Annotated in this window: 203 protein-coding genes and 2 pseudogenes (1 of these 205 running past the window's edge); 96 read left to right on the top strand and 109 right to left on the bottom strand. The window is 70.3% G+C overall.

The annotated features are described in order from the left end of the window. Both ACZ5SK_RS11745 and ACZ5SK_RS11740 read left to right on the top strand, forming a co-directional pair. On the top strand, nt 1-379 hold the 3' portion of the coding sequence (locus ACZ5SK_RS11745) for a GNAT family N-acetyltransferase (RefSeq protein WP_334579151.1). Its footprint begins 161 nt before the window's first position; the window shows 379 of its 540 coding nt (coding positions 162-540); the start codon falls outside the window, past its left edge; its stop codon occupies nt 377-379. A 224-nt stretch (nt 380-603) separates the two neighbouring features. Continuing rightward, complete coding sequence (locus ACZ5SK_RS11740; RefSeq protein ID WP_334579150.1) at nt 604-3,909, top strand: NACHT domain-containing protein; 3,306 nt, start codon at nt 604-606, stop codon at nt 3,907-3,909. Between the two features lie 895 nt (nt 3,910-4,804). Here ACZ5SK_RS11740 and ACZ5SK_RS11735 read toward each other — a convergent pair. Next, a complete protein-coding gene (locus ACZ5SK_RS11735; RefSeq protein ID WP_334579149.1) occupies nt 4,805-5,653 on the bottom strand; it encodes a hypothetical protein in 849 nt (282 codons plus the stop codon). A 588-nt stretch (nt 5,654-6,241) separates the two neighbouring features. Between ACZ5SK_RS11735 and ACZ5SK_RS11730 the strand changes: the two genes are divergently transcribed. Next, nucleotides 6,242-6,547 carry a hypothetical protein gene (locus ACZ5SK_RS11730; protein WP_334579148.1) on the top strand — a complete coding sequence of 102 codons (306 nt, stop codon included), beginning with the start codon at nt 6,242-6,244 and terminating at the stop codon, nt 6,545-6,547. A 280-nt stretch (nt 6,548-6,827) separates the two neighbouring features. Further along, the gene (locus tag ACZ5SK_RS11725) at nt 6,828-7,163 is read left to right on the top strand and encodes a deoxyxylulose-5-phosphate synthase (protein WP_457494271.1); all 336 of its coding nucleotides are present in this window, start codon (nt 6,828-6,830) and stop codon (nt 7,161-7,163) included. A gap of 13 nt (nt 7,164-7,176) precedes the next feature. Here the strand turns inward: ACZ5SK_RS11725 and ACZ5SK_RS11720 are convergent, their stop codons facing one another. From ACZ5SK_RS11720 to ACZ5SK_RS11710, 3 genes are all read right to left on the bottom strand, one after another. Next, a complete protein-coding gene (locus ACZ5SK_RS11720; RefSeq protein ID WP_334579146.1) occupies nt 7,177-8,031 on the bottom strand; it encodes a hypothetical protein in 855 nt (284 codons plus the stop codon). 86 nt (nt 8,032-8,117) lie between these two features. Then, nucleotides 8,118-9,953 (bottom strand): GMC family oxidoreductase, encoded by a 1,836-nt coding sequence (locus ACZ5SK_RS11715; RefSeq protein ID WP_468575871.1) that lies wholly within the window; start codon nt 9,951-9,953, stop codon nt 8,118-8,120. After that, complete coding sequence (locus ACZ5SK_RS11710) at nt 9,950-10,330, bottom strand: hypothetical protein (protein WP_334579144.1); 381 nt, start codon at nt 10,328-10,330, stop codon at nt 9,950-9,952. The genes ACZ5SK_RS11715 and ACZ5SK_RS11710 overlap by 4 nt, the downstream gene beginning before the upstream one ends. Nucleotides 10,331-11,118: 788 nt before the next feature. Between ACZ5SK_RS11710 and ACZ5SK_RS11705 the strand changes: the two genes are divergently transcribed. The 13 genes from ACZ5SK_RS11705 to ACZ5SK_RS11645 all read left to right on the top strand — a co-directional run bounded on the left by ACZ5SK_RS11705 (nt 11,119) and on the right by ACZ5SK_RS11645 (nt 23,590). Further along, nucleotides 11,119-12,420, top strand: coding sequence for an extracellular solute-binding protein (locus ACZ5SK_RS11705; RefSeq protein ID WP_468416580.1), 1,302 nt, complete (start codon nt 11,119-11,121; stop codon nt 12,418-12,420). Nucleotides 12,421-12,427: 7 nt separating this feature from the next. Further along, nucleotides 12,428-13,348: a carbohydrate ABC transporter permease gene (locus tag ACZ5SK_RS11700; protein ID WP_334579142.1), complete on the top strand. Its 921-nt coding sequence runs from the start codon at nt 12,428-12,430 to the stop codon at nt 13,346-13,348. Continuing rightward, the gene (locus tag ACZ5SK_RS11695; RefSeq protein ID WP_334579141.1) at nt 13,345-14,226 is read left to right on the top strand and encodes a carbohydrate ABC transporter permease; all 882 of its coding nucleotides are present in this window, start codon (nt 13,345-13,347) and stop codon (nt 14,224-14,226) included. Before ACZ5SK_RS11700 ends, ACZ5SK_RS11695 begins: the two co-directional genes overlap by 4 nt. A gap of 5 nt (nt 14,227-14,231) precedes the next feature. Further along, on the top strand, nt 14,232-15,680 hold the full coding sequence (locus tag ACZ5SK_RS11690; RefSeq protein WP_361702388.1) for a carboxylesterase family protein: 1,449 nt from the start codon (nt 14,232-14,234) through the stop codon (nt 15,678-15,680). Further along, nucleotides 15,674-16,819: an ROK family transcriptional regulator gene (locus ACZ5SK_RS11685; protein ID WP_334579139.1), complete on the top strand. Its 1,146-nt coding sequence runs from the start codon at nt 15,674-15,676 to the stop codon at nt 16,817-16,819. The genes ACZ5SK_RS11690 and ACZ5SK_RS11685 overlap by 7 nt, the downstream gene beginning before the upstream one ends. A 60-nt stretch (nt 16,820-16,879) precedes the next feature. Further along, a complete protein-coding gene (locus tag ACZ5SK_RS11680; RefSeq protein ID WP_468575869.1) occupies nt 16,880-18,406 on the top strand; it encodes a GMC oxidoreductase in 1,527 nt (508 codons plus the stop codon). 15 nt (nt 18,407-18,421) lie between these two features. Then, a complete protein-coding gene (locus ACZ5SK_RS11675; RefSeq protein WP_334579137.1) occupies nt 18,422-19,030 on the top strand; it encodes a nucleoside deaminase in 609 nt (202 codons plus the stop codon). Nucleotides 19,031-19,080: 50 nt separating this feature from the next. Then, entirely contained in the window at nt 19,081-20,061 is a 981-nt protein-coding gene (locus tag ACZ5SK_RS11670) for a sugar phosphate isomerase/epimerase family protein (protein ID WP_468575973.1), read from the top strand. Then, the gene (locus tag ACZ5SK_RS11665) at nt 20,058-20,381 is read left to right on the top strand and encodes a hypothetical protein (RefSeq protein ID WP_361702384.1); all 324 of its coding nucleotides are present in this window, start codon (nt 20,058-20,060) and stop codon (nt 20,379-20,381) included. Before ACZ5SK_RS11670 ends, ACZ5SK_RS11665 begins: the two co-directional genes overlap by 4 nt. Before the next feature lie 351 nt (nt 20,382-20,732). Then, on the top strand, nt 20,733-20,936 hold the full coding sequence (locus tag ACZ5SK_RS11660) for a cold-shock protein (RefSeq protein WP_014145516.1): 204 nt from the start codon (nt 20,733-20,735) through the stop codon (nt 20,934-20,936). Between the two features lie 327 nt (nt 20,937-21,263). Next, complete coding sequence (locus ACZ5SK_RS11655; protein WP_334579135.1) at nt 21,264-22,763, top strand: DEAD/DEAH box helicase; 1,500 nt, start codon at nt 21,264-21,266, stop codon at nt 22,761-22,763. Between the two features lie 46 nt (nt 22,764-22,809). Then, complete coding sequence (locus ACZ5SK_RS11650) at nt 22,810-23,274, top strand: CBS domain-containing protein (protein ID WP_443041272.1); 465 nt, start codon at nt 22,810-22,812, stop codon at nt 23,272-23,274. Nucleotides 23,275-23,281: 7 nt separating this feature from the next. Further along, a complete protein-coding gene (locus ACZ5SK_RS11645; RefSeq protein ID WP_334579134.1) occupies nt 23,282-23,590 on the top strand; it encodes an SCO5918 family protein in 309 nt (102 codons plus the stop codon). 146 nt (nt 23,591-23,736) lie between these two features. Here ACZ5SK_RS11645 and ACZ5SK_RS11640 read toward each other — a convergent pair whose 3' ends face one another. Next, complete coding sequence (locus ACZ5SK_RS11640) at nt 23,737-24,096, bottom strand: hypothetical protein (RefSeq protein WP_334579133.1); 360 nt, start codon at nt 24,094-24,096, stop codon at nt 23,737-23,739. A 101-nt stretch (nt 24,097-24,197) separates the two neighbouring features. Continuing rightward, nucleotides 24,198-24,542, bottom strand: coding sequence for a MerR family transcriptional regulator (locus ACZ5SK_RS11635; protein ID WP_334579132.1), 345 nt, complete (start codon nt 24,540-24,542; stop codon nt 24,198-24,200). Between the two features lie 501 nt (nt 24,543-25,043). Between ACZ5SK_RS11635 and ACZ5SK_RS11630 the strand changes: the two genes are divergently transcribed. The 3 genes and pseudogenes from ACZ5SK_RS11630 to ACZ5SK_RS11620 all read left to right on the top strand — a co-directional run. Beyond that, complete coding sequence (locus tag ACZ5SK_RS11630) at nt 25,044-25,217, top strand: hypothetical protein (RefSeq protein ID WP_334581424.1); 174 nt, start codon at nt 25,044-25,046, stop codon at nt 25,215-25,217. Nucleotides 25,218-25,811: 594 nt separating this feature from the next. Beyond that, on the top strand, nt 25,812-26,879 hold the full coding sequence (locus ACZ5SK_RS11625; protein WP_334579131.1) for a glycoside hydrolase family 11 protein: 1,068 nt from the start codon (nt 25,812-25,814) through the stop codon (nt 26,877-26,879). Nucleotides 26,880-27,024: 145 nt separating this feature from the next. Further along, nucleotides 27,025-27,615: pseudogene (locus ACZ5SK_RS11620) on the top strand (class I SAM-dependent methyltransferase); the annotation flags it as partial. A 47-nt stretch (nt 27,616-27,662) separates the two neighbouring features. Here the strand turns inward: ACZ5SK_RS11620 and ACZ5SK_RS11615 are convergent. The 4 genes from ACZ5SK_RS11615 to ACZ5SK_RS11600 all read right to left on the bottom strand — a co-directional run bounded on the left by ACZ5SK_RS11615 (nt 27,663) and on the right by ACZ5SK_RS11600 (nt 32,449). Further along, the gene (locus ACZ5SK_RS11615) at nt 27,663-29,891 is read right to left on the bottom strand and encodes an MMPL family transporter (RefSeq protein ID WP_457494278.1); all 2,229 of its coding nucleotides are present in this window, start codon (nt 29,889-29,891) and stop codon (nt 27,663-27,665) included. A gap of 16 nt (nt 29,892-29,907) precedes the next feature. Then, nucleotides 29,908-30,819: an RNA polymerase sigma factor SigJ gene (gene sigJ, locus ACZ5SK_RS11610; protein ID WP_457494279.1), complete on the bottom strand. Its 912-nt coding sequence runs from the start codon at nt 30,817-30,819 to the stop codon at nt 29,908-29,910. 99 nt (nt 30,820-30,918) lie between these two features. Then, entirely contained in the window at nt 30,919-31,995 is a 1,077-nt protein-coding gene (locus ACZ5SK_RS11605; RefSeq protein ID WP_468575864.1) for an acyltransferase family protein, read from the bottom strand. A 70-nt stretch (nt 31,996-32,065) separates the two neighbouring features. After that, entirely contained in the window at nt 32,066-32,449 is a 384-nt protein-coding gene (locus ACZ5SK_RS11600) for a BlaI/MecI/CopY family transcriptional regulator (protein ID WP_334579127.1), read from the bottom strand. 127 nt (nt 32,450-32,576) lie between these two features. On the opposite strand from ACZ5SK_RS11600, the gene ACZ5SK_RS11595 reads away from it, so the two are divergent. The 3 genes from ACZ5SK_RS11595 to ACZ5SK_RS11585 all read left to right on the top strand — a co-directional run bounded on the left by ACZ5SK_RS11595 (nt 32,577) and on the right by ACZ5SK_RS11585 (nt 34,709). Next, nucleotides 32,577-32,978 (top strand): DUF6153 family protein, encoded by a 402-nt coding sequence (locus ACZ5SK_RS11595; RefSeq protein WP_334579126.1) that lies wholly within the window; start codon nt 32,577-32,579, stop codon nt 32,976-32,978. 97 nt (nt 32,979-33,075) lie between these two features. Further along, nucleotides 33,076-33,750, top strand: a complete 675-nt coding sequence (locus ACZ5SK_RS11590) for a DUF305 domain-containing protein (RefSeq protein ID WP_334579125.1) — start codon at nt 33,076-33,078, stop codon at nt 33,748-33,750. Nucleotides 33,751-33,959: 209 nt separating this feature from the next. After that, the gene (locus ACZ5SK_RS11585; RefSeq protein ID WP_361702372.1) at nt 33,960-34,709 is read left to right on the top strand and encodes a hypothetical protein; all 750 of its coding nucleotides are present in this window, start codon (nt 33,960-33,962) and stop codon (nt 34,707-34,709) included. Between the two features lie 7 nt (nt 34,710-34,716). Here ACZ5SK_RS11585 and ACZ5SK_RS11580 read toward each other — a convergent pair whose 3' ends face one another. After that, nucleotides 34,717-35,916: an MFS transporter gene (locus tag ACZ5SK_RS11580; RefSeq protein ID WP_468416601.1), complete on the bottom strand. Its 1,200-nt coding sequence runs from the start codon at nt 35,914-35,916 to the stop codon at nt 34,717-34,719. A gap of 97 nt (nt 35,917-36,013) precedes the next feature. Here ACZ5SK_RS11580 and ACZ5SK_RS11575 point away from each other — a divergent pair, with 97 nt between their 5' ends. After that, nucleotides 36,014-37,009, top strand: a complete 996-nt coding sequence (locus ACZ5SK_RS11575; protein ID WP_361702370.1) for an ArsR/SmtB family transcription factor — start codon at nt 36,014-36,016, stop codon at nt 37,007-37,009. Nucleotides 37,010-37,251: 242 nt separating this feature from the next. Next, the gene (locus ACZ5SK_RS11570) at nt 37,252-37,755 is read left to right on the top strand and encodes a glutathione peroxidase (RefSeq protein WP_334579121.1); all 504 of its coding nucleotides are present in this window, start codon (nt 37,252-37,254) and stop codon (nt 37,753-37,755) included. A gap of 159 nt (nt 37,756-37,914) precedes the next feature. On the opposite strand, the gene ACZ5SK_RS11565 is transcribed toward ACZ5SK_RS11570, so the two are convergent. From ACZ5SK_RS11565 to ACZ5SK_RS11555, 3 genes are all read right to left on the bottom strand, one after another. Beyond that, the gene (locus ACZ5SK_RS11565) at nt 37,915-38,106 is read right to left on the bottom strand and encodes a DUF397 domain-containing protein (protein ID WP_079661645.1); all 192 of its coding nucleotides are present in this window, start codon (nt 38,104-38,106) and stop codon (nt 37,915-37,917) included. Between the two features lie 186 nt (nt 38,107-38,292). Continuing rightward, on the bottom strand, nt 38,293-39,150 hold the full coding sequence (locus ACZ5SK_RS11560; RefSeq protein ID WP_079661644.1) for a helix-turn-helix domain-containing protein: 858 nt from the start codon (nt 39,148-39,150) through the stop codon (nt 38,293-38,295). A gap of 365 nt (nt 39,151-39,515) precedes the next feature. After that, nucleotides 39,516-40,271 carry a GOLPH3/VPS74 family protein gene (locus ACZ5SK_RS11555; protein WP_468416603.1) on the bottom strand — a complete coding sequence of 252 codons (756 nt, stop codon included), beginning with the start codon at nt 40,269-40,271 and terminating at the stop codon, nt 39,516-39,518. Between the two features lie 238 nt (nt 40,272-40,509). Between ACZ5SK_RS11555 and ACZ5SK_RS11550 the strand changes: the two genes are divergently transcribed. Continuing rightward, the gene (locus ACZ5SK_RS11550) at nt 40,510-43,545 is read left to right on the top strand and encodes a D-alanyl-D-alanine carboxypeptidase (RefSeq protein ID WP_468575862.1); all 3,036 of its coding nucleotides are present in this window, start codon (nt 40,510-40,512) and stop codon (nt 43,543-43,545) included. Nucleotides 43,546-43,715: 170 nt separating this feature from the next. Beyond that, nucleotides 43,716-45,695, top strand: coding sequence for an MFS transporter (locus ACZ5SK_RS11545; protein WP_334579118.1), 1,980 nt, complete (start codon nt 43,716-43,718; stop codon nt 45,693-45,695). A gap of 3 nt (nt 45,696-45,698) precedes the next feature. Here the strand turns inward: ACZ5SK_RS11545 and ACZ5SK_RS11540 are convergent, their stop codons facing one another. Beyond that, on the bottom strand, nt 45,699-46,538 hold the full coding sequence (locus ACZ5SK_RS11540; RefSeq protein WP_334579117.1) for a hypothetical protein: 840 nt from the start codon (nt 46,536-46,538) through the stop codon (nt 45,699-45,701). 80 nt (nt 46,539-46,618) lie between these two features. Here ACZ5SK_RS11540 and ACZ5SK_RS11535 point away from each other — a divergent pair, with 80 nt between their 5' ends. Both ACZ5SK_RS11535 and ACZ5SK_RS11530 read left to right on the top strand, forming a co-directional pair. Beyond that, nucleotides 46,619-47,404, top strand: a complete 786-nt coding sequence (locus tag ACZ5SK_RS11535) for an SDR family oxidoreductase (protein WP_334579116.1) — start codon at nt 46,619-46,621, stop codon at nt 47,402-47,404. A 137-nt stretch (nt 47,405-47,541) separates the two neighbouring features. Further along, nucleotides 47,542-49,119: a sodium:solute symporter family protein gene (locus ACZ5SK_RS11530; RefSeq protein ID WP_334579115.1), complete on the top strand. Its 1,578-nt coding sequence runs from the start codon at nt 47,542-47,544 to the stop codon at nt 49,117-49,119. Nucleotides 49,120-49,160: 41 nt separating this feature from the next. Here the strand turns inward: ACZ5SK_RS11530 and ACZ5SK_RS11525 are convergent, their stop codons facing one another. After that, nucleotides 49,161-50,279 carry an ADP-ribosylglycohydrolase family protein gene (locus ACZ5SK_RS11525; RefSeq protein WP_334579114.1) on the bottom strand — a complete coding sequence of 373 codons (1,119 nt, stop codon included), beginning with the start codon at nt 50,277-50,279 and terminating at the stop codon, nt 49,161-49,163. Nucleotides 50,280-50,408: 129 nt separating this feature from the next. On the opposite strand from ACZ5SK_RS11525, the gene ACZ5SK_RS11520 reads away from it, so the two are divergent. Further along, the gene (locus ACZ5SK_RS11520) at nt 50,409-50,930 is read left to right on the top strand and encodes a DUF2165 domain-containing protein (protein WP_334579113.1); all 522 of its coding nucleotides are present in this window, start codon (nt 50,409-50,411) and stop codon (nt 50,928-50,930) included. Between the two features lie 30 nt (nt 50,931-50,960). Here ACZ5SK_RS11520 and ACZ5SK_RS11515 read toward each other — a convergent pair whose 3' ends face one another. After that, on the bottom strand, nt 50,961-51,545 hold the full coding sequence (locus tag ACZ5SK_RS11515) for a hypothetical protein (protein ID WP_443041271.1): 585 nt from the start codon (nt 51,543-51,545) through the stop codon (nt 50,961-50,963). 114 nt (nt 51,546-51,659) lie between these two features. Continuing rightward, nucleotides 51,660-54,281, bottom strand: coding sequence for a bifunctional FO biosynthesis protein CofGH (locus tag ACZ5SK_RS11510; RefSeq protein WP_468575860.1), 2,622 nt, complete (start codon nt 54,279-54,281; stop codon nt 51,660-51,662). 357 nt (nt 54,282-54,638) lie between these two features. On the opposite strand from ACZ5SK_RS11510, the gene ACZ5SK_RS11505 reads away from it, so the two are divergent. The 3 genes from ACZ5SK_RS11505 (at nt 54,639) to ACZ5SK_RS11495 (ending at nt 56,076) form a co-directional block, all read left to right on the top strand. After that, nucleotides 54,639-54,920, top strand: coding sequence for a type II toxin-antitoxin system Phd/YefM family antitoxin (locus tag ACZ5SK_RS11505; protein ID WP_457494283.1), 282 nt, complete (start codon nt 54,639-54,641; stop codon nt 54,918-54,920). 3 nt (nt 54,921-54,923) lie between these two features. Beyond that, nucleotides 54,924-55,205: a type II toxin-antitoxin system RelE family toxin gene (locus ACZ5SK_RS11500; RefSeq protein ID WP_334579109.1), complete on the top strand. Its 282-nt coding sequence runs from the start codon at nt 54,924-54,926 to the stop codon at nt 55,203-55,205. Nucleotides 55,206-55,362: 157 nt separating this feature from the next. After that, nucleotides 55,363-56,076, top strand: coding sequence for a hypothetical protein (locus ACZ5SK_RS11495; RefSeq protein WP_457494284.1), 714 nt, complete (start codon nt 55,363-55,365; stop codon nt 56,074-56,076). A gap of 34 nt (nt 56,077-56,110) precedes the next feature. Here the strand turns inward: ACZ5SK_RS11495 and ACZ5SK_RS11490 are convergent, their stop codons facing one another. After that, nucleotides 56,111-56,956: an LLM class F420-dependent oxidoreductase gene (locus tag ACZ5SK_RS11490; RefSeq protein ID WP_468416612.1), complete on the bottom strand. Its 846-nt coding sequence runs from the start codon at nt 56,954-56,956 to the stop codon at nt 56,111-56,113. A gap of 230 nt (nt 56,957-57,186) precedes the next feature. On the opposite strand from ACZ5SK_RS11490, the gene ACZ5SK_RS11485 reads away from it, so the two are divergent. Next, the gene (locus ACZ5SK_RS11485; RefSeq protein ID WP_361702360.1) at nt 57,187-58,728 is read left to right on the top strand and encodes a CehA/McbA family metallohydrolase; all 1,542 of its coding nucleotides are present in this window, start codon (nt 57,187-57,189) and stop codon (nt 58,726-58,728) included. A 107-nt stretch (nt 58,729-58,835) separates the two neighbouring features. Then, nucleotides 58,836-59,723 (top strand): DUF4344 domain-containing metallopeptidase, encoded by an 888-nt coding sequence (locus tag ACZ5SK_RS11480; RefSeq protein WP_468575857.1) that lies wholly within the window; start codon nt 58,836-58,838, stop codon nt 59,721-59,723. 6 nt (nt 59,724-59,729) lie between these two features. Here the strand turns inward: ACZ5SK_RS11480 and ACZ5SK_RS11475 are convergent, their stop codons facing one another. Next, complete coding sequence (locus ACZ5SK_RS11475; RefSeq protein ID WP_334579104.1) at nt 59,730-60,149, bottom strand: MarR family winged helix-turn-helix transcriptional regulator; 420 nt, start codon at nt 60,147-60,149, stop codon at nt 59,730-59,732. A gap of 57 nt (nt 60,150-60,206) precedes the next feature. Next, the gene (locus tag ACZ5SK_RS11470) at nt 60,207-61,058 is read right to left on the bottom strand and encodes an SDR family oxidoreductase (protein WP_334579103.1); all 852 of its coding nucleotides are present in this window, start codon (nt 61,056-61,058) and stop codon (nt 60,207-60,209) included. A 114-nt stretch (nt 61,059-61,172) separates the two neighbouring features. Between ACZ5SK_RS11470 and ACZ5SK_RS11465 the strand changes: the two genes are divergently transcribed. Further along, entirely contained in the window at nt 61,173-61,670 is a 498-nt protein-coding gene (locus ACZ5SK_RS11465; protein ID WP_334579102.1) for a MarR family winged helix-turn-helix transcriptional regulator, read from the top strand. Nucleotides 61,671-62,046: 376 nt separating this feature from the next. On the opposite strand, the gene ACZ5SK_RS11460 is transcribed toward ACZ5SK_RS11465, so the two are convergent. From ACZ5SK_RS11460 to ACZ5SK_RS11450, 3 genes are all read right to left on the bottom strand, one after another. Continuing rightward, nucleotides 62,047-62,328 carry a hypothetical protein gene (locus ACZ5SK_RS11460; protein WP_334579101.1) on the bottom strand — a complete coding sequence of 94 codons (282 nt, stop codon included), beginning with the start codon at nt 62,326-62,328 and terminating at the stop codon, nt 62,047-62,049. After that, the gene (locus ACZ5SK_RS11455; RefSeq protein ID WP_334579100.1) at nt 62,325-62,600 is read right to left on the bottom strand and encodes a hypothetical protein; all 276 of its coding nucleotides are present in this window, start codon (nt 62,598-62,600) and stop codon (nt 62,325-62,327) included. Before ACZ5SK_RS11455 ends, ACZ5SK_RS11460 begins: the two co-directional genes overlap by 4 nt. A 74-nt stretch (nt 62,601-62,674) precedes the next feature. Further along, nucleotides 62,675-63,112 carry an ATP-binding protein gene (locus ACZ5SK_RS11450; protein WP_334579099.1) on the bottom strand — a complete coding sequence of 146 codons (438 nt, stop codon included), beginning with the start codon at nt 63,110-63,112 and terminating at the stop codon, nt 62,675-62,677. Nucleotides 63,113-63,312: 200 nt separating this feature from the next. On the opposite strand from ACZ5SK_RS11450, the gene ACZ5SK_RS11445 reads away from it, so the two are divergent. Beyond that, complete coding sequence (locus tag ACZ5SK_RS11445; protein WP_443041270.1) at nt 63,313-64,164, top strand: helix-turn-helix domain-containing protein; 852 nt, start codon at nt 63,313-63,315, stop codon at nt 64,162-64,164. Between the two features lie 9 nt (nt 64,165-64,173). Continuing rightward, a complete protein-coding gene (locus ACZ5SK_RS11440; protein ID WP_334579097.1) occupies nt 64,174-64,368 on the top strand; it encodes a DUF397 domain-containing protein in 195 nt (64 codons plus the stop codon). A gap of 65 nt (nt 64,369-64,433) precedes the next feature. Here the strand turns inward: ACZ5SK_RS11440 and ACZ5SK_RS11435 are convergent, their stop codons facing one another. Next, complete coding sequence (locus tag ACZ5SK_RS11435; protein ID WP_334579096.1) at nt 64,434-65,039, bottom strand: ALF repeat-containing protein; 606 nt, start codon at nt 65,037-65,039, stop codon at nt 64,434-64,436. A 206-nt stretch (nt 65,040-65,245) separates the two neighbouring features. On the opposite strand from ACZ5SK_RS11435, the gene ACZ5SK_RS11430 reads away from it, so the two are divergent. After that, nucleotides 65,246-65,698 (top strand): nuclear transport factor 2 family protein, encoded by a 453-nt coding sequence (locus ACZ5SK_RS11430; RefSeq protein WP_361702350.1) that lies wholly within the window; start codon nt 65,246-65,248, stop codon nt 65,696-65,698. A 175-nt stretch (nt 65,699-65,873) separates the two neighbouring features. Next, entirely contained in the window at nt 65,874-66,362 is a 489-nt protein-coding gene (locus tag ACZ5SK_RS11425; protein WP_334579094.1) for a carboxymuconolactone decarboxylase family protein, read from the top strand. 22 nt (nt 66,363-66,384) lie between these two features. Here ACZ5SK_RS11425 and ACZ5SK_RS11420 read toward each other — a convergent pair whose 3' ends face one another. Next, nucleotides 66,385-67,233 carry an endonuclease/exonuclease/phosphatase family protein gene (locus ACZ5SK_RS11420; protein WP_468416620.1) on the bottom strand — a complete coding sequence of 283 codons (849 nt, stop codon included), beginning with the start codon at nt 67,231-67,233 and terminating at the stop codon, nt 66,385-66,387. 90 nt (nt 67,234-67,323) lie between these two features. Here ACZ5SK_RS11420 and ACZ5SK_RS11415 point away from each other — a divergent pair, with 90 nt between their 5' ends. Next, nucleotides 67,324-67,719, top strand: a complete 396-nt coding sequence (locus ACZ5SK_RS11415) for a nitroreductase family deazaflavin-dependent oxidoreductase (protein WP_319674942.1) — start codon at nt 67,324-67,326, stop codon at nt 67,717-67,719. A gap of 66 nt (nt 67,720-67,785) precedes the next feature. On the opposite strand, the gene ACZ5SK_RS11410 is transcribed toward ACZ5SK_RS11415, so the two are convergent. The 5 genes from ACZ5SK_RS11410 to ACZ5SK_RS11390 form a co-directional block, all read right to left on the bottom strand. Beyond that, a complete protein-coding gene (locus ACZ5SK_RS11410; protein WP_334581290.1) occupies nt 67,786-68,337 on the bottom strand; it encodes a DUF3455 domain-containing protein in 552 nt (183 codons plus the stop codon). Between the two features lie 251 nt (nt 68,338-68,588). Then, the gene (locus tag ACZ5SK_RS11405) at nt 68,589-70,040 is read right to left on the bottom strand and encodes an aldehyde dehydrogenase family protein (protein WP_468575855.1); all 1,452 of its coding nucleotides are present in this window, start codon (nt 70,038-70,040) and stop codon (nt 68,589-68,591) included. Then, nucleotides 70,037-71,767 (bottom strand): N-acyl-D-amino-acid deacylase family protein, encoded by a 1,731-nt coding sequence (locus tag ACZ5SK_RS11400; protein ID WP_457494290.1) that lies wholly within the window; start codon nt 71,765-71,767, stop codon nt 70,037-70,039. Before ACZ5SK_RS11400 ends, ACZ5SK_RS11405 begins: the two co-directional genes overlap by 4 nt. Nucleotides 71,768-71,814: 47 nt before the next feature. Further along, complete coding sequence (locus tag ACZ5SK_RS11395; protein WP_334579090.1) at nt 71,815-72,933, bottom strand: LLM class flavin-dependent oxidoreductase; 1,119 nt, start codon at nt 72,931-72,933, stop codon at nt 71,815-71,817. A 92-nt stretch (nt 72,934-73,025) separates the two neighbouring features. Continuing rightward, the gene (locus ACZ5SK_RS11390) at nt 73,026-73,796 is read right to left on the bottom strand and encodes an SDR family NAD(P)-dependent oxidoreductase (RefSeq protein WP_334579089.1); all 771 of its coding nucleotides are present in this window, start codon (nt 73,794-73,796) and stop codon (nt 73,026-73,028) included. Nucleotides 73,797-73,996: 200 nt separating this feature from the next. Here ACZ5SK_RS11390 and ACZ5SK_RS11385 point away from each other — a divergent pair, with 200 nt between their 5' ends. Continuing rightward, entirely contained in the window at nt 73,997-74,737 is a 741-nt protein-coding gene (locus ACZ5SK_RS11385; RefSeq protein WP_334579088.1) for a hypothetical protein, read from the top strand. Between the two features lie 58 nt (nt 74,738-74,795). Then, entirely contained in the window at nt 74,796-75,626 is an 831-nt protein-coding gene (locus ACZ5SK_RS11380; protein ID WP_361702343.1) for a hypothetical protein, read from the top strand. A gap of 28 nt (nt 75,627-75,654) precedes the next feature. Here ACZ5SK_RS11380 and ACZ5SK_RS11375 read toward each other — a convergent pair whose 3' ends face one another. After that, entirely contained in the window at nt 75,655-76,338 is a 684-nt protein-coding gene (locus ACZ5SK_RS11375) for a response regulator transcription factor (protein WP_334579086.1), read from the bottom strand. 59 nt (nt 76,339-76,397) lie between these two features. Between ACZ5SK_RS11375 and ACZ5SK_RS11370 the strand changes: the two genes are divergently transcribed. Together ACZ5SK_RS11370 and ACZ5SK_RS11365 are read left to right on the top strand one after the other, a co-directional pair. Then, the gene (locus ACZ5SK_RS11370; protein ID WP_334579085.1) at nt 76,398-76,556 is read left to right on the top strand and encodes a hypothetical protein; all 159 of its coding nucleotides are present in this window, start codon (nt 76,398-76,400) and stop codon (nt 76,554-76,556) included. Between the two features lie 196 nt (nt 76,557-76,752). Continuing rightward, nucleotides 76,753-78,129 carry a M1 family metallopeptidase gene (locus tag ACZ5SK_RS11365; RefSeq protein WP_334581289.1) on the top strand — a complete coding sequence of 459 codons (1,377 nt, stop codon included), beginning with the start codon at nt 76,753-76,755 and terminating at the stop codon, nt 78,127-78,129. A gap of 111 nt (nt 78,130-78,240) precedes the next feature. Here the strand turns inward: ACZ5SK_RS11365 and ACZ5SK_RS11360 are convergent, their stop codons facing one another. Beyond that, nucleotides 78,241-78,735 carry a hypothetical protein gene (locus tag ACZ5SK_RS11360; RefSeq protein ID WP_334579084.1) on the bottom strand — a complete coding sequence of 165 codons (495 nt, stop codon included), beginning with the start codon at nt 78,733-78,735 and terminating at the stop codon, nt 78,241-78,243. 66 nt (nt 78,736-78,801) lie between these two features. Further along, nucleotides 78,802-80,580: a trypsin-like serine peptidase gene (locus tag ACZ5SK_RS11355; protein ID WP_334579083.1), complete on the bottom strand. Its 1,779-nt coding sequence runs from the start codon at nt 80,578-80,580 to the stop codon at nt 78,802-78,804. Between the two features lie 1,090 nt (nt 80,581-81,670). Between ACZ5SK_RS11355 and ACZ5SK_RS11350 the strand changes: the two genes are divergently transcribed. Further along, the gene (locus ACZ5SK_RS11350; RefSeq protein WP_361702338.1) at nt 81,671-82,873 is read left to right on the top strand and encodes an IS110 family RNA-guided transposase; all 1,203 of its coding nucleotides are present in this window, start codon (nt 81,671-81,673) and stop codon (nt 82,871-82,873) included. A 179-nt stretch (nt 82,874-83,052) separates the two neighbouring features. On the opposite strand, the gene ACZ5SK_RS11345 is transcribed toward ACZ5SK_RS11350, so the two are convergent. Continuing rightward, nucleotides 83,053-83,385 carry a GntR family transcriptional regulator gene (locus ACZ5SK_RS11345; RefSeq protein ID WP_361702336.1) on the bottom strand — a complete coding sequence of 111 codons (333 nt, stop codon included), beginning with the start codon at nt 83,383-83,385 and terminating at the stop codon, nt 83,053-83,055. Nucleotides 83,386-83,470: 85 nt separating this feature from the next. On the opposite strand from ACZ5SK_RS11345, the gene ACZ5SK_RS11340 reads away from it, so the two are divergent. Beyond that, entirely contained in the window at nt 83,471-83,929 is a 459-nt protein-coding gene (locus ACZ5SK_RS11340; RefSeq protein WP_468575852.1) for a hypothetical protein, read from the top strand. A gap of 145 nt (nt 83,930-84,074) precedes the next feature. Continuing rightward, nucleotides 84,075-84,323 (top strand): hypothetical protein, encoded by a 249-nt coding sequence (locus tag ACZ5SK_RS11335; RefSeq protein WP_334579080.1) that lies wholly within the window; start codon nt 84,075-84,077, stop codon nt 84,321-84,323. 49 nt (nt 84,324-84,372) lie between these two features. Here the strand turns inward: ACZ5SK_RS11335 and ACZ5SK_RS11330 are convergent, their stop codons facing one another. Then, nucleotides 84,373-85,299, bottom strand: a complete 927-nt coding sequence (locus tag ACZ5SK_RS11330) for an LLM class F420-dependent oxidoreductase (protein ID WP_468575850.1) — start codon at nt 85,297-85,299, stop codon at nt 84,373-84,375. After that, entirely contained in the window at nt 85,296-86,573 is a 1,278-nt protein-coding gene (locus tag ACZ5SK_RS11325; protein WP_334579078.1) for an amidohydrolase family protein, read from the bottom strand. Before ACZ5SK_RS11325 ends, ACZ5SK_RS11330 begins: the two co-directional genes overlap by 4 nt. A 215-nt stretch (nt 86,574-86,788) precedes the next feature. Between ACZ5SK_RS11325 and afsR the strand changes: the two genes are divergently transcribed. Both afsR and ACZ5SK_RS11315 read left to right on the top strand, forming a co-directional pair. Next, a complete protein-coding gene (afsR, locus tag ACZ5SK_RS11320) occupies nt 86,789-89,776 on the top strand; it encodes an SARP-family global regulator AfsR (protein WP_468156336.1) in 2,988 nt (995 codons plus the stop codon). A 206-nt stretch (nt 89,777-89,982) separates the two neighbouring features. Continuing rightward, nucleotides 89,983-90,180, top strand: coding sequence for a hypothetical protein (locus ACZ5SK_RS11315; RefSeq protein ID WP_334579076.1), 198 nt, complete (start codon nt 89,983-89,985; stop codon nt 90,178-90,180). A gap of 100 nt (nt 90,181-90,280) precedes the next feature. Here ACZ5SK_RS11315 and ACZ5SK_RS11310 read toward each other — a convergent pair whose 3' ends face one another. Next, nucleotides 90,281-91,918, bottom strand: coding sequence for a FadD3 family acyl-CoA ligase (locus tag ACZ5SK_RS11310; protein WP_468416630.1), 1,638 nt, complete (start codon nt 91,916-91,918; stop codon nt 90,281-90,283). Between the two features lie 165 nt (nt 91,919-92,083). On the opposite strand from ACZ5SK_RS11310, the gene ACZ5SK_RS11305 reads away from it, so the two are divergent. From ACZ5SK_RS11305 to ACZ5SK_RS11295, 3 genes are read left to right on the top strand one after another with little or no spacing between them, the layout of a single operon-like run. Continuing rightward, complete coding sequence (locus ACZ5SK_RS11305; protein WP_334579074.1) at nt 92,084-93,232, top strand: lipid-transfer protein; 1,149 nt, start codon at nt 92,084-92,086, stop codon at nt 93,230-93,232. Between the two features lie 19 nt (nt 93,233-93,251). Next, the gene (locus ACZ5SK_RS11300) at nt 93,252-93,668 is read left to right on the top strand and encodes a Zn-ribbon domain-containing OB-fold protein (RefSeq protein WP_334579073.1); all 417 of its coding nucleotides are present in this window, start codon (nt 93,252-93,254) and stop codon (nt 93,666-93,668) included. Beyond that, the gene (locus ACZ5SK_RS11295) at nt 93,665-94,474 is read left to right on the top strand and encodes an enoyl-CoA hydratase/isomerase family protein (protein ID WP_361702325.1); all 810 of its coding nucleotides are present in this window, start codon (nt 93,665-93,667) and stop codon (nt 94,472-94,474) included. The genes ACZ5SK_RS11300 and ACZ5SK_RS11295 overlap by 4 nt, the downstream gene beginning before the upstream one ends. 242 nt (nt 94,475-94,716) lie before the next feature. On the opposite strand, the gene afsK is transcribed toward ACZ5SK_RS11295, so the two are convergent. Next, the gene (gene afsK / locus ACZ5SK_RS11290) at nt 94,717-97,173 is read right to left on the bottom strand and encodes a protein serine/threonine kinase AfsK (protein WP_361702323.1); all 2,457 of its coding nucleotides are present in this window, start codon (nt 97,171-97,173) and stop codon (nt 94,717-94,719) included. 277 nt (nt 97,174-97,450) lie between these two features. Then, nucleotides 97,451-98,206, bottom strand: coding sequence for an AfsK-binding protein KbpA (kbpA, locus tag ACZ5SK_RS11285; protein WP_334579070.1), 756 nt, complete (start codon nt 98,204-98,206; stop codon nt 97,451-97,453). Between the two features lie 144 nt (nt 98,207-98,350). Here kbpA and ACZ5SK_RS11280 point away from each other — a divergent pair, with 144 nt between their 5' ends. After that, nucleotides 98,351-98,986: a TetR/AcrR family transcriptional regulator gene (locus ACZ5SK_RS11280; protein WP_334581288.1), complete on the top strand. Its 636-nt coding sequence runs from the start codon at nt 98,351-98,353 to the stop codon at nt 98,984-98,986. 86 nt (nt 98,987-99,072) lie between these two features. On the opposite strand, the gene ACZ5SK_RS11275 is transcribed toward ACZ5SK_RS11280, so the two are convergent. Beyond that, nucleotides 99,073-99,549 (bottom strand): nitroreductase family deazaflavin-dependent oxidoreductase, encoded by a 477-nt coding sequence (locus ACZ5SK_RS11275; protein ID WP_334579069.1) that lies wholly within the window; start codon nt 99,547-99,549, stop codon nt 99,073-99,075. Next, complete coding sequence (locus ACZ5SK_RS11270) at nt 99,546-100,793, bottom strand: acyl-CoA dehydrogenase family protein (RefSeq protein ID WP_468575848.1); 1,248 nt, start codon at nt 100,791-100,793, stop codon at nt 99,546-99,548. The genes ACZ5SK_RS11275 and ACZ5SK_RS11270 overlap by 4 nt, the downstream gene beginning before the upstream one ends. An 83-nt stretch (nt 100,794-100,876) precedes the next feature. On the opposite strand from ACZ5SK_RS11270, the gene ACZ5SK_RS11265 reads away from it, so the two are divergent. The 4 genes from ACZ5SK_RS11265 (at nt 100,877) to ACZ5SK_RS11250 (ending at nt 104,367) form a co-directional block, all read left to right on the top strand. Continuing rightward, the gene (locus tag ACZ5SK_RS11265; protein ID WP_468575847.1) at nt 100,877-102,046 is read left to right on the top strand and encodes a thiolase C-terminal domain-containing protein; all 1,170 of its coding nucleotides are present in this window, start codon (nt 100,877-100,879) and stop codon (nt 102,044-102,046) included. Nucleotides 102,047-102,108: 62 nt separating this feature from the next. Then, a complete protein-coding gene (locus ACZ5SK_RS11260) occupies nt 102,109-102,513 on the top strand; it encodes a hypothetical protein (RefSeq protein ID WP_334579066.1) in 405 nt (134 codons plus the stop codon). 165 nt (nt 102,514-102,678) lie between these two features. Continuing rightward, the gene (locus ACZ5SK_RS11255) at nt 102,679-103,683 is read left to right on the top strand and encodes an expansin EXLX1 family cellulose-binding protein (protein ID WP_334579065.1); all 1,005 of its coding nucleotides are present in this window, start codon (nt 102,679-102,681) and stop codon (nt 103,681-103,683) included. A 15-nt stretch (nt 103,684-103,698) separates the two neighbouring features. Further along, on the top strand, nt 103,699-104,367 hold the full coding sequence (locus tag ACZ5SK_RS11250; RefSeq protein ID WP_334579064.1) for a pyridoxine/pyridoxamine 5'-phosphate oxidase: 669 nt from the start codon (nt 103,699-103,701) through the stop codon (nt 104,365-104,367). A gap of 4 nt (nt 104,368-104,371) precedes the next feature. On the opposite strand, the gene ACZ5SK_RS11245 is transcribed toward ACZ5SK_RS11250, so the two are convergent. The 3 genes from ACZ5SK_RS11245 to ACZ5SK_RS11235 are packed head-to-tail and all read right to left on the bottom strand — an operon-like array spanning nt 104,372 to nt 105,648. Then, nucleotides 104,372-104,710 (bottom strand): helix-turn-helix domain-containing protein, encoded by a 339-nt coding sequence (locus ACZ5SK_RS11245; RefSeq protein WP_334579063.1) that lies wholly within the window; start codon nt 104,708-104,710, stop codon nt 104,372-104,374. Beyond that, entirely contained in the window at nt 104,707-105,081 is a 375-nt protein-coding gene (locus ACZ5SK_RS11240) for a type II toxin-antitoxin system RelE/ParE family toxin (RefSeq protein WP_334579062.1), read from the bottom strand. Before ACZ5SK_RS11240 ends, ACZ5SK_RS11245 begins: the two co-directional genes overlap by 4 nt. A gap of 51 nt (nt 105,082-105,132) precedes the next feature. After that, complete coding sequence (locus tag ACZ5SK_RS11235) at nt 105,133-105,648, bottom strand: ATP-binding protein (RefSeq protein WP_468575844.1); 516 nt, start codon at nt 105,646-105,648, stop codon at nt 105,133-105,135. Between the two features lie 270 nt (nt 105,649-105,918). Here ACZ5SK_RS11235 and ACZ5SK_RS11230 point away from each other — a divergent pair, with 270 nt between their 5' ends. Beyond that, nucleotides 105,919-106,770, top strand: coding sequence for a Scr1 family TA system antitoxin-like transcriptional regulator (locus ACZ5SK_RS11230; RefSeq protein ID WP_334579060.1), 852 nt, complete (start codon nt 105,919-105,921; stop codon nt 106,768-106,770). Between the two features lie 10 nt (nt 106,771-106,780). Next, nucleotides 106,781-106,972, top strand: coding sequence for a hypothetical protein (locus tag ACZ5SK_RS11225; RefSeq protein WP_361702311.1), 192 nt, complete (start codon nt 106,781-106,783; stop codon nt 106,970-106,972). Here the strand turns inward: ACZ5SK_RS11225 and ACZ5SK_RS11220 are convergent. From ACZ5SK_RS11220 to ACZ5SK_RS11210, 3 genes are all read right to left on the bottom strand, one after another. Then, complete coding sequence (locus tag ACZ5SK_RS11220; protein WP_468416640.1) at nt 106,969-107,838, bottom strand: GNAT family N-acetyltransferase; 870 nt, start codon at nt 107,836-107,838, stop codon at nt 106,969-106,971. The genes ACZ5SK_RS11225 and ACZ5SK_RS11220 overlap by 4 nt on opposite strands. 51 nt (nt 107,839-107,889) lie before the next feature. After that, a complete protein-coding gene (locus tag ACZ5SK_RS11215; protein ID WP_468156325.1) occupies nt 107,890-108,531 on the bottom strand; it encodes a GNAT family N-acetyltransferase in 642 nt (213 codons plus the stop codon). Between the two features lie 126 nt (nt 108,532-108,657). Then, the gene (locus ACZ5SK_RS11210) at nt 108,658-109,053 is read right to left on the bottom strand and encodes a Zn-ribbon domain-containing OB-fold protein (protein ID WP_468156324.1); all 396 of its coding nucleotides are present in this window, start codon (nt 109,051-109,053) and stop codon (nt 108,658-108,660) included. A 199-nt stretch (nt 109,054-109,252) separates the two neighbouring features. Between ACZ5SK_RS11210 and ACZ5SK_RS11205 the strand changes: the two genes are divergently transcribed. From ACZ5SK_RS11205 to ACZ5SK_RS11190, 4 genes are all read left to right on the top strand, one after another. After that, complete coding sequence (locus ACZ5SK_RS11205) at nt 109,253-110,443, top strand: flavin-containing monooxygenase (RefSeq protein ID WP_334579055.1); 1,191 nt, start codon at nt 109,253-109,255, stop codon at nt 110,441-110,443. Between the two features lie 279 nt (nt 110,444-110,722). Beyond that, nucleotides 110,723-112,210: a flavin monoamine oxidase family protein gene (locus ACZ5SK_RS11200; RefSeq protein ID WP_361702414.1), complete on the top strand. Its 1,488-nt coding sequence runs from the start codon at nt 110,723-110,725 to the stop codon at nt 112,208-112,210. A 216-nt stretch (nt 112,211-112,426) separates the two neighbouring features. After that, entirely contained in the window at nt 112,427-114,667 is a 2,241-nt protein-coding gene (locus tag ACZ5SK_RS11195) for an acetate--CoA ligase family protein (RefSeq protein ID WP_361702302.1), read from the top strand. Beyond that, the gene (locus ACZ5SK_RS11190; RefSeq protein WP_443041269.1) at nt 114,658-115,464 is read left to right on the top strand and encodes an enoyl-CoA hydratase/isomerase family protein; all 807 of its coding nucleotides are present in this window, start codon (nt 114,658-114,660) and stop codon (nt 115,462-115,464) included. The genes ACZ5SK_RS11195 and ACZ5SK_RS11190 overlap by 10 nt, the downstream gene beginning before the upstream one ends. A gap of 3 nt (nt 115,465-115,467) precedes the next feature. On the opposite strand, the gene ACZ5SK_RS11185 is transcribed toward ACZ5SK_RS11190, so the two are convergent. Next, nucleotides 115,468-116,223: a hypothetical protein gene (locus tag ACZ5SK_RS11185; RefSeq protein WP_468575840.1), complete on the bottom strand. Its 756-nt coding sequence runs from the start codon at nt 116,221-116,223 to the stop codon at nt 115,468-115,470. 285 nt (nt 116,224-116,508) lie between these two features. Between ACZ5SK_RS11185 and ACZ5SK_RS11180 the strand changes: the two genes are divergently transcribed. Further along, nucleotides 116,509-117,096: a flavin reductase family protein gene (locus ACZ5SK_RS11180; protein WP_334579051.1), complete on the top strand. Its 588-nt coding sequence runs from the start codon at nt 116,509-116,511 to the stop codon at nt 117,094-117,096. 21 nt (nt 117,097-117,117) lie between these two features. On the opposite strand, the gene ACZ5SK_RS11175 is transcribed toward ACZ5SK_RS11180, so the two are convergent. Together ACZ5SK_RS11175 and ACZ5SK_RS11170 are read right to left on the bottom strand one after the other, a co-directional pair. After that, the gene (locus tag ACZ5SK_RS11175) at nt 117,118-118,683 is read right to left on the bottom strand and encodes a multicopper oxidase family protein (protein ID WP_334579050.1); all 1,566 of its coding nucleotides are present in this window, start codon (nt 118,681-118,683) and stop codon (nt 117,118-117,120) included. 120 nt (nt 118,684-118,803) lie between these two features. Next, nucleotides 118,804-119,220, bottom strand: coding sequence for a winged helix-turn-helix transcriptional regulator (locus ACZ5SK_RS11170; protein WP_334579049.1), 417 nt, complete (start codon nt 119,218-119,220; stop codon nt 118,804-118,806). A gap of 94 nt (nt 119,221-119,314) precedes the next feature. Between ACZ5SK_RS11170 and ACZ5SK_RS11165 the strand changes: the two genes are divergently transcribed. Then, nucleotides 119,315-120,253, top strand: a complete 939-nt coding sequence (locus ACZ5SK_RS11165) for an NADP-dependent oxidoreductase (protein WP_361702295.1) — start codon at nt 119,315-119,317, stop codon at nt 120,251-120,253. A gap of 437 nt (nt 120,254-120,690) precedes the next feature. Here the strand turns inward: ACZ5SK_RS11165 and ACZ5SK_RS11160 are convergent, their stop codons facing one another. Continuing rightward, on the bottom strand, nt 120,691-121,965 hold the full coding sequence (locus ACZ5SK_RS11160; RefSeq protein ID WP_334581286.1) for an MFS transporter: 1,275 nt from the start codon (nt 121,963-121,965) through the stop codon (nt 120,691-120,693). A gap of 233 nt (nt 121,966-122,198) precedes the next feature. On the opposite strand from ACZ5SK_RS11160, the gene ACZ5SK_RS11155 reads away from it, so the two are divergent. Beyond that, a complete protein-coding gene (locus ACZ5SK_RS11155; RefSeq protein ID WP_468156321.1) occupies nt 122,199-123,380 on the top strand; it encodes a GlxA family transcriptional regulator in 1,182 nt (393 codons plus the stop codon). A gap of 1,287 nt (nt 123,381-124,667) precedes the next feature. Here the strand turns inward: ACZ5SK_RS11155 and ACZ5SK_RS11150 are convergent. The 4 genes from ACZ5SK_RS11150 to ACZ5SK_RS11135 form a co-directional block, all read right to left on the bottom strand. Continuing rightward, a complete protein-coding gene (locus ACZ5SK_RS11150; protein WP_334579046.1) occupies nt 124,668-125,447 on the bottom strand; it encodes a hypothetical protein in 780 nt (259 codons plus the stop codon). Between the two features lie 124 nt (nt 125,448-125,571). Next, the gene (locus ACZ5SK_RS11145; protein WP_361702289.1) at nt 125,572-126,621 is read right to left on the bottom strand and encodes a Zn-dependent alcohol dehydrogenase; all 1,050 of its coding nucleotides are present in this window, start codon (nt 126,619-126,621) and stop codon (nt 125,572-125,574) included. Beyond that, nucleotides 126,621-127,775 (bottom strand): acyl-CoA dehydrogenase family protein, encoded by a 1,155-nt coding sequence (locus ACZ5SK_RS11140; protein ID WP_468575836.1) that lies wholly within the window; start codon nt 127,773-127,775, stop codon nt 126,621-126,623. The genes ACZ5SK_RS11145 and ACZ5SK_RS11140 overlap by 1 nt, the downstream gene beginning before the upstream one ends. 140 nt (nt 127,776-127,915) lie before the next feature. After that, complete coding sequence (locus ACZ5SK_RS11135; protein WP_361702287.1) at nt 127,916-128,830, bottom strand: SDR family NAD(P)-dependent oxidoreductase; 915 nt, start codon at nt 128,828-128,830, stop codon at nt 127,916-127,918. A gap of 102 nt (nt 128,831-128,932) precedes the next feature. Between ACZ5SK_RS11135 and ACZ5SK_RS11130 the strand changes: the two genes are divergently transcribed. Next, nucleotides 128,933-129,859 carry a cyclase family protein gene (locus ACZ5SK_RS11130; protein WP_334579042.1) on the top strand — a complete coding sequence of 309 codons (927 nt, stop codon included), beginning with the start codon at nt 128,933-128,935 and terminating at the stop codon, nt 129,857-129,859. Between the two features lie 555 nt (nt 129,860-130,414). On the opposite strand, the gene ACZ5SK_RS11125 is transcribed toward ACZ5SK_RS11130, so the two are convergent. The 4 genes from ACZ5SK_RS11125 to ACZ5SK_RS11110 form a co-directional block, all read right to left on the bottom strand. Continuing rightward, a complete protein-coding gene (locus tag ACZ5SK_RS11125; RefSeq protein ID WP_334581284.1) occupies nt 130,415-130,963 on the bottom strand; it encodes an ATP-binding protein in 549 nt (182 codons plus the stop codon). Between the two features lie 561 nt (nt 130,964-131,524). Beyond that, on the bottom strand, nt 131,525-132,583 hold the full coding sequence (locus ACZ5SK_RS11120; protein WP_468575834.1) for an acyl-CoA dehydrogenase family protein: 1,059 nt from the start codon (nt 132,581-132,583) through the stop codon (nt 131,525-131,527). Nucleotides 132,584-132,593: 10 nt separating this feature from the next. Then, nucleotides 132,594-133,727 (bottom strand): acyl-CoA dehydrogenase family protein, encoded by a 1,134-nt coding sequence (locus tag ACZ5SK_RS11115; RefSeq protein WP_334579040.1) that lies wholly within the window; start codon nt 133,725-133,727, stop codon nt 132,594-132,596. Continuing rightward, nucleotides 133,727-134,920, bottom strand: coding sequence for an amidohydrolase family protein (locus ACZ5SK_RS11110; protein ID WP_334579039.1), 1,194 nt, complete (start codon nt 134,918-134,920; stop codon nt 133,727-133,729). The genes ACZ5SK_RS11115 and ACZ5SK_RS11110 overlap by 1 nt, the downstream gene beginning before the upstream one ends. Before the next feature lie 225 nt (nt 134,921-135,145). On the opposite strand from ACZ5SK_RS11110, the gene ACZ5SK_RS11105 reads away from it, so the two are divergent. Beyond that, the gene (locus ACZ5SK_RS11105; protein ID WP_334579038.1) at nt 135,146-136,651 is read left to right on the top strand and encodes a class I adenylate-forming enzyme family protein; all 1,506 of its coding nucleotides are present in this window, start codon (nt 135,146-135,148) and stop codon (nt 136,649-136,651) included. A gap of 3 nt (nt 136,652-136,654) precedes the next feature. On the opposite strand, the gene ACZ5SK_RS11100 is transcribed toward ACZ5SK_RS11105, so the two are convergent. Together ACZ5SK_RS11100 and ACZ5SK_RS11095 are read right to left on the bottom strand one after the other, a co-directional pair. Beyond that, complete coding sequence (locus ACZ5SK_RS11100) at nt 136,655-137,167, bottom strand: EF-hand domain-containing protein (RefSeq protein ID WP_079661579.1); 513 nt, start codon at nt 137,165-137,167, stop codon at nt 136,655-136,657. A 217-nt stretch (nt 137,168-137,384) separates the two neighbouring features. Beyond that, a complete protein-coding gene (locus ACZ5SK_RS11095) occupies nt 137,385-137,765 on the bottom strand; it encodes an STAS domain-containing protein (protein ID WP_334579037.1) in 381 nt (126 codons plus the stop codon). A gap of 331 nt (nt 137,766-138,096) precedes the next feature. On the opposite strand from ACZ5SK_RS11095, the gene ACZ5SK_RS11090 reads away from it, so the two are divergent. Together ACZ5SK_RS11090 and ACZ5SK_RS11085 are read left to right on the top strand one after the other, a co-directional pair. Beyond that, nucleotides 138,097-138,687, top strand: coding sequence for a sigma-70 family RNA polymerase sigma factor (locus ACZ5SK_RS11090; protein ID WP_334579036.1), 591 nt, complete (start codon nt 138,097-138,099; stop codon nt 138,685-138,687). After that, nucleotides 138,684-140,129, top strand: a complete 1,446-nt coding sequence (locus tag ACZ5SK_RS11085) for a zf-HC2 domain-containing protein (RefSeq protein WP_468575831.1) — start codon at nt 138,684-138,686, stop codon at nt 140,127-140,129. The genes ACZ5SK_RS11090 and ACZ5SK_RS11085 overlap by 4 nt, the downstream gene beginning before the upstream one ends. Before the next feature lie 92 nt (nt 140,130-140,221). Here the strand turns inward: ACZ5SK_RS11085 and ACZ5SK_RS11080 are convergent, their stop codons facing one another. Further along, entirely contained in the window at nt 140,222-140,698 is a 477-nt protein-coding gene (locus tag ACZ5SK_RS11080; protein WP_334579034.1) for an ATP-binding protein, read from the bottom strand. Nucleotides 140,699-140,868: 170 nt separating this feature from the next. Between ACZ5SK_RS11080 and ACZ5SK_RS11075 the strand changes: the two genes are divergently transcribed. Together ACZ5SK_RS11075 and ACZ5SK_RS11070 are read left to right on the top strand one after the other, a co-directional pair. Then, the gene (locus ACZ5SK_RS11075; RefSeq protein ID WP_334579033.1) at nt 140,869-141,738 is read left to right on the top strand and encodes a helix-turn-helix domain-containing protein; all 870 of its coding nucleotides are present in this window, start codon (nt 140,869-140,871) and stop codon (nt 141,736-141,738) included. Next, nucleotides 141,735-141,959, top strand: coding sequence for a DUF397 domain-containing protein (locus ACZ5SK_RS11070; RefSeq protein ID WP_334579032.1), 225 nt, complete (start codon nt 141,735-141,737; stop codon nt 141,957-141,959). Before ACZ5SK_RS11075 ends, ACZ5SK_RS11070 begins: the two co-directional genes overlap by 4 nt. Nucleotides 141,960-142,019: 60 nt before the next feature. Here ACZ5SK_RS11070 and ACZ5SK_RS11065 read toward each other — a convergent pair whose 3' ends face one another. The 7 genes from ACZ5SK_RS11065 to ACZ5SK_RS11035 form a co-directional block, all read right to left on the bottom strand. Further along, nucleotides 142,020-142,469: a hypothetical protein gene (locus ACZ5SK_RS11065; RefSeq protein ID WP_334579031.1), complete on the bottom strand. Its 450-nt coding sequence runs from the start codon at nt 142,467-142,469 to the stop codon at nt 142,020-142,022. Beyond that, entirely contained in the window at nt 142,454-143,014 is a 561-nt protein-coding gene (locus tag ACZ5SK_RS11060) for an RDD family protein (RefSeq protein WP_334579030.1), read from the bottom strand. Before ACZ5SK_RS11060 ends, ACZ5SK_RS11065 begins: the two co-directional genes overlap by 16 nt. Before the next feature lie 182 nt (nt 143,015-143,196). After that, nucleotides 143,197-143,484, bottom strand: a complete 288-nt coding sequence (locus ACZ5SK_RS11055; RefSeq protein ID WP_334579029.1) for a hypothetical protein — start codon at nt 143,482-143,484, stop codon at nt 143,197-143,199. Between the two features lie 51 nt (nt 143,485-143,535). Continuing rightward, a complete protein-coding gene (locus ACZ5SK_RS11050; protein ID WP_334579028.1) occupies nt 143,536-150,423 on the bottom strand; it encodes a polymorphic toxin-type HINT domain-containing protein in 6,888 nt (2,295 codons plus the stop codon). A gap of 75 nt (nt 150,424-150,498) precedes the next feature. After that, nucleotides 150,499-153,999 carry a LamG-like jellyroll fold domain-containing protein gene (locus tag ACZ5SK_RS11045; RefSeq protein WP_334579027.1) on the bottom strand — a complete coding sequence of 1,167 codons (3,501 nt, stop codon included), beginning with the start codon at nt 153,997-153,999 and terminating at the stop codon, nt 150,499-150,501. Between the two features lie 412 nt (nt 154,000-154,411). After that, complete coding sequence (gene purU / locus ACZ5SK_RS11040; RefSeq protein ID WP_334579026.1) at nt 154,412-155,296, bottom strand: formyltetrahydrofolate deformylase; 885 nt, start codon at nt 155,294-155,296, stop codon at nt 154,412-154,414. Nucleotides 155,297-155,358: 62 nt separating this feature from the next. Beyond that, on the bottom strand, nt 155,359-155,859 hold the full coding sequence (locus tag ACZ5SK_RS11035) for an SCO4402 family protein (protein WP_079661564.1): 501 nt from the start codon (nt 155,857-155,859) through the stop codon (nt 155,359-155,361). Between the two features lie 118 nt (nt 155,860-155,977). Here ACZ5SK_RS11035 and ACZ5SK_RS11030 point away from each other — a divergent pair, with 118 nt between their 5' ends. Further along, nucleotides 155,978-157,309 (top strand): ABC transporter substrate-binding protein, encoded by a 1,332-nt coding sequence (locus ACZ5SK_RS11030; RefSeq protein WP_334579025.1) that lies wholly within the window; start codon nt 155,978-155,980, stop codon nt 157,307-157,309. A 78-nt stretch (nt 157,310-157,387) separates the two neighbouring features. Here the strand turns inward: ACZ5SK_RS11030 and ACZ5SK_RS11025 are convergent, their stop codons facing one another. Both ACZ5SK_RS11025 and ACZ5SK_RS11020 read right to left on the bottom strand, forming a co-directional pair. After that, nucleotides 157,388-159,340: a hypothetical protein gene (locus tag ACZ5SK_RS11025; protein WP_468416659.1), complete on the bottom strand. Its 1,953-nt coding sequence runs from the start codon at nt 159,338-159,340 to the stop codon at nt 157,388-157,390. A 213-nt stretch (nt 159,341-159,553) separates the two neighbouring features. After that, nucleotides 159,554-160,939, bottom strand: a complete 1,386-nt coding sequence (locus tag ACZ5SK_RS11020) for a transcriptional regulator (protein ID WP_468416661.1) — start codon at nt 160,937-160,939, stop codon at nt 159,554-159,556. 265 nt (nt 160,940-161,204) lie between these two features. Between ACZ5SK_RS11020 and ACZ5SK_RS11015 the strand changes: the two genes are divergently transcribed. From ACZ5SK_RS11015 to ACZ5SK_RS11005, 3 genes are all read left to right on the top strand, one after another. After that, complete coding sequence (locus ACZ5SK_RS11015) at nt 161,205-161,867, top strand: bifunctional DNA primase/polymerase (RefSeq protein ID WP_334579022.1); 663 nt, start codon at nt 161,205-161,207, stop codon at nt 161,865-161,867. 135 nt (nt 161,868-162,002) lie between these two features. Further along, entirely contained in the window at nt 162,003-162,773 is a 771-nt protein-coding gene (locus tag ACZ5SK_RS11010) for an ABC transporter ATP-binding protein (RefSeq protein WP_334579021.1), read from the top strand. Then, entirely contained in the window at nt 162,770-164,377 is a 1,608-nt protein-coding gene (locus ACZ5SK_RS11005) for a transporter (protein ID WP_361702265.1), read from the top strand. The genes ACZ5SK_RS11010 and ACZ5SK_RS11005 overlap by 4 nt, the downstream gene beginning before the upstream one ends. A gap of 58 nt (nt 164,378-164,435) precedes the next feature. Here ACZ5SK_RS11005 and ACZ5SK_RS11000 read toward each other — a convergent pair whose 3' ends face one another. After that, entirely contained in the window at nt 164,436-165,344 is a 909-nt protein-coding gene (locus ACZ5SK_RS11000) for an alpha/beta fold hydrolase (protein ID WP_334579019.1), read from the bottom strand. Between the two features lie 449 nt (nt 165,345-165,793). Next, the gene (locus tag ACZ5SK_RS10995; RefSeq protein WP_079661558.1) at nt 165,794-166,486 is read right to left on the bottom strand and encodes a metal-dependent transcriptional regulator; all 693 of its coding nucleotides are present in this window, start codon (nt 166,484-166,486) and stop codon (nt 165,794-165,796) included. A gap of 331 nt (nt 166,487-166,817) precedes the next feature. Between ACZ5SK_RS10995 and ACZ5SK_RS10990 the strand changes: the two genes are divergently transcribed. Further along, nucleotides 166,818-167,573 (top strand): SIS domain-containing protein, encoded by a 756-nt coding sequence (locus ACZ5SK_RS10990; protein ID WP_457494311.1) that lies wholly within the window; start codon nt 166,818-166,820, stop codon nt 167,571-167,573. Between the two features lie 23 nt (nt 167,574-167,596). Here the strand turns inward: ACZ5SK_RS10990 and ACZ5SK_RS10985 are convergent, their stop codons facing one another. Then, nucleotides 167,597-169,066, bottom strand: a complete 1,470-nt coding sequence (locus ACZ5SK_RS10985; RefSeq protein WP_334579017.1) for a PAS domain-containing protein — start codon at nt 169,064-169,066, stop codon at nt 167,597-167,599. An 810-nt stretch (nt 169,067-169,876) separates the two neighbouring features. On the opposite strand from ACZ5SK_RS10985, the gene ACZ5SK_RS10980 reads away from it, so the two are divergent. Further along, nucleotides 169,877-170,944, top strand: coding sequence for an isopenicillin N synthase family dioxygenase (locus tag ACZ5SK_RS10980; RefSeq protein ID WP_334579016.1), 1,068 nt, complete (start codon nt 169,877-169,879; stop codon nt 170,942-170,944). A gap of 67 nt (nt 170,945-171,011) precedes the next feature. Here the strand turns inward: ACZ5SK_RS10980 and ACZ5SK_RS10975 are convergent, their stop codons facing one another. Next, the gene (locus ACZ5SK_RS10975) at nt 171,012-172,112 is read right to left on the bottom strand and encodes a citrate synthase 2 (protein ID WP_334579015.1); all 1,101 of its coding nucleotides are present in this window, start codon (nt 172,110-172,112) and stop codon (nt 171,012-171,014) included. A gap of 232 nt (nt 172,113-172,344) precedes the next feature. On the opposite strand from ACZ5SK_RS10975, the gene pdxH reads away from it, so the two are divergent. After that, nucleotides 172,345-173,025: a pyridoxamine 5'-phosphate oxidase gene (gene pdxH / locus ACZ5SK_RS10970; protein WP_334579014.1), complete on the top strand. Its 681-nt coding sequence runs from the start codon at nt 172,345-172,347 to the stop codon at nt 173,023-173,025. Between the two features lie 21 nt (nt 173,026-173,046). Here the strand turns inward: pdxH and ACZ5SK_RS10965 are convergent, their stop codons facing one another. The 12 genes from ACZ5SK_RS10965 to ACZ5SK_RS10910 form a co-directional block, all read right to left on the bottom strand. Further along, the gene (locus tag ACZ5SK_RS10965; protein ID WP_334579013.1) at nt 173,047-173,613 is read right to left on the bottom strand and encodes a hypothetical protein; all 567 of its coding nucleotides are present in this window, start codon (nt 173,611-173,613) and stop codon (nt 173,047-173,049) included. Between the two features lie 56 nt (nt 173,614-173,669). Next, the gene (locus tag ACZ5SK_RS10960) at nt 173,670-174,332 is read right to left on the bottom strand and encodes a TetR/AcrR family transcriptional regulator (protein WP_468575826.1); all 663 of its coding nucleotides are present in this window, start codon (nt 174,330-174,332) and stop codon (nt 173,670-173,672) included. After that, nucleotides 174,320-175,078 (bottom strand): enoyl-CoA hydratase family protein, encoded by a 759-nt coding sequence (locus ACZ5SK_RS10955; protein ID WP_468416664.1) that lies wholly within the window; start codon nt 175,076-175,078, stop codon nt 174,320-174,322. Before ACZ5SK_RS10955 ends, ACZ5SK_RS10960 begins: the two co-directional genes overlap by 13 nt. Continuing rightward, nucleotides 175,075-176,643 carry a 4-coumarate--CoA ligase family protein gene (locus tag ACZ5SK_RS10950; protein ID WP_468575824.1) on the bottom strand — a complete coding sequence of 523 codons (1,569 nt, stop codon included), beginning with the start codon at nt 176,641-176,643 and terminating at the stop codon, nt 175,075-175,077. The genes ACZ5SK_RS10955 and ACZ5SK_RS10950 overlap by 4 nt, the downstream gene beginning before the upstream one ends. Nucleotides 176,644-176,676: 33 nt before the next feature. Further along, on the bottom strand, nt 176,677-177,810 hold the full coding sequence (locus ACZ5SK_RS10945; protein WP_334579010.1) for an acyl-CoA dehydrogenase family protein: 1,134 nt from the start codon (nt 177,808-177,810) through the stop codon (nt 176,677-176,679). 56 nt (nt 177,811-177,866) lie between these two features. Then, entirely contained in the window at nt 177,867-179,720 is a 1,854-nt protein-coding gene (locus tag ACZ5SK_RS10940) for an acetyl/propionyl/methylcrotonyl-CoA carboxylase subunit alpha (protein WP_468575822.1), read from the bottom strand. Between the two features lie 13 nt (nt 179,721-179,733). Next, a complete protein-coding gene (locus tag ACZ5SK_RS10935) occupies nt 179,734-181,332 on the bottom strand; it encodes an acyl-CoA carboxylase subunit beta (protein WP_334579008.1) in 1,599 nt (532 codons plus the stop codon). Then, nucleotides 181,329-183,020 carry an acyclic terpene utilization AtuA family protein gene (locus ACZ5SK_RS10930; RefSeq protein WP_468575821.1) on the bottom strand — a complete coding sequence of 564 codons (1,692 nt, stop codon included), beginning with the start codon at nt 183,018-183,020 and terminating at the stop codon, nt 181,329-181,331. Before ACZ5SK_RS10930 ends, ACZ5SK_RS10935 begins: the two co-directional genes overlap by 4 nt. Then, entirely contained in the window at nt 183,017-183,811 is a 795-nt protein-coding gene (locus tag ACZ5SK_RS10925) for a TIGR03084 family metal-binding protein (RefSeq protein WP_334579006.1), read from the bottom strand. The genes ACZ5SK_RS10930 and ACZ5SK_RS10925 overlap by 4 nt, the downstream gene beginning before the upstream one ends. Nucleotides 183,812-183,905: 94 nt before the next feature. After that, nucleotides 183,906-184,922 (bottom strand): EamA family transporter, encoded by a 1,017-nt coding sequence (locus ACZ5SK_RS10920; protein ID WP_334579005.1) that lies wholly within the window; start codon nt 184,920-184,922, stop codon nt 183,906-183,908. A 149-nt stretch (nt 184,923-185,071) separates the two neighbouring features. After that, nucleotides 185,072-186,196 carry a lipid II:glycine glycyltransferase FemX gene (locus tag ACZ5SK_RS10915; protein ID WP_468156307.1) on the bottom strand — a complete coding sequence of 375 codons (1,125 nt, stop codon included), beginning with the start codon at nt 186,194-186,196 and terminating at the stop codon, nt 185,072-185,074. 163 nt (nt 186,197-186,359) lie between these two features. Next, nucleotides 186,360-189,338: an FAD-binding and (Fe-S)-binding domain-containing protein gene (locus ACZ5SK_RS10910; RefSeq protein WP_468575818.1), complete on the bottom strand. Its 2,979-nt coding sequence runs from the start codon at nt 189,336-189,338 to the stop codon at nt 186,360-186,362. Nucleotides 189,339-189,419: 81 nt separating this feature from the next. Here ACZ5SK_RS10910 and serC point away from each other — a divergent pair, with 81 nt between their 5' ends. Both serC and ACZ5SK_RS10900 read left to right on the top strand, forming a co-directional pair. Then, nucleotides 189,420-190,538 (top strand): phosphoserine transaminase, encoded by a 1,119-nt coding sequence (gene serC / locus ACZ5SK_RS10905; protein ID WP_334579002.1) that lies wholly within the window; start codon nt 189,420-189,422, stop codon nt 190,536-190,538. Nucleotides 190,539-190,706: 168 nt separating this feature from the next. Then, complete coding sequence (locus ACZ5SK_RS10900) at nt 190,707-191,411, top strand: hypothetical protein (protein ID WP_334579001.1); 705 nt, start codon at nt 190,707-190,709, stop codon at nt 191,409-191,411. Between the two features lie 87 nt (nt 191,412-191,498). Here ACZ5SK_RS10900 and ACZ5SK_RS10895 read toward each other — a convergent pair whose 3' ends face one another. From ACZ5SK_RS10895 to ACZ5SK_RS10885, 3 genes are all read right to left on the bottom strand, one after another. Further along, on the bottom strand, nt 191,499-193,097 hold the full coding sequence (locus ACZ5SK_RS10895; RefSeq protein WP_468416669.1) for an alpha/beta hydrolase: 1,599 nt from the start codon (nt 193,095-193,097) through the stop codon (nt 191,499-191,501). Nucleotides 193,098-193,351: 254 nt separating this feature from the next. Further along, nucleotides 193,352-193,531, bottom strand: coding sequence for a DUF397 domain-containing protein (locus ACZ5SK_RS10890; protein ID WP_361702245.1), 180 nt, complete (start codon nt 193,529-193,531; stop codon nt 193,352-193,354). A 1-nt stretch (nt 193,532) separates the two neighbouring features. Then, complete coding sequence (locus tag ACZ5SK_RS10885; RefSeq protein WP_468575816.1) at nt 193,533-194,396, bottom strand: helix-turn-helix domain-containing protein; 864 nt, start codon at nt 194,394-194,396, stop codon at nt 193,533-193,535. A 139-nt stretch (nt 194,397-194,535) separates the two neighbouring features. Here ACZ5SK_RS10885 and ACZ5SK_RS10880 point away from each other — a divergent pair, with 139 nt between their 5' ends. After that, the gene (locus tag ACZ5SK_RS10880) at nt 194,536-195,198 is read left to right on the top strand and encodes an ATP-binding protein (RefSeq protein ID WP_361702241.1); all 663 of its coding nucleotides are present in this window, start codon (nt 194,536-194,538) and stop codon (nt 195,196-195,198) included. After that, nucleotides 195,198-195,415: pseudogene (locus ACZ5SK_RS10875) on the top strand (hypothetical protein); the annotation flags it as partial. The gene ACZ5SK_RS10880 and the pseudogene ACZ5SK_RS10875, both read left to right, overlap by 1 nt. Before the next feature lie 25 nt (nt 195,416-195,440). Here ACZ5SK_RS10875 and ACZ5SK_RS10870 read toward each other — a convergent pair. From ACZ5SK_RS10870 to ACZ5SK_RS10860, 3 genes are all read right to left on the bottom strand, one after another. Continuing rightward, nucleotides 195,441-196,241, bottom strand: coding sequence for an aminoglycoside phosphotransferase family protein (locus ACZ5SK_RS10870; protein WP_361702239.1), 801 nt, complete (start codon nt 196,239-196,241; stop codon nt 195,441-195,443). Between the two features lie 118 nt (nt 196,242-196,359). Next, a complete protein-coding gene (locus tag ACZ5SK_RS10865) occupies nt 196,360-197,964 on the bottom strand; it encodes a cellulase family glycosylhydrolase (protein WP_468575814.1) in 1,605 nt (534 codons plus the stop codon). A gap of 215 nt (nt 197,965-198,179) precedes the next feature. Continuing rightward, on the bottom strand, nt 198,180-199,256 hold the full coding sequence (locus ACZ5SK_RS10860; protein ID WP_468575813.1) for a TolB-like translocation protein: 1,077 nt from the start codon (nt 199,254-199,256) through the stop codon (nt 198,180-198,182). A 145-nt stretch (nt 199,257-199,401) separates the two neighbouring features. Between ACZ5SK_RS10860 and ACZ5SK_RS10855 the strand changes: the two genes are divergently transcribed. Then, on the top strand, nt 199,402-200,082 hold the full coding sequence (locus ACZ5SK_RS10855) for an SGNH/GDSL hydrolase family protein (protein ID WP_334578997.1): 681 nt from the start codon (nt 199,402-199,404) through the stop codon (nt 200,080-200,082). A 70-nt stretch (nt 200,083-200,152) separates the two neighbouring features. Beyond that, nucleotides 200,153-200,740 (top strand): Uma2 family endonuclease, encoded by a 588-nt coding sequence (locus ACZ5SK_RS10850; RefSeq protein WP_334581281.1) that lies wholly within the window; start codon nt 200,153-200,155, stop codon nt 200,738-200,740. Nucleotides 200,741-200,811: 71 nt separating this feature from the next. Here the strand turns inward: ACZ5SK_RS10850 and ACZ5SK_RS10845 are convergent, their stop codons facing one another. Beyond that, a complete protein-coding gene (locus ACZ5SK_RS10845; protein WP_361702233.1) occupies nt 200,812-201,750 on the bottom strand; it encodes a nuclear transport factor 2 family protein in 939 nt (312 codons plus the stop codon). Between the two features lie 131 nt (nt 201,751-201,881). On the opposite strand from ACZ5SK_RS10845, the gene ACZ5SK_RS10840 reads away from it, so the two are divergent. Further along, nucleotides 201,882-202,871: an aldo/keto reductase gene (locus ACZ5SK_RS10840; protein ID WP_334578995.1), complete on the top strand. Its 990-nt coding sequence runs from the start codon at nt 201,882-201,884 to the stop codon at nt 202,869-202,871. Between the two features lie 195 nt (nt 202,872-203,066). On the opposite strand, the gene thpR is transcribed toward ACZ5SK_RS10840, so the two are convergent. Next, nucleotides 203,067-203,639 carry an RNA 2',3'-cyclic phosphodiesterase gene (thpR, locus tag ACZ5SK_RS10835; protein WP_334578994.1) on the bottom strand — a complete coding sequence of 191 codons (573 nt, stop codon included), beginning with the start codon at nt 203,637-203,639 and terminating at the stop codon, nt 203,067-203,069. Between the two features lie 94 nt (nt 203,640-203,733). Between thpR and ACZ5SK_RS10830 the strand changes: the two genes are divergently transcribed. Further along, the gene (locus ACZ5SK_RS10830) at nt 203,734-204,321 is read left to right on the top strand and encodes a Uma2 family endonuclease (protein ID WP_334578993.1); all 588 of its coding nucleotides are present in this window, start codon (nt 203,734-203,736) and stop codon (nt 204,319-204,321) included. A gap of 14 nt (nt 204,322-204,335) precedes the next feature. On the opposite strand, the gene ACZ5SK_RS10825 is transcribed toward ACZ5SK_RS10830, so the two are convergent. Beyond that, the gene (locus ACZ5SK_RS10825; RefSeq protein WP_334578992.1) at nt 204,336-205,607 is read right to left on the bottom strand and encodes an MFS transporter; all 1,272 of its coding nucleotides are present in this window, start codon (nt 205,605-205,607) and stop codon (nt 204,336-204,338) included. Nucleotides 205,608-205,788: 181 nt separating this feature from the next. Then, nucleotides 205,789-206,226, bottom strand: a complete 438-nt coding sequence (locus ACZ5SK_RS10820; protein WP_079661527.1) for a MarR family winged helix-turn-helix transcriptional regulator — start codon at nt 206,224-206,226, stop codon at nt 205,789-205,791. A gap of 152 nt (nt 206,227-206,378) precedes the next feature. Here ACZ5SK_RS10820 and ACZ5SK_RS10815 point away from each other — a divergent pair, with 152 nt between their 5' ends. Next, nucleotides 206,379-206,561, top strand: coding sequence for a ribbon-helix-helix protein, CopG family (locus ACZ5SK_RS10815; RefSeq protein WP_079661526.1), 183 nt, complete (start codon nt 206,379-206,381; stop codon nt 206,559-206,561). A gap of 16 nt (nt 206,562-206,577) precedes the next feature. On the opposite strand, the gene ACZ5SK_RS10810 is transcribed toward ACZ5SK_RS10815, so the two are convergent. Beyond that, nucleotides 206,578-207,984 carry an NCS2 family permease gene (locus ACZ5SK_RS10810; RefSeq protein ID WP_334578991.1) on the bottom strand — a complete coding sequence of 469 codons (1,407 nt, stop codon included), beginning with the start codon at nt 207,982-207,984 and terminating at the stop codon, nt 206,578-206,580. A 116-nt stretch (nt 207,985-208,100) separates the two neighbouring features. On the opposite strand from ACZ5SK_RS10810, the gene ACZ5SK_RS10805 reads away from it, so the two are divergent. Then, complete coding sequence (locus tag ACZ5SK_RS10805) at nt 208,101-208,424, top strand: DUF2530 domain-containing protein (RefSeq protein ID WP_334578990.1); 324 nt, start codon at nt 208,101-208,103, stop codon at nt 208,422-208,424. A gap of 107 nt (nt 208,425-208,531) precedes the next feature. After that, a complete protein-coding gene (locus ACZ5SK_RS10800) occupies nt 208,532-210,901 on the top strand; it encodes an HAD-IC family P-type ATPase (protein WP_334578989.1) in 2,370 nt (789 codons plus the stop codon). A 3-nt stretch (nt 210,902-210,904) separates the two neighbouring features. Here the strand turns inward: ACZ5SK_RS10800 and ACZ5SK_RS10795 are convergent, their stop codons facing one another. The 4 genes from ACZ5SK_RS10795 to ACZ5SK_RS10780 form a co-directional block, all read right to left on the bottom strand. Then, the gene (locus ACZ5SK_RS10795) at nt 210,905-211,717 is read right to left on the bottom strand and encodes a hypothetical protein (RefSeq protein ID WP_468575810.1); all 813 of its coding nucleotides are present in this window, start codon (nt 211,715-211,717) and stop codon (nt 210,905-210,907) included. 178 nt (nt 211,718-211,895) lie between these two features. Continuing rightward, nucleotides 211,896-212,825: a hypothetical protein gene (locus ACZ5SK_RS10790; protein WP_334578987.1), complete on the bottom strand. Its 930-nt coding sequence runs from the start codon at nt 212,823-212,825 to the stop codon at nt 211,896-211,898. 189 nt (nt 212,826-213,014) lie between these two features. After that, nucleotides 213,015-216,206, bottom strand: coding sequence for a sacsin N-terminal ATP-binding-like domain-containing protein (locus tag ACZ5SK_RS10785; protein ID WP_457494323.1), 3,192 nt, complete (start codon nt 216,204-216,206; stop codon nt 213,015-213,017). 197 nt (nt 216,207-216,403) lie between these two features. Beyond that, nucleotides 216,404-217,330, bottom strand: coding sequence for a DUF3027 domain-containing protein (locus tag ACZ5SK_RS10780; protein WP_334578985.1), 927 nt, complete (start codon nt 217,328-217,330; stop codon nt 216,404-216,406). 322 nt (nt 217,331-217,652) lie between these two features. Between ACZ5SK_RS10780 and ACZ5SK_RS10775 the strand changes: the two genes are divergently transcribed. The 4 genes from ACZ5SK_RS10775 (at nt 217,653) to ACZ5SK_RS10760 (ending at nt 221,280) form a co-directional block, all read left to right on the top strand. Next, a complete protein-coding gene (locus ACZ5SK_RS10775; protein WP_334578984.1) occupies nt 217,653-219,086 on the top strand; it encodes an MFS transporter in 1,434 nt (477 codons plus the stop codon). A gap of 61 nt (nt 219,087-219,147) precedes the next feature. After that, complete coding sequence (locus ACZ5SK_RS10770; RefSeq protein ID WP_334578983.1) at nt 219,148-219,660, top strand: DUF2771 domain-containing protein; 513 nt, start codon at nt 219,148-219,150, stop codon at nt 219,658-219,660. 23 nt (nt 219,661-219,683) lie between these two features. Then, complete coding sequence (locus ACZ5SK_RS10765) at nt 219,684-220,433, top strand: futalosine hydrolase (protein WP_468575808.1); 750 nt, start codon at nt 219,684-219,686, stop codon at nt 220,431-220,433. Then, the gene (locus ACZ5SK_RS10760; RefSeq protein ID WP_334578981.1) at nt 220,423-221,280 is read left to right on the top strand and encodes a 1,4-dihydroxy-6-naphthoate synthase; all 858 of its coding nucleotides are present in this window, start codon (nt 220,423-220,425) and stop codon (nt 221,278-221,280) included. Before ACZ5SK_RS10765 ends, ACZ5SK_RS10760 begins: the two co-directional genes overlap by 11 nt. 46 nt (nt 221,281-221,326) lie before the next feature. Here ACZ5SK_RS10760 and ACZ5SK_RS10755 read toward each other — a convergent pair whose 3' ends face one another. Both ACZ5SK_RS10755 and ACZ5SK_RS10750 read right to left on the bottom strand, forming a co-directional pair. Beyond that, nucleotides 221,327-221,821, bottom strand: coding sequence for a hypothetical protein (locus ACZ5SK_RS10755; RefSeq protein WP_334578980.1), 495 nt, complete (start codon nt 221,819-221,821; stop codon nt 221,327-221,329). Nucleotides 221,822-221,840: 19 nt separating this feature from the next. Beyond that, nucleotides 221,841-222,224, bottom strand: coding sequence for a cold-shock protein (locus ACZ5SK_RS10750; RefSeq protein ID WP_057579095.1), 384 nt, complete (start codon nt 222,222-222,224; stop codon nt 221,841-221,843). A 482-nt stretch (nt 222,225-222,706) separates the two neighbouring features. Here ACZ5SK_RS10750 and ACZ5SK_RS10745 point away from each other — a divergent pair, with 482 nt between their 5' ends. After that, nucleotides 222,707-223,279: a recombinase family protein gene (locus tag ACZ5SK_RS10745; RefSeq protein ID WP_468156292.1), complete on the top strand. Its 573-nt coding sequence runs from the start codon at nt 222,707-222,709 to the stop codon at nt 223,277-223,279. A gap of 99 nt (nt 223,280-223,378) precedes the next feature. On the opposite strand, the gene ACZ5SK_RS10740 is transcribed toward ACZ5SK_RS10745, so the two are convergent. From ACZ5SK_RS10740 to ACZ5SK_RS10725, 4 genes are all read right to left on the bottom strand, one after another. Further along, a complete protein-coding gene (locus tag ACZ5SK_RS10740; protein ID WP_468156291.1) occupies nt 223,379-223,645 on the bottom strand; it encodes a hypothetical protein in 267 nt (88 codons plus the stop codon). 862 nt (nt 223,646-224,507) lie between these two features. Next, nucleotides 224,508-224,867, bottom strand: coding sequence for a hypothetical protein (locus ACZ5SK_RS10735; protein ID WP_468156289.1), 360 nt, complete (start codon nt 224,865-224,867; stop codon nt 224,508-224,510). A 296-nt stretch (nt 224,868-225,163) separates the two neighbouring features. After that, nucleotides 225,164-225,892, bottom strand: coding sequence for a helix-turn-helix domain-containing protein (locus tag ACZ5SK_RS10730; protein ID WP_468156287.1), 729 nt, complete (start codon nt 225,890-225,892; stop codon nt 225,164-225,166). A 667-nt stretch (nt 225,893-226,559) separates the two neighbouring features. Next, the coding region (locus ACZ5SK_RS10725; protein WP_468575803.1) for a transposase at nt 226,560-227,003 on the bottom strand (444 nt) is incomplete at its 5' end.

The raw sequence follows: 227,003 nt of genomic DNA, 5'->3' as shown, positions 1-227,003 counted from the left end.
GCCAGGATTCACAGCCATCCTCGCGTACGCGGAGGGGCATCCGGTGGGCTACGCCTATGGCAACACCATCGAGCACGGCGACCGGTACTGGCAGCGCACCAGCCCGGCGCCGGCGGAGAAGTACACCGAGCGCCCGGTTGTGGCCCTGAAGGAAATCGGCGTCCGACCGACCTGGCGGAAAACCGGCACCGCCCGCCGCATCCACGACGCCCTCCTCGCCACCCGCGACGAGCCGTTCGTCACCCTCATGGTGAACCCGGCCGCCGGGGACGGGAAGGTCCACGCGCTCTACAGGTCGTGGGGGTACGAGGACATCGGGCAAAGCCAGCCGTCGCCGGCCTCGCCGGTTCTCATCGTGATGATCCGCGCTACCCGCTGACCGGCCCCTGCGACAGCCGACCCTCTTCGAACAGCTGGGCGTGCAGCCCGCCGCTCGGACCGTCGCGCGGGGTTGCAGTTCGCACGCACCGGACTCCCACGCCCCCGTGCCGAGTGAGCCACCATGCTCGAAATCGCCCAGAGGCCCATCCCCGAAGCTGGTTGGGCCGAGGCCCCGGGCACCTTAGGATCCGAGGGCATCGGTACGGATCTACGGGGGTAAGCGTGGAACCCACAGCCATCGGCACCCGACTCGCCTCGGCCGTAATTGGGCCTCTCGTCAAGAAGCTCTTCGTCACCGAAGGTCCCGGGGCTGGCCTTGTTGACAAGCCGATCCGCATCTCCAGCTACGTGTCCTTCAAGGGCGAGAAGCGTGCCCTTACCGAGTCTGACCTCCGTGAACTCGCCAACAAGCTGGTGAGGCAAGCCCTACGATCCGGCGAACGCCCCTTCCCTAATGACGAACAGCAGGCCGTCACCGATGCCCTGGCCACCACCCTCCACTCCCTCGGCGACCTGACCCTCACCGACCTCGAAGCCGTACGCCTTGGCCACTCGGCATTGGCCCGTGAGCTGCGTCGCGCGAGTGGCAGTCCCGAGCGTCATCTCACGACCGACGCCACATACTTCTACGAGAGCCTGCTTGAAACCGCATGCCTCCACATCCTTCACTTCTTCACGCAGCGCTCCACCTTCATCGCCCGCACCCTGGTCGAGCAGTCCCACGCCGTCAACGAACTCATCGCCAAAGTAGACGAGTTGATCCGCCGCAACCCGCGGCCCGGCGGCGAGGACGCCGCATTCGAGCAGGCGTACCTGACGTATGTGTCCAAGAAGCACGGCAAGCTCACGATCTACGGGATCGACCTCAACAATTCCCCGAGACGATGGCCGTTGAACGTGGCGTATCTGAATCTGGAGGCGTCACCGGTGTCGGGGCTCTGGCGGAGGCCAACGGCATGGGCCCGCACTAGCGTTCGGGGCCACGATACTGCGACCCTCACTCCGTCCCACAGTCGCTCTTTCCTCGCCTCACTGCTGGCGCAGGCCGCAACAGACGATCTCTCTATGTCTGTCGCCGAAGAGTCTGAAGGAGACCTGGACAGCCTCCTAGCGATCATCGAACGGACCAGGCCCAGCCAGGACCACGCGACGCATGCCGACAGGCTGTGGCTTACCTACAGCTCCATCCGCGACTCGTTCGCTACCCAGCCCGCGGACCAAGCCCTGGCAGCCAACCACCGTGTCCTCCTCCGCGGCGAAGCCGGCTCAGGCAAGACGACACTCGTCCAGTGGCTGGCTGTTGCGACTGCCGGCCAGGACCTCCCCGATCGCATGGATTACCTCTACGACCGCATCCCTTTCGTACTAGCGCTCCGCGCGCTCACCCGCCACGGCGAACGCCTCCCGGCACCCAAGGACTTCCTCTCTGCCACTGGCTGCCCGCTCGCCGGCACTCAGCCAGACGGCTGGGAGAACCGGGTCCTTGTCGCTGGGCGCGGCCTGATCCTCATCGACGGCATCGACGAGATCCCCGATCGAGAACGCGAGCGGACCCGGAGATGGCTGCTGGAACTGATCGAAACGTACGACGGGGACAACCGGTGGCTGATTACCTCCCGCCCATCGGCCGTAGGCCAGGACTGGCTCGCCGACGACGGTTTCATCGAGCTGTCGCTGTCTCCCATGGGCCCCAAAGCCGTCGCCACTTTCATCACCCAGTGGCACGATGCCGCTCGGACCGATTCCAACGACGCTGCCGACCTCGATAGGTATGAGGGGCAGCTCCTCGCTGCCGTCAGAACCGAGCCCGCCCTCGGCCGCCTGGCCACGAATCCCCTGATGTGCGGGCTCATCTGCGCCCTCCATCGCGACCGACAAGGCTATCTCCCCCACGGCCGCAAGGACCTCTACGAAGCCGCGTTGTCCATGCTGCTCAGTCGACGCGACCGGGAACGGGACATGGCGGGCCCCGAACTTCGCGAGGAGCCACAGCTTGAACTCCTCCAGCGACTCGCCTACTGGCTGATCAAGAATGGCCGTACCGAGATGGACCGTTCCCACGCAGAGGCCATCATCAATCGGGCTCTGCCCTCAGTCCCCGAAGTAGCTGCCCTGGGCGATGCGCCGACCGTCTTCGAACACTTCCTCCAGCGGAGCGGCCTCCTTCGTGAACCTGCTCCCGACACGGTGGACTTCATCCACCGCACGTTCCAGGATTTCCTCGGCGCTCGGGCAGCCGTTGAGGAGGCCGACTTCGGACTCCTCGTCGAGCACGCGTCGGACGATCAGTGGGAGGATGTCATCCGCATGGCGGTTGCTCTCGCCCGCCCCCGGGAACGCGTCACGATCTTCCGGGGACTCGTAGACTTGGGCGACCGTACTTCCGACAAACGCGTCCAGGCCCGCGTCTACCTGCTCGCTGCGGCTTGTCTGGAATATGCGACGTCCCTCGAACCTTCCGTACGCGAGGAAGTCGAACAGCGCACCATCACACTGATTCCCCCAGGTAACGAGGAAGAGGCCCACGCGTTGGCGGAAGTCGGGCCCTTGATCCTCCGCCTCCTACCTAGCCCCGAGGAACTAGATGACGGGGTGGCTGCCTATCACGTGGCCATCGCAGCTTCCAATGTCAAGTCCAAGGCTGCCATCGCATTTCTGTCCCAGTTCGTCGATCATCCCTTTCTCCCAGTCCGTGCCCAACTTCTTTGGGCCTGGCCTCGCTTCGACAACGCCCGGTACGCAGAGGAGATTATCGCCCGCCTAGATTCGAGCGCCCTAACGTACACCATCCAGTCCGACGACCAACTGCATCAGCTAAGGCGTCTAGGTCTGGAGCCGGAGATTCTGGATATCAGAAAGGGTGTGTCCCTAGGAGCGCTGGCCTCGTACGCCTCTCACGACGCATTCACGCAACTCACCCTATCGAACGCTGAGACGCTCAATTTGGAATTCTTGACTCACCAATTGACACTGACGTCGCTCATCATCAACGATTGCCCGAATCTGGAGGATATTTCCGCAATCAGCGAACTCCCCATTCAACACCTGGACATCACCGCCGCCGGTTCCGACATCGACCTGCGACCGGTTTCACAGTTGCAGGACCTGGGATCGCTGGTGATCAGCGGCCCGCCCAGCCTGGGCTGGTCCACGGAATATCTACCGACCCACGCTCCGCTGCGCAGCCTGCGCGTATCGGACGGCGCAAGGCCACTGCGAAGACTCCAAGGACTCAGTAGTTTTTCCCAACTCGTGGAACTCAGCCTCAACCATGCATCCAGCCCGGCCTCAGCCGAGGACTGGCGAGAGGTTTGCGGCCTACCATCGCTAACCGATCTCATCGCATGTGCCGCATCATTCGAAACCCTTCCCCCCAAACACAGTTCTGGCGAATGTCACCAGCCTTTCTCTCAGTGGCGGCGGCGGGGAACGAGTCATCCAAGCGGCCGTCCATCGACTGACCGAAGCCTTTCCTCGGCTAATCTCATGCGAGTTCACGGGAGACATGGCGGCAGAAGGCGATATTGACATTGCACCATTGGCTCAACTGTCCGACCTGCGAGATCTCCACATCGCAACGGGAATCAATCGCATTCGGGGTGCTGACGCATTGCCCTCATGCTTGAATCTCCACTTTCTGTAAACCCCGCACGCGAACGCTAAGCAGGAGGCCGAGGAGCCTCTAAGCCCGACCGCGTCGTGCTGGCCATCAGCCGTCTTTGGTAGGCGCGACCTACTGGGTCCGGGCTCGGGCAGCAGGGCCATGGGTCCTGCTTGCCCTCACCTCCGGTCGGGACAGTCCGCTGGGGGCGCGACATGCGTACTGCCGTATCCAAGAATCCACCCGCTGATCGATCGCTGCTTCGTAGAAGGCATCCGCGAGGGGCGAACGGTCGTGCCATTCGCGTGCCAGATACTGCGAGGAACCACGGGGAACAGCGGCTACTTGGCACGGGCCGACCGGAGCTCCAGCACCACTCCGGCGCACATCATCGCCGCGGCCGCCGCCAAGGAACCCCAAGCTTCCCAAGCTGAGAGCGCGAGCTCAATTCTCGTCACCCGCTCCCACACGAACCCCCAGTTCATGACCCCGGGGGATGCCGCAAGGTCGCGAGCGGACTGCCCCTGTACTCCTCACATCAGCCAGCTCTCGTGTCAGCCTGTCTGAAACCACCAGATCAGCCACGTGACTGCCGCGCCGCCGAGTGTGTACCCAGCGCCCTTCAAGGCGTTCATGAGAATGATGCGCAAGTAGCGGCGGCTACGGCGGCGCCACCGGGTCGTAGAGTGTCGGGTAGGGCTCTCCGTGGAGGGGAGTCCGATGGAGTGTTCGTTCACAAGGTACTCCGGAATCCAGTGATATGTGCTGGTGAAGTCGCACCGCTCCGCCACGGCGCCAACCACATGCGGAGCGGTGCGACCCTCACTTCTTCGAAGCGGTGCCCGGCAAAAGCTCAGTGGCAGTCTCTTCATCAGGCGCCGACCCTCCGAGAGCACGAGGGGTGAAGGGCGGCAACAAACTATAAATAGGACGCAAACCCCGGCCCGACCGAGTCTTGAGGGTGTCGAACCACTCCTCATCGACCTGAACGAGGATGCCATGTTTCGACAACTCACGGATGCCCTTGCCGGCGCTGTCGGCAGAAATGCCGTACCAGTCGGGTATCCGCTCCTGAGGCAAAGTGAACTCGAGCTTCCTCTGGTTCGAGGCGATCAGGAGCATCGCCTTACCCGGAAGGGAGAGCACATTATGCCATCCCTTGTCCCAGTATTCGTATGCGAGCTGGAAGTAGGGGTCTCCCAGGCCCTCCCCTGGGGGCGTGTACCGCCGACCAGAGCCGTCTTCATGCAGCTTCGTGATGGTTGACTTGCCCCCCTCGCCACGAGTTCGGGTGATGAGTCCTAAATCTCTAAGGACCCTCCAGGCACGAGATACCGCAGCCGTTCCTGCCGTCTCATCGAAGATGCCCACCGATCTGGACCACGTTGTGGACCACTCGGTGACAGAGAAGTCCCCGCCACTGGTCACGGCGCTGAGCAACAGATAGAGGTCCAAGGGGCGTTTAGCGGAGCGCCGCACCAAGTGGGCCAGAGCTCCTGGTGCCTTCATTTTCCCCTTGCCTACCTCCCTCTGGAGGAAGGCGCGGCGGATCGGCACCGTACGTGTCAGGCGCTGAGAACGATCAAGAATGAGCTTGATGGTCTCGGGCTGCCCGAGAGGTGTGTCCCCTTGCACCGGAGGTGAGTTGAGGCCCTGGTGAGTGGTCGTCATGCAGTCAGCATGGCACGGACTTGATGTCCACGGCCGGTTTGAAGAGGCACCGCCTGTGGCTTCGACTTGCCGCTTCAGCGGGTGCCATACGATGCCTAAGTTATGTCTCATAGGACACCTAGTAACGATGACAAGTTACGACGACCAAACGTTAGCTGGGCCGACTTGCGGGGCACTTGGGAACTGACCGTCGCCCAAGAGCCAGATCGACTCGCGGGAGGCGTGCTGCGGACTTGTCTTTGTTCCCTAAGTTCCGGGGGCGGGGGCGAGCAGGCCTTTACTCAAGCCCCCTCCGCCATGCCTTTGCCGTCGCGCTTACTCTGACGGACATCATGGAGCAGCGTGATATGGAGGCTCGGGTAGGTGCGCCTCGCAGGCCAACTGCCCATGAACCCAGGTGAACGACCCTGTACGCGGCCCCGCCAGGCACACCACAGTTGGAAAGCTTGCGCAGCAACGGCGCTGTCAGAGCCTGGGCTTACGGTCCAGGGCGTGGCTATCAGACCATCAGCACGTTGGCGTGCCCGTGTGGACGAAGAGGCTACGGAGCTCGCGGTGGGGACACGGGCAGCCCCGAGCGATGCCTTCATGGCGGAGCTCTTCCCTGAGTCGCTGCTGGCGGCGACGGATGAGTCCCTGCGCACGTTCGAGTCGGACGTAGAGGCGCTCCGGGGCCAGGCCGACGAGCAGGTCTTCGAAGCGATCAAGCGCGTCGTTCTGGTGCTGAACGAGATCAACGAGGACCACGAGGGCGCCGGCTACGAGACGGAAGAGCGTGAACAGCTGTGCCTCTACATCGATCAGACCTTGACGGAGCACGGCATCGACGTTCCTGCGGCCGCGAGGCGAGGTACCAGCCGCACCGAGATCACGGATGACTGGCGGGATTGGTAGCGGTTGCTGTACAGCAACGAAGTACAAGCAACCCCAGCGACCGCCAGCGCCCAACACCGGCCGCTAAGTCCCTCCCCGCAGCCTGTATGACCTCCAATGACCGATCTCTCCAGAGCTACGGATCAGAAGGCTCCTGACATCACGCCTCGCTCACCCGCCTCCACCATCTCGGTCAGCAAGTACGGTCCGCCGTCGCCGCCGCCCCACCGTTGCTGAAGAGCCTGCGCAGTATGCCGGAAATCTGTCGAGCCCGACCCTGCGGCAGCTCTACCCTTCCCGCATGGCGCATGGAAAGACCTCGTACGTTTGCCTGCCCTGCCGGGGCTCGTACAAGCAGCCCTATCCCGGCTACCACGATCACGACCGGGTCTGTCCACGCTGCGCCGAACCACTGATCCACGTCGGCTCCGCCTTCGCGGCACCCAGGAGGCGGGACACCGCCGCCTGGCGCACCCTCTCCGTGCTGCTGCACGCCGGTGTGCGCTTCCACAAGAGTTGCTGTGGCGGCCCCGGCTACCGCCCACGCACCCTCAGCGAGGTGCGCGAGCGGATGGCTCACGCCCGGGCCACCGGAGAACCGATCGCTCAGGCGTTGGTCCGCCGCGACCTGCCCTAGCGGCCGGGCTCCATCAACGCTGGGAGCTCAGGTAGTAGGGCCGGTTGTGGGCGGCCACCGGGGGTGATTGGTAGGTCCAGGCGCCGGCGGCGCGGGTGTCACCGAGCAGTTGGTTGATGTCGCGGCCGAGGTCGCTGTCGGGGGCCTGGACGGTCAGGCGTACGCGGTCGGTGTGGGGCGGGGTGCTCAGGTCGTACCAGCGGTAGGGCTGGTAGACGTTCATGGGGCCCGCGAGGGCCCGGCCGTCGGGGTCGGTGCCGTAGCCGGTGATGGGGGTGTTGTTGGCGGGGGCGGCCGACAGGCCGTCCAACTCGGCGGTCAGGGAGATCAGTTGGCTGTCCTCACGCACCAGGGTGCCGTCCGGCGTCACCTCGGCCGTCTTGCAGTGCACGGTCCAGGTCTCGCCCGCCGGACCGTTCAGGGACGGCAGGTCGACCTCGAACCAGCCCGGGTACTTCGGCTCGGCGTACAGCTCGCGGCCGGCCGTGATGGCGTACGGGTTGTCGCACACGACGTGGATGCGGGCGATACCGAGGAGTTTCGTCTGGTCCCAGCCCTGCGCGTACTGCGCGTAGGTCAGCTCGGGGATCCGGTCCGCCTGGGCCGTGGGGAAGGCGATGACGTTGTACTCGATCTCCTGGGTGACGCCCCCGCCGAACGCGTACTGCGCGAAGTAGAGCTGGTAGTTGAGCGACACCAGGGCCCGGCCGTCGAAAGTGGCGGCGGTCAGAGCGGGGTGGTGTTTGGCGAGCAGGTCCCGGACCGGTTCCGCCTCGGTGAGCCAGTCGATGCCGATGTGGTGCAACGCGCCGTAGTGGAAGGGGAGTTGGAAGGGCTCGGCGACGGGCGGCAGGGGCAACGGGCTCATGCGGGCACTCCAGGAGGGTTCGTGTGGGAGTTCCCGGGGCTCATGCGGGAACGTCTGCGGGCTTACATGCGGGAACGTCTGCGGGCTTATACGGGCACGTCTGGGGTGAGGGCGACGGGGCGGTCCCGTTCGGCGAGGTCGGCCTCGATGCGCCGGGCGCTGCGCAGGGCGAGGGCGGCCATGGTCAGAGTCGGATTGGAGGTGGCGACGGAGGGCATGCTCCCGCAGCCCACGGCGTACAGGCCGGGGTGGTCCCAGCATCGCTGCCACGAGTCGACCACCGAGGCGTCCGGGGAGTCGCCCATGATGTGGGTGCCGGCGGCGTGGCCGGCGCCGCGGTAGCCGTAGAGGCGACCCTTGTGCTCGAAGCGGCCGGGCCAGGCCGCCGCGGGCTCGTAGTCGGTGTGGTCCTCGGCGCCGAGCAGGGCGAAGATCTGGTCGGACGCGCGCTTGGCGGCGGCCATGCCGTCCTTGACGTGGTCCGACAGGTCGTAGGTGACCTGGGGGCGGGGCAGGCCGAGCGGGTCACGTGCGTGCGGGTGGAGGGTGATGCGGTTGGCGGGGTCGGCGCCCTGCTCCATCTCGAATTGGAGGGCGAACTGGCGGCGTACCCGGTCCCCGACCGCGCGCCGCAGCTCGGCTCCGAACAAGCCCTTGTCGTGGAGTAGTTGGGCGACGTCGCCGTCTACCGGGCCCTTGGCCCACACCCATCCCCAGTTGCCGACCTCGATGCGGAAGGGCGCTCGCGCGTGCCGCTCGGGCCCGGCGCGGAAGCCCTCGAGGCCCGAGGTGGACCCGGGCCCGCGGTAGGGGGCGACCGCTTCCGGCATGAGGCCCCAGGTGAGCAGCACCGGGTGGTCCATCAGGTTGCGGCCGACCTGATCACTGCGGGTGGCGAGCCGGGACAGGAGGAGCAGTCGGGCGTTCTCGATGGCGTGCGCGGCGAGCACGACGACGTCTGCGTGCACTCGGGTGGACTGACCTTCGTACGAGAGGTACTCCACGCCCGTGGCGCGCCCGTTCCCGTCGACGAGCACGCGGCTGACCACGGCCCGGTCGAAGAGGGTGATCGAACTGCCCCACTGTCCTTGTGTCTTGAGCGGGGTGTACTTCGCGTACGAGGGGCAGTGCGGGATGCACGTCGCGTTGCCCACGCACCGGCTGGCCGGGTCGGGCCGTCCCTGGGCGCCGCGCGGAACGTAGCCGTGCCCGCCGTCGTAGTCAGGGTTCGGCACGCTGTTACGGGCCTGCGGGGTGCCGACCACCCGCAGTTCGACCTCGTCCAGGGTCACCGGGTCCTTGACGCGCCGTCCGTCGAGGCTCGCCGCGAGGAGGCGGTCCAGGTGGCTGACGGGCAGGGCCCGCATGGGGAAGGTGTAGTCCTCGGGGAAGCCGAGCCCGACGTGCTCGCGCTGCTCGTCGGTGTCTGCGGCCACTCCCAGCTCCCCTTCCGCCGCATGGTAGTGGGGCTCCAGGTCGTCGTAGGTGAGCGGCCAGCGGCGCCCGTACCCGAAGGCTTCGGTGTCGAAGTCCTCCGGCAGCATGCGCGGGGCGAGGCCGGTCCAGACGTTGCCGGTGCCGCCGTTGGCCCGGACGTAGCCGCTGGCGTAAGGAAGCGGGCCGTCCTGCAGCAGATGGCCGGCCGCCCGGAATCCCGGGTCGCCGTCCGTGCCCATCAGGTCGGTGACGTCGGGCCAGCCGGCGGCCGGGTGGTGTCGGTGGGCGGAGCCAGGCACCTTCGCGGATGCCGTGGCGTACCGGTCGAGGGCCTCACGGTGGGCCCGCGCGGAGTCGGTGGCGCGCTCCCCGGCCTCCAGGACCAGGACTCGACGACCCTGGCGGCCCAGTTCCTTCGCCACGAGCGAGCCCGCGATGCCGGCACCCACGACGATCACGTCGTAGTGGCTCACCGAGTGGCTCACAGAGAGTCCGCCCGGGAGGGGGAAGGCGACGGGGAAGCGGACCAACTCCCGTATCCGCCCGGTGCGGTGGCGGGTGCGGCGAGCCCCGCCGCCTTCCAGACCAGCCCCTCGGCGTAGGCACGCGCCGACACCACGAAGGGTGACGGTTCGGGCCAACTGCCCGTGTACCACAGGTGCGTGAGAGCGCGGGCGGCACCGCACAGGTCATCGTCCAACTCGCCGAGCGGGCCTCCGCCCGCCTCCAGCAGCAGCCGCAATCGGTCCCGGCCCAGTTGCTCGGCGGCCACGGCCAGGTATGTCTCGGCGAGACCCGTGCCCCGCAGCGTCGCCGCGTCGAACCCGGTCAACTCCTGTGACAGCACTGTGAATTCGGCCATCTCGTCTGGTGTCTGCACGAGGCCATCCGTGCCCCTGTGGCTCGCCGACCATGCTGTGCCGCCTGTGTATGGCCAGAAACGTACGCCAGTGCGAGCGCTGACCCGTGAAAGCGCGAGAACTACGGAGGGCTGCTTCCTCAGGCCAGACGCGCCTCAGTCGACGTTTCCGCCGGTCACGGCCTCGCCCAGAGAAGACTCCCAAAGCGGGTGCCGCAGGTTCGAATTCTTCCAAGGGCACCCCACATTAAGCCGCTGACCTGGGGTTTCCCTCCCAGGGAAGGGTTCTGCTCGGCCTCGGGCTCGCGGCCGGGGCCGTTGATCGTTGATCGTTGATCGTTCGGGGGCCGTGCACAGGCCTACGGCGTGAGGCAGGCAAGTCACGGCAGTACGAGTGATCGTCATGCCACGGGTCGAGCGGGATACCGCGGGTCGAGCGGGATACCGCGGGTCGAGCCGGATGCCGCGGGTCGAGCCGGATACCGCAATCGGACCGGACAGGCCGGTGTGTCGGCAGGTGCAGGGCTGCGACCAGGGTGGAGGAGCTTTCGGCTCGCACCGGACGCTGGTCGCATGCGCTTGGCCGTACAGGGTCTGGATGCGGCCCAGGGGATTTCGCTACAAGTTCCGAAATTTCTCCGTGACGGGTCCGCGATGCCACCGCAACCCCTCACCCCTACGGTCACTCCCACGCCGTAAAGGCACCATTCCCCCCATCGGGTCGCATCGGACCGAATTCGCTACTTTCCCCGAAATCCCCCCTGTGCAGCGCCATGAGACAGGAGCCCAGCGTGTCCAACCCTTCCAGACGCGGTGTCCTACGGCTGACCGCCGGCACAGCTCTCCTCGGCAGTTTTGCCCTCGCAGGTTGCGGGCGCGGCGGTGACAGCACTGCGACCGCCGCCAGCGCCAAGCCCGTCGACGACTCCCCGGCCAAGGGAACCCTCAAGGTCTGGGCCGCCCAGGGCGATGCCGACGTGCTCGACAAGGTCATCAAGCCCTTCAAGGCCGCGAACCCCCAGCTCACGGTGAAGTTCACGCTGATCCCGAACGCCGAGTACTACACCAAGATCCAGTCGGCGATCGCGGCGGGCAAGGGGCCCGATGTCGCCCAGTTCTTCCCCGAGTCGCAGGCGCAGTTCCTCGATCCGTCGATCCTGCGGCCCGTCCCGGACGGCCTCGTCGACCCGTCCGCCTTCTTCACGAGTCTGTGGGACGCCGGTGTGGTGAAGAACGTCGCCTACACGGTGCCCTGGTACGCCTACACCTACGCGCTGGTCTACCGCTCCGACCTCGCCAAGAAGGCGGGTGTCAAGGCGCCGACCACGTGGGACGAGATGGTGCCGTTCTTCAAGGCCCTGCAGAGCGCGGGCGCCGGGCACGCGCTCGGGGCGGACGTCGGCTGGGACATCTTCAACGGCCAGGACGTCGCGATGTACGCCTGGCAGGCGGGTGGCTCGCTGCTCTCGTCCGATGGCAAGTGGACGCTCGACACGCCGGCGATGGTCGACGCGATCAAGTACAACGCGTCGTTCTTCACCTCGGGCATCGCCGACACCAGCGGGCCCACGTTCCTCGACGCGCAGCCGTACTTCGTGTCGGGCAAGACCGCCTGCCTGATCACCGGCCCCTGGGTCGTCGGCCAGCTCGACGCGGTCGCGAAGAAGGACGGCTGGACTGCGTCCCACGTCGCCACCGCACCCCTGCCGGCCGGACCGTCGGGCAGCACCTCCTTCTCCGCCGGGGGCAGCTGGGGCGTGCTCGCCGGCAGCGGCAACGCGGACGCGGCCTGGAAGCTCGTCCGGTACATCTCCAGGCCGAGCACCCAGGTCGCGCAGTACAAGGCGTACAGCTCGCTGCCGGCCGTAGCCTCGGCCTGGGCCAACCCGGCCATCGCGGGCCAGCCGCTGCTGGACGCCTTCCTCAGCCAGTTGAAGAACACCAGGGCGTTTCCGCAGGTGAGCACCTGGCAACAGGTCGCCACCCGGCTGGGCAAGGAGATGGAAGCCGTGGCCAAGGGCAAGGGGACCGCCGAAAAGGCCGCCGCGAACGTCCAGTCGTACGCCCAGAGCCTCGGCACAGGCAAGGGGTGATTCCCGGATGACCGCCACCATCGGGCCGACGACGCCGCGCGGTGCGCGTCGGCCCCGGGGCGCCCGCCGAACGGCCGTCGCCTGGCTCTTCCTCGCGCCGTTCACCCTGGTGTTCCTGCTCTACACGGCGATACCCACGGTAGCCGCGCTCGGGTTCAGCTTCACCGATCTGCGGGGCGCGGACCTGCGGCATCCGCTCGCCGTCGACTTCACCGGATTCCAGAACTACCTCCGGCTGCTGGAGGACCCGACCTTCCTGCGGGACATCCTCAACACCGTCCTGTTCGTGGCCGTCGGTGTGCCGTTGACCATGGGGTTCGGGTTCGCGCTCGCCCTCGCGCTCAACTCCGGCATCCGGCGGTTGCGCGGCGCCTTCCGTACCGTCTTCTTCGCACCGGTCGTCACGAACGTCGTGGCCGTCGCCATGATCTGGCAGTACGCCTTCAACGCCAACGGCACCGTCAACAAGGTGCTCGGCGCCGTCGGTTTCGCCGGGCCGAACTGGCTGGACGACACGCACCTGGCCATGCCCGTGGTCATCGCCCTCGGCGTCTGGCGCAACTTCGGCATCGCGATGGTGCTCTTCCTCGCCGGTCTGCAGGCGGTGCCGCAGGACGTGTACGAGGCCGCCTCCCTCGACGGGGCCGGCTGGTGGCGGCAGCTCAGGCACATCACCCTGCCGTTGCTGATGCCGACCACGCTGATGGTGTCGGTGCTGCTGACCGTCTTCTACCTCCAGGTGTTCGACGAGCCGTATCTGCTCACCAACGGCGGCCCCCTGGGCTCCACCGAGTCGGTGGCGCTGTACACCTACCACCAGTTCGGCGCCGGAGAGTTCGGGACGTCCTCGGCGGCGTCCTTCGTGACGCTCCTGCTCGTGACGTTGGTGAGCATCGTCCAGTTCCGAATGCTGAGGCCCCGCGCATGACCACGATCGCCGCACCGCGGAACGCCGAGATGACAGGCGAACGGACGCACATGCACCGTCGGTCCGTCGCCCGCCCCCTGCTGTACGGCGCGCTGGCGCTGTGCGCGCTGCTCACGATGATGCCGTTCGTCTGGGTGCTCAGCGGCTCGCTGCGCAGCCTGGACGAGATCCGCTCCGACCCCGGCGCCTGGCTTCCGCACCACGTCACCCTCGACAACTTCGTCCGGCTGTTCCGAACCGAGGGCTTCGGCCGGTTCCTGGTCAACAGCATCGTGGTCGCGATCATCGTCGTCGCCGGCAACATCGCGGCGGCGTCGGCCGCGGGATACGCGCTCGCCAAGCTGGACTTCGCGGGCAGGCGGATCGCGTTCGGCGCGGTCATGGCGGCGATGATGGTGCCGTTCACCACGGTGTTCGTCACCCAGTTCGTGATCACCGTCGACATGGGCCTGGCCGACACCCTCACCGGTATCGCCCTGCCCGGTGCGGCGCTGCCGCTGTCGGTGTTCATCATGCGGCAGTACGCCCTGTCGGTCCCCGACGAACTGCTGGAAGCGGCCCGGATCGACGGGGCGGGCGAGTTCCGGATCTTCTTCCGGATCTTCCTGCCGCTGGCGGGTCCCGCCGTCGCGACGATCACGATCATGTCGTTCCTCTTCTCGTGGAACAACTTCATCTGGCCGCTCATCGTCGCGCAGAGCACCTCCACCTACACGCTGCCGGTGGGCCTCGCCGCCACCAGCCAGGCCGCCGCGCATGTCACCGACTACGGCCTGATGCTCGCCGGCGCGATCGTCGTGATGCTGCCGGTGCTCGTCCTCTTCCTTTTCCTGCAGCGCTACTTCGTGCAGGGCGTCGCCGGAACGGGAATGCGGTGACCCCGATGGACGACCGTATGCACTCACTCGACGCGCCCGGCGAGCCGGTCACCGTACACGCTCCTGCCGGAACGGTCGTGGGCCGCCGCACCGGCCGGGTGCGGCGCTTCCTCGGCATCCCGTACGCAGAAGCGCCCGTCGGTGCGCGGCGGTTCGCGGAGCCGGTGCCACGAGGCCGGTTCACGGAGCCGTTCGACGCTTCCCGGCACGGTGCCACCTCGCAGTGCGTGCCGCTGTTCGCCACGACCACGATTCCGGAGCCGTCGGTGCCGGGCGACGACGTACTGAACCTGAGTGTCGTCGCCCCCGCGGACGGTGGGTCCTGCCCGGTGCTGGTGTGGATCCACGGCGGCGGCTTCCTCGCGGGCAGCCCGGCCAGTCCGTGGTACGACGGCCGCGCCTTCGCCCGCGACGGAATCGTCACCGTGACGCCCGGCTACCGGCTCGGCGTCGACGGTTTCGCGCCGCTGGACGGCGTACCCGCGAACCTCGGACTGCGTGACCTGCTGCTCGCGCTCGACTGGGTGCGGGAGAACATCGCGGCGTTCGGCGGTGATCCGGGCCGGGTCACCGTCGCCGGCCAGTCGGCGGGAGGCGGGGCGGTGCTCGCGCTGCTCTCCTCGCCCCTCGGCATCGGTCGCTTCCACCGCGCGGTCAGTGTGTCCGGCGGTCTCTTCGAGGTGGGCGAACAGGCCGCGCGCGACTTCGTCGTGCGGCTCGGCGACCGGCTCGGCGTGCCGCCGACGCGCGCCGGCTTCAGTGGCCTCACGGTGGAACGCGTTCAGCACGGCGTCCATCTGCTTCGGAGCGAACACGGCGGCGACGACCCGCTCGTACTCGGTCCGGTCGTCGGCGACGACGTCCTTCCGGTGCCCATCGCCGAGGGACTGGCCGTACACGGGCACGGCGTACCGCTGCTGCTCGGCGCGACGGGCGACGAGTTCGACGGCGGCGCCCCGGGCATCCGCAATGCCGCCGCCCGCGCGGCGGGCACCCGTGTGACGGACACCCTGTTCCGCGCCGCCTGTCCGCGCGCGGCGGCCTCGCGTCGCGCCGCCCTCGTCGGCACCTGGCTGTACTCCTTCGAATGGCCCTCGCCCGTACTCGGTGGCGCCGTGCACTGCGCCGACATCCCGTTCTTCTTCGACGTACTCGACGCGTCGGGCACCGCCGAGGCCCTCGGAGCGCAGCCGCCCGCGGAACTCGCCACGTCCATGCACTCCGACCTGGCCGCGTTCGTCCACGGCCGGTCGCCGGCCTGGGAGCCGGCGACCGGGCGGCTCGGCGACCCCGTCCGCGAGTACGGCAGGCCCGGGGCGGCGACGGTGGCTGACACCACCGGCGTGTTCGACCCGGTGGTACCGGCGGGATCCGGTGCGGCGTCGTCCGGTGCGACGGGATCCGGTGCGACGGGATCCGGTGCGGCGGGATCCGGTGCGGCGGAGGAATGCTGATGCCCGGGATGAACCAGAGCACGGTCCGACGGGTCAACACCTCGGTGATCCTTCGCGCGCTGGCCGTGTCGGCCGGGCCGGTGACGCTGGCCGAGCTCGCCGAGCGGGTCGGCCTGTCGCGCCGCACCATCGAAGTGATCCTGGACTCGCTCGTCGACGCGGGCTGGGTGAGCGAACTCGACCGGGTGCCGGTGAGCGGCTGCGCCGGACGCCCCGCTCGCCGGTACGAGCTGCGGGCCGAGCACGCGCTGCTGGCGGCTGTGCGCATCACCACCCTGGACGGGTCCGCGGTCGTCGCCGACGTGCGCGGCCGCATCGTCGGCCGGGCGCACCGGCCGCTGCGTGACTACCAGGATCCGCAGGCCACGCTCGACGACGCGGCGGCGCTGGTGCGTCAGGCGCTCGACGACGCGGGCGGGACAACGGCCCGGCTGCGGGCCGGCGCGATCGCGAGCGGCGGCGCGATCGACGACGACGGCGTCGTACGGCGCCTGGTGCACACGACGCAGTGGGAAGGCGTGCGCCTGCCCAGGGAACTCGGGCGGCGCATCGCCATGCCGTGGTTCGCGGACAACGACACCAATCTCGGTGCGCTCGCCGAGCGTTGGCGGGGTGCGGCCGGTGACCACGACAACGTCGTGTGGGCGATGCTCGGCAACCGGACCGGTCTCGGCATCCTCATACGCGGTGACGTCCACCGTGGTTTCGAAGGCGCCGCGGGCGAGATCGCCGAGGCTGTCTCGCTGCCGGCCGGCTCGGTGGAGGACCGCCCCGTGGCGTGGCTGACCTCGCCGGATCCGGCCCGGCGGCGGGTCGCGCTCGGCCGCTTCGCCGCGGCTCGGGGCGGCGATGCGGCGGCGCTCGCGGAGGTCGACGAATTCGTGGCGAACATCGCCTCGATCCTCACCACCTTGTCGTGGACGGTCGCGCCGTCGCTCATCGTGCTCGGCGGTGGTCTGGAGGACGCGGCCGATGTCCTGCTGCCCCGGGTGCGCGAGGCGATGCGCGGCGCCCGTACTCCTGCCGTCGAGCTGCGCGCCACCGTGCTGGGCTCGGACGGCCCGCTCATCGGCGCCGTGAAGTTCGTGCTCGACCACATGGACACCGAGTTGTTCGGGCCGCCCGTCCCGCGCGCCTGATCGCGCACCCGATCCGCACGATTCCCCTCACCCCCAGTTTCACAGGACAGGAGTCCGACCATGACCGGCACCAGCAGGACCGGCGTTCTCATCGTGGGCAGCGGCATCATGGGATCCGCCGTGGCCCGACTGCTGCGGGACACCGATCCGGCGCTGGACATCACCATGGTCGACGGCGGCCGGCCGATCGGATCGGCCCCCGGCCTGCACCTGCACGACCTCGACGACCCGGCCCTCTGGTCGCGCTACAACGAACGGGTCGCCACCGGTGTCCAGGGCCTGTACACGGGCGCCGAAGTGGTGCGCGACGTCGCGGACAGCATCACCGGCCTGAAGCCGGGCATGTTCCACGCGCTCGCCTTCGGCCAGGACGCCGAGGCGATGCCGGCCGCCGCGCTCGCGTGGAACGCGGGCGGCATGGGCGTGCACTGGACCGCCGCGACCCCCTGGCCCGCCGGGGACGAGGTGTTCGACTTCGGCGACCCGGACCGCTGGGCGAGGGATCTGGACACCGCGCGCCGACTGCTCGCGGTCACGCCCGCCGCGATCGGGCCGACCGGGGTCGGCCGGATGGTGCTCGACGTACTGGGCCGGCGCTACGACGGCGTCGGACCGGACGACCGGCAGCCGCAGCCGATGCCCATGGCGGTCACCGCCACACCGACGGGACCCATGCCACGCACGGCTCCGGGGACGATCTTCCCTCCGATCGCGGCGGGCGGGGACCCGGCTTTCACCCTGGTGACCGGCACGCTGACGACCTCGCTCATCGTCTCGGGCGGCCGGGTCGCCGGCGCCCGGCTGCGTCGCGTGGCCGACGGCGCCGAGTCGGAACTCCTCGCGGACGCCGTGGTGGTGTGCGCCGACGCCCTGCGCACCCCCCAGTTGCTGTTCGCGTCCGGCATACGGCCCGAGGCACTGGGGCGTCAGCTCAACGAGCACGCGTTCATCAGCGCCCGGGTGCTGCTCGACCTCGACCGGTTCGGCATCGACCGCGACACGCTGCCCCTGCCGCGCCCCGGCGAGTTCAGTACGGATGCGCTCTGGCTGCCGCAGAACGGAGCGGCGCAGCCGTTCCACGGCCAGATCATGAACCGCACGTATGTGGACGAGGCCGGCCGCCGCCTCGCGCACTCGGTGGGCCTGTCGCTGTACGCCCCCGTCGAGTCACGCCCCGAGAACCGGCTGGTGTTCTCGGAAGCCCGGACCGACCTCGCCGGGATGCCACGGATCACCGTCGAGTTCGGCTACTCCGACGCCGACCGGGCGCTGATCGGCCGAGCCCTTGACGAAGTCCGGTCGCTCGCCGAGGAGTTCGGCACGTTCGACCCCGAGACCGAGCTGGCCCTGCTCCCGCCCGGCTCGTCGCTGCACCAGACCGGCACCGTCCGGGCCGGCGACGCCGACGACGGCACCAGTGTGTGCGACCCCGACGGCCGGGTGTGGGACTTCGACAACCTGTACCTCGCGGGCAACGGCGTGATCCCCACCGCGATGGCCGCCAACGTCACGCTGGCCGGCGCGGTGACCGCCGTACGGGCCGCGCGCGCCGTCGCCGAACGCATCACCGTGCCCACCGCCCACTGAGAGGAATCCACAACCGTGATCGACATGCCGAAGGAATACCGCGTGGCGCTGCCCGCGTGGATCGACGACGAACTCGCCGATGTGCCCGCCGTCATCCCCGACCGCGAGGGCCGGATGCGCCTCGTGCATCGCCTCGCCGACCGCAACTGGCGCGAGGGCAACGGCGGCCCGTTCGCGGCGCTCGTCGCCGAGCAGGACACCGGCCGGATCGTCTCGGTCGGCGTGAACGTGGTGCTCGCCTCGGGTGTCTCCAGTGCGCACGCCGAGGTCGTCGCGCTGGGCCTCGCCCAGACGGCGACCGGCGGCTGGGACCTCGGCGGCGAGGGCATGCCGGCGCACGAGCTGGTCGTGAACTGGCGTCCGTGCGTGCAGTGCTACGGCGCCACGATGTGGTCCGGGGTGCGTGGTCTCGTGGTCGCGGGTGAGGGGCCGGACCTGGAGGAGATCACGACCTTCGACGAAGGCCCGCTGGGCGCGGACTGGGCCGAGCAGTTCGAGGCGCGGGGCATCAAGGTCGTGGGGGACGTGCTGCGGGACGAGGCGCTCGCCGTGTTCCGCGCCTACCGGGACGCCGTCGACGCCGACGGTGTCACCGTCTACAACGCCCGCGGAGGCGCCGCATGACACCGCCGACGCCGCTGACACCGCCGACACCGCTGACGCCGCCGACACCGCTGACGCCGCGCTTCGCGACCGACGTCATCACCTTCTACCACCCGGACTTCTGGGGACTGGACTCCGCCGAGGCCCTGCGCGACTGGGCCCACGAGCACCCCGGTGCCTTCTGGGAACGAGTGATGGACGTGCTGGCGGAGGCCGGGATCACCGGCCTGGAGCTGACCTTCGCGCCGGGCGACATCGACTCGGCTCTGCGCGCCTTCGGCAGCGCGGCCTCCTTCCGCCGCGAACTCGCGGCCCGTGGCCTGTCCGTGGTGAGCGCGTTCATCGCGGGCAGCGACGCGCCCGACTGGCGGCGGGGCGGCGATCTGCCCGCGATCGTCGCCGACGCCGAACGACGCGCCGCCTTCCTCGCCGAGGTCGGGGCGGAACTGCTCGTCGCCGGACTGCCGATGCGGACGACGTACGGAACCCGCCCGCCGTTCTTCGTCGACGCCGCGTACATGACCCGGATGGCCGACATCGCGCACGTGGTCGGTGAGGCCGTCTCCCGGTACGGCGTGAAGCTCGCCTTCCACACGGAGTCCAACAGCACCCTCTGGCACGAGAGGGACATCGACCTGTTCATGGCCCTGACCGATCCGCGCTATGTGTGGCTGTGCCCCGACTCCTGCCACATCGCGCTCGGCGGAGGCGACCCCGTCGCCGTCGCGCGCCGCCACTCCCAGCGCATCGCCCTCGCGCACTGGAAGGACGCCGTCAGGCCGATCGACGTCGAACTCACCGTCGACGAAACGGTCTTCGCCCAGCAGCAGCCCTATATGACCGAACTGGGCGCCGGCATCGTGGACTGGCCGGGCTGGGCCGAGGCGATGTCCCGAACGCCCGGCGCCGGCACCGTACTCATCGAGCTGGACGAGGCGGCTGATCCGGTTGCCGCTCTCCGGGCCGGAAGGGCCGTTGTGGAGGAGGCCCGGGCGTGGCCGGCGGTCGGCGACCACGCCGTCTCACCCATCGAAAGGCAGGGCCGGCCATGACGGCTCCCGCCGGGCAGTCCCCGCACGCGCCCGCAACCGACGCCACCCCCGCCCGGTCCGCACCCGCGCACAACCGCTACGGCTTCTTCGGCATCGTCGACAAGGGCGGCAACCCCTGGGCGACGGGCTGGCGGCGCTACCGCGTCCCCGGCCTGGGTGAGGTCGACTGGCGCCGCGTCATCGACCGCTTCCACGATCTGGGCTACACCGGCACGGTCTCCGTCGAACACGAGGACCCGGTGTGGGGCGGCACCCCGGAGAAGGTGAAGCAGGGCCTGAGGATCGCGCACCGGACCTTGAGCCCGCTCATCGAGCCCTAGAACAAGCGAGCCTGCTCGGCCTCGGCCTCCTCGGTGCTCTTCCCGAAACCTTGCGCTTCGGGTGATTCAATAGCTGTTCCCGCGAGCTGAGATTTCAGCAGAACATGCAGACAGATTCTCTGCCGCGATAAACACGCTGGGATTCTTCACCGTACACAGGCCACTGCGGCGTGCTACTGTCGATCTCAGTTGCAGTTGTGGTTCCCGAAACTTCAAGTGCTCTTCGGTGGGATTCCGTACCACCGGAAGCACTTTTGCATTTCCGGTCTTTTTCCGGGCGGGGTGATCATCGCGGCGACACGGTGTCCGCGCAGCGCGGACACCGAGGCACTGCCCCAAAGGAGAAATGACATGGCTGCTGGTACCGTGAAGTGGTTCAACGCGGAAAAGGGATTCGGCTTCATCGAGCAGGACGGTGGCGGCGCAGACGTGTTCGCCCACTACTCGAACATCGCCGCCCAGGGCTTCCGCGAGCTGCTTGAGGGCCAGAAGGTGACTTTCGACATCGCGCAGGGCCAGAAGGGCCCGACGGCCGAGAACATCGTTCTCGCCTGACGCTCACGCGCACTTTGCAGCTGGGGCCCGCATCCTTCGGGGTGCGGGCCCCGGCTGCTCGCATTTTTCGCAGCCGTTTTCCAGATTTTTCCAGATGTTCTCCGGACGCATCTCTTCATGGCCGCATTGCGGCGGGCGCGCAGAACATCGCGCCCACTCAGCGCCCGCTGCGCGCCCATTCCGCGCCACTCATTTCAGCGCCCGCGCCCGTACGGATTTTTCCTCGACCTGAGGCTTTCGCGTTCTACCGGCCCATTCTTGCAATTCTCCGTGCCGTTCATGGCTGCGGGAATTCCTTGATATGTGCCGCATCAAGGAAGGTTCCGCATGAACCGCACACGCACGAACGACCGCTTCGCCCGCACCCGTGACGGCAGTGCCGACTCCCGGAGGGGCGGCAGCAGCCGATTCGGTTCGTCGGCCCCGCAGCGCTCCGGCGGGCCGAGCCGTTCCGGTGAGTACGGCCGCCGCCCCGCCGCGGTCCAGGGGGAGTTCGCCCTCCCCAAGACCATCACCCCCGCGTTTCCCGCCGTGGAGGGCTTCGCCGATCTCGACATGCCTGGTGCGCTGCTTGCTGCGCTCGGCGCGCAAGGCGTGACCGTGCCGTTCCCGATCCAGGCCGCGACCCTGCCGAACTCCCTCGCCGGCCGCGACGTCCTCGGCCGGGGGCGCACCGGCTCCGGCAAGACCCTCGCCTTCGGGCTGGCGCTGCTGGCCCGTACGGCCGGTCAGCGTGCCGAGGCCAGGCAGCCGCTGGGGTTGATTCTCGTACCGACGCGTGAGCTGGCACAGCAGGTCACCGACGCGCTCGCGCCGTACGCCCGCTCTGTGAAGCTGCGGCTGACCGCGGTGGTGGGCGGGATGCCGATCGGCAGGCAGGCGAGCGCGCTGCGCGGTGGCGTCGAGGTCGTCGTCGCCACGCCGGGGCGCCTCAAGGACCTCATCGACCGCGGCGACTGCCGACTGGACCAGGTCGCCATCACCGTCCTCGACGAGGCCGACCAGATGGCCGACATGGGCTTCATGCCGCAGGTCACCGCCCTGCTCGACCAGGTCCGCACCGACGGCCAGCGCATGCTGTTCTCCGCCACTCTCGACCGCAACGTCGACCTGCTCGTGCGCCGCTACCTCAGCGACCCCGTCGTGCACTCCGTCGACCCCTCGGCCGGCGCCGTCACGACGATGGAGCACCACGTGCTGCATGTCCACGGCGCCGACAAGCACACGGCCACCACCGAGATCGCCGCACGCGACGGCCGCGTGATCATGTTCCTCGACACCAAGCACGCCGTCGACCGGCTCACCGAACACCTCCTGAACAGCGGGGTACGGGCCGCCGCCCTGCACGGCGGGAAGTCGCAGCCGCAGCGCACCCGCACACTGACGCAGTTCAAGACCGGGCACGTCAACGTGCTGGTGGCGACCAACGTCGCGGCCCGCGGCATCCACGTCGACAACCTCGACCTCGTCGTCAACGTCGACCCGCCGACCGACCACAAGGACTATCTCCACCGCGGCGGCAGGACCGCCCGCGCAGGCGAGTCCGGCAGCGTCGTCACCCTGGTCACCCCGAACCAGCGCCGCGGTATGACCCGCCTCATGGCAGCGGCCGGCATCGTCCCGCAGACCACCCAGGTCCGCACCGGCGAAGAGGCCCTGCACCGCATCACCGGCGCCCAGGCCCCCTCCGGCATCCCCGTCGTCATCACCGCACCGGTGGTCGAACGCCCCACGAAGCGCGGCGCGACCTCGCGCGGCCGACGCCGCCCCGCCTCGGCGGCCCGCCGCGCACCCGTACGGCAGTCCACCGCCGGTGCGGCGGCATAGGACCTTCGTGATCAGGAAGCCGGCCCATCTCCGCAGGAGGCACCCTTTGACGCTGATGCAGATGCAGACCCGCTTGTCGAGCCAGACCCGCTTGTCGAGCGCCGACCCCGAGCACGGCACGGTGGCCGACACCATGGACGCGGCCGGACCGCAGGTCTGGGAGGACATGACCGTGGAGGTGGCCCTGTCCGTGATGGCCGCCGCCGGTACGGGTCATCTGGTGGTCTGTGACGAGGACGGACTGTGCACCGGCCTCGTCACCGTGGCCCGTCTCACCGCCGTTCGTGACAGCTCCGGATACACGGACCGGCTCCGCCTGCGTGACATCGCCGACGTCATCGGGCCCTTCGCCTCGCCGCTGACCACGAGGGCCGAAGCCGAGCGTGGGATGCGCAGCCGCAGCCTCTGGGCCCTGCCCGTGGTCGACGAACACGGCAACGCTCTGGGCATCCTCGCCCTCTCCCGCGGAACCGCTGCACGGCGGTCGTCCCCGTCTCTCCTTCCCCTGTGAGGCATCAATGCGCTGTGTCATCGCCCGCTTCCCGTTCGACCTGACCAAAAGTGGAGTGCTGGAATCGATGAAGGGCGTCAAGCCCGAACCGGTCACCAGTGAGTCCGTGGTCATCGGACGCCGCCGCTACCCCGCCAAGCAGGTCGGCCAGGTCATCACCCATCAGGACCGCCGCGATTTCAGCGCCGACGAAGTCGTCCGGGCCATGACCATGCTGGGCTTCAGCTGTCGCGCTCTTCCCGAGGCCGCACCCACGCGCATCGAAAGCCCATTGCAGCGGGCTTCCGTCATGCTTGGCATCCCTTTGTCCGTCTGACCGACAGGACAGGCGCGAGCCGAACAGAACAGTGAGGGCCCTACCGGCGCGTGTGCCGGTAGGGCCCTCACTGCGTGCCATGCCGCTCTCGGCGCGACGGGTCAGTGGGGCAGTGGGGCGTCTGTGGGGCGTCTGTGGGCAGTGGGTCAGTGGTCGGAGTAGCTGAAGTCGCCCACGGTCCAGGCACTGATGTCCTCGATCGCGACGCGGTACATCCCGCCCGTCTCCGGGATGCCCACCGCGCCCTGGAGGATCCGGGCGACATGGAAGTGCAGATGTGTGGGCGGCCCGTCCTTCTTCGCGGGAGCGTCGAAGACGGCGGAGAACTCGCCCAGTCGGTCGGAATCCGTCAGCACCTCCGACACCCTCTGCCTCCACACGGCTTCGGGAGCCAGGCGACCGGTGATGACAGTGCCACCGGCGACCACGGTAAGGGACATCTGATTGCTCTGCCTCGATTCCACAAGGGCAGCGATGTCAAGGATCAGCTCGTCAGGCTTCGGCATGAGATCGGATTCTATGCACCAGGCCGTCCGGGCGGCCTGGGCGGTGGCACTACCGGGCCACACGGGCGCATACGACTCCCCCGATGTACCCGGCGTTGTGGTCAGGCTGGGGACTTCGACTGCGGCTCACGGCCTTGGGTGCGCAGTTGCTCGTTGATGCGCCGGGCTTCTTCGAGCTGGTCTTCGAGGATGACGATGCGGCATGCGGCCTCGATGGGGGTGCCCTGGTCGACGAGTTCGCGGGCGCGGGCGGCGATGCGCAGCTGGTAGCGCGAGTAGCGGCGGTGTCCGCCTTCGGACCGCAGGGGGGTGATCAGGCGGTGTTCGCCAAGGGTGCGCAGGAAGGCGGGGGTGGTGCCGAGCATCTCGGCGGCCCGGCCCATGGTGTAGGCGGGGTAGTCATCGTCATCGAGTGGGGTGACGGAGTGGATATCGGCAGGGGGCATAGACCTCTTCTTTCGGGGACGCGTCGGGGGGCCCGGGTGCCGTACGGCACCCGGGCCCCGAGCTTTCAACACCATCTACCGGCTGACTGCGCCGGCCCTGTGTATCCGCAGGTTCCACCCGGGAGGGCGGGGCTGCGGGGATCGCGGATGCGTGACCGGGGACCACCTTCCAATCCGGGGTCTGCGGTACCCGGACTTCTTGCTCGCCCGGGCGATCCTGATGGCGTCTGCTCCTTATCTCGTTCGGTTACTGGTCGTACTGCTTTGTACCGCTTTGTACTGCTGGATACCGCGGGTACTGCTCACGGCCCCTCTGGGGCCGCGTCCTGCTCAACTGCTTGCACGGCAGTTCGTGTCTGCCGTGCCCTCTTCGACTTCCTGGCTACGACTGAAACGATAACCCCGCGACAAGCAAATGTCTACTCCGGCCATGACAGGTTTTATCCACCAGGAGTGCGTGGGCTTCTGCCGCAGACACACCCGAAAGGGTGCCTTCCCAGGTTGAACGCCGACGTCGAGCCCCTTGTCGACTGCGAGGCGGGGACAAGGAACCGCCGGGCGGAGTCGTGGCGCTGGACGTGGCGGCCGGTGGCCACGAGGGGCGACGAGTTCTCCGTCCGCCACGAGGCGACGGTGCTGGTCGCAGCCGTGAGCGAGTGCTGTGACCAGCACTGACGGGCGGTGGCGACCAGGTCGGCGCAGGCGTCCATGCGGTCGGCGAAGACGGCCGGCGACCAGCTCCTCCTTCATGGGGAAGCGGCGGAACATGGCGGCAATCCCCACTCCCGCCTTGCGGGCGACGGAGGCCATGGAGGCGTTCAGTCCGTCGCGCGCGAACACGGTGCGCGCGGCGGCGATGATCCGGCCCCGGTTGCGCTCGGCGTCGCTGCGCAGCGGCTGGGCGCCTGGGGTCATCCCGACCAGTCCAGCAATCGGAGCACCCTATCCACTTCTTGCCTCTTCAGGGCCGACAGTGCAGCCAACACGCTCATTTCCTATTCGATACGATCGGAAACTCTTCGAAACATTCGTAGTGGGATGCCGCGAAAGCGATCTCCATATCTACGTCGTTGGCGACCAATTCCAAATTCAACTCCCACTCATGCCCGCCTACCAGGCAATACACACACCCCAGCCACCCACTCGATGAACGAATGTTTCGGGATCATCGCCGAAAGTATTGACAGCTGGCAGGGCCATATCAAAACTGTGTGCCGTCGCGCCTGTTGGCTCCCATCGGCCCCACGAGGACGAGGAGGAAGCACGCAAATGAACGACGCACCCGCATCCGCATCCGCTCCCACACGCACACCCACACCCACACCCACACCCCCGACGAACCGCAGTCACGCCCGTTTCGGGCCGCTCAGCCGCTTCAGGCTGTTCATCAGCGGTGTCTGCGCCACCGTGCTGGTCGCCGTGGCCGCGATGGCCCTGCCCGGCACGGCCCAAGCCGACACGGTCATCACCACGAACCAGACCGGCACCGACAACGGCTACTACTACTCGTTCTGGACGGACTCGCCGGGCACCGTCTCCATGAACCTGGCCTCCGGCGGCAACTACAGCACCTCCTGGAGGAACACCGGGAACTTCGTCGCAGGCAAGGGTTGGAGCAACGGGGGACGCAGGAGCGTGACCTACTCGGGCACCTTCAACCCGTCCGGCAACGCCTACCTGTCTCTCTACGGGTGGACGTCGAACCCGCTCGTCGAGTACTACATCGTCGACAACTGGGGCACCTACCGGCCCACGGGAACGTACAAGGGCACCGTCACCAGCGACGGCGGCACGTACGACATCTACAAGACGACGCGGTACAACGCCCCGTCCGTCGAGGGCAATCGCACCTTCGACCAGTACTGGAGTGTCCGGCAGTCGAAGAGGACCGGCGGAACCATCACCACCGGCAACCACTTCGACGCGTGGGCACGGGCCGGGATGCCCCTGGGCAGCTTCAACTACTACATGATCATGGCGACGGAGGGCTACCAGAGCAGCGGCAACTCCAACATCACCGTCGGTGGGACCGGTTCAGGGGGCGGCGGAGGAGGTGGGGGCGGGGGCGGCAGCAGTTGCGCGGCGACCCTTTCCGCGGGACAGCAGTGGAGCGACCGCTACAACCTCAACGTCGCGGTCACCGGCTCCAGCAACTGGACCGTCACCATGAACATCCCCTCCCCCGCGAAAGTCCTCTCCACCTGGAACATCACCCCCGCCTACCCCAACACCCAAGTCCTCACCGCCAAACCCAACGGCAACGGCAACAACTGGGGCGTCACCATCCAGCACAACGGCAACTGGACCTGGCCCACCGTCTCCTGCACCGCGAGCTGAGCCGCTGTCTCGAGTTGAGCCGCTGATCCTTCGGCCTCGGACTCCTCGTCCGGGGCCGTTCGCGTGGGCGGAGCCGGTCAGCACCGCATCCGCTGTCGTGGACGGACCGTCGTCGGCCACGGTCCGATCTCTCTACCATCGGACCATGTCCGAGATTTCGGTGACGCGTTTCTACGACGAGCTGGCCGACGACTACCACCTGATCTACGCGGACTGGGACGCGAGCGTGCGCCGGCAGGGCGCGGCCCTGGACGCGCTGCTCGGCCCGGACCGGGCGACGGTGCTGGACTGCGCCTGCGGCATCGGCACGCAGGCCGTGGGGCTCGCGCTGCGCGGGCACCGCGTCACCGGGACGGACCTCAGCCCCCGCGCCGCCGCTCGCGCGGCCCGCGAGGCCGCCCACCGCGATGTCCCGCTGTCGACGGCCGCCGCCGACATGCGCCAACTCCCGTTCACCGACTCCCGGTTCGACGCCGTCGTCTGCGCGGACAACTCCCTGCCCCACCTCCTCACGGAGCGGGACGTCCGCACCGCCCTGGCCGAGATGCGCCGGGTGCTGCGCCCCGGCGGCCTGCTGCTGATCAGCACCCGCCCCTACGACGACCTGCTGCGCGACCGCCCCGCTTCCACGCCACCGCAGGTCCACCGGCCCGCCGACGGGGGAGAACGGACCGTCACCTTCCAGCTCTGGCACTGGCACGAGGACGGCGAGCGCTACGACCTGGAGCACTTCCAGCTGTTGCCGGCGGACGGGGACTGGCGCGTCCGGGTCCGCCGGACCAGCTACTGGGCGCTCGGCCCGGACCGGCTGGCCGGGCTCGTGGCCGAGGCCGGATTCGTGGCTCCCGAGTGGCGGACGCCGTCGGAGACGGGCTTCTTCCAGCCACTGCTCGTGGCGCGCTCCGTCGCGTAGTCGTCGTGCCGGCGGAACAGGCTGCTGGGCCACCACATCCAGCGGCCCACGTCCAGGGTGAGCGCGGTGACCAGCACCGAGCGGACGATCAAGGTGTCCAGCAGGACGCCGAACGCGACCGCGAAGCCGAGTTCGGCCGCGAACACCAGCGGGAGTGAGGCCATCGCCGCGAAGGTGCCGGCCAGGACCAGCCCCGCCGAGGTGATGACGCCTCCGGTCGCGGACAGGCCGGTCAGCGCGCCGCGCCGGGTGCCGTGCAGCAGTGCCTCTTCGCGGACCCGGGTGACGAGGAAGATGTTGTAGTCGATGCCGAGGGCGACCAGGAACACGAACGTCAGGAGCGGGAACGACGCTTCCGCCCCGGCGAAGCCGAACACGTGGTCGAACATCAGGCTGCTGACGCCGAGGGCCGCGCCGAACGACAGCACCACCGTCGCCATGAGCAGCAGCGGTGCGACGAGCGCCCGCAGCAGCAGCGCCAGGACGAGGAACACCACGAGCAGCACGATGGGGATGATCACCTCGGAGTCCCGGGCGGCCGCTGTCTGCGTGTCGAGGGCGACCGCCGTGGTCCCGCCGACCTGCGCGTCCGCGCCGTCGACCGCGTGGACGGCGGTTCTGGCCTGCTCGACGGTGCGCATCGCGGCCGTGCTGCTGGGATCGTCCGCGAGCTCCCCCAGCATGAGGGCGTCGCCGTCCTTGAGCGTCGGCGTCGAGACGGCGGCGACTCCCGGGACGTCGGCGAGGGCGGCCCGCACCCGCTCGGCCTGCTCCGCCGACGCGGCCCTGGCCACGACGTGGACGGGGTCGCCCGAACCGGCCGGGAAGTGCCTGGCCTGGATCTCCTCGCCGACGGCCGTCTGCGGTGTGCCGGTGAACTGGTCCTTGCTGGAGAGCCCGTCGGCCTTCAGCCCGAACACCCCGACCGCCATGACGCCCAGGGCGAGCGCGGTGCCGATCCACACGAGCCGGGGCCGACCGGAGACGGCGGCGCCGACCCGGGTCCAGAGACCGCCGTCAGCGCCCTCACCGTCCACGCCCTCACCGGCCGCGCCCTCGCCGGCCGCCCCGTGGGCCGGCTTCACGGGCCAGAAGATCCAGCGGCCGCAGATGACCAGCAGGGCGGGCATCAGGGTGACCATGGCGAGCAGCCCGACAAGGACGCCGACCGCGCAGGCCGGACCGAGTCCCCGGGTGGAGTTGAGGGTGGCCAGCATCAGCAGCGTCAGGCTGACCGCGACGGTCGCGGCGCTGGCGAGGATCGCCGGGCCGGAGCGGTACAGGGCCTGCGCCATCGCCTCGTGCCGGTCCTCGTGCCGCCGTAGTTCCTCCCGGTAGCGCGAGGTGAGCAACAGGGCGTAGTCGGTGGCGGCGCCGAACACCAGCACGGTCAGGATGAAGCCGGTCTGTTTGTTGACGGTGAGTCCGGCGTTCTTCGCCAGCAGGTAGATCACCGCCTCCGAGGTGACGAGAGCGCCGCCCACGGTCAGCAGCGGCAGCAGGGGCAGCACCGGGCTGCGGTAGGTGAGCAGCAGGATGACGACCACCACGGACGCGGTGATCGCCGTCAGGCTGCCTCCCGAGCTGAAGGCCTTGATCGAGTCGGAGGCGTGTCCGGCCGGTCCGGTGACGTGGAACCCGAGGCCGTCGGCGTTCTCCTCGCCGACCTCGGTGAGCGCGTCGACGACCTTGCCGATCCCTTCCCAGCCCGTCCTGTCCTTGTGCACCTGGACCACGGTCTGGACGGCCTCGCCGTCCTGCGACGTCACCGGGCCCTGCGGCTGCCCGACGACGTTCTCGACGCCCTTGAAGGCTTCGGCGTCGGCCCGCGCCTTGCTCAGGTCGGCCGGGGTGACGCCCCCGGGCCGGTCGTAGATCACGATCGCGGGGACGGTGTCGTCGGGACGGAACCTCTCGGCCCGCTCGACGACCTCGGTCGACTCCGCGTTGCCGGGCAGCCAGGCCGAGTTGTCGTTCTCCTCGACCTCGCCCAGCCGGCCCGCCAGCAGGACGGCCGGGACCAGCAGGGCCGCCCACAGGGCGAGGACGACCCACTTCGTCACTCTGCCGCTGGGCAGGGACGCCATTGTCCGCATCATGTGGATCCCCCGGTGTTCAGTTGACGTGGGCGAGCTTGTCGGGGTTGGCGACGGTGTAGATCCCGCACACCTGATCGCCGTCCGGTGTGAGGTCGAGCACCATGACGGCGTAGGGGGTGCCGCCGGCGAACAGCAGTGCCGACGGGTCGCCGTTGACCCTGCGGTAGACGACGTCGAGGCCCTGGCCGGAGCGGGGGGCGAGCGCGGCGAACAGGCGGGCGACCTTGTCCCGGCCGTGGACCGGACGCAGGCCGGCCGTCCGGGTGCGGCCTCCGCCGTCGCTCCACAGGGTCACGTCCGGCGCGAGGATCCGCAGGAGGGCGTCCAGGTCGCCGCCGAGCGCGGCGGCCAGGAACCGTTCGGTCACCTGCTGCCGGACGTGCGGCTCGGGTTCGTAGCGGGGGCGTCGGGCGTGCACGTGCTCGCGGGCGCGGTGGGCGAGCTGGCGGATCGCCGAGGGGCTGCGGCCGAGGATGTCCGCGATCTCGGTGTGGGCGTAGCCGAAGACCTCGTGCAGGACGAACACCCCGCGTTCCAGCGGTGTGAGCGTCTCCAGGACGACCAGCAGCGCCATCGACACCGATTCGGCGTGCACCGCCGCGTCCGCCGTGTCGTCGCCGACGGCAGTGTCCGTGAGGGGGCCGACCAGCGGCTCGGGCAGCCACGGGCCGACGTAGGTCTCACGGCGGCGGCTGACGGCAGCCCGGTGGGCGAGGGCCCGGTTCACCGCGATCCGCACCAGGTAGGGGCGCGGGTGCTCGATCGGCTCGGCGTCCGGCCCCCGGTTCCTGGCCGCCCACGACAGCCATGTCTCCTGCAACACGTCCTCGGTGTCGGCGACGCTGCCGAGCATGTTGTAGACGATGGAGAAGAGCAGCTCACGGTGGTCGTCGAAAGCCGCCTGCGGATCTGGCGGAGAGTGGGACATCGCTGGGCCTCCCGTCACGGATGCAGTCCGTCGCGGACGCATTCCGCACTGAGAGGGATCCCGGCCCCCGGAGTGTGACATCCACCCGGAGAATGTGATCTACGTCTCCCCCACCGGGGCCCGTCTCCTGAACGCCCACTCCGCGTTCGGCTCCATCACGCACCGGAAGAGCCGCCGGACGGGCGGTGTGCACAGCAGGGTCACGGTCAGGGCTGCGGCGAGGGTGACCGCGACGGCGCCGAGGGGTTGGTGGATCCAGGCGGGGGCGTACCAGTGGGCGGGGCCGGCGCTCTGCTGGACGAAGCCGTGCAGGAGGTAGCCGTAGAGGGTGCCCGCGCCGAGTGCGGTGAACCAGGTGCGCCGTCCCGGCACGCAGGCCAGGAAGCAGGCCACCAGGACGACGGAGCAGCCGAAGGTGGCCGGCGTCGTGAACAGGCCGTACCAGGCGGGCGCGCCGAGTTGTTCGGCACTGTCGTCGTGGAAGAACCAGGCGTAGTCCATACGGGGAACCGCCCAGTACGCCACCGCGAGGGCGCCCACGAGGACCGGCGCCGCCACGAGCCGCACCGCGCGACGGCGCACCAGCAGGAAGTGCTCCGGCCGCAGCAGCAGCCCGAGGACGAAGTAGGGCAGGAACTGCAGGACCCGCTGCAGGGCGAGGTCCTTTCCGATGGCGAAGGAGAGGGTCGCGAGCGTCGCCACGGCCAGCGCGAGCGGCAGCGGCCACCGGACGAGCCGCCAGACCGGCGCGGTCAGCCGCCAGATGAACAGGGCGGCCAGGAACCAGGTCAGGTAGAGCGGGTCCAGCAGGCTGACGTCGCGGTCCGGGGCGTCGTCCGTCCATCGCGTGAACAGGGTGTACGCCACCTCGAAGACCACGTACGGCACGGCCACGCCGGTGATCAGCCGCCGGACGCGCTGCGGACTGCCGTCGAACCCGCGCGAGAAATAGCCGGAGACGACGATGAACGCGGGCATGTGGACGGCGTAGACGAGCGTGTACAGCGCGGTGACCGTACGACTGCCCTCGCGCAACGGCTCCCAGGCATGTCCGACGGCGACCAGGACGATCGCCAGGTACTTGGCGTTGTCGAAGAACGCGTCCCTGCGCGGGACGTCCGTCTGCGGGACGTCCGTCTGCGGGACTTCCGTCTGTGTGGCCTGCCCGATGCCCATGCCTTCCTGCGTGCAGCCGTGACACCTGTCCCGGCGCTGCTAACCGCCCTACGGCCGGGCAAACCTCCCGTCAGTCCTGACGTCCCAGCAGTTCGCGCAGCAGCCGCTCGTCGTCGGGTCCGAGGCCGGTGACGAAGCTGGCGAGCACGGCCGCGCGGTCCCGCTCGGCGTCCAGCACCCTGCGCATCCGGAGGGCGGCGAGCCCCGCCTCGTCGGACGCGGGCAGCCACGCGAAGGAGCGTCCGCTGCGCTCGCGGGTGACCGCGCCCTTGGCGAGCAGCCGGGTCAGGATCGTGATCACCGTCGTATGGGCGAGGTCGCCGCCCAGACGCTCCCGCACCCAGCCGGCCGTGGCCGGTCGGCCCGCCTCCCGCAGCGCCGAGAGAACCAGCGCCTCCAACTCGCCCGGCCCCCGCCGCCCCCGCCGCCGGGGACGCTGCCGGTGATCCGTCACGCCCCGATCCCCTCTCCGCCGCCGCCCGTCCGCACCCGCCCGTCCGCACGCACCCGAACAGGCCTCTGCGAAATCGTAGAAGAGGGCGGCGGAGCGATCCGCCGGACGGGCCCGTAGGCTGGCCCCGATGAACGTTCCCGGGCAGCAGCACCTCGCGCCGGCGCCCGTGCGGCGCCTGCGGATGCTGCTCGTACTCGGGTTGCTGGCCGGGCTGTTGGGCATGCACGCCCTGGCTCCCGTCGGCGCCGTTCACGAGCACGCGGGGCCGCAGCACATGAAGGTCGCCGCGGCGAGCGCCCACGAGGGCTGTCCCGGAGACAACGGGAACTGCGGTGGAGGACACCTCCATCACGCCGACCCGACCTGTGTGGCGGCCGCGGTGAGCGGCGCACCGGCGCTGCCCGCCGTGGTTCCCGACCCGGTGGCCGTCCCGGTGCGCGCCGACGCCGTCCGCTCGTGCGCGCGCACGGCCCCGGACGGCGCACGCGCGCCACCCTCCCTGGCGGAACTCCAGCTCCTGCGGATCTAGAAACCGCGCCGCACCGCGTCACCGGCACAGCGACACGGTGCGCCTCGGCACGTCCGGATCCACTTCGCACCACCCACAGCACAGCAGGAGTTCCAGCATGCGCAACACCCGTACCCTGACCCGCCGCGCCGTTCTCGCGGCCGTGTCCGTCACCGCCGCGCTCACCCTCGTCGCCTGCGGCAATGGCGGCGACGACAGTGACGGCAGCAGCGGAAGCGGCAGCAGCAGCACCGCACACGCGGGCGGTCACAGCTCCGCGCCGGCGACCGCGCACAACGCCCAGGACGTGTCCTTCGCGCAGGGCATGATCCCGCACCACCTCCAGGCCCTGGAGATGGCGAAGCTGGCCGCCGACCGGGCTTCTTCGGCCAAGGTCAAGGATCTCGCCTCGCGCATCGAGAAGGCGCAGGACCCGGAGATCAAGACCATGAGCGGCTGGCTGACCTCCTGGGGCGAGGACGTCCCGACGGCCATGCCCGGCATGGACCACTCGGGCGGCTCGGCGATGCCCGGCATGGACCACTCGGGCGGGTCTGAGATGCCCGGCATGATGGACGGCTCGGACATGACGGAGCTGGAGAAGGCGTCCGGCACGGACTTCGACACCATGTTCCTGACCATGATGATCGAGCACCACAAGGGCGCCGTGGACATGGCCGGCACCGAGAAGACCAAGGGCAAGTACGGTCCCGCCACTTCCATGGCCGACGACATCGTCACCGCCCAGACCGCCGAGATCGCCGAGATGAACAAGCTCCTCGGCAAGAGCTGACCGTCTTGAGGAGGCGAGGCCGGTTCGGCGTCCGAACGGAACCCCGGGCCGGCCTCGCCGCCTCGTGAGTGTCCGGCACCCGCTTGATGGCGGAGAAAAAATACGTCAGGGATCGGCACGCCACCCGGTGACGGCGACGATCGACACGGGGAGGAATCCAGCGGGCCCACGGCCTCGCCCCACCCCGGTCCCGATCGGAGCACCCCTGGATGAGCAGCAGCCTTCGCGACCTTCTGGTCAACCTGGCGTCCGCGGCGATCGCTTTCGTGGCCGGCTGGTCCTTCGGCAGGTTGCGTGACTTATGGCGGTTTCGCAACATGCGAAGTTTCTGGAAGCCGTTCGCCACCAGCGACCTCAGGGTCGTGACGTCGATCTTCATCAAGGAGGAGCACTACATCTGGGAGCGGTCGGGACTGGTCGGCGTCGGAGACGTGCTGGCGCTGAACGAACTGCGCCAGCAGTTGCAGCGGGCGGGAGTCGGCCATCTGCCGCTGACGCCCAGCCACCAGCTGACCGGCCCCGAACGCCAGGGCAATCTCGTGCTGGTGGGCGGGCCGCACTCCAACCAGGTGACCGCCGAGGTCATGCAGCGCCTGCCCGTGACGTTCACCTTCGGCTCGGTCGACACCCACGACGCGAACATCTATGACGCGTCCACCGGGGAGGTCATGCGCTGCGTCATGGATTCCCACGACCAACTGGTCGTCGACCAGGGCATTCTCATTCGCGCGGCCAACCCCTTCAACCGGGAGCGGAACATCATCATCCTTGCCGGGAGTTTCGGGTTCGGCACGAGCGCCGCGGCGCGACTCCTCGCCGATGCCGCTTTCCTCACCGACACGATCGTCGCCGAGGGGCATCCGTTCGAAGCCGTCTTCTCCGTCGAGATAGTCGGCGGCACGCCTCAGCAGATCGACCTGAAGGAGCTGCGCAGGCTCGCCCCCTCGACCCGCCATTGAGCTCCCCTCATGGGGAGAACCGCAGGTGAGCAGACGGGGGTCGGGTCCGCGTCGGTGCGGCCAGCCTCAACGCCCCTGTCACCGCGATCGACATGAGGGCCATCGTCGTCATCGCCGTGGCCGGTGAGGTGAGTTGGGCGACCGTGCCCGCCAGGGCCGCGCTCACGCCCTGCATCGTCAGCATGCCGGCCGAGTGCAACCCCAGGGCGTGGCCGCTGAGTTCGGGCGGGGTCAGGGCCATCAGCCGCTCCTGCTGGACCAGGCTCGCGCCGAAGCCGACGGAGGCCAGGCCGGCGCAGGCCGCGGCGAGCGGGAGGGCGGGGTGCAGGGCGAAGACGACGTAGGGGGTGGCCAGGAGCAGCAGGAGCGGGGTGGCCAGGCGGGGCCGCAGGGACGGCGGGAGGAGGCGGCCCACGGTCACGTCGCCGGCGAGCATGCCCAGCGCCGCGCACGCGAACAGCATGCCCGCCGCGTCGGGGTCGTAGGACACGAAGAGCGCCTCGCAGCCGACGACCAGGCCGTTGGGGATCCACAGGCCCAGGTAGGTGAGGCGGCGGGGCCGGGAGGACCACAGGACGGCGTTGGTGCGCCGGGTCACGGCAGCCGAGGGACGGCCGACGGCGCGCGGCGGGCGGGCGGTCAGCCCGAGACGGGCGATGACGGCGGCGGTCGCGTAGAGCAGGACGGCGAGGAGAAGCACCGGGCGTGGGGAGAGGACGGTCACCAGGGAGCCGCCGGTGGCGTACCCGGCGATCTGCATGAGCCCGCTCATCATGTTGAAGAGCGAACGCCCGGGGAGATAGCCGTCCTTGGTGAGGATCTCGTTCAGCAGGCCCCAGCGGACGCCGCCGCCGAGCGAGGCGATCAGCCCTTGGACGAGGACGACGGCGAAGAGCCCCCACACCGGCAGTCCGGGCAGGGCGAGGACGGCCGTCGCGGCGGCGAAGCCGAGCGGGAGGCCGGTCAGCGTCGCCCTCGGGGGCAGCCGGTCGGCCCCCGAGAGGAGGAACGTCGCGCCCAGCACCTGGGCGAGCGACGGGCCGAACATGCTCACCGCCGACAGCAACGGGGAGTCGGTGGCCCGGTAGACGAGCGTGCCGAGGGCGAGCCCGCTCACCGTCTGGGCGGCGGTGTGGGCGGCGGAGGAGACAAAGAGGGGGGTGAACTCGGGGACGCGGAAGAGCTGTCGGTACGTGTGTCCGGTCATGGGCGGAGTCTGGGGCGGGCCGGGGAGGGGTGGTTATTGTTTCGCCGGGGCGCGAAACGTCGATCGTTACCACAGCTGCACGGGAGGCCGGACGGTCATGGGCTGGTGGCAGGTGAACGCGGACACTCTGGCCCGCAGCCGGTTCGTGCTCTCGCCGCTCGCGGAGACCTTCGCGAGCCTGAAGCTGCTGCACGCGGGCGTGGGCACGCACCCCGGCGAGCACGACTGGCTGCACGACCAGCTCCCCGGCTACCGCGCCCTGCTCGCCGCCGACCCGGTGACCGCACTGCTCGTGCGGGCCGGACTGGGGCGGCACTGGATCGCCGACTTCCTCACGCCCACGCCGAGGGACGGCGAGAGTTTCGAGGAGGGCGTGGACCGGGTCCGGGCGGCCCGTCCGGCGGACGTCCGCGACCATCTTCGGATGTCCCTGGCCGGCCCGCTGCCCGCCGCCCTGGACCGCGACGACCTCTCCGAGCGGGCGGCCGCGCTGCTCGAGTATGTGTGGGAGGCGGGCGTACGGCCGTACTGGGAGCGGCGGCGGCGCGTCCTGGAGGCCGACGTCGTGGCGCGGACCGCGCAGGTCAGCCGGGGCGGCTGGGCCGCCGTGCTGGACTCCCTGCGGCCGGGGACGCGATGGCTCGGCGAGAGTCGGTTTCAGGTCAACCTGCACGAGTATCCGCCCCGCGAGATCTCCGGGGCCGAGCTGGTGTTCGTACCGGTCACCCCGAAGGCCGGGTGGGTGTCGTGGGAGGGGCGGGAGCGGTACGCCGTCGTCTACCCCTGCGCGGGCGCGCTGGCCGGGGACCACCGGGAGCGGGCCCGCGCCGCGCCGGCCGCGCTGGGCGCGCTGCTGGGCCCCGCGCGGGCGACGGTCCTCGTCCTCCTCGGCGAGGGCCCCCTGAGCACCACCCAACTGGTGGCCGTGACCGGCCAGGGCCTCGGCTCGGTGGGCCGCCATCTGCGCGTCCTGCTGGACGCGGGCCTGATCCGACGCCACCGGGCGGGCCGCTCGGTGCTGTACTCCCGCACGCCGGCCGGCGAAGCGGTGGCGCGAGCGGCCGGGGCACTCGGGCGGGGACCGGAATCGTAAGCGGGGGGTGCCCCCGGAAGGGGTGGGGTTACTTTGCGGGGCTAGGGCCTGTCCGGCGGGTCAAGTCGCAGGAAAGCAGCGGTGCCTGATCAACGCAGGTGAGCGGGGAAGGGTGCGTCCAACTGCAAGGCGGAGGAGGGCGTCGACGCGGAGCGTCGGCAACCGACGACAACGCCGCAGGTGGGCGTGCCCTTCCCCGCGTCTGCGGCATGACCCGCCGGACAGGCCCTAACATCCGGAGCATGACTACTGATTCCGGTATCTCTCCCCTCGATGTCCAGATCGGTGCCCTCAAGGGCGGTTCCGCCGAGCTCTCCCAGTACGCGGGCCAGGCCGTGCTGGTGGTGAACGTGGCCTCCAAGTGCGGCCTGACCCCGCAGTACACGGGCCTGGAGAAGCTCCAGGAGCGGTACGCCGACCAGGGCTTCACCGTCCTCGGCGTGCCCTGCAACCAGTTCCTCGGGCAGGAGCCCGGCAACGCCGAGGAGATCGCCGAGTTCTGCTCGGCCACCTACGGCGTGACCTTCCCGCTGACCGAGAAGGTCGACGTCAACGGGGAGGCGCGGCACCCGCTGTACGAGCGTCTCGTCGGTTTTGCGGACGGCGAGGGCCACGACGGCGACATCCGCTGGAACTTCGAGAAGTTCCTGATCGGCCGGGACGGCTCCGTCGTCGCCCGCTTCTCCCCGCAGACCGAGCCGGAGGCCGCCGAGGTCGTCGCGGCCATCGAGGCCCAGCTGGGCTGACCGGGCTGACCGGGCCGACCGGGCCGGCCCTCGCGGAGCCGGCACCCCGGGAACAGCACTGGGCCCTCTCGGCTAGGACGGCGAGCTGGACGAGAGGGCCCGTGGGTGGTTCTTGTGCAGTTGTATCGGTGACGGTCGAGCGTCGGGAAGTCCTCTGCCCTACGCCTTGACCGATGCCACGAAGTCGCTCCACGCGTCGGCGGGGAAGACCAGGTTCGGACCGTCCTGGACCTTGGAGTCCCGGACGAACATGGCCTGGACCGCAGGCGACTTGACCTCGACGCACGCACCGTTGCCCGTGGAGTACGAAGACTTGGTCCACGTGTGTGCGCTGCCCTGACGAATTGCCATTTTTGCTCCGGAGTGCAGTTGTTGAGTTGCTGTCATCGCGCCAACCTTGTTGCTCGATGGCGTGATCGACGCTACTCGCCAACATCGACTGACGAAGCGACTATTCACTCGACCGGATGACATATTCCATTGGAAACTTCCATCCGGCCAAGAGGCGGCGTACAATGCGGGCCCGTTACGGGTCTGTCAGGGCACGTACTTCTTCGCGATGTCGGCGATGAACTGGCGCGACTGGTCCACGTTCAGGGCCTGGGCGCGCAAGTGCTCGTACATCACGCTGTACTTCTGCACGTCGTTCGGCTTCTCCAGATAGAGGTCGCTGGTGACACCCTCGATGTAGACGACGCTGGAGTCAGCCGTGTCCGGGAACTCCAGGATCGCGTACTGACCGTTCAGCCCCGGATGCGCGCCCATGTCGAAGGGGATCACCTGCACGGTGACGTGCGGCAACTGGGACTGCTCCACGAGGTGTTCGAGCTGTTCCCGCATGAGCTCACGGCTGCCGACGACCCTGCGCAGCGCCGACTCGTCCATGACGCTCCACAGCCGCAGCGGGTTCTCGCTCGAGGAGACACGTTCCTGCCGACGCATGCGCACCTGCACACGCTTCTCGACCTCCGTGTGCGCGGTCTCCGGCAGCGCGCCCGAGATCAGCGCCTCCGCGTACTGACGGGTCTGCAACAGCCCGGGCACGACCTGCGGGTCGTACACGCGCAGGCTCGCCGCATCCGTCTCCAGACCGATGTAGACGCTGTACGGAACATCGCCGAAGGCATGCCACCAGCCCTGCTGGCGGGAGTCCTTGGCCATCTCCATCAGCGAGTCGACCATCCGCTGGTCCTCGACCTCGTACACCCCGCACAGGTCACGGACGTCACGCTGACTGATGCTGCGCCGGCCGTTCTCCAGCCGGCTGATCTTCGACTGCGACACCAGCAGGCGCTCGGCGACCTCTTCGGCCGTCATGCCCTTGAGCTCGCGGAGCCGACGCAGCTCCTGGCCCAGCCGGCGTCGCCTGACAGTGGGATTGACATTGGACGCCACGGGACGTGCACCTCCGGCTGCGTGCCTGTAACCAACACTTTGTGTATCTGCTGCTGAGCAGACTGCCACCAAGGTGCTTTCTACCGCTGGAAAACGGTGGATATGCGGCCGGTACACGCCAGTTCGGGTCGCCCCCCGAAGGATGCCGGGCAACACCGCAGGAGCGGCGACGTGTTCCCGGCATGCGTCCGCGCGGGACGGCGGGACACTGGTCCCTCCGCCCCGCGCGGGCCGCGGCGGCTCCCGAACGGGTCTTACGTCCACCGGGACTTACGTCACGCGTGCTGCGTCTTGCGTTGTGCTTCTTGCGTCTTGCGTCTTGCCACTGTGCGACTTGCGTGCTGCGTGCGTCGTGGGACTGCGGCTCAGTGGGCCACGACACGCGCCATGGAACCTCGGTGCGGCTGCGCCGGAACGCCACGGGCGGGCTCCAGAGCGGGCCTGGCCCCCGGTCCTGCCTGACGGCCGGCGGGTGCCTGCTGGCGACGCGGCTGTGCGGCCGCGCCGTTCTGGACGTCCATCACGGCGTGCGCCACGAGGCCGCCCATCGGGTCGTGCCTGATCAGGTCCCGCAGCCGGGAGCGGGACGAGCGTCCCTCGTTCCCCGGATACAGGTGCTTGCCGAGGCCGACCGCGTGCGCCAGTGCGGCGAGCGCCGCGGTCCGCGGGTCCGGCGGGACGCCGGTGCGGATCGCGGAGTCCAGCCGGGCCCTGATCTCCCGGCTGATCTCGTTGTCCGTCGCCTGGTAGCGAGTCGTCGGCAGCACTCCGCACATCTGGCCCGCGACGGCGGTAACCATGCCGCAGCGCTCCAGATGCGAGAGGTACGTCTGGCGCAGCCCGAGACGCGGCCCGCCGATCCAGTGGACGGCACGCACAGGAGCGCCACGCCTTCGCAGCAACTCCAACGCGCAGTCCAAAGTCGGATCTCCAGTCGGCCGTGGTGCCACCACGGCGATACGATCCCCGTCAGGGGCTATCCGTCCGGCCAGCGCCAGCTCCACTAGCTGCGCTCCGGCCAGACCGAGGTCGAGCGACTGCGGCTGTGCGGTGGTACCCGTGGTCGGGTCCAACGCCAGCAGCAACAACTCTTCCGGAAGAGTTCTGCGGCTCATGCCCATCCATGCCTCCCCGCGTGGATGAATGACAGGGTGACCCCTCTCACATTGGTCTGTCGAGGGTGCGTGACCTGTTTGTAGTGGAACCAGTAGGTATGTCGTTCTCGTCTACCGCAGGAGCCAAGCCCTCTACACAGGACACTGGTAGACGGTTCGGACAACGCCGCAAGGCGGGTCCGGGGCGGGCGGTTCACGGTTCGGCAGGCGCGCGGACGGCGCGCGGCACATGGAGGAGGCATCGGTGGCGGGCGAGTCCCCCGACAGGTCGAAGCAGCGCGAGTCGTCGGCAGAACCGACGTCGGGGAGTGCGGGTGCGGTTCCCGACCCGCGGGTCGCGGCGTCCACGCCCCGGGGCGGCGTGGACACGGCGACCCGGGTCTTCTCGGTACGGGACCTGAAAACCGAAACCCCCGAGGAACCCGCATCCGCGGAAACCCCCGACGAGACCGGCTCCGCCGACAAGCCCGGCACGCCCCGGTCTGCCGACGAGCCCGGCGAGGCCGGGAACCCCGCGGCAGCGAGCGTGACGGCGGAGACCGCGGCCGGCGAAGCCGGAAAGGCCACGGAGACGGCAGACACCGGGAAGCCTGCGAAGGTCGGCGCGCCCCGGACGGCCGCCCGGACCGGCGAGACCGAGACCGACGTCGAGGACGGAGACGGGGACGAGGTCGAGGTCGGGGTCGAGGTCGAGGTCAAGAACGCCGGGAGTGACGCCGCCGAGACCGGGTCGACCGACAAGGCCACGGTGGCCGGACAGGCCGCGGAGACGCCCGAGGGCGCGAACCCGGCGAAGGCCGATCCGCGCCGGACTGTCGGCGCGACCGGGAAGCCCGAAGCCGCCGAGGAACTCGGCGAGTCAGAGGACCAGACGGCCGAAAGTACCTCGAAGACCACAGAAGCCAAGGAAACCGCCGAAACCGAACAGGCGTCGCAAGTCGGGAAGTCAGCGGTGCCGACGGCGACCACGGAGGAAGCCCAGGCCGGCGAAGCCGGGACCGCCGAGGAAGCCGCGAAGCCGGCGAAGGCCGACGCGACCGGGAAGTCCGCGGAGGCCGGGACTGACGCGGCGGACCGCGAGGCCGCGGGGGCCGGGACTGACGTGGCGGGTCGCGTGGCCGTTGCCGGTGCCTCTGAGGGCGTGGGGGGCGCGTCGGGGGGCTCCAAGGGCGTCGAGGAGGGCCCGGGGGGCTCTGGGGCCCTCGGGGGCGGTGACGAGCGTCTGCGGGCGGCTGTGGCCCAGTGGGTGGCCTCGGCGGACGAGAAGGGTCCTGCCGAGGACTCGGCGGACGCCGTCGGCGGGGCGAAGGAACGTTCCGAGAGTGACGCCGGGGCGGCCGAGGCCCAGCCCGGGGACAAGTCCGCTCCCAAGCCCGTGGCCAAGTCCGTGTCCAAGTCCGCGCCCAAGTGGGCTGCGGGCGCGGACGAGGACGAGGACGAGGGCGACGAACCCAAGTCGGACAAGGCCGAGTCGGACAAGGTCCAGTCAGGCAAGGACGAGTCGCGCAACGACGAGTCAGGCAAGGGCGCGCCGGACAGCGACGAGTCGGGCAAGAGCGCGTCGGACAGCGACCGGGCGGGCCAGAGCGCGTCGGACAGCGACCGGGCGGGCAGCGACGGGTCGGACAAGGGCGCGTCAGACAGCGACGACGAGTCGGGCAAGGGCGCGTCGGGCAAGGCGGGTGGTGGCGGGGGCGGTTCTGGGGTCGATCAGCCGACTGCCGTTTTCAAGGCGCCGCGGCCCAAGCCTGCCGTCGATCAGCCGACGACCATGTTGAAGCTGGGCGGTGCCACCAAGCCCAAGCCGGACGCGGACGAGGCGGACAAGGCGGACGCCGAGCCGGAGGCCGACGCGCCTGCCGAGCGGACCAGCAAGTTCGTCGCGCTGAAGCCGCTCGACGAGCCCCGGCCGCTGAAGCCGGCCGCCAAGGCGTCGCCGGAGGTCACCGCTCTCGTCCCGCAGATCGGCCCCGAGCGCACCACGCAGCAGCCGCTGCCGCCGAAGCCGCCGCTGGACCTGCTGGCCGAGCTGACGAACACGCCGCCGCCTCCGCCGACCCCGCTGCGCACCCTCGGCCGGCGGATCAAGATCTGGACGCCGCTGGTCCTCCTGCTGGTCGTGGTCTTTGCGATCGCGCAGGCCGTGCGTCCGCTGCCGGCGACCGCGCTCGCCCTCACCGCGAAGGACTCGTACACCTTCGAGGGCGGCAAGACGCAGCTGCCCTTCCCGGGTGAGGGACAGGGCTGGATCGACGTCGACGGCGTCGGCACGATGGGCAGTTTCGGCCAGCCGAAGCCCGTGGCCATCGGCTCGGTCGCCAAGACGATGACCGCTTACATCATCCTCAAGGACCACCCGATGAAGGCCGGGGAGGAAGGTCCGAAGATCGAGATCGACGCCACGGCGGAGAAGGAGGGCGGCTACGACGTCACCGGCGACGAGTCGACGCTCAACACCGTCAAGGCCGGCGACTTCCTCACCGAGAAGCAGGCCCTGTCGGCCGTCCTGATCCCCTCCGCCAACAACATCGCGCGGCTGCTCGCGCGCTGGGACGCGGGCTCGGAGGCGGCGTTCGTGAAGAAGATGAACGCCACCGCCAAGGAACTGGGGATGACCCGCACGACGTACACCGACCCCTCCGGCCTGAAGGAGACCACCGTCTCCACGGCCGAGGACCAGGTGAAGCTCGGCCGTGCGTTCGTGCAGGTCCCGGCGCTGGTCGCCATCTCCAGCGCGGCCAGCTGGACCGATCCGTCCGGCAAGTACTGGAACAACTACAACGAGCTGCCGTTCCGGATCGGCGCGATCGGCATCAAGACCGGCAGCACCACCGCGGCAGGCGGCAACCTGCTCTTCGCCTCCCGCAAGCAGGTCAACGGGCGGTCGGTGACCCTCGTCGGCGCGATCCTCGGCCAGCACAAGCAGAAGATCCTCGAAACGGTCAACGCGGTCAGCAAGACCGCGCTGCTCGCCGCCCAGGACGCGCTCACCTCGGCGAAGATCGTGAAGAAGGGCGACGTCGTCGGGTACGTGGACGACAAGCTGGGCCACCACACGCCGGTCGTCGTCACCAAGGACGTCTCGGCGGTCGGCTGGGCGGGCATGACGGTGAAGCTGTCCTTCGTGGCCGACGAGGTGCCGCACACCGCGAAGGCCGGCGCCCAGGTGGGCACGCTCACCGTCGGGGACGGCTCGGGCAGCGCGGTCAAGGTGCCGGTCGCCCTGCAGACGGACCTGGTCGAGCCGGGCTTCACGGACAAGCTGACGCGCATCGGCTGACCCGCGACGCCCGTGCGCACGCTCCGCCACCCCGTCGGGCAGCCGCCCGGCGGGGTGCGTGCTAGCGTCGCGAAACGGGACAGGTCGTCGCTCGCAAGGGCGCAGCCGTGAAGCGGACGCGAACGGGAAGCGGCCGGAAGCAGAAGACGGGACACGGGGAGTGCCTTCAGGTGGCCACTGCGGAGCCGACACGAGCCGACGACACCGGTCCGGGCCCGGACGCCGGCCCGCGCACGAGGGTGCCCGCACCCCAGTCGGGCGACCACGACCGTGACCCCGCCCCAGCCCCGTCCCGAGCCGCCTCCCCGGAGCCGGCGCCTGCGGCGGACCCGGTGGTAGAGGTCGAGCCGGGGTCCGTCCCGGACGGCTCGGCGTCGGGCGGCCGCCCGGACCCCGCCCGTCGGACGTCCCGTGTGCGATCCGTCCTGGAGCCGCTGCGCGCGTGGGTGCTGCGGCATCTCGTGCTGTCCATGACGGCGCTGTCCGGCGCCCTGCACCTCGTCTGGTTCTTCACCTTCGCGAACAGCGGCGGCGACCTCGCGGCGCAGGACGCGTGGGCCGAGTTCGTCGGCCGGCACCCCGACTCCGCGTACAACCTCGCCTGGTACGGCGGCATGCACCCGGTGTCGTACAGCATGGTGTCGCCGTATCTGATGTCCGTGCTCGGCGTCCGGACGACGATGATGATCGCCGGGACGCTCTCGGCGGGCCTCCTCACTCTCGTCCTGCTGCGCTGCCGCCCGGTGAAGAACCCGGTGTGGCCGGCGCTGGCGGGTGTCTTCGCCCTGCTGTGCAACGCCGCTTCCGGGCGGGTGACGTTCGGGCTCGGCAACATGTTCGCGCTGGCCGCCGTCGCCGTCGTGTTCTGCTGGCCGTACCGCTGGCGCTACAAGCGGTGGGCGAAGGCGCTGTGCGCCGCGCCGCTCGCCGCGCTCGCCACGATGGGCTCGCCGGTGGCGGGCCTGTTCGTGGGCATAGTCGCCGTCGCGCTGTTCCTGCAGAAGCGGCGTCCGGGCGCGTGGGCCCTCGGGCTGGCCCCGACGGCCGTCGTCGGCGTCTCCGCGTGGCTGTTCCCGTTCTCCGGCACCCAGCCGATGTCGTTCGGCTCGGCGTCGCTGCCGCTGCTGTTCTCGGCGGTCGTCTTCGCCGTCGTCCCGCGCGACTGGAAGACCGTGCGGATCACCGCCGCGGTGTACGGGCTGGGCGTGCTGGGGGTGTGGCTGATCAGTTCGCAGATCGGCTCCAACATCACGCGGCTGCCGATGCTGGTCTCGGGTGTGGTGCTTCTCGCGGCGCTGCCGTTCGCCGTGCCGCGCAGCCGCAAGTGGTACGTGATCGTCCTGTCGTCGCTGCTGTTCGTGGGCTGGATCGGCTTCAAGTCGGTGGACGACGTCGTGCGGACGACGCCGGCGGCCTCCTGGGCGCGTGAGCTGGCGCCGCTGGTCAACGAATTGCAGGAGGTCGGTGCGGAGAAGGGGCGGGTGGAGGTCGTGCCGGCCCGCTCGCACCGTGAGGCGTCCGCGCTCGCGCCGTACGTCAACCTCGCCCGGGGCTGGAACCGGCAGGCGGACATGGAGCGCAACCCGCTCTTCTACGACGACACCCTGAACTCCGCGAACTACCACGAGTGGCTCCAGCGGTGGGCCGTGCACTTCGTCGTCGTCCCCAAGGAGGCGCTGGACGGCGACGGGGGCGAGCGGGAGCGGCAGCTGGTGCAGCGGGGGCTGCCGTATCTGGAGCAGGTCTGGGGCGACGCGAACTGGCAGCTGTTCAAGGTCACCGACCCGGCCTCGCTCGCCGAGCCGAACGCGGTCGTGCAGCGCGCCGAGCAGGGCGAGATGACGATCGATGTGAAGAAGGCCGGGCGGATCCTGATCCGGATCCCGTACTCGCCGTGGCTGAGCATCGTCGACGCGCAGGGCAAGAGCCTGAAGCCCCCGCAGGAGACGCAGGAGTCCAAGGACCGGTCCGACGGGGAGCCGAAGACGTACGACAACGTCAACGGCTGCCTGTTCGAGACGAAGGAGGACGCGGAGGGCGACAAGTGGACGATGTTGCTCGCGCCGAAGGCAGGTACCTACCGGCTGGCGGCGCCCTACCAGCTGCCCCGCGGAACCCCCTGCCCCGACGCGCTCAAGGAACAGCCCTGACCGTCAACGGAGCCGGCTCACGTATCGGTCGGTGCCCGGCACCGTCGGGATGAAGGGCGCGGCCAGTTCCACCCGTCCCAGCCCCGATTCGCCGACCGCTTCCCCCAGGTCGGCGAAGTGCTGTTGCCAGCAGTCCCTGGGGTCGCTCTGCAGGAACCAGAGCAGGGTCAGGCGGGTGTCGACGCCCTCGACCTGTTTGACGTAGGTCATGCGATCGCCGGGGAGGGGGGTGGGGCGGAAGACGGTGACCATGGCCGTCGGGGAGTCCGCCACCCGTTGGGGGAGGTGGCGGGCGCTCAGCCAGTGCAGGAGTTCGGCGCGCTGCTCGGCCGAGTCGGTGTCGATGACCTCCAGGACGAGGCCCGCGTAGGGGTGGTCGAGGGCGTGGAAGTCGCGGGGACCGGCGGCGCCGTCGCGGTAGACGGTGCTCTCGTGGTCCTGGAACGCGGTGAAGACGTGGGTGCGGTCCTGGTAGACGCGGGCGTCCCGGTTGAGGCGCTTGTTGATGGCGACCGTCCACTTCATGTGGTCGTCGTAGCGGCCGTCGGTGATCCAGTAGGTGGAGAGGTAGCAGCCGGCGGTGACGGGCTGGGCGATGGCCGACTTCTCCGGGTGGCGCAGCAGCTGGAGGTCGCGGGTCGCCACCCACCGCCGGCCCGAGTACATCCACGGCATCGCCATCGCGCCGGCGTAGTAGTGGTCGTCCTCGTACCAGCGGTTGTAGGCGTACTCGTGGCCGGGGTGCGGTTCGACCATGGTGATGAGGGCATGGCCGGGACGGACTCCGTACGGTCCTACGGCGGCCAGTTCGGCGTAGGTGTCGCTGCGGGTCTCCTCGCTCACGTTTCTCCCCTTCCGTCCTTCTGCGGTCGCCCATACTCTGACGCTCCGTCAGATGATGCGCCAGGGTCAGGGAGGTTCCGATGTCACTGCTCAGCCAGAAGACCGTCGTCGTCTCGGGAGTCGGCGCCGGGCTCGGGCACCGGGTCGCCGCCGCGGTCGTACGGGACGGCGGGAACGCCGTGCTGGGGGCGCGGACCGAGGCGAACCTCGCCAAGAGCGCGGCCGAGATCGACCCGGAGGGTGCGCGGACGGCGTACCGGGTCACCGACATCAGCGACGAGGGGAGTTGTGAGGCGCTGGCGGGGCTGGCGCGGGAGCGGTTCGGGGGGATCGACGCGCTGGTGCAGGTGGCGGCCTGGGACTCCTACTTCGGCGGGGTCGAGGACGCCGACTTCGCGACCTGGCAGTCGGTGATGGACGTGAATCTGCTGGGCAGTCTGAGGATGACGCGGGCGTGTCTGCCCGCGCTGAAGTCGAGGGGCGGGGCGGTGGTGTTCATCGGGACGCAGTCCGCGGTCGCGGCGCCCTCGCAGGTGCGGCAGGCGGCGTACGCGGCGTCCAAGGGGGCGCTGACCAGCGCGATGTACTCGCTGGCGCGGGAGCTGGGGCCGCACCGGATCCGGGTCAACACCGTGCTGCCGGGGTGGATGTGGGGGCCGCCGGTGCAGGCGTACGTGCAGTTCACCGCGCACACGGAGGGGGTGGCGGAGGAGGAGGTGCTGGGTCGGCTCGCCGGGCGGATGGCGTTGCCCGAGCTGGCCACGGACGGGGATGTGGCAGACGCGGCAGTGTTCCTGGCGTCGGACCGGGCGCGGGCGATCACGGGACAGTCGTTGCTGGTCAACGCCGGGGAGCTGATGCGGTGAGTTCATGTAGGTGAACGCAGGCCACTATGGCGAATACCTTTACCTCCCTTTGACCTGACGGTTACTTGTCGTGTTCACGCGACAGCGCACACGATAAGCGCCGGGCTGAACACGGTCTGACTCCTGGGAGGGCGCACATGAACGGTCTCGACTGGGCCGTGCTCATCGGCTACTTCGGCGTGATGGTGGCCATCGGCGTCTGGTCGCACAAACGCGTCGACAACGTCAGCGACTTCTTCACCGCCGGCGGCAAGATGCCCTGGTGGCTGTCCGGCATCTCGCACCACATGTCGGGCTACAGCGCGGTGATGTTCACCGGGTACGCGGGCATCGCCTACACCTACGGCGTCACCTCCTTCGTCACCTGGTCCTTCCCCATCGCCCTCGGCATCGCCATCGGTTCGAAGCTCTTCGCGCCCCGCATCAACCGGCTCCGCTCGCGACTCCATGTGGCCTCCCCGCTGGAGTACCTGAAGAACCGCTACGACCTCAAGACACAGCAGGCGCTCGCCTGGTCCGGGATGCTGCTGAAGATCGTGGACGTCGGCGCGAAGTGGGCCGCCATCGCGACCCTGTTGTCCGTCTTCACCGGGATGTCCCTCAACCAGGGCATCCTCATCACCGGCGCGATCACCGCGGTCTACTGCACGATCGGCGGCCTGTGGGCGGACGCGCTGACCGAACTCGGCCAGTTCGTCATCCAGTTGCTGGCCGGCGTCGCGATGTTCATCGCTGTCGTCCTGAAACTCAACGACAAGGGCATCGGCTTCCTCGACGCCTGGGACCAGCCCGCCCTCCAGGGCCACGACAAGCCCCTGGTCGCCCAGTACGGCACGGTGTTCCTGCTCGCGTTCCTCTTCATCAAGCTCTTCGAGTACAACGGCGGCATGCTCAACCAGGCTCAGCGGTACATGGCCACGGCCGGACCGAAGGAGGCCGAGCGCTCCGCGCGGCTGTCGGCGGTGCTGTGGCTGGTGTGGCCGCTGGTGCTGTTCTTCCCCATGTGGATGTCGCCGCTGCTGGTGACGTCGAAGAAGCCCGACGGCTCCGACTCCTACGCCCTGATGACCGAACAGCTGCTTCCGCACGGCCTGTTGGGCCTGGTCATCGTCGGCTTCTTCTCGCACACGATGGCCATGTGCTCCTCCGACGCCAACGCGATCGCCGCCGTCTTCACCCGGGACTGCGCGCCCGTGATCTGGTCCAGGGCACGCGAGTGGAACCAGCGGTCGGGGCTGATCGCGGCGCGCGTGACGACCGTCGTCTTCCTCGGGCTGTCCATGGCGGCGGCCACGCAGGTCAACTCGCCCGCCTTCAAGGACATCATCACGGTCGTCATCAAGTGGGTGGCCGGTCTGATGGGCCCGATGGCGATCCCGATGATGCTGGGCCTGCTGCGCCCGTTCCGCCGCTCCGGCCCGACGGCCGCGCTGACCAGCTGGTCGATGGGTCTGCTGGCCTTCTGGCTGGTCAACTACCCGATCAACTGGAACGTCGACGGCGGAGTCCCGCTCCAGTACCAGGTGTCGATCCCGCTGGCCGTGTCGCTGGTCCTGTACATCCTCATCGGCTTCCTCAAGCCCGAGGACACCCCGGAACGGCTCGCGATCATCGACCGGATCAACGGGGACGGCGACGGGGACCGGGACGGGGACTCCGCGGGCGCGGCGGCCGTCGCCCCGGGCCCCCGGGACGCGGTACCCGCGAAGGACTGACTCCCCCGCCAACCCCCTGCCAACCTCCCGCCAACCCCCGGCTAACTCCCCCTGGGATACCGGGCCAGCCACCCCGGCGACGCCCCGGCGGGGTTGTGCAGGGCCGGGCCCTGGGTCATCTCCATGGCGAAGTCGTCGGCGAGTTCCAGGATCGTGGGACGGCCCTCCAGTTCGGCCAGCCAGGCCGGCGGGAGGGCCGTCTCGCCGTGCAGGGCGCCCAGCAGACCGCCGGCGACGGCGGCGGTCGGCGCCGAGGGCGCGCCGTGGTTCACCGCGAGCCGCAGCCCGTGCCGGACGTCCTCCGCGACGAGCGCGCAGTACACGGCGCCCGACAGCACCGCTTCCGCCGTCCCCTCCCCCGCGAGCTCCTCCACTCTCCCCGGCCCCGGCAACCCCTGCCGTACGGCGCCCAGCGCGCGCTGCAACGCCTCCGACACCGGCTCATGGCCCGGCCGCGCGGCCAGCAGGGCGAGCGCCCGCTGCACCGCGCCGTCGAGACTCTCGCCCCGGGCCAGCGCATGCACGGTGACGGCGTAGGCGCCCGCCGACAGGTACGCCGTCGGGTGGCCGTGGGTCTGGGTCGCGCACTCGACGGCGAGCTGCGCGACGAGCTGCGGCTCCCAGCCGACGAGCAGCCCGAAGGGCACCGACCGGGGGACGACCTCGGGTCCGGCCGCGCCGGGGCTCTTGGGCGAGTCGAGCGTCCCCATCACCTCGTCGCCGAGGCCGAGCAGCAACGTCCGGGTCGGATCCCGCCGGGCGTACAGCCACTCCTCGCGCGCGAGCCAGCCGTCGTCCTTGCGCCGCAGGTCGGGCCCCCAGTCGCGCTGGGTGGCGGCCCAGCGCAGATACGCCCGGTGCAGATCGGTCGGCGGATGCCAGGCGCCGGTGTCGCGCCGGACCTGGGCGCGGATCAGACCGTCCACGGTGAACAGGGTCAGCTGGGTGAGATGTGTGACCGCGCCGCGCCGCCCGTGGGCGGAGGCCAGGTCCACGACGCCCTCGGGCCCGTGCGCCTGCCGGATCTCCTCGATGCCCAGCCCGTCGACGGGCGCCCCGAGCGCGTCCCCGATCGCGGCGCCGAGCAGCGTGCCGCGCACCCGGCCGCGGAAGTCCTGCTGTTCGGCACGGCCCCAGACGGGCCCGGCAGTCGCACCCACCAAGTCCTCCCGAACACCGTCCGTACGTACGACGTCCGTCACTGTAATCGAACACCGCTCCGCTGCCGCCGGGTGCACGGGCTGTGCGGTGGAGGGGTGATGGAGACTTCGTGGGGTAAGGACACCGGCATGACCACCCCCACCTCACGTATCTCGCACGCCACGCGTGTGTTGCCTCTCGCCGCGACGCTGCTCACCGCAACGGTCGCGCTCTACATGCTTCTCGTCGCCTTCGGGAACATCACCGACTTCGGCACGAACCAGCAGTTCGTGCAGCATGTGCTGGCGATGGACACGACGTTCAAGGACGACGACCTGATGTGGCGGGCGGTGACGAGCAAGGGGCTGCAGGACACCGCCTATGTCGCGATCATCGCGTGGGAGACCGTCGCCGGGCTGGTGCTGGCCGCCGGGACATGGTTCTGGGCGCGCCAGGACCTCATACGCGCCCGCGCCCTGTCCACGTACGGGCTGCTCATGGTCATGCTGCTGTTCGGCGCCGGGTTCATCGCCATCGGCGGGGAGTGGTTCGCGATGTGGCAGTCGAAGAGCTGGAACGGACTGGACGCGGCGACCCGGGCGTTCCTGTTCAGCGGGGTCGTCCTCATCGTCGACCACCTGCCCGCCGCGCGGGGCGACGCCCGGGAGTGAGCCCTCGGGCGCAAGGTCCTTTTACTCGACTTACTCGACGACCCTGACCTTCGTCCCCGTCTCGCCGAACGCCCACAGGGCCGTTCCGTCCGCCTTGGGCATCCGGATGCCGCCGGTCTTCGTGCCGGCGGCGGCCGGGGGCGGGGAGGCGCCGTCGACCGCGTTGGAGAAGGCGATGTTGACGCCCGACGTGGCGGAGAAGTAGACGACGTGCTCGATCGCCACGCCGTCGGAGCCCGTGACGGCGTCCCTGCGCAGCGACACCGTGTAGCTGCCGACGCCCGGGTCCACCGTGCCGGGCCAGACCGTGAACGTACGGCGGGCCGTGTCGTCGGCGTCGACGAGCCAGACCCGGTGCTGTCCCAGGGAGTACACGATCCGGCGCCCGGCGCCCGAAGCGGCGGGCACCGCGGCCGCCTTCGGGGTGGCCGACGGCTTCGGCGAGGCCGAGGCGCGTGCGCCCGCGGACGCCGAGGCGTTCGGGCGGCTCGCCGACGCCGTCGGGTGCGGGCCGTTCTCGGCCTGCGCCGTCAGGGCGACGACCGCGGCGATCGCACCGACGGTCAGGCCGGTGACCCAGGCCCAGGAGGGAAGCCGTCGGGCAGGCACGGGCACGCATCTCCTCAGCTACGGGACCCCTCAACCAGGAGGGGTCCGATCATCGTACTGTGGGGATCCTGTAGGGCTGTCCCGTTCCAAGTCCCTGGCGGGATATCCCCTGGCGGGATATCAGTCGAGCACCGGCAGCAGTTCCGGCAGGTGGCCGTCCGAGGCCGCCGCGGCACGCTGACGCTCCTGAGGCACCTCGCCGTACAGCGTCGTACGAGGCCGGGCCGGGCGGCCCGCCGCGTCGGCCACCGCGATCAGGTCCTTCACGGACTTGTAGGACCCGTACGACGAGCCCGCCATCCGCGAGATCGTCTCCTCCATCAGGGTGCCGCCCAGGTCGTTCGCCCCCGAGCGGAGCATCTCCGCCGCACCCTCCGTGCCCAGTTTGACCCAGCTGGTCTGGATGTTGGGGATGTGCGGGTGGAGAAGGAGGCGGGCCATCGCCGTCACCGCCCGGTTGTCGCGCATGGTCGGGCCGGGGCGGGAGATGCCGGCCAGGTACACCGGCGCGTTGGTGTGGATGAAGGGGAGGGTCACGAACTCCGTGAAACCGCCGGTCTGTTGCTGGAGGCGGGCCAGGGTGCGCAGATGGCCGAGCCAGTGCCGGGGCTGGTCGACGTGGCCGTACATCATCGTCGAGGACGAGCGGATTCCGACCTCGTGCGCCGTCGTGACGACCTCGATCCAGGTGGCCGTGGGCAGCTTGCCCTTGGTGAGGACCCAGCGGACCTCGTCGTCGAGGATCTCCGCCGCCGTGCCCGGAATGGTGTCGAGACCCGCCTCCTTCGCCGCCGTCAGCCACTCGCGGATCGACATGCCGGTGCGGGTCGCGCCGTTGACGACCTCCATCGGCGAGAACGCGTGCACATGCATGCCGGGCACGCGGGACTTCACGGCCCGGGCGATGTCGAAGTACGCGGTGCCGGGCAGGTCCGGGTGGATGCCGCCCTGCATGCAGACCTCCACCGCGCCCAGCTCCCAGGCCTGCTGGGCACGGTCGGCGACCTGGTCCAGGGAGAGGGTGTACGCGTCGGCGTCGGTGCGGCGCTGCGCGAAGGCGCAGAACCGGCAGCCCGTGTAGCAGACGTTGGTGAAGTTGATGTTCCGCGTGACGATGTAGGTGACGTCGTCGCCGACGGCCGCGCGGCGGACGTCGTCCGCGATGTGCGTCAGGGCGTCCAGCGCCGGGCCGTCCGCGTGCAGCAGGGCGAGGGCCTCGGCGTCGGTGAGCCTGGTGGGGTCGTCGGCGGCGGTCGCGAGGGCGGCCCGTACGTCGGTGTCGATGCGCTCCGGGACCATGCCGGGGGCGGCGGCCTCGCGCAGGGCGGCCCAGTCGCCGTACACCTCGTCGAAGTCGTCGCGGCGGTCGGCGGTGCGGCCCTCGGTGTCGATGGTGCGGTGCAGGTCCGTACGGCCGGACGGCACGAACACCTCCTCCGGCTCCTGCCACGGCCGGCCCTCGACGACGGCGTCCGGCAGGGCGAGGCCCGTCTCCGGGTCGGCGAGCGCGCGGACGTGCGGAAGCAGCCGCGGGTCCAGCCAGGGCTCGCCGCGCCGCACGAACTCCGGGTACACACAGAGACGTTCCCGCAGTTCGAAACCGGCCGCCGCGGACTTCTCGGCGAGTTCGTCGATCTGCGGCCAGGGGCGCTCGGGGTTGACGTGGTCGATGGTCAGCGGGGAGACCCCGCCCCAGTCGTCGATGCCGGCGCCGATGAGCCGGTCGTACTCGCTGTCGACCAGGTTGGGCGGGGCCTGGAGGCAGGCGCCCGGCCCCAGCAGAAGACGGGCGACGGCCACCGTCGCGACGAGCTCGTCGAGTTCCGCGTCCGGCATGCCGCGCATCGCGGTGTCCGGCTTGGCGCGGAAGTTCTGGATGATCAGCTCCTGGATGGAGTGATAGGCACGGGAGACCTTCCGGAGCGCGAACAGGGACTCCGCGCGCTCCTCGTACGTCTCGCCGATGCCGATCAGGATCCCGGAGGTGAAGGGGACGGAGGAGCGGCCGGCGTCCTCCAGAACGCGCAGGCGGACGGCGGGCTCCTTGTCCGGGGAGCCGTGGTGCGGGCCGCCGGGCTCCGACCAGAGGCGGGTGGCCGTCGTCTCCAGCATCATGCCCATGCTGGGGGCGACGGGCTTCAGCCGCTGGAAGTCGGTCCAGGACATCACGCCCGGGTTGAGGTGCGGGAGCAGCCCCGTCTCCTCCAGGATGCGGATGGAGACGGCGCGGACGTAGGCGATGGTGTCGTCGTAGCCGTGCGCGTCGAGCCACTCCCTGGCCTCCGGCCAGCGTTCCTCCGGCTTGTCGCCGAGGGTGATGAGGGCTTCCTTGCAGCCGAGGGTGGCGCCGCGACGAGCGATGTCGAGGACCTCGTCCGGGGACATGAACATTCCATGACCCGCCCGGCGCAGCTTGCCGGGGACGGTCACGAACGTGCAGTAGTGGCACTTGTCCCGGCACAGCCGGGTGAGGGGGATGAAGACGCTCTTCGAGTACGTGATGACGCCGGGCCGGCCGGCCTCCGCCAGCCCGGCGTCCCGCACCCGGGCAGCCGACGCGGCGAGGTTCTTCAGCGCCTCGCCGCGCGCCTGAAGCAGCACGGCGGCCTCACCGACGTCGAGGGCGACGCCGTCACGAGCCCGTTTGAGAGCGCGACGCATGGAGTTCTCGGTGGGGCCGGGGGTCGGGCCCGAGGCCGGGCCCTGCCCGGGGCCGGTTCCGGAGGTCGCGGAGGTCGTCATCCTTTGAGCATACGATCACGTTTCCAACTGCCCCGTGGCCGTACAGAGCCGAGGGATGACGCCTACGAACTCTGCCCCCTTGCGGTTGCCCGCGATGAAGGCGAAGCCGTGCCCATCGCTGCACGTCAGGTCGACGCGCACGTACCCGTCGCGTGTCCCTGGCGGGCTCTCACAGTCGTCACGGTGAGGCTGCCACGGTCACTGCCTCATGGTCGCCGGTCTCGTCACTTCGGTCGACCGTGTCGTTGCCGCATGTGCTTTCGCAGGGATTATCAGCCGAGAAGGACGACACGGCCGACGGAACCGCGCGTCTCGCTCAACGCAATGGCCTTCGTGTACATCTGCTACATTCATGACATGAGTGAGCCGGTGGTTGAATCCATGGCCGAGGTCCGCAGCCACCTCGCCGACGTAATCGATCGCGCGCGACGGGAGGAAACCCCGACGATCATTACTCGGCGCGGCAAACAGGAAGCTGTCGTGATCGACATTCAGGAGTACCAGCGTCTGCGACGGATCGCGGAAGACGCCGAGGAGGCATGGCTCAAACAGTTGGCCGACGAAGCCGAGTCCGAGGGCACGGAAGGGTCGGTCTCGCTCGAAGAGATGGCCGCCATGCTCCGCGCCGATCAGGGCTGACCCATGGGGTACGTCACGCGCTTCACACCGCACGCCCAGCGGGACATGCTCAAGGTTCCGCGCCCGGATGCCCTGCGCATCCTGTACCGCCTCGCTGAACTGCAGAAGGCGATGAGCGCAGGGGACACAGCCGCGTTCGACATCAAGGCCCTCCAAGGACACGACGCCCGCTGGCGGCTCAGGGTCGGCGACTACCGCGTTGTCTACACCGTCGAGGACGGCCAGCTCATCGTGTGGGTCCTGGCTGTCGGCAATCGTCGCGATGTCTACCGTCAGGTTCCATAGGGGAGGCGAAAGCGGGACGTGGGGGGGGTTGCCTGCCCCACACGCTTCCAAGCGTCTGGCCTGCGGCGGGCCTACCTGAGGCCTGAGTACGTGTACCCACCCCGCGTCCGCAGCCGCACCGATGCCCCGGGCAGCCCGGCCGATCTACGGTGCCGTCATGCCCGAGGAGATCGTCCCCACCGCCACCACCGCAGACGCCACCGACGCCACTGCCGCCGTCGTCACCGCCGCTGTCCCGAGGCGCGTCACCGTCGCGCAGGCCTTCGGGATCGGCTGTGCGGCGCTGCTCGCCATACCGCTGCTCCTCGCGCTCGTCGTGGTCGTCTGGATCGCCGTGGTGACGAAGGACCCGTCGGACTTCCCGCGCGTCGCACCGAAGGAGATGGCGAGCCGCGCGGTCGAGCGCTCCCAGGAGGCGTACGACGTCCTGGGGTTCACGCGCACCATCAAGCCGGGCGTCGAGAAGGTGGGCGTCTCGCCGGAGAACACGCTCGGCTCGGACTCCTGCTACCGGGGCGGCCTGACGGACGAGACGGTCGACGGCGCGTACCGCATGTACCACAGCTGGGCCCTCGACCACGTCCCCGCCGAGCAGGCGAGCGCCGGCCTGCGCCGACTGCGCGACCACCTCGAGGACACCGGCTGGGACATCACCTCGTACCGGGAGAACGTGTCCGGCGACTACTGGGACCTGTACGCCTCGCGCTCGGACGGGGACGAGCGGATGTCGTTCCAGTGGTTCGAGGACCGCGGCTACTTCACCGGCGGCGCCTCCACCCCCTGCGCCGTCGACCCCGCCTGGCGGCAGGGCGACGACGAACCCGCCGGGGACGACCTGACCCCGCCCGACTTCGGACCCCGGACGTCCTAGAGGCAGGCGGCGGTCATACGGGCAGACGGAGGTCCTAGAGGTAGGGCGCGAACCCGTCGAGCAGGCCCAGCACCTCCGTCTCACCGGCCGGCGGCAACTGCACCACGACCTCCTCGATGCCCAGCTCCGCGTAGTACGCGAGCTTGCCGGGGGACGGCTGGACGGCGTACGGCACGACCTGGAGGGCGGACGGGTCGCGGCCGGCGTCCGCCCAGGCCGTGCGCAGGGCGGGCAGCGACTCGGAGAGGCCGCGGCCGCCGATCGGCAGCCAGCCGTCGGCGTACTCGCAGATGTGCGAGAACAGCTTCGGGCCCGCGGCCCCGCCGACGAGGGTGCGGGGGCCGGTGACCGGTCCGCGCGGCTTCTGCACGGGCTTGGGGTACGCCGTGCTGGCGCGCACCCCGCCGTACTCGCCCTCGTACGCCGTCGGTTCCTCCGCCCACAGGGCCTGCATCAGCCGCATCCGGTCCCGGACCAGTTCGCGGCGGGTGCGCCACTCGACGCCGTGGTCGGCGGCCTCCTCCACGTTCCAGCCGTAACCGAGGCCCAGGGTGAGCCGGCCGCCGGAGAGGTGATCGACGGTCGCGATCTGCTTGGCGAGGTCGATCGGGTCGTGCTGGGCGACGAGAGTGATGCCGGTGCCGAGACCGAGCGTCTCCGTCACCGCCGCCGCCTGGCCGAGGGCGACGAAGGGGTCGAGGGTGCGGCCGTACTCGCGGGGCAGGTCGCCGCCGGCGGGGTAGGGGGTGGTCCGCTCGACCGGGATGTGCGTGTGCTCGGGCAGGTAGAGCCCGGCGAAGCCGCGCTGCTCCAGCTCACGGGCGAGGCGGGTGGGGGTGATCGTCTCGTCGGTGAGGAAGATCGTGACGGCGATGCGCATGGGCGGGCCTTTCGCTGCGTACGGCGACTTCTGGGGGTGTCTGGGGGTGTCTGGGGGTGTGTCTGCGGGTGACGTCCTCATCTGTACCGGGAGACGGGGCGGGTGTCCATACCGACTGGTCGGCATCACGCCGAGGGCGCGGCCACTCTACTGGCGTACATGACATCCCGACGGACGCCGATTCCCTTGCCGTCCACGGGAGTTCACCCGGACCCGAGAGACTGGAACGCATGTGTGAGGACGCCCACCCCATCGCACGCCGAGCCCTCTTCGTGACGGGCGCCGCGACCGCGCTTACGTTGGGAGGCGTGAGCTTCGCAGCGGCGGCCGGCCAGAAGCAGAGGGCTCAGGGGGCCCAGGAGTCCCACACCCTCCGAGGCGCCCTACCCACCGGATCACCGGATTTCGTCTACGTTCCGGTGGAAGTCCCGTCAGGCGTACGGGAGTTCAGGGTCGCGTACACCTACGAGCGGCCCTCCGTCCCGGCCGGCACGCCCGGCAACGCGCTCGACATCGGCGTCTTCGACGAACGCGGCACCGAGCTGGGCGGGAAGGGCTTCCGGGGCTGGTCCGGGGGCGCCCGCAGCGAGTTCTTCATCCGGTCGGACGAGGCGACGCCCGGGTATGTCGCCGGCCCGGTCCGGAAGGGCACCTGGCACCTCGCCCTCGGCCCCTACACGGTGGCGCCGGAGGGCCTGCCGTACGAGATCACGGTGACGCTGACGTACGGCGAGCCGGGGGCGGCCGCAGCGCCGTCGTATCCCTCCTCCCGGGCGAAGGGCCGGGGCCGCGCCTGGTACCGGGGCGACTGCCACCTCCACTCCTGGTACTCCGACGGCCGCCGCACTCCCGCCGAGATCGGCGCGCTGGCGCGGGCGGCAGGGCTGGACTTCGTCAACACGTCGGAGCACAACACGCATGCGGGGCACGGGGCTTGGGCGGACGTGGCGGGCGACGACCTGCTGGTGATGCTGGGCGAGGAGATCACGACGAGAAACGGCCACGTACTGGCGCTGGGCACGGACCCCGGCACGTTCGTGGACTGGCGCTACCGGGCCCGCGACAACCGCTTCGGCCGCTTCGCCCGCCGGATCCGACGGGCGGGCGGCCTGGTCGTGCCGGCGCATCCGCACGCGACGTGCATCGGGTGCGGCTGGAAGTTCGGGTTCGGTGAGGCGGACGCGGTCGAGGTGTGGAACGGCCCCTACACACCGGACGACGAGGTGGCGCTGGCGGAGTGGGACGCGATGCTGGTGGCGGGGGTGCGGGGCGGTGCCAGCACCGGTGCCGGCACCTGGCTTCCGGCCATGGGCAACAGCGACGCGCACCGGGATCCGGACGTGGTGGGACTCCCCCAGACGGTGGTCCTGGCCGACGACCTGACCCGGGAGGCGATCCAGGAAGGCATCCGGGCGGGACGGTCGTACGTGGCCGAGTCGAGCAGGATCTCCCTCTCCTTCACGGCGACGGGCGGAAAGGCCCAGCACGCGGGCATCGGCGAACGCCTGAAGGTCGACGACGACACCCCGGTGACCGTCCGCCTGGAGGTCACCGGCGCCCCCGGCTGCACGGTCCGCTTCGTGACCGACCAGGGCGTGCTGTTCACGAGCGCCGCGTTGCCGGAGTCGGGCGCGGGTGTGGCGCAGTGGCGTACGACGGCCGCGTATGCGGCGTACGTACGGGCGGAGGTCCGACACGAGGCGACGACACCCCCACTCCCGGGCGCGTTGGCGGCGTTCACGAACCCCGTGTTCCTGGGCGGGCGGGGGTAACGGGCAGGGGCAACAGGCAGGGGTAACGGGCAGGGGCAACAGGCAGGGGTAACGGGCAGGGTTGACGCAGGCCGGTTCCAGACGCGTTCACGACACACTCGGCGAAGATGAGCATGATGCCGAAGTCGACACGCAGGAACGAGAACGTGAGCATGAAGGCCCTCGGGAAGCGTCGAGGCCGAGGCCGCACCGCTGTGCAGGCCGCGACGCTGCCCCTGCTCCTCGCCTTCACCACCGCATGCCAGACGACCACGCCGGCCGAGCGCCCGAGCACCGGTGGGGCGAGCTTCAGCATCCGCTATGCCCAGCCGTCGAGTTCGGACGCGGCCGACGCCGCGTTCCTCCGCAAACGGAGGCTGCCGGAGGAAGCCGCGCGGAGCGTCACCGCTCTCGTCGACGTGAGTCCACCGGTCGCGATGGTCGTGCGGTCCTGCAACGGTGAGGGATCCGCCTACGACCCCGACACCCGTCTTGTGGAGGTCTGTTACGACGAGATCTCCGAAACGCGGAACCTGTATCAGGACGCCGGACAACCGCTCTCCGAGGACACCCTGTCCGCCGTCATGCTGGAAACCCTGTTCCACGAGAGCGCACACGCCGTCCTCGACGCCCTCGACCTCAAGGGGAGCGGCCGGGAAGAGGACTTCGCCGACCAGTTCGCCGCCCTCATGCTGCTCCGCCAGGGCGTGCGGGGAGAGGACAGACTGCTCGCCGCCGCCGAGACATGGCGACTGTCCGCGATCACCTACGAAAACGTCGACGACGGCCAGGCGGACGAACACTCCACGGACCACCAACGCGCCGTCAACCACCTCTGCCACGTCTACGGAGCCGCCCCGGCACGTCACCAGAGTCTGGTCGACCCGCACGCACTCCCCCCAGACCGAGCGCGCGGCTGCGCAGGGGAGTGGAAGACCGTACAAACCACCTGGCTGAACACCCTCGGCCGACATGCCAAACAGGACGCCGGGGGATCTTCCATGCCCCCACCTTGATCATTTTCAGCGGGTTTCGAGGTTGTGAGTCATGCATGCGAGGACGCTGACGGCGGTGCGGTACTCCTCCGCGGTGATGCCGGTCATGGACAGTTCGCGGAAGGCGCTGATCCGGTCCTCAACGGCGACGAGGCGCCGGCGGCCGTTCGCGGTGAGCTCCAGTCGGCCAGGTGCGGGGCGGGTGGCCCAGTCGTCAGCGAGAACGGTGTCGATCGCGGCGGTCAGGGTGCAGAGGTCGGCGTTGGGTGCGAGGGCCGTGTGGACGTCGGTGTCGGCGGCGTCGGGCGTGTCGCGGATGACGTTGAGGACCTGCCAGGCGGTCCGGGTGAGGCCGAATTCGTCGAGCATGCGGTTCATGTAGCGGGTGAGGGCCTTGTCGGTGCGGTTGAGCCAGTAGCCGAGGGGCTTCATGGTGATGGGCTTCATGGTGATGGTCCTTCAGTGAGGTCGGCTGGGCCGAGCGGGGCGCGGGAGCGGCGGCAGTCAGCGCGCGGTGAACGCGGTGAACGCGGCGGCGTTCTCGGTCGCCCATTGCCGGAAGGTGCGCGCGGGCGTGCTGAGCAGGGTTCGGGTGGTATCGGCGATGGGGGCGGGACCTGCGGACGCGGCGGCCCAGAGGGCGAGCAGGGAGCCGGCCATCGGGGCCGGCATGAAACGGCTCATCTGCTGCTGGGCCTGCTCGTGGGTGATCGCCTCGACGCGGATGTCGCGGTCGAGGACCTCGGACAGGACGGCGATCTGCTCGCGGAAGGTGAGGGATTGGCAGCCGGTGAGGGTGAGCGCGCGCCCGCGGAGGGCGGTGTCGGTCAGGGCTTCGAGGGCGATGTCGGCGATGTCCTCGGGGTGGATGGGCGCGATGTGCGCCTCGGGGTAGGCGAGCTGGATCGGCAGGTCGTGCCCGATGAAGTAGGACCAGCCGAGGGCGTTGCTGGCGAAGGCGTCCGGGCGCAGGAAGGTGCAGGGCAGGCCGGAGGCGGTCAGGGCGCGCTCGACGTGGAGGCTGTGCGAGGCCAGCGGGTCGGTCTCGGCATCGGGGGCCAGGACCGAGGAGGAGGACAGCAGGAGGACGTGCTCGACGCCGACGGCCCGTGCGGTCTCGACGAAGGCGTCGATGCCGTCGGGTTGTGGATAGAGGAAGACCTGGCGTACGCCGTCGAGCGCGGCCGGGAAGGTCTCGGACCGGCTGAGGTCGACTTCGGCGACCTCGACGCCGGTCGGGACGGCCAGCTCGGCGGGCTTGGCGCTGGTGGCGCGGACGGGCAGGCCGGCGGCGTGCAGGCGGTTGACGACGGCCTGGCCGACCTTGCCGCGGGCGCCGGTGATGAGGATGGTCATGGAAACTCCCAGAGGTTCGTCGCAAAGCATGCTCCTAAACATATGCATGATTGCATGCACATAATTTCGGGTCAACACATGCCTTCCGAAGCTCATGGACATTACGATGGGTGCATGACGACGAACGAGCCGCAGACGGCCGAGGAGCTGCTGAACGCCGTGGGTCCCGCGTTCTCCAAACTGCGCCGCACCTCGCTGCTGGAGGTCGAGAACCCCATCTCGGCCAAGGACCTGGGCCGCACCCTGGTCCTGAACATCGTCCTGGAGCACACCAGGGACTCCGACAAGGAGATCACCGTCGGAGCGGTGGCGGAACTCCTCGGCGTCGACCCCTCGGTCGCCAGCCGGATGGTCACCGACAACATCAAGGCCGGCTACCTGATCCGTGCCGCCTCCCAGCAGGACGGCCGCCGCACCGTCCTCCTGCTCAGCCCCGAAGGCGCCGACCTCATGGCGCGCTTCCGGCGCCACCAGCGCTCAGCGTTCGAGTACATCACCGCCGACTGGGTCGAGCGCGACCGCCTGGAGTTCGCCCGCCTCATGCTCAAGTACGTCGACTCCCTCGCTCAATTGAACGATCGCGGCCTGACTGAGGACACCAAAGGACCCTGACCACAGGCCGGTCTCCCAGCGTGCGACCCGGCGACCCGGACAATTCGGCCGCCGCACCGGCGAGTTGAGGGACCCTGCTACGTTCCGAGCCCGGGCTCGCACACCGCAGGACGAGGACCCCCATGACGTACACGCCGCCGGACATCAGTTGTTGACACTGCTCGCCCACCTGGCCGAGGAGACTCCGGTCAGCTCCCGCTTGCGCACCGCCCACGCGCCGGCATCATGTTCAAGCCCCTGGCGGGAACGCACCACCAGATCACCCGCGGCCGGCGAGCCCAGGAACACCCCCACTGCCGGGCGCGTTGGCGGCGTTCACGAACCCGGTGTTCCTGGGCGGGCGGGTTAACGGGGGCGGCTCGATGGAGACAGCGACTCAGTCCACAACCTGTGGATCACGAAAGTAGAAGACGACCGTCACACCCATGCCGGGGGTGTGCGTGTACACGACCGTGATCGCCTCGGCCGAGTCGCGGGCGAGGGGTGTCGTGTACGTGTACTCCACGGAGGGGGGCCGCCACCCGGGGATCTCACGCCCCGCAGCCGGATCGCGGGCGATCTCCGCAAGCGCCTCCCGGACGACGTCCCGCTCCCCCTCCGTCAGATCACCGAACGCCTTCTTGGCGGGCTCGGCCTCCTCCAACGGGACTTCGTTCACCTGCCGTCGCCTCCCGAGCGCGCGTCCTCCAGGGCTGCCATGACCTCGGGCGAGTTCCTGATCAGGATGCGGTGCCGGTACGCCCGCACCACCGCTGCGGCGCCCTCGAGGTCGTTGGTCGGGGAAGCCCCTATGGCCGCCGCGAGCTCTTCCTCGAACCGTTCCCTGTCCCCCGGAAAACCGTAGCGGCTGAGCGCGCTGCGCAGGTCGTCCACGGTCGAAATGTCCGGGAGAGGCATCCCTCCCCAGCCGTGCTCGGGCTGTGCGCTCATGGTCTGCTCCTGGTGAACGGTCATGGCTCCACTTCCCAGTATGGGGCTCCCCCACCGGGCCGGGCAGCGCATACTCACCTCGCCTCGCCCCCGCAGTCCGCCCACAGCAGCTTGCCGCCCTTCGACGCGCCCAGGTGGCGGAGCACCGAGACGCCCATGTCGTCCGCGCACGCCCGCACCAGGTGCAGGCCTCTGCCGTGTTCGTCGTCCACCGGCGGGGTGGCACCGAGAGGGTCGCCCTTGAAGCCGGGAGGGACGCGCGGATCCGTGTCCCAGACGGCCACGCGGACTCCGCCCGGCCGGGTCGACATCAGGCGGAGGGCGTAGGAGCCCTCGGTGTGCAGGTGCGAGTTCGCCAGCAGCTCTGCGGCCACGAGTTCTGCGGTGGGAGTCAGCTCGCCCAGCTCATGCGCGGTGAGGATCAGTCTCAACGCGCCCCTTGCGATGCCCGGTGCGCGTGGATCACGGGGAAGGTGCAGGGTGTAGTTCCAGGACGGGGATACGGTGGCCATCGGAAGTCTCCGGTAACTGAGGGGAGTTGGATGGATGCCTGGTGTCGATGCCGTGGCGTCCCACGGTGCGCTTCCGGGCGTGGGCCCATCAACGAAGATAGAGGCACTGCAAATTACATTTGCCTAAATCCGAGATACTCCACTCGCATTTCCCTCATGCGAGTGACCGCGAATGGAACAGGCGTCCAGGAGGAGCGCACGTGGCCGCAAGACCCCCTCTCACAGCTCGCCGCCACCGACTCGCTGTGGAACTGCGCAAGTTGCGGGAGCGCGCAGGCCTGACGGCGACGGAGGCCGCGCGCACGCTCGGCACCAGCCAGGGGCAGCTCAGCAACGTGGAGTCCGGCCGATTCGGCGTGAGCCCCGAGCGGGTCAGGGCGCTGGCCCACGCGTACACATGCTCGGACCCTGCGTTCATCGACGCCCTTGCCGACATGGCAGCTGACAAGACACGCGGCTGGTGGGAGACGTTCCGGGATGTGCTTCCGCCGGCACTCCTGAGCATCGCGGAACTGGAGCATCACGCCACAGCGCTGTGGTCTGCCAACACCGTCCACATCCCGGGTCTGCTCCAGACCACGGATCACGCCCGCGAGATCTTCCGACAGGTCGTACCGGAGTTCTCACGATCGGACGTCGAGCTGCGGGTGAGCCACCGGCTCCAGCGCCAGGCACTCCTGGACCGCAACGATCCCACCCCGTTCCGCGCCATCATTCACGAAGCCGCTCTCCGGGTGCCCGTCGGCGGCCCCTCCACCGCCAAGCGACAGTTGGAGCATCTGGTGGAGCAGAGCGAACGGGATCACATCAGCATCCACGTGATCCCGTTCGCCATCGGCGCCTATCCCGGATCCGGGCAGAACATCCACTACGCGTCCGGCCCCGTGCCCCAACTCGACACGGTCTCGCTGGACCAGTCCCATGGACCTGCGCTCCTGGACGCAGAGGCACAGTTGGAGATGTACCGCATCCTGCTGGACCGCATGGAGCGCGTGGCATTGGAGCCGTCCGAGTCCCGTGACTTCATCCACGACCTCATCCACGACCTGTAAGGGGAGAAGATGACCACCGGCACCTGGCAGAAGTCGTCCTACTGCGGGCAAGGCGAATCGTGCGTCCACATATCCGCGACGCTCACCCCCGCCACCATCCATCTCACCGAATCCGCCGACCCCTCCCAGACCGTCCTCACCACCACCCCCTCCGCCTTCGCCGCGCTGCTCGGCTCGCTGACGGGGTCGCTCAGCGCACCGTGACCTTGTAGACGAAGGTGCCGGCGCCCTCGTGGCAGCACCGGCACCCGGGAAGCTTCGGCTGTGGCCTAGCGGTCGACCTCGTACTGGCCGACCTCCACGAAGTAGCGCAGTTCCTCCGGCGTACCGTCGATGACTTTCTCGGCAGCCGCGCGGAGGGCGGCGCTGATCTTCGGGTTGGCGAGGATGCGGAACACGGCGACGCGGTCGTCCTCGGCCTGGGCCAGGCGGAAGCCGGTCTCCAGGAAGGCGCGCAGGGCCTCCGGGGTGCCGGCGTCGAGGGCCCTGTTGGCCTCCCGGACGACCGCCTTCCCGGACTTCTTGTCACCCAGGATGCGGAACACGGCAACGCGGTCGTCCTCGGCCTGGGCCAGGCGGTAGCCGGTCTTGAGGAAGGTGCGCATGTCGTCCGGGGTGCCGTCGAGGGCGGCGCTGGCCTCTCGGAGGACCCTCTTGCCGGAGTCCTTGTCCCCCAGGATGCGTGCGATCGCGATACGGAGTTCCTCGTCGGACATCTCGTCCACCGGCGTATCGGTCGCCGCCGTCGCGGTCGCGGTCGTCGCGGTCGTCGCTGTGGCCGCCGTCGTGCCGGCGGCGAACGCCGGGGTGGCGAAGAGGACGGCCGGGGTCAGGGCGATGGTCGCGACGAGCAGGGCGGCGCGATGCTGCTTCATGGGTGTTCCTCCGTGGTCCGGCAGTCGATGCGGAGATTCTCGCCGTTGAGCTGTTGAGCACCAACACATTAAGGAGGAGCAACTCCCGCTGCCGTAAAGGTGGTTACGTGGGAGGTAATCGCGTGAAGCCGTCCCCGCCACCGAGAATGGCGGTCTCGCCGCGCCGGCAGGGCGCGGTGTCCGACGTCATCAGGGAGGAGTCGGTCATGTCGTCCGGCACGCCTACTGTCACCACCCGCGCCGCCGTCGAGGAACTGCTGCGGCGGATCGGGGAGGGGGATCCGGAGCGGATCGCCGAGTTGTACGCCGAGCACGGGGACTGGAAGCTGGACTGGCCGCAGGACGAGCACGGTCGTCAGCACAGCGCCACGCCGTGGATCCGGCACCGCTCCAGCCGTGCCGACGCCGCCGCCCACTATCGCGAGCTCGCCGCGCACCACGTGCCCGGGCAGGCGGCGACCGAGATCGAGCGGATCCTCGTCGACGGGAACGACGCGGTCGTCCTCGGCGAGATCCGCCAGACCGCCCGCTCCACCGGACGCGCCTACCGCGCCCGGTTCGCCCTGCACCTCACCTTCGAGCAGAGCAGCGGCCTCGTCGTCCGCCACCACGTCTATGAGGACAGTCTCGCCGTCGCCCGGGCCTTCGACACCGCATGATCCGGTCGGCCGCACGGCCTGGACGAGTGAGTCCGATGTCTGCGCCCGCCGCGACCATGGCCAGGTCCGGAGCGAAGCACGCCCTAGAACTTTTCCCGATTCCTGTCACATCCGCGTGCGCCGATCCGTCAGTGCTGTGAAGACGCCAACCAGGCCGAAGCAAAGGAGCGCAGCCATGACGAACTCCTCCATCTCCCGGATGCCCAACCCGGCCGAGTTCGTGCCCGAGCTGAACGACATCAGCGCCGCACTCTTCCGGGCCACGGGGAACCGCTCGGTGCCGCGCACCACGATGAACCTCGTCCACCTGCGTGCCGGGCAGATCGTCGGCAACACCTACCTGACGGTCCTGAACACCGGCTTTCTGCGCAAGGCCGGGGAGTCCGAGGAGCGCATCACCGCTGTCTCCTCCTGGGTGGACGCCCCGTATTTCACCGCCGCCGAGCGCGCCGCCCTCGCCTTGACGGAGGCCACCCTCCAGCCGGCACCGCACGGCAAAGAGCGCGTCTCCGACGAGCTGTACGCCGAGGTGGCGAAGCACTACGACGAGAAGGCACTGGCCACCCTGACCATCGCGATCGGCCAGATCAACTTCTTCATCGCCCTGGCCGTCATCGGCAAGCCGCAGCCGGTCAGCTCCCTCGCCGATGAGCAGTGGGACTGAAGTGACGGCCAACTGACCGCCGTCAGATGATCGCCGTCTCCCCCTCCGCCAGATCCGCGACCACCGCCGCGTGGTCGGAGGGCCAGACGCCGTCCACGGGGCCCTGGCCCGCCCGCTGGACGCGGCGGACGTGGCCCTCGCCTGCCGGGCCGGGCGGGCCCACGTGGATGTAGTCGATGCGGGCGGGCGGCTCCAACAGGCGGGCCGCGTAGGGGTTTTCGGGGGTCCAGGTGGCGGCGGGCGCGGTGGGGTCGGCGTAGTCCCAGGCGTCGAACATGACCAGGCCGGGGACGGCCGGCGCGGTCCTCGTGCCGGCGAAGAGACGCACCTCGTCGGAGTCCGGCCAGGCGTTGAAGTCGCCGGTGACGACGGGCGGCCACGGGGTGCCTCCGCGGTGCCGGGCGACCAGCTCCGCGAGGGCCGTGACCTGGGTGCACCGCACCGCGGACGCCTGCGCGGCCGAGGTGAGGTGCGTGGTGAAGAAGGGGATGTCGAACGCGGGGGCGGCCACGCGCGCGTAGAGGGCGAGGCGGCCGTCGGCCAGGTCGGCCGGCGCGGGCAGCAGCAGCGTCTCCTGTTCCGTCACCGGCCAGCGGCTCAGCACCGCGTTGCCTATGTCGACCGAGCCGGCATCCGCGTCCGCATCCGCGATCCGTGCCCGCCAGCGGTCCGGGGACGGCGACGCGGCCCACGTGCAGTGCAGGCCCAGCTCGTCGGCCAGCCATTGCGCCAGGTTCTCGCCGCCGGCCGCCCACACCTCCTGCAGTCCGACCACGTCGGGGCGCAGCTCGCGCAGCACCGCCAGGATCGCCTTCTGCCGTTCCCGCCACGGGCCGAACCGCCACCACAGGTTCCAGCTCACCACGCGCATGTGCAGCCACCCGCTCTCGTCACTCCGACGGCGTCGGAGGATCATTGAAGCAACAGCAGCAATCCTGCGTGCGAAGGAGTCCCACCGATCATGGCCCCGCCCAGCGACCTCCGGTTCCGCGCAACCACAGCGTTCCAGCGGCACGTCGCCAACCCGCTCATGCGCCGCCTGCCGTTCCACACCCTCCTGGAGACCACCGGCCGGGTCTCCGGCAGGCCCCGCCGCACCCCGCTCGGCGGCCGCCGGGTCGGCGACGCCTTCTGGCTGGTCTCGGAGTTCGGCGAGCGGTCGCAGTACGTCCGCAACATCCAGGCCGATCCACGGGTGCGGGTGCGGATCGGCGGGCGGTGGCACAACGGCACCGCCCACCTGCTGCCCGACGACGACCCGGTCGCCCGCCTGCGCACCCTCCCCAAGGCCAACAGCACTGCCGTACGGGCCCTGGGGACGGGGCTGCTGACGATCCGGGTCGATCTCAGCGACTGAGGTGACGGTGGTGACTGAGGTGACTGAGGTGGCCGAGGTGACTGGGGTGGCCGAGGTGGCCGGGGGTCACTTGGCGGGCTTGTAGAAGGCGTACGTCGCCGAGTACGGGACGCTGACCTGGTCGGCGCCGGTGCAGGCGGTGGTCGGGGCGACGCCGCCGGCCGTGTCGAGGCGCTGGATGTAGGTGACGTCGGCGAAGACCCCGGCGCCGCGCGTGGCCGTGGCCTTCAGCAGCAGCTCGGGGATGGTGCCGGCCTTGGGGGACGTGACGAGGGCGGCGGCGTTCACCGCGCTGCCGTCCACCGTGGACACCCAGACCGGGCCGCGGGAGTGCAGGGCGACCGGGCGGTGGGCGCGGTCTCTCTTGTAGGACAGGGTGGCGGCGGGCTCCAGGAGCTTCCAGGCGCCGTCGGTGCAGGTGTACGTCTGAACGCCCTTCGCGGCGAAGACGCCCGTCAGCCGGTTGCCGTCGGGCACCTTGAGCGCGGCGGGCGCGTCGACGTGGGCGGTCGCGGACTGCGCGGGCGCGGCGTGGCCGGCCGTCGTGCTCAGCAGGGTGCCGGCGGTCGCGACGGCGAGGGCCGTGGTGGTGAGGGCGAGACGTTTGGCGAGCTTCATCTGGTGCATGGGGTGGTCTCCGAACGATTTCCGGACATGTTCACGGCGGGGCCGGACACGGTCCGGTCCCCTGCGCCCGGAGGCTACGGGTCCGCGGGCGATTCCGACGCCTGTTCGGCGTTCTCTGAACGATCTCTGCACGCCCGGGACAGTCCTCATGGCTCAAAGGGCAAGCAAACGGCACCTGTTGTTCACCCTGGCCACGTCACTCTCGCCCCGGCCACGTCACTCTCGCCCCCGCCAGAGCACTCTCACCCCGGCCAGACGATCGACTGCACCTCGCTGTAGGCGTGCAGCGCGTACGAGCCCACGTCCCGCCCCACCCCGCTCTTCTTGAACCCGCCGAACGGCGCCTCCATGTTGCGGCCGGCCGTGTTCACGCCGACGCCGCCCGCGCGCAGCCGGCGCGCCACCCGGAACGCCCGGGCCACGTCCGAGGACCAGACGTAGTCGATGAGGCCGTAGTCGCTGTCGTTGGCGAGGGCGACGCCCTCCTCCTCGTCGTCGAAGGGGATGACGACGACCACCGGTCCGAAGATCTCCTCCCGGGCCACTCGCATGTCGTTGGTGCAGTCGGCGAGAAGGGTCGGGGCGACGTAGAAGCCCCGTTCCAGGGCGGGGCGTTCACCTCCGGCGACGACCACCGCGCCCTCCTTCCGCCCCAGTTCCACGTACGACTCCACCCGGTCCCGGTGTGCGGCCGAGATGACCGGGCCGACCACGGTGTCGGGCTCCCGCGGATCGCCCACCTTCAACCGCCTTGCGTACACGGCGAGTTGATCGACGAGCTGGTCGTACACCCTGCGGTGTGCCAGCACCCGGGTCGGGGCCGTGCAGATCTGGCCGCTGTAGAAGGAGAAGGTCGTCCCGATGCCCGCGACCGCCGAGGCGACGTCCGCGTCGTCGAGGACGATCGCCGCGCCCTTCCCGCCCAGCTCCATCAGCTGGCGCCGCATGTCCCGGCCGCACACCTCGGCGATGCGCCGGCCCACCGCCGTGGAGCCGGTGAAGCTCACCATGTCGACGTCCGGCGACGACACCGCCGTCTCACCGATCTCGACCGCGCGCCCGGAGACGACGTTGACGACCCCGCGCGGCACGCCCGCCGCCTCCAGCGCCTCCGCCATCCGGTAGACGGACAGGGGGTCCTGCGGCGCGGGTTTCACCACCACCGTGTTGCCCATGGCGAGGGCGGGGGCGATCTTCCCCGCCGGGTTCGCCCACGGGTTGTTGTAGGAGGTGATGCACGTGACGACGCCGACGGGCTGCCGGACGGCCACCGCGCCCATCACTCCCGCCTTCCCCATCGGGCCGGCCTCGTTGATCTGCGGCGGGATCGGCCACTCGGCGGGCTCCACGCGCGCGTAGCGCTTGAAGCGGCCCGCGCCGATCCCGACCTGCATGGCGCGCGCGGTGCCGGTCGTGGCGCCGGTCTCGGCCTGGGCCAGCTCCGCGTACGGCAGCAGCCGGGCGCGGATGATGTCGGCGGCCCGGCCCAGCACCGCCGCGCGTTCCTCCGGCCGGGTGCGCGACCACGGGCCGAAGGCCTCGCGGGCCGCGGCGCAGGCCGCGCGCACCTGATCCCGCGAGGCCTCCGGGGCCAACCCGACGGTCCCCTCGGTCGCCGGGTCGACGACCTCGTAGTGGCCGCCGTCCGGTTCGGCCCAGACCCCGCCCACGAAGAGCCGCTGCCCGTCGGTCACCGGGTGTTCACCGTCCTGGTGTCCCGCCCCGAGCGCAGCACCCGTCCCGGTACGGCGCCGGTGACGACGTCGTCGCGGATGGCCGCCACGCCGTTGACCCAGACCGCCCGCACCCCGATCGCCTTCGAGTCCAGCCGCGGACTATCACCCGGCAGGTCGTGCACCAGGGTGGCCTTGCCCGCGTCGATGCGCTCCGGGTCGAACAGGACGAGGTCCGCGTGGAAGCCCTCCTGGATCCGGCCCCGCTCGCGCAGTCCGAAGAGCCGCGCCGGGTCGTCCGTCAGCATCTTCACCGCCTGCTCCAGGCCGGCCAGTTTCCGGCCGCGCAGACAGTCGCCGAGGAAGCGCGTGGTGTACGGCGCCCCGCACATGCGGTCCAGGTGCGCGCCCGCGTCGGAGCCGCCGAGCAGGACGTCCTCGTGGGTCCAGGCCTCCGCGCGCAGCGCCCACGAGTCGGGGTCGTTGTCCGTCGGCATCGGCCACAGGACCGTACGCAGGTCGTCGGCCACGCAGATCTCGACCAGGCAGGCGAACGGGTCGAGGCCGCGTTCGGCGGCGATGTCCTCGACGACCCGTCCGGTGAGGCCCTCGTTGGCCGCGCTGTAGGTGTCGCCGATGACGTACCGCCCGAAGTTGGTCAGCCGTCGGAAGACGCCGGCCTCCTTCGACCCGGCGTGCCGCAGCAGCTCGGCCCGGACGGACGCATCCCGCAGCTTCTCGATCCGCTCGGGGACGGGCAGGCCGAGGACCGGCCCCCAGCCAGGGATCAGGTTCAGGGCGCAGAACGTGCCCAGGGACATGTTCATCGGCGTGAGGATCGGCATGGTCAGCGCCACGACCCGGCCGCCGGCCTTCCGCGCCCGCTCGCTCGCCATGAGCTGCCGGGGCACCCGCTCCGGGACGGCCGAGTCGATGGTGAGGACGTTCCAGTTCAGGGGGCGTCCGGCCGCCGCGCTCATCTCCACGAACAGGTCGATCTCGGCGTCGCTGAACTGGTCCAGGCAGCCCGCGACGATCGCCTCGATCTGCGTGCCCTCGTGCTCGCCGACGGCCCGCGACAGTGCCAGCAGCTCGGCGGGCAGGGCGTGCCGGGACGCGACCGGCTGCCCGTCCCCGTCGGAGTGGGTCGAGGACTGCGTGGTGGAGAACCCCCACGCCCCCGCGTCCATGGCCTCGTGCAACAGCCCGACGATCTCGGCGAGCTGCTCCTCGCTTGGCTGGCCGCCCACCGCGTCCGGCCCCATCACGTACCGCCGTAGCGCGCAATGCCCCACCATGAAGCCCGCGTTGACCGCGATCCGCCCTTCGAGGGCGTCGAGATACTCCCCGAAGCCGCTCCAGGTCCAGGGCGCGCCCTCCTCTAGTGCGATCAGCGACATCCCCTCCACCTTGGACATCATGCGGCGGGTGTAGTCGGCGTCGGCGGGCCGGGCCGGATTGAGCGGCGCGAGCGTGAACCCGCAGTTCCCGGCGGCGACGGTCGTCACCCCGTGGTTCAGGGACGGGGTGGCGTAGGGATCCCAGAAGAGCTGGGCGTCGTAGTGCGTGTGCGGGTCGACGAACCCGGGCGCGAGGACGAGCCCGTGAGCGTCCTCGCTGGTCCGCGCCTCCTCGGTGACCGTCCCGATGACGGCGATCCGCCCGTCCCGGATACCGACGTCGGCGACACGGGCGGGCGCGCCGGTCCCGTCGACGACGGTCGCGCCCTTGATGACGTGATCAAGCATGCGGTTCCCTCCTCAACTCCGGGGAGATCGGGATCTTTCAGGGGCGATTACACGCCCTGCCGGAACCGCGTGGTCCGATGAACCGGATCCGTGTCGATCTTCGGAATCACGTGCTCCCCGATCAACCGGATCGTCTGCAGCGTCTGCTCCTTCGGCACCCCCACCGGCAGCCCGAAGCTCAGCTGATCGGCGCCGGCCTGCTCCCACCGCTTGCACTGCGTGAGCACTTCGTCCGGGTCGCCGCAGATCAACAGCTCCTCCTCGACGAGGAGTTCGACGAACTCGGCGTTGTACGCGGGCAGCGTCTCGGGCCAGACGGGGAAGCCCTCGGGCCGCGGGAAGGTGTCGTGGTACCGGAACACCAGCGACGGCAGGTAGTGCAGGCCGCCCTCGACGGCGATCCGGATCGCCTCGTCGTGCGTGGGCGCGCAGATCGCCGTCGTCGTCACCATCACGTTGTCGTTGACGAAGTCACCGATCGGCTCGGCGTTCACGACCGCCGTCTTGTACTGCTCCAGCACCCACTCCATGTCGGAGACCTTCTGGATGCTGAACCCGAGGACGCCCAGGCCCTTGCGCGCGGCCATCGCGTACGACGGCGGCGACCCGGCCGCGTACCACATCGCCGGGTGCGACTTCCCGTACGGCTTCGGCAGGATCTTGCGCGGCGGCAGCTGCCAGTGCTTGCCCTGGAAGCCGACGTACTCGTCCTGGAGCCACATCTTGGGGAACTCGGCGATGGTCTCCTCCCAGATCTCCTTCGTGTAGTTCATGTCGGTGATGCCGGGGAGGAAGCCGAGGATCTCGTGCGATCCGGCGCCCCGTCCGCTGCCGAACTCGAAGCGGTTCTCGGTGAGGTGGTCGAGCATGGCGACCTTCTCGGCGACCTTCACGGGGTGGTTGACCTGGGCGAGCGGGTTGAAGATGCCCGAGCCCAGATGGATCCGGTCCGTCGCGTGTGCGAGATACCCGAGGAAGACGTCGTTGGCGGAGAGGTGGGAGTACTCCTCCAGGAAGTGGTGCTCGGAGGCCCAGGCGTACTTGAAGCCGGACTTGTCCGCCTGGATGACGTACTCGGTCTCCTCCATCAGCGCCTTGTGCTCGGCGAGGGGGTCGGTCTCGGCGCGCTTGCCCACGTATCCCTGTACAAAGAGCCCGAATTCCACGGAGGTTCACCGTCCCAGGTCCTGGATTGGGGTCCATTTCGGTTACCTGACGATCCGTCAGTTCGGTTGGATGGTCAATACCTGACGACCAGTCAGATGATGGAGACGCCCGCCAGCCAGCCCCCGTCGATCACGAACGGCTGCCCGGTGATGTACGAGGAGTCGTCCGAGGTGAGGAAGAGGGCGAGCCTGGCCACCTCCTCCGGCCGCCCCACCCTGCCCAGCGGCACGAGCTTGCGGTACAGGCCGTCGAGGGCCTTCGAGGTCTCCTCGGGGTCCGCGTCCGGGTCCAGGAGGGACGGGTTGGACATCGCGGTGTCGACGGCGCCGGGGCACATCGCGTTGACCCGGATGCCGCGCGGCGCGAGCTCCAGGGCGGCGACCCGGGTGAGCCCGAGGATCGCGTGCTTGGTCGCCGCGTACGAGCCCACCGCCGCCATCCCGGCCACGGCGGTGTACGACGCCGTGTTGACGATCGTGCCGCCGTCCGCCAGCACGGGGGCGGCCGTCTTCACGCCCAGGAAGCAGCCGACCTGGTTGACCTGTACGACCTGCATGAACTCGTCGAGGGGTGTGTCGACGAGGGCGTTGAAGCGCAGGATGCCGGCGTTGTTGACGAGGCCGTCGAGACGGCCGTAGGCGTCCTGCGCGGCACGCACGGCGGAGTGCCAGTCGTCCTCCCGCCCCACGTCCAGGTGCACATACAGCGCGCCGATCTCCTCGGCGAGGGCCGCGCCCTGGTCGTCCAGGACGTCGGCCACGACGACCTCGGCCCCCTCCGCCCGGAACAGCCGGGCCTCCTGCTCCCCCTGGCCCCGCGCGCCCCCGGTGACGAGGACGACCCGTCCGTCGAGCTTGCCCATGGCGGCCTCCTTGGCATCGCTTCGCTGGGACCGGCATCGTAGCGCCGAATCTGACTGATCGTCAGATATACGTCGGACCATTGCACAAGCACACACCAAGTGACCTGCCAGTAGGGACATTTGACTCTGTCCACAGGCTGTGCAGAACCCCAATAATCCACAGCGGCACCGCAAAGACACCCCCAAGAACGGAAAATGATATGGCCAAAAGAGGCAGGAAATTCAAGAACAAGAAGATCCGGTTCGTCGCGATCGGCGCGGCACTGGCGACCGGCGGCGCCGTCGTCGCGCTGCTGCCGTCGGCGAACGCGGCCGACGCGAAGACTCCCGAGCAGATCATGACGATGTGCAACAGGTCGTCGGTAGTCAACGGCAAGCAACGGTCGGTGAGCGATTTCAACGGCGACTTCGCGGCTAATTTCCAGGCCGACAACTGCGACTACGTCGAGACGAATTTCGAGACCTTCGACGGCCCCACCGAGAAGTCTTCCATCGATTTCCCGAACTGCGAGCCGAACGCCACCGATCCGGCGAAGGTGTCCGTCACCTGGTCGGCCACCGTGGCCCAGGGCAAGGGCAAGTACACGGAGACCAACCAGGGCGGTGGTGGCGGCCTCTTCGGAGTCCTGACCGGATCCTGGGTCAGGCACAAGAGCACTCTGGACATGACCGTGAATTCGGCCACGGCCAGCGCCACGGAACAGCGTGAGGTGCCGGTCGGCAAGGTACTCCACATGGAGTTCACGCCGAAGATGCAGCGCATGACGGGTGAATGGCGGGTGCGGATCGACGCCCGTTCCGCGACGACCGTCACCAACGCCACCCCCGAGCAGAACTTCGTGGCGCCGGAAGTCGTCGAGGGTCCCCGGGTCCTGCCGGGCGCCGCGGGCGGGCCGGGAATCGCCGACGGCACCTCCAAGGCGGTCCTGGAGGACTGCTGATCCCGGCAACAGCACAGAAAGTACCGGCCAGACCCGCACGCCACCCTCAGGAGAATCCATGACCACCCCCGCCACGCGCACCCGAAGGCACCGCAGCAAGAAGAAGCGCGTCACCCTCGTCCTGGCACCCGTCGCGGCCCTCGCGGTGATCATCCCGCTGATGAACGAGGCGGGCGCCGCCACCCCGTCCGAGGTGACCTCCGACTGTGCCTCGGACTCCGACAAACTCGAGAAATGCGAGTTCGTCGACGTCCAGTTCAAGGCGAACAGCCTCGGACCCAACGAGCGCGTCTCACCCACGGTCCAGAACTGCGGGACGACGACCGCGGCAACCAGCACCTTCAGCGTCAGCACATCTGTCACCAGAGTGATTCAGCTGCAGGAGGGATTCACCGCGAGCTCCGAAACCTCTCTGGGCGGCTCCATCTTCGAGATCGGCACGAAGTTCAGCACCTCCGAGTTCAAGGTCACGCGCGACGACAAGGCGACCGCCCTCGCGTTCAGCCGCTCCGACACCGTGAAGCCGGACAGCATCGGCTTCTTCATGTGGTCACACAAGCGCACGGACGTGAGCGGTTTCCTCAAGGCCACGTACAAGGAGGCGCAGGACGGCAAGAAGGTGTTCTTCTCGCCGAGCGAGGGCGCCACGTCGGTCCATGTCTTCTATCCGCAGATCCTGAACAACGGTACGCCGGACGGTCGGCTGTGGCTGCGCAACGTGAAATGCGGCACCCCCGAGGCGAACGCACTGCTGAATTCCTCCGGCGGCGTGAGTCTGCAGGAAGTGGGAGACGGGGCCGAGGACCTCCGCGCGGAGCCCGGATTCGGCGAGGGCGGCGCCAACGTCACCGACGTGGAAATCCCGGCCTCGGAAATTCCCGCGCCGTAGCCGGAAACCGTCGAGAACCAACGGGTTCTCAAGTGCGAAGCACGGGCGTGGCCGGGGTGGCTCCCAGCCACCGCAGGACCGCGTCCGTGCTGCCCCGCGCGTCCAGCTTGGCGTAGATGTTGCTGAGGTTGTTGCGGACGGTCTTCTCGCTCAGCCGTAATCGCAGCCCGATCTCCTGCGCGCCCAGGCCGGTCGACAGCAGATCCATGACCTCCCGCTCGCGCGGCGAGAGCAGCGACCGCAGCCGCTCGATGGCACCGGCGGCCGTCGGCAGCCGCCGCGCCCCCTCGCGCAGGGCGGCACAGGCGGTCGGCGAGAGGTAGGTGTGGCCGACGGTGGCCGCCATCACCGCCGAGGACAGCATGTGGGGGCAGTAGTCGCCCTCGACCAGATAGCCGGCCCCGCCCCGGAAGACCTCGACGACCGTGTCGGTGTCCGAGCACGCGCTGACGACGATCACCGGGACGCCGCGGTCGCCCAGCGCCCTCAGCAGCGCCGGGAAGGCCTCCACGGGCTCCTCGCAGCGCAGCACGACGACGTCCACCGCGCCCTCGCGCAGGGTGTCGTAGGGCGGGGTGGCCCTTACCACCCGCTCCACGTAGGGGTCGTCCGGGGCGGGCCAGCCGTCGTGCGGCCAGTCGCCCTCCGCGCAGGCGAGGGCGACGGAGAGTCGCGGGAAGGATCGCTCGGTGGATCGCTCGGTGGATCGCACTGGTGAGGTCCTTCCGCCGGAGCTGTCACGCCCGTACGTCCTTACATACGCGGCCCGGCGTGGACATGTTCAAACCTTCAAGAAGCAAGCAGTGGCCCGGCCTCCGCCCCGAACTCGGTTATCTGGTCGGTGAGTTCGGCACGGCTTCGGCAGCGGAACCGGACCTGGATCTGGATCTGGATCTGGGACGATCACGGTTCATGAGCGTGGCGCTTTGAGCCTGCTGGCACACAAGAAGACTTTTACCAATTTTGGGGCAACCGAGAGGCACTGCTGGGGATTCTGACGTATCGCAATCCTGCGATCGATGGGGGACACGAGATGGAACCTCATGAAGTGAAGGGCTATCGGCCTCGGTCGGCGGCCTTGGATCGGCTGTCCGGCTGGGCTCCGGCTACAGCACTCCTCTTGGCCATGACCACGTCCTGCACCGGCTCCGCACCGGGGGAGGGGGCCGCCGGGGGCCCGAAGCCTGGCGCGGCAGGGGTGGGTGATCGGCTTTTTCCAGCGCTCGGCAATGGTGGCTACGACGTGGCGCATTACGGGCTGACACTGGATTACGTTCCGGAGACCAACCGCCTGAAGGGCACAGCAGTCATCACAGCGCGGGCCACCCAGGACCTGAGCCGCTTCAACCTCGACCTGTCAGGGCTGCACGTGCGCACCGCCACGGTGCAAGGCTCCGAAGCCCAACTCCATCGCAACGAAGATGAGTTACTGGTAACGCCGGCGAAGACAGTCAAGGACGGAGAGACCTTCAAGACGGTCGTCACCTATGACGGCACCCCACGCATGCTTGAAAGCGACGATGGCGGCTTGGAAGGCTGGATCGAAACCGATGACGGCTCGACGGCCCTGGGACAGCCGACCGGCTCCACGACCTGGTTTCCGGGCAACCACCACCCCTCGGACAAGGCCGCGTACGACATCAGGGTCACCGTGCCCAAGGACTCGGACGGCGACCCCTATGACGTGGTCAGCAACGGCAAGCTGATCACGGAGAAGGACAACGGTGAGACGGTGACCCGGCACTGGCGCACCGAAGAACCCATGGCCAGCTACCTCGCCCACATTTCCGTCGGCCACTTCGAGATCGACAAGGCCGCGACCGACGACGGACTGCCCGTCTTCGTCGCCATCGACCCCGCCGAGTCGGGAGAAGCCGGCGATGTCAAAGTTTTGGTGCCCGAGATCATCGGCTGGGCAAGCGAACGTTTCGGTCCTTACCCCTTCTCCTCCACCGGTGCCATCATCGACCACCTGCCCGAGCTCGACTACGCCCTGGAGACACAGACCAAGCCCTACTTCGGCGAAGTGCCGGACGAGACTCTGCTCGTGCACGAGCTGGCGCACCAGTGGTTCGGCAACTCCGTCACCCCACGCATGTGGAAGGACATGTGGCTCAGCGAAGGCCTGGCCACCTACGCGGAGTGGCTCTGGGAGGAGGACCAGGGCGACAGAAACACCGACGAAATCTTTGAGGACTTCTACAACGGCACGGATACCGAGAGCAAAGGCATCTGGGCTTTCCCTCCGGCCGATCCGCCCAGCGGAGGGCTTGTCTCTGACCCGCCCGTCTACGGACGCGGTGCCATGGTCGTGCACAAAGTGCGCGAGGCCGTCGGCGACGGAACCTTCTTCGACATTCTCCGTACTTGGACCCAACAACACCGGTACGGCAACGTTGACACCCGGCAGTTCATCGCCCTGTGTGAGGGCAAGTCCGGGAAGAACCTGACTGAGCTCTTCGACGTATGGCTCTTCGGCAAGAAGAGGCCACCCCGGATGTGATGAGAGCTGTCTGATGCGAGAAGGGCTCTCCCCTGACGGGAAAGAGCCCTTCTCATGCCGACGAGCCCCGCGCGCCTTGCTGGGTTGGTGGTCCCGTCGTCTGTGGATTTGTCAGTCATTTCTCGTGTACTTGATGACCTTTACATAGCCGTCGACATTGAGTCGGATCGTGACCCTCAGCGGGCGTCCATTGAGCTGGTCGGTGGGCTTCGTTTGAGAGAAACACCCTCGCTGGAAACCCGTGTTCAGCGGCGAGGATGCACAGTTCACGTCTCCGATGTTTCTCGCGCTCGGGTTCCAGTTGATGCGTATTGTTGTGTTTGCTTCGCCGTTTATTTGGATTCTGCTTCCTGAGTTGTTGACCAGGACGAGTACGGCTTGAGCATCGTTACTCGCGTTCTTAATGATGCAAGCGCGGAAGCGAATACCGTCTCCAGCGGGATGGTCGACGACTGGTCCGCACTTCCAGTTCTCGTCTGTGTCACCGACTTCCTGCCATGTAACGAGACGCGGTTGGGCGATGGTTGCCACAGCTGGTCCTGCGCTCAACAGGAAAGCACCTGTGGCGGCAATTACTGCGACCAGGGTCTTCGTGACGTGTTTCATGGTTTCCTTTCACCCGTGCGGGGCCCTACGCGCCGCGTGGTAGAGATTGCCTTCCCGATCTCGTGGTCAGGCTGGCGGGTAGACGAGTGTGATTTCTCGGTTGAGGCCGGTTTCATCGGCGTCGGGGTAGAGGGATAGTTCGCCGTCGGTCCAGCGGACGATGAAGTCGTCTGGATAGTCGTTGTCGGTGTAGTCACCGGCGGCGAGGACCGTAGCGTGGGTCCACAGGTCGTTGGGCTCTTTTATCTGGATTTCGCCGTGGAGGCCGGTCTGGTCAATGTCCTTGTAGACGGTGAGTTCGCCGTCTTTCCAACGGACCATCAGGTCCCACTGGTCGTTTCCGGTGAAATCGCCGGCGGCGATGCTGGTGGCATACTTCCAGACGCTGTCACCAGCGGCGAGTTTCTTCTCGCCGTGGAATCCGTCACGGTTTACATCGGTGTAGAGAGATACTTCGCCGTCGATCCAGCGCACTAGGAGGTCGTCGGTCCATTTACTGCCGCTGGTGTAGCGGCCCGCGGAGATGGACACGGCGTTTTTCCACAGCGCGTTGGGCTTCTGGAGCTGGTATTCGCCGTGGAATCCCTGCTCGTCGACGTCGGGGTAGAGGGTCAGTTCCCCGTCGACCCAACGGACGAGGAGGTCGTCCGTGTCGGCACCCGTAAAGTCTCCTGCTGCGATGGTTTCCGCGTGCTTCCAGGTGCTGTCCTTGGCGGCGAGTCTGATTTCCTTGTCGAAGTTGTCCTCGTCCTCGCCGGCACCGCGGTACAGGGTGAGCTCGCCGTCGGACCAGCGCACGACCAGGTCAGAGTAGTCGTCGTCCCCGGGGTTGCCGTCGGTGAAGTAGCCACCTGCCAGCACTTCGGCATGCTTCCAGGTTTCTGCCTGGCCGAGGATTCCGCGGCCGGCCGGCGGCCTGTTGTTGACGGCGTCGTCGTACAGCTTCTGGGCGTCGGCGTCGAGGTAGGAGCTGTAGGAGATGTCATCGACGTCACCGCCGGTGTGCCAGCCGCCGATCACGCCGACGATTCCCCACCCCGCCCCCTTCTTGACGAGGAACGGCCCGCCGGACGCGCCCCCCGAGTACGCCTTGCACTCGATGCGCAGGAAGCTTCCAGGGATCTTGGGGTCTGAGCTGTTGTAGCGCACGGTCTTGTCCGTGCAGTCCAGTGGCCCATTCTGAGCGTTGGGGTAGCCGATGAGGCGGACGGGATTGTGTTCATAGCCTGCGTCGATTAGGAGGTCGGCACCGCCGACAGCGTCCTGTATGTTCACGCCACCGCGGGGTTCGAGCTGCAGGAAGTTGAAGTCCAGGTCGGCTGCGGCGTCGGGCCCTTTGGCAAGGTACCGCTTGTCGACGTAGATGCGGCCGGGCTTGACGGTGAATGATCCGAAGGGTTTTTTCCCGTCGTTGTACTTGGGGACGAAAGTGAGGTTTTTTCGCGCGTCCTGGTCGTCGAAGCAGTGTCCGGCGCTCATGACAAGGTTCTTGCCGGGACTGTTGACGACTGTCCCTCCGCAGAAGCGACCGGTATTGGTTCCGTCGTTGAAGAAGAAGGTGCCGACGACGGGTATGCCTTCAAAAGGTTTGCTGGATGAGGCGACCATGCCGTGTGGGGTGGCACCATCTGCGGACTTTCCGCCCATAACAGGCTGCGCGGCACGCATGCGCTCGGGTGTCCAGTAGGCGTCCGCGTCGGCAGGCGTGAAACCTCGGGCGTCATTGTCGCCGGCTGCTGGCACTGGAGTTGGCGGCGGTATGGATTCCGCTTGTGCTGGCGTCTGCGGCAGCACGGTGAGCGCCAGTAACCCTAAGAGAACGGCGAGCGTTCTTTTTGTCTTCAAGTTGCTTCTCCATGGTCAAAGGAGAGGCAGATCACTGTGTGTAGCGTGATCCCCCCGGATGCGCCATGATTACAGGATGACCCGCAAGAGGGGGAAGAATTTAATGACTAGGTGTCGGAGTGTCGGCCAATGTGTGCTGACAACTGGCTTGATTGCTCTGTTGGTCGGCACGCCAGCCATTGCGCACGCGGACCAAGTGCCACTGCCAAACAAGGGATACGCCTCGATCACGGGCCCGGCTGGCCCGGGCCAGAATGTCGGGATCACCGTCAAAGAGGAGCCTGGTAATCCACATCCGACGGGGGTGGATATGTCCAGCCCCGCTCTCGACAAAGGAAGCTCCCTGGGAGACACGGGCACCGCGTGGGTCGGTTCGGGACGCGTTCTTGCGGATGTCGAACCAGGGACGTACAAGGTGAAGTTCACCCTGACCTACCAGGGCGCTCGGTGCATGAACGAGGCAGACCGAGACCGCGTCTGCAACTACGATCCCACGGTTGTTTGGAGCGAGCTCACAGTGGAGGCCTCCGGTAAACCGCAAACCGACGGCTGGGGAGTGTGGCAGGGAGCCGCATTGGGCGCCGGGGCCACCGCACTGGCCGCTGCGAGTGTCATCGGTGTTCGCCGACGGGCCACGCGGTCCTCTCGTTCCTCCTGACCCGACGACGAGAAGCGATGCCGGGCTCTCCATGCAGCCCAGACCGAGCGCCGAGGTGACGAACTGGTAGAGACACCATCAACAGCGGTCAGCCGAGACCGGGATTTCACCACTGAGGTTCACCCCGGATGCGGGGGATGGTGGCAGAGGATCAGATAGTTCTCACGGGAGGAACTTCGACCATGGCTCCCCCCCCATTACCTTCTTGATCGGCCCCGCAATGGGGTTCCCGGCCTCCGGGCCCGGCATGACTGCTCCCCCCTGTTGACCATGATCTGGGGGGTGGTGTCACCGGTTCCGGAGGCACTGGCAGACCGCTGATTAGGGGCATGATCACCAGTTCCCGCAGGGGACTTGGGAGGCTCTTCGTAATGTGGATGCCGGCAGCTGGTTGCCGCAGGTGAGGCCGGGACGCTCGACCGGAGGACGCACATGATCGACACCAGTGACATCGGCGCCTTCCTCGGCCTGGACGTCGGCAAGGGCGAACACCACGCCACCGCCGTCACCCCGGCAGGGAAGAAAGCCTTCGACAAGCGGCTGCCCAACAGCGAACCGAAGCTGCGGGAACTCTTCGAGAAGTTGCAGGCCAAACACGGCACCGTGCTCGTGGTCGTCGACCAGCCCGCCTCCATCGGCGCCCTGCCCCTGACCGTCGCCCGGGACGCGGGCTGCCAGGTGGCCTATCTGCCGGGCCTGACCATGCGGCGGATCGCCGATCTCTACCCCGGCGAGGCCAAGACCGACGCCCGCGACGCGTTCATCATCGCGGACGCCGCCCGCGCCATGCCGCACACACTCCGCGCCCTCGAGCTGGAAGACGAGACCGTCGCCGAGCTGGAGATGATCGTGGGCTTCGACGACGACCTCGCCGGCGAGGCGACCCGCATCAGCAACCGGCTTCGCGGCCTGCTCACCCAGATCCACCCCTCGCTGGAGCGGGTCCTGGGCCCGCGCATCCAGCACCCGGCCGTGCTGCTGATGCTCGACCAGTTCGGCTCTCCCGCCCAGTTAAGGAAGGCCGGACGCCGCAGGCTGGTCAATCTGATACGGGCCAAAGCCCCGCGGATGGCCGAACGCCTGGTCAACGACGTCTTCACCGCGCTCGACGAACAGACCGTCGTGGTTCCCGGCACCGACGCGGCCGCGCTCATCGTCCCCAGCCTCGCCAGCCAACTGAAATCCATACTCGACCAGCGCAAACTCCTCGCCGCCCGGATCGAGGAACTGCTGGAGGCCCACCCTCTTTCCAAGGTCCTGACCTCCATGCCCGGGATCGGGGTCAGGACCGGAGCCAGGATCCTCATCGACGTCGGCGACGGCAGCAGTTTCCCGTCCGCCGCCCACCTTGCCGCTTACGCGGGCCTCGCCCCGGCGACCCGCAGTTCGGGCTCGTCCATCCGCGGCGAACAGCCCTCCCGCCGGGGAAACAAGCAGCTCAAACGGGCCTTCTTCCTGTCCGCATTCGCTGCCCTGGCCGACCCGGTCTCCCGCGCCTACTACGACAAGAAGATCGCGCAAGGAAAGCACCACACCCAAGCCCTCCTCTGCCTCGCCAGACGACGAGCCGACGTGCTCTTCGCGATGCTCCGCGACGGCACCTTCTACGACCCCCAACCAGCCCCCACGGGTTGACGAAACCCATAGGGGCACCCCCCCCAGGGAAGGGCAAGGTGCCGCGGGCCAGTACCCGGCTTCGAGGTCGACAAGGCTGGGGATGTGTCGGCCGGGCGGGATGCTCCCGTCCTCGATACGGGCGCGCAGGATCCCGGCGATGTGCCGGTATGACGGGACTGGCCCTTCCCGGTCAATCGTCATGCTCCATGGCTCTCGGACTCGTCAGTCGAACCCGACCCGTGGCCTTCGTGCGCATCGGCGGACTCTCGCTCGATGACGAACGACCCCTTTCCGACGACCGTACGCACGTAACCCATCTCAGCCAGCAGAACAAGCGTCTTGCGGGCTGTCCCACGGGCGATCCCGAACTCCTGCATCAGCCGGTCCACCCCGGGCACCGCCCTCCCCAGTGGGTACACGCCGTTCTCGATGCGGGAGATCAGGACTGCGGCGAGTTGCAGGTACAGCGGGTCAGCCGCGTCCGGGTCCAGTTCCTCGTCCGGGCCGTAGCCCGCTGGGATGTCCACCATGGGTTGACCGTAAGCGGCCAGGGAAATCTACACTCATTTGTGTCATGGCATGGCATGCCATGACCAGGTTGCCTTAATGTCGGTCATGACACGAGAAGACCCCCGCGACGGATGCGACCCGTCCGGGGGCGTGGCCACCAACTGCAAGGAGTTGATGACGGTGAGCATTATCCACGCGTTGCTGCGATGGGTTCTGGGCGTACTCGTCCCTGGCACGGGGAAGCGGCGTGCCGCTCACCCCCGCGCCGCGTCGGCTGCAACGCTGGGAGCGGCGCAACTTCGCGCCAACCGGGCCTGGCTTCCGGCCCCTCGCTCCCCGTACAGCCTGGACGACACTCCACTCGACGGAGCCGAGTCCCCGCTGGTCCGTCCCTACCTCGTCGCCGTAGAGCAGGAGCGCGCCCGGCAGCCGCGGCGGCGGACAGCGCCCGTCCTCGCCGCCGACTTCGGCATCGGCCTCGGTATCGATCTCGGCCTCGGCCTCGGCCTCGGCCTCGGCCTCGGCCAGCATGCCATTGGTGCCGAGCAGGCGGTGGCGTGTTGAGGCCACCGGAGACGGAGGCGGCGCTGTCTGCCGAGTGCGCGGTCGCCGGGCGGCCCAGTTATGAGGATCTTCACGGGCGCTGTCGCCAGACGTCCGACGTACCGCTGCCAGGTGGCAGAGGTCTGTTGCTGATGTCCCGCTGCCCGTGCTCCTGCCACGCGCCGGGCGCGAGCTGCGGGGCACGGTGATGGCCGGGCGGTACCCGGAGGGCGAGGTGTCCCGGCTGACCATCCGCACCTACCGGGTCAGCCGCGACAGCGACGAACCCGACGGCCAGGTACGGGAGCGCACGGTCACGAGCAGGCATGACCGCGAGCGGCTGCCGAATGTTCACGAGTGGCCCCCATGCCGCTGTCCCCGCTGCCGGACCGGCCCGGACCCCGCTCCCCGGTAGCAGCCGTATGAGGGAGGGCCGCCCGTCCCGTACACAGGACTGGGCGGCTCTACAGCAGTGGCCCGGCCTCCGCCCCGAACTCGGTTATCTGGTCGGTCAGTTCGGCACGGCTTCGGCAGCGGAACCGGACCTGGATCTGGTCCACGCCCATCGCGGAGTAGGCGCGCAGGGACTCGGCGAGCGCCTCCGGCGGACCGGTGAGGGTGCGGCGGCCGACGTCCCAGGCGGGCGTCCCCACGTACAGGGGCTCGGTGATGGCGCCGATGGTGAGGGGCGCGGCGATGCCGGCGTCCTCGCGCAGGCGCCGTAGCTTCTCGATCTGCGCGGGCAGCCGGTCCCTCGGGTCGCCCTGGGGCAGCCAGCCGTCGCCCTTGAGGGCGGCCCGGCGCACGGCCGCCGGGGAGGAGCCGCCGACCCACAGCGGCACCCGCGCCTGTGCGGGCCGGGGCCGCTGCCCGAGGCCCTCGAAGTCGTAGAGCTTCCCGTGGTGGGCCGGGAACTCGTCCGGCCCGAGCGCGGCGCGCAGGGCGTCGATCGTCTCGTCGAGGACGGCCCCGCGCCGCTCGAAGTCCGCCCCCAGCACCTCGAACTCCTCCCGTACGTGCCCGGCGCCGACCCCGAGGATCAGCCGGCCGCCGCTGAGGTGGTCGAGGGTGGCGTACTGCTTGGCGGTCAGCAGCGGGTGCCGCAGGCCGACGACGGCGACATGGCTGAGCAGGCGGACGCGTTCGGTGACGGCCGTGAGGTGGGCGAGGGTGGCCACGGGGTCGTACCAGACGGTGCTCATGGCCTCGGCCAGCCGGCGCGGGATCGCCACATGGTCGCAGGCGGCGACGTAGGCGAAGCCGGCCCCGTCGGCGGCGCGGGCTATGGCCACGAGATCGCCGGGGCCGGCGCCGGCCTCCCAGGATTCGGCGTAGATCGTCGACTGGGACTGGACGGGAAGCTGGATGCCGTAGGCGAGGGGCCTGCTCACCGCGTGCCGCCGGCCCAGAGGCCGTCCTTCGTCAGCCCCAGCAGGTCGATCGCGTTGCCGCGGACGATCCGCTCCACGACGTCCGGGGCCAGATGCCCCATCTGCGCCTCGCCGACCTCCCTCGACTTCGGCCAGGTGGAGTCGGAGTGCGGGTAGTCGGTCTCGTAGAGGACGTTCCCGAGGCCGATGGAGTCGAGGTTGCGCAGGCCGAAGGCGTCGTCGAAGAAGCAGCCGTAGACGTGGTCGGCGAACAGCTCCGACGGCGGCCGGTGGACCTTGTCCGCGACCCCGCCCCACCCGCGGTTCTCCTCCCACACCACGTCGGCGCGCTCCAGGATGTACGGGATCCAGCCGATCTGGCCCTCCGCGTACATCACCTTCAGGTTGGGGAAGCGTTCGAACTTGCCGCTCATCAGCCAGTCGACCATCGAGAAGCAGCAGTTGGCGAAGGTGATGGTGGAGCCGACGGCGGGCGGGGCGTCGGCGGAGGTGGAGGGCATGCGGCTGGAGGAGCCGATGTGCATGGCCACGACCGTGCCGGTCTCGTCGCAGGCGGCGAGGAAGGGGTCCCAGTAGTCGGTGTGGACGGACGGCAGGCCGAGGTGCGGGGGTATCTCGGAGAAGGCGACGGCACGCACCCCGCGGGCGGCGTTGCGCCGGACCTCCTGCGCCGCCAGCTCGGCGTCCCAGAGGGGGATGAGGGTGAGCGGGATCAGCCGGCCGTGGGCGTCCGGGCCGCACCACTCCTCCACCGTCCAGTCGTTGTAGGCGCGCACGCAGAGCAGGCCCAGCTCGTGGTCGGCGGCCTCGGTGAAGGTCTGGCCGCAAAAGCGCGGGAAGGTGGGGAAGCAGACGGCGGACTGGACGTGGTTGACGTCCATGTCGGCGAGCCGGGACGGCACGTCGTACGACCCGGGGCGCATCTGCTCGTAGGTGATGACCTCCAGCTTGATCTCGTCCCGGCTGAAGCCGACGGCGGTGTCGAGGCGGGTGAGGGGGCGTTGCAGGTCCTCGTAGATCCACCAGTCGCCGAGGGGGCCGTCGTCGCCGGGCTCGCCCATGACGGGCTTGAAGCGGCCGCCGAGGAAGGTCATCTCCTTCAGCGGGGCGCGGACGACGCGGGGCGCGGTGTCGAGGTACTTCTTCGGCAGCCGGTCCTGCCAGACGGTGGACGGCTCCACGGTGTGGTCGTCGACGGAGATGATCAGCGGGAGGGGCGTCGGGGGCGTCGCAGGCGATGTGGTCCTCGGTGTGGTCCTCGGTGTGGTCTCCATGGGGGCACGGTAGCGCTGATCTGACGGATCGTCAGCTATCGCGTTCACGCCGGGCGCGAGCCGGACTTGATCGACTCTGCGGGGATGTGTGCACACGAGATGTGAGGGATGTGTGGACTCCTGCGCACCTCCCGGATACCACGACGGGAAGCTGACGCTTCCGGCATGGACAGGGCAAAATGAACAGGTAATTCGGATGCCTAAAGGGAGCCCTGATGGACGACCGGGTAGGACACGGCGGCCCGCGTGTGCCGGAGCAGTGGCGCCCCGCCTCCCCCGGGGAGCCGGCGACGCTGCGCTTCGCCGTGCTCGGCCCCGTGCGCGCACGGCGCGGGGACGAGCGGCTGGCCACCGGCTCCCCCCAGCAACGCGCCCTGCTGGCCGCCCTGTTGCTGCGCGAGGGCAGGACGGCCACGGCCGCCGAGCTGATCGACGCCCTGTGGGGCGAGGAACCGCCCTCGCAGGCGCTGGCGGCGGTGCGGACGTACGCCTCGCGGCTGCGGAAGGTGCTGGACCCGGGCGTCCTGGTGAGCGAGTCCGGCGGGTACGCGGTGCGCGGGCTCGGCGAGGGCGCCCTGGATCTCGCGGTGGCGCAGGAGTGGGCGGCGGAGGCCGAGAAGGCCAAGGCGGCCGGGGACCTGACCCAGGCCCGTGACGTGCTGAACCGCGCGCTCGGCCTCTGGGACGGGGAGGCGCTGGCCGGCGTCCCCGGCCCGTACGCGGAGGCGCAGCGCGTCCGGCTGGAGGAGTGGCGGCTGGGGCTGCTGGAGTCCCGGCTGGACATGGACCTGGAGCAGGGCTGCCACGCCGAGGCGGTCTCCGAACTCACGGCGCTGACGGCCGCGTACCCGCTGCGTGAGCGGCTGCGCGAGCTGCTGATGCTGGCCCTGTACCGCAGCGGCCGGCAGGCGGAGGCCCTCGCCGTGTACGCGGACACACGGCGGATGCTGGCGGAGGAGCTGGGCGTGGACCCGCGCGCGGGGCTGCGGGAGTTGCAGCGCCGTATCCTCCAGGCCGACCCGGAACTCGCGGGGCCGTCGGTCCCGGCGGCGGAACCCGCGGTGGTACGGGTCCGCCCGGCCCAACTCCCGGCGACGGTACCCGACTTCACGGGGCGGTCGTCGTTCGTGCGGGAACTGAGCGCGGTGCTGTCGGCGGCGTCCGGTCCGGAGGGCGGCGGCGGGACGGGCCGCGTCATGGCAGTGTCGGCGCTGGCCGGGATCGGGGGCGTGGGCAAGACGACCCTCGCCGTGCACGTGGCCCACCAGGCCCGGTCCGCCTTCCCCGACGGCCAGTTGTACGTCGACCTTCAGGGCGCGGGGGCCCGGTCCGCCGAACCGGAGACGGTACTGGGCTCGTTCCTGCGGGCGCTCGGCACGGCCGACTCGGCGATCCCGGACTCCCTGGAGGAACGGGCGGCGCTGTACCGGTCGGTGCTGGACGGGCGCCGGGTGCTGGTCCTGCTGGACAACGCCAAGGACGCGGCGCAGGTACGTCCGCTGCTGCCGGGCACCGAGGGGTGCGCGGCGCTGGTCACCGCGCGGGTGCGGATGGTGGACCTGGCGGGCGCGCACCTCGTCGACCTGGACGTCATGTCGCCCGACGAGGCGCTGGCCCTGTTCACGAAGATCGTGGGCGAGGAGCGGGTGGCCTCGGAACGGAAGGCGGCCCTGGACGTGGTCGCGGCCTGCGGCTTCCTGCCGCTGGCGATCCGCATCGCGGCGTCCCGGCTCGCGGCCCGCCGCACCTGGACGGTGTCCGTGCTGGCGGCGAAGCTCGCGGACGAGCGCCGCCGCCTGGACGAACTCCAGGCCGGCGACCTCGCCGTGAAGGCCACCTTCGAACTGGGCTACGGCCAGTTGGAGCCGGCCCAGGCCCGCGCGTTCCGCCTCCTCGGCCTGGCCGACGGCCCGGACATGTCGCTCCGCGCGGCGGCAGCGGTCCTGAACCTGTCACCGGAGGACACCGAAGACCTCCTGGAGTCCCTGGTGGACACCTCCCTGCTGGAATCGGCGGCCCCCGGCCGCTACCGCTTCCACGACCTCGTCCGCCTCTACGCGCGTGCATGCGCGGAACGCGACGAGCATCCGGCGAGCGAACGGGAGGCGGCGCTGTCGCGGTTGCTGGACTTCTATCTGGCGACGGCCGCAGGGGTCTACGCCATCGAACGGCCCGGGGACCGGACGGTCACGCACCTGGAGCCCACCTCGTACACCGGTCTGACGTTCACGGACCGGACGGCGGCCCTGGACTGGCTCTTCCTGGAGGCTCAGTGCCTGCTGGCCTGCGCGCGGCAGCAGACCACGGGCGGCGGGCTGCGCCGGGCCGTCGACCTGCTGTGGGCGGCGAAGGACCTGGCCGAGTCGGGCGCCAACGCGAAGCAGTACGAGACGGCGGCGATGGTTCTGCGGGACGCCGCGCAGGACGTCGGCGACGTCCGTGCGGAGAGCCGCGCCCGCACCGCGCTCTCCAACGTCCACCTGGCCGCCGGACGCTACGCCGAGGCCGACGAGGAGGCCCGGCGCGCCATCGAACTCGCCACCATGACGGACGACGCGACCCCGATCAGCTGGGCGGCGACCGACCGGGGGATCATCGCGCTCAGCCAGGGCCGCTACGAAGAGGCCGAAGCGTTCCTCACCACCGCCAGGGACGGCTATCGGGCGGACGGGAACCGGCCCGGCGAGGCCAGTGCGCTGTGCAACCTGTCACGGCTCTACGAGCGCATGAACCGCCCGCCCGACGCGGTCACCCTGGCCCAGCAGGGCGTCGAGATCTTCCAGCAGCTCGGACTGACCCTGCGGCTCGCGAACGGCCGCTACGCTCTCGGCGTCGCGCTGATCCGGGCCGGCAGGCTGGCCGAGGGGCTGGTGCAACTGTCCGACGCGCTGGAGATGTTCGGCAGCAACCGGCAGCGCCTGTGGGAGGGGACGACGCACTTCCGCATCGCCCAGCTGCACCTGGCCGACCGCCGCCCCGCGCAGGCGGCCCAGCACGCCGAACAGGCACTGGCGATCGGGTTCATCGGCGGTGACCTCATCCGGGGCAGTGTGCTGACGGCCTTGGGCAGGAGCCTGCACGCACTCGGCCAGTCGGACCGGGCACGAGCCTGCTGGCAGGAGGCCCTGCTCCTGCTGGAGCGGTCGGGAGTGCCCGAGGCCGCCGAGGTACGTCGGCTGCTGACGCCCCTGGACGCGTCATGAGCCCCGGCCCGCGGCGTTCATCGAACGTTTATGACGCTCTGCCAAGGTCGACTCATCGGTCCGTCGCGTCGGGGGGCAGACGGGTCGCACGGGCCCACTGGGGGGTGGGCTCCGGCATATGCCCTCTGTCCGGCGATACTCGGGGGAATCGCCGGACAGGGGCGTCTCTCAGTCACCTGAACACCACTCCCAGGGGGAGCCTGCACATGAGCAACACCGAGAAGCAGACGACGGACGCCACCGCGGACATCAAGCCCATGGAGAACCACGCGCCGATCCTGCCGGCGCTCGACGACCTCAAGAAGCCCGACACCGAGAAGTCCGAGCCGGCGGCCGGGGACGAGATCGTCACGCTGGAGAACCACGCGCCGGTCCCGCCCGCCCTGGACCTCGGCGGCAAGTAGACCTTCATCACGACGGGGATCGGCCGCGGCGGCGCGGAGGGGGAGCCGCCGCGGCCGAGGCGTGTCCCGAGCCGGATCCCATGTCCACAGGCCGCTTCTCTCAGCCCGGCCGCCCCCGCAGCTCTCCCTTCACCACCTTCCCGCTCGCGTTGCGCGGCAGTTCGGGGACGAACTCCACCGCCCTTGGGACCTTGTAGTTGGCCATCTCGCGGCGGGACCAGGCGATCAGGTCGTCGGACGTGGAGGTCGCGCCCGGGCGGCGGACCACGTAGGCCTTGCCGACCTCGCCCAGCCGGGCGTCGGGGACGCCGATGACGGCGACGTCGGCGACGTCCGGGTGCAGGCCCAGGAGTTGCTCTATCTCCGCCGGGTAGGCGTTGAAGCCGCCGACGATGAACATGTCCTTGAGGCGGTCGGTGATGCGGAGGTTGCCGGCGGCGTCCAGGACACCGACGTCGCCCGTGCGCAGCCAGCCGTCCGGCGTGAGGGCTTCCGCCGTCGCCGTCTCGTCCTCGTAGTAGCCGCGCATGACGTTGAAGCCGCGGACCAGGACCTCACCCGGCGCGCCCGGGGCGAGGGCGGCGCCCGTCTCGTCGACGACCTTCACCTCCGTCCCGGGGATCGCCCGGCCCGACGTCGAGGCGATCACCCTCGGCTCGTCGCCGCGGCGGCACATCGTGACGATGCCGCTGGCCTCCGAGAGGCCGTACGCCGTCAGGACCGTCCGCACGCCGAGCTCGCCCCGCAGCCGCTCCACCAGGCGCAGCGGGACGACCGCCGCGCCCGTCACGACCAGCCGCAGCGCCGACAGGTCGTAGGAGGCGCGGGAGGGATGGTCCAGGAGGGACTGGTGCAGCGTCGGCGGGCCGGGCAGCACCGACACCCGTTCCGAGGCCACGTTGGCGAGCACCGCGTCCACGTTGAACACCGGCTGCGGGATCATCGTCGCGCCCCGCATCAGACAGGCGATCACGCCCGCCTTGTAGCCGAAGGTGTGGAAGAAGGGATTGACGATCAGATAACGGTCGCCGTGCCGCAGCCCCGCCAGCTCGGTCCAGATGCCGTACGCCCGCAGGGTCTGCGCGTGCGTGATCACCGCGCCCTTCGGGCGGCCCGTGGTGCCCGAGGTGTAGACGATGTCCGACGGCCACTCCCCCCGCACCGCGTCCGCCCGCGCCCGCACCTGCGCCGCCCCCACCCCGTCCCCGCTCGCCAGGAAGTCCTTCCAGGTGCGGAAGCCGACCGGCGCGTCCTCGGACAGGACCACCGCCTGCTCCAGCGCGGGCAGCCCGGGCAACGGGCCCCGTCCGGGCCCCTCCCCGGCCGCCCGTCGCAGCGACGCCACGTACGACGTGCCGAGGAACGTGCCCGTGACGAACAGCAGCCGTGCCCCGCTCCTGCGCAGCACATACGCGGCCTCCGCCCCCTTGAACCGCGTGTTCAGCGGGACGAGCACCGCCCCCGCCGACACCGCGCCCAGCGCCGCGACCATCCACTCCAGCGAGTTCGGGGCCCAGATGCCGACCCGGTCCCCCGGCCGCACCCCGCCCGCGACGCACGCCGCCGCGGCACGTTCGACCCGCGCGCCGAGTTCGCCGTAGGAGATCCGGGTACGGCCGTCCACCACCGCCTCGGTGTCCCGGTACCGCTCGGCCGCCGACCGGACCAGCCTCGCGATGCTGTCCCACTCGCCGCAAGTCCCGTCCCCCGCTACGTCTACGCCTTCTTCTCCACCCACGGCTTCTCGACCCACGGCTTCTCCACCAACGGCTTCTCGACCCACGGCTTCTCGACCCACGACCGGCCTCCCGCGCCCGCCCCACTCCACTAGCTGACGACCCGTCAGATTAGCTGTAACCTGACGTCCTGTCAGCTCACCCGTCCCCTCAGCGGAGGTGCAGCAGTGACCGGGCTCAAGGACGCCACCGCCGTCGTCGGCATCGGACAGACGCCGTTCGCCAAGCACCTCCCCGAGGACGAGCGCACCCTCGCCTGCCGTGCCGTCCTCGCCGCCCTCGACGACGCCGGGATCGCCCCCGGCGAGGTCGACGCCCTCGCCTCCTACACCATGGAGGAGACGGACGAGGTCGAGCTGGCGAAGGCCGTCGGGTTCGGCGACCTGACCTTCTTCAGCAAGGTCGGATACGGCGGCGGCGGCTCCTGCGCGACCGTCGCCCACCTCGCCGCCGCCATTGCCTCCGGCCAGGCCACGGTGGGAGTGGCGTGGCGCTCGCGCAAGCGGGGCAGCGGGCCGCGCCCGTGGACCAACACGGCCGTCCAGCTCGCCACCCCGGCCCAGTGGACCCGCCCCTTCGGCCTCCTGCGGCCCGTCGACGAGATAGCCATGCTGGCCCGCCGCTACCTGCACGAGTACGGCGCGACCCGCGACCACCTCTTCAACGTCGCCCTCGCCTGCCGCAACCGCGCCAACCAGAACCCCGCGGCGATCATGTACGACCGTCCCCTCACCCGCGAGATGTACATGACCTCCCGGTGGATCAGCGAGCCCCTCTGCCTCTACGACAACTGCCTGGAGACGGACGGCGCGTTGGCCTGCGTGATCGTCAGCAGCGAGCGGGCCCGGGACTGCCGGCACACCCCCGTGTACGTCCACTCGGCCGCCCAGGGCCTGCCCGCCCAGCACCACGGCATGGTCAACTACTGGAACGACGACCCCCTCACCGGGCCCGCCTGGGCGGCCGCCCGACACCTGTGGAAGCACGCCGACTTCACCCCGCAGGACGTCGACGTCGCCCAGATCTACGACGCCTTCACGCCCCTGGTCCCCCTCTCGCTGGAGGGCTACGGGTTCTGCGGCCGGGGCGAGGGCGGCGCCTTCACCGAGCAGGGAGCTCTGGAGACCGGCGGACGGCTGCCCCTCAACACCGGCGGCGGCGGGCTCAGCGAGGCCTACGTCCACGGGTTCAACCTCATCAACGAGGGCGTGAAGCAACTGCGCGGAACCAGCACCGCCCAGGTCCCGGACGCCGCCACCTGCCTGGTCACCGCGGGCGAGGGCGTCCCCACATCCGCCCTCCTGCTGAGGAACTGAGGAACTGAGGGAGCCGAACATGCTGAGCCCCGTCCCCGACGCCGACGGCGCCCCCTTCTGGCGGTACGCCGCCCAGGGCGAACTCCGCGTCCAGGCCTGCGCCGACTGCGGCGAACCACGCTTCCCGCCCCGCCCCTGCTGCCCGCACTGCCAGTCCTTCGCGAGCGAGTGGCGGCCGGTGTCGGGCCGCGGCCGCATCTGGTCCTACGTCGTCCCGCACCCGCCCCTCCTCCCCGACTACGCGGCGCAGGCCCCGTACAACGTGATCCTCGTCGAACTGGCCGAGGCGCCCCGGATACGGCTGGTGGGAAACCTGGTGAGCGGGCCGGGGGCGCCTCTGAACTCCGTCTCCCTCAGCCGCGTCCGGATCGGCGCCCGGGTCCAGGCCGTCTTCGACGGTGACGGCCTGCCCCAGTGGGTCCTGGAGCGGCCGTGAGTGCGGAAGTGAGTGCGGCCGTGAACGCGGCCGCGAAGGTGCGTCTCGACATCGACAAGGACACCGGGGTGGCCGTCGTCACCCTCGACCGGCCGGCCCGGCTCAACGCCATCGACCTCGACACGGTCCGTGAACTGCACCAGATCTGGCGGGAGTTGCGCTTCGACGACTCCGTACGGGCCGTCGTCCTCACCGGCGCCGGCGGGCGGGCGTTCTCCAGCGGGCTCGACCGGGACGCCGTCGTGCCGCAGCCCGCCTCCCCCTACATGCAGGACGATCCGCTGCTCACCGTCGGCCCCAAGGCGAACGACCTGTGGAAGCCGGTCGTGGGCGCCGTGGAGGGGATGGCCTGCGGGGGCGCCTTCTATCTGCTCGGGGAGTGCGAGTTCGTCGTCGCCGGCGCCGACGCCGTGTTCTTCGACCCGCACACCACGTACGGCATGGTCAGCGCGTACGAGTCGGTGCTCCTCGCGCAACGGATGCCGTACGGGGAGGTCGCCCGGATGATGCTCATGGGGACGGCGGAGCGGATCTCCGCCCGGCGTGCCTTCGACGTCGGACTCGTCTCCGAACTCACCGACACGGGCGGGGCGTTGAAGGCCGCCGTCGCCTGCGCCGCGGTCGTCGCCGGGTATCCCCCGGCGGGCGTCCAGGGCACCGTACGGGCGCTGTGGGCGGCGAAGGAGGCGGCCCGCGCGATGGCCTACGCGCAGGCCCCGCACCTCATCTCCCTGGGCAATCTGCCGACCGAGCAGCAGGCGGAGCTGTTCGCCGGGCGGCGGGGCGGCGGGTTCCGGGTGCGGTGAGCGGCTGTCAGCCGGAGCCGGCGGGTGCGTACGGCTCCGGGTCGCGTACGGCTCCGGGTCGCAGTGGTCGACCTTCGTCGCGCCGCCCGGGGCGGACAGGTCGACCTGGCGACCGCTCCATCCCCGGCGTAGCGTCTGGGGTGGCGGCCGCCGTCTGGATCCCCTTCCGTGCACCCGGCACGACGGCCGTCCCGGTACCCGGACCGGCGTAAGCCATCGGCACAGGTCCCGGTACCGGTGGTTTACGCCGTTCGGGCCGTGCCCGTGCCCTTCTCCGCGTCCAGCGCGTACACGCAGCGGTCCTTGCTGCACGCGTACACGACGCCGTCGCGGACCACCGGGGAGCCGGTGATCTCGCCGCCGGTCGCCAGCTTCCAGCGCAGCCGGCCGTCGTCGGCCTTCAGGGTGTAGAGGAGGTGGTCCGTGGAGCCGAAGTGGATACGGCCCTCCGCGACCGCCGGGGCGCCCACGATGTCGCCGCCCGCCTGGAACCGCCACTTGGGCGTGCCCGTGACGGCGTCCAGGGTGTACAGGCCCTTGCCGCTGCCGACGTGGACATGGCCGGCGGCGACGAGGACGGGGTCGACGGACGCGCGGGACTCCGTGGCGATGCGCCAGCGGTCGCGGCCGTCGGTGGCGTCGATGGCGTACACCGTGCCGAGGTAGTCGGCGAGGTAGACGCCGCCGCCGGTGACGGCCGGGCCGGGCACGAAGGTCGGCGCGGACAGGAACACCGCCGGAGCCTCGAAGTGCCAGCGCACCCTGCCGCTCGCGACGTCGACGGCGAGGACGCGGGTGCCGGCGGAGAGGTAGACGTAGCCGTCGGGGGCGGGGGTGACGCGGACCGGGACGCCGCCGCAGGAGGCGGTGTCGCCGATGGGGTACGACCAGCGTTCGTCACCCGTACGGGCGTCGAGGGCTCTGAGCCGGGCGTCCTGCCAGACGAAGACCGTGCCCTCGTGGAGCGTCGGCCCGGCCTCGGGGGACTCGAAGTCGGTCTGGCAGCCGCTGATCTCCCAGAGCTTCTGCCCGTTCGAGGCCTCCCAGGCCTGGACGCCGCCGCCGCGGGTGCCGGTGACGACCGTGCCCCGGTCGGCCTTGAGCGAGTACACCCAGGCGTCCGTGGACAGCCGCCACAGGTCGCCGCCCTCGCGGGCGTCCAGGGCGAACAGGGTGGGGCCGTCGGAGGCGTGGACGCGGCCGTCCGCGACCGCCATCGACCAGGCGACGTCCCGCGTCTTGAAGCGGCGCCGGCCGGTGGCCACGTCCAGGGCGTGCACCTCGAAGGAGGTGACGTAGACGAGGTCCCCGGCGACCGACGGCGTGCCCCACACGTCGTTCGACATGCGGAACCGCCAGGGCCGCCAGCCCGCCGGGGTCTCCGGGGGCGCGCTCTGGACGGCGGGCAGGGCGGTGTCGGCGCCGTTGACGCCGGGGTGGAGGCGGGACCAGTTCGCGACCAGGCCGGGCTCGGCGACCGGCGCCTTCACGGCGGCCGTGGCGCGGACGTCGGCGACGCGCGGACCGGGGCCGATCGGCACGGCCGCGCCCGCCAGCCGGACGGGCCCGGTGTCGGGGGCGCCGACGACGACGGCCGCGGGCGGCTGCGTCGGGCGGGAGAGGACCACGGGGTCGTGGGACGGCGGGGGCGGTACGGCCTGCGCGGCGGGCCCGCGGCCCATGGCCACGCCACCGCCACCGCCACCGCCGCCGTTGCCGCCTCCGCCGATGTTGCCGCCCGCGAAGCCACCGCCCGCTCCGCCGCCGCTGCGGGGGCCGGCGGGGGCCGGCTTCGGCGCCGGACGGCCGCCGCGGCGCGTCTCGATGAGGGTGACGGCCTTCTCGGGCAGCCACGCCGACGCCGTACCGCTGTCGTCGGAGCCGGAGCCGAAGAGGTGGGGGGCGAGCTGGGCCTGGAGATCGGCGGGGTTGGGGCGGGCCGTGGCCTCCATCTGCATACAGGACTCGATGAGCGGCCGCAGCTCGTCCGGGAGGCCCTCCAGGTCCGGGCCCTCGCGCAGCAGCATGAAGACGGTCTCGACCGGGTTGGCGCCGTGGAAGGGCGGATGGCCGGTGGCGGCGAAGACGAGCATCGAGCCGAGCGAGAACACGTCGCTGGCGCCGGTGACGCTGCGCGAGTCCTTCGCCTGCTCCGGGGACATGTAGGCGGGGGTGCCGACAGCGACGTTCGTCATCGTCAAACGTGTGTTCGAGACACCGGAGGCGATACCGAAGTCGATCACGCGCGGGCCGTCCTCGACCACGAGCACGTTGGACGGTTTCAGGTCACGGTGGACCAGCCCGGCGCCGTGGATCGACTGGAGGGCCTCCGCGACGCCCGCGGCCAGCCAGCGCACCGCCTGGGCCGGCATCGGCCCGCACTCGTTCACTATCTCTTCGAGGGAGGGCGCGGGCACGTACGCGGTGGCCAGCCACGGCACGGCGGCGCGCGGATCGGCGTCGACGACCGCGGCCGTGTAGAAGCCGGAGACCGCCCGGGCCGCCTCCACCTCGCGCGTGAAGCGCACCCGGAAGAGCTGGTCCTCGGCGAGTTCCGTACGGACCGTCTTGATCGCCACGCGCCGGCCCGAGGCCGAGCGGGCCAGGTAGACCAGCCCCATGCCGCCGGCACCCAGCCGTCCCAGCACCTCGAACGGCCCGATCCGCCGAGGATCGTGCTGCGTCAGCTGATCCACCACTTGCCTGCCACCTCCCCGTACGAGCCGCGTCACCCACTTGTGTACACGGCCCCGTGCAGCGTCTCACCACCGCACCGCCATGGCGGCACGCACCCCGATTCTTCCTGGCCGGGCGGCTGGTTGCGAACCCGGGGGCAATCGGGGTGTCTTATTTCATATCCGGGCAAAAAATACTCACCCAGGGACAAACCTGCCGGTGAGGAGCCGACCAGGGGACGGCGTGGGGCCGGTGACCGGGCGGTGAGCGGCCGGTGAGAGCGGGCTGCTGAGCGCGCGCTCAGCGCTGGAGCAGTGCGAACGACGCCCCCTGGCTGTCGCTGACGACGGCCACCGTGCCGTACGAGGCGGTGAACGGCCCCGCCTGTACCCGTCCGCCGAGCCGGCTCACCGCGCCGAGCGCCTCCTGGCAGTCCTCGACGCCGAAGTGGACGAGGAAGTGCGGCGGCATCACCTCGGGGAAGACGTCGCCGACCGGGGCGCGGCCGAAGTCGGGGGCGGCGCCGGGGCCGAAGAGGGCCGCGTGGAAGAGGTTCCCGTAGAAAGTGTTGGCGGCCTCGGTGTCGCGGGCGTAGAGCTGCGCCCAGGCGAAGGCGCCGGGCCGGTGCCGCACGCCGAAGCCGCGGTGGCTGCCGGGCTGCCAGAGCCCGAACACGGCGCCCTCGGGGTCGGCGGCGAGGGCGCCGGTGCCGAGCCCGTCGACCGGCAGCGGGGCCATCACCACCTGCCCGCCGGACGCCTGGATCCGCCGGGCGGTCGACTCCGCGTCCGGGGTCGCGAAGTACACGGTCCAGACGGTGGGCATGCGGCCGTCCGTCTTGTGGGCGAGCGCGGCGACGGGCTCACCGTCCAGCCGGGCCCACACGGAGCCGCCCTGGCCCTCCGGCCGCTCCTCGAAGGTCCACCCGAAGAGCTCACCGTAGAACCGCCTGCCCGCGTCCACGTCGGGGAGCTGGGCGTCCACCCAGCAGGGGACGCCCTCCGGGAATCCCCCGGGGGGTCCCGCCGCGTACACCGATGCCCTGTTTTCGGCCATACAGCCAAACTAACGGCGGTTCACGCGGCGCGCAGACCCGGCGCGACCAGGCACACCCGTCTCCTTACCCCCGCGCACCCCATTTGCAGTCGGCCGAATAGCGCTCCGATCACCCCTCGGTAAGCTGACGGCATGACAGGACAAGTGCGTACCGTCGACGGCCGCGTGGCCGGTCGGCGCGGGCAGGCGACGCGGCAGAAGCTGCTCGACTGCCTCAGCGAGATGCTCAGCTCCTCTCCCTACCGGGACGTCAAGGTCATTGATGTCGCCCGGAGGGCCGGTACTTCGCCCGCGACGTTCTACCAGTACTTTCCCGACGTCGAGGGCGCCGTCCTGGAGATCGCCGAGCAAATGGCCGCCGAGGGAGCCGAGTTGACCGAGCTGGTCGCCGGCCGGTCGTGGGTCGGCAAGGCCGGCTGGCAGACGGCGCAGGAGCTCGTCGACGGCTTCCTTGAGTTCTGGCGGAAGAACGACGCGATCCTCAGAGTCGTCGATCTCGGCGCGGCGGAGGGCGACAAACGCTTCTACAAACTCCGTATGAAGATCCTCAACTCGGTGAACAACTCCCTGTCGGACGCGGTCGCCGAGTTGCAGTCCAAGGGCAGGGTCGACAAGGACGTGAACCCGGCCGCTGTCGCCGGTGCGCTCGTCGCGATGCTCGCGGCGGTCGCCTCGCATCAGAAGGGCTTCACGACGTGGGGTGTCAAGCAGGCTGAACTCAAGCCGAACCTGGCGCTGTTGGTGCACCTGGGCATCACCGGCAAGAAGCCGACGAAGTAGCCCGGCCCCACTCCCTTTACCGTCAGTTACCGTCACGTCCTGTCTGCCAGGCGGCAGTTCACACCAGTGAGCTGCCGCCTGCCGCATTAGCTTCTTCTGGGGAGGATCCGGAACAGCCGGATCTCCCGCTCCACGCGCGCCTGATACGTCGCGTACGGCGGCCAGAACGCCAGCAGTTCCTTCCAGACGGCCGCCCGTTCCTCTCCCGTCAGCAGCACGGCCGTCACCGGAACGTCCGTGCCCTTCCAGTTGATCTCGGCGTCGGGGTGGGCGAGGAGGTTGGCGGTCCACGCGGGATGCCCGGTGCGGCCGAAGTTGGAGCCGATCAGCACCCAGCTCCCGCCGCCCTCCTCGGGCATGCAGGCCAGCGGCGTCCGCCGCGGCTGCCCGCTTTTCGCCCCCGTGGAGGTCAGGATCACCCCCGGCAGCAGTTGGGCGCTGAGCAGCACCTTCCCCCGGGTCAGGCGGTGGACGGCCCGGTCGAGGGCGGGGACGACATGCGGGGCGACCTTCGCGAACGCCCGCGTCGAGGAGACCTTCTGCACCAGTCGGACGCCGATCACACCGACACCTCCGCCCTCTCGAAGAGCCGGGCCTGCCCGGCGGCATGGGCACGGAGCCGGTGCACGGGCCCGAACAGCAGCTCGTCGCCGGCGGCCCGCTTGAAGTACAGGTGCGCCTCGTGCTCCCAGGTGAACCCGATGCCACCGTGCAACTGGATACCTTCGGCGGCGGCACGACGCAACGCGTCCAGCGCCTGAGCGAGGGCAAGCCCCCCGACCCGCTCACCGTGACCGTCCTGACCGCCCCCGCCACCCTGCCCGTCCTGCCTGTCCTGCCGCCCGTCCTGGCCTGTTGCCCAGGCGGCGTAATAGGCGGCGGACCGGGCCGCCTGGACCTGCACGTACACATCCGCCAGCCGATGCTGCACCGCCTGGAAGGACCCGATCGCCCGCCCGAACTGCTCCCGCTGCTTGAGGTACTCGACGGTCCGTTCCAGCGCCCGGTCGGCGGCCCCGACGGCCTCGCAGGCGACGAAGGCGGCGGCGAAATCACCGGCGCGGGCCAGCGCCGCCGGAACATCCGCCGCTGCCTCCTCCTCGCCGAGCAACTCGGCCTGCACGTCACGGAGTTGGACACGCCCCTGCGGGCGGGTCGGGTCAAGTGCCGTCTGCCGGGTCCGTACGAGCCCGGAGGCGTCCCCCGCCACCAGGAACAGCAGGGTGCGCGACCGTGCGAACCCCCCGGTGTGGGCGGCGACGACCAGCAGCCCGGCGCTGTGCCCGTCCAGCACCTGCGCGGCCTCCCCGTACAACCGCCAGCCGTCCTCCGTGCGGCGGGCCTGGACGCCCCCCGCACGCCCGCCGCCGGACCAGTCGCCGCCGCCCGGGCCGGTCAGGCCGAGGGCGGTCGCGAGGGCGGGGGCCGGGACGGCGAGGGCGGCGGTCAGGGTGCCGCCGGAGATCCGGGGCAGCGGGCCGGCGCGCTGGGCGTCGGCGCCGAGGGCGAGGATCAGGGGCGCGGCGAGGACGGAGGTCGCCAGCAGCGGGGAGGGCGCGAGGGCCCGGCCGGTCTCCTCGGCGGCGAGCGCGAGGTCGGTGCGGGGGCAGCCGACACCGCCGTAAGGCTCCGGGAGGGCGAGTCCGGGCAGGCCGAGCTGTTCGGCGAGGGCGGTCCAGAGAGCGGGATCGTGGCCGTCGGGGGTGTCGAGGGCCGCCCGCAGGTCGTGCGGGCCGGAGCGTTTGTGGAGGAGTTCGCGCAGTGTGCGCCGGATCTCGCCCTGCTCGGCGGTGAAGTTGGGGTCCATGGCACTTCCCTCCACATCTGACGGTCCGTCATATTAGGAGTCCGGGAACGAGATGCACAGAGGGAAGAGGGAGGTGGCCGCTCATGGCCGCGGGAAGCCGGAAGGTGGCTGTGGTGGGCGTGGCGCTCTCCGACTGCGGGCGGGTGGACGAGGCGACCCCGTACGCCCTGCACGCCCAGGCGGCCCGCCGCGCCCTCGCGGACTCGGGACTTCAGCGTTCGCGGGTGGACGGCTTCGCCTCCGCGGGCCTCGGCACGCTCGCCCCCGTCGAGCTGGCCGACTACCTGGGCCTGCGCCCCACCTGGGTCGACTCCACCTCGGTGGGCGGCGCTACCTGGGAGGTCATGGCGGCCCACGCGGCCGACGCGATCGCCGCGGGCCACGCCGACGCGGTGCTCCTGGCCTACGGCTCGACGCCCCGCGCGGACATCAGGGCGGGCCGCCGCACCGGCACCTTCGCGTTCGGCGGACGCGGCCCGCTCCAGTTCGAGGTCCCCTACGGCCACACGCTCATCGCCAAGTACGCGATGGCCGCCCGCCGCCACATGCTCCAATACGGCACGACGATCGAGCAGTTGGCGCAGGTCGCGGTCCAGGCGAGGGCGAACGCGGCCCTGAACCCCGAGGCGATGTTCCGCGACCCGATCACCGTCGACGACGTCCTGGCGGGCCCGATGATCGCCGACCCGTTCACGAAGCTCCACTGCTGCCTGCGCTCCGACGGCGGCGCGGCGCTGCTGCTGGCCGCCGAGGAGTACGTACGCGACTGCCGTACGGCCCCGGTGTGGATCCTCGGGACGGGCGAGCACGTCTCGCACGCCTCGATGTCCGAGTGGGACGACTTCACGGTCTCCCCGGCGGCGGTGAGCGGCCGGCTGGCGTTCGAGCGGGCGGGGGCAGGCCCGCAGGAGATGGACTTCGCCGAGATCTACGACGCGTTCACCTACATGACGCTGGTGACCCTGGAGGACCTGGGCTTCTGCGAGAAGGGCGAGGGCGGCGCGTTCGTGGAGAAGGGCCGGCTGCTGACCGGCGGGGAGCTGCCGGTGAACACGGACGGCGGCGGCCTGTCGGCCCAACACCCCGGGATGCGGGGGCTGTTCCTGCTGGTGGAGGCGGTGCGGCAGTTGCGGGGGGAGGCGGGGCAACGTCAGGTGCGGCGCCGCGACGGCGGCCTGCCCCGCCTCGGAGTGGCCTCCGGGACCGGCGGCTGGTTCTGCTCGTCGGGGACGGTGGTGCTCGGGCGGGACTGACGTCCGCGACGGCTCCCACCCGCACGAAGACCCGGCCGGAAGCTCCTGCCAGTCTTCTCCCCATGTCCGCACGCAACCGAAGACTGCCCAGGGACCGCGCCTGGCCCCTGACCGCCACCGACATCACCGAGTTCCTCGGCGCCGCCATGGCCCACGTCACGGACCTGGAGTTCCTCACCGGGCACGGCAGCGGCACCATCGTCCTGGGCGCCGCATGGATCGCTCCACACCCCCGCAACTACGGCCGCGGCGTCCACCCGGACGCAGTCGGCGTCCGCATAGGCGTCCACCCGGTCGCCGCCGCCGAACGGGCCGCCACCCGCGCCCTTCTCCGGGCCGAGGCCCTCCCCCAGCTTCTGCGCTGGATCGAGGGTGCGATCACCGCCGACGAGACCTGGCGACTGACCCCTCACCAGCACTACTGGCGACTCACCGACGGCCGCCTCACCCACCGCGACGAAACGTGAGACGAAGGCCTCGGACGGGATGGGATGACCGGCAACCTTTTCGGGTTGGGCGGCCACTGACAGGTCGGAAGCTTCCGCCCCCGGGGGATTCCGACGCCGGTGGCTCCCGTCTCCGGAAGTCTCGTTTGCCGGACGTGCTCCGCCGAACCGCGTAAGGATTCATCCGTGGCACCCTCCTCGCACCGACGATCCCGCCGCCCAGAGCGCCGCCCCGAGAGGCGCACGGGCCGTGTCCCCACGGTGACCGTGGTCGCCGTGGCGGCCGTCGCGCTCGTCGTGTCACTGGTCGTGGCCTTCCGCCCCGACGGCGGGGGCGGCGACGGGGCGGGCACGGTCAAGCCGGTGGCCGGCGCCCAGGCGGACGGGTCGCCGACGGCGGCGGATACGGCGGCATCCGTGTCACCGAAGCCTTCGACGGCGTCTCCGACGACGAGCCCGACGGCCGGCGGGACGACATCGCCGTCCGCCACCCCGTCCAAGTCCAAGCGGCCCGCGGCCAAGCCCGCCGCGCCCGCCGCGCCCGCCGCCCGGACGGCGTCCGGCTCGGCCCCGCAGGCCGGCCGGATCCAGCCCGGCACCAGCTACCAGGGCATCGCCACCTCCTATGACATCGGCAACGGCGACGGCGCCTGCTCCTACGGCCCGACCTCGGACGTCATGACCGCGGCGATGAACACGGCGGACTACGAGACGTCGAAGGCGTGCGGCGCGTACGTCCTGGTCCGTGCGGGGGGCGGCGCGTCCATCACGGTGCGGATCACCAACGAGTGCCCGGCGCCCTGCCAGCCGGGCCAACTCGATCTGAGCCGACAGGCCTTCGCCAAGCTCGCTCCTCTCTCGGCGGGCCGGATCCCGGTCACCTGGAGCCTGCTGAGCCCGGCCACGTCCGACACGATCTCGATCCGCTACAAGACCGGCTCCACCCAGTACTGGTGCGGCATCCAGGCGATCGGCCACCGCAACCCGCTGGCCCGGCTGGAGGTCCGCGCGAACGGCTCCTGGCTCGCGCTGCCCCGCACCGGGTACAACTACTTCCTCTCCGAACAGGGCCGCGGATGCGGCGGAACGATCAGGCTCACCGACATCTACGGGGAACAACTGACGGTCGAGGGGATCGCCGTCCGACCGGAGACGGTGCAGTCGACGCGGGTCCAGTTCGCCCGGCACTGACCTGATACTCGGTACATGACCACCGATCTTCATGAGCTGCTCAGGTCGCTGCGGGTCTGGGACCCGGAGACGACGACCCTGCCGCCCTTCGACCCGACGACCGCTCCCGAGGAGCCCCTGCCCCTCTTCACGGAGTGGTTCGCGGACGCGGTGGCGGCCGGTGAGACCGAGCCGCACACGATGACGCTGTCGACGTCGGACGAGGAGGGCCTGCCCGACGCCCGCATCGTGATGCTGCACGGCGCCGACGGGGACGGCTGGTCCTTCGCGACCCACGCGACCAGCCGCAAGGGCCGGCACCTCGCCGCCCGCCCCTACGCCGCGCTCACCTTCTACTGGCCGGTACACGGACGGCAGATCCGCCTCCGGGGCCCGGTCACCGTGGCTCCGGCCGAGGAGGCGCAGACCGACCTGCACGTCCGCTCGACGGGCGCGCTGGCCGCTGCGCTGACCGGCCGCCAGAGTGAAGTGCTGGACTCCCTGGAGGAGTTGGCGGCGGCATCGGAGGAGGCCTGGAACCGGGCATCCCGGGAGCCGAAGGCGGAGTCCCCCACCTGGACCCTGTACCGCCTGCGCCCGGACACGGCGGAGTTCTTCCAGGGCGACGCGCGGCGACGGCACGTACGACTGGCATACCGGCGGCAGGCAGCAGAAAGCTGGACCAGGGAGCTGCTCTGGCCGTAAGGGATCAGGCGGCGCGTTCCTCGAACGCCACCGTGTTGTGCCCGTCGGAGACGACACGCAGGTCCACGGTGACATCCAGCGCCGCCGCCAGCCTGACCAGCAGGTCCGCCGTGAGCGGCAGCCTCCCGCCGAGCTCGATGGTCTCCACGTCACCGGAGGCCATCCCAAGGCGCTCGCCCAGCCCTGCCTGAGTCAGCCCGAGGGCCACGCGACGATCGTGCACCAGCTGCCCCAAGGCGAGCGCCAGCCGAATCTGCTCCCGCTCGGCGACGACCTCCGGAGGCTCGACATGGCCCTCGGCAGCCCGCCGTTCCCGCGACAGCTTCCAGCGGGTGTGACTCACAGGTCCTCCCGGAATTCACGAGTGAACTCGTCGTGTGCGGGACCATGCTCGGCCTCGCACAGCTCTTTCGCCAGCATGGCGCGCTTCACCTCGGCCTCCTCCCGCATCCTGGTCTTTCTCAAGACGGTGAGCAGCACGATCCGACGGCCGGATGCCAGCCAGTACGTCACTCGCGTGGCATTACCGCCCAGGACGAACCGCAGCTCTCGCACTCCGTCTCCCAGGTTACGAGAGTGTGGCTCCCCCAGGGTTGTCGGAGACCGGGCAAGAAGGTCGGCCTTCTCCTCCACCTGTCGGTAGTGCTGCGGAGAGAGGTTTGCCAGCCAGGCCCGCACTTCCGGCTCCAACTCGATCACGTAGGGCTTGGTCACTCCGCGAACCCAACCAGCCCGTGCGGCAAAGATCTCGCTTCCGGGGCCTCGTCACTCATACGAGCGTCCGTCGCGCAGGTAGGCGCAGGCTCCCGCGCGTGGCAGTACCGCCCACATGCGGGTGCCGCCGCCCGGTTCACGGCCGCCGCCGATCCCCCAGTCCCCGCGGCAGGTTTGCACGACGCGGTCCAGCACGCGCAGGGACACGCGTCGGGACAGGTCGCAGGCGGCGCCCAGGCGGACGTGGGCGTGGCGGGGGTGGCCGTCGTAGAGGGTGACGCGCAGGGCTTCGTCGCGATAGCGGAGTGACACGTAGACGTTGGCCGTGGAGGAGAAACGGCAGGCACAGGCGGCCAGTTCGCTCACGACCTGCACGGTCGCGTCGGTGGCCTCGGCGAGGTCGTGCGCGTGGAGGATCGCCCGGGTTGCCGCGCGGGCGATACCGGGACTTCGTGGGGTGGCGGGCAGCGTGAGGCTGTAGGCGAGGGCCTCCGGGCGTGTCGGAGAGAAGGGGGCATCGACGGGGGCGAGGGTCGGGGACTGGCAGGACGCGATATCGAGATGCACGGCAACTCCCTTGTGCGAGGGGAAGGTTGAAGACCCCGGTGGCCTGTCACCCTGACGCGGGCCCACCCCTCCCAGGGGAGGAGACGACGGGCGGACCCGCGTGATGCGCTTCCGGGACGGCTGTAACGGCTCTGTGGTCGACCTGTTGCAGACTGTAGGGGAAGCGCGTGGAAAATTGCCACTGAATCAACGGACTTGCCACCAATACGGGTGGACCGGTGCAGCGAAAAGGGGGCAGACTGACGCCGCGACCACTGGAGGAACTGACACATGCCGCCAAGGGCAACACCCAGCGAGCGCCAGAAGCGACTGGGCGCCGAGCTGCGAAAAATGCGTCTCGCAGCACAGGTGACCACGGAGTACGCCGCAGGGGTCCTCGGGACCGACCGGACGAAGATCTCCAACATCGAGGCCGGCGTCCGGATCATCACGCCGGAACGTCTACGAACCCTCGCCTGCAACTACGAATGCCGCGACCACGCGTACGTCGACGCGCTGGCCGACATGGCCGCCGACAACACGCGGGGCTGGTGGGACACCTACCGGGGCCAACTCCCCGCAGCCCTCATGGACATCGCGGAGTTGGAATGGCATGCCCGGCACATACGGGCGGGCCTGGCCATGCACGTTCCGGGTCTCCTCCAGACCGACGCCTACGCCCGCACACTCTTCGCCGCCGCCCTGCCTCCCCTGTCGCCGGGTGAGGTCGAACTTCGCGTGGCCCTGCGCATGCAACGCCAGCAGGTGCTGCACCGCGACAATCCCGTCACCTACGTCGGATACGTGCACGAGGCCGCCCTGCGCGTCGAGTTCGGCGGCGTCAAGATCATGCGTGCCCAGCTCGAACGCCTCTGTGAACTGTCCGAGCTGGAGAACATCGAGGTACAGGTGATCCCATTCCGGGCCGGAGCCTTCCCCGGAGCCGGGCAAGCCGTGATCTATGCGGGAGGACCGGTGCCTCAACTCGACACCGTGGAACTCGACTCGGCCCACGGACCCGAGTTCCTGCACGGTCAGTCCCAGCTCGACAAATACCGCGCGCACCTTGACTGGATGGAAGCGGCATCACTGCCGTCCGCTGAGTCACGCGACTTCATGCGCAACATCGCCAGCCACCTCTGAGGAGCCTCCGATGAACCAGATCACCTGGGAAGAGCCCTACTGCGCCGAAGGCGCCAACTGCTTCCGCATAGGCACCGACCCCGCCGGCAACGCCTACATCGCCGTCGCCGGACAGGAAGACGCCCCCCTCACCGACACCCACGACGCCCTCCGCGCCCTCATCCTCGAAATCAAGGCAGGCAAGGCGGACCACCTGCTCTAAGGCAAGGACGAGAACTCGTACACCGCGAAGTCCGCCACCGGACGGTAGCCGATCCGTTGGTAGAGGCCGTTGCTCGTCGGGTTCGCCAGGTCGGTGAAGAGGAGGACCTCCGCCGCACCCGAGGCCAGCGCAGCGCGGCTCACCTCGGCCGTCGCCGCGCCCGCGTAGCCCCGGCCGCGCAGCTCGGCCGGGGTGTAGACGGGGGCCACCCTGATCTGGCCCGCCACCTCCGGGGTCGCGCCGGCCATGGAGACGGGGGTGCCGTGGGGCGTCTCCCAGAGGGTGATTCCGCCGTAGGCGATCCGGGAGTCGGCCCAGGCTCCGCTGTCCTGGGCGGTGCCCGCGCCGACCTGGTCCATGAACTCGTCGTACCAGCGGACCAGTCGGGCGCGGTCGGCCGCGGTGGCGACCCGCGCGCGGCCGGGAGGGGACGGCTTCGGGGACGTCAACTCGCCCAAGCGGTGGAGGCGTTGGCGTTCGTACAAGTGTGGCTCGGCACCTGTCCGCCGCTGCCACGCCTGCGCGAAGGCGGCCGCGGTGTCGCGGTCGGCGGAGACGCCGGGCAGGTGGTGACCGAGGGAAGCCAGTCTCGCGGCCAGGGCGTCGGCCTCCTCCGCTGTGAGGGAGGTGGGGTAGATCCGGTGCGGGGGCGTGCGGAAGAACACGGCGCGGATCCCGCCGTCCCCCGCGTCCAGCGTGCCGAAGAGGGGATCCGCGTCGCCGTACACGTGCAGGCCCCTGCGCCGCAGGCCGTTGGTCACGGTCAGCGGGACCGTGTGCAGGGCGGGGCGGGAGTGCAGGAAGTCACCGGCGCGGTCGAGGAACGCGTCGAGGTCGTGGGTGAGGTGCCAGTCGTCGGGGCGCATGACTCATCGTCGCGCGCGGGCGCCGGTGACCGCCTCCGGATTACGCCGCGTTCACGGCGTCTCCGGCTCCGGGTCCCTCGCCGTCTTCAGCTCCAACTCCGGCTCCGGGTCCGTCGCCAGGCGTCCGTGCAGATGGACGTCACGGTGCGCGTCCCTGCGGCCCGACTCCCACATCGCGCCGCGCAGTGTCCCCTCGTACGGGAAACCGCACCGCTCGGCGACCCGGCACGACGCGTCGTGGCCGAGCGCGTGGCCCAACTCCAGGCGGTGCAGGCCCGCTTCGTCGAATGCCCAGCGGGCAGCGAGGAGGAGGCAGCGGGTCGCCACCTGCCTGCCGCGGGCCTCAGGAAGGATCCAGTACCCCACGTTGCCCGAGCTCTGGATCCGGTCGATCATGTTCACGGACACCGATCCGAGGATCGTTCCGTCCTCGTCGTCCGTCACGCAGAAGTTCACGCTCGTCCCCGCGGCCGCGTCCGCCACCTTCGCCCGCAGCGACTCCAGCGCGCCGTCGATGTCCGTGACGGTGCGCAGCGGGGTGTTCCACCGCGTGAACTCCGGGTCGAGGTGCCCGCGCAGCCACGCGTCCACGTCGGCGGCGGACTCGGGGTTCCAGAGCCGGAGACGGAGGCCATGGCCGTCGAGTACGGGGGCTGGCGGGGGAGCCGCGTACGGCTGACGTATACGGGTCATCCGTTCATTGAACACCCGGCCGAACGCTCGACATCCGAAGACCCGAGCGCCCGAGGGCCCGAACGCCCGAGAGCCCGAAGACCCGAACGCCCGAGAGCCCGAAGGCCCTACGCACCACCCGCCCGCTCAGGCCCCTGGCCTGAACACCGGCACGCCCTCCCGGAACACGACTTCCAGCGCCAGCCCCGCCCGCAACTCCCCGGGGCCGGCCTCCACCACCTCCGTGGACATCCGCGGTCCCTCCGCCAGGTCGACCACCGCCGCGACGTACGGCGTCCGCTGTCCGAAGGGCGGCAGGTCGTTGCGGTGGACGACGGACCAGGTGTAGAGGGTGGCCAGGCCGCTCGCGTCCTCCCAGGTCACGTCCTCGCTCCAGCAGTGCGGGCAGAACTCCCGGGGGTAGTGGTGGGCCCGCCCGCACGCTCCGCAGCGCCGGATCAGCAGCCGGCCTTCCGCCGCCGCGTCCCAGTACGTGCGGGTGAAGACGTCGGCCTCGGGGACGTCGTAGCGCTGTGCCGTCATGAATCTGACGGTACGTCAGACAATGAGATCCGGGAACCCGGCGCAACCGGCCCGCCGCCTTTCCCCTTCGCGCTTCGCGCACAACCAGGTGGCCTACGTCACAAGCCCCACCCACACCTCCCCCACACGTGATCGATCCGCAACCAATTCCCCTCTTGACCGAGACCCATCAATCGCGCACGTGATTACGCTCGCGCTCATGGAAGACTCCGCACCCCGCCCGGCCCCCCGGACGATCACCACCGCGAACCCGGCCGACCGCCCCGTCTACGTCATCGGCGGCGGCCCCGGCGGTCTCGCCACCGCGTATGCGCTGCGTGCCCAGGGCATACGCGCCGTCGTCGTGGAGAAGGCCGACGGGGTCGGCGCGTCCTGGCGGCGTCACTACGACCGGCTGCATCTGCACACCACCCGCCGTCTCTCCGCCCTGCCGGGGCTGAAGATGCCGCGCCGGTTCGGCCGTTGGGCGGCCCGCGACGACGTGGTGCGATACCTGGAGAAGTACGCCGAGGTCCACGAGCTGGAGATCGTCACCGGCGTCGAGGTCACCCGGGTCGAGCGCACCCCGGACGGCGCCGGCTGGCTGCTGCACGCCACCGGCGGGCGCGAGCTCGTCGGCTCGGCCGTCGTCGTCGCCACCGGCTACAACCACACCCCGCACCTGCCGGACTGGCCCGGCCGCGAGACGTTCACCGGCGACCTCGCGCACGCGTCCGGCTACCGCAGCGGCAAGGAGTACGCCGGCCGGGACGTCCTCGTCGTCGGCGTCGGCAACACCGGCGCCGAGATCGCCGTCGACCTGGTGGAGAGCGGCGCGGCCCGGGTGCGGCTGTCCGTGCGCACGGTCCCGCACATCGTGCGGCGTTCGACGGCCGGGTGGGCCGCGCAGTACACGGCGGTCCTGGTACGGCGGCTGCCGGTCGGCCTCGTCGACCGGCTCGCGCGGCCGATGGCCAGGCTCAGCGTGCCCGACCTGTCGGCGCACGGTCTGCCCCGCCCCGACACGGGCCTCTACTCCCGCGTCAAGGACGGCGCCATCCCGGTGCAGGACGTCGGTCTGATCGACGCCGTCCGCAAGGGCAGGGTGGAGATCGTGGCCGCCGTGGAGAGCTTCGAGGACGGCGGCAAGATCGCGCTCGCCGACGGCGCCCGGATCTCGCCGGAAGCCGTCGTCGCCGCCACCGGATACGTCCGCGCCCTGGAGGGGCTGGTCGGCCATCTCGGCGTCCTCGACGACCGCGGGAGACCCGTGGCCCACGGCGCCCGCACCCCGAAGGACGCTCCCGGCCTGTACTTCACCGGTTTCACCACGCCCATCAGCGGCACGCTCCGCGAGCTGGCGATCGACGCGGAGAAGATCGCGAAGGCCGTCCGTCGGCAACTTCGGTGACCACCCGTTACTCCCGGTAACTCCGGTCATTCCTCTGCCAGTTACACGTGTGTCAGATGTGCCGAGAGCGTTGTGGCATGCCCTCGCCCGGCAGCAGAATGTGAGCCCTGTTCAGCTTTTCCGGACCCGCTTTCCGGATCCGTTTCCCGGATCCGCCTTCCGGATCCACTTCCAGGCTCCACTTCCGGCTCCACCTTCTGACTCCACCCCACCTCTCGCATCTGACGGAGGACGCACGTGGCAAGTGAAAGACAGCACTCCCCCAGCAACGACCCGGGTATGTCCCGCCGCTCCCTGCTGGGCCGCACCGCCGCCGTGGCCGCCGGCGCCACCACCCTCACCGCGACCGCCGCCGCCACCCCGGCGTCCGCGGCCACCACGGCCACCAGCCGGGACGTCGACGTCGTGATCGTCGGCGGCGGACTCGCCGGCCTCACCGCGGCCCGCGATCTGGTCGCCGCCGGGAAGACGGTCACCGTCCTGGAGGCCCGTGACCGCGTCGGCGGCCGGGTCCTGAACCTCGCCCTCGCGAACGGCGGGGTCACCGAGGGCGGCGGCGAGTTCATCGGCCCCACCCAGGACCGCATCAAGGCGCTCGCCGACTCCCTCGGCGTCGCCACCTTCCCCACCTACAACACCGGCAAGAACCTCCTCTACAAGGACGGCAAGAAGACGCCGTACGCCACCGACGGCCTCCTCGGCTCGGTTCCGCCCGTCGACGCGGCCGGGCTCGCCAACGCCGCGATCGTGCAGGCCTCGCTGGACGACATGGCCAAGCAGGTGCCGGTCGACGCGCCCTGGACCGCCGCCAAGGCCGATGAGTGGGACCGGCAGACCTTCGAGTCCTGGCTGCGCGCCAACGCCGTCATCCCGTCGGCGAAGTTCCTCCTGGACGTGGCCTGCACCTCGATCTTCTCGGCCGAACCCCGGGAACTCTCCCTGCTGTTCGTCCTCTTCTACATCGCCGCCGCCGGCAACGAGACGACCCCCGGCACCCTGGAACGCCTCACCGAGACCGCGAACGGCGCCCAGGAACAGCGCTTCGTCGGCGGCTCCCAGCAGGTGCCGATCAAGCTCGCCGCCACGCTCGGCGACCGGGTGGTGCTGAAGGCGCCGGTGCGCACGGTCGCCCGGTCCGGCGGCAAGTACGTGGTGACGGCCGACGGCATCACCGTCACCGCCAAGCGGGTCGTCGTCGCCGTACCCCCGCCGCTGGCCGCCCGCATCACGTACGACCCGCTTCTGCCGGCCGCCCGCGACCAGCTCACCCAGCGCCTGCCGATGGCCTCGGTCGGCAAGGCGATCGCGATCTACGACACCCCGTTCTGGCGGGCCGACGGCCTCAACGGCCAGGTCGTCAGCGACACCGGAGTGGTCAGCTCCACCTTCGACAACTCCCCGCCCGACGCCTCCTACGGCGCGCTGATGGGCTTCATCGAGGCGGACGAGGCGCGGGCGTACGACGCGGCGAGCGAGGCGGAGGTCAGGGCGGCCGTCCTGAAGGACTACGTCACGTACTTCGGCGAGAAAGCGGCCTCCCCCACCTCCTTCGTGCTGCAACGCTGGAACAACGAGGCCTACACCCGCGGCGGCCCCGTCTCCATCGCCGCGCCCGGCGTCCTGACGCAGTACGGTCCGGCGCTGCGTGCGCCCGTCGGCGGGATCCACTGGGCCGGGACGGAGACGTCCCTGCACTGGATGGGCTTCATGGACGGAGCGGTGCGATCGGGCGAGCGGGTGGCGAAGGAGGTGCTGGCGGCGCTGTAGAAGGCGCCGCAGGCAGTACTGCGGCGGTACTTGCGGCGGTGGCGCGGCACTACCGCAGGCTGCGATTCGCGCAGGTCCGTTCCTTTCTGTGTGCACGCCCATTCCTGACATCCCGTCAGTTCTGTAATCTGACAGAGCGTCAGTTACTTGGCGGTCACCCATGACAGGCACTCATGGCAGTCATCCATGACAGTCACACAGGAGCGGGGCGGACCGATGCTTGGATCAACCCACGGCACCCTCACCACCGACTCCCGCCGGGCCCGGGTCATCGCGTGCGGCGAGCAGCCCGGGCCCGCCGTCCACGGCCGGCCGGCCGACGCCGACGACCTCGACGTCAGCGGCCGCCCGCTCTACGCGGCCGTTCCCGACCTGGACCGGTTCTTCCGGCCCGAGTCGGTCGCGGTCGTCGGCGCCTCGGACGCCGAAGGACGCCCGAACACCGGTGTCACCCGGCAGCTGGTGGACTGGGCGGAGCGGGTGGGGGCGCGGCTGCATCCCGTGCACCCCACCCGCGAGAGCGTCTTCGGACTGCCCTGCTTCCCGTCCGTCGCCGAGCTGCCCGAGCAGGTCGACCTGGCGGTGCTGCTGGTCGCCGACCCGCTGCCGGTGATCGAGCAACTCGCCGAGACGAAGGTGAAGTTCGCGGTCGTCTTCGCGTCCGGGTTCGCCGAGACGGGCGAGGAGGGCGCGCTCGCGCAGGAACGCCTCGCGGCGGCGGTCGCCCGGTCCGGCCGGTCCGGTACCGGCCTACGGCTGCTCGGTCCCAACACCAACCTCAACGCCTTCGAACGCTTCCGGGACGACCTCACCGGCCCGTCGATCGCCCTCATCACCCAGTCCGGCCACCAGGGCCGCCCCGTCTTCGCCCTGCAAGAGCTCGGCATCCGCCTCTCCCACTGGGCGCCGACCGGCAACGAGGCCGACCTGGAGACCGCCGACTTCCTCTCCTACTTCGCCGAGCTCCCGGAGGTCGGCGCGATCGCCTGCTACGTGGAGGGCCTGAAGGACGGCCGGTCCTTTCTGCTCGCCGCCGACCGGGCGGCCCGGCGCGGGGTGCCGGTCGTCGCGGTCAAGGTGGGCCGCACCGAGGCGGGCGCCCGCACCGCCGCCTCCCACACCGGCAAGCTGACCGGCGCGGACGACGTCGTCGACGCGGCGATGCGGCAGTACGGCGTGATCCGCGTCGACGGCCTGGACGAACTCCAGGACACCGCAGCCCTGTTGGCGCGGGCCCGCCCGCCGCAGGCGGACGGCGTCGTCGTCTACTCCATCTCGGGCGGCACCGGCGCCCACGCGGCCGACCTGGCGACGGCGGCGGGCCTACAGCTGCCGCCGCTGTCGCCCGCCAAGCAGGCCGAGCTGCACCAGTGGATCCCCGAGTACCTGAACGTGGCGAACCCGGTCGACAACGGCGGCCACCCGGTGGGCGACTGGCGCGGCCGGAAGATCATCGACGCGATCCTCGACGACCCGGCGGTCGGCGTGCTGATCTGCCCGATCACCGGCCCGTTCCCGCCCCTGAGCGACCGCCTGGTCCAGGACCTGGTGGACGCGGCGGAGCGGACGGACAAGCTGGTGTGCGCGGTCTGGGGCTCCCCGGTGGGCACCGAACCCGCCTACCGTGACGTGCTGTTGGGCTCCTCCCGGGTGGCGACCTTCCGCACCCTCGCGGGCTGCATCACCGCCGTCCGCGCCCACCTCGACCACCACCGCTTCGTGAGCGACTACCACTCCCCCTTCGACCAGGCCCCGCGCACCCCGTCGCCGTCGTTCCGCAAGGCGCGGCTGCTGATGCGGCCGGGTGAGCAGCTCAGCGAACACGCGGCGAAGCAACTCCTGCGGGCGTACGGCATCCGGGTCCCGCGCGAGCAGTTGGTGACGAGCGCGGCGGCGGCCGTGCGGGCGGCGGCGCTGGTCGGCTACCCGGTGGTGATGAAGGCGTCCGGCGGACAGATCGCCCACAAGACCGAGCTGGGCCTGGTGAAGATCGGCCTCACCTCGGCCAGCCAAGTCCGCGACGCCTACCGCGAGTTGACCGACATCGCCCGCTACGAGGGCGTGTCCCTGGACGGCGTCCTGGTGTGCCAGATGGTCGAGCGGGGCGTGGAGATGGTCGTCGGCGTGACCCACGACGACCTGTTCGGTCCGACGGTGACGGTCGGTCTCGGCGGCGTCCTGGTGGAGGTCCTGCACGACGTGGCCGTACGCGTCCCGCCCTTCGGCGAGGACCAGGCCCGCGCCATGCTCGCCGAACTGCGTGGGCGGGCCCTCCTGGACGGCGTCCGCGGCCGCCCGCCGTCCGACCTGGACGCCCTCGTCGAGGTCGTCCTGCGCGTCCAGCGCATGGCCCTCGAACTCGGCGAGGACCTGGCCGAGCTCGACATCAACCCGCTGGTGGTACTGCCCTGGGGCCAGGGAGCGGTGGCGTTGGACGCGCTGGCGGTGTGCCGGTGAGGCCCGCCGTCCCGCCCTGGATAGGGAAGAAGACCGACCACCAGGTCACTCACATCACCCTCAACCGCCCCGAGACCCTCAACGCCCTCACCCCCGACATGCGCGACCACCTGATCGACCTCTTCGCGCAGGCCTCGGCCGACCCGGACGTCCGGGCGGTGGTCCTCACCGGCGCCGGCCGCGGCTTCTGCGCGGGAGCCGATCTGCGAGGCGGCTCCCCGGCGGGCGAACGCGTCGCCGGCGACGTGGCCCGCACCATCCGCCTCGGCGCCCAGCGCCTGATCTCCGCCGTCCTGGACTGCGAGAAACCGGTGACAGCGGCGGTCAACGGCACGGCGGCCGGTCTGGGCGCGCATCTCGCGTTCGCCTGCGACCTGGTCCTGGCCGCCGAATCGGCCCGCTTCATCGAGGTGTTCGTCCGCCGCGGCCTGGTCCCCGACGCCGGCGGCGCCTATCTCCTCCCCCGCCTGATCGGCCCCCGGCGCGCGAAGGAGCTGATGTTCTTCGGCGACGCGCTCAGCGCGCCGGACGCCGAACGCCTCGGCCTGGTCAACCGGGTGGTCCCGGACGAGGAGCTGGACAAGACGGCAGCCGAGTGGGCGGCCCGCCTGGCCGCCGGCCCCACCCGCGCCCTGGCCCTCACCAAACACCTGATCAACACGTCCCTCGACACAGACCGCAGCACCGCCTTCACCGCCGAGGCCACCGCCCAGGAGATCAACATGACGACAGCGGACGCCGAAGAGGGACTGGCAAGCTTCGTGGAGCGACGGGCAGCCGAGTTCAGGGGCCGCTGACAGCTACCGGGCGGCGGCCCGCTTCAGAATCCGCAGCTCGCCGTCGTCCGGATCCCCGAAGATCACGAACAGCTCGGGCGCACGATCCGTCCCGCTGACCCTCCAGGTCGTCTCGTCCCCACAGCCGCTGCCCGTGCCACTGCCCGCGCTCAGACGTACGACGACCTGCCCCCGAGTCTCGTACCGGCCTTCCGTCGCATATGTCCAGGTGCCGGCGCCGTCGCACACGGCCATGTCCTCGTCCGACCCGAACTCGCTCTCGGCGGGCATCCTCGCCAACTCGGCGCGTCCGCCCGGCAGGAGCCGCAGTTCCGCCCCGTCGTCGCCGCGCCAGACACCGGCGACCTTCGCGGCGGACAGCTCCGGAGGCTCGTACTCCTCGATCAGGCCGGTGGCGTCGGCCAGTTCCGCGCCCGCGAAGGCGAGCACGAACAGCGCGACGGAGCCCACCCCCGCCCACCACCAGACGCCCCCGGTGCTCCAGGCACTCCAGGTGCTCCGGAGGGTCTTTCGCCGCGTGTACGCCATCGCGAGGACGGGCAGGACTCCGAGCGCCGCGAGCACCAGGGCGACGGCGAGGAACGGCCAGTCCCACAGCAGGCCGGTCACCGCGGCCCACCCCGCCCCGACCAGCACGACACCCAGCAGATGCCGTCCCCAGCGCGGCCACCGGAGCCGGGCCAGGGCGAGGTCGGCGAGGATGACGCCCGGAAGGGTCTGTGTCCAGGCGTGCAGCAGACCCAGCACCGGCAGATACACGGGCGCGAAGAGGAACAGGCAGGCGAGGCCGAAGCCGCCGCCGTAGTCACGGCCGTAGGCGTCGGCGGCCAGGCTGTGGAACCACCACAGGAGAAAGGCGGCCGGGAGCTATGCCGCCCCGGCCGCGATGGCGGCGACCACCTCGGGTTCCGCCCGCTTCCACCCCGTGTTCGTACGCCCGTTCCCCCACCCCATGCCCGCAGCGTACGCAAGCGCACCGCCGGGTCCTCCCGCGCCCCGCACCCCTTCCCATCTGACATGCCGTCAGCTTCAATGGGGAGTGTGATGGGACATGCGGGGATGGCGGCAGCCGCCGTTCGTTACCTGAGGGCGGGGCCGGTCGAGGCGTTGCCCCGGCCCGAACTGCGTTGCGTCCGGGAGGATGAGCGGGCGCCGGTCGATCCGGGTGAGTTCCGGCGCGTGCTGGGAAGCTTCGCTTCGGGCGTGACGGTGGTGACGGCGCCTGCCGCGGAGGGTGAGGACGGGCCCGCGGGCTTCGCCTGCCAGTCGTTCTCCTCGCTCTCCCTCGATCCGCCCCTCGTCGCGTTCATGGTGGGGCGGACGTCCACGACCTGGCCGCGCATCGCCCGCGCGGGCGCCTTCTGCGTCAACGTGCTGAGCGCGGCGCAGGGCCCGTTGTGCCGTGCCTTCGCGAGGAGCGGCACCGACAAGTTCGCGGGCGTCGACCACGACGCCGCCCCCGTGTCGGGCGCCCCCCGCCTCGCCGGCACCCTCGCCTGGATCGACTGCGCGATCCACGCCGTCCACACAGGCGGCGACCACCTCATCGTCGTCGGCCGGGTGAACGCCCTGGGCGCGGGCGACGGCACGGACGAGCAGCCGCTGCTGTTCCACAAGGGCCGGTTCCTCTGACCGCTCCGCCGCCCCTCGGCGTCAGCGCACGTACTCGATGATCTGCATCATGCCTTCGTCCCCGTGCTCGATGTGATGGCAGTGCAGCATGGCGCGGCCGGTGAAGTCCTGGGCGCACAGCAGGAAGGTGATCGTGCCCTCCGGTGGGACGTCGACGGTGTCGTGCCAGACAGGTGTGGCCAGGCGGCGGTTGTCGACGGCGGTGACGAGAAAGTGGTTGGTGTGCAGGTGGAAGGGGTGATGGCCGTGACCGCGACTATGGGAGTCGTTGGTGACCGTCCACTGCTCGACCTCGCCCAGGCGGATGCGCTGGTTGACGTAGTCGGGTGAGAAACGGCCCCAGGCGAGATCGCGTCGGCCGGCCTCGGGGTCGGCGGGCGGGGTCTCGCCGTCGCCCAGAATGCGGTAGGCGTTCGGGAAGGGGCCCGGAAAGACGTCCTCGTCGGTGCGGAAGATCAGGGTGCGGTTGCGGGTCGGCTCGGGCATGTCGGTGGGTCGGCCGGGCAGGCTTTTCGGCAGCGGCATCGGTTTGGGGCGGGCTTCGCCGGTGACGACGAGCGTCAGCAGCGGCCCGGAGGCGCCGCCGCCGGTCAACCTGTAGGTGCCGGGCTTGCCGCCGCGGATCAGCAGATCGGTTCGCCCGCCCATCGGCAGGGTCAGTCCGGTGGTGGTGACGGGGTTCATGAAGGTGATGCCGTCGCAGGCGATCTGGTGCATCTCGTGCCCGCTCAGGCTCAGGAAGTGAGCGCTGACCGGCCCGGCGTTGACGACCCTCCAGCGTTGGACCTCCCCCGGGGCGATGGTCAGCACGGGGTTCAGTGCGCCGTTGACGAGGAAGGTCGAGGGGGTGTCGTCACAGGTGGCCTGCGACGTCAGATCCGGCACCCGTCCGGCGGACACCTTGAGTTCGCTGATACAGACGACGACGTCCTTGGCGGCGGCGATCTCGGGCACCTGGTCGATGTCGCCCTCGACGATGATCACGCCGCTCATGCCGCTGAGCAGTTGGGTCGCGGTGGATCCATGATGATGGGGGTGGTACCAGAACGTACCGGCCGGATGCCCCTCCGGGACGTTGATGACGGTGCGGTAGGTCGTGGTGTCGCCGGGCGTCTCGGCGGGCTCGAAGGCACGGAAGACGTTGTCGGCGTCACCGGTGGGGTCCACCTCCAACCCGTGCGTGTGCAGGTTGAAGGTGTTGAAGTGATGCGGGATGTTGGCGTCGTCCTCGTGCGGCCCGGTGTTCGGCGGCAACGCGTTGACCTGCGTGATCTCGAGCGAGTCGCCCGGGCGCACCCGTAGCGTCGGCCCCGGGACCGACCCTTCGTAGGTGCGCGTGAGCACCTTGCCGACCCCGGGAATCTTCAGCTCGGTGAACCGGACGGTCAACCGGGTCGTCAGCCTCCCCGTGGACGGCGACGTCCTGCGCATCGCCGGCTGCGGAAAGGGGACGGCGGCAGCCTGCCCCGCCGCCGCCGCGTGCGGCGCCGCCGCCGCGGGCGACCCCGTCACCGCGCCGGTCACGGTCGCCCCGGCGGCGGCGACCGTCAGGCCCTTCAACACACCACGACGGTCCAGAGAAGTCATGAATCGCCTCCACGGGCAACAGACGGGCAGCACAGCCGTACGTCACGGAATGTAGCCATATGATACGTGGAGTAGTCGTCCAGACGCGGTGCTTGCGCTCGCGTCGGCGAGCCGGGACGGTCAGTAGGCCGCCCGCGGGGGTTGACGGGCCGCCCGCTCGTCGAAGTCCTCGCGAGCCGCCCGGATGGCGTCGATGTTGGTCTGCGACCAGTCGGTGATGCTCTGGATCAGTCCGCCCACCTCCCGCCCGAGCCCGGTGAGCCGGTACTCCACGCACGGCGGCACGGTCGGGTACACGCTGCGCGTCAGCAGGCCCTCGCGCTCCAGCGAGCGCAGGGTCTGGGTCAGCATCTTCGGTGTCACGCCGTCCAGCCGCCGGCGCAGTTCGGCGAACCGCATGGGCCGGCCGTCCTCCAGTGCCACCAGCACCAGCATGGTCCACTTGCCCGCGATCAACTCCAGCACGGCGCGGGTGGGGCAGTCGCGGAGAAAGACGTCCACGCCACCGTGTTTCCTCAGGTCGAAGCCGGTATCCATGAAGAACCTCGATATCAGACAAGTGCCTTCTTCCGCGCGGACATCGCACAGGCCGACGATGGGACGTATCGCACCCCGCCGACGAGGAGTCCTGATGTCCGCCCGTATGCACGCCATCGTCCAGTCCGCGTTCGGCGGCCCCGAGGTGCTCGTCCACACCGAGACCGACGTGCCGGAACCCGGCCCCGGCGAGGTGCTGCTGCGGGTCGCCGGCGCCGGGGTCAACCCGGGCGACGCGGTCCTCAGGGCCGGCGGCGTGCCCGGGCTGGTCACCCTGCCGTGGACGCCGGGCAACGACGTGTCCGGCGTCGTCGAGCGGGTCGGCGAGGGCGTGACACGGTTCGCGCCGGGCGACGAGGTGTACGGCATGCTCGCGGTCACCGGGCGCGGCGCGTACGCCGAGTTCACCGCCGTACCGGCCGACGCGCTGGCGGCCGCGCCGAAGAACCTCGACCTGGTGCACGCCGGGGCCGTACCCCTCGTCGCGTTCACCGCCTGGCAGGCGCTGACCGTGCTGGCGCGGGTCCGGCCCGGCGACCGGGTGCTGATCCATGCGGCGGCGGGCGGCGTCGGCCATGTCGCGGTGCAACTCGCCAAGGAGCTCGGAGCCCATGTCATCGGCACCGCGCGGGCGGCCAACCACGACTTCCTGCGCAAACTGGGCGCCGACGAACTGATCGACTACACCGCCACCGACTTCCGGACCGCCGTCGCCCCCGTGGACGTCGTCCTGGACCTGGTCGGCGGTGCGTACGGGCCCCGTTCCCTCGACGTGCTCCGGCCGGGCGGCCTGCTCATCGGCGCGTCGATCGACCCGGGAACGGACGAACAGCAGGCCGCCACCCGCGGTCTGCGCTACGTCTGGGTCACCGCCGAGCCCTCCGGCGAGGTCCTGGAACAGATCACCGACCGCATCGAAGCGGGCCGCCTCCAGATCACCGTCGACCGCGTATACCCCCTGACCGAAGCCACCGCGGCCCACCACGCGATAGAGGAAAAGCGCACCACCGGAAAAATCATCCTCGCCCCATGACAACCCAAGCCGCCCCCACGGCGGCGACGACAGCCGCGGGCGGCGCACGGGCACGGCTGGAGCGGGACCGGGCGGGGCGGGATCGGGCAGCGTCGCGGTCGGGCGAGGCGAGACCGGGCAGCGTCGCGGTCGGGCGAGGCGAGGCCGGGCAGCGTCGCGGTCGGGCGGGGCGGGACCGGGCAGCGTCGCGGTCGGGCACGGCGAGACCGGGTAGGGCGAGGCCGGGCAGGGCGAGACCGGGCAGGGCGAGACCGGGCAGCGTCGCGGTCGGGTAGGGCGAGACCGGGCGGGGCGAGACCGGGCAGGGCGAGACCCGGCAGCGTCGCGGTCGGGCGGGGCGAGACCGGGCAGGGCGAGACCCGGCAGCGTCGCGGTCGGGCGGGGCGAGGCCGGGCAGGGCGGGGCGAGGCCGGGCAGGGCGGGACCGGGGGGCGGTCTCAGGACGGTGTCGGGGCGGTGAGCGGGGCGGTGAGCGGGGCGGTGAGCGGGGCGCGGCGCCGGATGACCAGTGCCATCAGCGCCGCCGCCGCGCACAACGCGCCCGACGCGTACCAGACCACGTCGTACGAGCCGAAGGCGTCCCGCGCCAACCCGCCCAGGAAGGCGACCAGGGCCGCGCCGATCTGGTGGGAGGCGAGGACCCAGCCGAAGACGATCGCGCTGTCGTCGCCGTAGTGCTCGCGGCACAGGGCCAGGGTGGGCGGGACGGTGGCAACCCAGTCGAGGCCGTAGAAGACGATGAAGAAGATCATCGGCGGGCGCACGGAGGGGTCCAGCAGCATCGGCAGGAAGAGCAGCGAGAGGCCGCGCAGCGCGTAGTACACCGCCAGCAGCCGGCGCGGCTCGAAGCGGTCCGTGAACCAGCCGGAGGCGATCGTGCCGACCACGTCGAAGACGCCGATCACCGCGAGGAGCGAGGCCGCTGTCGTGACCGGCATGCCGTGGTCGTGGGCCGCCGGGACGAAGTGGGTCTGGATCAGGCCGTTCGTCGAGGCTCCGCAGATCGCGAAGGTACCGGCCAGCAGCCAGAACGGCCCCGTGCGGACCGCCGAGAAGAGCACCCGCAGCGTGCGTCGCGCGGCGCCCTGCACCGGGGACGGCTTCGGCACGAACTCCTGTGCCCCGTACGGCTTCTGGCCGACATCGGCCGGGTGGTCCCGCAGCAGCAGCCACACGAAGGGGACGACGGCGAGCGCGGCCAGCGCCACCGTCACGGCCGCCGGACGCCAGTCGTAGCGCGTGACCATCCACGACAGCAACGGCAGGAAGATCAGCTGGCCGGAGGCGGAGGCCGCGGTCAGGATGCCGCTGACCAGGCCCCGGCGTGCTGTGAACCAGCGCTCGGTGACCGTCGCCGCGAAGGCCAGCGCCATCGAGCCCGAGCCCAGACCCACCAACAGGCCCCAGTACAGCAGCAGTTGCCAGGCCGCCGTCATCCACACGGTCAGAAGCGAACCGACCGCGATCACGGTCAGGGCCACGGCGACCACCCGACGGATGCCGAAACGATCCATCAGCGCCGCCGCGAACGGGGCCGTAAGGCCGTACAACGCCAGGTTGATCGAGACCGCCGCGCCGATCGTGCCGCGCGACCAGCCGAAATCCTCGTGCAGCGGATCGATGAGCAGCCCCGGAAGCGACCGGAAGGCGGCCGCACCGATGATCGTGACGAAGGTGACGGCGGCGACGAACCAGGCGCGATGGACGCGGATACGGGACGGCTGCTTCCGCCCGAGCCCCGCGGGGGCCGCGGGCGCCTCGGGGGCCTCGGGGGCTGACGGGGCTTCAGAGGCTCCGGGCGCTTCAGGAGCTTCAGAGGCTCGGGGCGCTTCAGAGGCTCCGGAGGCTTCAGGGGCTTCGGCTGTCTGGGTCACGTCACACAGCATCCGATGTCCGTCTTCTCCCAACGAGTGGCCCGAGCGACAGCATTCGCTAGGATCGGGCCATGCGTCGTCCCACGGAGCACGGCTTCCGCCCCCACCGCGTCGTCGTCCTCGCCCTCGACGGCCTCCTCCCCTTCGAGCTGGGCATCCCGCACCGCATCTTCGGCCGTCCCAAGGACGCCGAGGGACGGCACCTGTACGAGGTCGTCACCTGCTCCATCCGGCCACCGGGACCCGTCGAGACGGACGCCGACTTCGCGATCATGGTCGCGAACGGCCCCGAGACCCTGGCCGCCGCCGACACCGTGATCGTCCCGGCCAGCTACGAACTCGGCCCGGTCTTCGAGGAGGGCGTGCTGACCGACGACCTCGCCGCCGCCCTCGCCCACATCCGGCCCGGCACCCGCCTCGCCTCCATCTGCACCGGCGTGTACGTCCTGGCCGCCGCCGGCTTCCTCGACGGCCGCCCCGCCACCACGCACTGGGCCGACTCCGACCGCCTCCAGCAGCTCTTCCCGCAGATCGACGTCGACCCGGACGTCCTGTTCATCGACGACGGCGACGTCCTCACCTCCGCCGGCGTCGCCGCCGGCATCGACCTGTGCCTGCACATGGTGCGCCGCGACCACGGCACCGCCGTCGCCAACGACGTCGCCCGCCGTACGGTCGTACCGCCGTACCGCGACGGCGGCCAGGCGCAGTACATCGAGCGCCCCGTGCCCGATCCGCAGACGGCGACCACGACCGCCGCCCGCGCGTGGGCGCTGGGCCGCCTCCATGAGCCGATCCAGCTGCGCGACATGGCCGAACAGGAGGCCATGTCCGTGCGGACCTTCACGCGCCGCTTCCGCGAAGAGGTCGGGATCAGCCCCGGCCAGTGGCTCACCCAGCAGCGCGTCGAACGGGCCCGGCACCTGCTGGAGTCCAGCGACCTGTCCGTCGACCAGATCGCCCGGGACGCCGGTTTCGGCACCGCCCAGTCGATGCGCCAGCACCTACAGGCGGCCCTCGGGGTCACTCCGACCACGTACCGCCGCACCTTCCGAACCGGAGTCGACGGCCCGGGAGTCGGCACGACCGGGCGCAACTGGAGCAACGGAACCAGCGGACCCAGCGGACCCAGCGGACCCAGCGGAAACGGCAGCAGCAGAAGCGGCCGAGCCGTCGGAACCGGCGGGAGCGGCAGAACCGGCGGAGGCGGCGGGGGCGGCGAAGGCCGCGGCGGGATCGGCACCCTGCGCTGAACGGTCGGCGTGCCGTGTCTCGCCCCACCAGCCGAGCGCGGTCAGCGCCAGGGTCAGAACCACCCCGGCCAGGATCGCGGTCGACGGCGCCACCACCTGGAGCAGGGCGCCGGCAAGCGACCCCGTCGCCGCGTAACCCGCCCCCGCCGCCGCGTACATGACGGAGTAGCCCGCGGCCAGGGCACCCGGCGGCAGGGCCTCGCGCAGGGAGAGGTTGCGGGTGAGCATCGCGCCCGTCTGGAGCGTGCCGCCCACGGCCAGCGCCGCCGCGATCCCGACCGCGCCCGGTATCAACGCGGCGAGGGTCACACAGACCGACGTCCCCGCCATCAGCACCACACTGCGGGTGCGCAGCAGCCCCGGCCACGTCCGCAGCCCGTAGACGAACCCGCCGAGCCCCCCGCCCACCGCCATCCCGGTCAGCAAGGGCCCGGACCAGCCCACCCCCACCCCCCGCTGTTCAAGCAACGCCGGCAGGACAAGCTCGGCCAGCCCGAGCAGGGTCAGACTCGCCGCGCCCGTGACATACACCGGCCAGGCCCCGGCCAGCACCCGCAGTCGCGCCCCGCCACCGCCGGTGTGGTCCGCACCCCAGGCGGCCGGCAGAAACCACAGGCCCGCGACCGACGACGCCATCAGGGCGGCGGCCAGCAGCAACGGGACGCGCGGCGCGACGCCGAGGGCCAGCCCGGCGACCGCAGCCGGCGAGGCGGCCCACACACCGGCCGTCAGCATCGACTCGACCGACAGCGCCTGCGCCGCCGACCGCTCCGGGACCAACGCGGTGAGCAGCGTGCGCAGCCCGCCGGTGGCGGCGGCCGGAGCGGCCCCGGCCACGAGCGCGAACCCACCGAGAACAGCGGGATGCGCGCCCGGTAAGCCCCCCAGTCCCGCGAACCCGACGGCCCCGCACCCAAGCCCGACGGCCAGATGAACCCGGGCCCGCTCATGCCGCAGCCGCATCCCGAGAACCGGAGCGCCCACGATCTCGCCGATGACATACGCCGCCGCGAGCATCGCGCCCAGCGAGTAGCCGCCGGACCGCTCGCGCACCAGGAACACCAGGGCCAACGGGGCCATGGCAACCGGCATACGAGCGCCGACGGCGGTACAGGCCCAGATCAACACCTGTCGGGAGACGACATCGCGGTAACTCATGAACCGACCGTAGGCGGTATCCCTGACACGGCCCACGGGTTTCCCGACCCTGTGGACAACCCCGCCGGGGCGAGTACCGGCGCGACGGCCTCTTGTCCTTCGAAGACCGTTACCCGCCTGCGCCGCCCATCAGAGCGTCGGCAGCTGGTCGTACATCCGGAAGGTGTAGGTCGCGTCGTACGCCATCAGATTCTCGCTCGACGCCGGCAGGCCGAGCCGCCGGTTGAGTGGCACTGTCAGCAGCCCGCAGCCTTCAGCGGCGGGGGCGACGAAGGCGTCATCGTACGCCGAGAACTTGATCACCGGCGGATCCTGTGAGACCCACTGCGAAGGGCCCGACCGCTTCAGCTGAAAGTCGACCGGCGCGCTCGCCCCGATGATGCATCCCGGTGGCAGCAGCGGGCTCAGCAGCCGGAAGCGCAGGCTGAACTGCCCGGTATAGAAGTCGGATCGGCCACCGTACTCCGGCTTGATCGCCAATCGAGGCTGCCGCGAGTGCTCACCGGCCGCACTGCCTGTCAGTCCGCCTGGAACGGCGGTCGCTGCACCGTGCATCGCACCCCAAACTTGCCCATCGCTACCGTCCGGCATGGGCCCCTCGGCATGCGTCATGGTGATCGGAGCGAGAGTCACGCTGATCTTGCCCATCGTCAACTTCGGTGCCGCAGTGTGCACTTCACATCTCCAGCGGGCGGGGTCGACCCCGGTGGGGAGGGCCGGGCAGTCGCTGAAATCGACCGCGGACGGGGCCGCGGCGGCACTCGGCTCGGCGTACGCAGGACTCGGCGTGTACACGCCCGCAAGACCTGCCAGGGCAGCGGCGCCGGCGAGGGTGACCGCGACGCGGCGGGCGAGAGACGGGCGGGGACCATCGGCAGTGTTCGACATGATCAACAGTGTGCTGGCCATGACCGGCCACCCGCTATCAGTGACTCCCCTGCCGCACCCCTGAACCGACCCTGATGACTCGTCAGGGTCCACCCGGACGGACGGTCGAACGGGACAGCCGTCCGAACGCCAGAACGCCAGAACGTCAGAACGTCAGCACCCCCCGCGCCACCCGCCCCGCCTCCGCGTCCGCCGCCGCCTTCTCGAAGTCCTCGACCGGATAGGTCTGCGTCACGAGTTCGTCGAGCAGCAGTCGGCCCTCGCGGTACAGCTCGGCGTAGAGGGCCACGTCCCGCTGGGGCCGTGAGGCACCGTAGCGGCAGCCCAGGATCGACTTGTCCAGGAACAGCGAGGAGACGAGGAAGGACGCCTCGGCGGTCGCGGGCGGCACCCCGAGCAGCACCGCCTGCCCGCGCCGGTCGAGCAGGTCGATCGCAGCCCGGATCAGCTCGACCCGTCCGACGCACTCGAAGACATGGTCCGCACCCGTCGGCAGCAGATCCCGCACGCCCGCCGCAGACGTCAGGAAGTCGGTCGCCCCGAACTGCCGCGCGACCGCCTCCTTCGCCGGATTGGAGTCCACCGCGACGATCCGCAGCGCCCCCGCGATCCGCGCCCCCTGCAGCACGTTGAGCCCGATCCCGCCCGTCCCGATGACGACGACGCTCTCCCCGTGCCCCACCCGCGCGCGGTTGAGCACGGCTCCGACGCCGGTCAGCACCCCGCATCCGATGAGCGCGGCCGACGTCAGCGGGATGTCCTTGGGGATGCGCACCGCCTGCACGGCCTTGACGACGGTCCGCTCGGCGAACGCGGAGTTGGCCGCGAACTGGTACACCGGACTCCCCGCGCGCGTGAACGGCTTCTGCGGGCGTCCGATGGCCTGTCGGCACATGGTCGGCCGACCGCGGTCGCACTCCGCGCAGGCACCGCAGTTGGCGAGCGTGGACAGCGCGACATGGTCCCCGGGGACGACATGTATGACGCCCGCGCCGACCGTCTCCACCACGCCCGCGCCCTCATGCCCGAGGACGACGGGAGCAGGGAAGGGAATCGTCCCGTCGACGACCGACAGGTCGCTGTGGCACAGCCCCGCCGCCGAGATCGCGACCAGCACCTCGCCCGGCCCCGGATCCCGCACCTGAAGATCGTCGACGACCTCGGCCCGCTTCCCGTCGAACACCACGCCTCGCATCAGACGACCCCCTTGCGCTCTCTGGGCAGGCCGAGCACCCGCTCGGCGATGATCGTGCGCTGGATCTGGTCCGAGCCGCCGTAGATCGTGTCGGCCCGGGAGAACAGGAACAGGTACTGCTCGTCGTCGAGTTCGTACGGCGAGGACGGCGACCAGTCCACCGGTCCGACGCCCGCCGCCGCCCCCCGTACCTGCACCGCCACCTCCCCCAGCCGCTGATGCCAGCCCGCCCACAGCAGCTTGGCCACGCTCGGCGCGCCCGGCCCGCCGGAGCCCCCCAGCGTCCGCAACGCGTTCCACCGCATGGTGCGCAGCTCGGCCCACAGCCGCACCAGCCGATCGCGTACGACGGGGTCGTCGGCCGCACCCGTCTCGACGGCCGTACGCACCACCCGCCCCAACTCCTCGGCGAAGCCGATCTGCTGGGCGAGGGTCGACACCCCGCGCTCGAAGCCGAGGAGACCCATCGCGACCCGCCAGCCGTCGCCCTGCGCGCCCACGACGTGTTCCACGCGCGCGTGCGCCCCCTCGAAGAAGACCTCGTTGAACTCGCTGGTCCCGGTCAGCTGCCGAATGGGCCGCACCTCGATCCGCCCCGGCTGGTCCATGGGCACGAGAAGGAAACTCAGCCCGCGATGACGGGTGGACTCCGGGTCGGTCCGCGCCAGCACGAAGCACCAGTCGGCCTCATGGGCGAGCGAGGTCCAGATCTTCTGCCCGGTGACGCGATACGACCGCCCGTCGGGGGCGAGTTCGGCTTTCGTACGGACTCCGGCGAGGTCCGACCCGGCGCCCGGCTCGCTGTACCCCTGGCACCACAGCTCGGCGCCGGCGGCGATGGGCGGCAGGAAGCGCGCCTTCTGCTCCGCCGTGCCGTGCGCGAGGAGGGTCGGCGCGAGCAGGTTCTCCCCGATGTGCCCGGAGCGGGGCGGGGCCCCCGAGCGGGCGTACTCCTCGGCCCAGGCGACCTGATGCGTAAGACTCCCGCTGCGATTCCCGTACCCGCCTTCCCCCCACCCGAGGCCGATCCATCCGGCCGCACCGAGGGTGCGTTCCCAGGAGCGCCGGTCGCCCGCGGGCGGGGTGCTCGCCTTGAGCCAGGCACGCGCTTCGGCACGGAACGCCTCGTCCTCGGCGGTGAATCCAAAGTTCACGGAGCTCTCCTCTCGGCGCTGGTCGCGACGATCACCCCAGGGGCGCGGGACTGTACCGATGTGCGGCTCCGCCGCGTGGGCGCGACCAGCCGCGACCAGTCGCGACCGGCCCGCAGTCGCCGGACGGCACATTCCCCGAGCTACTGGGCGTTCGGCCGGCTCCCCTCCCGCGCGGCCCGGGCCATCTCCTCCAACCGCTCCAGCATCGGCATCGGATCGACCCCGACGGTCCCCGGCAGCACCTCCGCGATCCGCTCCGGCGACCACGCCCCCTCCGCATACGCCGCACGCAGTTCCCGCGGCTGCGCCCACACCGCGATCTTCGGCCCGGCCACCGTGTAGACCTGCCCCGTCACGCCCGCGTCCCGAGCCCGGTCCGACAGCAGGTACACCACGAACGCGGCCACGTCCTCCGGCTCCCCGATCTCCGTCAACTCCATGGGCACCCCCGCGGACATCCGCGTCCGCGCGACCGGAGCGACCGCGTTCGCGGTCACCCCGTACCGGTGCAGGCCGAGCGCGGCGCTCCGTACGAGCGAGATGATCCCGCCCTTGGCCGCGCTGTAGTTGGCCTGGGACACCGAGCCCTGGTGGTTGCCGCTGGTGAACCCGATCAACGTGCCCGCGCGCTGCCCCCGCATCACCGCCGACGCCGCCCGGAACACGGTGAACGTGCCCTTCAGATGGGTGGCGACGACCGGGTCCCACTCCTCCTCGGACATGTTGAACAGCATCCGCTCGCGCAGGATCCCGGCCACGCACACGACCCCGTCGAGCCGCCCGTACGACGTCAGCGCGGTGTCGACGACCCGCTGTCCGCCCGCCATCGTCGAGATGTCGTCGGCGACGGCGACCGCCTCGCCGCCCGCCGCCTCGATCTCCTTGACGACTGACTCGGCGACCTCGCTCGTGGGCGCGGCACCGTCCACACCCACGCCGTAGTCGTTGACGACGACCCGCGCGCCCTGCGTTGCCGCCGCGAGCGCCACCGCCCGTCCGATGCCACGCCCTGCCCCCGTGACGGCGACGACCTTGCCGGCCAAGAAGTTCCCCACGCCCGGCCCCCTCCCACAGTTTCTGACGGACCGTTAGATTTGGGTTGCGAGGTACAGGTTGACCCGTCAGTCGGTCGGGGACAAGCCCCGGGGAGGCATGGAATGACACTGCCGGTCGAGTTCCACGACATCGCGAAGCGCGTCAACAACTGGGGGCGCTGGGGGGCCGACGACGAGATCGGCACGCTGAACCTCGTCACCGACGACGTCGTCCGCGCGGCCGTCGCCGAGGTCCGCACCGGCCGCCGCGTCCCGCTCGCGCTGCCCCTGCGGGAGGACGGCGTGCAGAGCGGGCTGATCCCGGGCCGGGTCAACCCCCTGCACGCCATGGTGCAGATCAACCAGGAGATCTTCGGGCCGGGCACGGTGGCGTGCTCGGACGACGCCGTGACGATGGGCCTTCAGGCGGGCACCCACTGGGACGCGCTGACGCACGTCTCGCACTCGGGGAAGCTCTACAACGGCCGTCCTGCCACCACCGTCACCGCGCACGGCGGGGCCGAGTTCAGCGGCATCGACAAGGCGCGGCACGTCGTCTCGCGCGGGGTGCTGCTCGACGTGGCACGCGCGCGTGGCGTCGACCGGCTGGCGGGCGGGCACGCGGTCACCCCGGAGGACCTGGAGGCGGCCGAGGAACTGGGCGGCACGCGCGTGCGTGCGGGCGACATCGTGCTCGTACGGACCGGGCAGGTCCAGGTCTATCTGGCCGGCGACAAGCAGGGGTACGGCTTCCCCTCGCCGGGGTTGTCGGTCCGCACCCCGGAGTGGTTCCACGCGCGCGATGTGGCCGCCGTCGCCAACGACACCCTGACCTTCGAGATCTTCCCGCCCGAGATCGACGATCTGTGGCTGCCCGTGCACGCGCTCCACCTCGTGGAGATGGGGATGCTGCAGGGCCAGAACTGGAATCTCGAAGAGTTGTCCACAGCCTGTGGACAAACCGGCCGGTACGCGTTCCTGCTGTCGGCCATGCCCGAGCCGTTCGTCGGCGGGACGGGAACTCCGGTGGCCCCGGTAGCCGTTCTCTGAACACCACAAACGCCACGAACGCCGCGAACGCCACGCCACGCCACGAGCACTCGAACCCTCAACCCCCGACCCGCGAACCCCGTCCCCCGGACCCCCGACCCTCACAGTCCCCGACATCCACGTACAACGTCGGCTGGCGGCGCGCAGCTGCCCGCCCCGAGCACGGCACCGCGCACCGCCATCCGACTCGGCGTACCCCCCACTCTCGGCTTCCCTCGAGCGGGGGCCCCATCGACTCCCCTCGGCCCTGAGGGAACCGACGCCGAATCGCGACCCACACTCGGCGAGGGCCTCCGTCACCGAAGCCCTCGTCGTCCCCTCACGGCGAATCGCTGACCACAAGCGTGATCAAACGGACACGTCACGTCAACACCCGAACGGAGATTTATTACTTACGCCCCATTTGCGATGACCGCGCACGGAAGCACAACCAGGCGCACCGACCCATGACCGCCAAGGCCGACAGCGCTTTCTGCGCCCGTGCTCCACAACCTGCCGAACCTCCCGCGCCGTGCGCCCATCAGGAGGGAGGACCCCGAGGAACACCCGGGCCGCTCAGACCACCTCGAAGGCGAACCCTTCGCAGGCCGACTCCTGGCCGGCCGCGCTCCCGCACTCCGTCGCGTCCCCGTGGCCCACCGCGTTCCCGTGGCCCACCGCGGCCCCGTGGCCCACCGCGGCCTCGTCGGACCCGGCGCAGCGGTCCAGTTCGCACCAGATCCGCTTGCCCGCGCCCTCGACGCTCCACCCCCAGCGGTCCGCCAGGCCGTCCACGAGGGCCAGGCCGCGGCCGCCGGTCGCGTCGTCACCGGCACACCGGGGCACGGGGGCCCGGTCGCTGGTGTCGGCCACCTCCAGGCGGACGATGGACGGTTCGGCCGGGTCGTCGGCCGCCTCGCCCTCCGACACGGACGGCAGGGACAGCCGCAGCACGGCCGGACAGCCGGTGTGCACCACGGCGTTGGTGACCAGTTCGGAGACGAGCAGGATCAGCGTCTCGGCGAGCGGCTCCTCGTCCCCTATCCCGGACCCGACAAGACGCGAACGGGCCCACCTCCGGGCGCGCCCCACCTCGGCGGGGTCGGGCCGGATCTCCAGCTGCACCTTAAGCACCTGCACCGCTCACACCATCCGAACCGGCGGACACATGGCCGTGCGCCACGCAAGCCACGCGAGCCGCGTGAGCACCATGACGACGGGGGCCACGATCGTAGCCATTTTCTGCATGGCCAGAACAACAGCCAGAGGCAGGGTGACGGAACGTGAATCCCTTACGAGACAGCTTGGTTGACGTACAGTCACCTCAACAAGCGCTTCGGGCATATTCCAGCGCGAAGGAGTACCCGTGCGGCATACTGTGCGACGCTCGTCGCGGGGAGTCGAACAGGCGGGGGCCAATTGCCCGTCCGCCCAGCAAGTGGCGGCGCGCACCGCCGAATCCGGCACCGCCCCAGGGGCACCGCCGGCATGGCTCATGCTCGGAACCACTCGCATCCCACAGAAGGTACCGGAGCGACGCTCCGACTCCGGGCCGTGACGGGTCACGCATCGGACACAACCCGATATCAACGCTCCGTGATTCCGGTATGCCACAATCCGCGACATCCGTACGACCGTCCGACCGGCCCCCCGGCCGTCACCGCAGGCAGCAGGCGTCGTACGCGGTCAACGACCCACCCCTGACAGCAGGTCATCCGCGAGCAGTTCCTCACTCTCCGTAGCGGATCCCGCACGTCGGGTGCGCACCCAGGCCCGCTTGAGCAGCAGATGTACGTCCGACTCCCAGGTGAAACCCATGCCGCCGTGCACCTGGAGGCAGTCGCGCGCACCGCGCACGGCGGCCTCGTCGGCGAGGAGTCGGGCCGCCGCGATGTCGGCCGGGTCGGCGGTGACGGCGGCCGCGTAGAGCGCCGCGCGGGCCACCTCGACCCGCACCAGCAGCTCCGCGCACAGATGCTTGACCGCCTGGAAGGCCCCGATCGGCTGTCCGAACTGCTCACGCGCCCGGGCGTGTTGCACGGCCAGCTCGCACGCGCGCGTGGCCGTGCCGACCTGCTCCGCGGCGGTGAGGAGGACGGCGACGGGGTCCACGGCGACCGATGCACCCGCGCCGCCCGCCTTGACCCGGTGCAGCGGCGTCAGCGGGTCCACCGACCGCACCCGCACGGCCCCCTCGACGTCCTTCACGCCCTTGAGGCCCTTGAGGCCCGTGAGACCCGTGAGGCTCTCAAGATCCTTGAAGTCGCCGGCTCCCCGGGCTCCCCCGACTCCCCCGGCGTCCCCAGCACCCCCGCTGCCCCCGCCACCCCCGCCACCCCCGCCACCCCCGCCACCCCCGCCACCCGCAAGGACGACGTCCGCCTCCGTCAGCCACTCCACCATCCCGCCGCCGTCCACCGCCGCGACGACTGCCTCCCCCTCGGCCGCGCCGGGCACGTGTCCTGCCGCGAGGTGGGTGGCGATCAGCGGGCCGGGGAGCAGGGCTCGGCCCGCCTCCTCGAACGCCAACACCGCTTCGGGGAGGCCCAGTCCGACCCCGCCGTCCGCCTCGGGCAGCCGCAGTGCGAAGAACCCGGCCGCCCCCAGCTCCCGCCACAGCGCCCGGTCCAGCCGCCCCGGCCGGTCCACGGCGGCCCGCAGCGCCGTACGGTCGAAGCGGCGCGCAAGCAGCCCCCGTACGCCGTCCCGCAGCGCTCGCTGATCTTCCGTCAGTTGGAAACGCATGGCAGAGAGTTCACCGCCCCTTCGGCAGCCCCAGGATCCGTTCGGCCACGATGTTGCGCTGGATCTGCGAGGTGCCGGCCGCGATGGTGTACGACAGCGAGGAGAGCCGGTCGCCGACCCAGGGGTGGTCGAGGTCGAGACAGGCGTCGCCCAGGACGTCGGCCGCGGTGTCGTACAGGTCCTGGCGCGCCTGCGAGTACCTCAGTTTGAAAACCGAACCCCCGACGCCCGGCAGGCCCCCCGTGGCCTGCGCCTCGCTCACGTTCCACTGCGTCAGCCGCCACAGCGCCCTGAACTCGGCGTTGAGGCGGCCCAGCCGCCGCCGTAGCGCGGGATCGTCCCAGCGGCCGTTGCTCCGTGCCTCGCGGGCGAGTTCGCCCAGCACCCGGCGGCAGGCGACGACCTCGCCGACGAAGGCGGTGCCGCGCTCGAAGGACAGCGTCACCATCGTCACCCGCCAGCCGTCGTTCTCCTCGCCCACCCTGTTGGCCCCCGGCACCCGCACCTCGTCGAGGAACACCTCGGCGAACTCGGCGGACCCGGCGAGGGTGCGCAGTGGCCGCACCGTGATGCCGGGCGCGTCCATGGGCATCGCCAGCCAGGTGATGCCCTTGTGCTTCGGCGCGCCCGGGTCGGTGCGGACCAACAGCTCGCACCAGTCGGCGACTTCCGCGTGCGAGGTCCAGATCTTGGAGCCGCTCACCACGTAGTCGTCGCCGTCGCGCCACGCGCGCGTGCGCAACGCCGCGAGGTCGGAGCCGGCGTCGGGCTCGCTGAAGCCCTGGCACCACACCTCCTCGCCGCGCAGGATCGGCGGCAGCCAGCGCGCGCGCTGCCCGGCCGTCCCCTCGGCGGCGATGGTCGGCCCGGCGTGCAGGAGTCCGACGAACCCCGCCCCCACATAGGGTGCGCCCGCCTTCTCCGTCTCCTCCAGGAAGATCAGCCGGACGGTCGGGGAGGCGTCCCAGTGGACGTCGGCGTATCCCGCCTCGTACAGCCTGCGCTGCCAGCCGAGGTCGTAGGCGCGGCGGCCGGGCCAGTCGTCCGGGGACGGCTTCGGCGGGAGCGTCGGCAGCGCCTTGCCGAGCCAGTCCCGCAGCCGGGCCCGGAACTCCGCGTCCTCGGGGCTGTCCGAGAGGTCCATCAGCTGTCGAGGTCCAGGTCCAGCATGCGGATCGCGTTGCCCCGCATCAGCTTGTAGACCGTCTCGTCGTCGAGGCCCTTGACGTGGTCGAGGGCGACCTCCTTGGTGTGCGGGAAGGTCGAGTCGACGTGCGGGTAGTCGGTCTCGAAGGTCGCGTTGTCGCGCCCCACGACGTCCAGCGAGGCGACGCCGTGCTTGTCGCGGAAGAAGCAGCAGAAGATCTGCCGGTAGTAGTACGTGGACGGCGGCTCGGGGATGAGGTCGCGGACCCCGCCCCACGCGCGGTGCTCCTCCCAGACGTCGTCGGCGCGCTCCAGGGCGTACGGGATCCAACCCATCTGGCCCTCGGAGTAGGCGAGTTTGAGGCGCGGGAAGCGGACCAGGACCCCGCTGAAGAGGTAGTCCATCATCGAGGCCATGGCGTTGTTGAAGGACAGGGACGCCTGGACGGCCGGGGGGGCGTCCGGTGAGGCGGCCGGCATCTGCGACGACGAACCGATGTGCATGTTGACGACCGTGCCCGTCTCCTCGCACACCGCGAAGAACGGGTCCCAGTACCCGGAGTGAATGGACGGCAGCCCCAGATGGCTGGGGATCTCCGAGAACGTCACCGCGCGCACCCCCCGCTCGGCGTTGCGCCGGATCTCCGCGACCGCCAGCCCGACGTCCCACAGCGGGATCAGGCACAGCGGGATCAGCCGACCGCCGCTGCCCCCGCACCACTCCTCGACCATCCAGTCGTTGTAGGCGCGCACGCAGGCCAGCGCGACCTCCTTGTCGTGGGCCTCGGCGAACGTCTGCCCGCAGAAGCGCGGGAAGGACGGGAAGCAGAGGGAGGCCTCGACGTGGTTGAGGTCCATGTCGGCCAGGCGTGCCTTCGGATCCCAGCAGCCGCGCCGCATCTCCTCGCGGGTGATGCCCTCCAGCGTCATCTCGTCGCGGTCGAAGCCGACGGCGGCGATGTTGCGCTTGTACGGGAACTTCAGGTCCTCGTAGATCCACCAGTCGGTGGGCTGACCGTCCGGGTCCATCGTGATCTGGTACTTCCCGGCGACGTAGGCGAGCTCGCCGATCCCGGCGGTGAGGGGCTGCGGCCCCCGGTCCCGGTACCTGCGCGGCAGCCAGGTCGCGAAGAGGTGCGCTGGCTCGATCACGTGGTCGTCGACGCTGATGATGCGGGGCAGTTCGGTCATGGGACCCCCACTCATGAATCCACTCATGAATCCACTCACATCCGATGGACGTATCGATCGGGTGTATCTGATGGACGTATCGGTCGGATGTATCTGATGGACGTATCTGATGGACCGTCAGATTCGGTGTACCAAGAAGGCTAGTGCGACCCCCCTGGACCAGCAAGGCACCGGGCTCTACGCTCTGCCCACGATCTGACAGGCCGTCAGCTTTAGGGGGCCGCCGTGACCGACACCGCCCGCGCGCTGAGCGCGTCCCGCACCCTCTGGGAGCTCCTCGCCCGCCGCGCCGACCTCACCCCCGACCGCCAGGTCCTCCTCCAGGACGACCGCGCGCTCACCTTCGGCGAGCTACGCGCGCGTGCCGAGCGGACGGCGGCCGGACTGCACGACCTGGGCGTCCGCCCCGGCACGGTCGTCGCCTGGCAGCTGCCCACCCGCCTCGAAACGGCCGTCCTGTCCTTCGCCCTGGCCCGCCTCGGGGCCGTGCAGTCACCCGTCATCCCCTTCTACCGCGACCGCGAGGTCGGCTTCGCGCTGCGCGAGTCGAAGGCGGAGTTCTTCGCGGTGCCGGGCGTGTGGCGGGGCTTCGACCACACCGAGATGGCGCGACGGCTCGGCGCGAAGGGCGTCTTCGAGGCGTACGACGACCTCCCCGAAGGGGATCCTGCGGTCCTCCCCGCCCCGCCCGCCGACGGCGTCTCGGTGCGCTGGATCTACTGGACCTCGGGCACCACCTCCGACCCCAAGGGCGTGCTGCACACCGACCGTTCGCTGATCGCGGGCGGATCGTGTCTCGCGCACGCGCTGCACCTGTCGGCGGACGACGTCGGCTCCATGGCGTTCCCGTACGCCCACATCGCCGGCCCCGACTACACCGTCATGCTGCTGCTGTACGGCTTCCCGGCGGTGATGTTCGAGCACTTCGCGCTGCCGGACGCGCTGGAGGGCTACCGACGGCACGGGGTGACGGTCGCGGGCGGGTCGACGGCGTTCTACTCGATGTTCCTCGCCGAGCAGCGCAAGCAGCCGGGGGTACCGGTGATTCCCACCCTGCGGCTGCTCGCGGGCGGCGGCGCGCCCAAGCCGCCGGAGGTGTACCACGCCGTCGTGCGCGAGATGGGCGTGCAGCTCACGCACGGGTACGGGATGACCGAGGTGCCGATGATCACCATGGGCGCGCCGGACGACACCGCGCAGAACCTCGCGACGACGGAGGGACGGCCGCCCGAGGGCATGGAGATACGGATCGCGGAGGGCGGGGAGGTGCGGCTGCGCGGGGAGGCCGTGTGCCGGGGCTATCTCGACCCCGCCCAGACCGCCGAGGCCTTCGACGCGGACGGGTTCCTGCGCACCGGCGACCTGGGGCACGTGACCGACAGCGGTCACCTGGTCCTCACCGGGCGGCTGAAGGACGTCATCATCCGCAAGGGGGAGAACGTGTCGGCCAAGGAGATCGAGGACCTCCTCGCCGCCCACCCGGCCGTCGGGGACGTGGCGGTGATCGGCCTGCCGGACACGGAGCGCGGGGAACTGGTGTGCGCGGTGGTGGAGCGGGCGGCGGACGCCGGGGAGCCGCTGACTCTGGAGGCGGTCGCCTCCTATCTGCGCGCGGCCGGACTGTCCGTGCACAAGCTGCCGGAGCGGCTGGAGGTGGTGGACGCCCTTCCGCGCAACGACACGCTCAGGAAGGTGCTCAAGTACAAGCTGCGGGAGCGCTTCTCCGGGTGAGTGTCACTCGGGGACGGTGAAGTAGCGGGCGAACGCGGGCACGATCTCCGCCTCGCCGACCTTGCCGTCCGCGTCGGCGTCGAGAACCGCGGCGGCCCCGCGGGCGACCTCGTCGGGAGCGCCGAGGGCCTTGAGGACCCGTACGGTGTCCGCGACCGTGGCCCGGCCGTCGCTGTCGGCGTCGGCGATGTCCAGGGCCGCGTGCAGGAAGGGGCGGGCGATCTCGGCGAACCGCTCCGGGTTGTCGCGCAGGCGCTTGACCGCGCCGTTCACGAACTCCTCCCGGGTGATGCGCTGGTCGCCGTCCCGGTCGGCGATGCCGGCCATGCCCTGCCAGAACGCCTCGGCGCCGGCATACAGGGCCTGTCCCTTGTCGGAGCGGGCCGCGACGTCGAACTCGGCGAGCAGCGCCTTGGCCGCCGCACCGAAGTCCGCCCGGTCGATGTAGCCGTTGCCGTCCTGGTCGAAGGTGGCGAACCGGGCGGCGATCCTGCGTTCGTACTCACTGCTGACCATGTCTTGTCGGCCGCCTTACGTCATCACGTGGGGATACTTCCGGCAGGAGCGTACGACGCCGGCGACGCCCCGACAGCGGGAAGGCGACGTCTGTACCCAGACCGGGGGAGTTCCGGTACGCGGGTGTGGCAGAGCGGACCCCGGACTCTCGCCGGTCCCCGGTGAGCGGGTTCCGGCTGCGCATGGCACGGTTGCGGCTACGCCGAGCGGGTTCCCGCTACGCCGAGAGCGGTTCCGTCCCGTCGTCCACGGCGTCGGCGAGGTCCCCGTAGACGTCGAAGAGGCGGCGGACGCCCAGCGCGCCCAGGACCCGGTTGACGTGCGAGTCCTCGGCCGCGCCCCGCGCGGGGAGGATCAGGCGCAGCCGTCCCCGGCAGGAGCGGATGAGACGGCGGGACGCGATGAGCACGCCGACGCCGCTGGAGTCGCAGAAGTACACCTCGGAGAGGTCCAGGACGAGACTGTGGCGGCCCTCGGCCACCTCGTCGTGCACCCGCTGCCGCAGCACCGGCGACGTCACCAGGTCCAGCTCGCCCGACACATGGAGCACGGCCCATCCGCCCTGCTCGCCGCCGGTCACTTTGAAGGCCACCACCACGCCCTTCGTTCGCTGTAGCTCGCTGTAAACGGAAGCTGTCCCTTCGCTTCCTTGCAGCGCGGCTGCCCAGCGGCCGTGCCCCGAAACACCGAAGGAAAAACAGAAACCAAAGGAAGGAGGCTTGTTTCCGTCATATCCAGTCCGGTTCGATCCTTAACTGTCGGGTAGGCGCGGCCCATACCAGGCACTCACGGACAGGGGGCGCACATTGAAACAAAGGGGCGTGCATAACCGGACGTGCCGACTACATTCGAGGTGACGGTGGACGCAGGCTGGACACAGGCACGGCCGACGACACGAGCACGTGCCTGGGCATGGGTGAGGGGGCCGCATGGCGAAGAGGGACGCACCGCCCCGCTGGGACCGCAAGATGCAGCAGCGACTCGCACGCGGTGAGGCGGCCGCCCTCGGCGAGCTCTACGACCGTTTCGCTTCACTCGTGCACGGTCTCGCCCACCGCGTGCTCGAAGACGAACGCGCGGCCGACGGCATCACCCGCGAGGTCTTCGCCCACGTCTGGGAACACCCCGACGCCTACGACCCCAAGCAGGGCCCCCTGCGCACCTGGGTCGCCGCACTGACCCACCGCCTCGCCGTACAGCGACTGCACGCCACCGAGACCGCCGCACTGGCCGAGACCGGCCACGGCTCCGCCGAGGCGACCGAGGAACTGGAGCGCAGGGTGCGGCACGCCTCCGTCGCCGCCCGCGCCGACTACATAGTCCAGGCCATGCCCGCCCCGTTGCGCGCCGCCCTGGAACTGGCCTACTTCCAGCGCCGCGACTACCGCCAGACCGCGGCCGACCTCGGCGTCACCGAGGACGAGGCCCGCCGCCGGCTCCGCCTCGGACTGCAACTCCTCTCCACCGCCCACGACGCCCCGTCCCCCGGCGCACCCCCCGGCTACGGGGGTGCGGCGTGAGCGGCACGAACGGCTTCGAGCCGTACGACGGCGAGAACGAGGAGGACAGGAGGAACGGGGAGAACGGCAGGAACGGGGAGAACGGAGCGAACAGGGGCGACGCGAAGGCCCGCGATGAGACGGGGAAGACAGAGGGAACGGACGAGGAGAGCGTGGACACGAACGCCAAGGACGGCACCCCCGCGCCCGCACCCACGCCCCGCATCCCGCTCCCCCGCGCCTCCGTGGAGGACAGCGGCCTGCCGTTGCCCGTACTGGAGGAGCCGGCCTCCCCGGCACCGCCACCGCTCACCCTCGAACACCCCGTGCTCAAGTCCCTGCTCGGCGCATGGGCGCTGGCCGCCTGCTCGGCCGAGGAGACGGCCGCCGTCGAGGAGCACCTCGGCGACTGCGGAGCCTGCGCCGACGAGGCACGGCGACTGCGTGAGGCGGTCGGCCTGCTCCAGCGCCCCGAGAGCCTCGACCTCGATCCCGGCCTGCGCACCCGCGTCCTCGACGGCTGCCTGGACCGACGCCCGCCCCGTATCCCGGTGCCCGCCTGGGCCGCGTCCTACGACGCCGAGACCGCGCGGCTCGACGCGCTGCTCCAGGACTTCGGGGACGCCGAGTGGCACGCGCCCGTGCGGCTGCGCTGGTTCCGCGGCGACGGCGAGACCTACCGCCGGACGACCGTCGCCGGCGTCATCGCCCACCTGCTCGCCGTGGACGGGCTGGTAGCGGTGGCACTGGGTCTCGACGACCCGCTGGAGGCCGTCGAGAAGACGGGCGAGCGGGCGGGGTCGGTGGACCGCCCGCTGGACACTCCCGCCCGCCGCACCGAGGCGTTCTGGGCGGGCTCGCACTTCCCGCCCACCCGTTCCGTGCGCACCCCCTGGCGCGAACAGGCCCACGGCCTCGTGCGCATGGTCTCCTTCACCGACACCGGGACCGACACCAGCACCGGCACCCTGCCCGTCTCGTACGGCGGCTTCGAGCTGCCCCTGCGGGACGCGATGCTGGACCGCGCCTTCGAGTGCTGGGTGCACGCCGAGGACATCGCGGAAGCCGTCGACTACCCCTACGCGCCGCCCGCCCCACGCCACCTACACGGCATGATCAACCTCGCCGCGCGGATGCTCCCGGAGACGCTCGCGGCCCGCCGCCGGGCCGGCCTCGCCACCCCCTCGCACACCCGCCACCTGGTGCCCGCCGGCCGCCCCGGCCGCAGCCTGCGCCTGGAGATCGAGGGCTCGGGCGGCGGCCAGTGGCTGATCCCCCTGGACTCCCCCGGCGCGGTCGGCTCCGCCGACCACGAGGTGGCCCACGTGGCCCTGGACGACGTCGAGTTCTGCCGCCTGGCCGCAGGCCACGTATCCCCGGAGGAGGCGGCGGCCGGCCAGTTGGGCGACCGCGCCGCAATCAGGGACGTACTGTTCGCGGCGGCGGCGCTGAGCAGGATGTAGGCGGATGCGGGGGGGGGAGACGCACGCCGTCCGGTGTCATTGCCGTCCGCAGGGACGGTGCGCTTCCGGACAGACGAACCGCATAACGCCCCTCAGCCCCACGCCGGTTCCGCTGCCACTCGGCACCGAACCTGCTTCCCGATCGCCGACCTCCGGACGTTCCACCCAGGCGCGAGCAGGTCGACCATCCCGAGTCCCCGCCCGCTCTCCGCCTCCGCACTGTCGAGCAGCGTCGCTCTGCGCCTCGGCAGAGCACCGGGGTCCGGGTCGTGGACGTTCACGGCGATGCCGTACGACGTCACGTACACCTCCACCACGAGCGGCACGTGTTCACCGCAGGCCCGCACCGAGTTGCCGACGAGCTCGGAGAGAACAAGCTGCGCGGAGTGGACGACGTCGGCGTCGACACCATGAGCGAGCAGTTCGGCGCCGGTCAACGCCCTTACTGCGCCGAGGTGTTGCTGCGACGCACAGATGTGGGCGGCGAAGCCCTGGGGGCGGGGGCGGAGGTAATAGCCGGGGGTGAGGTTGGGGGTGGGCGCGAGGGTGGGGGTTGAAACAGAGTGCATGCCGCCTCCTTGCGGTCATGGCGTGCCAGGCCGACAAATGCGGCCGGTGCACGTCGACTTGCTCCAGAGTGACGGTTTCACACATTGCCTCGCAACCTTGTCACCCGAAATGCATAACCGACTCTTTGTTCCCGTCGCTACGACATCGTCAGCGGTGCCATGCTGTCGCCATGCCAAACGTGCGCCCTGTACCGACCGTCCGCCGCCGACGCCTCGGCCAGACCCTGCGGCAGTACCGCAACGCGGCCGGCTTGAGCCTCGACGTGGCGGCACAGACGATGGGCTGGATCGGCCCGAAGCTCTCCCGCATCGAGACAGCGAACGGCTACATCCGGCCCACCGAGGTCGCCCCGCTACTCAAGGCTTACGGAGTGCTCGACCCGGAAGTCGTCTCGGCGCTGGAGGCCCTTGCCAAGGACGCGCGCAAACAGGGCTGGTGGCAGACGTACAGCGGCATCGTGTCCCCTTCCTACGCGGACTACATCTCGCTCGAATCGGACGCCGACAGCATCCGCGAGTTCTCGCCGCTACTCATCCCGGGGTTGTTGCAGACGGCCGCGTACGCGCGCGAGAGCATCGCGACTCACGCCATCACCCGCACGCCGGAGGAGGTACTGGCACTCACCGAAGTGCGCCAGGCCCGCCAGGCCGTTCTGACCCGGCCCGATGGCCCGCTGAAACTCTGGGCCGTGATCCACGAGGCGGCGCTGCACCAGCGCTTCGCCCTCCGCCCCACGACCATGCGCGACCAGCTGCGACGGCTGCTCGACGTCGCCGACCTGCCCCATGTCACGCTCCAGGTGATGCCGTTGGACGCGACGGCACACCCGGGAAACATCGGCGGGTTCAGCCTCGTCAGCTTCCCTTCACCGATGCCCGCCGTAGTGCTACTGGAGAATCTCATCGGCTCGTCCTACGTTGAGGGCGTCGGCGATGTTCGAACCTTCGCCGACGCCTTCGAACGCATCGTCGCGGCAGCGCTGCCGACCGATGACTCGTTGGCACTGATCGCCCGCATCGAGGAGAAGCAGCGCAAGTGAGCGACAACACCAAGTCGGACCTGTACGCCGTCGACCTGACCACGGCGATATGGCGCAAGGCATCAGCCAGCGGCGGGGAGGGCAACTGCGTCGAGGTCGCCCAACTCCCCGACGGCGCAAGGGCCGTCCGTGATTCCAAGAACCCCGGCCGGGCCCCCCTCCGCTTCACCGCCTCGGAGTGGACGGCCTTCCGGGAAGGCGTCATCGCCGGGGAGTTGTGACCCCGCGCCCGGCGGTACGCGTAGAAGCCCTCACGTCCAGTCGGCGTCTACGAGAACCTCTCAGCTCTGCACCAGACCAAAAACGTACCGCACAAGCTCGCCGTCCTTCTTCGGGACAGCCACGTCGTACGTCCCGTCGGCCGTGACCAGCTCATAGCGCTCGAACTTCGGTGCCATAGGCACCTTCTCGCCCGTGGGCTTGAGCCCGAAGGGTGGCCTCAGGGTCGCGCTCCTCCCACCCCGACGATCAGCCCAGACCGGGTCCTCCCCCACGGCAAGACGCAGGTAACCCTGCCTGGTCCGCGCGATCTCCTTGCCCCTGCCGATCGAAGCCACAGCCGCCCCACCGATGCTCTTGGTGAACCCCACGACCTGAAGCGGCTGCCCGTTTTTGAAGTCCTCGATGTCCTGCGCAGGCGTACGCCGCCGGATCCAGGCCCAACGCAGCAGCACATCCAGTGCAGTCTCCGTCCCCGCAGAACGCCGAACTGCCTTTACTTCCCCGCCCATCGATCCCCTCCCACATACGCCGGCCACCGCACCACTGCCGTTCGGGCGGAACGGTCCGACTTGCTCTGATGGTAGGCCCCCCGGTCCTTGGCCATCTGCGCCAGCAGGATCGCGCCGACCAGCAGGTTCAGCACCGGAATCGCCAGAAAAGCCCCCCGGTCGAACTCCCTGATGAACACGTCCTTCCACGAAGGCGGAAGGGTCCCGTCCGACCACAGCCGGACAACCCGCAACCCGAAGATCCGCTTGCCGACGGTCGTCCCCCACCAGTGCACCAAGGGCATGTAGTAGAGCAGCCCACCAGCCACCAACCCCACTGGCATAAGAACCAACAGCGCAATGCCGTCGGTCGAGGCGACCTCCACGAAGAAGCCGAGGCACGCGAACACGGTCGCGATCACCGTATCCACCACGCGTGCAGCGATCCTCCGTCCGTTGGGGGCCAGCACCAGCACCGGATTCCCGCTCGCGCGAACCACCCCACCCACGTCCGCGACGTACTCGACCTGCGCCCCTTCCGGCCGTGCACCCCACAACGGATCCATGCTTGCCAGATGCTCTCGGTACCACTCCCGCCCCATCGCCCTGACGACCATGGAGGGAACGCCCAACACTCCCTCACGGTTCACGGTCGCAGACCCGCCCATACGAAACTATTCCTTTATCCCCGACGAGTTGACTTATCAAACGCGCGAAATAACGCAAATTAACGGCACAACGGCCGACGTTAGACGACAGGTCCGAATTCGCGGAAGTAATCAGCGGCTTGCTTCAATGCTCGCTCCAATGTCACCAGGCCTTCAGAGTGGCGCCATCGTTGTTCACCAGCCTCGCATGCGCGCCAGGCTTGGGTATATGCCTCTTCAAGTTCCAAGACCCGCTCGACGATTTCAGAAAGCTCATCTGGGGACAGCCTTCGATTCCCGTACTCGTGAAGCCAAGAGTTCATCTGTTCACGAGCGATCAAAAGCTCACCGACTCGGCGAAGGTGGAGCCCACCCACCTTCTCGCTCACGATAATCTCCGCCAATACCTGATTCTGACTTGAATGGCCGGACACCTATAATCACTCCAACATTCGTTTCAGTCTAACCATTCCGCGAGCGCCTTCAGGAATGTCAACCCCGCCATCTCTCAGAATTCCAACACAGTAGGTCACGCAACTGTTGTGGATTCCATCATATGGCCCGAGGTCTGCGCCGATGGTCTCCATCTGTGCACGCAGCGCAGCCTGAACATCCGGCAGATGGAATGCGAGCTCAATGGTGTTGGGGCCAAGATCTTCAGCAACCGTGCCCGTAGTTGGCAAGCCGTTGAAATTCCCGTTATGCCCCACACCATTAATCAGCTGCTCTGTCTCCAATGGTTGCCCCCCGGGCGCTTCTACCCGGATTGTGGCGTGACCCATATCGGGATCCCACCGAACCGTTGCAGTCCCCCCACAATTGTGAACCAGAAGCGGCGTTGCCCCAGCCAGCACATAGTACGTATGCGTAACCGAAACAGTCAGATCATGGGTGAGATGCTCCTCGTGCCAGATCTTGACCGAGGAGATCGCGACTGCGAGCCCCGAGGCGGTGTGCAGTCGCATCCCAGGCTTGAGGTGGCCGGCGTCGACCCACTCGCCCTTGGACTCCACCCAGAACGGATGGGTCACCGTGGCCACGATCTTCGACGGTTTGCCGCCGTCGGTGTCGCGGATCGTGATGGTGGCGAAGTCCCTGTCGTACTTGGTGGTGATCAGCTTCTCGACGGTGCGGGACTGGCTCTGACCGGTCTCGGGGTCGGTGGCCCGGACCTTGTCGCCCGCCTTTATGTCCTTGATCTGCTTCTCGTGGCCGTCGGCCATGAGGACCTTGGTCGCGGGCAGGAAGCTGTGGTCGCACTTGGCAGCGCCGCTGCGAGGTGCGGCCGTCTCCGCGCGCTGACCGCCCCTGGCGGCGCCCGCGGCGGCGGTCCCCTCCGCCGCCGTGTCCGCCGCCTTGGCCCCGGATCTGGTCGCCGCCTTGGCCGCGGAGGCCGTTTCGGTACCCTTCGCGACGGCCGCCGCCCCCGCCCCCGCGATGCCCATCGACCCCGCAATGACAGAGCCGCCTTCGGCCGCCACCCCCACGGACGCGCCGACTACGGCCCCTCCGAGGCTGCCTGCTTCCGCGCCCGCGGTGAAGCCCTCGGCGCCCGCTGCCAGCACGGCCGCGCAGCCGCCCGCGGTCGCCGCGACGCAGGCGACGACGCCCACGACCGCGGCCGTGGCCACCACGGCTGCGATTACCGGGTGCCGCTGGACGGCGTGGTAGGCCTTGTGGGCCAGGTCGGATACGTGGCAGGAGAGGGACAAGCCACAGCTGTGGTGATGACCGTTACCGAGGTAGTGAGAGCCGCCGCCGCTGTGATGAGTCCCGCTGTCGCTGCTGCTCGACGACGAGGCCGTGTCGTCGCTGCCACCGCCACCGCTGAAGCCAATCGGCAGGTAGAGGCCGCTGGGGTCGCTGTTGCTGACGGGGTTGTCGGCCGCGTACGTGTACCCGTCAATCTGTTGGGCGTCCGTCAGTTCCAGTACCGGGTCGTCCGAGACGAATCGGCCGATCGTCGGGTCGTACTCCCGCGCCCCGAGGTGCGTCAGGCCGCTGGTGGTGTCCTGAACACCGGCAACGAAGCCCTTGTCGCCCAGCCATGAGCCCGAAGTCGGCTGAGTACCACGTGTGTTGCCGAACGGGTCCAGGCGGCGGCGTGTGATCGCCTGTGTGGTGGCGTCCACCGCGGTCTCGGCTGTGTCGTGGGCGTCCGCGACCTGCCACTGGAGGCTGCCCGAGCTGGTACGGACGGCTACCGTCTGCCCCGCCCAGCTGTAGTACCGCGTCCCCGTGGTCGTCGTCGTGCCCTTGGCGAGGCGCACCTCCGTGTCGCCCAGGTAGAGGGTCGTACCGGAGTCGTCGCGGGAGAGCAGCCGGTTGCCGTCCGCGTCGTAGAGGTACGACGCCGAGGTGCCGTCCGCGTTGGTGGCCTTGGCGAGGTGACCCTCGTCGTCCCAGTCGAGGGTCTGGGTCCTGCCGTCCAACACACGTGTGTGCGTGTTGCCGGAGGCGTCGTACGTGTACGAAGCGCTGGTCGTGGTGCTGCCGGTGACCGTGGTCGACGACGTCAGCGTGTGGGCCTGGCTGGTGCCCGGCGTCGGGTAGACGAATGACGTCGTGCTGTCGTCGCCGCCCGTCGCCGTCGCGTGGTTGACCTGGGTCTTGCGGTTGCCGAGGTCGTCGTAGGCGAAGCTCTGCCAGTACGGCGCCGGGCCGCCGAGCACGGCGGTCGACGGGCTGGCCGAGCAGCCGTCCGTCGCGGTCCAGGCCTCGGTGAGGCGGTCGTGGCCGTCGTAGCGGTAGCACTGGACGTCGTCGGTGGCGTCTGCGTGCGTGGCGACCTTGGTGGGGTTGCCGTAGTCGTCGTACGTGTACGTGGTGTCCTGGACGGGGGCCGTGTGGGTGTCGTCCGTGACCAGCTCGCGCTGCAGGCGGCGCGTGCCGTCCTCGTAGGTGTTGGTGATCTGGAGCCACTTGGCGGTGTCGGCCGAGGACACCCCCAACGTCACCTGTGCGATGTCGCTGAGCTTGGTGTAGTTCGTCTTCTCCACGTAGCCCGTCGCGCCGCTCAGCGTCGTCGGCATGCTCAGGTCGTTGTAGCCGTACTCCAGGGACTCGGACGGCAGTCCGCCCGCCACCGGATCGGAGGTCACCTGGACGGTGCCGTCGAGGTTGTAGCCGATCGTCGACGTGTACGAGCCCGCCAGGGCCTCCTCGCCGGTGACCGAGGGGATGGTGACCCGGGTCAGAGTCGGTCGGTACAGGGAGTCGTAGGCCCCGACCTGGCTGATGTACGCCTTGCCCGAGCTGCCGCCGACATAGCGGATCGCCGACGTGGGCCGTCCCTTGACGAGCGAGTCGTAGGTCCACTTGGCCAGTTCGTGCGTGGCGTCCTTGGTGGTGCCGTCGTACATGTCGGTCTTGCGACCGAGGGCGTCGTAGGAGTAGCTGAGGGTCTTCTCCTCGGCGGTGCCCACCGCGGTCGTCGTGGAGGCGACCTGGTCCAGCTCGTTGTACGCGGTGGTGGTCCTGCCGGCGTCCGGGTCCGTGGAGCTGGTCTTGCGGCCCATCAGGTCGTAGCCATAGGACCAGGTGTTGCCGTCGTCGTCGACGACCGACTTCAGGCGGCTCATCGCGTCGTACGCGTACTTGATCGACGTGTACGAGCCCGTCGGCGCACCGCTGTCGTACTGCCGGGTCTCGGTCGTGCGGCCGAGGGTGTCCGTGAGCGTCGTGGTGGCGATGCCGCCCTGGGGCGGGGTGACCGTCGTGCGGTCGCCGCCGTACGCCGTGGACGTCGTCGAGCGCTTGGCGCCGTTGGCGTAGAAGTCGGCGGCCGTGGCGCGGCCCGCACCGTCATAGGTGGTGAGGGTCTGGGCAGGGACGGCTGACGTGATGTTCGCCAACGTCCCGGACGGGGCGGACGTGTCCGTGTAGTCGGCGTCGGCCTCCACGGCCAGCCCCCGGCTGTCGTACTTCGTCTCCGCGATCACGCGGCCCCCGCCCGGTGCCGGGGTCTGCGTCTGGCGCGGGCGCAGGAGCGCGTCGTACAGGGCGTACGTCGTGTCGTACGTCGTGCCGTCGTTGTTGAGCTTGCCCGTGGAGACCACCGAGGCAGCGGTGTTGGAGATCGAGTACGTGTAGACGAGGCTTGCGGGCTGGTTCGAGGACTTGGACCTGTTGGCCAGCCACAGTCCGGTCACCCGGCCGAGAGCGTCGTAGGAGTAGTCGGTCCGCTTGGTGTTCGGATCGATCACGGACGTGGCGATGCCACGCGCCGGGTCGAAGTTCGTCGTGGTCGAGTAGCCCTTGGCGTCCGTCGTGACCGTGCTGGTCAGCGGGCCGCCCGTGGCAGGGGTGTACTTGGTGGTGCTGACGACCGCCGCGTTGGTGTCCTTGACCGAGTCGACCCGGCCCTGGCTGTCGTAGTGGCTCGTGGAGACCGTCTGGTAGACCGGACTGCCGCCGCTGTAGGAGGACAGCCGCTGGGTGGAGGTCTCGTCGCCGATCGTCGGTGCGGTGCCGTACGCCTGGCTGTCGTACAGGGTACGAACGTCGGAGACGACATCGTTCGGTCGGTTGGCCGTGGCGTCGCAGGCGACGTCGACCGTCTCGACCCGGACCGGGAAGGCCCTCAACCAGGCGGTGGTGTTGTCGGCGAGGGTGGTGCGGGTGCACTGCTCGTCGCCGGTGACCGCAGTGTCACCCGAGTCGTCGACCGTGAGCGCCGCACCAGTCGTGTCGTCGTACGTCGTGGTGACGGTGGTGTCGCGGGTGCCTCCGGAGGACAGGTCGGTGCGGTTGTGGACCGTCCGGGCGCGGGTGTAGGCGGAGTCGCGCGTACCGTCCGTGCCGGTCCGGCGGATCCACGGATCGGTGATGGTGCCCGAGACCTCGGTGCTGCCGTTGTAGGTGATCGCCTCGCGGACCGTGCCGGCCAGCGGGTCTGCGTCGGTCACCGCCGTCCCGGTCGAGTCGGTGACCTTGGCGGTGCGCGTGGTCCCGTCGGAGTGCTTGTCGCCGTCCATGCCCCGGAAGTAGGTCGAGACCGTCTTCGTACGCGTCGACTGCGCATCACCCGTCGTCGAGGTGACGCTGCCGTAGCCGCGCCAGACCGACCAGGTCTTGCGCTTGGCGGGAGCCGTGACGTTGTCGGTGTCGTAGTGCCAGGCCGGGGAGCCGTTGTAGGTGTAGTCGGTCTCCTTCAGCGGGGCCCCGCCGGTCGGGTCGGACTCGGTGACCTGGGTGATGACGTATTTGTGGAACCAGTCCAGTTGGGGGTCGGCCGTGTACGGCGGCTGCCAGTACATGGGGAAGCAGCGCAGGGTGTCCGAGTCCGGGCCGCTCGGCATGGTGGTGCCCGCTACGCACTGCGGGTCGGAGTAGTTGACCGTGAGGACCGAGCCGGTCTCCGAAGTGATCTTGCGGACACGCCACTTGACGAGTGCGGCGATGTCGTCGTGCGTGGTGTCGACGCGGTTGAAGAGCTGGATGCCCTCGAACGTGACCGGCGGCATGGCCGTCGTGCCGCCGTCCTTGCCCGTGCGGGTGATGGACCTCAGCCACAGTCCCGCGGAGGTGCCGTCCCCGGGGTCGGGGAAGGCGTGGGCGAACGCCCAGGAGTCGACGTCCCGGTAGGCCGGGGTCGACAGGCTCGCGTCCCAGACACTGGTCGTGACGCCCGTGAGGCGCTTGCGTGAGAAGAACGTCGGCCCGGTCGCCTTGCAGACCTTGCCGGAGGCGCAGATCTGGTCGAAGGGCACGTCCGGCCAGTGGGCGGCCGTGGTCGAGGTGAGCGAGGAGCAGTCCTCGCCGCTGGTCACCACGCAGCGTTCGGCGGTGGTGAAGGTGACCTTCTCGGGCGCGGTGCCGAAGACGGTGGAGGAGGTGATGCCGTAGTCGATCCGGCTGAGGTAGCCGCCGCGGTCGTACACCGTGCCGTTGTCGGTCGTGGTGCCGTTCTTGGCGTAGTAGTTGGTCTCCTTGGTGTACCAGTACGACATCGCGTTGCCGTGCGGGTCGACGACGTAGTCCAGGTTCCAGCGCCAGGCCTGGGTGAGCGCGCGGCCGGAGAAGGCGGTGCCCTGGTCGTAGCCGGGCTCGCCGGTGTCGTCACCGAAGACCGGGGCGGTGTAGGTGGAGTTGGTGACCGCGGCGCCGGTGGTCCAGCCGGGGAGGCGGTTCTTGCCGAAGACGTACTGGGTGCCGTCCTGAGTGGTGACGGTCCAGTACTCGCCGTCGTTGTCACCGTTCGTGGCGCCGGTGGAGTGGACGACCCGCTCTCCGTCGTCGGTCTTGGGGTGCCAGTCGCCGCTGGTCTTGTCCTTGATGAGCGGACTGGACTTGCCGCCGAGGACGAGGGTGGCGTTGTCGTTCGCCCAGCACTCGTCGTTCTTGTCCTTCTGCCCGTCGTCGTCGCAGGAGTCGTAGGAACGCTCGATGTAGGACGTCGAGAGGTCGAAGCCCTCGCCGACCCAGGACGGCTGGTTGTTGGTGGACGGCAGCCGGCCGTCGACGCTCTGCGCGTCGTAGGCGATGGAGAGGTTCGGGGCCGGGCCGCCGTTGGACGGGGGCACGGACAGCGGATACGACCAGGTGAAGTCGCCGCTGGAGCCACCCGCGTTCCAGGCGGCGGACGGGTTGAGGGACGTCGCCTGGTAGGAGCCGGCGCCTGAGGTGGCGGTGGCGGCGGTCGCGGCGAAGGCCGTGATGGCGGCGGAGGTCACCGGGGCGGTCGTGGTGAGGGTGTGCTGTTCGACGTCGTTCGTGGTGGCGACCGGCGTCGTGGTCCGGCACTTCTCCAGGGCCGGGGTGGTGAGCGAGCAGGCGGGGAGGCGTACGAGGGTGAGACGGGAGGCGTAGTCGCCGCCGTAGGCGTTCGCGAAGCCGGAGTAGTCCAGGGTGAGCCGGGTCTGGGCGGTGCCCTTACGGCCGTCGGCGCGGGCCACGGACAGCACCGTGCCGTTGATGCCGAGGGCGGCCGCGGTGCTGTGCGCGGCCACCTTGACCGCCACCTTGGCCGGGGCAACCCCCTTGGCCGGGGCGCTCACCTTGAGCGGGAGGTTTCCGACAGAAGTCGCCCTGGCCAGGGCCGCCTTGACCGCCACGGGCAGAGTGGCTGCGGACGCGGCCGGCCAGACGACGGGCTTCGCGACCCTCTCGGCCGTACGGGCAGCGGCAGCCTTGGCCGGGTCCGTGGCCGTGAACTTTTTGGCTTTGAAGGGCACGGCGGTGCCGTTCTTGGCCTCGGGCGTGTCCATCGTGTTGTGCCCGTGCCGCTCGGTCGCCCATACGGCCGGGGCGGTGCCCAGGCCGGTGGCCACCAGGGCGCTCGCTGTGACAGCGACGACCCACAACCGTGTCCGCCGTAGCCCACCCATGACTGCACTCCCGATCGTGTGACGTGTGAAAGTCCGGAACGTCTGTCGCGTGTCCGCCGTCGTCGGCGGACGGCCTTACAGAGGTTTGGGCACTTCGTTGACGTACAGCTGGTCGATCGCGGTGCCGGACATCACGCCGGTCCATACGCGCACGTCGTCCACAAGGCCGTGCGCGTAGTCGCCGTACGCGCCCGTGCCGGTCCGCCCGCGGCCGACGCTGAACGTGCCGGTGGCCTGCCAGGGGGAGGTGAAGACGACTCCGTCACCGGTGTCGTCGTCGGTGTCGGTGTCGCCCTGGGCTCCCTGCCTGACCCCGTTGACGTAGAGGAGGAGCTGGTGGTGGGCTCCGTCGTAGACGCCGGTCAGGAGGGTCCACCCGCCCGGGTCGACCAACTGGGCCGAGGCGATGTCGGCGGGGACCGTCACAACGGCACCGCCGGTGGTGTCGGCAGTGCTGCGACCGAAGACCCACATGCCCTGCGTGGAGCCCGCGGCCTGGTCGTACCAAAGACCCCAGGAGTCGCGTACGCCGCCGGACTGGGTGGCGATCCTCATGTGGTGCGCCACGGACGTGTCGGACAGCGCCGCCGCGTCGAGCTTGGCCCAGGCCGCCACGGTGAAGTCGCCCTGGGAGTCGACGATCGGGCCGGAAGCGGTTGCGTTTGCCGTCGACGTCCCGTCCAGGGAGAGGACGTTGCCCTTGCCGCCGTCGGTGTCCTCGGCCCAGGCGCCGCCGGTGGCGATGGTCGCCGTGTGACCGTATCCGGAGGAGTCGGCGGCGCTGGTGCCGGACGTCTCCGCCATGCCCCACTCCGCGGCCAGAACCGGCCGGGCCTGGCGGGTGCTCGGGTCGGTCTCGGCCTGGAGATCGGCGATCTCCTCCTCGGACAGGATCCGGTTCCAGACGGTGACCTCGTCGACCTGGCCGGTGAAGTAGTCGGAGAAGCTGCCGCCGTGCTGACCGCGGGCGATCTGCAGGCCTCCGGTGGCCTGCCAGGAGGTGGTGTAGGAGACGGGCACGCCCTGCGGGATGCCGTTGACGAAGAGCTGGATGGTCTGTTCCTGCGTGTCGTACACGCCCATCAGGTGCGTCCAGACGCCGACTGCCGGCGTGGTGGTCGAGGTCGAGCGGCTGATCGTCGGCGTCACGACATCGGATGCGTACCGGTTGAAGACCCAGGCGTTGGCAGAGGTCGAGTAGTACAGGGCGAAGGCGGATCCGTTGGTTCCCGCCTGAGCCAGGGCCACGGAATCGTGGGAGGTGGCGGTCAGCCTGACCCACGCGGAGGCGGTGAAGCTCTTGGTCGTGTCCAGTACCGCAGAGGTCGTAGCCGCGTACGACGAGGTGCCGTTGCCCTGCACCGACTTGCCGAGCCTGGCATGGTCGGACCAGGTGGCCGACCCGTACAGGGTCGCGGTCCGTCCTCCGACCGCATCGGCCGCCGTGGTGCCGGTGCCCTCGTCCATGGACCACTGGGAGAGCGGGCCCGCGCCGGGCGCGACCTTGAAGGTGTAGGTGTAGCTGGCCGAGGCGTTCCCCGCGGAGTCCCAGGTCTGGACGGTGAGGGTGTTCACGCCGCGGACATCGGGAGTCAGGGACAAGGCGTAGCTGGTCGTCGCGGCGGTGAAGGTCTTGGTCCGCACCGGGTTGTCGTTCAACTGGTAGGCGTACTTGACCACGTCCGCGGCCCCGTTGGCCTTGAGAGTGAAGGCCGCGGCAGCCCCGACGCCGCCGTAGGCCGTGCAGTCGTCCGGAGTGTCCGGGCTCGTGCACTCCGGGTAGGCCGTCGAGTCCACGTCCGGCTGGACGGGAGCCGAGGTGTCGATCCGGAACCAGCAGGCGGGGCTCCAGGCCGAGTACATGAAGCCGGTCGTGCCGTTGAAGGTGTACTTGTACTGGCTGCGGGCGCGGAACCAGTACGTCTGCCCATTGGTCAGCGCCGCTGTCGTCCACGTCCCCGCCGTGCCCGAGGCCGTGTATGCCGACGGGTTTCCCGCGCCCACCAAGGGATCCCCGACGTTCGCGTCGTACCGGTACAGCTCGAAGTTCGGGCGCAACGTCGCCTGCGAACCGTCCGCCGACTTCGGCGCCGCCGTCACCGTCGGCGTCGTGTCCCTGATCACGGCGGCGGTGCCGCGGCTCGTGGCACACGCCAGGCTCGGGCTCGACGTCTTCACACCGGTGGGGAGGCTCGGCTTGGACACGAAGGTCACCGACAGGGTGGGCTTGGTGTCCGACGGTGAGGCGAACTGCTTCCAGGCGACCGCATCGGTCTCGGATGCGGCCTGCAGACCGAGTGTCGTCGTCGCGGAGGACTGGCCGGCGGTGTAACTGACGGCGCTGGTGGCGTCGAAGGAGACGTTCCCGCCGGGGCAGGAGGACGAGTACCCCTTGGCGGCGTTGACCGAGTCCACCTGGGCGGCCCATGACGGCTGCGCCGACCATTTCGTCGACGACGAGATCGCCCCGGTGCGCCACAACTGCACTGCCTTGGCAGTGCAGTTCGCCGACCACACCTCCAACGCTGTGAAGGTCGCCGAGAGGATCTTCTTGCCGCCCAGGGTGTGTGTGTCGAACTGGTAGAAGGACCGGGCCTTCTTGTTGTCGACCCACGCGTCGTAGCCGACCCCGAGCGCATGCGAGGTCTTCCAGAAAGACGTCCCCGTCGCGCTTGACCACACCGTCGTCCAGCCCGCGAGAGACGCGCTCGTCGTCTGAGGGTCGAGCACCACGGGGTAGGTGGTGTCAGGGTTGTCGAGGAAGGACCGGTCCGGCTTCAGGGTCAGTGCGTCGTCGGAGACCGTCACATCCATGACGGTCGATCTGGCCCCCGGGTCGGGACCGTCCACCGCGTTCCCGCCCGAGCTGGCGACCTCGTCGGACGCGGTTTTCGCGAGGGTGTGCGGCGCCTTCGAGGCCGTGGCCGGGGTCGCGCCCTGGGACGATGCGGTGAGCGCCGAGGAGTCGTACATCAGCGCCGTGCCCGTGGTGAATACCGGGCGGCCCTGATCGTCCACGAGCGCGGCTCCGCCGGAGTTCGTGTCATACGCGGCGAGACCGACGACGGAGACGGGAAACCGAATGCTCGACAGTTCCTCGTTCTGGGCCGCGGCACGGGTCTTGACCACGAGGTTCTCGCTGAAGCCGTCCGGCGTCGCCCGGACCACCAAATCCGTCGCGGGCATGACATCTGCATAGGTGGCAACGGAGCCTGACAACGTGGGAGTCGGCAGTGTCCACGGCGAACTGACGCTGTACGTCTTCCCGCCCTGCGTGATGCTCGCCAAGGGGGCGTGGGAGCCCCCGCCGGAGAAGGTGATGTCTGCCGCGGCGGCCTTCGGCGCGATGGCTCCGGAAGAGGTCTTCACCAGGCCGGTGTCGACCGGCACCCATCCCGCCGCCTTCTTCACCCGTACCGGCGTCGGATCGAAGTCGACCCTGAAGGTGCCGTCCGGCTGCGCCGTGACGAGCTGCGTGGGGGTCGTCTCCGCGCTCACCTCGACGGGTGAGCCGGACTCGGCGGCCTTCTGCGAGGCCGCTGCCTCGGGTAACAGGTCACTGGTATCGGCAGCCACCGACGAGGATTCCGGCGGCGTTACGGCGACCGCCTGGGGGCCCGTGGCGCCCAGTGTGGGCACTAGTAAGACCGATGCCACGAGCCAGGCTCTACGTCCCAGCACACGCCTGCCCCACCCCATGGCCCCCACCCCGTACTCACAGAATCCTTACAGACGGGTGATCAAAGCCCGGGAAATGGCACGCGTCAATCACTTACCAGCGGCACGAAGTTGACCAAATCCACTCTTAAATCACACCTGCCAGGCAAAGGAAACGGACAGAATGCCCCATCGAGGAGCCATCGAAAGGCAAAGGAGACTCAAAGTCACTGCTCTGTAACGCCTCGTAAACCCGAAGGATCGAAAGGAACGGGAAAACCTTCCCCGTCTCTCGATCAAACGGAAAACGAGGCGGGAGGTAACGACTGTCCTACGGGAACACGACCGTCCGACGCCCGTTGAGCAGGATTCGTCGTTCCGCGTGCCACTTGACCGCGCGGGCCAGGGCCTGGCATTCGACGTCGCGGCCGATGGCGACCAGCTGGTCGGGGGTGACGCCGTGGCCGACGCGTTCGACTTCCTGCTCGATGATCGGGCCCTCGTCGAGGTCCGCGGTGACGTAGTGCGCCGTCGCGCCGATCAGCTTCACGCCCCGGGCGTGCGCCTGGTGGTACGGCTTCGCGCCCTTGAAGCTCGGCAGGAAGGAGTGGTGGATGTTGATGATCCGGCCGCTGAGCTGCTTGCACAGGTCGTCGGAGAGAACCTGCATGTAGCGGGCCAGGACGACCAGCTCGACGTCCTGCTCCCGGACCAGCTCCAGCAGCTCCGCCTCGGCCTGCGCCTTGTTCTCCTTCGTCACCGGAATGTGGCGGAAGGGAATGCCGTACGAGCCCACGAGCTCGGCGAAGTCGGTGTGGTTGGACACCACGGCCGCGATCTCCACCGGCAGCGCGCCGATGCTGGCGCGGAAGAGCAGGTCGTTCAGGCAGTGGCCGAACTTGCTGACCATGAGGACGATGCGCATCTTGTCGTCGGCCCGGTTTATCTGCCAGTCCATGTGGAAGGAGTCGCCGATCGCCGCGAAGCTCGCGCGCAGCTTGTCCACGGTCACCGGCGGCTCGGCCGAGAAGTGGACGCGCAGGAAGAACAGGCCCGTGTCGCGGTCGCCGAACTGCTGACTGTCCTCGATGTTGCAGCCGGTCATGAAGAGGTAGCTCGACACGGCGTGCACGATGCCCTGCTTGTCGGGGCAGGAAAGTGTGAGGACGTACTGATCGGCGGGGGTTGCCGCGGCTCGGGTGGACTGCTCAGTCATGCAGGACAGGGTCTCATGCCCCTACCGGCCGAACAGAACGCTGTCCGCCACGCGGACCGGCCCTACGCCGACCTGGTCATGATGTGCAGCACCTCGAGGGTCCGGGGCGGGGCGTCGGGTTCGTCGCCGTCGGCCGTCGCCATCCGGACGTGCGCGTCGCGCGCCGCCCGTACGGCGTCCGGCCAGCCCTGGTGCTCGACGTACGCGGAGACGGGGGCGTCCGGCCCGACCTGGTGCATGATCCGCAGCACGCGCAGCACGGCGGTGTCGACGAGCGCCGCCTCCTGCGAGTCGCGGAAGATCGTGCCGACGTACTTCTCGGCGGACCAGTTGTCGAGCCAGGTGTCCTCGACGAGGCGGTACACGGCGTCGGTGACGTCCCCGTACCCTTCGACGCCGGCCAGCCAGACGTTCTGCTGGAACACCGGGTCGGAGAGCATGTGCAGCGCGGAGCGCACATTGCTGCGCCAGCGCCACCACGGCATGTCATTGAGTGGCATGCCGCCCATGGTGGAGGAGCGACGGCCGCGACGGGAAGAGTTCTCCGAACCTTGCACGGTCATCGATCGTACGTTTCCCCGTCACAGGAGCCTCACGGGCCCCCACAATTCACCTCGACGTCACCCCTCGTTGACCGTGAGTCACTCGCAGGTTGGCTATGTGACGGAATCGTGCGTGTCCATGACCGGCAAGCGACGCACTTCCCTGCGAAGTACCTTCCTCCCCAGGTCCTTCCGCTTCACCAGGTCCGTCAGAGCAACCGCCCTCTCGGCGGGCGCCGTGGCCGCCTGTGCGTCACTCGCCGTCGGTTGTGGGGTCGTCCCCGGTACCACGGGGGGTTCCGGGGACGACTCGATCGTCGTCATGACATGGGCTCCCGAAGGCACGTCGGCGACCAACAAGCCGGGCATGCCCGCCTTCGCCCGCGCCTACGCCCGCTGGATCAACGCGAGCGGCGGCCTCAAGGGCCGCAAGCTCAAGGTGCTGACCTGCAACGAACACAACGACACCGTGTCCGCCGCGAAGTGCGCCCGACGGGCGGTCAAGGAGGACGCGGTCGCCGTCGTCGGCTCCTACAGCCAGCACTCCGACGCCTTCTTCCCCTACCTGGAGGGCGCCGGCATCCCCTACATAGGCGGCTACGGCGTCACGAACGCGGAGTTCACCAGCCCGCTCTCCTACCCCGTCAACGGCGGCCAGCCCACCCTCCTGGCCGGCCTCGGCAAGGAGCTGGCCGCGACCTGCGGTCCCGTCTCCCTGGTCCGCCCCGACACCATCGCCGGCGACGCGCTGCCCACGATGCTCAACGCCGGGCTGACCGCGGGCGGCCACGACAAGGCCAAGGACCAGCGCGCGCCGGAGGACTCCACCGAGTACTCGGCACAGTCCGAGACCGCCCTGGAACACGCGACCGACGGCAAGAGCGCGAGGAACGAGAAGGGGTGCGTGGTGCCCGCCCTCGGGGACCGCACCAGCACCTTCATGGACTCCTTCCGGCGCGCCCGCACGGACTACACCGACGTCAACACCGCCACCGTCCTCGGCAGCGTCGACCAGACGGTCATCGACGCGGCCGGCGGCAGCTCCGGGCCGTACGAGGGGTCCTACGTCACCGGCTGGTACCCCGTGGCGAGCGACCCCGCCTGGAACCCGATGAAGAAGGTGATCAGCGAGGAGGCGTTCTCCGACACCCGCATCGACGCCGGCGACACCGGAGTGCAGACCACCTGGATCGCCTACAACGTGTTCCGGCAGGCCGTGGAGTCGCTGGGCGACGGCGAGGTGACCTCCGCCTCCGTGCGGGGCGCCCTGGACGACGGGCTGAAGATCACCACCGGCGGGCTCACGCCGACGCTCCGCTGGCAGTTCACCGACCGGCTCGCCTCCATCGGCTTCCCCCGCCTGGTCAACGCCGACGTCACCCTCCAGACCGTGCAGAAGGGCCGGCTGGTGGCCGCCAAGAAGGGCTTCACCGACGTGACGAAGACCCTGGAGAAGGCGGACGTCGCCTGACGAACCGCCCCCTCCCCCTGGCTGGAGCTGGGTGAACCGGCTGGAGCTCGGTGAACCGGCTGGAGCTGGGTGGGCCGGTCAGAGCTGGGTGGGCTGGCGCCGGGTCAGGCCGTACGTCTTCGCGATCTCGTTCCACAACGTCGCGGCCTGCGCCTTCTGGGCGCTGGCGGTGCCGCTGTCGCGGTTGCCGGCCTGCGTCTCGGAGGTGGTGCGGGCCGAGCCCTTCTTGCAGCTCTTCTTCTTGCTGCCGGCGACCTGGTCGGCCCAGGCCGCGTAGTGGTCGTCTGCGGACGCGGACGCCTGCCACGCCTTGGTGAGGGCGGTGGTCAGCGCGTCGTGGTTCGGCAGCTGGTCGACCTTCAGCCCGGACAGACTCGTCACCAGGTCGGTGCGCTGTTTCGCCGCGGCCCGCAGATCCGTGGCGGCCTGCGCGAGGTTGCCGCAGGACTTCACCTCGGCCACCGCGCTGATCACGCTGGCCCGGCTGCTGCCGCTGTCCGCCAGCAGCTTGTCCAGCGCGACGGCCTGCTGCTCGGCCGCACCGGCGCCCTTTGACGCGGACCCGCCGGTCACGGGAGCGGACGCGGCGACGGTCTTGTTGTCGTCGCCCTTGCCGCCGCCCCCGCCGGAGAGCAGCGCGCCCGCGCCGACCCCGACGACCGCGAGGGCCACCCCGATCGCCGCGAACAACGGCACCCGCGATCCGCTACGGCCACCCCGGCCGCCGTCGTCGTCACGCGCCCCGCGCCGGCTGCCCGCGGCCGGGTCACCGGGCGGGCTGTAGGCGGGCTGCGGGGAGCGGGCGGCGGGCCCGGCACCGGCGCCGTAGCCCTGCGGGCCGCCGTAGCCGCCATGGCCGCCGTATCCGGGGGGCTCCGGCTCGGAGAAGCGCGGGAGCTGCTGCGTGGACCCGGCCGGGCTCTCGCTGCCCGGGCCGCTGCGGAAGAGGTTCTCGAACTCGGGGGGCGGCTGCCGGTCCCCGCCGGCCTGTGCGGGGACGGGCGGGAGGTACTGCGTGGCCTCGGCGTCGGAGTGCGTGCCGGGCTGCGCGCCCGGCTGGGTGCCGTGGGCGGGCATCGGGCCGGGGCCCGGAGCGGGCCCGTTCTGCGGGGTGCGACCCAGGAAATGGGTCGACTCGGCCTGGGTCTCGGGCGGCAGTGCGCCCGGCACGACCGGCGGCAGGTACTGCGTCGCGCCCTCGTCGACAGGTGCGGCGGCGGGAACGGGCGGCAGGTACTGGGTGGCGCCCTCGTCGACCGCGGACGCCGGAGTCGGGGCCGCCGGTATCGGCGGTATGTACTGCGTCGCGCCGTCGTCGAAAGCCGCGGTGGACGCCGCGGCGGCAGAGGCGGCGGGGGGAGCGGCCGGGGGCAGGGGGGCGCTCGGCGTGCCCTGGCCGTACGTCGGATACGCCGGGGCCGGTGCGCCCTCCGGCGGGAGAGGGCCCGCGCCCGGCTGTGTGCCGCCGCTCCACGGGGCCGCCTGCGGGGCGTTCCACTGGTCCAGCTGCTGGTGCTGTTGATGCTGCTGCTGGGGTGCCTGGCCGCTCTGGTCCGACTGGTTCGACCGGTCCGTCTGGTCCGTCTGGTCCGTCTGGTCCGTCTGGTCCGTCTGGTCCGCGGGGAGCGGCCAGCCCGGGGACGGCTGTTGCGGGGCGGGCGTCTGCTGGTCGGGACCCCAGGGCTGTCCCCAGGTCTGGCCACCGGCCGGCGCCTGCTGCTGCCCGTACTCCGGTCGGCCGTACTGCTGCTGCCCGTACTCGGACTGCCCGTACTGCTGCTGGCCGCCGTACTGCTGCTGACCGTGCTCCTGGCTGGGCTGCCGGCTGGGCTGCCGGTCGTGCTGCTGAGCGCCGTACTGGCCGGAATGGTCGTCCGACGTCGGTGCGGGCGGCTGTTCCGGACGGGGGACCCGCCGTGGGGCGCTCGTCGTCATTCCCGGCAGCAGGGGTTCCCCACCGTCGGAGGGCAGCACGATGCCTTCGCGCGCGGGCTGCGCCGAGGGCTCCTCGCCCTGTCCACTCTGCGTCACCGGGACTCCTACGAATGGGGGACCTTCGGAATCGTCGGCTCACGCTACCGGGTCCCCGGAACCCCGTGCCACGCAGCTCAGAACGTGATCTCCCTCCCGGTGAGGCCGACAGTGACGTCGGTAACAGATCCGGAGCGCCGTGCGCTGTTTCCATGGCCTGCCGTGCGGGACCTCACTGTTTCCCGCACGTTCACGCAGCGGCGCCCCGTCCGTTCACGCCGCGGTCTGCAACTCCAGCCGCGCCCCGAACTCCCTCACCACCGATTCGTCCCGGAACGGCTCCAGTCGCTGCTGGAGGTCCTCCAGGTACTCCGCGCCCCGGTTCGAGCGGAGCGTCTCCAGCAACTCGACCGCTTTCAGACCGGTGTTGCAGGCCTGTTCGATCTCGCGCTGCTGCACCTGCGCGGTGGCCAGCAGGACGTATCCGATCGCGCGCCGGCGCGCACGGCTCTCCGGATGCCCGGCCAGGGACTGCTGCGCGCAGCGCGCCGCCGCCTCGGCCTGGCCCAGGTCGCGGTGGCAGTGCGCCAACTCGTCGGCCAGATAGGCCTCGTCGAAGTGCGCGATCCACACCGGGTCGTCCCCGGCGGACGGATCGGCCGCCTCCAGCGCCGACACCGCCCGCCCGGACGCCGCCTGCGCCTCGCGCGCGTCACCCATCAGCGCGTGCCCGCGCGCCTCCGCCGCGAGGAACATCGCCTCCGCGCGCGGCGTCACACGTCCACGCGCCCCCTCCTGTGCCGCGCGCGCCAACTGGGCGATCTCGCGGGGGTTTCCGAGCTGGGCGGCGAGATGACTCATGGAAGCGGCGAGGATGTATCCGCCGTACCCTCGGTCGCCCGCGGCCTGGGCGAGCCGGAGGGCCTGGATGTAGTAGCGCTGGGCGAGGCCCGGTTGGCCGGTGTCGACGGCCATGTACCCGGCGAGCTCCGTCAACCGGGCCACGGCCGCGAAGAGTTCCCGCCCGACCGCCTCCCGGTAGGAGCCGGCCAGCAGCCCCGAGACCACGCTGTTGAGGTAGTGCACGACGACGGGACGGACATGCCCGCTGCCGTACTGGTGGTCCAGGTCGACCAGCGCCTGCGTCATCGCCTTGACGGCCGCGACGTCGGACAGCCCCACCCGGGGGCCGGCGGAGCGCGCCACCTGCGCGTCGGGCGAGGAGATCAGCCAGTCACGGCTCGGCTCGACCAACGCCGAGGCGGCCACGGACGAGCCGGAGAGGAAGTCCCGCCGGCCCACGTCACTGCGCCACAGCTCGCAGACCTGCTCGATGGCCCCCAGTACCGTCGGCGAGAACTGGAGACCCACACCCGAGGCGAGGTTCTTGCCGTTGGCCATGCCGATCTCGTCGATCGTGACCGCACGGCCGAGCTTGCGGCCCAGCGCCTCCGCGATGATCGCCGGGGCGCGTCCGCGCGGCTGCTGTCCGCGCAGCCAACGGGCCACGGACGTCTTGTCGTAGCGCAGGTCGAGACCGTGCTCCGCACCGCACATGTTGACGCGGCGGGCGAGCCCGGCGTTCGAGCACCCCGCCTCCTGGATGAGCGCCTGCAGCCGTTCGTTCGGCTGCCGCGCGACTAGCGGCCTTGCGGCCATTGGCACTACCCCCTGTGGAGTTCCGTACCGAAAAGTTCCGGCCGAGAAGATCAATGCCCCACGGACATGGTGAAAATGCGATGCATGCGAGGATTGCCGAGTATTTCCGGGTTACCGACGGAAGCCCGCCCCTACCGTGACTACCCGCTCCCGCGCCCGTTCCTGCCGCGCGCCCCCGCACATGCACCCATGCGCCCCGGACGGGAAATCGATGCTCCTCCCCCGCGCAAACGGGCGGGCGTAACCCCTGGTGACCGCTAGAGTTGTGCTCATCGTGGAAGAGACCATCGCGGGCGCCGAAGCCACTCAAATCCCGAAGCAGCGCGGGGAATCGCTGCTCGAGACCGCTGTTCGCTATGCCGAGGAACGTCATTGGGACGTCTTCCCCGGCACCTGGCTGGAACCCGTCGACGGGGTGCAGCGCTGCTCCTGCGGGGAAGCGGCGTGCGACGCGCCGGGTGCGCACCCTGCGCGCCCCGACTGGGAGACGCAGGCCACCGGCAGTGCGACGGTGGCGCGCCGGATGTGGCAGCAGCAGCCGACCGCCTCGATCCTCCTGCCCACGGGGCGTACGTTCGACGCGATCTCCGTTCCGGAGACGGCCGGGTTCCTCGCGTTGGCGCGCATGGAGCGGATGGAGTTGACGCTCGGTCCTGTCACGTTGACGCCGGACCGGCGGATGCAGTTCTTCGTGCTGCCGGGGGCGTCGGCGAAGGTGCCGGACCTGGTGCGCAAGCTGGGCTGGTCGCTGGGGGCCCTGGATCTGGTGACGTTGGGCGAGGGGACGTTCGTCGCCGCGCCGCCCACCCGGTTCGGGTCGAGGGGGGCTGTGCAGTGGGCCTGCCGGCCGACGGCCGCCAACCGGTGGTTGCCGGACGCGGAGGAACTGATCTCGCCGCTGGCCTACGCGTGCGGCAGGGATCGCTGACGCCGGATCGTCAACTCCGGATCATCAACAGCGTCAACGGCCTCAATCGTCTCAATGGCTTCAATGGCTTCAACACGTCCTTCGCAGCGGATCGTTGACGACACATGATCAACAGCGCGCCGTAGGGTTCCCTGTATGACGTCCGTACGCGTGCGTGGGCTCTGGAAGCGGTTCGGTCAGCAGGTCGCTGTCGCCGGAATCGATCTCGATCTGCCCGCAGGGAAGTTCATCGGGCTGGTCGGGCCCAACGGGGCCGGGAAGACGACCACGTTGTCGATGGTGACCGGGTTGCTGCGGCCGGATCAGGGATCCGTCGAGGTCGTCGGGCACGACGTGTGGCGGGATCCCGTGGCGGTGAAGGCGCGGATCGGGGTGCTGCCGGAGGGACTACGACTGTTCGAGCGGCTGTCGGGGCGTGAACTGCTCGGATACACCGGCCGGTTGCGGGGGCTGCCCGGCGCCGAGGTCGACAAGCGGGCCACGCAGCTGCTCGACGTCCTCGACCTGGCCGGCGCCCAGCACAAGCTCGTCGTCGACTACTCGACCGGCATGCGGAAGAAGATCGGGCTCGCGGCCGCGCTGCTCCACAATCCCGAAGTCCTCTTCCTCGACGAGCCCTTCGAGGGCGTCGATCCGGTGTCCGCGCAGATCATCCGAGGGGTGCTGGAGCGGTACACGGCGTCCGGGGCAACGGTCGTCTTCTCGTCCCATGTGATGGAGCTCGTCGAGTCGCTGTGCGACTGGGTGGCGGTGATGGCGGCGGGACGGATCCGGGCGCACGGGACGCTGGCGGAGGTGCGGGGGTCGTCCCCCTCCTTGCAGCAGGCGTTCCTCGAACTGGTCGGGGCGCACGGGCGGGACACCGGCTCCGACCTCGACTGGCTGGGCGGCGGGGCCGCCCGATGAGCGGCGTGACCGGCACCCTCGTCCGGCTGAAGCTGTCGCTGCTTCGAGGCGGGCTGCGGCAGTCTGCCGGGCGGCGGGCCGCCTACGTCGCCTCCGCCGTCGTCACTCTGCTGTTCGCCGCGTTGCAGCTGATCGCGTTGATCGCGTTGCGCGGACACGACCACGCCGTCTCGCTGGTGGTGCTGCTGGGGGCGGTGCTGGGGCTGGGGTGGGCGGTGATGCCGCTGTTCTTCCCCAGCGGCGACGAGACCCTGGACCCGACCCGGCTGGTGATGCTGCCGCTGCGGCCCCGGCCGCTGGTGCGGGCGCTGCTGGCGGCCTCGCTGGTGGGCATCGGGCCACTGTTCACGCTGCTGATGCTGGTGGGGTCGGTGGTGGCCGTGGCGCACGGGGCGGCGGCCTGGGCGGTGGCCGTCCTCGCCGTCGTACTCGGGCTGCTGGTGTGTGTGGCGCTCGCGCGGGCCGTGGCCGCCGCCAACATCCGGCTGCTGTCCAGCCGCAAGGGCCGCGATCTGGCGGTGCTGAGCGGGCTGGTGATCGCGGTCGGGGCGCAAGTCGTCAACTTCGGGGCGCAGCGGCTCGGGACGTCCGGGCTGGGGCAGCTCGATCCGGTGGCGGACGTGCTGCGGTGGCTGCCGCCCGCCTCCGCGGTCGGCGCGGTGGACTCGGTGAGCGAGGGGGCGTACGGGGTCGCCGTCGCGCAGATCGCCGTCAGCGCGGCGGCGTTGGCGCTGCTGGTGGGGGTGTGGGCGCGGACTCTGACGCGGCTGATGACCTCGCCCGACGGCTCCACTCTCCAGGCCGCCGAGCCGACCGCGCGGAAACGACGAAGCGCGGCGGGGCTGACGGGGCCGGCGGGGCCGGCGCGGCTGCTGCCCGGCGGGCGCACCGGGCCGGTGATGGAACGCAGCCTGCGCTACATCTGGCGCGACCCGAAGACGAAGGCGGCCTGGGTGACCTCGCTGGCCATCGGGCTGATCGTGCCCGTCTTCAACGCCGTGCAGGGCACCGGCTCGATCTACTTCGCCTGCTTCGCCGCCGGGATGCTCGGCATTCAGATGTACAACCAGTTCGGGCAGGACACGTCCGCGTTCTGGATGGTCGCGCTGACCATTTCCTCGTCCCGGGACGCCTACGACGAGCTGCGGGCGCGGGCGCTGGCCCTGCTGGTGATCACCCTGCCGTACGCGACGCTGGTGACCGTGCTGACGACGGCGCTGCTCGGCGACTGGCCGAAGCTGCCCGAGGCGCTGGGGCTGTCGTTCGCGCTGCTCGGCGCGATGCTGGCGACGGGCGCCTGGACCTCGGCGCGCTTTCCCTACTCGATCCCGCAGGAGGGGCACAAGAACGTCGCTCCCGGGCAGGCCGGACTCGCCTGGATCGCGATCTTCGGCGGCATGGTCGCGGCGGCCCTGCTGTGTGCGCCCGTCATCGCGCTGACGATCTGGCTGAACGTCAGCGCGGGCGCGGACGCCTGGACCTGGCTGCTGCTGCCGGGAGGCGCGGTGTACGGCGTGGGCGTCACCGTGCTGGGACTACGGCTGGCGGCGCCGAGGACGGCGGAACGGCTACCGGAGATCCTGACGGCGGTCAGCAAGGGGTGAGCGAGCGACGGCCGCGGCACAGGTGGCCCCGGGGAGGGAGGGGGAGGAGACGGGGTTCTCAGGGAGTGTGGGGGGTGAGTACGGCGTCGAGGAACGGCTCGATCGCCGAGCGCCAGGCCTCCGGCTGGTCGTAGTACACGAGGTGCCCCGCGTCGGAGACCTCCGCGTACTCGCCGCGGGGCAGCACCCGCACCATCTCCTGGGCCTCGGCCCGCCCGAGCTCACCGTCGAGGCCCCGCACGACCAGCGCCGGGCACTGCACCTGGGTGAGCTCCTCCCAGTGCGCGTCGTAGACCCAGGTCTCGCGGGACTTCAGCATCTGGTCGGGCTCGAAGACGGGCCGCCAGCCGTCGGGCGACTCATGCATGACCTCGGCGTAGAACTCGCCCCGGGAGGGGTTCGGGCGCTCCACCCAGGGGTCGTCCTCGCCGAACCACTTGCGGACGTCGGCGAGGGTGGCGAAGGGGACCGGCCAGGACTTGAACCAGTCGCCCCACTCGCGCTGCGAGGCCGCGCCGAGCGCGGAGGCCCGCATGTCGCAGACGATCAGGCCGCGCACCAGGTCGGGCCGCTTGGCGGCGAGCTGCCAGGCCGTCAGCGCGCCCATGGCGTGGCCGATGAGGACGGCCGGGGCGAGGCCGAGCTGCTCCAGGGCGGCCTCCGCGTCCTCGACGTAGGCCTCGCGGGTGAAGGCGGCCTCCGGCGGCTTCTCGCTCTGGCCGTGGCCGCGCTGGTCGAGGGCGACCGCGCGGTGCCGCTCGGAGAGCCAGCGGGCGGTGGACGCCCAGTGCGAGGCCCGGCCCATCAGGCCGTGCAGTAACAGGACGCCCGAGGAACCGTCCTCCCCTGCTTCCGCGGCGCTCGGGGCTCCCGCGGACTGTGCCGGGATCACCTTGGGCGGGTCCCCGAACTCCCAGGCCGCCAGGCGTACGCCGCCCGCCCCGGTCACGTCGATGCGTCGCGCCACAGTTCCTGGCACCCCCCTGGCCCTCGTACCGTTGTGCTGTCGTCAGACTTCGAATCACACGCAGGCTATCGAATGCCCTTTCGAGATAGGCACTCTCCGCAAGCAACACCCCTCGTTCGAGTGACCTGGTTCAAGGAATGATCGCCGCTGCCGAGGGGAGACCTTCAGCGGGAGGCGGACCGGTCGGGGAAACCGGTCCGAGGGGAACGACCTTGAGAGCTCGGGGCTCCAGGTCGAAAAAGGGGAGGACAGGCCCCGGTGCCACACGGCACCGGGGCCCTCCGTTCGTTTGCGGCAGACCATCCCCGCCCCCCTCAGGTCATATGCCTCACGCGACAGCGTGGCACGGGAAGCGCGTGCGCGCTGCCATTCGACACAGGGAATCTGCGATTCGACGACATCGACAGCACGACACAACTGCCCCACGCGCCCCATGAGTTGAACAATGCTCAGCGCTTCGCCACGAACACGTGGGACGCCACGTCCGACTGCAGCTCGGCCGCCTCGCCGCCGCTGCCGACCAGCACACCGCCCGCCGACTCCGTCACACTCACCACCGAGCCGGGCTGCACGCCCGCGCGGCGCAGCGTGTACATCAGCTGCGCGTCCGTCTGGATCGGCTCGCCGATACGGCGCACCACGACCGTCTTGCCGTCGGCGCCCGGATCGAGGTCCGCCAGCGACACCATGCCCTCATCCAGGAACGGGTCCGCGCCGTCCTTCTCGCCCAGCTCCTCCAGACCCGGGATCGGGTTGCCGTACGGCGACTCGGTCGGGTGCCGCAGCAGCTCCAGCACACGCCGCTCCACGGCCTCGCTCATCACGTGCTCCCAGCGACACGCCTCCGCGTGCACCTGCTCCCACTCCAGGCCGATCACGTCGACGAGGAGACACTCGGCCAGCCGGTGCTTGCGCATCACGCGCGTGGCCAGCCGGCGCCCCTCGTCGGTGAGCTCCAGATGCCGGTCGCTGGCCACGGAGACCAGGCCGTCGCGCTCCATCCGCGCGACCGTCTGGCTGACTGTCGGACCGCTCTGGTCGAGCCGCTCGGCGATCCGGGCGCGCATGGGGACCACACCTTCCTCCTCCAGCTCGAGGATGGTGCGGAGATACATCTCCGTGGTGTCGATCAGTCCGGACATTCGTAGCCCCTCGATTAGCTCTGCCGAAGGCTGGACGGCTCTCCGGCGCGTGCGCTGGCCCTGTAGTCAATTCTGCCGGATACCACTGACAAGCGTGCCGCGCCGCTGAAACGGGGCGGTTACATCAGGATGCGCGGCACGGTGCGCGGCACGGTGCGCGGCGGCCGAGCGAGGACGGTCGCCGCCTCCGCTCCACCGCCGTACCCGGCCGCCTCTGCGCCCTCGTCCCCCTCACCGTCCCCGTCGTATTGACAGGGCGCTGGTCCAGACCGCACGGTGATCCGCGACCCGGGAACGGACCCGGACCCGACACGGCAAAGGGGCCCCTCGGATGAGCGACCGCAAGCTCGCCGCCCAGTTCTTCGACGCCGCGATCACGCTGCTGCAGCGGGCCCGCGACGAGGAGGCCGAGGCCGTCGAGGCCGCCGGAACGCTCCTCGCCGACACCGTGGCCGACGGCGGCCGCCTCTTCGCCTTCGGCGCCGGCCACTCCTCCCTCGCCGCCCAGGACATCGTCTACCGCGCGGGCGGCCTCGCCCTGATGAACCTGCTCGCGGTGCCGGGCGTCGTCGGCGTCGACGTCACACCCGCCACCCTCGGCTCCGCCCTGGAGTGCGTCGACGGCCTCGCGAGCGCCGTCCTGGACACCTCGCCCCTGCGCGCGGGCGACGCCCTCGTCATCGTCTCGCTCTCCGGCCGCAACGCCCTGCCCGTGGAGATGGCCCAGAACGCCCGCAACCTGGGCGTGAAGGTCATCGGCGTGACCTCGGTGGCGTACGCCTCACAGACGACGTCCCGGCACACCTCCGGAACGTTCCTCAAGGACCACTGCGACATCGTCCTCGACTCGAAGATCGCCGTCGGCGACGCCGAGCTCACCCTCGACGCCGTACCCTCGCCGTTCGCCCCCGCCTCCACGGTCGTCACCGCCGCCCTCCTCCAGGCGGTCATGGCCACCGCGGCCGGCGCCCTCGCCGACCGCGGCATCGAGCCGCCGCTCCTGCGCTCCGGCAACGTCGACGGCGGCCACGACTGGAACGGACGGATCATGGAGGAGTACCGGGACCGGATCTTCTACCGCCGCTGAACGCACCGTGGCACGCGCGCGTGTCAGCCGCGGTCGGCCGGGGCGGCCAGGTCGGCCAGGTCCAGGGCCGTCGCTATGCGCACGGCGACGTCCTCGGCGTAGTTCGCGTCGGAGCGTTCGAAGGCGGTGCGGCCGGCGCCCCGCAGGAACGTCACGACGCCCATGGTGCGGCCGCGGCTGCGCAGCACCGCGCACAGCGCGTACACCGTGTCCTCGGGCCACTGACGCGCCCGCGCCCACTCCCGGGCCTCGTCCGCCGGGACGGAGCCGACGCCCGCCCGCACGGAGCCGGCCCGCGCGACGCACTGCAGCGCCGGATGCCCGTCGCCGTAGCGGACGGGCAGGCCCGCGTGTCCGGTGAGCGCGCTGGGGCCCGGACCGCCCGACGGCGTGGCCGCGACCCGCATCAGCCGCGCCGGCGCCGCCCCCTCGACATCGGCCGACGCCTCACCCATCACCCGGTCGACCAGGGCGTGGTCGGCGAACCCGGCGAGCGCGAAGTCGAGGTGGACGGTGGCGGCCTCGGCCGGGTCCTCGCACTCGGCGGCCGCGCGGGCCGCCCGGTGCAGCTGGTTGGCGCGGAAGCGCAGCATGGCGGCCTCCTGCTCGCCCTGCTTGGCCTCTGTGACGTCCTGGAAGAGCCAGCCGACCCCGAGCGGCACCGGCTCCTCGGCGAGCGGCGAGGCCAGCCGCAGGAAGCCACTGCGCCAGCAGCGCCGCTTCTCGCCGTCCGGGGTGCGCACCCCGACCCACAGCTCGGCGGGCGCGGGCGGGGCGCCCTCGGCGAGGACGTGCGTCAGCACGTTCTCCAGCTCCTCGGCGCCCCGGGTGAGCAGCTCCCCCAGCGGGCGGCCCAGCACGGCCGTACGGCCCGTGCCGAGCGCGCGGGCGGCGTGCGCGTTGACGACGGCGGGGCGCAGGTCGGCGTCGACCAGGACCACCCCCCAGGAGGCGTCGTCGAAGAGGGCCTCGCTGAGCGCGATGGAACGCTCCAGGTCGATCTGCGCATGCACCTCGCTGAAGGCGCAGTACAGCCCGGCGGGCTTGCCGTCCGGCCCGCGCACGGCGGCGGACTGCGTCCGCACGAGCACCCGGCCGCCGTCCTTCGTCAGCAGCGCGAACTCGTGCACCTGACGGCCCGGCGCGTGCATGGCGGCCATCAGCCGCCCCTCGATGTCCTCGGCGTCCGCCTCGCGCACGGCCCAGCCGGCGAAGCCGTGCCGCCCGACGGCCTCGGCCGCGCTCCAGCCGAGGATGCGCTCGGCCTCACGGTTCCAGTGGGTGACCACTCCGTCGCCGTCGAAGGCGCACAGGGCCGCGTCCATGCCGTCGAGGAGCGCGGCGAGCAGGTCGGCGCCGTCCGGGCCGACCGGTCCGGCCCCGGGGTGCGCGCCCTCCGGGGTCTCCGGGCCGTCCTCGCCCGACCGCTCGGGCTGCTCGGGCTCGTCCGGCCCCAGCTCGTCGGTGGTCCCACTACGCCGGGAAGCACTCACCTGGACCCCCTGCAGGTTCGCTCACTTGCCCTCATTCAACTCGAACGTGACGCAGCCCACATATGATTCCCGCAAGATTGCCGAGGAATCGTTGCATCGGGCTCTGGTCAGGGTGGGGCATGAGCCGCAGGTCGACCCATTCCGCCGTCTCGCCGTCGAGCACATACCGCTCGACCTCGACGAACCCACGCGCGCGCGAACCGCGGCCCGCCTTCGTTGACGGCCGGCACGCGCGCGATGCCTCCCGGTCCGCCGGGTCAACATCCCAGAAAAAACACTTGAGCGACCGGCGAGGGGTTCTTAGGGTGTGGCGTACCGAATGAAGGGAGGTGGTCCGAAGCATGTATGCACACCGGACGTCGGAGGTGGCTGCGGGCTAATGGCCCGTCGCCCACTGAGTGCGGTGCCGGACCAGCGCGTGTGAGTAGCGCGCAACCGGCCAATTCAACGCAGTCACCCGACCCGCGAGTCGCCGGTACGTCCGGCCGGCCCTCCTCTGGGAGGACCCGACTCGCGGGTCGTCTGCTTTTCCGGGCCTCTGTCCGCAAGGTTTGCGGGGCGTGAGGCGGGACACGTGCGGATTTTTTGGCAGGCAGTACTCTGGGCGCATGCTTTCGCTTGTTCGACGCCGCCATGTGGACTACGTCCGCGTCACGAGCATGGGCTGTCGACGCTCCATCTGAGCCCGTCCAGCCCCTTCGCGGTTCACCGCCGCCCGCGTTTTCGCACTTTCCTCATCTCTGACCGCCTGGCACCCGTGCGCCGCCCCACCCACGGCGGCCGCGGGCCCCGCACACCCACGGACGCATCATGACGAACGTGACACCCCTCGCGACGAACCCGTCGTATCGGCAATCGTCGTATCAGCACCCGTCGTATCAGCAACTGCCGATCATCGATCTCTCCGCCGCCGACCGCGGGCCCCAGGCGCGGGCGCTGCTGCATGCGCAGTTGCACAGTGCCGCGCACGACGTGGGGTTCTTCCAGTTGGTCGGGCACGGGGTGAGCCCTCAGGAGACGGAGGAGCTGCTCTCCGCCATGCGGCGGTTCTTCGCGCTGCCCGAGGAGCAGCGGCTCGCGATCGACAACGTGAACTCGCCGCACTTCCGCGGGTACACGCGGACCGGGGACGAGCGGACCGGCGGTCGGCAGGACTGGCGGGATCAGCTCGACATCGGGGCGGAGCGGCCGGCGCGGATACCGGGGCCGGGTGAGCCCGCGTACTGGTGGCTTCAGGGGCCCAATCAGTGGCCCGACGGGTTGCCGGAGCTGCGGAGTGCCGCGCTTGCCTGGGTCGAGCGGCTCAGCGGTGTCGCGGAGCGGCTGCTGCACGAGCTGCTCGCCGCGATCGGCGCGCCGGTCGACTTCTACGACGCGGTGTTCGGGGAGCGGGCGCATCCGCATCTGAAGCTCGTGCGGTATCCGGGGAGTGCGGGGGACGGGGGCGGTCAGGGGGTGGGGGCTCACAAGGACTACGGGTTCCTGACGCTGCTGCTTCAGGACCGGGTGGGCGGGCTTCAGGTGCAGAGGGAGGACGGGCTGTTCCATGATGTGCCGCCGTTGGAGGGGGCCTTCGTGGTGAATCTCGGGGAGCTCCTGGAGGTGGCGACCAACGGGTACCTGCTCGCCACCAACCATCGGGTCGTGTCGCCGCCGAGTGCGGTGGAGCGGTTCTCGGTGCCGTTCTTCTACAACCCGCGGCTGGACGCCCGGGTCGAGCCGCTGCCCTTCCCGCACGCCTCCGCCGCGCCCGGTGTGACCGACGATCCGGCCAACCCGCTGTTCGCGGAGTACGGCTTCAACGAGCTGAAGGGCAAGTTGCGGGCGCACCCGCTGGTGGCCGAGCGGCATCACGCGGAGCTGCTCAGCCCCGCGTGATCACCGGCTGCGTGATCGCCGGCTGCGTGATCACCGGCACGGCCCGCGGCGCGGCCCGTCGTGCGGTTCAGCCCGCGATGTCGTCGTAGCCCTCGATCTCCTGGGGGTTGCGGGTGCCGGGGCCGATGTAGCGGGCCGACGGGCGGACCAGGCGGCCGGTGCGCTTCTGTTCCAGGATGTGCGCGGACCAGCCGGCGGTGCGGGCGCAGGTGAACATCGAGGTGAACATGTGTGCCGGGACTTCGGCGAAGTCCAGGACGATGGCCGCCCAGAACTCGACGTTCGTCGCCAGGACGCGGTCCGGGCGGCGGGCGTGGAGTTCGGCGAGGGCGGCCTTCTCAAGGGCCTCGGCGATCTCGAAGCGGGGTGCGCCCAGTTCGCGGGCGGTGCGGCGCAGTACGCGCGCGCGTGGGTCCTCGGCGCGGTAGACGCGGTGGCCGAAGCCCATGAGGCGCTCGCCCTTGTCGAGGGCCTGTTTGACGTAGGCCTCCGCGTCGCCGGTGCGTTCGATCTCCTCGATCATGCCGAGGACGCGGGAGGGGGCGCCGCCGTGCAGCGGGCCCGACATGGCTCCTACGGCGCCGGAGAGGGCTGCGGCGACGTCGGCGCCGGTGGAGGCGATGACGCGTGCGGTGAAGGTGGAGGCGTTCATGCCGTGTTCGGCGGCCGAGGTCCAGTAGGCGTCGACGGCCGCCACATGCTTGGGGTCCGGTTCGCCGCGCCAGCGGATCATGAAGCGTTCGACGACGGACTGGGCTTTGTCGATCTCCCGCTGCGGGACCATCGGGCGGCCTTGGCCGCGGGCGGACTGGGCGACGTAGGAGAGGGCCATGACGGCGGCGCGGGCGAGGTCCTCGCGGGCGTGCTCGGCGTCGATGTCGAGGAGGGGTTTGAGGCCCCAGACGGGCGCGAGCATGGCGAGCGCGGACTGGACGTCGACGCGGATGTCGCCGGAGTGGACGGGGATCGGGAAGGGTTCGGCGGGCGGCAGGCCGGGGTTGAAGGCCCCGTCGACGAGCAGCCCCCAGACGTTGCCGAAGGAGACATGGCCGACCAGGTCCTCGATGTCGACGCCCCGGTATCGCAGGGCGCCGCCCTCCTTGTCCGGTTCGGCGATCTCCGTCTCGAACGCGACGACTCCTTCGAGTCCGGGTACGAAGTCGGACATCAGGCGGCTCCTCGTGATGTGTGCGACGGACGGCACCGGTGGATCCACGGTCCCGGGGGACTCGCGGTCGTGGGCAGTCACCCCAGTGATGCCCCGTGGGGCGGGCGGCCACCCCACTGGGATGGCATCTGCACCATATCCCCGAGTGCCACCTTTGGGGAGTGGTTGCGGCACTCAGTGCCACCTCCGGTGGGGTGGGGTGCGGTGGTGGGGCATACGGCAGGATGACCTTGTGACCGACGCAGACGCCGTCTCTCCCGGCCCCGTTCCCGACCCCGCCGCGATGCGCAAGCAGTACCGGGCCGAGGGGTTCACCGAGGCCGAGCTGGCCGCCACGCCGGTGGAGCAGTTCGCCCGCTGGTTCAAGGACGCGGCCGTCGAGGCCCAGCTCTTCGAGCCGAACGCCATGGTCGTCTCCACCGCGGACGCCGAGGGGCGGCCCAGCTCCCGTACGGTGCTGTTGAAGCAGTTCGACGAGCAGGGTTTCGTCTTCTACACCAACTACGACTCCCGCAAGGCCCTCGATCTCGCCGAGAATCCGTACGTCTCGCTGCTCTTTCCGTGGCATCCGATGGCCCGGCAGGTCGTCGTGCGGGGCGTGGCGCGGCGTACCGGGCGGGACGAGACCGCCGCGTACTTCCGGACCCGGCCGCACGGCTCGCAGCTCGGCGCGTGGGCCAGCGCCCAGTCGTCGGTGATCGCCACCCGGGCCGACCTCGACGCGTCGTACGCAGAGCTGGCGGCCCGCTATCCGGAGGGCGAGCAGGTGCCGGTGCCGCCGCACTGGGGTGGTTTCCGGGTGGCGCCGGAGTCGGTGGAGTTCTGGCAGGGCCGGCTGAACCGGCTGCACGACCGGTTGCGGTATGTGGCGGAGGCGGACGGGAGCTGGCGGGTGGAGCGGCTCAGTCCGTGAGGCGGTGGGCCGCTCGGAGCGTCAGACCTTGCCCGGCAGGAACGCCGTACGGCGCCCGCCCAGCAGCTCGTCCATTCGGGCGCGGAAGTCCTCGCTGAGCGTGGGCCAGTTCCAGAACGCAAAGCCGAGGTGGACGAAGGCCAGGTGGTCGTCGGTCCAGTCCCACTCGGGCAGCGGGGCGGACTCGGCGCAGGAGGCGCACTCGGCGTCGGCCGTGCCCGTTTCGTACCAGACGTCCATCACGGTGGATATGTGCGACGACCAGACCGGGTCGTCGGGATCGGCGGCCGTCCCGCAGCGCGGGCAGATCGCCGTCGCCCCCTTTTTGGTGTTGAAGTTGCTGTAGAAGACGCGCCGTTCGGTGTGGACGGCGACGCCCTCCGGAGCGCCCCAGCGGGCGTGGGTGACCGCCTTGTGCCAGTGGGGGCCGGGTGGGTGGGCCGGATGGTCTCCCAGGGCCCAGCCGGGCTCCGCCTCGGCGAGCACGATGCCCTCGGCCACGAGCCACTCCACCACGGGCCGGGCGAGGCTCGGTGCGTCTTGTGGACCCGCGTAACGGTCGACGATCGTCTGGTAGGTGTCCCCCATGCCCGAACCGTAAGCCGTGCCACTGACAACGGGCCCGGCACGGCCGACCTGGGCGATCAGTCCAGTGTCTGCTCCAGCAGCCCCGCCCACTGCGCCACGACCCGGTCGCGGCGTGCCGCGTCGTCGGTGAGGAGGTTGGCGAGGCCGAGGCCTCGGGCCATGTCCAGCAGGCCCTGGACGGTCTCGCGGACGCCGGGCGCGCTCTCGTCGGCGCCGAGCAGTTCCACGGCTATGCGGTGGGTTTCGCGGCCGACGCGGGCTTCCAGTTCGGTCACGCGCGGGCGGAGCGGTTCCTCGTTGGAGGCGGCCACCCACAGGTGCAGGGCGGCGCGGAAGAGGGGGCCGGTGTAGAGGTCGACGAGGGCGGTGACGACCGCGCGGCGATCGCCGCTGGCGCCCTGGGGGAACAGTGCGCGCAACGCGCAGGAGCGTTCCTCGGCGACGTACTCGACGGCCGCGGTGAACAGGTCCTCGCGGGTGGGGAAGTGGTGCTGGGCGGCGCCCCGGGAGACGCCCGCGCGTTCGGCGACGACCAGGACCGTGGATCCTGCCCAGCCGTGTTCGGCGAGGCAGGCGACGGCGGCTTCCAGAAGCCGCTGCCGGGTGGCGCGGCTGCGGTCCTGCTTGGGGGCGCGGTCAGCCGGGCCGCGGTCGGCCGGGCCGCGGTTGCCGGGACCGCGGTCGCCGGGGAGATGTGCGGCTGTGGTCACAGCGCCCATGGGGGATCCCGTCGTTCGAGGAAGGCCGCCATTCCCTCGCGGGCGTCGCGGTCGGCGAACAACGAGGCCGAGAGCCAGGTCATCGAGCCCACGTCCTCGACGAACGCCTCCAGCACCTTAGCCGTGAGCAGCTTCTTCGTCCTGGCCAGGGCTTTGGGTGAGGCCCGCCGCAGGCCGTCGAGGACGGGTGCGAGGGCCTCGTCGAGGTCGGTGTCGCCGGCGGACTGGGTGACGAGGCCGATGCGGGCGGCTTCGGCCGCGCCGAAGGTCTCTGCGGTGAGGCAGTAGCGAGTGAGGGCGCGTGGGTCGACGCGGGGCAGCAGGGGCAGCGAGATGACGGCGGGCGCGACTCCGATGTGCACCTCGGTGAACGCGAACGTCGACGTCTGAGAGGCGATCGCGATGTCGCAGGCGCCGAGCAGTCCCAGGCCGCCCGCCCTGACGTGACCGGCGACCCGGGCCACCACCGGCTTGCGCAGCTCAAGGATCTGCTGGAGCAGCCTGGGCACCGCCTTGGGGCGCGGCGGGTCCTTGAGGTCGGCGCCGGCGCTGAGGGTGTTGCCGGTGTGGGTGAGGACGACGGCGCGTACGTCGTCGTCCTTGTGGCAGCTGATGAGCGCGTCGGTCAGTTCGGTGACGAGGGCGTGCGAGAGGGCGTTGCGGGTGGCGGGTGAGTCGAGGCTGAGGGTCTCGATGCCCCGTTCGCGGGTGCGGCCGACCAGGGGGGCCGTCATGGGTGTCTTCATGCGCGTTCCCTCAGCCGGCGGCGGAGTATCTTCCCGGAGACGGCGCGCGGCACGGCGTCGATGAAGGTGACCTCGCGGACGCGCTTGTAGGGGGCGACGCGTTCGGCGACGTACATGGCGATCTCTCCTTCGGAGAGGTCGGGGGATGTCGGCTGGCGGACCACGTAGGCGTGCGGGACTTCGTTGCCGTCGTCGTTGTAGACGCCGATGACGGCGGCGTCCGCTATGCCGGGGTGGGTGAGCAGGATCGCTTCGAGTTCGGCGGGGGCGACCTGGAAGCCCTTGTACTTGATGAGTTCCTTGACGCGGTCGACGACGAACAGCCAGCCGTCGGCGTCGATGTGCCCGACGTCGCCGGTGTGCAGCCAGCCGTCGGCGTCGATCATGGCGGCGGTGGCGTCGGGGCGGCCCAGGTAGCCCTTCATGATCTGGGGTCCCCGGATGAGGATCTCGCCGGGTTCGCCGACGCCGAGGTCCTTGCCGGGGTCGTCGAGGGAGACGATGCGCATCTCGGTGCCGGCGATGAGTTTGCCGACGGTGCCGGCGGGGGCTTCGCGCATGGCGTCGAGCGGGACGACGTGGGTGCCGGGGGACAGTTCCGTCATGCCGTAGGCCTGGCCGAGGGGCGGCAGGTCGAGGCGTTCGGCGCAGGCCGCGGCGAGTTCGGCGTCCAGGGGTGCGGCGGAGCAGATGACGTACCGCAGCGACGACAGGTCGTACTGGGCGACCGCCGAGTGTTTGGCGAGGGCGAGGACGATCGGCGGGGCCACGTAGAGGGCGGTGATGCGGTGGTTCTGGATGGCCGCGAGGAACGACTCCAGGTCGAAGCGGGGCAGCACGACGACGGTGGCGCCCTGGCGCAGGGGTGCGTTCATCAGGGCGGTGAGGCCGTAGATGTGGAAGAAGGGCAGTACGGCGAGGATGCGCTCGCCGGGGCCCGCGGAGATCACCGCCCGTAGCTGGTCGAGGTTGGTGGCGATCTGCCGGTGGGTGAGCATGACGCCCTTGGGGGTGCCGGTGGTGCCGGAGGAGTAGGGCAGGGCCGCGACGTCCGCCGTCGGATCGATGTCCACCTGTGGCTCGGGGGCTGTGGAGCCGAGCATGTCGATCAGCGAGCGGTGTCCGCTCGCGTTGTCGCAGACGAAGATCTCCTCGATGCCGCCGGCGAGTTCGGCCGCGCGCCGGGCGGTGTGGAGCAGGGGCGAGACGGTGACGATCCAGCGGGCGGCCGAGTCGCCGAGCTGCTTGGCGAACTCCTCGGCGGTGGCGAGCGGGTGCACGGTGGTGACGGTGGCGCCCGCGCGTGTGGCGGCGTAGAACGCGATCGGGAACGCGACGGTGTTGGGGCTGTGCAGGGCGAGGACGTCACCCTTGCGGACGCCGGCGTCGGCGAGTGCGGCGGCGACCCGGCGGTGGAAGCGGTCCAGCTGGTCGTAGGTGAGGGTGGTGCCGTCCGTGCCGTCGACGAGCGCGGGCAGTTCGCCGAACTCGGCGGCGCGCCCCAGCACGGCGTCGTGGATGGGTAGTTCTACGTGCGGGACGTCTGCGTACTCGCTGCGGAACACGGTTCCTCCAAGGCGGGTCGGTACCCAGGCGGGTCAGTACGACTTGGGCAGGCCCAGGGTCTGGTGGGAGACGTAGTTGAGAATCATCTCCCGGCTCACCGGGGCGATACGAGCCACCCGGGACGCCGTTATCAGCCGGGCGAGGCCGAACTCGTGTGTGAGGCCGTTGCCGCCGAGGGTGTGCACGGCCTGGTCGACCGCTTTCACGCAGGCCTCCCCGGCCGCGTACTTGGCCATGTTGGCGGCCTCGCCGGCGCCGGTGTCGTCCCCCGCGTCGTACAGGCGGGCTGCCTTCTGCATCATCAGGCGGGCCAGTTCGAGGTCGATGTGGGCCTGTGCGAGGGGGTGTGCGATGGCCTGGTGGGCGCCGATCGGGGTGTTCCAGACGGTGCGGTCGCGCGCGTACCGGATCGCTTTGGCGAGTGCGTGGCGGCCCATGCCGATCGCGAAGGCGGCCGTCATGATGCGTTCGGGGTTGAGGCCGGCGAAGAGCTGCTGCAGGCCGGCGTCCTCGTCGCCGACGAGTGCGTCGGCGGGGAGGCGTACGTCGTCCAGGGTCAGTTCGAACTGTTTCTCCGTGCCGTGCAGTTCCATGTCGATGCGGCGGCGGGTGAAGCCGGGGGCATCGCGCGGGACGATGAACAGGCAGGGCTTGAGGCTGCCCGTGCGGGCGTCTTCCGTGCGGCCGACGATCAGGGTGGCGTCGGCCATGTCCACGCCGGAGACGAAGACCTTGCGGCCGGTGAGCAGCCAGTCGCCGCTCGCGCTGTCACGGCGGGCCGTCGTGGTGATGCGGTGGCTGTTGGAGCCGGCGTCGGGTTCGGTGATGCCGAAGGCCATGAGGCGGGAGCCGTCCGCCAGTGCGGGGAGCCACTGCTGTTTCTGGGACTGCGTGCCGAAGCGGGCGATCACGGTGCCGCAGATCGCCGGGGAGACGATCATCATGAGGAGGGGGTTGCCTGCGGCGCCCAGCTCTTCCAGGACGAGGGAGAGTTCGGCGACGCCGCCACCGCCGCCGCCGTATTCCTCAGGCAGGTTGACGCCGATGTAGCCGAGAGCCGCGGCCTCCTGCCAGAGGGTCCTGGTGTCGTGGTCGTGGCTCTTCGCGAAGGCCGATACCGCTGCGCGGAGTGCCTTGTGCTCGTCGGTTTCGATGAGGGTGGTCATGGTGGCTCCTTCGGGTGCGGGTCCGCTGTGGCAGAGCGCGCAGTGCTACGCGCCCCTCAAGACACGTCTTGCTGCACGACCGCCAGGAGGGTGCCGAGCTCCACCTGCTGTCCTGCCGTCACCGGTAGAGCCGTCAGCGTCCCCGTCACCGGTGCCGAAATGACGTGTTGCATCTTCATCGCTTCGAGCCAGACGATCGGTTCGCCCGCCTGGACACTCGATCCGGTGATGAGACCTTGCGCGAGCTTGACGATCGTTCCCGGCATCGGAGCCAGGAGGGAGCCGGGGGCGTGCTGGATCGCCGGGGCGGGGAGGCGGGGCAGGACCGTGAGGGTGGTGGCGCCCACGTGGATCTGGTCGCCGTAGCGGGCGACGTCGAAGCGGCGTCGTACGCCGTCGATCTCCAGGACGACCAGCGTCGGGTCCGCGTGCACGACCTGGACGCCCTCGGCCGTGAGGCCCTTGCGTGTGTGCCGGTAGGCGATCTCGATCTCCTCGCCGCCCCTCGCGTACCGCTTGGTCTGCGGCTGGGACGGCAGGTTGCGCCAGCCGCCGAACCGGGACCCGGTGCGCGCTTCGGCGAGCGCGGCGGCGAGCGGGGCGTGCGGGTCGGCGGGCACGGCCGTCAGTTCGGGCAGGTGGCGGTCGTAGAAGCCGGTGTTCATGCGGGCGGACGTGAACTCCTCGTGGCGCAGGGAGCGGACGAGGAGGTCGCGGTTGGTGGCCGGGCCGTGCAGGACGGTGCGTTCCAGGGCGCCCGCGAGCTTGCGGACGGCCTCCGCGCGCGTGGGGGCGTGGGCGACGATCTTGGCGAGCATGGCGTCGTAGTGGACGCCGATCGGGTCGCCGTCCTCGTAGCCCGTGTCCAGGCGGACGCCCGCGGGGACGGCCAGGCGGTGCAGGGTGCCGGTCTGGGGGGTCCAGTCGTGCGCCGGGTCCTCGGCGTAGAGGCGGGCCTCGACGGCGTGGCCACGCGCGCGTGGGGGCTCGGGGGCCAGCGCGCCGCCCTCCGCGAGCCGGATCTGTTCGGCCACCAGGTCGAGGCCGAAGACGGCCTCGGTGACGGGGTGTTCGACCTGGAGGCGGGTGTTCATCTCCAGGAAGTGCGCCCGGCCGTCGGCGACGAGGAACTCGACCGTGCCCGCGCCCACGTAGTCCACGGCGCGTGCGGCGCGGACGGCGAGCGCGTGCAGTTCCTCCGTGAGGTCCGGCGGCAGTGCGGGCGCCGGCGCCTCCTCGACGACCTTCTGGTGCCGTCGCTGGAGGGAGCAGTCGCGGGTGCCCAGCGCCCACACCGTGCCGTGGGTGTCGGCGAGGATCTGCACCTCGACGTGGCGGCCGTCGTCGACGTACGGCTCGACGAACACCTCGCCGTCGCCGAAGGCGCTCGCGGCCTCCGCGCGGGCGCCCTCCAGTGCGGCACTCAGCTCCTCCAGGCGGCGCACGACGCGCATTCCGCGCCCTCCGCCGCCCGCGGCGGCCTTCACCAGCACCGGCAGGTCGGCGTCCGTCACCTCGTCCGGGGCCAACGGCGCGAGCCCCATGAGCTGCTTCGCGCGGGTCTTGGAGGCCATCGCCTCGATCGCCTGCGGCGGCGGGCCGATCCAGACCAGGCCCGCGTCCAGGACCGCGCGCGCGAAGTCGGCGTTCTCGGAGAGGAAGCCGTAGCCGGGGTGGACGGCGTCCGCGCCCGCGGCGACGGCCGCCTTCACGATGAGGTCGGCGCGCAGGTAGGTCTCCGCGGGCGCCGCTCCCGGCAGTCGTACCGCCGTGTCGGCCACGCGCGCGTGGAGCGCCCGCTCGTCGGCGTCCGAGTGCACGGCGACCGTCCGGATTCCCAACTCACCGCAGGTCCGGACGATGCGGCAGGCGATCTCGCCGCGGTTGGCAACAAGTACAGTCCCGATCACGTGATCTGATCCCTCACATCCGGAAGACGCCGAAGCCGCCGCGCGCACCCTCGTACGGCGCCGTGTGGATGGCCGACAGGCACAGGCCCAGGACCGTGCGGGTGTCGCGCGGGTCGATGACGCCGTCGTCGTACAGCCGCCCCGAGAGGAACATCGGCAGCGACTCCGCCTCGATCTGCTGCTCGACCATGGCGCGCAGGGCGGCGTCGGCGTCCTCGTCGTAGGGCAGGCCCTTGGCGGTGGCGGACTGGCGGGCGACGATCGACAGCACGCCCGCGAGCTGCTGCGGGCCCATCACCGCCGACTTGGCGCTGGGCCAGGCGAACAGGAAGCGGGGGTCGTAGGCGCGCCCGCACATGCCGTAGTGGCCGGCGCCGTAGGACGCGCCCATGAGGACGGACAGGTGCGGGACCTTCGAGTTGGACACCGCGTTGATCATCATCGCGCCGTGCTTGATGATGCCGCCCTGTTCGTACTCGCGGCCGACCATGTAGCCGGTGGTGTTGTGCAGGAAGAGCAGCGGGATGTCGCGCTGGTTGGCGAGCTGGATGAACTGGGCGGCCTTCTGTGACTCCGCGCTGAACAGGACCCCTTGGGCGTTCGCCAGGATGCCGACGGGGTAGCCGTGCAGGGTCGCCCAGCCGGTGACGAGGCTCGTCCCGTACAGGGGCTTGAACTCGTCGAAGTCGGAGGCGTCGACGATCCGGGCGATCACCTCGCGCGGGTCGAAGGGGGTGCGCAGATCGTCCGGGACGATCCCCAGGAGCTCTTCCTCGTCATACTTGGGGGGTACGGCCGGGCCGGGATCCTCGTACGCCTTGCGGTGGTTGAGGCGGGCCACCACGCGGCGTGCCTGCCGCAGCGCGTCCCGCTCGTCGACGGCGAAGTGGTCGGCGAGACCGGACACGCGCGCGTGCATCTCCGCACCGCCCAGGGACTCGTCGTCGCTCTCCTCCCCGGTGGCCATCTTCACCAGGGGCGGACCGCCGAGGAACACCTTCGCCCGCTCCTTGACCATGATCACGTGGTCGGACATGCCGGGGATGTAGGCGCCGCCGGCGGTGGAGTTGCCGAAGACGACGGCGACGGTCGGAATCCCGGCCGCCGACAGCCGTGTCAGGTCCCGGAAGACGGCGCCTCCGGGGATGAAGATCTCCTTCTGCGAGGGCAGGTCGGCGCCACCCGACTCGACCAGGCTGATGCAGGGCAGCCGGTTGGCGAGGGCGATGTCGTTGGCGCGCAGGGCCTTCTTCAGGGACCAGGGGTTGCTGGCGCCCCCGCGCACGGTCGGATCGTTGGCGGTGATCAGGCACTCCACGCCCTCGACGACCCCGATGCCGGTGACGAGCGACGCGCCGACCGTGTAGTCGCTCCCCCAGGCCGCCAGCGGCGACAGCTCCAGAAAGGGCGTGTCGGGGTCGAGGAGCAGCTCGATGCGCTCGCGGGCGAGGAGCTTGCCGCGCGCGCGGTGCCTGGCGAGGTACTTCTCGCCGCCCCCCGCCAGCGCCTTCGCGTGCTCGGCGGAGAGGTCGGCGAGCTTGGCGAGCATGGCCTCGCGATGGGCGCGATGGTCGGGGCCGTGGGTGTCCAGGGCGGACGTGATGACCGTCAAAGGAGGGCCTCCGGAATGTCCAGGCGGCGGGAGCGCAGCCATTCGCCGAGCGCCTTGGCCTGCGGGTCGAAGCGGTGCTGTGCGGCGACGCCGGAGCCGAGAATGCCCTCGACGACGAAGTTCAGGGCACGGAGCGAGGGCAGGACGTGCCGGGTGACCGTCAGCTCACGGCTCTCCGGCACGAGCTCGCGGAACCGGTCGGCGGTCAGCGTGTGGGCGAGCCATCGCCACGCCTCGTCCGTGCGCGCCCACACCCCGACGTTGGCGTCCCCGCCCTTGTCCCCGCTGCGGGCGCCCGCGACCAGCCCGAGGGGGGCGCGCCGTACGGGTCCGTCCGGCAGCGGATCGGGAAGCGGGGGTTCCGGTACGTCGTCGAGTACGAGGGTGTCGGCGGCCGGGGCCACGGCGATACGGCGCCCGTCGGCGAGGACGGCCGTGTGCGCGACCTCGCCCCGGGGGACGTACGCGGCCTCGAAGACGCCGTAGGGGGCGCCCTTCCCCGGCGGGGCGAGGACATGGAACCCGGGGTAGCTCGCCAGCGCCAGTTCCACGGCCGCCCCGCTCAACGCCCGCCCCACGACGGCCTGTTCGGGATCGCGTACGACGAGCCGCAGCAGCGCGCTCGCCGTCTCCTCGGTGTCGGCGTCGGGCCGGTCGGTGCGGACCAGCTCCCAACGGACGCTCTCGGGCGGGGACTTGGCGAGGGCGTCCGTCATCTGCTCGCGCACCAGCGCCGCCTTGGCCTCGATGTCGAGACCGGTGAGCACGAAGACGACCTCGTTGCGGAAGCCGCCGATGCGGGTGCGGCCGACCTTGAGCGTCGGCGGCGGGGCCTCGCCGCGCACGCCGTCGATCCGTACCCGGTCGGGCCCGTCCTGGGTGAGCCGTACGGTGTCCAGGCGGGCGGTGACGTCGGGTCCCGCGTACCGGGCGGGGCCGGTCTCGTACAGCAGTTGGGCGGTGACCGTGCCGACGTCGACGAGGCCGCCGGTACCGGGGTGCTTGGTGATGACGCAGCTGCCGTCGGCGCGGATCTCGGCGACGGGGAAGCCGGGGCGGCGCAGCTCACGGCCGGCCCGGCTCGCGTCCCGGAAGAAGGCGTAGTTGCCGCCGGTGGCCTGCGTCCCGCACTCCAGGACGTGTCCGGCGACGACGGCGCCCGCGAGCCGGTCGTACTCCCCCGGCTGCCAGCCGAAGTGGGCGGCGGCGGGGCCGGTGACGAGGGCCGCGTCGGTGACCCGTCCGGTGACGACGACGTCCGCGCCCTCCCGCAGACAGGCGGCGATGCCGAAGCCGCCGAGGTAGGCGTGGGCGGTGAGGCTGCCGGGGTGGCCGGGGGTGAGGTCGTCGCCCTCGACGTGCGCGACCCGTACGGGAATGCCCAGCCGGTCCGCCAACTGCCTTACGGCGTCGGCGAGTCCGGCCGGATTGAGGCCGCCCGCGTTGGTGACGATCCGGACGCCTCGCTCGTGGGCGAGGCCGAGGGACTCCTCCAACTGCCCCAGGAACGTGCGGGCGTACCCGGCGGACGGGTCCTTCAGCCGGTCCCGGCCGAGGATCAGCATGGTGAGCTCGGCGAGGTAGTCACCGGTGAGGACGTCGAGTTCGCCGCCGGTGAGCATCTCGCGCATCGCGTCGAAGCGGTCGCCGTAGAAGCCGGAGGCGTTGCCCACCCGTAGGACGCTCACGAGGCCGTCCCCTTCGGCGGACGGCCCTTGCCGGGCGGGCCCGCGAAGGCCTGGGCGACGTCCAGCCACCGGTCGGCGTCGGGGCCTTCGGCGTGCAGGGCGAGGTCGGCGCGGTGGGCGCGCTGGGTGACCAGGCGGCAGAAGTCGAGGGCTGTTCCGGTGACGCGATCCTCGGCGTCCGACGGGCCGTACGTCCACAACTCGCCCGAGGGGCCGGTGAGTTCGACGCGGAACTCCTCGAACGGCGTGGGCAGTCCATGCACGCCGAAGGCGAAGTCGCGGGTGCGGACGCCGAGGCGGACGATGTGCCGGAGCCGGTCGGTGGGCGCGGGCGTCGCGCCCAGCGCGTCCGCCACGTCCAGGCCGTGCGCCCAGGTCTCCATGAGCCGGGCGGTCGCCATGGAAGCGGCGGACATGGGCGGCCCGTACCAGGGGAAACGCGCCCCCGCGGGCGCTGCCCGCAGGGCGTCCGCCAGGGCCTCACGGCCGGCCCGCCAGTCCGCGAGCAACTGCGCGGGCGGCTTCTCGGCCCCCTCCCGCGCACCGTTGTCGACGAAGTCCCCGGGTTCGGCCAGCGCCTTCTCCACCTCACGGGCGAAGGCGTCCTGATCGGTCACGGCCAGCACGGAGGAGCGGTCGGTCCAGGCGAGGTGCGCGATCTGATGGGCGACGGTCCAGCCGACGGCGGGCGTCGGCAGCGTCCACTGCTGCGGCCCCAACTCGGCTACCAGCCGGTCGAGTTCGTCGCTTTCGGCACGGAGATCGTCGAGCACGGGGGTCGAGTCGGCCATGAGGTGGAGCATGGCAGCGTCCCCAAAAACAATCAAGCGTGCTTGCATTAATTTGTGCGGCACGGCGGACCGGACCGGGCCGGCCGGACCGGGGTCAGGAAGCGGGGCGCTTCCTTCCTCGTGCCACCTGCGTCCGCACCGCGCCCATGCTCGCCCCGACGACCAGGGCGATCGCGGCCGCCTGGACAGCGGTGAGGGACTGGTCGAGGACGAGGAAGCCGGCCGCGGCGGCGAGGGCCGGTTCCAGGCTCATCAGGACGGCGAAGGTGGAGGCGGGCAGGCGGCGCAGGGCAAGGAGTTCGAGGGTGTAGGGGAGGACCGAGGAGAGCATGGCCACCGCCGCGCCCAGGCCGAGCGTCACCGGGTCGGCCAGTTTCGTGCCGGACTCCGCGAGGCCCAGCGGGAGGAAGAGCAGCGCGCCCACCGCCATCGCCAGGGCCAGGCCGTCCGCCTGCGCGAAACGGCGGCCGGTGCGGGCGCTGAAGACGATGTACGCCGCCCACATCACTCCCGCGCTGAGCGCGAACGCGACGCCCACCAGGTCGACACCGCCGCCGAAGCCACCGCCGCCCCCGCCGTGTCCGCCGCTTCCCGCGTCTCCCGCGTCTCCGCCGCCGCTGAGCAGGAAGACGCCGGCGAGGGCGAGGCCCGCCCAGAGGAGGTTCAGCGCGCGGCGCGAGGCGACGACCGAGAGGGTCAGCGGGCCGAGGACCTCCAGCGTCACCGCCAGGCCCAGCGGGATGCGGTCCAGCGCCTGGTAGAACAGGCCGTTCATCGCGGCCAGCGTGACGCCGAAGGCGACGACGGTGCCCCAGTCCGCGCGCGAGTGGCCGCGCAGCCGCGGCCGGCAGACGACCAGCAGCACCACCGCCGCCACCAGCAGCCGCAGCGCCACCACGCCCAGCGCGCCCGCCCTCGGCATCAGCGTCACCGCCAGCGCGCCGCCGAACTGCACCGAGACCCCGCCGGCGAGCACCAGTCCGACCGGACCGAGGGAGCCGAAGCGGCCCGGAGCGGTGGCCGGGGCGGCGGCTGAGGCCCCCGAGGCGGTTGCGGCCGGGGCCGAGGTCGCCGAGATCTGCGGTGCGGCGGCGGTGTCGGGGGTCGTCACGGGCGGTCCAGGTGCTCGGCGTGGCCGGCGTGGTCGGGTTTGATCCAGGCCGTTCACCACGATGTACTGACCGGTCCAGGCTAGTGGACCCCGTCAGGTGTGTGAACCCATTTAGCCGCTGTCTCGGGCTGTGAGACGTGCGACGACGTCTATCTGCGCGACATGTACAGATCCAATGCCTTGTGCAGCAGCTTGTTGAGCGGGAAGTCCCACTCCCCCAGGTACTCCACGGCCTCTCCGCCCGTGCCCACCTTGAAGCGGAGCAGGCCGAGCAGATGGTTGGACTCCTCCAGGGTGTCGGTGATGCCGCGCAGGTCGTAGACGGCGGCGCCGAGTTCGTGGGCGTCGGCCATCATCCGCCACTGCATGGCGTTGTTCGGCTGGACCTCGCGCCGGCGGCTGGTGGAGGCGCCGTACGAGTACCAGACGTGCTCGCCGACGGTCAGCATGGTGGCCGCCGCGAGGACCTCGCCGTCGTGGTGGGCGAGGTAGAGCCGCATACGGTCGGGGTGTTCGGCGTTCAGCGCGCTCCACATGCGCTGGAAGTAGGGCAGCGGACGCGGGAGGAAACGGTCGCGCTCGGCGGTCTCGGTGTAGAGCGTGTAGAAGGCCGGGAGGTCCTCGTAGCCGCCCCGGACGACCTTCACGCCCGCCTTCTCCGCCTTCTTGATGTTGCGCCGCCACTGCTGGTTGAGGCCGCCGTGGACCTCCTCCAGCGTCCGCCCTGCGAACGGGACCTGGAAGACGTAGCGGGGCTGGCCGGCCGCGAAGCCGTCCTCGCCGCCCGGCTCGGTCTGCTGCCAGCCCGCGCCGCGCAGCCGCTCGGCGACGTCGAGGGCGCCCGGCTCGTACGAGCTCGCCTCGGCGTCCCCCAGCCGGTGGGCGCCCGGGTCGGCGATGGCCGCCTTGACGGCGTCGGCGCTCCAGCGGCGTACGACGACGGGCGGGCCCATCTTCACCGAGAACGCGCCCCGCGCCTTCAGGTGCCCGAGCATCGGCGACAGCCAGCGTTCCACCAGGTCCGGTGCGTGCCAGTCGAGGAGCGGCCCCTCGGGCAGATAGGCCAGGTACTTCTTCAGCCTGGGCGGCGGCCGCAACAGCGCCAGCCCCGCACCGACGAGCCGCCCCTCCTCGTCGAACCAGCCCAGGCTCTCCGCCCGCCAGTCCGGCTTCACATCCCCCCACGAGGGGACCTGCATATGGCTCGCGGAGGCACGGGCCGCGACGAACGCCAGATGCTCGTCACGACTGATGGACTGGACACGCAGGCTCATGCTCGGGGCTCCTTCGAACGGCTGTGCAGAAGAGCGCAGACGAGTCAGCCTAGGAGGCGGTCACGGCCGTCCCGGGGACCGAACGCGTCCAGGACCACCGTGTCGGTCACGCGCGCGTGCCCCTCCGCCTCCGCCCTCTCCGCCTTCTCCGCCCCCTCCGCCTTCAGTCTTTCTCCCTGGAGCCCGTTCCCCTCTCCAGCCCATCCTCCAGTCCCTCCGCCAACACCTCCGCCAGATGGCTCCCCCGTACCCCCGCCAGTTGCTCCAGCTGTGTCCGGCAGGAGTAGCCGTCCGCCAGGATCACCGCCCCCTGTGGGGCGTTCCGGACGGCCGGCAGGAGCTGTTCCTCCGCGCAGGCCGTGGACACCTCGAAGTGGCCTTTTTCGAAGCCGAAGTTGCCGGCGAGGCCGCAGCACCCGCCCCTCAGGTCCCCGGTGAGCCCTGCGGCCTCGCGCAGCCGCCGCTCGGCCGCGTCGCCCAGGACCGCATGCTGGTGGCAGTGGGTCTGGCCGACCGCCGGACGGTCCAGGCGGGGCGGGGTCCAGTCGGGGGCGTGCCGCTCCAGGGCTTCCGCGAAGGTGAGGACGCGGGCGGCGAGGCGGCCCGCGCGCGGGTCGTCGGACAGCAGCTCGGGCAGATCGGTGCGCAGGGCGGCCGCACAGCTCGGCTCCAGGACGACGACCGGGGCGGACGTCTCCAGCACCGGCTCCATCAGATCGAGCGTGTGACGCAGCACCACGCGCGCGTGGTCGAGCTGGCCGGTGGAGACGTACGTCAGCCCGCAGCAGACCCGCCCCCGGCGGGCCGTCAGCAGCGCGGCCAGTGCGCCGGCGCCCCTCGACCGGCCATCGCCCACCGGCCTGCCCCGCATCCGCAGGCTCGGCGGCAGCGCCACCCGCAGCCCCGCCGCCTCCAGGACCCGGACGGCCGCCCGGCCCACGGACGGCGACAGATGCTCGGTGAAGGTGTCGGGCCACAGGACGACCAACTCGCCCCTGCCTACGAGCGGTTCGCCGATAGCAACAAGCGATTCGCCCCTGTCGACGGTCGACCGCGCGCGTTTGCGCCACCACCCGCTGAACGTCTCCCGCGCCAGCCGGGGAATCTCCCGCTCGGGTGCGATCCCGCCGGCCCGTTTCGCCGCCCGTGCGAGGGGCCGTACGCGCGCGAGGGCGTTGACGAGCCCCGTCGCGCGCGTGCGGGACGCCCACCGCAGCCACACCGGCAGCCGCCCCATGCTGTAGTGCGCGGCCGGACGCCGTCGTCCCTCGTAGTGGTGGTGCAGGAACTCCGCCTTGTAGGTGGCCATGTCGACCTCCACCGGGCAGTCGGAGCGGCAGCCCTTGCACGACAGGCACAGATCCAGCGCGTCCCGGACCTCCGTGGAGCGCCAGCCGTCGGTCACCAGCTCACCGGCCAGCATCTCGTGCAGCAGCCGGGCACGCCCGCGCGTGGAGTGCTCCTCCCGGCCCGTGACACGGAACGACGGGCACATCACGGACTCGCCGGCCGCCGACGTCGTACGGCACTTCGCGACGCCCACGCAGCGGCGGACGGCCGCCGAGAAGTCGCCGCCGTCGGCCGGGTAGCCGAACGCCACCGGGACGGGCTCGCGCGGCAGCACCGAGAAACGCAGTCCGGCGTCCAGCGGGGCGGGGCGCACGAGCATCCCGGGGTTGAGCAGGTCGTCGGGGTCCCACACGCCCTTCGCCCGCTCGAACAGCGCGACGAGCTCGTCCCCGTACATCCTGGGCAGCAGTTCGGCCCGGGCCTGGCCGTCGCCGTGCTCGCCGGAGAGCGAGCCCCCGTGGGCGACCACCAGGTCGGCGAGCTCCTCCGAGAAGCGGCGGAAGCGGCCGACCCCGGCCGCCGTCAGCAGGTCGAAGTCGATACGGACGTGGATGCAGCCGTCCCCGAAGTGGCCGTACGGCGTGCCGCGCAGGCCGTGCGCGGCGAGCAGCGCGCGGAAGTCCCGCAGATACGCGCCGAGCCGGGCCGGCGGCACCGCACAGTCCTCCCAGCCGGGCCAGGCCTCGGACCCGTCCGGCATCCGGGTCGCCGTCCCGCTCGCGTCCTCCCGGATCCGCCACAGCGCACGCTGCCCGGCGGAGTCGGTCACCACGCGCGCGTCGACGACGTCCGCCGCGCGGACGATCGTCTGCGCACGCGCGCGTGCCTCGTCGCCCGTCTCCCCTCCGGTCTCCACGAACAGCCAGGCCGCGCCCCTGGGCAGCCCGGCCGCCGCCGACGACGGCGACGACGGCACCAGGTCGGCTGCCATCCCCTCCACCGTCAGCGGGCCGTACGGCAGCAGCCCGGCCGCGGCCTCGGCGGCGGCGCCCTCGGCGGCGTAGCCGAGCACCGCGAGCGCACGCGCGCGTGGAGCCTCGACAAGCCCCACGACGGCCTCCGTGAGCACGCCCAGGGTGCCTTCGGAGCCGCAGAAGGACCGGGCGACGTCGGCGCCGTGCTCCGGCAGCAGCGCGTCCAGCGCGTACCCGGAGATGCGGCGCGGCAGGTCGGGGAAGCCGGTCCGCAGCCGTGCCAGTTCCCCCTCGACCAGCCCCCGCAGCCCGTCCGGCGCCCCCGCCCACTCCTGCCCGAGCCGCAGCCGTCGCCCGCGCGCGGTGACGACGTCCAGCTCGCGCACGCTGTCCGCGGTCGTCCCCCAGGCGACCGAGTGGGAGCCGCACGAGTTGTTGCCGATCATCCCGCCGAGCGTGCAGCGGCTGTGCGTGGACGGGTCGGGCCCGAAACACAGCCCGTGCGGGGCGGCGGCCTCCTGGAGCCGGTCGAGGACGAGCCCCGGCTGCACGACCGCCGTCCGCGCCACCGGATCCAGGGCGACCAGCCGGTTCAGGTACCGCGTGAAGTCCAGCACCACCCCGACGCCGGTGGCCTGCCCGGCGATGGACGTCCCGCCGCCCCGCGCCACGACCGGCACCCCGGCCTCCCGGCACACCGCGAGCGTGGCGGCCACGTCGTCCGCGTCCCTGGGCGCGACGACCCCGAGGGGGACACGCCGGTAGTTGGACGCGTCCATGGTGACGAGGGCCCGGGAGGTGACGTCGAAGCCGACGTCCCCCCGCACGGCCCGGCGCAGCTCACCCTCAAGACCCTGGAGACCCTCCGGAACTGTCACGTGTCCAGGAAACCAAAAACCTCGTCTCACCCGACGGACGAGGTTTCGCCGACGTTTCCCCCAACGGATACTCTCCCTTCCGTGGCTGAGATCCAGATTCCTGCTGACATCAAGCCCGCCGACGGTCGTTTCGGCGCGGGCCCCTCCAAGGTGCGGGTGGAGGCGCTGGACGCCCTGGCCGCCACCGGTACGTCCCTCCTCGGCACCTCCCACCGCCAGGCCCCGGTCAAGAACCTGGTCGGCCAGGTGCGCGAGGGCATCTCCGAGCTGTTCTCCCTCCCCGAGGGCTACGAGGTCATCCTCGGCAACGGCGGCTCCACCGCGTTCTGGGACATCGCGACCCACGGCCTGATCGAGAACAAGTCGCAGCACCTCACGTTCGGTGAGTTCAGCTCCAAGTTCGCCAAGGCCGCCAAGCTCGCCCCGTGGCTGGCCGAGCCCACCGTCGTCTCCTCCGACCCGGGCACGCACCCCGAGCCCGCCGCCGAGGCCGGCGTCGACGTCTACGCCTTCACGCACAACGAGACGTCGACCGGTGTCGCCGCCCCGATCAAGCGCGTGCCGGGCGCCGACGAGGGCGCGCTCGTGCTCGTGGACGCCACCTCGGGCGCCGGCGGCCTCCCGGTCGACATCGCCGAGACGGACGTCTACTACTTCGCCCCGCAGAAGTCCTTCGCCTCCGACGGCGGCCTGTGGATCGGCGTGTTCTCCCCGGCGGCGATCGAGCGCGCCGAGCGGATCCACGCGTCCGGCCGCCACATCCCGGAGTTCTTCTCACTCCCCACGGCGATCGACAACTCCCGCAAGAACCAGACGTACAACACCCCGGCGCTGGCCACGCTCTTCCTCCTCAACCAGCAGCTGGAGTGGATCAACGGCCAGGGCGGCCTCAACTGGTCGACGGCCCGCACCAAGGACTCCTCGACGCGCCTGTACACCTGGGCGGAGGAGTCGAAGCACGCCACCCCGTTCGTCACCGACCCGGCGAAGCGCTCGCAGGTCATCGGCACGATCGACTTCTCCGACGAGATCGACGCCGCCGCCGTCGCCAAGGTCCTGCGCGCCAACGGCATCGTCGACACCGAGCCCTACCGCAAGCTCGGCCGCAACCAGCTCCGCGTGGCGATGTTCCCGGCGGTCGACCCGGCGGACGTCGAGGCGCTGACCAAGTGCATCGACTACGTGATCGAGAAGCTCTGACCGCTTCCCCTACGACGTGATGGGCGCCCGGTGATCCACCGGGCGCCCTTTGTCGTCGCTCCGAGCCACCGTCTCCCCCGGACGGGCCATTGATTCCCCCTCCGGCGATGGCACACGCTGGTCCGGTCGGGCTGTTGACCGGAGTGTCCAGGGGGAGGGCGTCCAACCGTGCTGTATGGCGGCAAGCGCCGGTACAGGCGTCATGGCCTGGGGGAGCACGCGGTGGTGCGGGTGCTGATGCTCGCGGTCGCGGTGGCGGGGCTGTTCCTGTGTGTGGACCGGGTCGAGACGCACCGGCCGGACCTCCTGACGTACCGGAGCGCCTCCTTGTGTCCTGCGGGCACGCCGTGGAAGACGGCTGACGACTGCGTCGCCCGGATCACCGGCGAGGTCGTCGACAAGACCACTTCGCAATCGTGCACCTGGGACAGCGGCGGCGGGCAGTCGTGCACCACCGACTACGACCTGAAGGTCCGTTTCGGCCCGCGCACGAAGTCACTGGGCGTCGAGAGCAGCACCTACCGCGCGACGGACCGGGGCGACCAGGCGGATCTGCGCCTCTGGCGGGGACAAGTGGTGCGGATGGTCGTTCAGGGACACGTCGAGACCTATCTGACCTCCGACGAGTGGGCCTTCGCGGGGTGGCTGATCCTCGCGTGGGCGATGCTGGCGGCCTCCTGGCTGGCCCTTTTCGGACTGTGGCTGTACCCGCTGCTCTGGGGCTGGCTGGTGCTGACCGTTCCGTACGTGATGCTCGCCAGCAACCTCCTCGGGCTGAATCCGATGGGCGTGACGGGCTGGAGCCTCCTGGGCGTGTTCACCGCGGCGGGGCTGGGGGCCCTGGGGTACGCGCTGGCCAACGGCCTGGACTGATCACCGCCCCGGCCGTGCGGAGGGCGCCCGGCGAACACCGGGCGCCCTCCTGTTTCCGGCTCAGTGGTGAGAGCCGGGTTTCAACGGTCAGCCGCGGGAGCCGAGCAGCTCGTGCAGGCTGTCGCCGGGTGCCGCGGTGGCGGACCGGTCCGCGGACAGGGCGGACTTCGCCGTGGTCGGCGGCACGGGGTCGGCGGTCTTCTGGCAGACGGCGTCGGCCACACCGCTGCCGTGCGGCACGGTGCCGTCGGTGAGGTACTTCACCAGGTACTTGTCGAGGCAGGCGTTGCCGCTCAGGGTGATGCCGTGGTTGCCGCCGCCCTGCTCGACGACCAGGCTGGAGTGCTTGAGCAGGCGGTGGACGGTGACGCCGCCCTGGTACGGGGTGGCCGCGTCGTTCGTGGCCTGGAACAGCAGCACCGGCGGCAGCTTGCTGTTGGCGACGTTCACCGGCTTCAGCGACTTGGTGGGCCAGTACGCGCACGGCGCGTTGTACCAGGCGTTGTTCCAGGCCATGAACGGGGCCTTCTTGTACACGGCCCAGTTGTCCTTGCGCCACTGGTTCCAGTCACGCGGCCAGGAGACGTCACGGCACTGCACGGCGGTGTAGATGCTGTAGCCGTTGTCGCCGGAGGCGTCGATGGCCGCGATGTTCTCGTACGCCTTGACCAGCGGCGCGGAGTTCTTGTCGTTCACGTAGGCAGCGAACGCCTGGGCGAGGAGGGGCCAGTAGCCGTTGTAGTACCCGCCGGGGATGTAGGTGTCCTCCAGCTCGGAGGCGCCCACCTTGCCGCCGGCCGGCTTCTTGGCGAGTTCGGCCCGCATCGCGTACCACTCGGCCTCGATCTTGGCCGGGTCGGTGCCGAGCTTGTACGTGGCGTCGTACTTGGCGATCCACGCCATCAGCGCCTTGTGACGGGCGTCGAAGGCGTAGTCCTGCGAGATGTTGGCGTCGTACCAGACCCCGTTCGGGTCGACGATCGAGTCCAGCACCAGGCGGCGCACCCGGGTCGGGAAGAGCTTGGCGTAGACCTGGCCCAGGTAGGTGCCGTACGAGTAACCGAAGTAGTTGATCTTCTTGGCGCCGAGTGCCTTGCGGATCGAGTCCATGTCCTTCACGGCGCTGACGGTGTTGATGTACGGCAGTACATCGGCGTACTTCGTGCCGCAGGCCTTGGCGAAGGACTTGGCGCGCGACAGGTTGGCCTTCTCGATCGCGGACGTGCTGGGCACGGAGTCCGGACGGACCGGGTTGAAGTAGCCCGGCTTGCAGTCGAGGGCGGGCTTGCTCTTGCCCACTCCTCGCGGGTCGAAGCCGATGACGTCGTACTGGGCCGCGACCGCCTTGGGCAGCGAGGAGGCGACGAACCCGGCGAGGGTCAGACCGCTGCCGCCGGGGCCGCCGGGGTTGACCAGCAGCGGGCCCTGGTACTTCGTCGCGGTGTGCGGGACACGCGACAGAGCGAGGGTTATCTTCCGACCCTGCGGCTTGGCGTAGTTGAGCGGCACCTTCACCGACGCGCACTGCAGGGTCGGGTAGTCGTCCGTGGCGCACTTCTTCCAGGTGACCTTCGCCGCCTGGACGGCCTGCGCGGACTGCGACGCGCTGGCCTCGGCCGGGACGGCCGTGAGCGTCCCGGCCAGTACGACGGTCGCGCCACACAGCACAGCTGTGCTTCTTCTCATGACGTTCCCTCAAACCATGGGGGGTTGGGTCAAGACCGCAAGATTCACGATCCTGGCGGGATCTTTTCGAAGAAGCACGGTCACAGGAAGCGCTTAGGCAAAGGTTTTGGAACTCATTTGGCCCAGGACGCCTCACAGGCACCGCGAGCTGGCGCAACGTCAGGGGGTAGGCGTCTGCGGCCCGTTGTCTGATCAGCGCACGTTGGGAGGCCGTGGGCCATCAGGTCAAGCCGGTACGGGGCTGATGCCGGCTGTCAGCAGAACTGCCGGACAAACGCCTGCCAGCCTTCGCGGGAGACGGTGAGGAGGGGACCGGTGGGGTGCTTGCTGTCGCGGACGGCGCGGCCGTTGTCGGTTGTGTCGGCCACCTCTACACAGTCACCCTGCTGCGCGGAGTACGACGACTTGCGAAAAGTGCCCACAACCTCGGTCACGTCACTCTTCCTTCATGCTCCGCAGTATGTCCCGGATGAGCCTCGCGCTCGCGTCCGGTGCCAGTGCTGCCGATCGTAGTAGGTCATACGCGTTGCTGTAAGCCGCGAGGTCCTCCGGTGCTTCGAGGACCGAGGTACCTCGGAGATTCTCGATCGTCACCGCTTCCACGGTCGGTTCGGAGTCGAAGCTGAAGGAGGAGAAGGCGGGGATCGACGCCACCAGGACTCCAGCGCTGAAGGGCAGCACCTGCACGGTGACGTTCTTCCTCTTCGCGACTGTGAGAATCGCTGCCAGCTGTTCCCGGTGAGCATCGACGCTCACGAGGGGATGCCTGACCGCCGCCTCCCAGAAGATGGCGGTATACGACGCACCGCCTTCCCCGATCTTGGCCTGGCGCCCCTCTCGCACCTTCACCAACTGCTCAAGTACCTCAGGAGCGACATAGTCGGGCCCCGCTGCGATGACCTCTTCCGCATAGGCGTGAGTCTGCAACAGACCTGGTACCAAGGCTGGTTGCCACTGGCGGATGTACGTTGCGTCGTCCTCCAGCGCGATGTGGTCGAGGTAGTCCGGACGCAGGTGAGCGGCGTGCTCCAACCACCAACCGCGGTTCTTGGAGCGCTTGGCCAACTCCTCCAGCTTCTCGCGGACTTCCGGGTCCGTGACTCCGTACGCATCCAGCAGCAGCCGCACCTCGATGACGCGTGGTGTCGCATGCCCACTCTCAACCCGGCTGATTCTCGCCTGACTTGATGCAATCACCTCGGCGGCCTGCGGCTGGTCGAGCTTGGCGGCCTGACGGTACTGCCTGAGCGCCGTACCCAAGCGCCTGCTGCGCACAGTCGGCCGTCCACCTGCGGGCATGTGTGTCTCCCCTCTGCTCCGCAAAACCATGCCACAAGGGCCGCCACTTCACGGGTGCATCACACGATCGAGGGGCACTCATGCATGTATTCATTGGTTTCGCTTGTGAGGGTCCCGAATTCGACCCTAGCTTCAGCCCATGCCCACGACCGAAACCTTCAGCATCCCCAAGCGCAGAGAACACGTACCCGCCGCCCGGCACAGTGTTCGCAAGACCCTCGGGAACTGGGGGATCAGCGGCGGACTGGCCGACGACGTGACCCTCTCGGCCAATGAACTCGTGACCAACGCGGTGACCCACTGTCGGGTGACCTACTCCCAGGTCAGAGTCACGCTCACGCTGCAGGGGCCGTACCTCTTCCTGGAGGTCTACGACCCTGACCGGGACCGGCTCCCGGAGGTGCGGGAGCGCGGACCGGACGCCGAGGGTGGTCGCGGACTCACGCTCGTCGGGCAACTGACCCACGGCTGGGGCCATACGCAACGGCGGCACACGAAATGTGTGTGGGCGCGATTCCTGCTCCCGGAGGGACGTATGTTCCGGTGGATTCGTAAGGCGCTCGCAGGCCCGGAGGTGGACGACCTGGACCCCGCACGGGAGGTCCCGGCCCCGGACCCCTACGTCTGGCCGCTCCCGGACCCCCGCGAGGCCCGCTGGCGCCGCTGGGCCAGACGCTCCCGAGCGGCAGGCCGACGTCTGCCGTTCCCACGTGAGGAGGAGTGCTGGCGCATGCCCGTACCCCGCATGTCCCACTGGGAAGCCGGTGACGAAGTCGTACGGCTGTACGTACTCAGACCTTGACGCTCCTGGTGAACGAGCTCGCCGAGGCGGCCACGGCCAAGCGTCTGTCCTCCCTGATCGCCCGCTACAGCAGGGTCGACGGATCTTCAACGAGCCCCGGCTCTGCGCGGCCATCGCCGACCGGATCACCTTCCGCTGCACGCTGATCGAGACCGGCACCGACTCCTACCGGTTCCAGGCGACCGAGGACGAACGCGGCACCAAGAACGCCCCGTGAGTTTGTCCTCGAACGGCGGGTCCGGTCAGCTCAACAGGGCAGCCGTGAACGTCTTGCGGTGGTCCACCAGCCAGGTCTGCATACGGTCCCAGCGTTCCCATCCACCACGCTCGGCCAACGCCTGGCGATAGACGAGGTCACCGTCGGCCACTCGGCGGGCGACGAAGGCCCGGCAGACCTCCGTGGCCTGCTCGATGACGCTGGGCAACTCGGCGCGGTCGCCCGCCGAGAGGTCATAGCTGTCGGCAAGGATCCGCAGCCGTGCGGGCGCATCCAGCCCGGAGCGGTAGAGGGCAGCTGCGGATTCGGGGTCGAGCACGGGCACCCAATAGCGGGCGGTCATGGCGATGTCCCAGAGGGGGCGGCCCGGGGCCGCCAGGTCGAAATCGATCAGGGCAGTGGCACGACCGTCGCGAAAGACGACATTGTCTGGGCACACGTCGTTGTGGCACAGCATCGTTCCCCCCTCTGGGTCGGCCAGGTCCCGGGGCCACTCTGCATGGGTGTCGACCGCGACAGCCATGCTTGTCTCATGCAGGCGCCGCAGAAGGCTCCCCACCGATTCGAGGGCAGGGTCCGTCATCGCCCAGTCCGGGAACGGCGGCAGAGCCACGTCGCCGGGGATGAAGGTCAGCTGCTCACGGCCATCCGCGGTGAGACCGACAGGAGCCGGGGCCGCGTCGAAGCCGTGCTCCTTCAGCGCAAGGAGATAGGCATGCAGGGCGCGCGCGTTGCGCGGCGCTGGGCGCTCCACCAACGCACCCCGGCGGAAGACCGCCCCCGCGTTCGCCATCCCACCGACCAGCGCCTCACCTTCGGTCGTCATGAGGATCACGCTAGCGCCGATCAACCCGGCAAACATGGAAAGGGGCCGGCATCCCGCCGGCCCCTTTCGGTATGCGCGCCCGTTGATCACCTCACCGGGCGCCCCTGTCACACGGCCCTCACGCCGCCGTACAGCTCACGCTCGACACACCTCCGCCCCCGGGCCTGCCCCCGAAGCCGAAGCTTGCCGAACCGGCCGCCGGGATCGAACCGTTGTGCGCGGCGTTCACCGCGGTCACGGTCGAGCCCGTCTGCGTGTACGTCGCGTTCCAGATGTTGGTGATCTGCTGGGCGCCGCTCCAGGTCCAGGTCACCTTCCAGGACGAGAGGGCGCTCGTCCCCGTGTTGGTCACCTTCACCTCGGCGTTGAAGCCGCCGCCCCAGTCGCTGCTGACGGTGTACGCGGCGGAGCAGGAGGCCGTGCTCCCGCCGCCACCTCCTCCGCCGCCACCGCCGCCACCGCCGCCGTTGCTCGGAAAGCCCGGCGCCTTGATGCTCGCCAGATAGCCGTCCTTCACCGTGTCGACCGTCTGCCAGTCGTCCTTCAGGATCCCGCCCGTGTCACCGGAGTTGGGGTTCCAGGACCAGAACGTCCAGTGGAAGGAGTCGGCGCCGTACGTCGACGTCGGACGGAGGTAACTCACCAGCGCCGCAAGCCACTTCTGGTCGACGGTGGCCTGAAGGGTGGTGCCGAACTCGCCCACCCACACGGGCGCGATGTTCTGCTTGAAGAGGTAGCCCCAGTACTTGTCCCAGATTCCCGGCATGTTCGCGGGGAACGTCGGGTCGTTGAACCAGCTCTGCTGGGCGACGCTCGTGGCGTAGTCGTGGGCCGAGTACACCACCCGGTTGGCCACGTTCAGCTGCACCGGGTACTGCGCGGCGCCCATCAGGTTGCCGCCCCACCAGCCGGAGACGCCGTTGAAGGACTGCACGCCCTCGACGAAGATCAGCAGGGCCGGGTTGACGGACAGGACCGCGTTGCCGGCCCGCTGCGCGGCCAGTCGCCAGTCCGTCGCCGTGTCCCCGCAGCCCCAACAGGCCGGATCGTGGGGCTCGTTGTGGAGGTCGATGCCTACGACCGTGTCCTGGCCCTGGTAGCGGCTCGCGAGGGACTTGAGGTTGGCGATCCACGTCGACTCGGGGACGGCGGAGGTGTACCAGAGCGCCGACTGCCCGCCCGCGTCCGGGCGGTGCCGGTCGAGGATGACCTTCAGGCCGTCCTGACCGGCGTACGCGACCAGCTTGTCCAGCACGCCCAGCGAGCCGAGACCTTGCAGATCGGCGTTCTTGCCGCTGCTGAAGTCGATGCTGTTGGGGACGGTCGTGCTCTTGAAGATGTCGTCGCTGTACGGGATGCGAATCGTGTTGTAGCCGAGCGACTTCATCTGGTCGATCATGCTCTTGTAGTCGCGGGACCAGAGGCCGTGGACGACGTAGTTGCCGGTCTCGAAGCCGAACCAGTTGATCCCGGCGATCCGGACCGGCTGCCCGGCGGCGTCCAGGATCTGGCGGCCGCTGGTGTGCCAGTACCCGGCACCGGCATTCGCCGCGACGGCGGCCCCGGCGGCATCGCCAACCCTGGCTGGAGCGGCCACGGCGGCGGCCCCGGCGGCATCGGCTGCGTGGGCCTCCGCCGCGTCGGCCGTCTGCACCATGGATCCCAGCGGTATCAGAAGCGCGGCGGCGCCGGCGCACAGCGCTCTTCGCAAGCTGCGGAACATCTCGCTGCTTCCTCTCGGGAGGCGCGGGCCCGGAAATCATGGGAGCGCTCCCATACACCGCGCTCCCCCCAGGAAACTGACACCCCATGACCACGTCAAGAAGTTCGACGGGGGAAGCCGGGGGAAGTCGGGGGAAGTCGGAGGACGCCGGGGGAAGTCGGAGGACGCCGGGGGAAGCCGGAGGACGCCGGGGGGGGAAGCCGGAGGACGCCGGCTCAGTTCCGGCGCAGGAGACGGCGGAAGCCGAAGACCACGGCGGCGACCACGGCGACGGCGAGCGCGCCGAACTTGACGCCGCTGCCGGCGGCCGAGGACCCGCCGCCGTCGCCCGAGGCGCTCGAACTCCCACCCCCGGACGAGGACTTGGAGCCTGAGGAGCCCGCGCCGTCGGGTGCGTCCTCCGCGACGACCGAACTCCCGGCGCCCTCACTGCCGTACAGGAGCTTGGTGCCGTCGGCGGAGTAGCTGACGGACTCCCCCTGCCGTTGCAGCGGCACGTCGAGCCGCCCCTTGCGCTCGATCTTTCCGCCGTTCCAGGCGTAGTAGATGCCGCCGAAGTAGCCGCGCACGGCGAGTTGGGAGCCGTCCGGGGAGAAGGCGGCGTCGGTGGCCCACAGGTCGACGGCGGCGACGGGCTTGAAGATGTTCGTCCCCGAGGCGGAGAGCTTCGCCGGACCCTCGTAGAGGTGCCCGCCGTCCTCCTTCTTGTCGATGATGTAGACACGGCCGGTCTTGGGGTGCACGAGGAGCGACTCGGCGTCGCGGGCGCCGTCGGAGTACTTCACGACGTACTGCGTGGCCTTGACCGTCTGGTCGACGAGCTTCGCCGGCTCGGGCAGCCGGTAGATCCACACGTACTTCCAGGTGCCGCCGAGGTTGTCGCCGATGTCGCCGACCCAGATCTCGTTGCCGGGCCCGATGGAGATCGCCTCGACGTCGCGCGGGGAGCCGATGCCGGTGAGGGTGAGGCGGGCGACGGTCTTTCCGGACGCGCTGTCGACGGCGTAGAGGTACGGGCCGTCGTCGCTGTCGTTGTGGGTCCAGTAGACGCCGGGGTGCTGACGCGAGGCGGCGAGGCCGCTGGACTCGGTGACGCGCGGGTCCTCGATGGTGAACCCCTTGTCGCCGTCGGCGGCGAAGGCGACGGGCACGGCGAAGCCACCCGCGAGGAGGACCCCGAGGAACCCCAGAACTCCGAGAGCCCTGAGGGCTCCGAGGGCCCTGAGGGCTCCGAGGGCCCTGAAGACTCCGGTGAGGAGGGCTCCGGCTCGGACGGCGAAAGGTCGGCGCATGCGAACAAGCCTGCCATCCCGCACGGACGTTCACGGGCTCCCCTGGGCCCTCACCGTCGTGTGCACCGACTCGCGCACCGCCTCGTGGTCGGTGTCACACGCCCCCGGCCACGGTGATCCTTCTCTGATCCCTCATCATGAGCGGATGCTCAGGTTCATGCCCGTAGGCGACTCGATGACGATCGGCAGCACGGGCGACCACACCTGGCGTTACCGCCTGTGGCGACACCTGTGCGGGACGTACGGCGGCCCGTTCACCCTCGTCGGACCTCGCGAGACGCTCTACGACAAGGCGACGGACACCCCGACGTCGTACGCGTACGCCGAACCCGGCTTCCCCCGCGGCCACCTGGCCGGCTGGGGCGAGGGCTGGCAGCACATGGTCCCGCTGATCGGCGATGCGGTACGCGGGTCAGAGGCGGACGTCCTGCTGGTGTCGCTGGGCCTGATCGACCTGGGCTTCTACACGAACGCCGAGCAGACCGCGGCCAACGCCCGCGCCTTCGTCGCCGAGGCCCGGGCGGCGAGGCCCCGGATACGGATGGTGTGGCTCCCGGTGATCCCGAACATCCGGGCCGCGAACGACGCACCCTTCGCCACCGAGGTCGCCCTCTTCAACGAACTCCTGGCGAAGACGGCCGCCGACCTGGACGAACCGGCCTCCCCGATCCTCCTGGCGTCGATCCCGGAAACCTGGGACATCGACACCGACACCTACGACGGCACCCACCCCAACGCAGCCGGCGAACACCAACTGGCGTCCGCCTTCGCGGAGGCGATGTACCAGGGGTGGGAGCTGGGCGGGGAGTACGAGCGCTCCGCGTGACCTAGTCACCGTGCGTATCGTTTTCCTGCGCGGCGGCACCGATCCATGGGTCGCCGGGGAGGAGCGCCAGATGACCGTCCTGGAAGACAGGATCACGATGGCCGACGCCAACACGCAGCGCTTGGACGAATGGTTCGAGCGACTTGAGCGGATGCCCGTCCCCGAAGGCTTCAGGGTCGAGATCGTCGGGGGCAACGTCTTCATGACACCACAGCGGGACACCCACTGGGGAATCATTCGCCGGATCGCACGCGCCTTCGAAGACAGGTTCGGGATGGACGTCAAGATCTTCTCTGACGTCCGCATCGACTTCCCGGGACACGAGAACGGCTTCTGCCCTGACATCGCCAAGCTCGGCGATTCGGCGAAGAAGGACGACGAAGGCCGCTGGCAGTACCAGGACGTCGAGTTCGTCGCCGAAGTCATCTCCGAGGGGACGGCCACCAACGACTACGGCCCGAAGAAGACCGCCTACGCCGTCGCCGAGGTCCCTGTCTACGTCATCGCCGATCCCTACCAGGGGCGGTGCTACGTCTACACGGACCCCAAGGACGGCGACTACGGCACCAGGCAGCCAGTGGACTTCGGCGTCGACATCGACCTCACCGGCACCGTCATCGACCTCACCCTCAAGACCGACGAGTTCCCCCGCGACTGACCGCCCGTCGCCTTCCGCCCGCCCGCCGTCTGTCAGCCGTCAGACGTCAGCCGTCAGCCGTCGACCGCCGGTCAGAACATCGTGTTGTCGTTCGCCGACGTGGCCGGGACGTCCTGGAGTACGTCCCAGTGTTCGACGATCTTGCCGTTGCGCACGCGGAAGAGGTCCACGACCGCCTGCCCCCGCTCGCCCGGGGCGTTCACGTAGTGGCTGTGGACGGCGACCAGGTCCCCCTCGGCGACGATCCGCTTCGGTGAGACGGAGAGCTGGGGGAACGCCTTGAAGTACGCGCCCAGTCCCGCCTTCGCGCCGGCGACGCCGTCCGCGATGTTCGGGTTGTGCTGGTGGTACTCGGGCCCCCAGTACCTGTCGAGCGCCGACACGTCCTTGCGCACGAGCAGTTGCTCGACGGCCGCGGTCACCAGCTTCTTGTTGTAGGCCGTCAGCCATCGCGGGCCCGGGGACTCCGTCCGCGGCCGGCTCACCGTCGAGAACATGTCGTTGCCGTTGGCCGTGGTCTCGGGCACGTTCTCCACGGCGTCCCAGTGCTCGGCGATCTTCCCGCCCTGGAAGCGGAAGATGTCGAAGACGGCCGAGCCCCGGGTGCCCGGAGTCAGGACGACGTTGGAGTGCACGAGGACGAGGTCGCCCTCGGAGATGACCCGCTTGATGTCGTACTTGGCGTCGGGGAACTGCTGGTGCACCGAGACGGCCAGGTTCTTCAGCGTCTCCGCGCCGTCCGCCGCCGTGGGGTTGTGCTGGATGTAGTCCGGTCGTACGAAGCGGTCCACGACCGCGGTGTCGCCGCGCTCGAACACCCCCTTGATGACACTGGCGGCAACGGCCTTCTGATAGCCGAGGCGGGCGGAATCGCCCTGAGCGGCGTATCCGGCAGAGGCGGCGGAGACGGTGTGCGGTGCCGCGACGGCCGGGACGGCGGCGGCGCCCAGGACGGCGGCGGAGGCGGCGAAGGCGACAAGCGCCCTGCGGACAGAGGCGGTGGGGGGCATGCGGCTCTCCAGAAGTAGATATTGAAACTTCAAGCTCACGCTTCCCACAGGAAAGCACTAACCATCAGTTAGCGTCAAGATCTCTGATCTCGCTTGCCTAGAGCGCACTCCACGCCGTTGGCTTGATGCCCATGAAGTACACGCAGCTCGGACGCACCGGCCTCAAGGTCAGCCGCCTCGTCCTCGGCACCATGAACTTCGGACCGCAGACCGACGAAGCCGACAGCCACGCGATCATGGACGCGGCGCTGGACGCCGGCATCAACTTCTTCGACACCGCGAACGTGTACGGCTGGGGTGAGAACAAGGGCCGTACCGAGGAGATCATCGGGAACTGGTTCGCGAAGGGCGGCGAGCGGCGCGACAAGGTCGTCCTCGCCACCAAGGTGTACGGCAACATGGCCGCCGACGGCGACGCCTGGCCGAACCACGACAAGCTCTCCGCCGTCAACATCCGACGCGCCGTCGACGCCAGCCTCAAGCGGCTGCAGACGGACCACATCGATCTCTACCAGTTCCACCACATCGACCGCGCCACTCCCTTCGAGGAGATCTGGCAGGCCATCGACGTGCTGGTGCAGCAGGGGAAGATCCTCTACGCCGGGTCGTCCAACTTCCCGGGCTACAAGATCGCCCAGGCCAACGAGGTCGCGGCCCGGCGCGGGTCGTTCGGGCTCGTCAGCGAGCAGTGCCTCTACAACCTCTTCGAGCGACGCGCCGAGATGGAGGTCGTCCCGGCCGCGCAGGAGTACGGCCTCGGGGTCATCCCCTGGTCGCCGCTGCACGGCGGTCTGCTCGGCGGCGTCATCAAGAAGGAGGTCGAGGGCGGGCGCCGGGCGAGCGGCCGGGCCGCCGACACCCTCGCCGACCCCGCCGTCCGCACCCGGATCCAGGCGTACGAGGACCTTCTCGAGAAGCACGGCGTCGAGCCCGGCGAGGCCGCACTGGCCTGGCTGCTCACCCGGCCCGGCGTGACCGGCCCGATCGTCGGGCCGCGCACCGCCGAGCAGCTCGACTCCGCCGTGCGCGCGGCCGAGCTGGAGCTGAGCGAGGAGCTGCTGTCCGGCCTGAACGAGATCTTCCCGGGGCCGGGTCCGTCCCCGGAGGCCTTCGCCTGGTAGATCCCCTGGCAGATCCCTCGTAGGCCCCCGCCCCTCAGGGCATCGCGGGGCGGGGCGTCGAGGGGCGGGGCAGCGTGCGGCGGCGGTCGGCGGCGGTCATCTGCCGACCACCGCCGCCACCGCCACGACCACGAACATCAGCACAAGCGCACCGGCCATGATCCGGTTCCGGGTCTTCGGGTCCACGCGTCGAGACTAACCGGCCCCGCCCAGAGCCCAGCGGCCGACCGGCTCGTAACGCGGCTGCTCCCCCGGGACCCCGGACTTCGGCAGGCTGCTGCGCACCAACACCAGCTCCCCCACCGTCCAGGTACGGCCCTCGAAGGCGCCCAGCGCCTCGACGTAGGGCCGCACGTCCACCGCGTCCCGGCTGCGGGCCAGCGTCAGGTGGGCCTTGTAGCGGCGGTGTTCGCCCATCTCCACGCCCGCCTTGCGCGCCGCCGCCTCCGCCCGGTCGGCGAGCAGACGAAGGGCCGGCACGTCTCCGCTCGCCCCCGTCCACAGCGCCCGACCGTGCCCGAACTGTCCCCCGCCGCGCAGCGCCAACGGAAACGGCGCGCTGCGGTGCGCGACCCGCTCCAGCCGCGCCGACAGCTCCGGTACGACGTCGTCGTCGACCTCGCCGTAGAAGGCGAGGGTGAAGTGCCAGCCGGGGCGGCCCGTCCAGCGCAGTCCCTCCGCGCCGGGCAGCGTGCGCAATGCCGTGACCCTCGCAGCGAGTTCGTCGGCGACGTCGGCGGGCGGCAGCACGGCCGCGAAGAGTCTCATGGGTTCAGTCTGCCGGGCGTGTCCCGGTCACCGTGAGTATCGTTGTACTGCGCGGCGGCGCCCGTCCACGGAGTCGCCGGGGAGGAGCGCCACGATGACCGTCCTGGAAGACAGGATTGCGATGGCCGAGAGCGGTGAAGAGCTCACGCTCGACACGATGTTCGAGTGGCTGGAGAAGATGCCCATCCCCGAGGGTTACAAGACGGAGATCGTCGGGGGGAGCATCTGCATGGCGCCGCAACGGGACACTCATTGGGAGATCATCGCCGCCATCTACGACCAGCTGCGCGAGAAGTACCCCCGCCGACGTCTGAAGTCCGACGTCCGCATCGACTACCCCGGGCACCTCAACGGATTCGCGACCGACGTCACGCTGCTGGCCGAGGACGCGCAGCCGGACGCCAAGCGCCGCTGGAGTTGCCAGGACGTCGAACTCGTAGCCGAAGTGATCTCCAAGGACACCGCTCACAACGACTACGGGCCGAAGAAGGCCGCCTACGCCGCCGCCGAGGTTCCGGTGTACCTGATCGTCGACCCCTACAAGGGCAAGTGGTATCTCCACACCCTGCCGAAGGACGGCGAGTACCACGGCGAGGTGAGCCTCGGCTTCGGCGACGAGATCGACCTGACCGGGACCGTCGTCGGGCTCGTCCTCAACACCGACGAGTTCCCCCGCGACTGACCCGGCTGGTCGCGTCACCCCGCGGTGACCAGCTCCCCGCTCTCCCGCGGCACGAACCGGACCCGCGGGTGGCCGTGGTGCCAGCCCACCGACAGCCGCAGGTTGCCGACGCGGGCCAGGACCAGGCCGACGGTGACGGCCGCGGCGGCCGAGATCACGCCGCCGGCCGCGAGACCCGCCCGGACGCCGTACGCGTCCGTGACCCAGCCGGCGATCGGTGCGCCCACCGGCGAGCCGCCCAGGAACACCATCATGTAGAGGGCCATGACCCGGCCCCGCATGGCCGGGTCGGTGCCCATCTGGATGCTGGTGTTCGCGGTGACGTTGATCGTCATGCCGAACATCCCGATCGGGGCCATGAGCAGCGCGAACAGCCGCAGTGAGGGGGCGAGCGAGGCCATGATCTCCATCGTGCCGAAGGCCACCGCGGCGGCGATCATCACCCGCATGCGGGCCGTGCCGCGCCGGGCCGCCAGCAGGGCGCCCGCCAGCGAGCCGACCGCCATCAGCGTGTTGAAGAGGCTGTAGCTGCCGGCGCCCGCGTGGAAGACGTCGTCGGCGAAGGCGGAGAGGTAGACGGGGAAGTTGAAGCCGAAGGTCCCTATGAAGCCGACGAGGACGATGGTCCAGATCAGGTCCGGCCGGCCGGCGACGTAGTGGAGTCCCTCCCGCAGCTGGCCCTTGGCGCGCGGCGCGCGCTCGACGACGTGCAGTTCGCGGGCCCGCATCAGCAGCAGGCCGGCGATGGGCGCGACGAAGGACAGGCCGTTGGCGAGGAACGCCCAGCCGGTGCCCACACCGGTGATCATCAGACCGGCGACGGCGGGGCCGACGAGGCGGGCGGACTGGAAGTTGGCGGAGTTGAGACTGACCGCGTTCTGCAGCTGGTCCGGGCCGACCATCTCGGAGACGAAGGACTGGCGGGCCGGGTTGTCGACGACGGTCGCGAGGCCGACGGCGAAGGCGGCCACGTACACGTGCCAGACCTCGACGTGCCCGGAGAGGGTCAGAGCGGCCAGCGCGATGCCGGTGAGGGCCATCGCGGACTGAGTGAACAGCAGGGCGCGGCGCTTGGGGAGGCGGTCGACGAGGACGCCGCCGTAGAGGCCGAAGAGGAGCATCGGCAGGAACTGCAGGGCCGTCGTTATGCCGACGGCGGTCGCGGAGCCGGTGAGGCTGAGGACCAGCCAGTCCTGGGCGATGCGCTGCATCCAGGTGCCGATGTTGGAGACGACCTGGCCGAGGAAGAACAGCCGGTAGTTCCTGATGCTCAGCGAGCTGAACATCGAGGACCCGCGAGGGGACGTGCGGGGGGACTTGCGGAGGGACTTGCGGGTGCCCCCCGGGGTGCCGGGGGGAGAGTCGTGGGTGGTCGGTGCGGGGGCGGAATCTGCTCCGGATCCCGTACTCAAAAGGGTTCGCCTCCTCGAAGACGGCTTACTCGAAGACTGCTTGCTCGAAGACTGCTTACAGGTGTGCGAGTTTCTCCAGCACGGGGGCGGCGGCGCGCAGTTTCGCCCACTCGTCCTCGTCGAGGCCGTCGACCAGGGTGGCCAGGAAGGCGTTCCGCTTGGCGCGGCTCTCCGCGAGCATGGTCTCGGCCTGCTCGGTCTTGGTGACGACCTTCTGGCGCCGGTCCTCGGGGTGCGGCTCCAGCCGGACCAGGCCCTTGGCCTCCAGCAACGCCACGATGCGGGTCATCGAGGGCGGCTGCACATGCTCCTTGCGGGCGAGCTCGCCCGGGGTGGCACTGCCGCAGAGGGACAGGGTGCCGAGCACCGACATCTCGGTGGGGCTCAGCGACTCGTCGACCCGCTGGTGCTTGAGCCGACGGGACAGTCGCATCACGGCTGATCGCAGGGAGTTCACGGCGGCAGCATCGTCGCCATGGCTTAGGTCAGGCATCTCTTTAGCGTAACTCATTACTCTCGCTAAACAAGCTGGGGCACGCCGGGATTCCCGTGACTCCGGCCACGGACAGCACCACGCTCACTCGAACGAGTGAGTAGACAGCGGAAAGTGACCGGTCTTCGGTGTCCGACCGCGACCCTGGTCTCATGGGGACCACTGTGCTCAGCCTGCGGATCGACGGGGAGCTGCTCGAACGACTCCGGCAGCATGCGGCGAAAAGGGGAATGAGCGTCCAGGACTATGTCGTCCAGACGCTCATTCGCGATGACTTCGACGAGCGGTTCCAGACCGCCGTCGAGGAGACGGAGAAGTTCTACGGGCTCACCTGAACCAGGTCAGGCCAGGTCAGGTCAGGTCCAGGGCCGGCATCAGGTAGTAGAAGGTGAAGACGGCGGAGACCACGTACATCGGCACCGGGATGTCCCGGCCTCGCCCGGCCGCCAGACGCAGCAGCACGAAGGCGATGAAGCCCATGCCGATGCCGTTGGTGATCGAGTAGGTGAACGGCATCATCACCATCGTGATGAAGGCGGGCATGGCGATCGTGTAGTCGCTCCAGTCGATCTCCTTGACCGAGCCCGCCAGGATCAGGAAGCCCACCGCGAACAGTGCCGGGGTGGCGGCCTGGGACGGGACCATCGTGGCGACGGGGGTCAGGAACAGCGCCACGGCGAACATGCCGCCGGTGACGAGGTTCGCGAAGCCGGTGCGGGCGCCCTCGCCGACGCCGGCCGTGGACTCCACGAAGGCGGTGGTGGCGGAGGAGGAGCTGGCGCCGCCCGCGGCCACCGCGAGGCCGTCGACGAAGAGGACCTTGTTGATGCCGGGCATCTCGCCCTTGGCGTTGGTCAGCTTGGCCTCGTCGGAGACGCCCATGATGGTGCCCATCGCGTCGAAGAAGCACGACAGCAGCACGGTGAAGACGAAGAGGATGCCGGTCAGCACGCCGACCTTGTCGAACCCGCCGAAGAGGCTGACGTCGCCGATGAGACCGAAGTCGGGGCTGGCGACGGGGTTGCCGGGCCACTTGGGGGTGGTGAGGCCCCAGGAGGGGATCGTGGCGACGGCGTCGATGATCAGCGCGAGGACGGTCATCGCGACGATCGAGATCAGGATCGCGCCGGGCACCTTGCGGATGATCAGCGCCAGGGTGAGCAGGGCGCCCAGGATGAAGACGAGGACCGGCCAGCCGTTGAGGTGACCGTCGCCGCCGAGCTGGAGCGGGACGGTGGTGTGGGCGGCGTCCGGGATGCGGCTGACGAAGCCGGAGTCGACGAGCCCGATCAGCATGATGAACAGGCCGATACCGATCGAGATCGCCTTGCGCAGACCGAAGGGCACGGCGTTCATCACGCGCTCACGCAGGCCGGTGGCGACCAGGAGCATCACCACGAAACCCGCGAGCACGACCATGCCCATGGCGTCCGGCCAGGACATCCGGGGTGCGAGCTGGAGGGCGACCACCGAGTTCACGCCGAGGCCGGCGGCCAGCGCGATGGGGACGTTGCCGACCACGCCCATGAGGAGCGTGGTGAAGGCAGCCGTCACGCAGGTGGCGGTGACCAGCTGACCGTTGTCGAGCTGATGCCCGTACATGTCCTTCGCGCTGCCGAGGATGATCGGGTTCAGCACGATGATGTACGCCATGGCGAAGAAGGTGGCGAAACCGCCCCGGATCTCACGCGGCAGCGTGCTGCCCCGCTCGGAGATGCGGAAGTAGCGGTCGAGGGCGCCGAGGGCGGGGCTGGGCATGTTTTGGCGGTTCCTACGAAGAGAAGTGGTCAGACACAAACCGTTTCAGTATGAACGTATAGCATTCGAATCAGCCATCTCCGCGCGTAGATGTGACCTCCTCGTAAGCTGTGCCCATGGCCGCGTTTTTCTCGGGACCCACCAAGCACGAGGCGCCGGAGCCCCTGGAGGGCCCGGTCGTCGCCACCATCACCGGCGGCACGATCCTCTGGTTCGTCCTCTTCATCGTCCAGCTCCCCTTCTACGGCTGGTTCGACGACCACGGCCATCTGTGGTGGCTGTGGACCTGCCTGGCCGGGGCCGGGCTGGGGCTGCTCGGCATCCGGATCGTGCGCAGCCGGGACGCGGCGATCAAGCGCGCGGCGGCGGCCGCGGACACCGCGGACACCGCGGCGGCAGCCGAGGACACACCGGGCACCGGGACGCCGGCCGCGGAGTAGAAACGGGTCCCGGCTGTACAACCGGCGCACTATCCGTCTCCTCCCCAGGTCGGATCTTCCGCCCCTCCGACGGGTGAAGGCCCATATCCACACGTACCGTCGATTCCATGGCCCACACCGACGCACCCGCCTCCGTGCCGACGACGGCGACCGGTCTCACGGCCGCCGAGGTGGCGGACCGCGTCGCGCGCGGTCAGGTGAACGACGTACCCGTCCGCAGCAGCCGCACCGTCGGCGAGATCGTCCGGGCGAACGTCTTCACGCGGTTCAACGCGATCATCGGCGTCCTGTGGGTGATCATGCTCGCCGTCGCGCCCATCCAGGACGGCCTGTTCGGGTTCGTGATCCTCGCCAACACCGGCATCGGCATCATCCAGGAGTGGCGGGCCAAGCAGACCCTGGACTCCCTCGCGGTCGTCGGCGAGGCCCGCCCCACCGTCCGCCGCGACGGCACGGCGATGGAGGTCTCCACCTCCGAGCTCGTCCTGGACGACCTCATCGAGACCGGCCCCGGTGACAAGATCGCCGTGGACGGGGTGTGTGTCGAGGCCGACGGGCTGGAGATCGACGAGTCGCTGCTCACCGGCGAGGCCGACCCCGTGGTGAAACGCCCCGGCGACCAGGTCATGTCGGGCAGCTTCGTGGTCGCCGGCGGCGGCGCCTTCCGGGCCACGAAGGTCGGCCGCGAGGCCTACGCCGCCCAGCTCGCCGAGGAGGCCTCCCGCTTCACGCTCGTCCACTCCGAGCTGCGCTCCGGCATCTCCACCATCCTCAAGTACGTGACGTGGATGATGATCCCGGCCGCGATCGGCCTGGTCGTCACGCAGCTGTTCGTGAAGAACAACGACTTCAAGGACTCGGTCGCCCGCACCATCGGCGGCATCGTCCCGATGGTCCCGGAGGGACTGGTCCTGCTCACCTCCGTCGCCTTCGCGATCGGCGTCATCCGGCTTGGCCGGAAACAGTGCCTCGTGCAGGAACTCCCCGCCATCGAGGGCCTCGCCCGCGTCGACACCGTCTGCCTCGACAAGACCGGCACCCTCACCGAGGGCGGCATGGACGTCACCGAGCTCAGGACCCTCGACGGCTTCGACGAGATGTACGTACGGCAGGTGCTCGGCGCCCTCGGGGAGTCCGACCCGCGGCCCAACGCCTCCCTACAGGCCGTCATCGCCGCATACCCGGACGCCGAGTACTGGCGCTGCACCGAGTCCCTGCCGTTTTCCTCCGCCCGCAAGTACAGCGGCGCCAGCTTCAGCGAGGGCAACGGGGAGAACAACACCTGGCTGCTGGGGGCGCCGGACGTGCTGCTGGCCGAGGACGCCCCCGCCCTCGCCGCCACCGAGCGGCTCAACGAGCAGGGTCTGCGGGTGCTGCTGCTGGCCCGCGCCGCCCGCGACCTCGACGACCCCGACCCGGCCCACGGCGCCAGGCCCGCGGCCCTCGTCGTCCTCGAACAGCGGCTACGGCCCGACGCCGCCGACACCCTGCGCTACTTCGCCCAGCAGAACGTCCACGCCAAGGTCATCTCCGGCGACAACGCGGTGTCGGTGGGGGCGGTCGCCGCGAAGCTGGGGCTCGACGGCGGCACGGTGGACGCCCGCCGCCTGCCCGCCGACCGGGCCGGCATGGGGCAGGCCCTGGACGAGGGCACCGTGTTCGGGCGGGTCACCCCGCAGCAGAAGCGGGACATCGTCGGCGCGCTCCAGTCCCGCGGCCACACGGTCGCGATGACCGGGGACGGCGTCAACGACGTCCTCGCGCTGAAGGACGCCGACATCGGCGTGGCGATGGGGTCGGGCTCCGAGGCCACCCGGGCCGTCGCGCAGATCGTGCTGCTGAACAACAGCTTCGCGACCCTGCCGTCGGTGGTCGCGGAGGGCCGGCGGGTCATCGGCAACATCACCCGCGTGGCGACCCTGTTCCTGGTGAAGACGGTCTACTCGGTGCTGCTGGCGCTGCTGGTGGTGTGCTGGCAGGTCGAATACCCGTTCCTGCCCCGCCATCTGACGCTGCTGTCCACCCTCACCATCGGCATCCCGGCGTTCTTCCTCGCCCTCGCCCCCAACACGGAACGGGCCCGCCCGCACTTCGTACGGCGGGTGATGCGGTACTCGATCCCGGGCGGGGTGATCGCGGGCGTCGCGACCTTCGTGACGTATCTGATCGCCCGTCACTACTACGTCGGCGAGGGCTCGTTGGACGCCGAGACCAGCGCGGCGACCCTCACGCTGTTCCTGATCTCGATGTGGGTGCTGGCGATCATCGCCCGCCCGTACACCTGGTGGCGGGTGCTGCTGGTGGCCTCGATGGGCGTGGCGTTCCTGCTCGTCCTGGTGATCCCGTGGCTCCAGCACTTCTTCGCGCTGAAGCTGGTCGGGGTGACGATGCCGTGGATCGCGGTGGGCGTGGCGGCGGTGGCGGCGGTCGCCCTGGAGTTCTCCTGGAAATGGGTCGACCGCCGCTTTCCTGCCTAGGGGCTACTTCACGTCGACGAAGTCGCCCGCCGCGCTGATCGCCGGGGTCGTCGTGGTGCCGGCGAAGGAGTAGCGGTAGTAGCCGTCCACGGAGGCGGTGACCGTGGTCTTCAGGACCCCGGTCGAGCTGGTCTTGACGGTCTTGACGGTGGTGTAGACGGTGCTGCCCTTCTTGCGGAACTGCAGCTTCACCGGCTGGGCCGCGTAACCGGCGTACTTGTTGGTGTCCCAGTTGGCGCGGCTCAGCTTGCCCGTGACGGTGAGGGTCTTGCCCTTCTTCACCGGCTCCGGCGCGGCGTTGACCGTCAGCTGCGACTGGCGCTGCACGTTGACGGCGCCGAGGTTGCTCTGCCACTTGAAGTCGGTGAGGCCGGTGGCGTTGTGGGGGACGGCGAGCGCGCCCACCTTCCAGGTGCCGGCCTGGCTGTTGGCCAGGTCGTCGAAGTCCTCGGACTCGGTCGGCCGGAACTGGATCTTCGCCGTGCACTTGAGGACCGTCGCGGAGGCCGCGGTGCAGGCGCCCGGGTCGTCGCCGCCGATGATCTGGGACTGCGCGTTGAGGGTGGTGCCGCGGTAGAGCAGCGGGCCGCTGTCGAAGGAGCTCGCGCTGAGGTTCGCGGGCTTCGTCACGGTGTACGTGGCGGTGACGGTGACCTTGGCCGAGGGGCCGACCACGACGGCCTTGCCCGCGTTGACCTTCACGTTGGAGAAGGTGACGCCCGGCGCGGCCGAAGGCGCGGCCTGCGCGGCCGGGGCGGCGAGGGCGGACAGGGCGAGGGCGCCGGAGGAGGCGACCACGAGGGCGCGTATGCGCATGTGCGTTCCCCAGAGGAGAGGAGTGATCTCTGAGTCTGTTGACTCATGAGGTGAGATCCGTGACGGGCAGGGCCAGTTGTACAAGGCGAGGTAAGAAGAGGGGAAAGAGCAGCGAGCGGCCGGCCCCGGAATCCCGGGCCCGGCCGCTCTTGTCCGCTGCCGTGCTGGTTCGCTCGACCTACTTCACGTCGACGAAGTCACCCGCGGCGACGGTCGCCGGGGAGGTCGTGGTGCCGACGAAGGAGTAGCGGTAGTAGCCGTCCACGCCCGCCTTGACGGTGGTGGCCAGACCGCCGGTCGAGGTGGTCTTGACGGACTTCACCGTGCTGTAGGTGGTGGCGCCCTTCTTGCGGAACTGCAGCTGGGCGTAGACGCCGGCGTAACCGGTGTACGTGCCGGTGTCCCAGTTGGCGCGGGTCAGGCGGCCCGTGACGGTGATGGTCCTGCCCTTCTTCACCGGCTCCGGCGCGGCGTTGACCGTCAGCTTGGACAGGCGCTGCAGCTTGGTGGCGGCCAGGGAGTCGGCCTCGACGTAGCCGACCTTGCTGAAGTCGATGTCGTCGGCGTTCGGGTCGACGTCGTTCCAGTCGACGATGTAGCCGGTCGCCTTCCACGTGGTGGCGTCGGCGTTCTCCAGCTCATCGCCCGGGAGGATGTCGATGGTGCCCTTGCAGGTGGCGACGGTGGCCGAGGTGTTGGTGCAGGACGGATAGTCGTCGCCGAGGAGGAGGTTGTCCGGATCGTCGACGTTCGCGCCGCGGTAGATGACCAGGTCCAGCTCGGTGTCGTCCGCGGTGACGTCGACGCCCGCGCCGTGCGTGACCGTGAAGGTGACCGGGGCGGTGACCTTGCCGCCGGTGCTCGCGACGATCGGCTTGCCGTTGTTGATCCGGACGTTGGCGAACTTGGCGTCCAGCGGGTACGGGGTGCCGGTGTCGGCGGCGGTCGAACCGGTGAAGGCGCTCTTGCCGGAGGCGGCCGCGTGGAGGGCCTTCAGGGTGTCGACGGGGTTGTGCGAGCCGCTGCCGGTGGCCTGCGCGGCCGGCACGGCAAAGGCGGACAGGGCCACGGCGCCGGTGACGGCGACCACGGTGGCGCGTATGCGCATGTGCGTTCCCCCTGAGGAGAGGGACCCCGGACGGTGGCCGCTCACACGGCTCGTCGTCACATCCGGGGTCCAAAGTGATGGTGGAGTCTGTTGACTCACCTGATCAGATAGCCGATGGGGACGGATGGTTGTACGTCCTGTGAGGAATTCGTGGGGAACTTCTTCACCCGAGCCCTCGGTCGAACACCCTCAGTCGAACCAGCGGTCGCGGGCCAGTTCCGCCGTCCGTGACGGGTCCTCGAGGAGGGCCGCGACCTCGAAGCGGCGCGGCCACTGGCGGGCCGCCCAGGCGAGCCCCGCGGCGACGCCCTCCAGGGTGGCGGCGTGCAGAACGCCGTCGTCCGTCAGCCGCCAGTCGATCTCCACGCCGTCGACGACGAGTTCCTCGTGCTCGACGTAGGTGGCGGGGGTGAGCGGCCCGAGCAGCACCCGCACCGACTCCGGTACGTCGTGCTCGGCACCCTCGGAGTCGACGGCCCCCGTGACGGACTCGCTCAGGCGCCGCACCTGGAACAGCTCGGCGAGTTCGGCAGCCCGGGACGGGCGTACGGGGAGCAGCGGGACGCCCTCCGTGAAGGGGAGCAGGTCGGGCGAGTCGACGACGACGGCGCCGGCCGCGTCCACGACCTCGACCCGTCCGTCGACGACGGCCCGCAGCTCGTCCGGCAGGGTCACCTGCTCGGGGTCCAGTTCGGCCAACGCGCCGTAGAGCCCGTGGAGTTGGGCGGAGGTGACGGGGCGTTCGGGGTCGGCGAGCCGGTCGAGGAGTTCGGCGGCGCCGCCGGGCTCGTCGAGGAGGGCCGCCACGGACGTCCGTACGCCCAGCGCCCGCAGGACCTGCTCGTCGTCGAACCCGGTGGCGTCGGCCTCGTCGTACAGGCCGTGCAGGAGCGGGTCGCCGCCGGCGGCCAGCAGGCCGGCCGGGCGGCGGCCGTCGAGCACCGGGTTTCCGCGCAGCCACCATGCGGTGTAGGGCCGTACGACCTCGTGGGTGCCGTCCGGGAGGAGGATGCGGACGGGCTGGGTGAGGGCGTCGCGCAGCGGCGGGCGGGCGAGCAGCGCGAGGGCCTGCGGCCAGCGGTCCTCGTCGACGAGGTCGAGGTCGCGGACGGCGACGAGTTCGGTGGCGACGGGCGGTACGGGCGAGTCGGGGAAGCGGTCGAGGATGTCCTCGCACCACACGTCGACGGCGTCCAGCAGCCCGGGGTCGTCGGGTTCGGCGAAGTCGCCGTCGCGGGGCTCCAGTTCGTCCGGGTCGAGGACGACGTCCGTGGCGCGGACGAGTGCGAAGTCGGCGAGGACGCCACAGGCCGCGAGCGGCTGTTCGCCCCATTTGTCCGCCAACTCGGTGTCTACGGCGGCGAGTTCGTCCTCCCGGATGACGGAGGCGAAGGGGCTGCCGGGGAGGACGAGTTCACCGGCGGGGACGAGTTCGCCGTCCTCGTCGGGCAGGGCGAGGGCGCCCAGCCAGGGCTCGTCGCCGGGCTCCAGGCCGGCGTCCCGGACGAGGGCGAGGACCAGGTCGGCGAGTTCTTCGGCGTCCGGGATGTCCTGGTCGTCCCAGGCGCCGCCGTCGTCGTCCAGGGAGGCGGCGACGGCGGCCCGCACCTGCGGGGTGGTCAGGACGGCTCGGGGCGTGGCGGGCAGGGCGCCGAGCTTCTCCAGCAGGGGGTGTGCCGCGTCCCGGTGGGCGACCTTGAGGCCGAGCCGGGCGAGGGAGGCGGAGGTGGCGGCCCAGGTGTCGTCGGGGGTGGGCCCGTCGGGGAGGGGCAGCAGCACCTGGCGCGGGCCGATGGTGGTCCGCCGGTCGGCGAGCGGCACGGGCAGCCCCGAGAGCCGGTCGGGATCGACCCCGGCGAGGCTGTCGTAGAGCCGGTACCACCAGTCCGGGTCCTTCTCCAGACCGGCCAGCCGGTCGATCGCGTCGGCGAGCGGGATCCGGGCCACGCCCAGCGTGCGCAGCTCGGCCCGCCGCTCCAGCCCGGCGGGCAGCAGGGTCGGCAGCACCTCCGCCAGCACCCGCACGGTCTCGGCGCCCGCGCCCTCGACGACCTCGGCGTCCCGGGGCCGGAGGGCTTCGGGAAGTCCGACGCCGTGCTCGACGTCCTCGGCGTCCTCGGCGTCCTCGTCGTGCCGGTTCTTGACGGGCTCGACGGCGGGCGGCAGGAAGGCGGTCCGTGGCAGCCGTTCGAGGACGGCCTGCCGGAGTGCCCCGTCCAGCTCGCCCTTGCCCAGCGGGCCGGGCACGAGATCGATGATCCCGGCGCCCACCGGCCGCCAGCCGGCGAGGAGTTCGGCGTACACGTCCGCCGCCCGCTGCACGAGGTGGTCGGTCAGCGGGCCGGGGGCGGCGTGCCGGCGGGTGGTGTCCAGCGGGAAGGAGGCGATGAGCAGGGCGGGCACGCCGAGGGCCTCGTCACTGGGGGTGGGCGCGTGGACGACGGGAGTGGTGCGGGGCCGGGCGGGCGCCCCGTCCTCGTCGACCGGCACGGCCCAGGTGACCGACCAGTGGGGCCGCAGCCGCTCCTCCACCGGCCGGTCGGCCAGCAGCTCGGGGCCGAGGGAACCGTGCGCGGCGGCGACCCGCCACCGGGTGCTCCCGTCCCGGGTGTCCTCGACGACGGTGACGGCGCCGTCGACGGAACGGCTCAGGGTGCGCGGAGCCTGGTCGTCGATCTCGATCACGACCTCCTCAAGACCCGGGAGGGCGAGGAGCAGGGCGTCGTCGACGGCGGTGAGGAGCCGTTCGGCGAGATCGGCGGCGGCCGGGTCGCGCAGGGGCAGGATGACGGCCGTGTCGTACGGGTCGGGCGCGGTGCCCTGGGCGGCGAAGGGCAGCCGGAGCAGCGGCACATGCCCGTCGCGCCGCCGGATCTCGTCGCCGAGCCCGGGGCTGTGCCGGGCGGTGTCCCGGGCCAGCTCGCGGGCCTCGGCGAGGGACCAGCGGACACCGCCGTGCCGGCCCACCACGGCGGGCTCGTCGGTGACGGCGATGACGGCGGCGAAGCCGACGCCGAACCGTCCGACGGCCACGGCCGACTGCTGGGCCTCCCGCTTGGCGGAGGCACGGAGGGTGGCGAGGGACTCGACACCGGCGGCGTCCAGGGGCGCGCCCGTGTTGGCGGCGACGAGGACGCCGTCGCGGAGGGTGAGCCGCAGCCGTCCCGGCACGCCGGCCCTGGCCGCGGCGTCGGCGGCGTTCTGCGCGAGCTCGACGACGAGCCGGTCGCGGTACCCGCCGAGGACGAGGTCCTCCTCGGCGTTGGCGTCCTCCCGGAAACGGGCGGGGCTCGTGGCCCAGGCGTCCAGCACTCCGCGACGCAGGCGGGCCGTGCCGAAGGGGTCCGCGCCCTCGGGTGCCGGCCGCACGAACTTGCTCACGTTTCCACTCTCCTCATCGGCGTGAGGACGAAGGTACCGCTCAGGAAGAGTGGCCGTGCCGCCTGGACTCCCCGGCCCCGATGCCGTACGCCGCGGAGTCGGCATACGGCCGCGCACGTCACCGAGCCCGCCCGAAGACCCCCAGCGAGTGAGAGCTTCGTCACACCGGGCCGTTGACGCCCACCGCGGAGCCCGGGCTACGAGTGGCCCAGCTCCGCCGCGTCCTCGTCCGTCACCGCCGGCACCGAGCCCGAGTCCGGGGCCGGGCGCAGCGGGAAGGGGTCCACGCGGGTCTCGTCGATCACCGGCGCGGGGGGCCGCGGCGGCGCGGGCATGACGGCCGCCTCCGAGTGACCACCGCAGCCGTACGCCAAGGAGACGACCCGGCCGTCCGCCGGGGAGAACTCATTGGCGCAGACACCGAACGCCTGCCCGAGGGAGCCACCGATGGGAGTGAGGAAACCGCAGCTCACACACGTCGCAGGAGCCGCCTGGGCCATGGGCGTCTGGGGCCCGAAGCCCTCCTCCCAGCGGTCCGCGGCGACATGCAGGCCGTACCGGGACAGCACCCGCGCCCGGCGCATCCCCAGCTCCTCGGCCACCGCCGCGATCGTCCCCCGCACCGGCGCCGCGGGCAGCTGCGCCGGCGCCGCCGCGGTCACCTCGGCGTCCTCCGCCTCCACCAGCTCGGCCATCTCCTCGGAGAGCGGCGAGTTCGGCAGCGGCTCGTCCACGCCCGTGAAGCCCGGCTCCAGCCGGAGGTCCTCCGCGTCCGTGGGCAGAAGGTCGCCCGGACCCATGTCGCCGGGGCGCAGCCGCTCGCTCCACGGAACCCACTCGGGGGCCAGCACCGCGTCGGGACCGGGAAGCAGAACCACCTCGTCCAGGGTGACGATCTTCGCGCGGGACGCCCGCGCCACCGTCGCCGCCCAGCGCCAGCCCCGGTACCCGAGCTCCTTGCACTCGAAGAAGTGGGTGACCACACGGTCGCCCTCGGAGAGCATCCCTACGTGCTCGCCGACCACGCCGGGGGCGGCTGCCTCCTCGGCTGCGGCACGGGCGAGATCGACCGCCTCGGCGCACAGGCGGTCGGGGGTGCGGCTTCGCGTGGTCGCTGCGCTCACAGGTATCGCTTCTCTCCTACGCCGTCTCTCGGTGCGCCTGCCTGAAGGCGGCGGGTGCGGACGGAGCGGACCAAAGGGCCGCGTCGACGTCCGCGCCCGATCGCGCTCGGGCGCACCTGCTGTCATCCATTCTGCGGGATGGCCGGGAGGCGCGCGGCCGAGAACGATCGCCACGGCGCGCTACGCACGCTACCTGCTCCCGGACGCTCGGCCTACACCGACGGGACGTTTCTCCCCACCGAACGCTCCCAGAATGCCCGATCACACGGCCATACGCGCGGTAACCCCACTACATACCGCGTTCTCGGGGCACTATGACGGGGTGGCAGCCGCACAGACACCCCAGGGCGCCACCGGGATCGGTGCGACGAAGGGGAACAAGGGGAGGAGCCGGGTGAGCGGTTCGGGCCGGATGAGCGGGTCCGTCCGCGCGGTGGGCCGTGCCCTGCACTTCCCGTTCACCGGCACCGCCCGCGGCATCAGGAAGGCCACCCACGCGCACGGCGCCGGCGAGTCCGGCCTCGGCAAACTGATCGAACTGCACGCCGTGAACGGCGCCGGCGACGTCATGATCACCGTCGCGCTCGCCTCCACCGTCTTCTTCTCCGTGCCGACCGACGAGGCCCGAGGGCGCGTCGCCCTCTACCTCGCCATCACCATGGCCCCCTTCACCGTCCTCGCCCCCGTGATCGGCCCGCTCCTCGACCGGCTCCCGCACGGCCGGCGCGCCGCCATGGCCGGGTCGATGGTCGCCCGGGCGATCCTCGCGCTCGTCCTGTCCGGCGCGGTCGCCACCGGCAGCATCGAGCTGTACCCGGCCGCGCTCGGCGTCCTCGTCTCCTCCAAGGCGTACGGAGTGGTCAGAAGCGCCGTCGTGCCCCGTCTGCTGCCGCCCCGCTTCTCCCTCGTCAAGGCGAACTCACGCGTCACCCTCGGCGGCCTCCTGGCCACCGGCATCGCCGCGCCCATCGGCGCCGGACTGCAGGCCCTCGGGCCGCGCTACCCCCTCTACGGCGCCTTCGTGATCTTCGTGGCCGGCACGGTCCTGTCGTTCTCGCTGCCCGGCAAGGTGGACTCCGCCAAGGGCGAGGACGTCGCGCTGCTCGCCGCCGACGAGCAGCACCTGCACGGCCCGCACCGCAGGGAAGTGAAGCGGCCGGGCCTCAGGACGGTCGGCATCGCCGTCACCCACGCCCTGGGTGCCAACGCGGCCCTGCGCTGGCTGTCCGGGTTCCTCACCTTCTTCCTGGCGTTCCTGCTGCGCGAGCACCCGCTGACCGGACAGAGCGCGGCGGTGTCGCTGGGCATGGTGGCCGTGTCGGCGGGCCTGGGCAACGCGCTCGGCACGGCGGTCGGGGCGTGGCTGCGCTCCAAGGCCCCGGAGCTGATCATCGTGACGGTCGTCGCCGTCGTCCTGGGCGCGGTGCTCGTCGCCGCCGTCTTCTTCGGGGCGTTCCTGGTGGCCTGTCTCGCGGCGGTCGCCGGGTTCTCGCAGGCCCTCGCCAAGCTGTCCCTGGACGCCCTCATCCAGCGGGACGTGCCGGAGCTGGTGCGCACCTCGGCGTTCGCCCGCTCGGAGACCATCCTCCAGGTGTGCTGGGTGTTCGGCGGCGCGGTCGGCATCGTGATGCCGCTGAACGGCACGCTGGGCCTGTCGGTGGCCGCCGCGGTCGTCGCCGTGGGCTGGCTGGCGACGGTCCGCGGCCTGCTGTCCTCGGTGCGGCGCGGGGCCGGCACGAAGCCCCGCGTGGCGTAACACACAGCCACGCCGCACCCCGCGTAGGGAGACGGCTGGACGTGCCCGATAGCCTTCCGCCATGACCATCCTGCCCCGCGGCGGAGCCGCTGATGTATTCGGCGCCGTGCGACGCCGACGCGCCGTCGCCGCCGTCGGCGCCGTTTCCGCCGGACTGCTCGTCCTGTCGGCCTGCGACAAGCCGACCCCCCTGTCCACGATCACCGTCGGCCGCGACTCGGTCAGCTCCGAGGCCACCTGCGGCGGCGAGGGCGACACCCTTCAGGCCACCGAGCTGACCAAGTGCCTCGCCGACAAGGACATCAAGTCCATCAGCGTCGACCCGGACGAGACCGTCCGCTTCGGCGTCGACCCCGACGTCGCCGACAAGCGCTGGACGATCCTCATGAACGGCCAGCCGCTCACCGAGGACAGCGACAAGACGTACCGGACGATCCCGGGCAGCGTCTTCTTCAACGCCCAGTACGGCGCCCAGGGCGACTCCACGCTCGTCACCATCAAGGCGGGCGACGGCAAGAAGGCCAGCCAGGCGGCGACCGGCCTGTGGTCCTTCAAGCTCAAGAAGGAAGACTGACCACGCCCCGCGCACGCATCCTCGTGGCCACCGCGGTCCCCGCCGAACGGGACGCGGTGGCACGGGCGTTCACCGAACCCGTCCAGCAGGTACGCCTGCCCGGGGTGACACTCCACCGCCCCGACGCGGACCGCACCGGCCCCGACCGCACCGACCGCACCGACGCGGACCGTCGCGACGCGGCCTTCGATCTGCTCGCCGCCGGAGTCGGCCCGGCCCTGGCCGCCGCCTCCGTCTCCGCCGCCCTCACCGCGGCCTCCCTGCACGGCAGCCCCTACACCGTCGTCGTCTCGACGGGCATCGCCGGCGGCTTCGCACCCGCCGCGCCCGTCGGCTCCCTGGTCCTCGCCGACGAGATCACCGCCGCCGACCTGGGCGCCGAGACCGCCGACGGCTTCCTGCCGGTCACCGAGCTGGGCTTCGGCGCCGTCACCCACCGTCCGCCCGCGTCCCTCGTACGGGAGTCCGCGGCCGCCACCGGCGCCCTCACCGGCGTCGTCCTGACCGTCTCGACGGTCACCGGCACCGCCGTCCGGGCCGCCGCCCTGCGCGAGCGCCATCCACGGGCCCTGGCCGAGGCGATGGAGGGGTTCGGGGTCGCCGAGGCGGCCGCCGCGCACGGTGTGCCCGTGCTGGAGCTCCGCGCGGTCTCCAACCCCGTCGGGCCGCGCGACCGCGCCGCCTGGCGCATCGCCGAGGCGCTAACGGCCCTCACCGAGGGCTTCGGGAAGCTCGCACCCGTACTGGAGAGTTGGAACAGGCATGACCAGTGAGCAGCCGCAGCCCCTTCAGATCGCGTACTCGCCCTGCCCGAACGACACCTTCGTCTTCGACGCCCTCGCCCACGGCCGTGTGCCGGGCGCGCCCGCGCTCGACGTGACCTTCGCGGACATCGACATCACCAACGGCATGGCCGAACGCGGTGAGTCCGACGCGCTGAAGGTGTCGTACGCCGTGCTGCCGTACGTCCTCGACGAGTACGCGCTGCTGCCCTGCGGGGGCGCGCTGGGGCGGGGCTGCGGGCCGCTGGTGCTGACGCGGGAGGCGGGCGTCGACCTGACGGGCCGGACCGTCGCCGTGCCGAGCGAGAAGTCGACGGCGTATCTGCTGTTCCGGCTGTGGGCGGCGGAGACGGTCCCCGGGGGCGTCGGCGACATCGTCGTCATGCCGTTCCACGAGATCATGCCCGCCGTGCGGGACGGGAAGATCGACGCGGGCCTGGTCATCCACGAGGCCCGCTTCACCTACCAGAACTACGGTCTGCACAAGCTCGCGGACATGGGCGAGCACTGGGAGGACACCACCGGCCTGCCGATCCCGCTGGGCGCGATCATCGCCAAGAGGTCGCTGGGGGCGAAGACCCTGACCGGGCTGGCCGATTCCATCCGCACCTCCGTGCGCGCCGCCTGGGACGACCCCGAGGCCTCCCGCCCGTACGTCATGGCACACGCCCAGGAGATGGACCCGACCGTCGCCGACCAGCACATCGGCCTGTACGTCAACGAGTTCACCGCGGACCTGGGGGAGGACGGCTATGCGGCGATCCGGGGGTTGTTGACACGGGCGGCGGCGGAGGGCCTGGTTCCGGCCCTGGGCCCGGAGGCGCTCGCCTTCCCCTGATGTTTCCGGTTCCCTGGGGTTCCGGTTCCCTGGGTTTGCGGTTTCCCTAGGGTTTCCGGTCGTCGCCGTCGCCCAGCGGTGTGCGGGGCGGCCAGTGGGCCAGGGACAGTATCCCCAGGACCTTGCGGATGAGGAACACGGCCAGGGGCAGCTCGACGCACAGCGCGAGCACCGCCGACAGCCATACGTCGGGGGTGCCGAGGGCGAGCGACACGTCGAACCACGCGTCGCAGACCAGCAGCGCCGCCGTCGCGGCGGCCGCCAGGGCGACGGCCCGGTGCCGGCGCCAGCCGAGCAGGGCGGTGCACGTCATCGCCAGCACGAGCAGGACGTCGAATCCCACCCAGGCCGTGCGCCACTGGCGGACCGCGTACCCGCTGGGCAGGGTGAACCAGAGCAGGACCGTCCACGGGACCAGGCCGACGCTGGAGACGGTGAGCAGTTCCAGGGTGTGCCGCCGCTGCCGCCGGATCCGCTCCAGCTCAGAGGGCGGGGGCGGAGTGGCGGCAGCGCCGCCGGGCTCGGTTCGTATCTCGCTCACGTCGGCCGGTCCCGGGGACTTACACGTCCAACTGGTCGGCGACCGCGCGCAGCAGACCGGCGATCTTCTTGCCCGAGGTCTTCTCCGGGTAGCGGCCCTTCTCCAGCATCGGGGTGATGTTCTCCAGGAGGGTGGTCAGATCCTGGACGATGGAGGCCAGCTCGTCGGGCTTCTTGCGCTGCGCCGCGGCGACCGACGGGGTCGGGTCGAGAATGACGACGGAGAGTGCCTGGTCGCCGCGCTGTCCGGCGACGACGCCGAACTCCACTCGCTGACCCGGCTTCAGCGCCTCGACTCCGGCAGGCAGGACGGAGGAATGGACGAAGACGTCACCGCCGTCGTCACGGGAGAGAAAGCCGAAGCCCTTCTCACTGTTGAACCACTTGACCTTGCCAGTCGGCAAAGCACACACTCCCTCTATCCCTGCCGGACCGGCCGGACGCCTGTTGAACTGCCGTTGATACAGCCTACCGGGGCTCTCCCCACCTGAGCACGGGCAGAAACAGCCGAGAGTGCCGATAGCGCCGCAGAGGCCCCCTGGTGGAACCTGGCGGGTTATCAGTTTCGGGATACCGAGCTAGCAACCTTGACGGATGCCACATCCTGCTGTAGGCGCCGCATCGACCACCCGACGGGATGCCGGAAGCCGCCCTGTGCACCATCCCCCCGTCGACAAGGCGGAGGGAGAGCCCCGGTTTCAGGGGGTCTCATAACCAAGAATATGAGACCCGTCTCACGACCCCCCGCACGCAGGTTCCCTATGTCCAAATTTGCAGAGGTTTGGCGGTGAGTTGCCGGGTCTCATCCCCGAGACCGTCCCAAACTGACTTATGAGACTGGTATCGTAAGTTGCGTTGGGACAGATTGAGACTAAGGAGAGAGACAGTGACCACCTACGAATACGGCTACGCCCGAGTCAGCACGACGGCACAGGACTTGCAGCGCCAGTTGGACTGGCTTGCCTCTCAGGGCGTGCCGACGGAGCGCACCTATGCCGACAAGAGGACAGGCACGGACTTTGAGCGTGAGGGACTGGCCTCTGTGCTGGCACAGCTTCGCTCCGGTGACGTTCTGTACGTCGCCTCTCTCGACAGGCTTGGACGCACCATGCACAAGGTGCTTGCCCTCATTGCCGAGTTGCGAGAGAAGGGTGTGCACCTGGTCATTGGCGGAGCGATGACCATTGACACTCGCGTAGGTGGTCCGGCTACCGATATGGCGCTCTTGATGCTCGGTACGTTCTCTGAGATGGAACTGATCTTCCAGAGGGAGCGCCGTGCGTCTGCCCGTGCCTCTCGTGAGTCCAGCGGGAAGAGCTGGGGGCGTCCCAGGGAGATTGACCGTGCGGCCGTTCTGGCAGACCTCAACGACGGCATGAGCGTGATGAAGGTGGCAGCTAAGTACGGGATTGGTCGGGCAACCGTCTTCCGCATCAAGGGGGAAGCCAAGAGTAATTGATGAAAAAACCGATCAGAAAACCTCCGCCTTTTCCTGGTGGAGGTTTTCTTCGTTCCCTGGCGTAATCCGTTTGGTGAAACCGGGAAAATACGGTGCCGCCTACTGGTCGGCAAAGGTCAGTGATCCGGTGTTGTAGGCCGACGGCGACGGCCAGGACGTACGCGGCTGCGCGCCGGACTGTCCGAACGCGTGCGGCTGGAACGCCGTGCTGCGCGTCTCCGGCTCGTCGTCCTCCCCGTCCGGCTCGGCCGGATGGTACATGTGGTTTTCCTGGAAGTTGTTCACGATCGCGTGGATACCGTCGACCATGCCGCCGAATTGCTCGTGGCTCAGGTTCTGGGTATTCGGGATTCCTGCGGTGCTCATTCGGGTTGTCCTCTCTTCCTGCTCCCTTTCAGGCTACTGTCTCCGGCGCCACATATGGGAGCTGCGCGAACAACCAGACCCCTAATCCTGAGCCGTTCACGTTTAAGGGTAGGGGGGGCGAATTCATAGGAAATTCCACGCTATTATCGGGGATTAGAATTCAGGCCACTTACCGGAAATTGGTGCTGCACCCCTGCGAGCCACCCCCGGTTTCACCATGGTTGGCGCGCTGCTGTAGCTGCTAAAGGGCCGTTTCATGGGGCGGGAGTCCCTGAGTAGTTGCTAGATAGGGGAACATCACAACTAGGGGAGGCAGTGACCGGGAGTCGACGTAACAACTAGCGGCCGTGGAATTGAGAGAAAATGCCGACGGATTGAGACTCCGTGAGTTGATAAGCAGTACCGGGGAGAGTGTGTCTCTCGTGTGTATGTCATAGGGGGAGTCATAGGCAGTGGGGAGACTTCCCTCCGGCCCGGATTTGGGCGGCCTGGTGGTCGACGTCGGCGGGCGCAGCGTGGCTCTGTGGCTCTGTCGTAGGGCTGTAGGGCGTAGCGGTGGGGAGACTTCCCTCCGGCCCCGTATTCGGCCGCCTGCTGGGCCGTGACACTGTCCCTTCCGTACGCGCGCGAGGGGGGTTGTAAGCCACAGGGAGAGGGATTGTGCCGGGGGCGCTCCCTCCGGCCCGGAGACGGCCGTCTGTGGCTTCCTGGAGCGGATTCCAGGCCACTGCCTCTCGGGCTCGCACGCGAGGGGGGTTATAGCTCACAGGGAAAAGGAAACTCCCCCCGGCCCGACTAAAACCGAGGGGAGCGATCCAGCGTGAACAACCCAAACACCGAATGGAAGGTGCGTCCCTACTTCTTACGCAGCATACAGGTAAACGCTACGCACACCCATAAGCCCTTCCGGGCCCCGGGCCGTCTGAATGTGACCGGACTGTATAAGCGCGTCTACGGTCTCCCGGAAGTCGCCGTAAGTGGCTGACGGGTAGGACGTCAGAAAGTCGCGCTGTACCTGGTCGTAGTCGGCGCGCACGTACGCGTCGGTGTACTTCCGCACCATGGCGATCACGGCCGTGCCGACGTTCTGCACCAGATCGGCGCGGTGCTGCTGGGCCTGCTCGGCTGCGGCAGCCTGGGCGGCCTGCTCCGCTGCGGCGGCGTGCTCGGCCTGTCGGGTGGCATAGGTGCTGATGTTCTGGGGGCTCCAGAAATTGCTCATTGGTAGGTCCTCCTGAGAGTCTTCCTGTTCTCTCCTTCCAACGTAGGGGAAGGGGAAGGAACGTTGGTAAATCACAACTCCAGCGGGGGCCGGTAGTTGCTAGCCGGCTCGGCCCCTCCAGAGCGCTCCCCATTCCCGTGAACCCTCACGTCACACCCTCGTGAACCCTCACGTCACACCTAGGGCCGGTTCGTGAACCCTCACGTCACACAATAGATAACGGGAACTATTTAGTAATGCCGGGAAGGTAATAGAGACCAGGAAATACCGCGCGGGGCGCGGTGAGGGGGAAGGGATCAGGCTGCGGCATCCATGGAACCGGGGAGATCTTTCCCGGCCGCACCCTTTCCGCTCAGGTGCTCCGGCACGGTGTAGACCTTCGTCCCGGCCGTCGTCTTCCGGCCGGTGTCTTCGATCAGGCCTGCTTTCACCAAGCGGCCGGTTGCCCTGGCTACCGTCTCCCGTGGCACGCCCGCACGTTCCCCGATGGTCGAGTGGGCCGCGTAGATCCCTCCGGCCCCGAGAAACGACCGCATGGCCGCCCACACCAGAAAGTCCGTGTCGCTCCCCGCTTGGTCGAGGACGGCCACGGGAACGTGAACGTACGGGAAGGAAGTCCCTGGCTTGCTCAGGACCCATTCCCGGTAGGACTTTGTCCGGCTGTCCGGCCACTTCGTCCCGTCGGCCCGCATGTTGATGGACTTCACCATGTGGCTGAGGGTTGTGTCTCGGTAATCCTCGCTATGGAGGTGGACAGGAGACGGCCAGTACCGGAGGACTCCCCGCTTCCCCGTTTTCTCCATGACGACCCAGTCACTCAGCGCATAAGCAGTCTTCAATGCTTTCTGCCGGGAGATACCGCTCCAGACCTGGCCAAGGTCGACGGCCGACAGTTCGACGTAATCGCGCTTCCCTGCGTAGCGCTCCAACTGGACCCACTGCCGGAAGGGCGCAGCCTTGACTTTGCCCAGCATCCCCTTGGGGACCATGCTGTAAGGCGTTACGCCGTTCGTGGTTGAATACATGAGTGAGACCCTTCCTGTCTCTCTGGCTCGGCCCCCTCGCTTCCACGGCTACTGGGGGTCGAGCCTCTTTCTTTTCTCCAGGAAGTGTCTCCAGGAAGTGCCCTCACCTGGTAATACCGGGAATTGGTACCAACTTCCCGACGGTAAGTATCAACTCATGTAATGGCCGAATCGGACTGCGCCCCTTACTGGTTATAAACGGCGGCTCCGGTCCTGGGACTCTGACAAAGACAGGGAAAGTCAGTTAGTACCCAGGAAGGGTTTCCATGGGAATCGTCATATCGCTGGATGACTACCGGCGCCGGAAGGGCCTCCCCCGGCCCGCCGTGGCGGTCGTGCGGTCGTCGGCTGCTCCCCTGCCGGTCGGCCTCCGCTGCGCCGTGGACGGCTGCGGGAAGCGGAAGTACGGCGCGGGGATGTGCCACGGCCACTACCGGCAGTCGGACGTCTACCGGCAGCGCCAGGAGGAGCGGGCCCGGCTGCCCCGCTGCTCGGAGGACGGCTGCGGGAAGCATGAGCACCGGGACGGCCGGTGCCGGAAGCACCACGAGGCCGAGCAGCGCCGTTTGCGGGACTACTGGGCCCCGCTGGACCGTTGGCAGGCTTCCCTTGTTAAGGGTTGTCCCGTAATTGGTCTTTGCCGGGCAGGATGGCCTGCGTTTCTCTGCTATCCGGCGAGGGTGAGGTTGTGCAGGCGGGCGATGCCGAGCATGGCGTGGTGAACACCGTCGCCTTTCAGGCGGCAGTCGCGGAGGATCTTCCAGTTCTTCATGCGGGCGAAGGCGTGCTCGACGCGGGCGCGGACTTTGCGGTGGGAGGCGTTGTGTTCCTCTTTCCAGGCCGGCAGTTCGGTCTGCCCGCGTTCGCGGCGGTGCGGGATGACCAGGCCGGTGCCCCGGTAGCCGCCGTCCGCGATCACCGTCGTCTTGCCGACGGCGTCCTTGGCGCCGGACAACTCCCATGCCTTGCAGTCGTTGCGGTTGCCCGGCAGCGGCCGGCCGACGGCGACGACGAGCCGGGTGTCGGCGTCGATGACGACCTGGTGGTTGGTCGAGTACCGGTAGTTCTTCGACTGCTCGGCGATGGTGTGGTCGCGGGTGGGGACCAGGGT

Source organism: Streptomyces sp. NPDC031474 (assembly GCF_055581185.1).
The sequence above is the reverse complement of the archived record's forward strand: the minus strand, read 5'-3'. Positions and strand labels throughout refer to the sequence as shown.

Coding starts and splice junctions, on each gene's coding strand:
- ACZ5SK_RS11735 (WP_334579149.1), bottom strand. CDS start 5,653: ATGACGACCACTCACCAGGGCCTCAACTCACCTCCGGTGCAAGGGGAC.
- ACZ5SK_RS11730 (WP_334579148.1), top strand. CDS start 6,242: ATGGCGGAGCTCTTCCCTGAGTCGCTGCTGGCGGCGACGGATGAGTCC.
- ACZ5SK_RS11725 (WP_457494271.1), top strand. CDS start 6,828: ATGGCGCATGGAAAGACCTCGTACGTTTGCCTGCCCTGCCGGGGCTCG.
- ACZ5SK_RS11720 (WP_334579146.1), bottom strand. CDS start 8,031: ATGAGCCCGTTGCCCCTGCCGCCCGTCGCCGAGCCCTTCCAACTCCCC.
- ACZ5SK_RS11710 (WP_334579144.1), bottom strand. CDS start 10,330: ATGGCCGAATTCACAGTGCTGTCACAGGAGTTGACCGGGTTCGACGCG.
- ACZ5SK_RS11700 (WP_334579142.1), top strand. CDS start 12,428: ATGACCGCCACCATCGGGCCGACGACGCCGCGCGGTGCGCGTCGGCCC.
- ACZ5SK_RS11695 (WP_334579141.1), top strand. CDS start 13,345: ATGACCACGATCGCCGCACCGCGGAACGCCGAGATGACAGGCGAACGG.
- ACZ5SK_RS11690 (WP_361702388.1), top strand. CDS start 14,232: ATGGACGACCGTATGCACTCACTCGACGCGCCCGGCGAGCCGGTCACC.
- ACZ5SK_RS11685 (WP_334579139.1), top strand. CDS start 15,674: ATGCTGATGCCCGGGATGAACCAGAGCACGGTCCGACGGGTCAACACC.
- ACZ5SK_RS11680 (WP_468575869.1), top strand. CDS start 16,880: ATGACCGGCACCAGCAGGACCGGCGTTCTCATCGTGGGCAGCGGCATC.
- ACZ5SK_RS11665 (WP_361702384.1), top strand. CDS start 20,058: ATGACGGCTCCCGCCGGGCAGTCCCCGCACGCGCCCGCAACCGACGCC.
- ACZ5SK_RS11660 (WP_014145516.1), top strand. CDS start 20,733: ATGGCTGCTGGTACCGTGAAGTGGTTCAACGCGGAAAAGGGATTCGGC.
- ACZ5SK_RS11655 (WP_334579135.1), top strand. CDS start 21,264: ATGAACCGCACACGCACGAACGACCGCTTCGCCCGCACCCGTGACGGC.
- ACZ5SK_RS11645 (WP_334579134.1), top strand. CDS start 23,282: ATGCGCTGTGTCATCGCCCGCTTCCCGTTCGACCTGACCAAAAGTGGA.
- ACZ5SK_RS11640 (WP_334579133.1), bottom strand. CDS start 24,096: ATGCCGAAGCCTGACGAGCTGATCCTTGACATCGCTGCCCTTGTGGAA.
- ACZ5SK_RS11635 (WP_334579132.1), bottom strand. CDS start 24,542: ATGCCCCCTGCCGATATCCACTCCGTCACCCCACTCGATGACGATGAC.
- ACZ5SK_RS11625 (WP_334579131.1), top strand. CDS start 25,812: ATGAACGACGCACCCGCATCCGCATCCGCTCCCACACGCACACCCACA.
- ACZ5SK_RS11615 (WP_457494278.1), bottom strand. CDS start 29,891: ATGATGCGGACAATGGCGTCCCTGCCCAGCGGCAGAGTGACGAAGTGG.
- sigJ (WP_457494279.1), bottom strand. CDS start 30,819: ATGTCCCACTCTCCGCCAGATCCGCAGGCGGCTTTCGACGACCACCGT.
- ACZ5SK_RS11605 (WP_468575864.1), bottom strand. CDS start 31,995: ATGGGCATCGGGCAGGCCACACAGACGGAAGTCCCGCAGACGGACGTC.
- ACZ5SK_RS11595 (WP_334579126.1), top strand. CDS start 32,577: ATGAACGTTCCCGGGCAGCAGCACCTCGCGCCGGCGCCCGTGCGGCGC.
- ACZ5SK_RS11590 (WP_334579125.1), top strand. CDS start 33,076: ATGCGCAACACCCGTACCCTGACCCGCCGCGCCGTTCTCGCGGCCGTG.
- ACZ5SK_RS11585 (WP_361702372.1), top strand. CDS start 33,960: ATGAGCAGCAGCCTTCGCGACCTTCTGGTCAACCTGGCGTCCGCGGCG.
- ACZ5SK_RS11580 (WP_468416601.1), bottom strand. CDS start 35,916: ATGACCGGACACACGTACCGACAGCTCTTCCGCGTCCCCGAGTTCACC.
- ACZ5SK_RS11575 (WP_361702370.1), top strand. CDS start 36,014: ATGGGCTGGTGGCAGGTGAACGCGGACACTCTGGCCCGCAGCCGGTTC.
- ACZ5SK_RS11570 (WP_334579121.1), top strand. CDS start 37,252: ATGACTACTGATTCCGGTATCTCTCCCCTCGATGTCCAGATCGGTGCC.
- ACZ5SK_RS11565 (WP_079661645.1), bottom strand. CDS start 38,106: ATGGCAATTCGTCAGGGCAGCGCACACACGTGGACCAAGTCTTCGTAC.
- ACZ5SK_RS11555 (WP_468416603.1), bottom strand. CDS start 40,271: ATGGGCATGAGCCGCAGAACTCTTCCGGAAGAGTTGTTGCTGCTGGCG.
- ACZ5SK_RS11535 (WP_334579116.1), top strand. CDS start 46,619: ATGTCACTGCTCAGCCAGAAGACCGTCGTCGTCTCGGGAGTCGGCGCC.
- ACZ5SK_RS11530 (WP_334579115.1), top strand. CDS start 47,542: ATGAACGGTCTCGACTGGGCCGTGCTCATCGGCTACTTCGGCGTGATG.
- ACZ5SK_RS11520 (WP_334579113.1), top strand. CDS start 50,409: ATGACCACCCCCACCTCACGTATCTCGCACGCCACGCGTGTGTTGCCT.
- ACZ5SK_RS11510 (WP_468575860.1), bottom strand. CDS start 54,281: ATGACGACCTCCGCGACCTCCGGAACCGGCCCCGGGCAGGGCCCGGCC.
- ACZ5SK_RS11505 (WP_457494283.1), top strand. CDS start 54,639: ATGAGTGAGCCGGTGGTTGAATCCATGGCCGAGGTCCGCAGCCACCTC.
- ACZ5SK_RS11500 (WP_334579109.1), top strand. CDS start 54,924: ATGGGGTACGTCACGCGCTTCACACCGCACGCCCAGCGGGACATGCTC.
- ACZ5SK_RS11495 (WP_457494284.1), top strand. CDS start 55,363: ATGCCCGAGGAGATCGTCCCCACCGCCACCACCGCAGACGCCACCGAC.
- ACZ5SK_RS11490 (WP_468416612.1), bottom strand. CDS start 56,956: ATGCGCATCGCCGTCACGATCTTCCTCACCGACGAGACGATCACCCCC.
- ACZ5SK_RS11485 (WP_361702360.1), top strand. CDS start 57,187: ATGTGTGAGGACGCCCACCCCATCGCACGCCGAGCCCTCTTCGTGACG.
- ACZ5SK_RS11480 (WP_468575857.1), top strand. CDS start 58,836: ATGAGCATGATGCCGAAGTCGACACGCAGGAACGAGAACGTGAGCATG.
- ACZ5SK_RS11475 (WP_334579104.1), bottom strand. CDS start 60,149: ATGAAGCCCATCACCATGAAGCCCCTCGGCTACTGGCTCAACCGCACC.
- ACZ5SK_RS11470 (WP_334579103.1), bottom strand. CDS start 61,058: ATGACCATCCTCATCACCGGCGCCCGCGGCAAGGTCGGCCAGGCCGTC.
- ACZ5SK_RS11465 (WP_334579102.1), top strand. CDS start 61,173: ATGACGACGAACGAGCCGCAGACGGCCGAGGAGCTGCTGAACGCCGTG.
- ACZ5SK_RS11455 (WP_334579100.1), bottom strand. CDS start 62,600: ATGAGCGCACAGCCCGAGCACGGCTGGGGAGGGATGCCTCTCCCGGAC.
- ACZ5SK_RS11450 (WP_334579099.1), bottom strand. CDS start 63,112: ATGGCCACCGTATCCCCGTCCTGGAACTACACCCTGCACCTTCCCCGT.
- ACZ5SK_RS11440 (WP_334579097.1), top strand. CDS start 64,174: ATGACCACCGGCACCTGGCAGAAGTCGTCCTACTGCGGGCAAGGCGAA.
- ACZ5SK_RS11435 (WP_334579096.1), bottom strand. CDS start 65,039: ATGAAGCAGCATCGCGCCGCCCTGCTCGTCGCGACCATCGCCCTGACC.
- ACZ5SK_RS11430 (WP_361702350.1), top strand. CDS start 65,246: ATGTCGTCCGGCACGCCTACTGTCACCACCCGCGCCGCCGTCGAGGAA.
- ACZ5SK_RS11425 (WP_334579094.1), top strand. CDS start 65,874: ATGACGAACTCCTCCATCTCCCGGATGCCCAACCCGGCCGAGTTCGTG.
- ACZ5SK_RS11420 (WP_468416620.1), bottom strand. CDS start 67,233: ATGCGCGTGGTGAGCTGGAACCTGTGGTGGCGGTTCGGCCCGTGGCGG.
- ACZ5SK_RS11415 (WP_319674942.1), top strand. CDS start 67,324: ATGGCCCCGCCCAGCGACCTCCGGTTCCGCGCAACCACAGCGTTCCAG.
- ACZ5SK_RS11410 (WP_334581290.1), bottom strand. CDS start 68,337: ATGAAGCTCGCCAAACGTCTCGCCCTCACCACCACGGCCCTCGCCGTC.
- ACZ5SK_RS11400 (WP_457494290.1), bottom strand. CDS start 71,767: ATGCTTGATCACGTCATCAAGGGCGCGACCGTCGTCGACGGGACCGGC.
- ACZ5SK_RS11390 (WP_334579089.1), bottom strand. CDS start 73,796: ATGGGCAAGCTCGACGGACGGGTCGTCCTCGTCACCGGGGGCGCGCGG.
- ACZ5SK_RS11385 (WP_334579088.1), top strand. CDS start 73,997: ATGGCCAAAAGAGGCAGGAAATTCAAGAACAAGAAGATCCGGTTCGTC.
- ACZ5SK_RS11380 (WP_361702343.1), top strand. CDS start 74,796: ATGACCACCCCCGCCACGCGCACCCGAAGGCACCGCAGCAAGAAGAAG.
- ACZ5SK_RS11365 (WP_334581289.1), top strand. CDS start 76,753: ATGACCACGTCCTGCACCGGCTCCGCACCGGGGGAGGGGGCCGCCGGG.
- ACZ5SK_RS11360 (WP_334579084.1), bottom strand. CDS start 78,735: ATGAAACACGTCACGAAGACCCTGGTCGCAGTAATTGCCGCCACAGGT.
- ACZ5SK_RS11350 (WP_361702338.1), top strand. CDS start 81,671: ATGATCGACACCAGTGACATCGGCGCCTTCCTCGGCCTGGACGTCGGC.
- ACZ5SK_RS11345 (WP_361702336.1), bottom strand. CDS start 83,385: ATGGTGGACATCCCAGCGGGCTACGGCCCGGACGAGGAACTGGACCCG.
- ACZ5SK_RS11340 (WP_468575852.1), top strand. CDS start 83,471: ATGACACGAGAAGACCCCCGCGACGGATGCGACCCGTCCGGGGGCGTG.
- ACZ5SK_RS11325 (WP_334579078.1), bottom strand. CDS start 86,573: ATGGAGACCACACCGAGGACCACACCGAGGACCACATCGCCTGCGACG.
- afsR (WP_468156336.1), top strand. CDS start 86,789: ATGGACGACCGGGTAGGACACGGCGGCCCGCGTGTGCCGGAGCAGTGG.
- ACZ5SK_RS11315 (WP_334579076.1), top strand. CDS start 89,983: ATGAGCAACACCGAGAAGCAGACGACGGACGCCACCGCGGACATCAAG.
- ACZ5SK_RS11300 (WP_334579073.1), top strand. CDS start 93,252: ATGCTGAGCCCCGTCCCCGACGCCGACGGCGCCCCCTTCTGGCGGTAC.
- kbpA (WP_334579070.1), bottom strand. CDS start 98,206: ATGGCCGAAAACAGGGCATCGGTGTACGCGGCGGGACCCCCCGGGGGA.
- ACZ5SK_RS11270 (WP_468575848.1), bottom strand. CDS start 100,793: ATGGACCCCAACTTCACCGCCGAGCAGGGCGAGATCCGGCGCACACTG.
- ACZ5SK_RS11265 (WP_468575847.1), top strand. CDS start 100,877: ATGGCCGCGGGAAGCCGGAAGGTGGCTGTGGTGGGCGTGGCGCTCTCC.
- ACZ5SK_RS11260 (WP_334579066.1), top strand. CDS start 102,109: ATGTCCGCACGCAACCGAAGACTGCCCAGGGACCGCGCCTGGCCCCTG.
- ACZ5SK_RS11250 (WP_334579064.1), top strand. CDS start 103,699: ATGACCACCGATCTTCATGAGCTGCTCAGGTCGCTGCGGGTCTGGGAC.
- ACZ5SK_RS11230 (WP_334579060.1), top strand. CDS start 105,919: ATGCCGCCAAGGGCAACACCCAGCGAGCGCCAGAAGCGACTGGGCGCC.
- ACZ5SK_RS11225 (WP_361702311.1), top strand. CDS start 106,781: ATGAACCAGATCACCTGGGAAGAGCCCTACTGCGCCGAAGGCGCCAAC.
- ACZ5SK_RS11220 (WP_468416640.1), bottom strand. CDS start 107,838: ATGCGCCCCGACGACTGGCACCTCACCCACGACCTCGACGCGTTCCTC.
- ACZ5SK_RS11215 (WP_468156325.1), bottom strand. CDS start 108,531: ATGACCCGTATACGTCAGCCGTACGCGGCTCCCCCGCCAGCCCCCGTA.
- ACZ5SK_RS11210 (WP_468156324.1), bottom strand. CDS start 109,053: ATGACGGCACAGCGCTACGACGTCCCCGAGGCCGACGTCTTCACCCGC.
- ACZ5SK_RS11205 (WP_334579055.1), top strand. CDS start 109,253: ATGGAAGACTCCGCACCCCGCCCGGCCCCCCGGACGATCACCACCGCG.
- ACZ5SK_RS11200 (WP_361702414.1), top strand. CDS start 110,723: ATGTCCCGCCGCTCCCTGCTGGGCCGCACCGCCGCCGTGGCCGCCGGC.
- ACZ5SK_RS11195 (WP_361702302.1), top strand. CDS start 112,427: ATGCTTGGATCAACCCACGGCACCCTCACCACCGACTCCCGCCGGGCC.
- ACZ5SK_RS11180 (WP_334579051.1), top strand. CDS start 116,509: ATGGGACATGCGGGGATGGCGGCAGCCGCCGTTCGTTACCTGAGGGCG.
- ACZ5SK_RS11175 (WP_334579050.1), bottom strand. CDS start 118,683: ATGACTTCTCTGGACCGTCGTGGTGTGTTGAAGGGCCTGACGGTCGCC.
- ACZ5SK_RS11170 (WP_334579049.1), bottom strand. CDS start 119,220: ATGGATACCGGCTTCGACCTGAGGAAACACGGTGGCGTGGACGTCTTT.
- ACZ5SK_RS11165 (WP_361702295.1), top strand. CDS start 119,315: ATGTCCGCCCGTATGCACGCCATCGTCCAGTCCGCGTTCGGCGGCCCC.
- ACZ5SK_RS11155 (WP_468156321.1), top strand. CDS start 122,199: ATGCGTCGTCCCACGGAGCACGGCTTCCGCCCCCACCGCGTCGTCGTC.
- ACZ5SK_RS11150 (WP_334579046.1), bottom strand. CDS start 125,447: ATGGCCAGCACACTGTTGATCATGTCGAACACTGCCGATGGTCCCCGC.
- ACZ5SK_RS11145 (WP_361702289.1), bottom strand. CDS start 126,621: ATGCGAGGCGTGGTGTTCGACGGGAAGCGGGCCGAGGTCGTCGACGAT.
- ACZ5SK_RS11130 (WP_334579042.1), top strand. CDS start 128,933: ATGACACTGCCGGTCGAGTTCCACGACATCGCGAAGCGCGTCAACAAC.
- ACZ5SK_RS11120 (WP_468575834.1), bottom strand. CDS start 132,583: ATGCGTTTCCAACTGACGGAAGATCAGCGAGCGCTGCGGGACGGCGTA.
- ACZ5SK_RS11115 (WP_334579040.1), bottom strand. CDS start 133,727: ATGGACCTCTCGGACAGCCCCGAGGACGCGGAGTTCCGGGCCCGGCTG.
- ACZ5SK_RS11110 (WP_334579039.1), bottom strand. CDS start 134,920: ATGACCGAACTGCCCCGCATCATCAGCGTCGACGACCACGTGATCGAG.
- ACZ5SK_RS11100 (WP_079661579.1), bottom strand. CDS start 137,167: ATGGTCAGCAGTGAGTACGAACGCAGGATCGCCGCCCGGTTCGCCACC.
- ACZ5SK_RS11090 (WP_334579036.1), top strand. CDS start 138,097: ATGGCGAAGAGGGACGCACCGCCCCGCTGGGACCGCAAGATGCAGCAG.
- ACZ5SK_RS11080 (WP_334579034.1), bottom strand. CDS start 140,698: ATGCACTCTGTTTCAACCCCCACCCTCGCGCCCACCCCCAACCTCACC.
- ACZ5SK_RS11075 (WP_334579033.1), top strand. CDS start 140,869: ATGCCAAACGTGCGCCCTGTACCGACCGTCCGCCGCCGACGCCTCGGC.
- ACZ5SK_RS11065 (WP_334579031.1), bottom strand. CDS start 142,469: ATGGGCGGGGAAGTAAAGGCAGTTCGGCGTTCTGCGGGGACGGAGACT.
- ACZ5SK_RS11060 (WP_334579030.1), bottom strand. CDS start 143,014: ATGGATCCGTTGTGGGGTGCACGGCCGGAAGGGGCGCAGGTCGAGTAC.
- ACZ5SK_RS11050 (WP_334579028.1), bottom strand. CDS start 150,423: ATGGGTGGGCTACGGCGGACACGGTTGTGGGTCGTCGCTGTCACAGCG.
- purU (WP_334579026.1), bottom strand. CDS start 155,296: ATGACTGAGCAGTCCACCCGAGCCGCGGCAACCCCCGCCGATCAGTAC.
- ACZ5SK_RS11035 (WP_079661564.1), bottom strand. CDS start 155,859: ATGACCGTGCAAGGTTCGGAGAACTCTTCCCGTCGCGGCCGTCGCTCC.
- ACZ5SK_RS11030 (WP_334579025.1), top strand. CDS start 155,978: ATGACCGGCAAGCGACGCACTTCCCTGCGAAGTACCTTCCTCCCCAGG.
- ACZ5SK_RS11020 (WP_468416661.1), bottom strand. CDS start 160,939: ATGGCCGCAAGGCCGCTAGTCGCGCGGCAGCCGAACGAACGGCTGCAG.
- ACZ5SK_RS11010 (WP_334579021.1), top strand. CDS start 162,003: ATGACGTCCGTACGCGTGCGTGGGCTCTGGAAGCGGTTCGGTCAGCAG.
- ACZ5SK_RS11005 (WP_361702265.1), top strand. CDS start 162,770: ATGAGCGGCGTGACCGGCACCCTCGTCCGGCTGAAGCTGTCGCTGCTT.
- ACZ5SK_RS10995 (WP_079661558.1), bottom strand. CDS start 166,486: ATGTCCGGACTGATCGACACCACGGAGATGTATCTCCGCACCATCCTC.
- ACZ5SK_RS10990 (WP_457494311.1), top strand. CDS start 166,818: ATGAGCGACCGCAAGCTCGCCGCCCAGTTCTTCGACGCCGCGATCACG.
- ACZ5SK_RS10980 (WP_334579016.1), top strand. CDS start 169,877: ATGACGAACGTGACACCCCTCGCGACGAACCCGTCGTATCGGCAATCG.
- ACZ5SK_RS10975 (WP_334579015.1), bottom strand. CDS start 172,112: ATGTCCGACTTCGTACCCGGACTCGAAGGAGTCGTCGCGTTCGAGACG.
- ACZ5SK_RS10965 (WP_334579013.1), bottom strand. CDS start 173,613: ATGGGGGACACCTACCAGACGATCGTCGACCGTTACGCGGGTCCACAA.
- ACZ5SK_RS10960 (WP_468575826.1), bottom strand. CDS start 174,332: ATGGGCGCTGTGACCACAGCCGCACATCTCCCCGGCGACCGCGGTCCC.
- ACZ5SK_RS10955 (WP_468416664.1), bottom strand. CDS start 175,078: ATGAAGACACCCATGACGGCCCCCCTGGTCGGCCGCACCCGCGAACGG.
- ACZ5SK_RS10945 (WP_334579010.1), bottom strand. CDS start 177,810: ATGACCACCCTCATCGAAACCGACGAGCACAAGGCACTCCGCGCAGCG.
- ACZ5SK_RS10925 (WP_334579006.1), bottom strand. CDS start 183,811: ATGGCCGACTCGACCCCCGTGCTCGACGATCTCCGTGCCGAAAGCGAC.
- ACZ5SK_RS10915 (WP_468156307.1), bottom strand. CDS start 186,196: ATGAGCCTGCGTGTCCAGTCCATCAGTCGTGACGAGCATCTGGCGTTC.
- ACZ5SK_RS10895 (WP_468416669.1), bottom strand. CDS start 193,097: ATGAGAAGAAGCACAGCTGTGCTGTGTGGCGCGACCGTCGTACTGGCC.
- ACZ5SK_RS10885 (WP_468575816.1), bottom strand. CDS start 194,396: ATGCCCGCAGGTGGACGGCCGACTGTGCGCAGCAGGCGCTTGGGTACG.
- ACZ5SK_RS10880 (WP_361702241.1), top strand. CDS start 194,536: ATGCCCACGACCGAAACCTTCAGCATCCCCAAGCGCAGAGAACACGTA.
- ACZ5SK_RS10870 (WP_361702239.1), bottom strand. CDS start 196,241: ATGACGACCGAAGGTGAGGCGCTGGTCGGTGGGATGGCGAACGCGGGG.
- ACZ5SK_RS10865 (WP_468575814.1), bottom strand. CDS start 197,964: ATGTTCCGCAGCTTGCGAAGAGCGCTGTGCGCCGGCGCCGCCGCGCTT.
- ACZ5SK_RS10860 (WP_468575813.1), bottom strand. CDS start 199,256: ATGCGCCGACCTTTCGCCGTCCGAGCCGGAGCCCTCCTCACCGGAGTC.
- ACZ5SK_RS10855 (WP_334578997.1), top strand. CDS start 199,402: ATGCTCAGGTTCATGCCCGTAGGCGACTCGATGACGATCGGCAGCACG.
- ACZ5SK_RS10850 (WP_334581281.1), top strand. CDS start 200,153: ATGACCGTCCTGGAAGACAGGATCACGATGGCCGACGCCAACACGCAG.
- ACZ5SK_RS10845 (WP_361702233.1), bottom strand. CDS start 201,750: ATGCCCCCCACCGCCTCTGTCCGCAGGGCGCTTGTCGCCTTCGCCGCC.
- ACZ5SK_RS10840 (WP_334578995.1), top strand. CDS start 201,882: ATGAAGTACACGCAGCTCGGACGCACCGGCCTCAAGGTCAGCCGCCTC.
- thpR (WP_334578994.1), bottom strand. CDS start 203,639: ATGAGACTCTTCGCGGCCGTGCTGCCGCCCGCCGACGTCGCCGACGAA.
- ACZ5SK_RS10830 (WP_334578993.1), top strand. CDS start 203,734: ATGACCGTCCTGGAAGACAGGATTGCGATGGCCGAGAGCGGTGAAGAG.
- ACZ5SK_RS10825 (WP_334578992.1), bottom strand. CDS start 205,607: ATGTTCAGCTCGCTGAGCATCAGGAACTACCGGCTGTTCTTCCTCGGC.
- ACZ5SK_RS10820 (WP_079661527.1), bottom strand. CDS start 206,226: ATGCCTGACCTAAGCCATGGCGACGATGCTGCCGCCGTGAACTCCCTG.
- ACZ5SK_RS10815 (WP_079661526.1), top strand. CDS start 206,379: ATGGGGACCACTGTGCTCAGCCTGCGGATCGACGGGGAGCTGCTCGAA.
- ACZ5SK_RS10810 (WP_334578991.1), bottom strand. CDS start 207,984: ATGCCCAGCCCCGCCCTCGGCGCCCTCGACCGCTACTTCCGCATCTCC.
- ACZ5SK_RS10805 (WP_334578990.1), top strand. CDS start 208,101: ATGGCCGCGTTTTTCTCGGGACCCACCAAGCACGAGGCGCCGGAGCCC.
- ACZ5SK_RS10800 (WP_334578989.1), top strand. CDS start 208,532: ATGGCCCACACCGACGCACCCGCCTCCGTGCCGACGACGGCGACCGGT.
- ACZ5SK_RS10795 (WP_468575810.1), bottom strand. CDS start 211,717: ATGCGCATACGCGCCCTCGTGGTCGCCTCCTCCGGCGCCCTCGCCCTG.
- ACZ5SK_RS10790 (WP_334578987.1), bottom strand. CDS start 212,825: ATGCGCATACGCGCCACCGTGGTCGCCGTCACCGGCGCCGTGGCCCTG.
- ACZ5SK_RS10770 (WP_334578983.1), top strand. CDS start 219,148: ATGACCATCCTGCCCCGCGGCGGAGCCGCTGATGTATTCGGCGCCGTG.
- ACZ5SK_RS10760 (WP_334578981.1), top strand. CDS start 220,423: ATGACCAGTGAGCAGCCGCAGCCCCTTCAGATCGCGTACTCGCCCTGC.
- ACZ5SK_RS10740 (WP_468156291.1), bottom strand. CDS start 223,645: ATGAGCACCGCAGGAATCCCGAATACCCAGAACCTGAGCCACGAGCAA.
- ACZ5SK_RS10735 (WP_468156289.1), bottom strand. CDS start 224,867: ATGAGCAATTTCTGGAGCCCCCAGAACATCAGCACCTATGCCACCCGA.
- ACZ5SK_RS10730 (WP_468156287.1), bottom strand. CDS start 225,892: ATGTATTCAACCACGAACGGCGTAACGCCTTACAGCATGGTCCCCAAG.